This is a genomic window from Peribacillus sp. Aquil_B1 (assembly GCF_022603275.1).
Classification (GTDB): Bacteria; Bacillota; Bacilli; order Bacillales; family DSM-1321; genus Peribacillus.
In genome coordinates this window covers 115,344-346,029 of sequence record NZ_JAKXEE010000003.1, presented here as the reverse complement: position 1 = coordinate 346,029, position 230,686 = coordinate 115,344, and the positions used below count along the sequence as shown (strand labels likewise).

Here is a 230,686-nt window from a genome sequence, read left to right as displayed (position 1 = left end):
CCCATCTTGGAATCTGGTGATCATTTCATCACGCTGCTTCTTGTTCGCACTCCCATTCAGGAATGGCACTTCAAAGCCATATCTTTTTTCCAGCAATTCTTTAATCATATTGCCCATCCCGATATATTGTGTGAAAATGAGACAGCTTTCATCCTGTTCGCGGACAGCATCGATAAGCTCGGTCAGCTTCTCGAGTTTGCCAGATCGGTTAGGTGCCTTCATGATGTTTTCCTTTTCCATTTCTTTTAAGTAAAGAGCTGGATGATTGCAAAGCTGCTTTAGCTTATTCAGCATCTGGAGGATGATGCCTTTTCTTTCAAAGGCAGATAGTTGTTCGATATCAGTGAATGTATCTTTAATCAGTTGCTCATACAACGATGCTTGCTCGGTGGTAAGCGGTACGAATTCCTTTTGTTCTTGCTTATCCGGAAGATTAAGAGCGACTTCTTTATCACGCTTTGTACGGCGAAGCAAAAATGGCTGTATCAAACGCTGCAATTCCTTGATTTTATCCTTCTGATCATCACGCTCGATGGTCGCTACATATTTTTCCTGAAACTGACCTAGCGTTCCGAGATACCCTTTGTTGATGAAGTCGAAAATCGCCCATAACTCACTTAAACGGTTTTCCATCGGCGTACCCGATAGGGCGATATGATGTCTGCCATTTAGCTTGCGGACCGCTTTGGATTGCTTCGTTTGGGCATTTTTGATGTTTTGTGCCTCATCAAGGATAACACTGCTCCAATGGATGGAGGTCAGTTCAGCCATATCTTGGTGGGTCAGCCCATATGATGTTAAGACAATATCATGATCGGCTGCCAGTTTAGTAAATGCCGCACCTTTAGCACGATTCGATCCGTAGTGTAGGTGAACTTTAAGTGATGGAGCGAATTTTTCCAATTCTTTTTGCCAGTTGCCAAGCACCGAGGTCGGGCAGACGATGAGCGCCGATTGTACAGAGACGGATTCGGGGGCAGTGGTAATGACCTCACCCTCATCACTGCTCTCTGCGCTGCTATCCTCTTCGACGATGATCGGTTCACTCTTATGTTCATCCCTAGGAGCTGTGGGTAGCTCTTTATCGGCCCTTTCTTTGCCTTTAACATGGAGTAGGTAGGCAATCATCTGGACGGTTTTACCAAGACCCATATCGTCGGCTAGACAAGCACCAAAGCCATGCTCCCTTAAAAATAGGAGCCAGCTCATGCCCAGTTTTTGATAGGGGCGTAAATCACCTTGAAGTGCATTAGGGACGGGCAGGATGGATATGTTTTTGGTTTCCCGGAGCCTTCCCACCATTTTACGGAGCTCCTGGTTCAATTCAAATTGAATCCGGAGCATTTCGTCGTTTTCAGAATCGCCATCGGCATCTTCATTTACGCCATTCAACAGTTCCTGCTGCAGCAAGTCAGTCAGTTGGATGCCTTTTTCATTGGCTGTTTCCATCAGCTCCTGAATTTGCTTAATGAAAGCAGGATCAAGCTTGACCCATTGGCCGCGGATGAAGACAAGCCGCCTTTTTTCATTGACGAGCTCCTCGAACTCCGCCTCAGTGAGCTCCTTGCCATTTAATGAGAACCGCCAATCAAAGTCCATCAAAGCTTTTAACCCGACATAAGAAGGGCCGCGGTTCGATTGGCTCTTCACTTTCGCCTTGACCTTCAATGAGGACTCCTTCAAGGCAAGCCACCACGATGGAAGGAGAATTTCGACGCCAAGAAACAGGAGCTTTTCGCTTGCATCGGTCAAGAACTCCCATGCATCCGTTTCTGAAATCTCCCTTTTAAGACGGCCATTCTCCCCAAGCCATGGCACGACGAGTTGCCAGCGTTTCGTAGCGCGCACCACATCACTTGCATACTTATTCCAGCCGCGCGGCAGTTTTTTTCCTGTATATGTTTCAATGATATTCTCATCCCTTTTGGAACGAAGGGTAACATCGAGTATCCAAGGCCCGTTGCCATCAGGAGGCTCAGTTAAACGGAGACCTATAGTGAATGGTTTGGGATCGGGCAGGGTGCCGAGCCATTCCTGCCAGCTGTCTTTGTCAAAAAAGGCTTGCAATTCTTCGGGAGAAAGCCGTGTATCCTTTAATGCCCCGACGGCTTCACTCCATTTATGCTGCATGGGTGAATAGTTTTTTAAATACATATTAGCCGCACCGTTATACCATTTTTCGATAAAAGTACGGTTGGTTTCCAGTTCAGGTGAAGGAAGGTCCAAAGATATTTCTTCTTCCCAAAAGGAAGGGACGAATTCCTCTTCCACTTCTTCCGGCAGCTTCCAGCCGATGGAGTCCAATTGAAGATTGGTGAAATCCGGTACGGGGATTCCAGCTTCAATGGATTCATGAAGAACCGGCGCTGCGGACAGGCAAAGGGAGGATATCTCGGACCATTCCCATTCTATGAAGGAGTTGAAGCTTTCCCTCGCAAAAAAATTGAGAAGTCCCCAAGCGTCAAGAATGAATACTTGATTTCCATCCACTATATCCGTAGTCATTTTCGTGCCATAAAAGCTTGCGTCATCCCAATTGAATAACAGCCTGCGTATATAATTCGTAGTGAGGAAGGTATTCTCTTCATTGACGACACCAAGGGCGTAAGTTCCGTTTTCGAGAGCCGCTATTTTGATTTTTAATTTCCCTGGATTAAACATCGATAAGCTTACCCCTTTTTAGTTCTTCTTGGAAAGCGCGAAGCCGTTTAGTCGAATCTGCTACATAAAGTATATAACGTTCGAATACGTCTTCCTTTTTGCTCTTTTTATAGATGGTGCGCATCCTTTTCAAATAACGGACAGCTTGCTTATAAGCGGGCCGATTTTTCAAAGAAACTTTTTCCTGGACCGCATGATAATAAAGGGGCAGGATCAGTTCTGGTTCTTTTGAGACCACTTCTTTGATGGATTCACTGCTGATTAAGTCAATGCTGATTTCTGAGTAAATATGCATCTCCACCCATTTTTTATATTGTCCTTGTTCAAAAAGGAAATTTGCATAGTTCCAATAGCTGTGCGGAAGGGTGGCCCTGTAAAATTTCTCAAGCAAATCGGTCCGTTTTAATTTATAACAGCAACTGTTGATTAAAGTCGTAAAGGTCCGGACGAAATCCACCCGTTTATAATAATCGGATAAACTGGCAAGGAACTCCTGAACATTATTATTAATGAATTCAATGAAAGGGATAGCCCGTGCCCGGTTGTCGGATTCAGCCAGGAGGTTCAGCCAATAAAAAATGTATGGACAGGCTTCTTTCTTCAATTCATGAAGAAGCCCAATCGCTTGTTTATCATGGTTCTCCAAAAGGGATAGGTGAATCGCTGCGAGGGAATAGGACGTCCTCTCAGTGGTGCCCATATACTTCTCGGGAAGTTCTTTATTGATTCGTTCCAGTTCCTCTTTACGCCATGAGGAGTTGGAGAATAAGTAGCTCCATATCTCCCGGTAGAGGTCGATCTTTTCGTATTCCAGGCCTTCTCCTCCATCCAGCAGTTTAGCTACATCTTCCTTGATGCTGAAAACGAAGGGATCAAAGGCGAAGGGCCTCGCTTGCCTGCTAAGCGGCTGTACCGTTTCATGAAGCTCTTCTGCCAGGTCGACGGCAAGTGCATAAAAGACCCGGATCGTTTGCGTCTCACTTTTATGCAGCTGAATCATTCTCAGTGTCTGCTGCATCGTGCAAAATTGGGTAACGAAATGATAAAGTAATTTCCATTCCCTTTCCATTGGAGCTTTTGAACTAAGGCGTTTAAAGTAAGTTTGTATGTGATTTTCAATCATATAAGTAGCCTCACCTATATGAGGCTCGACATGTTCAGCAAATGCATCATTCACGAATTGCTTCCATGATGGATAGCTTTTATCTAAGATGATGGATTTCCCTGCCGCCTGTTTAAGTAATTCACTTGCCGGTTTCACTTGCTGCAGTGCTTGGGCCGTTGAGGTGTTTTTTGGTGCTTTCCAATCGCTCAGCCATTCGGAAACACTAGCGTGTTCAGAATATGCAGAAAAGAAAACGGCCATTTGATGCCGGCAAATGAACCTTGAATCACATGTACAGCTTCCATCCTGAGGGAAGAGCAGATTCAGCCTGGCCTTAAAGCGTGTAACATCCTGTACCTCAGCCGCAATCGTATCCGCCGCTTCTTCTTTAATATCAACGAGCCCCTGACGGTATAACTGGAGCCCTTGATTCACCACATCCGAATCTTCTGGATCCCCGGCCTCCAAAAATTCCGCCAGCCGCTCCCCAACTAACAACAACTCCCGCTCCATACTCTCCTCCTTCAGGGACAAGCCCTGTATACCAAAATTATATTTTTGTATGATCATGAACCATCAGTTCTTTAACGTATCGTAATCCCGCCTTGGTTTACCGAGGAATTACATTCTTGGGCCATGCAAATGTTACAACCCGAAATAAAATGCTGGATTATGGCTGTTCTCTTTATTTTCTAATCCATGTAACCGAAAAAACCATCTCTGCTTCTAGCCGTATATTCATAAATACCTTGTAAAAGTCAATATCGTCAAAAATCCCCTTGAATATAAGCGGTTCGGATATAAACAGGAATAACTGGCAATCACTTTAACATGCCTCAAATCCTTCATCCTCATCGCGCTTCACAATATCAAGTGATGAGGGAAGGAATCTTTTTTTAAATTACTTTTTTGAAGCATCTCTTTATTATACTTCATTTTGGCTTGGAATTTAAAATGTAGATTAGAGGTTTTGGAAATGATGAGTGTGAGAAATTATAATACTCCTGGTGAATGGCTAGTTTGTAGACAAAAGGGGTTCTCTATATAAATTAATACAAAGTAGAATGGAACAATGTGCGAGTATCCTGCGGGGAAAGCGAGTGTCTGGATCGAGTTTGTCTATAATTTGGAGCCATTCCCGGGGAAATGGCTCCAAATTATAGATTTAGTTTATTTTCATTTCATTCTTCCAACTGTCCAGCTTTTTGTTGATGAATGTAACAAAGGTATGGTTTTTTTGTAATTTGAATAGAAACGCAGATTTTTCCAAGTACTCTTTTGCCTCTTCAAAGTTACCTACGAGTTCAAAATTGTAGCCTAAATGGTAATGTAGATCCGCTAAAGCATATAATTGATCATATTCGAGGCACCACTTTATGGCATCTTGGCAGCAGGCAATGGACTCTTCGTATCGGCCAAGGCGTGTTAGCACTCTGCCAAAATTATAGGATAGGCGTGTCTTTAGCGTTTTATCCGTCAAGAAGGGCAGGGCTTTCAAGTGATCTAAAGCTTTCCTTAACAAGGCAAATGCATTTTCGTATTGTTCTTCAGCAACATACATTACACCAAGGCTGCTTAAGATTTCAAGCTCCCGTTCCGAATAAATTTTATCGGTCGTATGAGTAATGGAGATGGCCTTATTGATGAATTCTATGGCTTTATCTAAATCTTTATTTTTTTCATATTCGTATATTCCCTTGTGCCAAAGGATCAATTGATGATTCTTTTTATTTTGAAGAAAGAGGGGACTGTTTTCCTCAGCCTTTACAATTTGCTGCATTTCCTCATAATTTCGGGTTCTTCTGGCTATTTTTAATTGATAAATCACTTCTTCCACATAATCCAGCCTAGGGGTCATTCCAATATCGAAAAAATAGTTTACATCAACGCCTAAACGTTGGGAAATTAAGTAGAGAGTGGATGCATATGGATAGACATCGCCCTTTTCAATCTTACTGATCTGTGCTTGTGTACAAATACCGGTTGCCAACTCTTCCTGGGAAAGCCCGATTTGTTTACGTAGCTCTTTGATCTTTTGTCCAACTGCAAAAAAATCCATTTTGATTCTCCTTAAAATATGCCTAGAGTTATATTTTGTTATGAAAAATCGGTGAAAGCGGTATGTACAGGTCCTGAACGGTTTAAATAGATTCTTTAGTCGAAATATATGATTTTAAGAATTGTGGTTAAATATAACTATAGAATTATTTTCTATTTTAACCAATATTTTTTTAAAAGAAAAGGAGGAATGACCTATGAAAAAAAGTACTAAAGCATTAGTCGTATCTTTTCTTATCATCGCTGCTTTTGTTATTGTCCCAAGCGAATTACCAGGCCTTTATGCAGAACTTCCAGGTTTATATAAATAAGTAATTGAAGCTTCCTATCAATCATTCAAGCATCTTCAATTGAAGATGTTTTTTTTATTATTATTAAATGATTATTCTTTTGCGCATATTCCTGTAGTTATAATTATCTATGAATGGGGAGTGTAAGGTCCATTTGGTAGGTGTTGAAGAAACGTGAGCGTAGTTTGTAACGCCTATTTCGTTTTAATGATTTTGTTATAGTGTATATAACAAAACGGAGAGAGGTGTAAGGTTAATGATTGATATTAATATGAAAGTTCAACCCTCTTTTTACGATGATGAATGTGCCATTGTGTTTTCTTTTTATTTTGATAAGGCAACCAGGAAAATTGGTGAAGCTGTGGTGTACACATGCAAAAAATCAGATGATAAAGAATCCAGCCAAGATCATATAGATACAGATGTACAAGAAAAAATCGCTTATCTTAAAGAGTTTTCCATTGTAGATGAATATCAGGCGACCTCGATGAAGAAGATTCAACATTTTTTGAATGTAATCGGTATCAAGAAATGTGTGAAGCACAACCTTCAAGGAAATGAAATCGCATTTTAAATGATAAAAACTCATGACATCCCACATGTCATGAGTTTTTGCCATTTAAATGACTGTTTTGAGCATCCATTTTCTTTTTGATGAAATCGCTCATTTGTTTCCGCTTACTTGGTTTAGCGTTATTTGTTCTTTCAAAAAATTTAAAGTGTTGTTTATTGCTATCGGATTTCATGATGTCTCTCCTTTGCTTTTTTTTATTTACCCATTTTTTCTTAGTTCAAACATGATTTTTATGATAAAGGGATGAACAAAAGATCTTGCGATTATTCCTGTAGTTATATTTTCTTATGTGAATCCCTGCATATAAGAATTTATTAGATGATAATAAGAGGTAAAGCCCAAATATGGGGGAATTTCGTGTTTTATCATACTTAAAATAAATGTTAAAATGGTCCGAATATCGGATTTTTCATTAGAAACATCAGTTTCTAGTACCCTAAAGTGAAGAGGGTTGAAGAACTCTTTTCGATGGCCCCCGTGCACATGCTTGGGGGATCTTTTTTTGTTTGGATAATTTGTCCACTTTTTTTCTATAATATGTTTCGTTTTGTTTGTATATACATGGGTAAATATAAGAAACAAGAAGAATTAAACCTGTGTTCATCGCAGTTTAATCGGAGGAATATATTTGATGGATGTGAAAGTAAAGAATGATCCCACGAAGCGAACTTTCCAGCAGTACATTTTTCCATTTACGCTTGAAGGAAATAAGATTGAAAAGTTTGTGGAAAAGTTATTTGAGGACAATTTCGTATTTTTGAACTTGAAAGATATGGAACAACAAGATCAATTTTACGGCGGCCATAAAGTTTCGCACCGTAAACTGGAAAAGTATTTCATGCCTTACATCGAGCCGATTTTATTTCCGAGTAATGCCAAACAGAAAGAAGGCTTGCGGCGTTTCACGAAAAAACTGGATATTGATTGTACCTTCGAATCACCCTATCTAAATACCCCATTTATTATTAACTCTATCGATATCTTCATATGCCCATTTCATATTGGCATGATGAATCTTCGTGTTACTTTACCTGAAGGTCTTTCACATGATGATGTGCTCTATTTTAGCGATACATTCCGAATCCTTGAACCGATCGCTGATGATGAGGAAAAAACGAAAGTCGGCTGTCGGGAAAATCAGTATGAACAAGTGAAGGATTTCATCTTCAATGAACTATTGCCGCCAATTGAGGAATATATCGATGAAGAACAAGCGGACCCGACCTATTTTGGCAGTTTGCCCTTCTTCATCGATGAAAGAATGTACGTGATCAGTTATACGGCATTCCCGGAGGATCGTGATCTATCTAAAAATGACTTATTCCGGATCAGTGAACTGAACGGGTATGACAATGATGGTGAGCCATATATAGGCGCATTAAATCCTGATTATATAGAAAAGTATTATCAAGAAAGAGTATATGACAGGTGGGGAAAGGAAACCTATTATGTAACTAGCATGTATCATTTCGCGTGTGTCACGAAAGCGACAGGTAAACTTGAACGGGAACTGGCTAGTGAAATGTATGGCCAGCATTTTTATACAGTGTTGATTTTCTTCTATTATAAAATCGTACTGCTCAAATTGGCTCATGAACATTCCCGGATTGATGTGGAAAAAGATCAATCGGATACGGAACAGCTGATTTTCATGATCACTGAGTTTTCTGCAAAATACTTATTCACTGAAGTGAATAGTACGGCAATCGGTAAAGAGCTCTTCAAAAAAACGGATGAAACCTTCAGGATTGCCCCTCTCTACAAAGAAGTGAAGGAAACACTTTCCTACCTTTATCAAAATCAGGATAAACTGGCTGGGAAAAGCAGTAATTATCTTTTGCAAATCCTAACGATTTATACGGTGGTCTCCGGGATATTCGGAATGAATCTATATATTGAAGATTGGAAAGGGAAATTACCCTGGAAAGCTTATATGAATTACACCTTATACGAATGGGTAGCTGTCATTGTGACGACAAGCGGCCTTATCATTTCAGGCATTCTGGGCTTTTTCTTCTTGAAAAAATGGCTCCAAGAGAAAAAAAGCCGAAAAAAAAGAATGCTTTAGAATCCTGAACATTATGTTCTGGACTCAGACTGTAGGCAAACTCGATGAAGATAGAGTTTGCCTACGTTTTATAAGAGTTTGTACAATTTTGAACGTTGCCTCCTGGCACTCGCTTTCCGCCTGCGGCTCTCCTTGGATGAAACCCTCTTTAGATTGTTAGCAGACAGTCGGCGGAAAGGGAGCTGATTTCTGAAATCAACTGGATCCTTTTTGCAAACTTGCCCTTCTTCTAATTTTTCCAAAACAAAAGTCCTGTACACTATGTACAGGACTTTTGTTTTAGAAAAAACATGGTTAATTAGAAAAATGAAGAAATTTGGCATGCAAAATCCCCCATTCCCCTAATATTTTGCTAAACTATAGGTATATCATTCTAACTATTCATTAGGAGGAAATCATGAAGAAACTAGCTTTAGTTTCCAGCTTATTGTTGTTGAGCGTATTGTTTCTGGCCGGATGCTCGGATGAGCCAAGTCCGGAAGATCGCTTTGCGGCATACACGAAGCTTTGGAATAAACAGGATTTTGCGAAAATGTACGAGTATCTGTCGCCTGAGACAAAGAAGAAAATCAGTGCGGATGAATTTGCGAACCGTTATGAAAAAATCTATACGGGCATAGAAGCCGACCAATTAAAGGTGGACTATAAACAGCCAAAAGAAGAAAAAGACCATAAAGATGGAGAAAAGGTAAGCCTTCCATTTACCGTAGGTATGTCCACTGTGGCGGGTGCTGTCAGCTCTGATCATAAAGCGACACTTGTCAAGGAAGGGGAAGGCGAGGAAGAAAATTGGTACATCAAGTGGGATGAAAGCTACATATTCCCGCAATTGAAAGCTGGCGAGAAGGTATCGGTTGAATCGTACCCAGCCATTCGCGGGGAAATTGTCGATCGAAACGAACGCGGCCTTGCCATGAATGGTACGGTTGCAGAAGTGGGAATCGTGCCAGAGAAAATGGCCAACGAAACCGAAACGGTTAAAACGGTCGCTGGAATCCTCAATATGTCCACCGACGAAGTGAATCAGAAATTAAAACAATTATGGGTAAAGCCAAGCTATTTCGTGCCCATCAAGAAAATGTCAAATGATAATACTGCAACCTTGGAAAAGCTATTGAGCATTCCTGGGGTATCTGTCAATAATACGGAAGAGCGCATATATCCATATAAAGAGGCTGCTGCCCATCTAATTGGATATGTCGGTGAGGCATCGGCCGAGGATTTGGAGAAATTGAAAGGAAAAGGATATACCGCAAGTGATGTTATTGGCAAGCGCGGTCTTGAGGAAGTGTTGGAAGAGCGACTTAAAGGCAAACCTGGCGGTAAAATCTTTATTAAAACTGAAGATGGCGAAGAAAAAGTGATTGCTGAAAAGCCTGCTGAAGAGGGAGAAACAATTACATTGACCATCGACGCCGAGCTTCAAAAGGATATCTTCAAACAATATAAGAACGAAGCCGGATCGGCATCGGCAATTGATCCGAAGACAGGCGAAACGCTTGCACTTGTTTCAAGTCCGTCATTTGATCCTAATAAATATATTTTCGGAATAACGAAAGCGGAACAAAAAGCACTTGAAGAAGACCCGAAAAAACCACTTCTGAACCGCTTCAGTTCGACCTTTGCACCTGGTTCAACCATTAAGGCCATCACTGCGGCAATCGCTTTGAAAAATGGTGTGGATCCGAAAGAGTCGATTAATATTCAAGGAAAAACATGGGCCAAATCGACATGGAAAGATCATTCCATTACAAGGGTTTCGGACCCTGGTGTTCCAATCGATATGGAAAAGGCATTAATTTATTCAGATAATATTTACTTTGCCCAAAAAGCTCTGGGGCTTGGTAAGGAAAAATTCACAAATGGACTCAAGGCATTCGGCTTTGATGAGTCTTTGAATTACGATTATCCGATCAAAGCATCGAGCATCGGTAAGATCGACAGTGAGGGACGTTTGGCAGATGCCGGATATGGTCAAGCGCAAGTTCAAATGAGCACGCTTCATCTCGCCATGACCTATTCAGCCTTCTTGAATGAAGGAAACATCATGGCACCTTCGTTAATAACAGGAGATAAAATAGAAAAGAAAATATGGAAAGAAAATGCGATCTCAGCAGACCAAGCAAATCAGGTCACCAAGATGCTGACACAAGTAGTGGAACATCCTAAGGGAAGCGGACATGGAATAGATGATCTTGGCATCAATATCGCTGCCAAAACGGGAACTGCTGAAATCAAGGCATCCAAAGATGCGGACGGAACAGAAAATGGCTGGTTCGTTGCCATGAACACAGAAGAACCTGAACTTCTCATGGCATGGATGATGGAAGATGTAAAAGGCAGGGGCGGCAGCCATGTCGTTGTCGATCAAATGAAACCGGTGTTGAAGAAGTATTTGAAGTAAAGAAAAAAGTCACCCATCAGCAAGCACCATTGAAAAGCAGGACATGGTTTCTTCCATGTCCTGCTTTTATTTTGGGTATGGATTCCAATTTATTACGACAATAAAGCTGGATTTGAAGGATAATGAGTCGTATATACAGAATGTAAAAAGAGAGTTCAGTAACCTACATATAAACAGTTTTCTCATGCCAATAGATTGAACAGGATTCATTCAAAAGTCTTTGAAAGATAAATAGAAAAGGAATGAGGATGAAGGGGAATGAGAAGTTTAAAGTATTTGTTTATCGCTTTCTTTATCACTATTTTTGCATTTCCTTCTCATGAAACAACGGCAGCGGAAGAGAATACAACGATGGAAGTGAAACTGAAGAATTATTTGGGGAATAGAATCAGTGTCAAAATAACGGCAACCGGGGACTACCGCAATTCAGGGGGAGAGATATTCATCAAGGCTGGTGAAAGTCTGACTTTGAAAGCGGAGTCGGCTAAACTTGCCGTTTACAAAGGTTCTAAGAAGACGGGGTCTTATACTTCCTTTAAGGTAATGCCAGTTAAACCTGATGCTTCATTGTCCATAAACGGCCGTCCGTATCAAGGCTCATTTACATTTACAGTGGAGGACGGTCACATCCGGCCAATCAATACTGTATACATTGAAGATTATCTAAAGGGAGTTGTCCCGTTGGAGATGCCCGCACTATGGCATGCCGAAGCCTTAAAAGCACAGGCGATTGCCGCCCGGACGTATGCACTTCGCCATCAATCGACAATCATTGATGATACGGTTTCTTACCAAGTATATGGCGGGGCTGACGGTCATTATCGAACTGATTCAGCCATTGAACAGACAAAGGGCATGGTAATCAAACATGATGGCGAAATAATCGAAGCGTTCTTTTCATCAAGCAATGGAGGAATGACCGAATCGAATTCGAATGTATGGTCAAGAGGCAACCCTCTTGCGTATTTAGCTATAAAAAAAGATTTCTATGATTCGAAAACCAATTGGGCGATAACCCTGGACAAGCAGCAAATCGACCTGTCAAGAATGGATTTATCTAAACCTGAAGAATGGTGGACAAGTGTAGAGGAAAAAGATAAAACAGTTGTGCCGAAGCTGAAGGCTTGGCTGAAGAATAATGGATATGCGAAGAAAGATATTAAAATAACGGAGATTCCCTTGTTAACTTTTACAGATGAAAAAACGGGAGGCCGTGTTACGAAAGGCTCCATCCAAATGAATTTCTATGTAAGGGATCTCGTTGATGACAGGGGAAAGCTTTTGCAGCAAACGGTTAAGCTTACCAATGTAGCGGCTTCCAGAATCAGGGGCATGGTGGGGCAAGAGGTGATGAAAAGCTATTTGGTTGACCATTCATCTTCCGATCCTTCCAAAGTTGCAATCGAAGGATCAGGATATGGGCATGGGGTCGGACTAAGTCAGTTTGGAGCGAAAAACAGAGCGGAAGCAGGACACTCATATCAAGATATTTTGGGTTTTTATTATCCTGACACAACTATAGAAAAGGAATATGGACCAGGTGCTGGATCTAAAACGGATATTGTTGTAAAGGCGGAATCGAATTCAGTAAACATGAAAGCGAAGACGGATCATTTAAATGAAGAGGTAGGAATCACATACTCCCTAAAAGAAGATGCTTTGGTAACTCTCACGATTAATGATAGTAAAGGGAATGCCTTAGCTACCCCAGTCCGTGATCAAACATTGAAAAAGGGTACCCATTCAGCAATCTGGAACACAAAAGCGGTAAGTAACGGGACATATGAAGCAGAATTATCAGCAATGGGCCGAGGCGGGAATGAAGGTTTGGAAACAGTGCCGATAAAAATCAGTAGAGATACATCGGCACCGAAAATCACCAATGTCAACACATCGGGTGATTATAGTACCGAGAAAGCGAACATAACGTATACTATTAATGAAAGCGCTGATGTAACAGTGGAAATCAAGAACAGTAAAGGTAAGGTTGTGGGCATCCTTTCTGAAAGGCAGTTCAATAAAGGCAGTCAATCGGCAACCTGGAATTTCAAAAATATGTCCAACGGGATATTTACGGTAAAAATCTCCGCTAAGGATGAGAGTGACAATCGGGAAACCATTTCAACGAAAATCTCGATTAGGAAGACGACGGGAATAGTGACAGCAAACGAATTATCTATTAAAGAAAGTAGAAATGCATCTTCTGAAACGATCGGTAATCTATACAAAGACCAAGCCGTAACGATACTGGCTCAACAAGATGAATGGTATAAAGTGAAAAAGGGAAGCAAATTTGGGTATGTATCAAAAAAACACATAAAAAAATGAAGAAGTAGGACGTCACGTATGGCGTCTTTTTTTGATCTTATAAAGAATAAATGCACCACACTTAAAAGAAAACAGCACGAAATCACAAGTAAATCGCAAACTCACGAGTAAAGTACGAATTCACGAGTAAAAGCACTAAATTCACGAGTAAAGCCCTAAACTCACGAGTAAAAGCTTCAAATTCGCGAGTAAAGGTCTCAAATTCACGAGTAAAAGGCGCAAACTCACGAGTAAGAGCACTAAATTCACGAGTAAAGCACGAATTCACGAGTAAAGGCCTCAAATTCACGAGTAAAAGGCGCAAACTCACGAGTAAAAGCACTAATTTCACGAGTAAAGGTCTCAAATTCACGAGTAAAAGGCGCAAACTCACGAGTAAATCGCAAATCAACGAGCAGATGCACCAACCTCACGAGTAAATGCTTCAAAACTTCAAAGAAATGCCCCAAAACTTGAGTAAACGTAGCTCAAAAGAAAGGAATACCGAAAAACGGTTAATGAGAAAGAAACGTAAAAGAAGAAGTAATGATTTTATTCCTCTTTTGTTTTATGCTGCCCGGGTGTGAAAGGAACACGGGCGGCATTTGTGATGATTTTCGAAATATCCGTATTTTCAATGACTCCATCAATGGCTTCACTGCCTGGACCTGAAGCGAAAACGGGAATCATATTGGCAGTGTGCCCTCCTGTGGAACTGGCCGCCCGAATGCTTCGATCAGCTACACCCGCCTTATAATGCTTGGCGATGGTGCTTCCGATTTCCCAATCAATTTGGTGCTGTGGATAGACAAGTGTTTTATTTTTTCTTACGTTATCGATGAATTGATCGACTTCCTGTTCCGTAAGGGATATATTTGCATAATTCTTGAATGTGGAAACGACACTTTCTGGATCGATTTCATTATTTTTATCGAATGTGAGTTGTTTTGACATATATTCAGATGAAACCCTGATTTTTTTCAAAGCAGGGATATCCATTGTTTCAGAAGCGGATGTCCCCATTGTTTCGTGGTCTGCAAGAACAATAATCAAGGTATCATTCCGGTTTTTTGCCCAATTGACAACTTCTTTCACGGTTTGGTCAAATTCTATCGTTTCTTTCCATATTCCAGTGATATCGGCTGCATGCTCCATATGGTCAATACGCGCACCTTCGGCCATCAAGAAAAATCCCTTGTCACCCCGTGATAAAATATCCAACGCTTTGGATGTCATTTCGGGTAGAGATGGCTCTTGGGAATGTAATACTTCTTTATCCAGTTTAAAATTCATATAGGTAGGGTGAAATAATCCTAAAAGTTTTTCCGGTTTATTTATGGAACTAAGTTCTTCTTTAGTCGTCGTAATCCCATAGCCAGCTTGTTTAAACTTACCGATTAAATCCTCGCCATTCTGCTTATCCGCCTCGAAATAGCTGGCACCTCCGCCGAGGATGACATCGATCCGGTTATCAAAGAGCTGCCTCGCGATATTTGCGCCACCTGTCCAGCGGTTAGGAACACTTGCACCAAATGCAGCGGGTGTGGCATCGACTACCATATTGGTTGAGATGATCCCTACTTTTTTTCCATTGTTCTGAAAGGCATCCAATACACTATCGACCTCGGAACCATTGGCGTCGACTCCAATCGATTCATTGTTCGTTTTTATACCAGTGGCAATCGCGGATCCTCCTGCTGCCGAGTCAGTGACGTAATTATTGGCTGAATACGTGCGCATCAGGGCAACATGCTCCAGTTTTTCCAAATGCAGTATACCTGTCTTTCCATATTCCAATTGCCGGGCAATTTCTATCGCCCCTAACCCCATGCCGTCGCCAATCAGCAATATGACATTCTTGGGGGTGTTTTTTGTTTCTGCTTGAATAGGGGAGTTCATCCAAATAAAACAAATTATAAGAACGAATAATCCAAAGCGATGCGGTTTATGTCTGGATGTCTTATTCATCTGTAATCCTCCATTGGGTGAAAGTCTTCCTATTATTTGTTTAAATCGATAAAAAAACCCCTCCCTGATATTCAGGATGGAGCTAATCTTTTTAGCGCTGTTAGCGGCACCCAGTCGGGTTTTGCGTAATTTACTTTTCAAAAAAAGAAAGAATTTCTATATAATTACAATATAAAGGTGATAATTTATAAACAGTACTTACTTAACTGATATAATTTCACTAAAGTTCAATTGAAATAATAGGAGAGAAAACCCTATGCTATCCAGTATGAAAAAGTTCTTCAAAGAAGGTTCTAAAGACTTGAAGAGAATTTATAAGTTGGTAGAAGAAGTGAATCGGCTAGAGGGTAACTATGAAAGATATTCAGATTTGGAATTAAACGGAATGAAGGATAGATTTAAAAGCGTATTGGATGCTGGTGTTAATATATTGGATATACAAGCCGAAGCTTTTGCGGTAGTGAGGGAGGCTTCCAAGCGAGTATTGAATCTTAGGCACCATGATGTTCAGATTGCAGGCGGTTTTGTCCTGAGTGAAGGGGGCATTTCACAAATGAATACGGGCGAGGGGAAGACGCTTGTCTCCACCTTGCCTAGCTATTTACATGCACTGTACGGTAATGGTGTGCATATTATTACGGCTAATGAATATTTGGCCAGACGTGATAAAGAGTTGATGGGACAAATTCTAGAATATCTAGGATTGTCGGTTGGTTTGAACATTTCCCAAATGGGGACTTCTGCAAAACGTGATGCGTATGCGGCAGATATCACGTATGGGACGGCAACAGAGTTCGGTTTTGATTATTTGCGTGATAATATGGTCTACCAAAGAGAAGACAAGGTTCAAAGAGGACACCGATTTGCCATTGTCGATGAGATTGACAGCATCTTGATTGATGAAGCGAGGACACCATTAATCATTGCGGGCAGGGCAAGCGACGGAACCGAACTCCATCAGATCACGGCACAAATCATGAAGTCATTTGTAGAAAATGAGGATTACGAGATTTACATCGATTCAAAGTCCGTCTTTTTCACGGATCAGGGGGCTTCTAAGATTGAATCGGCCTTTGGTATCGACAATCTGTATGGAATGGAGCATCAAGAGCTATTACATAATGTTACACAGGCGCTAAAAGCCCATGCAATCATGAAATTGGATGTCGACTACATTGTCATCGATAGCAAGATTGCAATCATCGATAAATTCACAGGCAGGGTGATGGAGGGGCGAAGTTTCAGTGAGGGGCTACATCAAGCGATTGAGGCAAAAGAGGGCTTGGAGATTTCCGAAGAGAATGAAACACAGGCCATGATTACCGTCCAAAATTATTTTCGGTTATATCATTCAATGTCTGGGATGACAGGCAGTGCCATGCCATCAAAGTCTGAATTCTGGGAAATATATCAGCTCCCCGTCATTGAAATTCCAACGAATGAGCCCATTATTCGGGTTGATGAGGTTGATTTGATTTATAAAGATGAAACAAGCAAAATCAACAAAATCGTCAAGGATGTAAAACGGATTCATGATGGAGGCAGACCCATTCTGATCGGAACGACCTCCATTGAGCAATCTGAAAAAATTTCGATTCAACTAGAGAAGGGGAAAATTAAACATCAAATCCTTAATGCGAAGACGGAAGAGGATGAAGCGGAAATCATCGCGAATGCCGGGCAAAAAAATCAAGTGATGCTGGCTACGAACATGGCTGGGAGAGGAACGGATATAATACTTGGAGATGATGTAAAGGAATTGGGCGGCCTTCATATTATCGGTACGGAGCGGCACGAGAGCCGCCGGATCGATATGCAACTAAGAGGACGTTCCGGCCGGCAGGGTGATCCTGGTTCAACACAATTCATCATATCTTTGGAAGATGATTTGTTTGATTACTATGATGAAGAAGAAATCGGACGTTATATCAAGAAAATCAAAACGGATGAAAATGGAATGGTGCTGAGCCCTGCACCCGATAAATTCGTTAAAATGGTTCAGGAAACGGTAGAGCAGATGCATCAATCAAGCCGTTACCATTTATTGAAGTTAGAGCATGCATTAAATGAGCAGAGTAAAATCATCTATGCAATGAGAGATCGTATTCTTGATATGGAGCCTGGACGGATGTCGGCCATTTTACTTGAATATATTGAAAAATACATTACTCGGCTCACAGTGAAATATTCCCCTGAACATATGATGGAACCTGATTCCTCTGCCTTTATTGAAGAGCTTTCCCCTGTTTTCCAGTCGTTGGGTTGGCTGGAAGGTGATTTGCAGGATTTAGAAGGCCAAATCGAAGGAAAAGCGTTGGATGCTTTAGGTGAATTGAAATCGAGACTTGTGATCTTTCAGAACGATGCAGAATGGGGAAACCAGTTGCGCGCTTTCATGCTCCAGCATATCGATACAAATTGGATGAACCACCTGGATCAAATGAACAGTGTGAAGGAAGGCGTTGGTTTAAGCGGATATGGTCATCAGGACCCATATACGTTGTATGAAAAAGCAGCTCTCAGTCAATTCAACCATCTATTAAGTAAAATTGAGTCCGAGATAAGCATCCGTTTTATGGAATATATGAAAAGCAATCAGGAAGATGAAGCGGCTTTGGAGGGTGAGGAACGATGAGTTTATTTGGAAAAAAGGATCATACACAAAAGTTATCAAATCAGGATGACACCGTTCATACTGCCTTGATGTTTCACAAGGGGTGGGAAATTTCCAAGCAAGAGGAATATGTATATAAATTCCGCCATCAAAGGCTTCCTGCATTAAAACCGAACCAAATTTCATTATCCGGCATCAAGCTGACTAGGGTGGAAAATGATGTAATCATAGAGGCTTTTTTACGAAGTTCAATAGTGAAAGCTGTCAGTTTTGATACCGTGGATTTACTGTTAGTTGATGGAAAGGGAAAATTCCTCGCAAAAAAGGCATTCGACCTTTCGGAGCTTGGTGAGCTTCCAGCACTTTCAAGCATGCCATGGCGTTTCTTATTCGAGGAAGGGGATATGTTGGCGGACTCGATTCCCGATGAAGGTTGGAAGATTGCTTTTGAATGGAAGAGAAAGTAGGAAAACCCCCTGTGAGTCTAGCTGTAACCGGCATCTATTATAACGGAAGATACAAAGCAAAGCCCTCATCCTTTTAGTGATGAAGGCTTTTTGTTCATGAAGGAAGTCATTAGTGCTAAATATTTATGCCGTTTTCTGTGTGCAATTTCTCATAAATGGCAACGCTAAGTAATATTTATAAGTAATCTTCCGTAATTCAGGCTTAACTAAGGCTTGGAAATAATGAAGAGGAAAGTGGCAGGCGCATGGAGAATAACCGTAATCAACGATTGAAGGAGAGGCTATTTGAGTTAGTGTCATTCTCAATTGTGGCCATACTTTTCATTTATACGAATGATAGGATGGGTAACGATCTTTCTATAGGGATCATTACGATAATCATCGGTGTTGCCGGTATTATTGTTTATCTGAAGGAATGGATATCGAATCGAGTCGTGAAAGGCATCATTTTTTCAGTTTTCCTTCTTTCGATCATGGTCTTTTTCCTTGGGGACATCTGGTTTTACCGTTATTATTCGACACCTATAACATCCTATATGTGGATGCAAAAAAGCAACCTGAATGGGCTCGGTGAAAGTATATTCAGTATGATGGAAATGAAGGATGCAATCTTTCTTCTGGCAGGCATTCCAATTGCTGAGTCATTTGTGAAGAAAAAATACCCCCTCAAGCATATGGCGATTGTACCGGTCGTAATATTCCTGATGATCGCAGGATTGAAGCCGGTCAAGAACATCTTTATCGACAAAGTGGATATAACCAGGCGTTATGAGGCGAATACCTTCTTGCGAAACTGGGGACCGATCGGTCATCACGCATTGGATACGTATGCCTATTTTACTGACTCGGGAAGGCATGCAATGTCTTCTCAGGAAAAGAAGGCTGTTTCTGATTACTTCAATAAAAAGAAAAGAAAGGAAAATGAGCATTCAGGCTCCTTGGAAGGGAAGAATCTCATTATCATCCAAGTGGAATCTTTACAGGCGTTTCCGCTCTTTCAAAGCAGTGCCGGGCAGGAGGTCACTCCATTCATGAATGAACTGGCGAAAGGGGGATTGTACTTCCCCCGCGTTTATCCACAGACGGTATTTGGGAATTCATCTGACGGAGAGCTTATCGTGAATACTGGATTATTTCCTTTAAAGCAGGGTGCGACCTTTTTTCGATTCCCATATAATGATTTTCCGGGTCTTGCTAAAGAATTAAAAAAGTCCGATTATCAAAGTTTTGCTTTCCACGGAGATGAAGAAGACTTTTGGAATAGGCAGCATGCATATCCCTCGCTAGGGTTTGATGACTATCATTCCATAGAGGATATGTCGCAAGATGAGATGATTTCGATGGGATTGGGAGACCGCAGTTTCTTCAATCAAAGCTATGATTTCTTAAAAGATAAACAAAATCCCTATTACGCTTTTTTTGTTACATTGACCAGCCATGTACCTTTTTCGCTACCAAAGGAACAGATAACATTGAAGCCTGAAGTCGGAAAAGAGAACAGTTACCTGACTAAATATTTTGAAGCCATTCATTATACAGATTCAGCCATCGGGGATTTCGTAAAGAGGTTAAAGGATGACGGGAAATTGAAAGACAGCGTGATTGTCATATACGGAGATCATGATGGGCTATTTTTAAAAGATAAACACGAGGTAGAAACGTATTACGGTAGTAAAATTAGCGATGAAGAGTGGATTGAAAAATATATGCCCATTCCCGTGATCATTTATCAGGAGGATATGGAAGGGAGAACGATTGATAAGCTAGCGGGCCAAATCGATATTTTACCAACTCTATATGATCTGTTCAATATTAAGAGTTCTTCATACTTTGGAGAGAGCATGCTGAATGGCGAAGATGGTGATGCTTTGATATTAAAAGGGGATTATGGTTCTCAAATGAAAATTAATGGGGAAGGAAAGGTCGAAGTATTTTCACCAGAAGACCAAAAGGAGATTGATCTGAGTGATCAAGTGATACGCTCTGATTATTTTAAACAAATGAAGGAAGAGAAAAAAGAGGATGACTGATAAAAGCCATCCTCTTTTTTCTTATAATCCCAAATGCGTTTTCACACGATTTTGGGCTTCAAGCTTTGTATCTTCCGGAACGATGTTGTACCAAACGCCATCTACCCGTTGATTGTCACCTTCAAGTGTATATTGTTCAATATTTTTGAGGGATGATTTGTAGTTATTTTGGATGCTCAACATTTCATTGAAACTTAAATTGGTTTCCACGTTTTTACCTAGAGCTTCGAATATATCGTCATAATTGGTAAGTGTCGATAGGCTTGACCCTTTTTTCATGACAGCTTGAATAACCTGGCGTTGCCGCATTTGCCGTCCATAATCCCCGCGGGGATCTTCCTTACGGATTCGGGAATAAATCAAGGCCTCTTTACCATTTAAGTCTATTGTGCCTTTATTGAAAGTATAGCCTTTATAGGCAAGGTCCATATCATTATCGACTGTGACGCCACCAACAGCATTCACAATGTCTTGAAAACCTTCCATATTCATTTTGACGTAATAATCAATCGGAATATCCAAATAGGCTTCTACTGTATTTATCGACATGGCAACTCCGCCATATGCATAGGCATGGTTCATTTTATCATTTATTCCTTTACCGATGATCTCTGTACGCGTATCCCTCGGTAAACTCAATAACTCAATCGATTCTTTTTTAGGATTAACCGTCATGACAATCATCGTATCTGATCGGCCTGAGTCATTTTCTCTTTCATCCACACCAAGAATCAGCAATGAAAATGGATCTTTGCTTTTGAACTTGATGTCCTCCACCCGTTTATCCGTTTTATGGGCTGTACCTTGCATAGTGCTAATCGCACCAGCTAATGATTGATAAACTGAAGCGCCATAAACACCTGTGCCAATTAAAAGGATAAGAAGGGTGAAGCCGATTATTTTAAACGTTTTGCGTTTCTTTTTCTTTTTTTTATGTTCGGATCTCATTTAATATTCCTCCCTTGACCATCCCACAAAATGGAAGGTGTGAAAAAGTACCTAGTCGGTATTTTTAACTATACCTTTTTTCTGTCAAAAATAGAATAGTTTCTTTTTGTACTTAGAGTGCATATTTACCTTTTTTCATCCAAAAAAACGAAGGATTCCAGAGAAACCGAATTCCTTCGTTAGTTCATCATTAGAATATTTCGTTAATAGTATAACATCTGAAAAGAAGCTATGAATCTTTTGCATGAAATTGCCAGACTTCAAGAGAAAGCCTGGCAAGTAAATTTCATAGACTTCTATAACCGATGATTTTACTCTTGAAATAAGAGTTTGAAGTAGTACTGATTGTTACTCCCTTGCTTGATGAGGCATGAATGAATTCCCCGCCGCCCAAGTAGATTCCCATATGGCTTACAACTGATTTATTGGAACCCGTTGCAAAGAAGATGAGATCGCCGCTTTTCGGTGAAGTAACCCTTTTACCCATATCATAATATGTGGAAGATGAAAGCCTCGGTACGTCATACCCAGCCTTCTTGAATGTATAGTAAATGAATCCACTGCAATCGAAACCTGATGGGGAGGAACCTGCCCACGAATATGGTGTACCAATTAATTTTTTTGCTTCGGAAACGAGCTTGGCCACTTTGTTCCCAGAACTTGGGGCTTCCACTTTTCCTTCATCGTTTTTATCCGCTGGGGCAGTGCTTGCCGATTTACTCAGTTTTAGCTTTTGACCCACTCTGATTAAATCGGACTTTAAAGAGTTGATCGATTTAAGCTGAGCTACAGTCATGTTGGTTTTTCTGGAAATCTTGGAAAGAGTGTCACCTTTTACCACAATGTATGTAGACGAATTGACTGGGGTCTGTGTAACATTGGATGGTTTGGAGCTGCCGGGTAGATCAATGGTAGTGGTAGTGGTTGATTTAGATACGATAAGTTTGTTACCTGCATAAATTCTATCGGATTTTAAGTTATTCAGTTTCATCAATTCAGCAAGTGTAAGGTTATGCTTGTTTGCTATCCTGGTTAGGGTGTCACCTGAAACAATGGTATATGTGGTTTTCTTTGTTTTTTTCACGGAAACTGAAGAAGCATTTGATGTTGTTTTGGAGTTGGGTGTAATTAATTTTTGATTGATTCTCAAAAAGTCTGATTTTAAGTTATTAAGCTGTTTTAAGTCTTTTACCGTCGTATTATGCTTCTGGGCGATTTTACTTAAGTTATCACCGCTTTTGACTGTATATGTACCGGCAAGGGCAGGAGCAGCAAAAGTCGAAGATAAAATGGCTAATGTCGAAAATGCGACAACACTTTTTTTCACAATTTTCCACCTCTAAATATGTCTTTTTCCCTATTCTAACAAAATAAACAGGTTTAAACATATTACATTTTTGTTACAAGGGGGAAATAGTAGTATTTTACTGGTTTATATTGGAGGGATTTGAGTAATGTAATCTACAATATTTTCTATATTGTGAGTCTTTTTTCACATTAAGTAGTATTGCGTTTTTGTTTGTCATTATTTGTGAAAAATGCCCCTTTTTTAGGATGTGCATTGCCGTTGGGAAAAACGAACACCCACTTCGTTTTACGAAGTGGGTGTTTTATTTAAAAAGGAAATCGACTAAATTCCTGCTTGAATTTCCTGTGGAGTATTCATTCCATTTTTGATTAAAGGATGCGATCTTAAGTAATGAATGATCGTCGGCATGGATCTCCTTTAAGAGCTCTTCTGTGGTAGATACCACGGGTCCGGGCATGGAAGAGGAGTAATCCTCCCAGAATCCCCGTTCCTGCACATATTTTTCTAAGTCATATGCAAAGAATATCATGGGTCTTTCCAAGAAAGAGAATTCAAATGGTATCGATGAGTAATCGGTTATTAAAAGATCCGTACTGATAAGCAGTTGATTAACGTGAAATTCACTATTGACAGGGTAAATGAATCCCGGGAATTTATCTTGTAAATCATGCTTTGAGTTTACTGCTGGATGCAGTTTTAGCAATAACGCATAATTTTCGTCCTGAAGTTCCTTGTAGAGCAATTCCAAATCAAGTGCAATCTCTCCGCCGTTCAAGCCGTCATTACGGAATGTAGGGGCATACAGGATGATTTTCTTATGCTCAAGTTCTGGATACTTGTCCAGCAAAGCATTACGGGCATTTCTTTTTGATTCATCATTGAAAAAGAAATCGGTCCGAGGTATCCCGGTCCTTAGGATACGGGATGCCGGCAGTTGAAAACTTTCTCGAAAAATCTCGGCCATTCTCTCTGAACCTGCCGTAACATAATCGAATTTGTTATAAACCTCTAAAAATCTTTTCCTTGCACCTGCTGAACGGTTTTGAATGGAAGGGTCTTTTGCCCCGAATTGCTTAACGGCACCGGCTGCATGCCACACTTGGACACATGTCACTTGCTTTTTGAATGCAATGGCTGAAAGAAAGCCAAAATAATTATCGACGATAATCCATTTTGATGTAGCCAGATGATAAACCGATCGGAACATGGCCAAGATATTTTTTGATTCAAACGGAAGGACGATGGTTTCCCCATCGTCCTTAACTTGTATGGAACTGCTCGATTTCATTAAAAATACTTTTTGAACGGATATGTCCTGCTTGTCCATTTCATTTGCAATATATTGGCAATTGTCCCCGAATGATGTGACAAAGGTCGTTTTGTCATATAAAGGGAAAAGTTTAAAGATAGAGAATAAAACTTTGAAACAAAAAAGATAAATCCCTATCGCGAATTCTTTAGCCATTAGTAACTTGTAAAAGGTCATCTTTAATTTGGGAAGTCGAAATGCCGATTGTTCTTGGAAGGTAGACCACTTCACAAACTTCGGATAATTCATCGAATTGGCCTTTCCAGTCATCGCCCATTACAAAGATATCTACACCTTCACGAACGATGTCTTCCCTTTTTTGTTCCCAATTGTCTTCCGGTATAACTTCATCCACATAGCGGATTGATTCAAGGATCATTTTTCTGTTTTCAAAGCTATGATAAGCTTTTTTATCTTTTAAAGCATTGAATTCATCCGTGGAAATGGCAACGATCAGATAATCCCCTAAATCTTTAGCGCGTTTTAATAGATTGATATGACCCCAATGAAGCAAATCAAAGGTTCCGTAAGTGATTACTTTCTTCATTTTTATTCCTCCTTTAAAACTCTTAAACTGTTATTTAATCAAATTAATATATATTTGGTCTATTAGAATATGAAATGGAACAATAAAACAGGAAACTAGCATTTCAATTCTGCTTGTTGTTTTCCTATATTTTTTAGGCAATGACATTCTCTAACTAATTATAACTTAATAGCTTTACAAATAAACCACAATTTTTTTACAAATAAGCCACAATTTTTACATTGATGATTATTGTAAATATTATTTTTTAAGCTAAAATTAAATGTTGACTAATTTGTAGGGCATAATAAGGTGTCCATATGGATGTTTGGATTATACTGAATGGTATTTAAAAATAATTTTTTTCACATTACTTGAAGTAAGCTGATGAACGAGAGATAAGAAAAATTTCATTATTCTTGCTGCAATCAGAATAAGCCATTCACAATTTTACCACGTTTAGGAGAGAACAACTAGAGGAGCTTCATTCATCCCTGTTTTCTAATAGTGAAGGTGAAGCGGCAGAATTGTATGAAGGACAAATGATGGGCATGAATAGGCCATAAATCTATCGCCTAACATTTTTTAAGGATCCAATAATGAAATGCAACTATTTTTTTGAAAGCGTTAACTTTGATCTCGAGAAGACTTCTATGCCATTAAGAGAATTGTTTTTGCTATTCCCTTTCCATTCTGGCAACATGGAAGAACGGCAGGGAATGTTTTTTAGTTTTAGTATGTTCATTTTCGACAAAGGACTAATCAATATTGTCTTTTTTGTTCATTAGAGGAATTGCAGGGAATATATGGACAGTTCACCTGTCTGTTTAATGATATTGAGGAAAAACCCAAAAAAGTTTATGATTTTAAAGTACATTGAATGATTCGTTTCTATTTAAATAATTTGTAATAGGTGGTCTAAAATGATTAAAAAGCTTCTTGGAAAAGGGAAAGCAAAAAAAACTCCTAAAATTAAGCTGAAACAAGTTCTGACCATTGCGCAAGAGAAAGATACACTGTTGATAAAAGGGGAATTTTCAATAGAACATTATTGCGCAAAAGAACTATGGCTATTTTCTAGGGAGTACGAAGATCAAAAAATAAAAATAGCTGAATCGGTGAGTTCATCTAAATTTGAGTTTAAAGTAGATTTGAAAGATTTAATGCGGAAATTAGAAGGTGATGAACCGACTGTTTATGACTGTTATTTAAAGGTTTCCGTTCCAGTTGATAAGCTGAGCAAAAAAACGATACTTAGTGTCGAGCATAAAGCTGAATATGTAGAAGAGAACGAACAGGTTCTTATCGAATATCCAATTCGTCTAGGGCGTTTTCAGGAAACGCACATGAACAATTTGAGTATTTATAATTATGAAGATAAACAAAGTATATTATCTATAACAAATAAAGGGAATTTATCTCTTTACTTCAATAAAACTCCTAAAATTTCGATTAAGTCTCAAATAGAAAAAATCAAAAACAAATCGAAGACCATTCAAATTGATGGTCAAATTTTCACCAAGCATTCAAGGATCATAAAAGGTGAGGGCCTTGTAAAAGGAAGACAAAGTGACAAAGAATATCAGGCAAATATCTCTTTTATTCACAATAAGGAAATGAATATCAAGAAATATGGACTGAATCGTTATATATATGATTTGAGGTTGGATTTAGAACAATTAGTCAGTGCTGATTTGGAAGATGATGTATATGACATTTACATGAAATTGCATTTGCATGATCAGGAAGAGCCGAAAATGGTACGCGTCGGAAGACCAACCACCAGAACTAAATTATTTACTAAAGAGACCGATGTCAGCTCGAATAATGGAGTTGCTATCGTCAATCCATACTATACCTTCAAAGCATCCAATTTATCATTGGAAGTGTTTAACTTCTCTACGGAAAGTTATCGATATTTAAGAAGGATGATGGGGTGGAGGCGATTTTTGGCCTTATTTAAAAAGAAAAAGGATGTCTGGCTAATTGGAGAAAGAACGTATAAAGCCCAGGATACCGGGTATCACTTTTTTAAATATATGAGGGAAAACCACCCAGAAAAAGAAGTGTATTATGTAATTGAAGAAAATTCGGTGGAAGCCAAGAACGTCGAGCCCTTTGGAAATATACTTTATTTCAAGTCAAAGGATCATATTAAAAAGACGATGGAATCGACCCGTATCATTTCATCACATCATCCGGATTATTTATATCCTTTAAGAACATCTGAATTTAAAAATCGTGTTAAGGGAGTTAAGGTATTTCTTCAACATGGTGTTATGGGTACGAAGAATATGGTGGCAAACTACGGGAAAAATGCAGTCTCTGGCTTTAGTACGGATGTTTTTCTGGTAAGTTCAGACTTCGAAAAGGATATGATTGTAACAGATTTTGGATACAACGAAAAAGAAGTATTCACGACGGGACTTTCGAGGTTCGACTCGCTGTTCAAGGATGATGTTTTAACAAAGCGGCAATTATTGATCATTCCAACATGGAGAGATTGGATTACATCCGATGAAATATTTTTGGAAAGCGAGTATTTTGAAAGGTATCAGAAATTAGTGAATCACCCGGTTTTACATGAGTTATCTAAAAACAATGGGTTTGAAATCATTTTTTGCCTTCACCCTAATATGCAGAAGTTCACGTCTTATTTTAAAGATGCCCCAGTCAGGGTGATCAGTCAGGGTGAAGTGGATGTCCAAAGATTAATTAAGGAAAGCGCGATTATGATCACGGACTATTCAAGTGTAGCTTTTGATTTTAGCTTCCTGCATAAACCGGTCATTTACTATCAATTTGATAGAGATCGTTTCATAGGGAAAAGACCTTCACATTTGGATTTGGATAATGATCTTCCGGGTGAAATCGTTAATGAATTGGATGAATTGTTAGGTGTATTAGCCGAATATGCCAACACTGATTTTGTCATGAAGAAAAAGTATATGGATAAGGCAAACCGTTTTATTAAATATCGCGATGTCCATTCTAATTCAAGGATATTTGAAGTGATTCAAAATGCAGAAAAAGATCAAAATTCACTAATTAAAATATATAACCATCCAATATCGAAACTCATCATGAATCGGTTCAGGAAAAGTGATAAGTATTTCCCTGTCATGAAAAAAGTTTATAAAATCATGTCCAAGGTTATCCCGGTTGACCGGAACCTTATTCTTTTTGAGAGTGGGATAGGGAAGCAATTCGCCGATAGCCCCAAGTATATTTATGAAGAACTCGTCAAAAGGGATAATAAATATAAAAAAGTTTGGGTGTATAATGGTAATTTACCGATAAAAGGCAAGAATACAAAGCTGGTTAAACGGTTAAGTCCGGAATACTATTATTATTTAGCCAAAGCAGGTTATTGGATCAATAATCAAAACTTCCCTACTTATTTAAGCAAAAGGAAGGAAACGACATATATCCAGACTTGGCATGGTACTCCTTTGAAAAAAATGCTATTTGATATAGACAATATTCAAGGAAGAGACGATGGGTACTTAGATCGAGTGCATGGTGCAACGAGAACATGGGATTATTTAATATCACCAAGTCCATACGCATCCAAGGCCTTCAGAAGCGCTTTTAAGTATGATGGGGAAATTTTAGAAACGGGATATCCAAGAAATGATTTGTTTTACAAGGAAGATGCTTCAATAATTTCCAAGTCGGTGTTGGAAAAATTGAAGATACCAAAAGGAAAAAAAGTCATCTTATATGCTCCTACATTCCGGGATAATCAAACTTCGAAAAATAATAAATTCATTTTCGAACTTAAATTTGATTTGGAAAGAATGAAGAAAGAATTAGGGGATGAATATATCCTGTTGTTAAGGATGCATGTTGTTATAAGCAATAATCTCAGCATCCCGAGTGAATTTGAGGATTTCGTGATAAATGTATCCAATTATTCAGATATTCAGGAACTTTACCTGATTTCTGATATATTGATTACGGATTATTCTTCAGTTATGTTCGATTTTGCTAATACTGCTCGGCCGATTTTATACTACACGTATGATTTGGAAGATTATCGAGATAACATCCGTGGTTTCTATATGGATTTTGAAAAGGAAGCTCCAGGTCCATTTTTAAAAACAACTGAGGAGATTATCGAAACTATTACCAATATCGATGAAATAAACATGCAATATAAAGAAAGATATGGTTTATTTAGAGAGAAGTATTGTGGAATAGAGGATGGTAAAGCTACCCAGAGAATCGTGGATAAATTTTTTAATGATTGATTCCTAAGATAAAGGGTATTGTTGCTTAAGTAACTGGTGAATTTGGCTGCCCAAGTCGAACGTCAATGTTACCTCTAGACATAAAAGGAGAGAGGAATCGTATGAATTTCTTGGTACGTCAAAAAGCGAGGGAACTTTTAAAGAGCGGTAATATTCAATTGAAAAATAGCCCTGTAAGCTTAAGAAATAAATTTTTAGGAAAAGGAAAAAAAGTTACGGTTGTCACTGCTGCATATAATGCTGAAAAATTCATCAGGAAAACGATTGAATCAGTGATCAATCAAACCATGGGTATAGATCAGATTGAATATATCATCATTGATGATTGTTCGACAGATGGCACAAATAAAATCATTCAAGAGTATACAGCCAAATATAAGAATATCTGTTCAGTTACCCTAAAACAAAATAATGGGTCACCCGGGACTCCGAGAAACATTGGAATAGAATTGGGAACATCCAAATATATAACTTTTTTGGACGCGGATGACTGGCTGGCACAGGATGGACTGGAAAGCCTCTATAACATCCTGGAGGAAACCGGTGATGATTATGTAGTGGGCAAAACGGTAAAAGTCGAATCTGGGTCAGAGAGCGTTATCGGTGAGTTTGCTTCCATTAAAGAAAGAAGAAGCATCACGCCAATGGATGTTCCGCACTTTTTTTATCATATGGGTCCAACGGCCAGGATGATGAATCTGTCTATGGTTAAAGAAAATGAAATTGGTTTTCCGAATATGAAATTCGGTGAAGATAAATGGTTTTTTACTGATGTTTTCTTTAAAGTTAGAGCAGTATCAACTACTAAAAAACCTATTTATTATGTCAATAGAACGTCGGAAAACCCCTCTTCTTTAACACGTGTCACGAATGTGCTGGACAAAAGAAAAGCGGATATTGAAATAATAAAGTATATTCAATCCAAGGATATTGCCATTGAATTGAAAAAGGTGGCTCTTAACCGGATTTATGAGTACGATATTGTAAAAACGTTCGACAGTCAAATCTTTGTGAAATCCAAGAATAAAGAAGATTTTATAGAAATATTAAGGGAAGCTGTCGAAACTGCGAAAAACTTGTCATATGACTTCAAGAATGAATTTAAAGTACCTATTTATAAATTGGCACTTGAATTATTCATGGAGGATCGTATTGATGATTTCGTAAAGTTGTTTGAATGGTTAAAGCGAGATGCCAATAAAAAGTATTATATAAAAGATGGTTTACCATATTATGAACTTCCATTTCTGGAAGATGAATATCGCTTTGTCAGGATACCGATGCTTGCCCGTGCACTGGATTCTTATATTTTGGATAATGTCTACCACCAAAGTTTTGAGATTTATGGTGATGATATAAACAACATAGATTCTGTATTGATACGTGATAGAACAAGAATTGACAATGAAATCAATTGCGGGGTTCAAATAGAAGGTAATAGAGGCCATTTCACTGTTTCATTAGATGAAATTGATAAAATGGAAAAGTCCTTATTTACGGTGTTCATTCGCTACAATGATTATCAATTGGTGAATATTAAAAGGATCCTGAAAAATAAGATGACGTATAATAAGAAAAATGTGGAGTTTTATACAACAGTGGCAAATAATTTGGGACTGGCAATTAAGTCTTTGGAGTAGCTGTTAGAAGTACACCAAAAATAAGCTCTCCCTTCTATATGGGCGAGCTTATTTTTAATTCGATTTTTTAGCAATGTTCACTTATCATTAATCAATAAAAAGGGAGATCGGATATGTCAAATGAAAAAATACAAACCTCAAAGAGACCTTCCTTTCTATCGCTTGTTAAAAATAAGGTTAAAGCAATTATTTTAAGAGGATATAAAATGGCTTTTGGATTGGCAGGCATGGTATTGCCGGTAGACCGGAAGCTTGTTATTTTTGAGAGCTTTTTGGGCAAGCAGTATAGCTGCAATCCCCGGGCGATTTATGAATACTTGCAGAGTAACCATCCTGAATATAAAATGTATTGGAGCGTAGATAAAAAGTATACAGCTCATTTCGAAGAGGCGGGCATTCCATATCTCAACCGTTTTTCATTTAGTTGGCTGCTCAAAATGACAAGAGCCCGTTATTGGGTTACGAACAGCAGGCTCCCGCTTTGGATCCCGAAGCCGAAGCATACGGTCTATTTGCAAACATGGCATGGGACTCCATTAAAAAAACTTGCGGCGGATATGAATGAAGTTCATATGCCTGGAACAACGACGGATAAATATAAAGAAAACTTTCATGCCGAATCAAGTAAATGGGATTATTTAATATCACCTAACGCTTATTCAAGTGAAATTTTTGCCCGTGCCTTCAATGTCGATACTGCTAAAATTCTGGAAACCGGTTATCCTCGCAATGATATACTTTACAATGGGAATAATCGTGATACAATCGACTCATTGAAACAGAAGTTGGGTATACCAATAGAGAAAAGAATCGTTTTATATGCCCCAACTTGGAGGGACGATGAGTTTTATAGCAAAGGAAAATATAAGTTTGAAATAAAACTCGATCTGAATCGAATGAAACAGGAGTTGGGGGAGGAGTATGTCATTTTGCTCCGTCTTCATTACTTGGTTTCCGAGAACTTGGATTTATCGGCGTATCAAGGATTCGCCTATGATTTATCCAGTTACGAAGATATTAGTCATTTGTATCTTATTTCGGATTTATTAATAACTGATTATTCCTCCGTATTCTTTGATTACGCAAATTTACAGCGTCCGATGCTTTTCTATGTATATGATATTGAAAATTACAGGGACAAGCTTCGCGGGTTTTACTTTGATTTCGAAAAGAGTGCACCTGGTTTGTTAGTCAAAACATCTGATGCGGTCATTGATAGTATCAAGACGATGAAATATGAAAATACCAATGATATCAATCATTTTCACGAGCGGTTTTGTGCACTCGAAGATGGCCAGGCTTCACGCCGTGTCGTAGAAAAAGTGTTTTTAGGAAGGTCTGTGTAATTTATGAGTTCAGCTTTGACCGTTTTAAAGGAACAAATCAATAATTTTTATTTGGTAAGGCGTTTATCTGTTTATGAGATGAAAAGTGCCAACAGCAGTAACTACCTGGGAATCTTATGGGAAATCATCAATCCGATGATACAGATTGCGATTTATTGGTTTGTATTCGGATTTATAATCTTAAATCGCGGGGAAAATTTCCTTCCATGGCTTATGGCAGGGATCGTTGTCTGGTTCTTTGTGAATCCTTCGATAACCCAAACGTCCAAATCCGTCTATTCCCGACTGAATATGGTATCCAAGATGAGCTTCCCAATGAGTGTCATTCCATCGTATGTCATCTTTGCTAAGTTGTATCAGCATCTCATGCTGCTGGGAGTCATCATCATCCTATTAGGTTTTACTGGTTACCTTCCAACAGTTTATATCATACAACTGCCGTATTATGTTGCCGCGACGGTCTTGCTGTTATTTTCAATTGGGTTAATCACTTCAACATTATCAACCATCATTCGTGACGTTCATAATATAATCGTGTCCTTAATGAAAGTCTTGTTTTATTTAACACCAATCCTTTGGGTGTTGGATGCTAAGGAGCACCCTATCATACTAAACTTCATGAAGCTGAATCCGCTATATTATATTGTGGAAGGGTATCGGGCTTCATTGTTGGGGGAATCATGGTATCTAATAGCGCATTGGGAATATACGCTTTATTTCTGGGCAGTCGTTATCATCTTGTTTTTGATAGGTTCCTCGCTGCATGTCAGGTTTAGAGATCGCTTTGTTGACTTTAAGTAAACTGGAAGTGAGAAAAGTTGGAAAAATCGGTAATTGTTAAAGATATAACGAAAAAATATAAATTATATAATAAAAACTCGGAAAAATTATTGGATCTCCTTTTGCCCAAAAGCTATGGGGAAGAGTACTTTGCTCTGAGGAATGTAAGTTTTGAAGCAGAAAAGGGAGATGTAATAGGGTTTGTCGGGGTCAACGGGTCAGGGAAATCCACATTGTCCAATATTATTGCAGGCATTATCCCGCCTACGGACGGAAATGTCCAAACTAACGGGAAAACGGCTTTGATTGCCGTTGCTTCGGGTCTGAATAATCAGTTGACGGGCAGAGAAAACATCGAACTGAAAATGCTGATGCTCGGTTTCGATAAGAATCGGATCAAAGAACTTGAGCCTGAGATCATTGAGTTTTCGGAACTTGGGAAGTTCATTGACCAACCGGTGAAATCCTACTCAAGCGGCATGAAGTCCAGGCTTGGTTTTTCCATTTCCGTGCATATCGATCCAGATATCCTGATTATTGATGAAGCTTTATCAGTCGGGGATAAAAACTTTGCTGAGAAGTGTTTAGAGAAAATGAACGAATTTAAGGCAAAGGGCAAAACGATGTTCTTTGTCAGCCATTCAATCGGTCAGATGAAGAAATTTTGCCAAAAGGCTTTATGGCTTGAATATGGAGAGCTAAAGGCCTACGGTGCCATGAACGAAGTAATGCCGCAATATGAAGCATTTTTAAAAGAATATAACGCCATGTCTAAACAAGAACAGAAAAAATATCGTGAAGAACAAATGAAAAGGCGCAGTTCCGCACTAGTATGAAAGTGAAAAGCAGACCCGTGCTTCGGGTCTGCTTTTTTTAGTTAAGCACTTCATCATAAGCTTTCTCAAACCGCTCGGCAGCTGAAAGGTGGGAGTATTCGCTCTCCATTTTATATCTTGCCTTTGCAGCTAACTTTGTTGCATATTCAGGGTCATTAAGCAGTTTGGAGATGGATTGTGCAAGTGCTTCTTCATTTTTTTCGGCTACTAACAGACCATCTTCACCATCAATGAGAATCTCTTTTAAACCTCCGATTGAACTTGCAATGACGGGTGAGCGGCAACTCATCGCTTCTAAAGCAGAAATGGAAGTCGCTTCTTCCACCCCGTGGGAATGAACACTTGGGATGAGTACGACGTCCGATGCTTCATAGAGGTTATGCATTTTCTCGAACGGAACTGAACCGAGAAAAAGTACGGAATCTGATATTTTGAGCCTGGCCGCGGTTTCCTCAAGCCGGCTTCGCTGTTCACCCGTACCTGCATAAACCAATACTGTTTCAGGATGGTTTTCCAGCACCTCCGGCAGAGCAAGAAGCGGGTAGATGACACCGTTCTTTTCCGTCATTCTTCTCGGAACGAAAAGCATCTTTTTATGTAGCGGTATTTGAAAGTCCCGGCGAGTTTGCTCCCGTTTTGCTCTTTCCGGTTTGAAAGCAGACACGTCAATGAAGTTCTTGATCGTATCCGCCTCTATATGTGCCAAATGATTGATATAGTCTTTGATCCTTTGATCGACCGTCACTACTTTTGCAGCGGACTGATAAGCTTTTCTTTCTAGTTCGCGAATAATCAAATCTTCTTCACTGTCCGGAAGAAGGGCGCCCCTGCTGACTGCCTCGAATGAATAATACCCATGGACGGTTTGCACCGTCGGTATCCCGGATTCGATGGAGGCCAGCGTTGCGAAAATGTCTTGAGCATTAATGACATCATAGTTCTTTTTCAAGGCTTTAATAGATGAAGCCAATAATTTTTGGCGTTGCCGGTCATTGAAAAGCTGGCCGCTCCCCTGTTTTACTTTATTTAATAAAAATCCTGGGGCCTGGGCGAGCATCTTCCTCTTGAAAGGGGGTAATTGAGAGAAAGATAATATGTCCACATTATGGCCCCGTGACATTAACCCCTTCTTTAATGTAGTGATATGACTCGATAGCCCTCCTTCATGAGGGTAGTTGAAAATCGTTGTGATTAAAATGTCCATAGTGGCACTCCTTCTTCTAATGTATTAATTTGATGATCTGATCCTTTTCAGCGCTTGCAGGCTGCTTACTTTAAAAAGAATGGATAATGCGAGATATAATCCGAATACCAGCAGCGAGATGATCACTACTTCCAAAATGATGGGCAACTTTAGGGTATACGGGTGGATCCATAGAGACATTCCGTAAACGACGGTTCCGATGATGGTAAGCTTGCTGCTTTCCTGAAAAACATCCCTGAAAGCGGCCTTGTCCGCTCTTGCTGTCTTCAGCCATAGGTAGACGAAAAGGTAGAGAGATTGCAGGAGCATGGAAATACCCGATGCTAAAGCGATTCCACCGACGCCGAGATAACGTGATAGGACCCAGCTGAGCAGGATGTTAAGCAATACGGCAATCAGGCAGGAATACATCGCCACTTTCGTCTTCTTCAAGGCGTAGAAGGCGTTCATCAAATAATCCCTCAGTGCAAAGAACGGGAGGCAAGCTGAATAAAAGAGGAATGCCCTATAAGTCATTTCGGTTGCTGAAGCATCGAAAGCCCCGCGTTGGAAAGCAAGAGTGATTAAGCTGTTTCCGCTGATTAACATGACGACCATGAACGGAATCGCTAAAAATAACAGCGATTTCAACCCCTTTAAGGTCAAATTAAGGAAAGATTGATAGCCTATAAGCGCGCGCTCGACGATTGAAGGGTACAATACGGTAATCAACGGCGTGAGGACAATACTTAATGGCAGCCACAGCAGGCGATTTGCATAGTTCAGGGCCGATACGCTTCCGGTTTCGAGCGAAGTCGCAATAATCCGATCGACGACACTATTCAACTGGATCGCCAAAGCGGCGATAATGATTGGATAAAAGGTGTACAGTGTTTGTGCAATCTGCCGTTTATGAGGCAGGAAAGAGACGATGGGCCGGATTCCGTACTGCTTCAATGATGGGTATTGAATAAGGAACTGGCTTGCTGCTCCGAACACAAACCCCCAAGCCAATCCTTCAATCCCAAAGGGAGCAGCGAACAATACGGTGGCTGCGATAATGACCGTGTTTTGTGCAGTTGAAGTGAGGGCCGGCAGAATAAAGCGCTTATTCGCATTGAGGACCCCCGTCGCCATGTAAGAAAGCGTGAAGAATAGTAAACTTGGCAGCATGATCCGGGTCAGTGACTCCGTCAGGACAAGCTCCGAATCAGAGAAACCCGGGGCTGTCAACATGACGAGCGGCTTTATGAAAATCATGCAGGCAATGGTCAGGACTGCGGCAACCAACATAAAGAAAGAACCTAAAACACTGATGAATTCATCCGCTTTCTTTGGGTTATCCGCTTTCTTTTCCAAGTAAATAGGAATAACGCCGGCCTGTAGACCGCTGCCGAGAGCCGTAAAAAGAATGGTTGGTATGAGGCTTGCCACGAAAAAAACATCTGCCATGGATGATGCCCCGAAATAGGCGGCTATGATCGATTCCCGCCCGAATCCGAGGACTTTTCCAATGGCTGCAATAATGGTGACGAGCCCGACCGATTTAATGACATTTGAAAGAGTAGGCATATTTTCAATCCTTTAAAATGATGTCCTTCTGTAAACAGAATCCCAAACAACTATAAAATATCAGCGTAAACGTTTTATCTTCGAGTATATTGTAGAAAAGTCCTGCTAATAATGCGGCCAACATCAGGCAGATGGTGAACGCCGCTAAAGTGCCTTTTCCCGATTTCAGGATTTTCCGGAAGGTGAAAAAGATGAATGCAAGAACCGCAAGGAAGCCCAGTACACCAGTTTGTACTAGAATCTGGATATATTGATTATCGGTATACATCCTTTCACCAATTTGGTATTCCTGATAAATTGGTGAGGAAAAGGATAATGTGGCAGAATCTCCGAAGGTTGCTAACCCGGTGCCGATTATCGGGTGATCTTTGAAAATTTCAATTCCCTTGATCAGGACATATAAACGGCCCCACTCTGTACTCTGGTGCAGAGTCTTATCAGAGAACATATCTGAAAAACGATTGGAGAGGGCATGTTCGTGTTCAGTAGAAGGGGTGCTTCCGATTATCACATTTTCCATTGGAATCGATGCGGATACCTCCACTTTACTTGATGCAAATAAAACTGGGTAATAAATAAGAAGCAGTCCGAGACAAAATGCTCCTACAGCATATTTGAGAAATGGTTTATTTCTGGTCCATATTATAAAGACAAGCGCCGCGAATCCGAATGCAATCATCGTGCCCCGTGAATAGGTAAGCAGTAATGTTCCGGAAAGCAGGATGGCAGCGAGAAAAACGAGCCATTTATATTTTTTCAGCGACTGAAATAGAAAGAAACTAAGGAATAACTGGATGCTTAAGAATAAGGCGAATACATTGGGATTGGCAGGTGCTCCATAAATCCTCATCCGGTTTGTTGCAGAAAGATTCCACATTTCCCATGAGTGTGGAAGCAGGAGCGTGCGTAAAAAGATTTTCTCCACTATGCCATGCAGGCAAAGTAACATTGTAAATATTAGGATAACCTTCAAAAAGCGAAAGATATCCTTTCTTTCTAGATTTAATTCACCGATAATGTAAAGAAGCAAGAATGTAATAAGCAATGCACGAAGTTCAAATAGGATGGGGAGGACTCCCACTCCGTTCATGAGCGCAGCTGCGGCGCCGATTAAACAAAACAACCAAAATGGCGCAGTAAAATGATATTTCGAAAATTGCCATTCGTTCTTTTTGAAACTTTCAATAAGCAAAGAAATGAATAGGGTGAGGATGATCAGGTCACCTGTATAGGTTAAGCCGCTATTTAGTTCCATCAATAAGGGACGGGCAGGGAAATAAATGAATAGAATTAATAACAGGTTTTTTTTATTTATACCGATAAAAAAGAGCATCAGCGCCGTTGTCATGTAACCGGCGATAGGGTGGGGCACTGCCGATGGGACGAGCAGGCACAGTAATAGAATGGGTAACGATTGTTTTTCGATAAACTTCAATTGATTAACCACCTTTGAATCAAAAATCACGTTCTATGATGTGTATGAAAAAATTTCTTGAATAATACCCCACCCTTTAGATGTATAGTACATATGAAAGGCTGAAGTGAAATGAAAGAAGAGTTTGTTGAGATACTATCCATACCATTCATTGATAGCAATATGGATGAATTCATGAATGGAATGATCTATCCAAGATTGATGAATCAGGAAAAAACGTTTGTCGTTACGGCAAATCCGGAAATAGTTGAGTATGCAAATGAACATCAGGATTATAAAGACATCATATTATCGGCTGATTACATCACTCCTGATGGCGTTGGTATTATTATGGCCTCTAAATGGCTAAATCAACCTTTACAAGAGCGGATTACAGGATTCGACTTGATGAATGAATTATTTCGGGTCGCTGATGAAAAAGCGCTGAAGGTATATCTGCTTGGAGCGGAGGAAAGCGTGATTGAAGCGGCAGCCCTGAAAGTAAAAGAATTATACCCGGCTCTCGAGTTGGTCGGATACAACCATGGTTACATTGATATCAAGGATGATGCCCTGTCTAAATCGATAGCGGAGCTTGAACCTGACATCATTTTGACTGCATTGGGGTTCCCTAGGCAGGAAAAGTGGGTTTCCAGGCACTATGCATTATTCAATAAGGGGTTATTCATGGGAGTTGGGGGAAGCTTTGATGTCCTTGCTGGTAAAGTGAACCGCGCCCCGGTTTTCTGGCAAAAGATGCGTCTTGAATGGTTGTACCGACTTATCCAGCAACCTTCACGGTGGAAACGGATGCTTGCGCTGCCAAGATTCGTATTAAAGGTTAGGCGGTTGAGGAAATCGGTGCAGCGTTCCTGAACATAAGGAGTGGACTGGATGAGGATCTTGCATTTAAACGCCGGTAATGAAACCGGCGGCGGTATGTTTCATATTATGTCCTTACTGAACCAATTGAATAAAGAGGAGTGTTTGCTTGGTTTATTTGAAGATGGTGAACTTTACCGGCGGGCCATGTCCTCCGGGATACAAACCAAAATTTTTAAGCAACATTCCAAATATGACCTTTCAATTTTGAAACCTTTACGGGACTTTATCCGTCTAAATAATATAGACATCATCCATACACATGGTCCGCGGGCGAATATATATGGTGCCTTTATAAAGCGCCTCCTTAAATGCCCTTGGCTTCTTACTGTTCACAGTTCACCCCATCATGACTTTTTGGGGCAGGGAGTAAAAGGGAAAATTTTCACAGGCCTTCATGTAAGGTCAATTCAATATGCCGATCATATACTGGCAGTTTCCGACCGCTTTAAGCAGGACTTGATTGACCAAGGAATCCATTCGTCCAAAATAACAAAGATCCTAAACGGAATCGACTTTGAAAAGGAATTGCCTTTCCCGTTTCAAAGGGAAGATTTCGGGTTTGGGCAAGAGGATTTCATCATCATCATGCCAGCAAGGCTTGAACGTGTGAAAGGTCATGAATTTGCTTTTGCGGCATTACGTGATGTGGTATCGGAATTTCCCCATGTAAAGCTGCTGCTTGCAGGGGACGGGAGCAGGAGATCGGCTTTGGAAGAGATGGTCACGGAAAAGGGATTATCCGATCACGTGCACTTTTTAGGGTATCGTGAAGATTTAGATCGAATCTACCCATTGGGAGACATCACACTATTGACTTCCTTAAGTGAAAGTTTTCCACTGGTTTTACTTGAAGGAGCAAGATCGGGCCTTCCGGCAATCACAAGTGATGTCGGCGGTGTAAAGGAATTGATTCCCGATCGAAGCAAAGGCTGGATTACGGATATCGGCGATGTCGAACAGCTGAAATTGGCCATCTGCAATGCGTTAAAATTAAAAAAATCCGGGGACCTGACAAAGATAGGGTCGGATTTACAAAAATTTGCAAAAAACAACTTTTCTATAGAGATTTTAGCCAAAAACGTATATAATGTTTATTTGAGGATGAAAAATTAAAATAAGCATTTATATATAGGTTTTCTTATAGATCGTTACGGGTATTAGATTTTTAGTTGAATTGAGGTGGTTCTTGATGTTAATAGGGGCCTTGTTGGTATCCTTTTTATTATCCATTTTTTTGACTCCTTTTGTCGGAAAGCTGGCCTTTAAATTAGGAGCTACCGATAAACCGAATGAGCGAAAAGTGCATAGTAAAATTATGCCGCGTATGGGCGGTTTAGCTATATTTTTGAGTTTTTTCATTACCTTTTTACTTTTCATGAATTTACTTTTCAAGAATGATTTTGGGGAGCAACTGCCCCTTCTGGTGGGAGCCCTTGTCATCATTTTGATCGGGATGGCAGATGATATTTTTGAATTAAGAGCCGCACCCAAATTCCTGGGCCAGGTTTTGGCTGCCCTCATCATCGTATTATGGGGCGGTCTTGAAGTGGAATTCATTAATTTGCCGTTCATTACCGATACACTTGAATTTGGTGTTTTAAGTATACCGATCACCATTTTGTGGATTGTCAGCATCATTAATGCAATCAACCTGATAGATGGACTGGATGGCCTTGCAGGCGGTGTCTCTACGATCGCATTAGTGACAATTGCAACAATGGCCCTCATTAAAGGGGACCTATTTGTTGCCATGGTCGCATTGATCGTGATTGGAAGCACTCTTGGCTTTTTGAAATATAACTTTCATCCGGCAAAGATTTTCATGGGAGATACAGGCGCATTATTCTTAGGTTACATCATTGCCGTCCTGTCCCTGCTAGGGTTTAAAAACGTTACGATGATTTCATTGATCGTACCGATCATCATTTTGGGTGTTCCCATTTCGGATACATTTTTCGCGATCATCCGCAGGCTCGTCAATAAACAGCCGATCTCGGCTGCTGATAAATCCCATTTACATCACTGTTTAATAAATTTGGGATTCACTCATAAACAGACTGTCTTGCTCATCTACGCTTTAGCTGCTTGCTTTGGTTTAGCAGCCATAATCTTTTCATTTGCAACGATGTGGGGTGCATTGATCCTAGTAACGGGAATCCTGCTGATCATAGAAATTTTTGTGGAGAAAATTGGTTTGGTCAATTCAAACTATCAGCCTTTGCTCAAGATGCTCAATTTTAAAAACAAGCCATGATCATTTTGGAAATAGATTGCTAGATTAGCTAATTTTTCTAGTGAAAAAAGCCACCAGCCGTTTAGTTGTAACGGCTGGTGTTTTTTTTTGCTCCTAAATGGATGGCGCAAAGATAACAAAAAAGGAACCCCCCACTACTGACCAGTGGGGGGTTCACCTTATTCTTGTATTTGTGATTGAACTGCTTCAGTTTGGGTGCCTTCAGCTGGCCCCAGGTTCAAGTGGGATTGAAGCAACAGCTTAGTGTTCGCTAATGATGTTTCGTTCAGCTGATAATAATAGGTTCCGCTAATGGTAGAATCCTGACCTTCAAGTTTAATGGTTTCAAGATTGAGGCCTTTATCGGTAGTTACATATTTTATGAAGCCTCTCATTTGTGAGAATTGAAGGTTCGTTGTCATATTGTCACCGACAGCTTCCATTACGTCCGTATATTTCGTTAGTGATCCAGCTGAGGTTGCTTTGGCGATGATCGCTTTCAGGACTTCCTGCTGACGCTCACCACGTTGGATATCACTGTCCTTTTTACGTGTCCGTGCAAACGCTAATGCTTCCTCACCATTAACAGTCTGTAATCCTTCTTCGAGATGGATGGCATTCTTCTTGTCATTGGAATCCATTTCATTCAATTCATAAGGTACGTCGACTTCGATACCGTCCAATGAATCTACGACATCGATGAAAGCATTAAAGTTCATGCGAACATAATAATCGACAGGGATATCGAGTAACTCCTCAACAGTGTCCATCGTCGCTTTCGGTCCGCCGGCAGCATGAGCAGCGTTGATTTTTGTGGTTACGCCTTTGGCTGGCACGTACACATAGGAATCACGGGGAATGCTTAGTAGTTTTATAGATTTCTGGTCTTTATTGAAAGTGGCCAGAATTAAAGCATCCGAGCGTGAGTTTCCTTTAAAATCACGTTCCTTGCTATCATCGATACCAATGAAAAGAATGGAGAAATTATCTTCGAGCGGGTCGATTGCTGCACTTCGCTTTGCTGATGCTTCCACAGGGTCATAGGAATCATTGAATACATTCTGGGCTTTCATATACAGGGTTGCAGCATACGTAGAAGCACCGAGCCCTAGTACCAGCAGGGGAACAAGTAATAACCAAAGCCTCTTTCGCCTTTTTTTCTTTGTTTTTTTAATTTTATAAACACGCCTAGTAGTAGACATCTTTTTCTTCTCCTTTTAAATAACGAACATCAGACATATATCGCTATTTTTCGAATCCTGCAGTTTATATTTCGTCATTTATTACACCTAATTTTACAATGATTTAATAATTTCGTAAAATAAATATTTCTTTTCAATTATATTACAGCATAAAAAAGGAAAAATATGCAGGAGTATATCAGGCGAATTCCTCTTCCAAATAAAGCATTTCTTCCTCAGTGATATGGCCCTGGCCATTTGTCAGCTCTGTAATCCAAGCGGTATATGTCTCTTTTTGTGTTTCCTCAACATATACAAGGATATTGACCTGATCAAGGTACTGAATTTCTTTTATTTGGTAAATGGAAGATCTCAATTCGTTTTCCAATTTTCCAAGCCAGGTATAGTCGACGGTTGTCGAAATGACCCGCATTAGTTTTCTAATGACCACACCAGTGGTATTTATTCCTTCTGAAGTCGCTTTGCTGTATGCGCGAATGAGACCGCCAGCACCAAGTTTAATGCCGCCAAAATACCGTGTGACCACAACTGCGGTGTCTTTCAGTTCCTTTTTCTTAAGCACTTCCAGGATAGGGACGCCTGCCGTTCCACTTGGTTCCCCATCGTCGAGGGCTTTTTGGATTTGATTTTGTTCCCCGATCATATACGCTGAACAATTATGTGTGGCATCTTTGTGCTTTTTCTTGATTTCCTGGATAAAGGCCTGTGCGGCATCCTCGGTTTCGACCCGGGCGATGTGGGAAATAAAACGGGATTTTTCAATGACGATTTCATGTTCGCCGCGACCTGCCACCGTTAAATATTTAGTCAGCATTGCTATTCCACCTTCGTACTTCCTATTAGTTGATTTATTATAAGGCTTTGTGGAAAAAGTGGCAATGACGATTCATTTACAAGCCGCATGTGTAAAGAAACTTTAATATAAGATAAAGCTGTACGTGTTATAATTAATTTCATTGCCTGTTATTGTTATTAGCTGGTCATATATGCTTAAAAGAATAACATTGTAGGAAAAACACGAGTTCTGTGCCATTATCCGGGCTTTACCTTAACGTGTCCTCTCTTTTCAAGGAATTTGCCATTTAATAAATGCATCAGTTTCATATGATAATCAATTAGCGGAATATCCCATTTGATTGAAAAGGATATTATGTATTAGGATAATAGAAATGGCTTTCTGCCTTTAAAAGGCAGACTGAATGGCCGGAAAATGAGATGTATAGTAAATATGTACATTTTATGGAAATCATAAAAGGAAATTAACGTATTTTTAATCTATTTTTGGTACAATATGTTCATGAAGGTTACTTCATATAAAAGTTTCCTGAAATTTAACCATTCATGAAAAAGGAAAAGCACTTTTTTCCATATACATAGTCTTTAAGATAATAAATTGTTTAAGTCTTTTGATTTAAGTGGAGGGATCTTAATGTCCATAAAAAAGGTTGATGCTAAAGCATTGGACAAGATCTTAGAAACAATGGTGAGCACTGTTAGCGAAAGTAAGGATGAAGTCTTTGATATCGGCGAACAATGCCGAAAGGATTTCGAGTCATTATCAAAAGAGCTTGATGATGTGAAAATCAGGGTTGCCATTGTGATAACCGACAGCGATGCACTGGATTCAAAAGCCAGGTTTGCTCGAAAAAGGCTTTCAGAAGTCAGTATGCACTTCAACCATTTTTCTGAAGAACAGGTGCGCGATGCTTATGAAAGGGCACATAAGCTGCAAGTCGATTTACAAATTAACCGGCAATTGGAGAAAGAGCTCCGTAATCGCCGGGATGAGCTTGAGTTAAGGTTAAGGGGTTTACAGCAGACGATCGATAAAGCGGTGCATCTCGTCTCGCAAATATCGGTAGTACAGAACTATTTGACACAGGATCTTAAATTTGTCGGGGAAGCACTTCAAGAAGCGAAACGCAAACAGGACTTCGGCCTGAAAATAATCGAAGCCCAAGAGCAGGAACGCAAAAAGCTCTCACGTGAAATTCATGATGGGCCGGCGCAAATGCTGGCAAACGTCATGATGCGCTCAGATCTGATAGAACGAGTGCAACGGGAGAGAGGACCTGATGAAGCGTTAGTGGAAATCCGCAGTTTAAAGGTCATGGTAAGGAATGCTTTATATGAAGTGCGCAGAATCATCTATGACCTTCGTCCTATGGCGCTTGATGATTTAGGACTAGTTCCTACCCTCAGGAAGTACCTGCAAACGACCGAAGATTATAATAATGGCGTAAATCTGAATTTCGTCAACCTTGGGCAGGTCAAAAGGCTTCCTTCGGATATGGAGGTCGCTTTATTCAGGCTGGTTCAAGAGGCAGTACAAAATTCATTGAAGCATGCGGAACCAAAACAGATTCAAGTTAAACTGTCCATTTCCAAGGAGATGGTGACCGTCGTCGTCAAGGATGATGGAAAGGGATTTGACTCTTCGATTCAAAAAGAAGGTTCATTTGGCTTGGTAGGAATGAGAGAAAGAGTCGAGCTGCTGGAAGGTGAAATGACGATAGATTCACAACCAGGGGCAGGCACTTTAGTATTTATACAAATTCCCTACCATATATAAACTAAACTATAGAGAATAGACTTTTTAAATAGAAACTAGGAGGAAGAAGCCGTTGAAGACTAGTATCATCATTATCGATGACCATCAGCTTTTCCGTGAAGGCGTAAAGCGCATATTAGATTTTGAATCATCCTTTGATGTTGTTGCCGAGGGTGATGACGGAAGCGAAGCTATGGATCTCGTTGAAACACATAAACCTGATGTTGTCATCATGGATATCAACATGCCGAACATGAATGGGGTCGAGGCGACAAAAATGCTCGTGAACCGATACCCTGAAACAAAAGTCATCATCCTTTCCATTCATGATGATGAAAACTACGTACAGCACGCATTGAAAACAGGAGCATCAGGATATCTGTTGAAGGAAATGGACGCAGATGCGTTGATCGATGCTGTGCGTGTAGTTGCTGAAGGCGGCTCATATCTTCATCCGAAGGTGACCCATAACTTAGTTAAAGAATATCGTCGCTTGGCAGCTGAAGAAGGTGCTGATCGTGATTCCGTACATACAATAGAAATCAGGAGGCCGCTTCACCTATTGACTCGACGCGAATGTGAAGTGCTTCAACTTTTAGCGGATGGGAAAAGCAATCGTGCCATCGGCGAAACCCTATATATCAGTGAAAAAACAGTCAAGAACCATGTAAGTAACATTCTTCAGAAGATGAATGTGAATGACCGTACACAAGCGGTTGTCCTGGCCATTAAAAACGGCTGGGTAGAAGTGAAGTAATCAAAGCTATCGATAAGTCCGGCTCTTCAGATTCCGCAATGCGTGCTGAAGGGCTGGATTTTTTTTGTTGGAAGGGTGACTGGGTTGTTTCATATTTTTGGTAATTCAGAAAGTAATTTAATGCAAATAAAGGCATTTTCAGATAGAATGGTGAATATGATACGAAGTAAATTTTTATAAGGATGGTACTTTTATGAAAACTGCAGTCGTAACAGATAGCACTGCATATATACCTAAGGAAATGCGCGATCGTTTACATATACATATGATGCCGCTGAATGTCATTTTTTCCAATGAGGCTTACCGGGAGGAAGTTGATATTACTGCGGATGAGTTTTATGAGGAAGTAAAGAGGCAGGAGAAATTGCCGACCACTTCACAGCCTCCCATCGGGAAGTTTGTCGAGAAGTTCGAGGAGCTGCAAAAAGAGTATGATGAGGTTATTTCCATTCATTTATCGAGCGGCATCAGCGGAACGTATCAAGGAGCGGTATCGGCGGGTGAAATGGTCGAGGGAATTAAGGTTCATGCTTTTGATTCGGAAATCAGCTGCATGGTACAGGGATTTTACGTGATCGAGGCGGCCAAGATGGCACTTGATGGTAAAGGTGCAGAAGAAATCATAGCCAGGCTCGAAGAAATGAAGCCATCGGTCAAGGCATACTTCATGGCAGATGACCTATCCCATCTGCAGCGCGGGGGACGCTTAAGCAGTGCCCAAGCATTGATTGGCAGTTTGCTTCAAGTGAAGCCGGTTCTCCATTTTGTAGATAAAGTCATCGTCCCATTCGAAAAAATCCGCACAAGAAAAAAGGCGATGAAGCGGATTGCCGATATGCTTGGAGAAGACGCGGCGAGCGGAGAGAAATATAAAGCTGTCATCATTCATGCAAAACGGGAAAGTGAAGCAAAGGACTGGAAAGCAGAACTTGAAGCCCGGTTCCCGAATGTCGAGTTCGACATCAGCTACTTTGGACCAGTAATCGGAACGCATCTGGGCGAAGGCTCGATGGGGATGGGCTGGTATAAAATTTAAGTTGTGACGCCTTTCGAAAGGGAAAGGCGTTTTTTCATGGAGCAAAAAGGAATCCGGGAGTAAAAAGCGAATGATAAGGAGGTGCGTAATTTATCAAGAAAAGGAGGTTGCAGTTTGGAACAAATGAACATTTCCCCCCCTTATTCCCCGGAACTTCAGAACCATCTCGCCGGAAAACATCTTTTGGCCATCGAAATCCCCTTCTCCCAAGAACTCCTCACAGAGCATCTCAAGAATGGGTATGTCTCGGAAACTTGCGGCGTGCAATCCGTGAACGGCAGTTATCTCTGTATGCGCTGCGGTAACAAAGATCAAACGTTGTTTTATACATTCCCTTGCAAGATTTGCGATCAAGATTGCACTTACTGCCGCTCATGCATCATGATGGGACGGGTCAGTGAATGTGCAAAGTTATATAGGTGGACCGGACCCGGCATTCAGTTTAAGGTTCCTGACATTTTGATGAGATGGGAAGGCACTTTATCGGAAGGTCAACAGACTGCCTCCGACCGTGTTGTTGAAGCTGTAAACGGAAAAGGTGAACTCCTGGTATGGGCTGTATGCGGGGCCGGAAAGACGGAGGTCCTATTCCCGGCGATCGAGGCAGCCTTGCGTGCAGGGAAACGGATTTGTTTGGCAACACCGCGGACCGATGTCGTTCTCGAGCTATCCCCAAGGTTAAAAAATGCTTTTCCTGCCATTGAAGTCACGACCCTCTATGCCGGCAGTGCCGATCGACATGGATTTTCGCCACTAACCGTTTCCACGACACATCAGCTTTTTCGTTTTATTGAAGCTTTCGATGTCATCATCGTTGATGAAGTCGATGCGTTTCCCTACTCAATTGATGATTCGCTGCATTATGCGGTCAATAAATCAAAAAAGGTTTCTGCGTCAACCATCTACTTGACCGCCACACCTTCGAAACGGATGCAGCGGCAATACCGCAGCGGTAAATTGAAAGCCGTCATAATCCCGGCCCGTTATCATCGTCAGCCAATCCCTGTCCCTGAAATGAAGTGGAGCGGCAATTGGCAAAAACTCTTTCTTCAAAACAAGATTCCTTCCAAAATTAATGGCTGGGTAAGTGAACGCCTTATGCGGAACATCCCCTTCCTCTTATTTTTTCCAAGCATTGAAGTGATGGAGCAGGTCATTCCGCTGTTTCAAATGCTGTCCCCGGAATTAACGATTGTCCACTCCCGGCACCCTGATCGAAAGGAAAAAGTAATGGCACTAAGACATGGATTGGTGCCAGGATTACTGACCACGACCATCCTCGAACGCGGCGTGACTATAGAGAGGCTGGAGGTAGCCGTGATCGGTGCTGAACATGAAGTGTTTTCTGATAGTGCCCTCGTTCAGATTGCCGGCAGGGTAGGGAGAAGCTTTGCTAATCCTGCCGGGACGATCACCTTTTTTCATTACGGTAAAAGTAAAGCGATGGTCGAGGCGGTTCACCATATTCAAATGATGAATAAAGATGCCATGAAAAGGGGGCTGCTCTTATGAATAGATGTCTTGTTTGTGATGAAGTAATGAAGCGGGCGTTGACATGGAGGGGCTTGCTTAAGCAGGTAGAGTCAAGAGCAATCTGCGCAGGATGTGAGGGGAGGCTTAATAGGATTACCGGAGAAACATGCACAATGTGTTCAAGGGAGCTTGGTGGGGTTCATATTACCGGTGCCCTCTGTCCGGATTGTTCAAGGTGGGAAAGGAATAAGGAATGGCGCGGCTATTTGTCGAAGAACATATCGCTATTTCATTATAATGAATACTTAAAAGATATTATTGCTAAATATAAGTACCGTGGGGATTATGCATTAGCTGAGGTTTTCGTCCCTTTTTTGAAAGAAGGGTTAAAGGACATGGAGGTTGACCTCGTAACGGTCATCCCGCTTAGTCGTGAACGGCTTAGGGAACGGGGATTCAACCAGGCACAGGCCTTGGCAGACCTTCTTGGACTTCAGACGGTTGAGATTTTGACAAGAATCCATACGGAAAAACAATCAAAAAAATCACGTCAAGAGAGAATGTCATTACCGCAGGTTTTTCAGGTCATGCAATCAGATTTGCTGGAGCATAAATCCATTTTGATCATCGATGACATTTACACGACAGGCACAACTCTCAGGCATGCAGCTAAAGCCTTAATAATGGCTGGGGCCAAAGAAGTATCATCCATCACCCTGGCTAGGTGAAACAGCTTATTTTAATGAACATCCCTAAAGTATCGCCGGTATTATTCGATATATACAGTACTGAAGAATAATCGCTGTGATGGTGAAGGAGGGGCCTCGATGGAAGTATTCAACTGTCCAAGCTGTAATTCGTTATTCGTTTTGACGAAATTCCGTGATGTATGCGATGCCTGTTATAAAGAAGAAGAAGCCCAATATGATAAAGTGTATGCATATATTCGCAAGAAAATAAATAGAACGGCGTCCATGATGCAGGTGGTTAAAGACACCGGCGTTGAAGAAACGTTAATTATTAAGTTTGTGAGAACAGGAAAGCTGAGAATTTCGCAGTTTCCCAATCTGGGAATTCCATGTGAAAAGTGCGGCGCTAACATCAATAGCGGAAGGCTATGCGGTAGATGCAGCGATTCACTGCGTACCGATTTGCAGGCATTTGAAAATGAGGAAAAGCGCCTGACTGAAATTCAAGGAAATGATAAAAAAAATACCTACTACATGAAGGATGATCAAAAAGGATAAATCATGGAAACATGACGCGGTATTTGTTAAAATATTCGATATTGAGAACAAAATTCGACAATGGGTGTCGAAGGAAGATTGCCCGAAACAATTAAAGAAATCCATTCCTTGTCGATAATAACGATAGGGAGAATAACACAGTCCAGAGCCATTTCATGTGTTAATGAATCGAAACATTATGGGATTTATAAAATCGACCGAAGGAGAGGATCTGGAATATGAAAATCAATAACGTCGGTATGACAGGTGTTAACCCTTATAATCTTCAAGCCAATAAAACGGGGAATATCAAAGAAACCAAGGTCAAATCCTCGGATAAAGTTGAAATTTCTTCAGCGGCAAAAGAAATGCAGCAATCATCACCGATTCTTGCTGCAAGACAAGCGAAAGTGGACGAATTGAAAATCCAAGTTGAAAAAGGAAATTATAAATTGAATGCACAAGCAACGGCTAAGGGTCTCATCGATTTTTACCGGAAATGAATTTTCAATGAAAAAGCTTGAATGAAGTGGACGGAGTAATTTTCCGTCCTTCATTTATGAGTGGAGGAGGCAGCAAAATGTCTGCACGGAACATTATCGAATCGCTTCAAAAATTGATAAAGCTTCATAAAAGCTTCAATCAATTGGCGATAAGAAAAACGGCCATTTTGAAAGCAAATGATACCGAGGCTATTAGTGCCCTGCTGATTTCGGAACAAAAGCATATTAAAGCGATCAGTCAAACGGATAAGGAAAGAGGAAGGGCAGTCGAGGAATTCCTTGCAGCCAATGGAACGGCGGGACAGCCTTCCTCCATCCATACCGTAACGGAACTGACGGGACAAGAAGAAACGGAAATCCTTGAAAGGCTAAAAGCGGAATTGATTGATGAGGTGGCAAAGCTGAAGGAGCGGAACGGTTTAAATCAGCAATTGATCTATCAGTCCCTTCAATTCATCAATCTCTCTTTGGATATGCTGAGGCCGCAGAACCATAATCTGAATTACGGGGATTCGGTAAAGAAAACGGCCAATATCGGCATGGGAATGTTTGATTCCAAAGCATAATAAGCAGAAAAAGATGGAGGTGCGAGCAAATGATTTCAACCTTTATGGGACTTGAGACTGCCAAACGCGGATTATCCACCTCTCAAGGGGCCTTGTATACAACAGGAAATAACGTGGCCAATGCCAATACATTAGGATATTCAAGACAGCGGGTCAACCTGGTCCAGACGTCGGGCTTTCCTACTGTCGGTTTGAACAGCCCGCGCGTTGCCGGCCAAATCGGGACAGGGGTGGCTGCTGAAACGGTTCAGCGGATCCGGGACAGTTTCCTGGACGCACAATACAGGACACAAAGCAATAAAATCGGTTATTACGGGGCCATGAGCGAATCCCTGACGAAAATGGAAGGCGTCATGAACGAGCCGACAGACAGCGGATTAGCGGCCACGATGGAGAAGTTCTGGAATTCGCTGCAGGGGCTGACGGCCAATACGGAAAACTCCGGGGCGCGTGAGGTGGTTGCCTCGACGGGCGTCATGGTCGCGGATACCCTGAACTACTACTACAACTCGCTTACGAACGTTCAAACGGATATCGGCAATCAGATAAACGTCAAAGCGAACGAAATCAATACGCTCATCAGCAGTATTGATCAGCTTAACCAACAGATCAGCAAAGTGGAGCCTCATGGTTATATTCCCAATGACCTTTACGATAAACGTGATGTACTCGTGGACAATCTCTCACAGCTTGTCAGCATTAAGGTGAATAATGTCATTCCGACGGATTACGGCAGAGCCAGCGATGTGGCCACGGGGCTATACAACATCGAATTGATGCAAGAAGACGGTTCGTCTTTTGTGCCGCCCATCAATCTAGTCAGTGTTAACCAAACAGGGATGGTGGGAACTTCGAAAGTTGAAGTCAGCCATGATAAAACGACAGGTATGGTGGACGGATTGAAGTTTGGTTCGAAAACATTGACGGATTACAATTTCTCCGGAGAACTGTCCGGTCTGATCAACAGCTTCGGCTATAAGAAGGCTGATGGCACGATCGGCGGCGCTTATCCTGATATGCTGAAAAAGCTCGATAATATGACGACGGCTTTTGTGAATGAGTTCAATGCCATCCATAAACAAGGGTATGCCCTAGGTGATGACAGCACTTCCCAATTGAACTTCTTTGAACTTGAACCTGGTAAAAGTGCCGCCCAAAGCATAAGGGTGAATGGTGAAATCGTTAAGGACCCCACAAAAATTGCCGCAGGCGGTAAAAGCGGAGGGGCATCCGGTGATAATGAAAACGCGAAACTCCTGGCTGACCTTAAAAAGAAGGCGTTCAGTGAGTACTCGACTAAAGGCCAAAACTCCGATGAATTGACGGGAAGCTTCGACACTTATTATTCCGGTATCATCGGAAAGCTTGGTGTGGATTCCCAAAGCGCCCAAAAGAACCTTTCCAACTCTGTCGTGCTTGCTGCCTCGGTCAATCAAAATAGGGAGTCTGTCAGTTCCGTATCCCTTGATGAAGAAATGACGGACATGATCAAATTCCAGCAGGCATACAATGCATCCGCAAGAATGATGACGATGATGGATGAAATGCTCGATAAAATCATAAACGGAATGGGTACAGTAGGCCGATGATAGGAGGAGACGAATATGCGGGTAACGCAATCGATGCTAACCAATAATATGCTGAGCAATTTAAGCAGCAGTTACGAAAAGATGTCCAAGCTGCAAGATCAGGTTTCTTCTCAAAAGAAGTTCTCCAAGCCATCCGATAACCCTGTTGCGGCCATGATGGGGATGGGGTACAGGACAAACCTCAATCAAATAGGGCAGTATCAAAGTAACATTGCCGAGGCGACCAATTGGATCGACAGCACGGATGATGCCATTACTGAAAGTGTTTCCGCCATGCAGCGGATTCGTGAATTAACCGTTCAAGGCAGCAATGGCACGTATGAAGGGGAACAGCTTAAAACGATTACTGAAGAAATTAAACAATTAAAAGAACATCTCATAACCCTTGGCGACACACAGATCGGCGGGAAGTATATTTTCAACGGCCAGGATACCAATGTAAGGCCTTCGTCCGTTAAAGACGGGAATGGAAATACCGTGTATGGCACAGGGGACATAAACCTTGAAGTGTTTTCGGGGATTTCCCTTAAAATCAATACGGACGGTTCCAAGATATTTGGTGATGCACTCGCTGCCGGGGGAAGCATCGACAAGGCAATCGAGGCACTCGAAAACGGCGGGGACGTGAGCGGCACACTGGAAGGACTTGATGCAACGATAAATACGTTCTTAGGCATGCAGGCACAGGTTGGCGCAAGGCAAAATCGGATTGAGCTGATGACGGACCGCCTCAAGCAGCAGGAGGTTTTTGCCACTGAAATCCTTTCGAAAAATGAGGATGTCGATATCGAAAAGGCAATCATGGATTTGACGACCCAGGAAAGTGTCCATAGTGCTGCTTTAAGTATCGGCGCAAAAATCATGCAGCCGAGTTTATTGGATTTTCTTCGCTAAGCTATTCTTAAATGGATAGCTTTTTTCTATAAGGAGTGTTGATGATGCAGATTCCGCAAATTAGATTGCAATCCACCCCAATGACGATTGGAGTGAATATAGAACAGCCTGTACAGCAAATCGAACAGAAGGCTGCGGTCCAATCCATTCAACAGCCGCAAGCGATCCTCGAGATTCAAACGACCCGAGGCAAGCTGACGATCGATCAGTCAAAAGCAAGGGAAGACATGGATTTGAAAAGCCTCTCAGTAAGAGTTGATGAATTTGCGCAGCAGGGATATCAGGATTGGCTGGCGGGTATGGCAAGACGTGCCCAGCAGGGAACTGAGCTAAGGCATATTGAAAAAGGCGGTAATCCACTCGCTGAACAGGCCAGGCAAAACAGCAAAGGACCAGAGAAGAGCTTCAATCTCGGCTGGATTCCCTCTCCATTCAGCGTGAAGCTTGACTACCAGCCAGCGGAAGTGAAGATTGAAGCAACCGCCCAAAAACCGATCATTGATGCTCAAATCAATAGGGTGAATCATACATACACACCAGGCAGTGTTGATGTCGAAATTCTACAAAAAAATGCGCTGGATATAGATTTCATCAATTTATATCCAGATGAGATAGGGAAGTGAAAACATAGATGATTCTACAAACAAAGTTTCATGGCGAAATCGAATTGGCAGAGAAAGAGATTTATGTATTTGAAAGCGGGATACCAGGATTTTTAGAAGAAAAACGGTTTTGCTTGCTAGCTTTGGATGACACGCCATTTTTCGTCCTGCAATCGACGGAAACAAAAGAGCTTGCCTTCATTGTGACCGATCCTTTTGAAGTGTTTCATGATTACGAAGTGAAGCTTACGGAAGAGGTATTATCTTCTTTACAAATAGAAACGGAACTGGAAGTGATTACTTTCGTCATCTTAACGATTCAGGACCCTTTTAATGAAACGACGGCGAATCTCCAGGCACCCATCATCATAAACGGCCCTAAAAAAGTCGGAAAGCAATTCATCATAAATGCCAGTGAATACCGTACAAAGCACAAACTGTTTGAACCTCCAGCAGAACAGGGGGGAAAATGATGCTCGTTTTGACCAGAAAACCAAATGAAGCGATCATGATTGGCGATGATATCGAAATTACGATCCTGTCCGTCGAGGGGGAACAGATCAAACTGGGGATCAATGCCCCGAAAAACGTCTATATCCATAGGAAGGAAATCTACTTATCCATCCAGCAGGAAAATAGAAAAGCCTCCAAAACAGAAACCAATTTTCTGGAAGGCATAAATGAGTATTTCCAGAAAAAATCGTAAAATCCGCTAAATATGTTTCCAAGCAGGTCGATATTAAGTATACAACGATGGGCAGTGAAATAGGCGGCCGACTTATTCACTGCCCATCGTAAACAACCACATGGACGTGGGGACTAAAGACTCAAGGAGGAAACATAAATGATTATCAATCACAATATCTCAGCTTTAAACACGCACCGCCAATTATCAAGTGCAACGAATGCACAATCCAAATCAATGGAGAAACTAGCTTCAGGTATGCGCATCAACCGTGCAGGCGATGACGCAGCCGGTCTTGCAATCTCTGAAAAAATGCGTGGACAAATCCGCGGATTGGACCAAGCTTCCCGTAACTCACAAGATGCCATCTCTTTGATCCAAACGGCTGAAGGTGCATTGAACGAAACAACTGACATCCTTCAACGTATGCGTGAACTTGCTACACAAGCATCAACGGATACTAATACAACTAGTGACCGTGGAGAAATCCAGAAGGAAATGGATTCATTAACATCTGAAATCAACCGTATCGGTAACACGACTGAATTCAATACTCAGAAACTATTGAATGGTTCTAAGGATTCAGCAACTGCAGCAATCGCTGTTGGAGATGAGTTAAAGCCTTCTGTATCTTCAAAAGTAACAGTTGGGGATTTAACATTCACAGCGAAGGCGGACGGAGATGCAGCTGGAGCTGATGGAAATGATTACTCTGTTGAAATCGTTCAAGGTAGTGGAACTAGTACAGCTAGCTCAGTAGCGCTTTCTGGAAATAAAATCACCGTTACTCTAGGGACAGACGGTAGTGACGATCCATTGGCCGTCTCTGCGGATGATATTAAAGCTCTTATCGAAGGCAATAATGACACTAAAGATTTAGTGTCCGTTACAGTTGCAGCTGGAAAAAATGGTGCGGCACAAGCAGTTGCTGGTGAAAAAGATTTTACAGGTGGGGCAGCCGCAGTTCTTGCTACTGAAGAAGTTGCAGCTGGGTCAGGTCTTCAATTCCAAATCGGTGCAAACGAAAACCAAAGCCTGACACTTGAAATTGGTGACATGCGTGCAAGTGCTCTTGGATTGACTGGTACAGGTACAGGCTTCACAGCTGGTACAAATGTAAGCAATGGTACAGATTCTACAGGTGTGGAATCAGGCCTGGATGTTTCTAATGCTAAAAACGCATCAGCTGCCATCACAAAAATCCAAACAGCGATTGATAAAGTATCAGCTGAACGTTCTAAACTAGGTGCTAACCAAAACCGTTTAGAGCACACGATCAACAACTTAGGTACTTCTTCTGAAAACCTGACAGCTGCTGAATCGCGTGTTCGTGATACAGATATGGCTAAGACAATGATGGAGCAAACTAAAAACTCTATCTTGGCGCAAGCATCTCAAGCAATGCTAGCTCAAGCCAACCAGCAACCGCAGGGCGTTCTTCAGTTACTTCGTTAATTGAAGAGTTAGCTTAACAATAAAGGGTCTGACACTTTGTGTCAGGCTCTTTTTTTTGTACTGATTGAGGGGTGTAAGGAACACAACATGTATAAAAAAAGAGATTACTGCCCTTTAAAAAGTAGGGACATTCGTTATGTCACCAAGGAATCTTATGGCTACAATCCTAATGATATTATCTTCATTGGGTATGGTGTTACCACAGAATACGTAGATGAAGATGTGATTACTGTGTATGGTGAAATGACTGGTGAATACAGCTATCAATCACAAGCCGGATGAGATATATCGATCCCTAGTGTGTTCATTCATTTGAATAAAAAGAGAAGTCCAAACTAAATGTTTAAACAAAGTTGATTGGAACGGAAGGTGCGAGACTCCTGCGGGAATGCGAGTCCAAGGGAGACCCCGCAGGCGCAAAGGCGCCGAGGAGGCTCCCGGACTGCCCGCGGAAAGCGAGTGCCTGGAGTGGAAATCAACGGTCAAAATTTAAAAGCCTAAAACAACTGAGACTCTAGATATTTTTCTGGAGTTTTTTTAGTAGAATCTCTTTTATAGCAAAGGATCTTTAATGAATGTCTGCAGGTGCAACCAAAATCCAAGAGTGACTAAATATAAAATCTTAATTACCGATATAAAAAGTAAAGAATTCATATTGGGGGCTATTTAGATGCTGGAGAGTTTGTCCACGAATATTCTTTCCTCACAGCTTAGAACAGCAATCTCGGATGGAATCAGTTCATATTATCAGCGGGAAATGAATACGCTAGCCTATTCGGAGCAAAGTGTGGAATCTACTGATGTGCCTTCAAAAGAAAAGGTGCAGGAAATGGTGGATAGTTTGAACACATTCCTGAATCCGACACATACGGCGGTTAGATTTGAATATCATGAGAAGCTGAATGAGTATTATGTCAAGGTAGTGGATGACGTGACGGATGAGACGATCAGGGAAATTCCACCTAAGAAGCTATTGGATTTCTATGCGGCAATGACGGAGTTTGTCGGCATAATGGTGGATGAAAAAATATAAGCGGGTGATCAATTTTGGTACGAATCAGTGGTTTAGCAAGCGGGATGGACATTGATGAATTAGTTAAGAGCATGATGCAGGCAGAACGGGTGCCATTGGATAAATTAACACAGAAAAAGCAGTATTCCGAGTGGCAGCGGGATGATTACCGCTCGATCAATACGTCTTTATCAGAATTGGATACGCTCATTCGTGATGGAATTGGGAAGCAGTCTTCCTTTATTAAAAAGAAGGTGTCGGTATCGAATCCAGATGCTGTATCAGTGAGAAATGTGAATTCGACCAGTGATTTTTCCGGGAATGTACAAGTGAATGGGCTTGCCAAAGCAGCAACCATGAAAAGTACGGAAAAATCAGCTGTTACTGACCCTAAAAAGAAATTATCGGAATTGGGAATCACGACACCTCAGGATATTACGATACTGGCCATCAATAAAGATGGCGGTTTTGATACGGAAGTAAAAGATGGAGCAACAGTGGAAAAACCGTATACGCTTACCCTTAATGCGGACGATACGTTAGAGAGTGTCATAAATAAAATTAATGCAAACTCGGGAGTGACTCTATTTTTCGATGAAACGTCCCAGCAGTTTTCCATCACTGCTAAAAATACAGGTGATGTTAAGGATCGAGCTGAAATTGAATTAGGAGGCACCGGGGATTTTTTCAATATGTTAAAAATGAGCAGTAACAATGAAGGAACTGGCGGCTCGAAAGGGGAAAATGCGTCGATTGTTTATAATGGACTGGACATTTCCCGGCCCTCGAATACGTTTCAGATTAATGGAGCGGAAATAACGGTGAAGCAAAAAACGATGGATACCGTCACTTTCTCTTCAACAGCTGATGTGGACGCCATCCTGGACACGATCACACAGTTTGTGAATAAATACAATGAAGTCATTAAAAAGGTCCAAGATAAAACGGGTGAAGCGAAATATCGATCCTTTACCCCGCTTACCTCTGAGCAAAAGAAGGCAATGACAGAGGATGAAGTGAAGCTTTGGGAAGAGAAGGCGAAGAGCGGAACGTTAAAAAGCGATTCGACGTTAAAAAGTCTCCTGACTACAATGAGGTCATCCCTATACACCTCGGTGGATGGGATCACAGGAAAAAACAATCTCAGCAGCTTGGGGATCACCACGACCAAGAATTACCTCGAGGGCGGTAAATTAACGATTGATGAGGACAAGCTTAGGGCAGCCATTAGTGAGGATCCCAATGCGATTTATGATATGTTCATGGCCAATGGTTCGGAAAAGAGCGACAAGGGCCTCGCGCGCCGGTTAAGGGATGATATAGAATCATCCATGAAGGCGATTACTGAAAAGGCCGGAAAGGCCGGCTATGTCAATAACAATTTTACAATCGGAAAATTGGTTGATGGGCTGGATAAGAAGATTTCAACATTTGAAGCAAAGTTAACGAAATTGGAATCGCGCTATTACAATCAGTTCACGGCGATGGAAAAAGCGATTCAAAAGGCAAACAGCCAAAGTGCATCGTTAGCTTCTTATTTTAGTTAAGGTTAGTCGGAAAGGAAGTTAAATATGGCAATAAATAATCCATATCAATCGTATCAGCAAAATTCAGTCAATACAGCATCCCCGGGAGAGCTTACATTAATGCTTTATAATGGCTGTTTGAAGTTCATCATGCTTGGGAAGAAGGCCATTGAAGCAGGAAATATCGAAGCGAAGAATACGAACATCATCAAGGCGCAGAATATTATCCGCGAATTGATGGTGACGCTGGATATGGATGCGGATGTATCCAAAGATATGATGAGTCTGTATGATTTCATGAACCGGCGTCTGATCGAAGCGAATATGAAAAATGATGTTTCTGCCTTGGAAGAAGTGGAGGGCCTTGTTACGGAGTTCCGGAATACTTGGAAGGAAGTAATTCAAATCAATCGGAAAAAACAATTTACCCAAAGCGGTCAAGTGTAATGGTGATTAGGACCTTTCATGATTTGACTGTTGAATTGCTTGCCGTTCTGGAAGATCACACGATCATAGAGCGTGATGATAAAATAGAAAGGATCACAAAGCTGATCGATCAGCGGGATGGACTTCTTTCTCAAATCAAGCCCCCTTTTACTGCTGAAGAGCAGCAGCTGGGACGTGCAGCACTGTTGCTCAACCAAAAGGTCGATCACTTGCTGAAGCTCCAAAAGCAGGAGATTCAGCGGGATATCCAGGAAATAAATAAGAAGAAAAAATCATCCAATAAATACACGAACCCGTATGAAAGTCTATCAGTGGATGGTATGTTTTACGATAAAAGAAATTGATTACCCAACCGTTTGGATTCCAAACGGTTTTTATGTTAATTATTTTTAAATTTTCTGTAAATAAAATAGGCTTAATTTTTTCTTTCTAGCATAGCATTTGATATAATGAAGCTAGGGCAGACATCAACCCTTTCCAAACCTTCCGACAATTGTTTCATTATTTCGACATATTTCATGATGTGTTTCTAAAAGGAACCGGAGGGGTATTGTAGAATCTAACTGTATAGTCTTAATTTAAGGAGGACTCACTTTATGAATTACAACGTACGCGGTGAAAACATTGAGGTAACTCCAGCAATTCGAGAATACGTCGAAAAGAAAATTGGCAAGTTAGAACGATATTTTAACAATACACCAGATGCAAATGTGTTAGTGAACTTAAAAGTGAACAATAATACATCAAAGGTCGAAGTGACGATTCCCATGCAGAATTTGGTTCTTCGTGCTGAAGAGGAAAATGCGGATATGTATGCTGCCATTGACTTGATCAATGATAAGCTTGAACGCCAAATTCGTAAACATAAAACGAAGGTCAATCGTAAGTTCCGGAATAATCTATCGGCTGCACCAGATGCATTCGGCTTCAATACGGAAGTTGATGAAGTGGTGGATGAATTCGAAGACGATAATGATATTGAAGTGGTCCGTAATAAGCGCTTTGATTTAAAGCCGATGGACAGTGAAGAAGCGATTTTACAAATGAATATGCTTGGTCACAGTTTCTTCGTTTACACGAATGCGGATACTAATACAACGAACGTAGTGTACCGCCGAAAAGATGGACGCTATGGATTGATTGAACCTAGTTAATTATTATTTTAAGATCACAAGCACAGCCCAGTCTTTGGGTTGTGCTTTTTTAATGCCTGTTGATAGAATTCGTTTGAAAAGGAAAAAATGATTGCTTCTTTTGTACTCTAAAGAATCCATATCAATGAGGAATCCTTTTTAAAGAACGATATTTGTTCTTTATTAAGATAAATAGTCAGTTTTACCTATTTAACAACCCCTTTCTTTTGCACTATACTCAAATTATAGGTTCTTTAAAAAGAACATCTGGTTTTTTATAAAAAACAATTTGATGAAGGTGCAGAGGGGTTGGATTACTTGTATCGAAAGAATTGCCATACTTGCCATAGGGCTTCTTTTAGCAGTGCGGAATATGGAAAGTGGCTTTGCCCGACCTGCGGTGAGGATTTAACTGCACAAAAAGCCTTGGATGCACTTACAATGGAGAGAATTAATACACAGCAACGGAATATTAAGAAGAGCAATATTTACTATTATATAAAAAAGGAAAGGAACTAAAAAATCATCCACAATTAGAATTTTCTTAATATTGTAATATTTTGTCGGATAAAAGTTTTTGCATTTTGGTAGATTACCGACATAAAATAGCAATATATGGAGTGGGTATCCGTTATAATATGATTATAAGTAATGTATTTGGTAATAAATACCACGACAAAGGCAAACTTATTGAAAGATGAGGGCGCAAAGGCACAGGTCTAAGGTCCCCGAGACTATGATGGCTGGTCTGCCTGAAATACAAAGAGTATTTTAGGAGGTAGAAGAGGTGGCTAATGTGGAAATGGATCAAGAATGGGTGAAATTGATTTCAGAAGCAAGGAGCTTGGGTTTCAAAAAAGAGGAAATCAGTGCTTTTTTTAAACGGGAAAGCCTTGAGGTAACATTAGAGGAGAACAATGGAAAATAGCTTTCGATCAAGATTGAGAACATCCCTATAAACAGTCATTCGATTCATTAGCTGTTTATAGGGTTTATTCCTCCTTGAGATTCTAACAAGTCTAGCTTATTCAAACTGTATTCTTCAGGATTATGTAGGTAAACTAGTGCACTACCACTCTACTCTTCTTTATCTTTTCTCCATTTATTAAACTCGATGAATTCCCTGAATTGTTGTTTTGAAACACCCGAATTCATGGCTTCCTCAACGATTTTCATCCAGTCGGTGTCCAAGGTTTCCTTATTTGGTGCATCATAAAGCAGGGCATCAACAGGAATGTTAAGTACGGCGGAGATTTTTTCAAGAAATTGAATAGAAGGATTCGTTTGTAAGTTCCGCTCGAGCGAACTTAAATAAGACTTTGCGACACCCGCTTTATCGGCAAGTTCAGTCATCGACATTTTCTTTTCTTCTCGCAGTTTTTTTACACGTTCACCAATCATCAATACCACCTCGAAACATGTTCTATTTATCTTCCGCTAATAAGTTTCAGTAGCCCGCCTTATATAAACATGACGCCTGAAAGGCTGGATTACCTTGACATGCTATCGCTAGAGAGGACACAAAGCATCTAGTGATGGAAGGTTATGGATAATTCTCATTTACATATGGAATAGTGGGGAGTTTGCAACATATTTTTTATACTTCCTTCTATTTTAACAGTTTTACTCCTCATTTATCCATTGTTTTTCGCAAGAATTGTATTGAGGTCTATACCAGGGAAGTGACATGAAGTTGTACCTCTATGATAGAAGTGGTAAAATTAAGCGTGCATTAGTAATAATAGAAGTGTGTTTCTTCTTACTTATATGAATTTTTTCATTGAACGATCATTACCATAATAGAGGAGCGTTATTGAATGCTTAATATATTAAATAAAGTTTTTGATCCGAATAAGCGGGAAATCAAACGTTTGGAAAAAATCGCCGATCAGGTCGAAGCGCTGGCTGATGAGACGGCGGCGTTATCGGATGAACAGTTGCGTGCCAAAACGGGTGAGTTTAAAGAGCGTTATCAAAATGGGGAAACCGTTGATGATTTGCTTGTTGAGGCTTTTGCGGTTGCGCGTGAAGGGGCAAAGCGTGCTCTGGGCTTATACCCTTACCGTGTTCAAATCATGGGTGGGGCATCCCTTCATGATGGAAATATCTCCGAGATGAAAACTGGGGAAGGTAAAACCTTGACATCCACCATGCCGGTTTATTTAAACGCGCTTACCGGTAAAGGTGTACATGTCGTTACTGTCAATGAGTACTTGGCACACCGTGATGCCACGGAGATGGGTGTATTGTATGACTTCCTTGGTTTGACCGTCGGGTTGAATTTGAACAGTCATTCTAAAGAAGAAAAGCAGGCGGCGTACAATGCGGACATTACGTACAGTACGAATAATGAGTTAGGTTTTGATTATCTTCGTGACAATATGGTGTTATATAAAGAACAAATGGTGCAACGCCCGCTGCACTTCGCTGTCATTGATGAGGTCGATTCGATTTTGATCGATGAGGCAAGAACGCCATTGATCATTTCCGGTTCGGCACAAAAATCGGCTCAGCTTTATATCCAGGCCAATGCGTTTGTAAGAACCTTAAAAAAAGAAACGGACTACACATATGATGAAAAGACAAAAGGTGTCCAGCTGACGGAAGATGGGATGAATCGAGCTGAAAAAGCGTTCAATATCGATAATTTATTCGATATTAATCACGTTACTTTGAATCATCATATCAATCAGGCGTTAAAGGCGCATGTTTCCATGCATTTGGATGTGGATTATGTGGTCCAGGAAGGCGAGATAGTCATCGTTGACCAATTCACTGGCCGTTTGATGAAAGGCCGCCGATACAGTGAAGGTCTCCACCAGGCGATCGAAGCGAAAGAAGGACTTGAAATTCAAAATGAGAGCATGACTCTTGCGACGATCACGTTCCAGAACTATTTCAGGATGTATGAAAAACTTTCAGGTATGACTGGTACAGCCAAAACGGAAGAAGAAGAATTCCGCAATATTTATAATATGAATGTCATTGCGATCCCGACAAACAGGAATATCATCAGGGACGACAGGGCAGATCTTATATACGCGACAACTGATGGGAAATTCAAGGCTGTTGTGGAAGACATCGCCGAACGTTATACAAAGGGTCAGCCTGTGCTTGTAGGTACGGTTGCCATCGAAACATCTGAAGTCATATCTGCCTATTTATCCAAAAAAGGAATCCCTCACGATGTTTTGAATGCCAAGAACCATGAGCGTGAAGCGGAAATCATCGCGAATGCAGGTAATCAAGGATCAGTTACGATCGCTACGAACATGGCAGGGCGCGGTACGGACATTAAGCTTGGTGAAGGTGTCAAGGAGCTTGGGGGCCTTGCTGTAATCGGTACGGAACGTCATGAAAGCAGGCGTATAGATAACCAGCTCCGTGGCCGGTCCGGTCGTCAGGGAGATCCAGGGGTCACTCAATTCTATTTATCAATGGAAGATGAATTGATGCGCCGCTTCGGTTCGGATAACATGAAAAACATGATGGCACGTCTTGGTATGGATGATTCCCAGCCAATTCAAAGCAAAATGGTGACAAGGGCCGTAGAATCCGCACAGAAACGGGTCGAAGGCAATAACTTCGATTCACGTAAGCAATTACTGCAGTATGACGATGTTCTCCGTCAACAACGGGAAATTATTTATAAACAGCGTTTCGATGTCATGGAGAGTGAAAACTTACGTGAAATCGTTGAAACGATGATCACGGCATCCATCCAGCGAAATGTTGTCGCGTTTGCACCAATGGGCGATGAGGAAGGCTGGAATTTACAGGGCCTTGTCGATTACCTGAATGGTAACCTATTCAATGAAGGTTCAATCACCGTAGCTGATTTGGAAGGGAAAAATGAATCGGAATTGGTTGAGTTCATTTTAGCAAAAGTGAAAGAAAGCTATGACCAAAAAGAAGAAGAGCTATCTGAAGAACAAATGCGTGAATTCGAAAAAGTAATCGTTCTTCGTGCAGTCGATAGTAAGTGGATGGACCATATTGATGCGATGGAGCAATTGCGCCAAGGGATTCACCTTCGTGCTTATGGCCAGATCGATCCGCTTCGTGAATATCAATCAGAAGGTTTCGCAATGTTTGAAGCGATGATTGCTTCAATGGAAGATGAAGTCGCAAAATACATCATGAAGGCTGAAATCCGCAACAATTTGGAACGTAAGGAAGTCATAAAAGGACAAGCGGTCAATCCGAAGGAAGAAGACGGGGGAAAAGTGAAAAAAGCTCCTGCCCGTAAAAAGGAAGACGTTGGCCGAAACGCGTTATGCCCATGCGGCAGCGGTAAAAAATATAAGAATTGCCATGGCAATTTAGGCTAAAGTTAGGTGTATAATGATTATGGGACGGTTAAGTGTAGTGCTTGCCGCCTCTTTTCATGTTTAGTTTGCATAAAGCAATACATTTGCATATAGTTTGGAGAGGTTTATTGTAATGAAGGGAATCCCTCTTCAGGGATTTTTTTTAACATACTTAATGAGGTGAAGAGAAATGGAATTAGCAGAAATTAGAAATGAACTTGAACGGACAGCGCAACGATTAACGGACTTTAGGGGGTCTCTTTGACTTAGATGAAAAAGAGGCACGAATCGCACAGCTAGAAAATGAGATGACACATCCCGATTTTTGGAATGATCAGCAAAAAGCACAAACTGTCATCAATGAAACGAATGCTTTAAAAGAACAAGTCAATCAATTGTCCGACCTGAATGAATCTTATGAAAATCTGGATTTGACATATGAATTAGTGAAAGAGGAGAATGATCAAGAACTTTTAGCGGAGCTGGAAGAAGAGATCACGGTTCTTGCACAAAAGATGAATGACTTTGAACTTCAACTTTTGCTAAGTGAAGAATATGACTCGAAAAATGCCATTCTTGAACTGCATCCTGGTGCAGGCGGAACGGAGTCCCAGGATTGGGGTTCCATGCTGCTGCGCATGTATACAAGATGGGGTGAAAAAAGAGGCTTTAAAGTGGAAACCCTTGATTACCTTCCAGGTGATGAAGCTGGGATCAAGAGTGTCACTTTAATTTTCAAAGGCCATAACGCCTATGGTTATTTGAAAGCGGAAAAAGGGGTACACCGTCTTGTCCGTATTTCTCCTTTCGATTCCTCAGGACGACGCCATACTTCATTCGTTTCATGTGAAGTCATGCCGGAATTCGATGAGACGATCAATATAGAAGTACGCACGGAAGATTTGAAAATAGATACGTACCGGGCAAGTGGTGCAGGTGGTCAGCATATCAATACAACTGACTCGGCAGTCCGGATCACCCATATACCTACGAACACCGTGGTAACGTGCCAAAACGAGAGATCTCAAATCAAAAACAAGGCCCAGGCAATGAATATGCTGAAAGCCAAATTGTATCAACGTGAAATTGAGCAGCAACAAGCGGAATTGGATGAAATCCGTGGTGAGCAAAAGGAAATTGGCTGGGGAAGCCAAATTCGTTCTTATGTTTTCCACCCGTATTCCATGGTTAAAGATCACCGTACTAGTGCGGAGACCGGAAACTTGGGAGCTGTAATGGATGGCGATATCGATATGTTTATTGATGCGTACCTGCGTTCAAAATTATAAGATCAGCCAGTCGGACCGGTTTCTACGGTCCGGCTTTTTTTTGTTTTTTCCTTTTTAACGAATCTTCTGGCTGACATTTACAGGATGGGAAAGGGATGCTCTACCTCGTTCGGCCAATACTAGATAATAATGATGGTTCGAGGAGACTTATGTAAAATGAAGAAAAGATACCGGGAGCAGAAGCACCCTTTAATTCAAAAGTTAACGGAGTATGGGTTGGTGATTGTCGGTTCATCCATAATTGCCATTGGTTTTAATGTATTCTTACTGCCTAACCAGGTAGCATCTGGCGGGGTCAGCGGGATTAGTACGATTCTCGATTCAACACTCGGTTGGGAGCCAGCCTACGTACTTTGGGGTTTTAATATCCCTTTGTTCATTGCGGGGCTTATTATCCTTGGAAGACATTTCGGAGCCAAAAGCCTGATTGGAACCTTGTTTCTGCCTTTTGTGGTATTCCTGACAAAGGATTGGGATGCATGGACGAATGATGCATTACTTGGTTCGATTTGCGGGGGGATGATGGTCGGACTTGGGCTGGGTATCGTCTTTCGCGGGAAGGGTTCCACAGGGGGGACCGATTTGGCGGCACAGATTTTCCATAAGTATACCCATCTGTCATTGGGAACCTGTGTGGCTGTTATTGATGGAATTATCGTTTTAAGTGCTGCCATCGTTTTTGATATTGAAAAAGGGCTTTATGCATTGATTGGATTGTATGTGACAAGCAAGACGATCGACCTCGTCCAGATTGGATTGAACCGTTCGAAGATGTCATTAATTATCACGAATAAAGAAATGGAAGTAAGGGATGCTATCATACATGAGCTGGACCGGGGTGTAACAGGCATATCCGGGTATGGCGGCTATACGGATGTCACTCGTCCAATTTTGATGTGCGTAATAGACCAGTCCGAATTCACCAAATTGAAACAATTGGTTAAACTCGTTGACCCTAAAGCGTTTGTAATTGTAATGGATGCATCGGAGGTACTTGGGGAGGGTTTTAAACTGGATTGAAATTGGTATAATGTTCTTGTGCTGGTATAAATCAGAGGGGGTAAATTCAATGAAAATGAAGTGGTTAGCCTTAGTTTTGGGTACTTCTTTGGCTTTGGCTGCATGCGGTGGGAACGATGATGCTGCAGATAAAGAGCCTGCAAATGAAAATAATGAAACGACTACGGCAGGTGCCGGTGATGCCGCAAAAATTTATGAAAACAAATGTTCAAGTTGTCATGCAGTGAATCTTGAAGGCGGCGTGGGACCGAATTTAACGAAGGTCGGTTCTAAGCTATCAAAAGCAGACATCGAAAAAGTCATTGCGAATGGTCAAGGCGGAATGCCAAAAGGTATAATCCAGGGCAAGGAAGCGAGCATGGTCGCTGAATGGCTTGCTGAACATAAATAATGATTAAAGAAACGTCCTGCTTAGCAGGGCGTTTCATTTAGCCTCCTTTAAAACCACGAAACAACTCACATTTTACCCCTTTTCAAGCAATCAAATCCTGGAATTATTACATAGATGTTGATATATGTCTAACTGAAATGAAACTGTAATATTTTTTATGCTTAATTTGACAAAATATGATGTTATAATGTTTCTGTGCTCAAGTAAGAGAGATTCCTGTCAGATTTCAGTGAAAATTGTCGAATAGCTGTTGATACATAGTGATAATCCAAGCAAATTAGGTGGTTTTAGAATGATAGAAATGATAGATGTGAAAAAGACATATCCAAATGGCGTAATTGCCATTAATGGAATCAATGTGAAAATAAAGCCAGGCGAGTTCGTTTATGTAGTGGGTCCGAGCGGTGCCGGAAAATCGACCTTCATCAAAATGATGTATAGGGAAGAAAAGCCTACAAGCGGTAATATCTTGGTCAATGGCCTTAGCCTGCCAAGTATCCGTAATTCGAAAGTTCCTCTATTCCGCCGTAATATCGGTATGGTATTCCAAGATTTTAAACTCCTTCAAACATTCACTGCATATGAAAATGTTGCTTTTGCCATGGAAGTTATTGAAAAGGATCCAGAAGAAATCAAAAAGAGAGTCATGGAAGTCCTTGATCTGGTTGGCATTAAACATAAAGCAAGAATGCTGCCTTCCGAGTTATCTGGGGGAGAACAGCAAAGGGTTGCAATAGCCCGTTCAATCGTCAATGACCCTAAGGTAGTCATAGCCGACGAGCCTACAGGTAATCTTGATCCCGAAACATCATGGGAAATCATGAACATATTTGAAGAAATTAATAAACGCGGAACTACACTTGTCATGGCCACTCATAATAGGGACATCGTCAACAATATTAAACGACGTGTCATTGCCATTGAAAGTGGAAAAATAGTACGTGATGAACATCGAGGTGATTACGGATATGAAATTTAGAACATTGCTCCGTCACTTCCGTGAAAGTTTTAAAAATATTGGCCGTAATGGATGGATGACATTTGCTTCAGTCAGTGCAGTAACGGTCACTTTGACATTGGTTGGCGTCTTTTTAGTGCTCATGATGAATTTAAATCATATCGCGGGAAATGTGGAGAAGGATGTCGAAGTTCGCGCACATATTGATAATGCGGCGAATGATGACGATATAAAAACTATCGGCAAGCAAATTACGGAGATGAACGGCATTGAATCAGTGATTTTCTCTCCAAAAGATGAAGAGCTTACGAATTTAATAGATGATTTAGGAGATAATGGCGAGGCTTTTAAACCATTTGAACAGGATAACCCATTAAGGGACGTTTATGTCATCAAAACGAAATCTCCGCAAGATGTCATCAAGGTGGCAAAAGAAATCGAAGGTCTGGAGTATATCCAAAGTGTTAAATATGGACAAGGCTACGTCGAGAAACTATTCAGCTTTGTTGATATTGCTAGAAACATAGGGATCGTTCTTATTGTAGGATTACTATTTACTGCAATGTTCCTGATTTCGAATACGATTAAAATTACCATTGTAGCCAGAAGAAAAGAAATTGAGATCATGAGATTGGTAGGAGCAACGAATACGTTCATCCGTTGGCCATTCTTCTTGGAGGGACTATGGTTGGGAGTCCTCGGTTCCATCATTCCAATAGGTCTGATTGCAGTACTCTACTACAATCTTTATAAATATGCAGCACCGCAGATTACGTTCAAATTCATCGATTTTCTGCCTGCAAATCCGTTTATTTATCAAGTTTCGGCCATCCTCATCGTAATTGGAGCCGTTATCGGCATATGGGGCAGCTTGATGTCCGTCAGGAAGTTCTTGAAAGTATAAAAGTGTATCTTTGCTCGAAAGCCAAAAGAAGACAGACATAAATAGAGAGACGTTACAAGGCACGGATGTAACGGGTTGAAAGGGGAAATGAAACGTGAAAAAAAATATCATTGCCATGAATGCCTCCATCATGATCGGGTTGGGAAGCATTCTAGCGGCACCTTCGGTTTATGCTGAATCGATTTCGGACTTAGAAAAACAGAAAGAATCCATCCAGGAAAAACGTTCGGGTGTTGAATCGAATATTTCCGACACGGAAAAGAAAATCGATAACTTGCAGGATAAGCAAATGACAGCAGAAGACCAAATCGCTGCCATTGAAGCGAAAATTGCAGAGTCCACAAAAAAAATCGATGCTAAAAATGCTGAAATTACACAAACGAAAAAAGAAATCGAGGCATTGAAAGAAGAGATTAAAGTATTAAAAGAGCGGATCGCCAAACGTAATGAAGTATTGAAGGAAAGGGCACTTTCTTTCCAGGAGACTGGCGGGGACGTGAACTATCTTGAAGTATTATTCGGATCATCCAGTTTTGGGGATTTAGTTGACCGTGTCGGAGCTGTAGCGACCATCGCTGAAGCTGACCGCGATATTTTAAAGGAGCATGAGCTGGATAAAAAGGATCTGGAAGAAAAGCAAAATGCCGTTGAAACGAAGCTTGCCAGTTTAGAAGTGGCAAAAGCTGAACTATTGGAAATTCAAAAGCAACAAAAACAGCAGAAGCAAGAAAAGGATGCTTTAGTTAAGAAATTAAAGCAACAAACTGCAAAGCATGAACATGAGAAGATGGGTCTAGAGGAAGAAAAAGCGAATCTTGCTGCTCAAGAAAAAGCCATCAAATCTGCCATCAGCTTAGAGCATCAACGTCTAGCCGAATTGGAAGCAGCTCGTAAAAAAGCGGCAGCCGAAGCGAAAAAACGTGCAGAGCAAGAAGCTGCACAAGCGGCTGCACAAGCAGCATCAGCAGCATCACAAGCATCCGAATCAAAAAAACAATCCACTTCTTCAGGATATAGTGCAAAAAGCAACAGTTCATCATCATCTTCACAACCTTCGTCTAATGTAAGTCAGGCGCCAGCGCCAGCAGTATCATCGGGTACTTTCACTAGACCAAGTGCAGGATATGTATCTTCAACAATGGGTGAACGATGGAATAAACAGCATGCAGGCATCGACATCGCTGCTAGCGGGACGGTTCCAGTTGTAGCTGCAGCAGACGGAGTCGTAAGCCGTTCTTACTTCTCAAGTTCATACGGTAACGTCGTCTTCGTTACCCATTCAATCGGCGGTCAGCAATGGACTACTGTGTATGCACACTTAAGTTCTAGACAAGTTGGCGAAGGTGCTGTAGTTGCCAAAGGTCAACAGGTTGGAATCATGGGTAACACAGGACATTCCTTCGGTCAGCATTTACACTTTGAGCTACATAAAGGCGCATGGAATTATAGCAAGTCAAATGCTGTTAATCCATTAAACTATATACCTAATTAATACCCAATATATGAACGGAAAAACAGATCAGGTACAATTCCTGGTCTGTTTTTTTGGTAGTGCCACCATATTCTATAAGCATATTTCTTCCAAGCTCCTCATATAGTGAAATACATATCAGGTCAGAAATGGGGATAAATATGGTCAAAAAATGGGTACTTCCTCTAGTAATCATCATGTCACTAGCCATCGGAGCAATGGGGGGCATATATTGGACAAGCCTTCCGGCCAAGAATGAAGCAAAAGATGAAAGCCAAGCAATACCGAAGGATAAGGAATGGGCAAAGGTGGAACAAGCTTATGGTTTGATCGTAAGTCAGTATGTAGAACAGGTGGACGGTTCCAACTTGGTGGAGGGCGCCATCCAGGGCATGCTGTCAGCGCTGAAAGATCCTTATTCCGTATATATGGACAAGGAGACCGCCAAGCAATTCAATGAAACCCTGGACTCCTCTTTTGAAGGAATCGGTACTGAAATCGGAATGGAAGATGGTAAGGTCATCATTGTTTCTCCTTACAAAGACTCGCCTGCAGAAAAAGCTGGATTAAAGCCGAAAGATCAAATCCTTAAGGTGAATGGCGAAAGTGTAGAAGGTTTGGATCTGTATGAAACGCGCCTGAAAATCCGCGGCAAAAAAGGATCTCCCGTCAAAATGGAAATAAAGCGGGCAGGGGTGGACAAGCCACTTGAATTCAATATGGTGCGTGCCGAAATTCCATTGGATACCGTATTTTCATCAATTAAGGAAGTTGCCGGAGAACGAATCGGTTATATCGAGTTGACCACGTTCTCGGAAAATACTGCGTCTGATTTCAAAAAGCAGATGAAGGAGCTGGAAAAGAAGGAAATCAAGGGCTTGGTCATAGATGTACGCGGCAACCCAGGCGGCCTTCTTTCTAGTGTGGAAACGATTCTTGGCGAGTTTATCACAAAAGATAAGCCCTATTTGCAAATTGCAGAAAGAACGGGTGAAACGCAATCGTTTTTTACAAGCCTTAAGAAAGCGAAAAGTTATCCTATTGCCGTCTTGACGGATAAAGGCAGCGCCTCAGCCTCGGAAATCCTGGCCGGAGCGATGCAAGAGGCGGGAGGCTATCCATTGGTTGGCGAGAAGACCTTCGGGAAAGGCACAGTACAGCAAGCTGTACCGATGGGGGATGGCAGTAAGATTAAACTTACGTTATATAAGTGGCTGACGCCTTCAGGAAACTGGATCCATAAAAAGGGGATCGAACCGACAATCAAAGTGAAACAACCGGAGTATTTTGATGCCCATCAGCTGGCCATCGAGAAGGTGTTGCAGCGGGATATGAATGATGAACAAATCCAGTATGCCCAAAGCATTCTGAAAGGACTTGGATTTGAAGCGGGCCGTGAGGATGGATATTATGATTGGAATACAGAAATTGCTGTAAAAGCATTCCAAAAACAATTTGGCTTGGAAGTGACTGGTAAGCTGGACGCTAAAACCGCAGCACATCTGGAATCTGCCATTCTGGAAAAGATCCAGGATGAAGATAATGATATTCAGTTACGCACCGCTTTGAATTATTTAGTGAAATAACTTGATGGCACCGTTCCCTTGGAGCGGTGCCTCTTTTGCATTCGTTCGAGTCCCGCCTGCGAACATGGAGGCAGTTTAGGGGAAACTTAAGATAAAGCTACTTTTTCTGCATCTTAATAGGCATGGAGGCTACATTTTTGATAGAATAGGAGGTAACTGACCAGAACGAAATTTGACAAAATTTTGATTACTTTTGAGGATGGTGGAAAGAAATTGACAACGGATTGGCTGATAGCATGCTTAATGGGATTAGGAAAACTCTTCTTTCATCCTTTGCTTTATGTATCGATTGCCTATTGTTTATTCATCGGCTATCTTCGCGTTAAACGGGAACGCCATGATTTTAATACGAAGATCTACAGTTTTTCCATGGAGCTGCGTTCCATGTTGCCTCAAGGAGTGATATGGGGATTGATCCTTTCCTTCCTTACGCTGGCTACTGGACTCGCCATTCCTATGGCGGCGCTGTTCATCATGGCAGCGGTAACGGTTTTGTCCATGCTATCCATGAAAAAGAGGTTTGTTTCCCCCGTTTATACAGTGGGACTCACTTTCTTTATCCTTTTCTTTTTATATGATAGAGATATCAAGCTTACGTTATTTCAGGATGCCTTTAATCAGCTGGATCGGTCCGTATATCCGACACTTGTTATTTTGATAGGGTTATTACTGATTGCTGAAGGATTTTTGATTGTTGGGAACGGAAGTGAAAAGGTCTCTCCTCAGTTGGAGGTATCCAAGAGGGGGCAACCGATAGGTGTGTATGTTTCACAGCGAATTTGGCTAATTCCCATGTTCGTTATGGTTCCTGGAGGACAACTTCCAGTGCCTTTCGAATGGTATCCGGTTTTTTCAATCGGGGACATGTCCTTATCGCCGATCGTACTGCCCATTTTAATCGGCTTTAAGCAAAAAGTTCATGGTACGCTTCCGGAACTGGCCATTAGGGCGCTAGGCAAAAAGGTAGGGGCATTGGGAATGGTGATTACGATATTGGCGGTAGCTGGTTACTGGTATCCCCCATTGGCAATCATGACGGCTGTATTAGCAATCCTCGGTCGTGAATTTCTGCATTATTCCCAAAAGGCAATGGATCAAAAGCTTCCTTTTTATTTTTCGAAAAGTAAGCTGGGTGTCCAGATCTTAGGCGTTATCCCTCAATCCCCGGCAGATAAAATGGGGTTGCAAAAAGGCGAGGTCATTTCGAAAATAAATGGTGTCGTCGTCAGGGAAGAAGAAGAGTTATACAGGGCGCTCCAAATAAACCGGGCACATTGCAAACTTGAGGTCATCGATAATAATGAACAGATCCGTTTTGTGCAAAGAGCTCTATTTGACGGGGAGCATTACGAATTGGGCCTCTTATTCGTTGACGATCAATTGAAAGAAAGCGGACAAGTGGGTTAATGACATATGAATATAAAATAAAACGGCCTTTCTCGAATTATATCGAGAAAGGCCGTTTTCAATAGAAACATGTTATTACTTTTCAAGCATGATCTTTTCTATATCTTCAAGCATTTTATTAGCTGCAATTACTCCGCCGGCTGTATTCCATGTTGCGTCACTAACCTCATGGGCATTTCCGTTTTTCACTGCATCTAGGTTTTTCCAAAGTGGATCATTCGTCCATTCTTTTGCTGTGCTTAGGGCTTGTTTGTCCCCTTCAGGAGCGTAAGTGAAGTAGAAGAGAATATCTCCATCCATTTTAGGGATGACTTCTTTCCCAACCTCAATGGCAAGGTTACCTAATTTATTATCTGCAGTGAACAGTTCCTTCTGTTGTTCTGCACGTTTAAATCCTAATTGATCGAAAATCACTCCAGAGAATGAATCTGTGTAATAAATACGAGTAGTTCCAGCCATGAAACGAACAATGGAAACCTCTTGATTTACTTTATCACCCAATTTAGCTTTAAGATCTGCTGTGTTTTTATCGAATTCTGCAATTACATCGTTCCCTTTTTCTTCAAGGTTCAAGGCTTTTGCATATAGTTTGAAGTTTTCTTTCCAATCTCCTCGTAGCGTTTCCGAAAAAACAGTAGGAGCGATTGCATTTAATTTATCATAAACAGCTTCTTGGCGTATCTTGCTTCCGATAATCAAGTCAGGCTTCAGTGATGCGATTTTCTCTAAATTAACTTCATGTTCAACACCAACAACTTCGACCCCATCCATATCATCTTTAATATGGTCGTACCAAGGGTCACCAAGCCATGATTGAACGGCACCAACAGGTTTAATTCCTAAAGCAAGCAATGCTTCAGTGCCTTCATTTGTTAGAACGACAACTCTTTTAGGTGTTTCTTTCAACTCGGCAGTACCCATGGCATGCTCAATTGTGTAGCTTTTCTCTTCTTTCTTGTCTTCAGCTTTATTTTCATCGGCTTTCTCATCCGAATTCCCGCAAGCTGCTAGAAGGAAGACTGCAAATATTGTAAAAATCGTTAATAATGACTTAAATCTAAACATCTATGTATCCCTCCCAATTTTCCGGCAAATGATAATCATTCGCACTTAACAGCATCATCATAAAATGAATATACTTTTCTGTCAATATATAATTGAAAATGATTCTCAAATTCGTTGACATAATCCTGTTTAGACCAGTAAAATATTACTATACAAACGTGATTGGAAAGGTAACTGGATATGTTATTAAAAAATTCATGGCAGAAATGGATGGGGCTGTTCATTACCATTCTTTTGCTGCTATTTTTACTGTGCTCAAGCATTGTATACGGTTATACAGATACAACATGGAAATTGGCCATCGATGCTTTTACCGATTTTGATGGGACGAATGAACACATTGTCATTCAATCAGTCAGACTTCCGCGGGCCCTGATCGCTTCGGCAATCGGTGCAAGTTTGGCCATTTCGGGGGTGTTAATGCAAACGCTAACTAAAAACCCCCTAGCATCTCCAGATATATTCGGGGTCAACGCCGGGGCGGGATTGGCGGTTGTCACTGGGGTCACCGTTTTTGGGATAAGCAATCTTCAAGTATTCACATGGCTGTCATTCATTGGGGCGGCCATAGCAGCGATAAGCATATATATGATTGGAAGCATGGGACGAGGCGGCTTGACACCTATGAAGCTGACATTGGCTGGTGCAGCCATGACGGCCATGGTAGCTTCACTTACACAAGGTCTTCTTGTTTCAAATGAGGCTCTTTTAGAGCAAGTCCTATTCTGGCTTGCCGGATCCGTCTCCGGCAGAAGTCTGGACAATTTAGTTGCCGTCCTGCCTTATCTTGTCGTAGGCTGGGGCCTTGCCTTGATCATGTCCGGTAAAATGAATGTGCTGTCCATGGGTGAGGATGTTGCAAAAGGTCTTGGATTGAATATAGTTTTCCTTAAGCTGGTTCTGGGGCTGGCAATCATCCTGCTCGCTGGCGGATCAGTGGCGGTTGCGGGTCCGATTGGCTTTATAGGAATCGTCGTTCCGCATCTTACCCGTTCTATAGTAGGCATCGATCATCGCTGGCTGATTCCCTTCTCTGGACTTTTCGGGGCGGTGCTTTTGATTGCAGCCGATGTCATATCGAGGTATATCCTGATGCCTCGAGAAGTTCCGGTCGGAGTCATGACAGCCATAATAGGGACCCCATTCTTTATTTATATAGCTAGAAAGGGGTTCAGCGGTCGATGAAGTCATATAAGAGCTTTCGTTTGTTTAATGAAAAAATATCATTCTTGATGGATAAAAAAGCTATGTTCGTGATTTTCATATTATTTTTAGTCACTTCACTAGTGTTTGTGATTAGCACTGGAGTGGGTGAAATGAATATAAATCCGCTAAGTGTCATCCAGGTCCTTTTCGGAGGGGGAACGGAGAGCGATCGGCTTATCATCCAATCTTTCCGCCTGCCTAGAATAATTGTTGCCCTGTTGGTGGGGATGGGACTTGCTGTAGCTGGCGGAATCCTTCAAGGGATGATTCGGAATCCACTTGCTTCGCCTGATATCTTGGGGATAACGGGAGGAGCGACAGTGGCGGTCGTTGGCTTCTTGGCCATTTTTAGCGATAAGAATCATTCATTAACGGTGAGCATCAATTGGCTGCCGTTAGCTGCGTTCGTAGGGGCGACAGTCGTGGCATTACTTGTATATTCCTTAGCCTGGAAAAATGGAGTTCCCCCGATAAGGCTTGTGTTGATCGGGATTGGGGTAATGGCTTTAATGAAAGCACTCACTACGATGATGATGATTCTTGGCCCAGTCTATCAAGCGAGCCAGGCCAACCTTTGGATCACGGGGTCAGTGTCTAACTCCACCTGGAATAATATCGCTGTACTGGCACCATGGACAATTCTATTCCTGTTAATCGCCTTCCTGTATGCCAGAAATATTAATTTACAGGAGCTAGGCGATGACCTCGCAACGGGTCTTGGAGGACATGTCCAAAAACAGCGGTTTACATTATTGATGATCAGTACGGCCTTGATTGGCGGTTCCACAGCTTTTGCTGGAGGAATAGGCTTTGTTGGTTTAATGGCCCCACACATGGCCAGAAGGCTTGTTGGTTCTAGTTTTGGAGTGTTACTGCCTACTTCAGCTTTGCTTGGCGGCATCCTGGTTATGGTGGCGGATCTGATTGGAAGGACCCTATTCTCACCTTTGGAAATACCGGCTGGTGTCTTCACAGCGAGCATCGGGGCACCGTACTTCATTTATTTACTTTATAAAACGAGGAATTCGTAAATCGCGTAAATACAGAAAGAAGCAGCCATCCCTAGGATGGCTGCTTCTTTATTAATTAAGCTTCTTTAGCAACTTCGATTTCGATGGTAAGCGTGATTTGATCGCCGATCAGTACACCGCCTGTTTCTAAAGCAGCGTTATAGGTTAGACCATAATCACTGCGTTTAACTTTCCCTTTTCCGCTAAAACCTGCTTTTTCATTTCCCCATGGATCTTTCCCTTGGCCTTCAAAGGTGATGCTGAAAGTTTCTTCTTGTGTGACTCCATTTAGAGTCACATTTCCAGTAACATCGTATTCATCTTCATCCGTTTTCACAATTTTTGTTGATTTGAATGTTAATGTAGGGTTTTTTTCTACATCAAAGAAGTCAGCGGAACGTAAGTGATTATCCCGGTCTGCATTGCGTGTGTCAATACTGGCCACATCAACGGTAAAATCGATCTCTGCAGTTGTTAGATCCGATGGGTTTGCTAGAATGTTTGCTTCGAACTTATTAAAACTTCCTTTTACCTTAGCGATCATCATATGTTTTACGGAAAATTCAATAGCACTGTGAGTCGGGTCGACTGTCCATTTTGTATTTGTCATGATTATTCCTCCTAATTATTAATCTTGAATTTATATATCTTTAATTTGAGATATCTTAACTTAATGTAATTATAAGAGGTGAAAGCAATAGTGTCAACTGAAAGTTTTCCTTAATTTTGAAAACATGAAAAACCCTGTGCATTTATCGGGCACAGGGTCTTCAGACTGTAGACAAACTCGATGAAAATCAAGCTTGTCTCAGTTTTTATGAAGGTTTATAAAACTCGAATGATGATTTCAACTCCAGGCACTAGCTTTCCGCGGGCGGTCCGGAAGCCTCCTCGGCGCCTTGCGCCTGCGGGGTCTCCCCTCGACGCGCTTTTCCCGCAGGAGTCTCGCACCTTCCGTTCCAATCGACTTTGTTTTGAAATTTTAGGTAAAAACCCTTTTGTCTATAACACCATGTGCATTTATCGGGCACAGGGTGTTTCGTTATGAAGAAAAGTAAAGCTGACTACCTTTATTAGTTGGTCTGTTCTTTCTCTTCTTGATTGGTCACTTTACCCGGCCAAAAAGCACGGCGGCCAAGCAGGGAGGTGATTGCAGGAACAAGGAACGGGCGCACAATGAATGTGTCCATTAACACACCAAGTGCAGTAATGAGCCCGAATTGGACCAATACTTGAATCGGAAGTGTTGCTAGAACGGAAAAAGTGGCTGCCAAGATTATTCCGGCGGAAGTGATGACACCGCTAGTTTCGGCAACGCCCTTTCTGATGGCCTGCTTGATTGGCATCGTTTCTTTCTTACGCCAAATGCTTGAAACCATGAAAATGTTATAATCTTCTCCAAGTGCAACCAGGAATACGAAAGAATAAAGTGGAATTGTCCCCTCAATCGCATCTACACCCATGAAATAGTGCAGGATTATCCAACCTAAGCCCATAGCTGCAAAGAATGAGAGAATGACTGTCCCCATTAGATACACCATGGCTGTCACAGATCGCAAGTAGGCTAAAAGGAGCAATGAAATCAGGACGATGATGATCGGGATGATCAAGAATTCATCGGATTTTACGGTATCCCTTTTATCGAATTGCGTCGCAGTTTGCCCGCCAACCCAAACCTTTTCATCAACCGAAGATATATTGGCGGCCTTCAATTCTTTCTCCGCCATTGTGCGGATTTCCGGAATTGAATCTATGGCCTCGATATCATATGGATTGATGTTGAATGTGACCTCATAGGATTGCAGATCTTTATTCGATTTACTTGTGACTGGATCGGCAACAGCTTCAACAATATCCATCTCTTTTAATGCTGGTGCTAAATCAATATCTTCACCATTCGTATCGACAACCACTGTCGCCGGTGCCAGTTCGCCCGGTGAGTACGAGTCGGAAATGACAGAATAGCCTTCACGGGAGTTCATATCTTCAGGGAAGGAAGAGAGGATATCATATGAATATTTTATTTGTGAAGAATATCCTGCTAAAACACTGAAGATGATCAGGCATGTAAGAATGACGGTCCATGGCTTGGTTGTGACGATATGTCCAATCCAGTTACCGATGCGGCCTTCTTTATGCTTTTTGACGGCCTTTCCCTTTTTCTTGGCCCGTGCTTCTTCCATTTCTGGGGTACGAGGAACGATTGGGAAGAAGGAAGCCCTTCCGAATACAGAAAGCAATGCCGGTACCAGTGTTAAAGCTGCCAGCATCATGATTAAAATCGACAAGCTGAATGGTACAGCGAAACGGTGGTAGGCTCCGTATTTGGCTACAAGCAATGTTAGCAGGGAGATGACGATCGTTAGGCCGCTCATCGCAATGGCGCCTGATGAATCTTTAAATGCGGCGATCATTGCTTTCCGTTTGCTTTCATGATTCCTTAATTCACTTCTGTAGTGAGAAATTAAAAATAAGCAATAATCCGTTCCGGCACCGAATAATAATACGGTCATGATTGAAATGGCCTGTGAATCGACTGTAATCCAACCATGATCTGCCATGAAGCCAAGGATCGGGCTCGTGACAATATAGGCGAAGCCAACTCCGATAAGTGGAATGATGGCTAAAAGAGGGGAGCGGTAGATAAGTAATAACACGACAAGTACAAGTATTACGGTCGCTAATAGCAATTTGAAGTCAGCACCCGAAAATAATCCCGTTGCATCGACGGATATCCCTACAGGGCCTGTCACTCGAAGGGATAATTCATCTGAATCCGTCGGGACCTTGAAAGGGTCCGTTCCAATGCGTTCCGTTACTGCTTCATTAATGGTTTCAAGATTTTTTTCAAGAATTTCCGTCTCGGTCTTTTCTTTAAAGAAAAGCGGCTGTACGAAAGTCGTTCCATCTTCTGAAACCGATCCTTGAAGAGCAGGCAACGGAATTTCATGAAGCGGCGGTAAAAAAGATTGCTGTGTCAATGGGTTATCTGTCAGTTCCTTGGAAAGATACTGGATTTCGGCCAAGTCGGCCTCTGTCAGTCCACCTTCCCGATGCCATGTAAGCAGGGCAGGTATACCAGAGGAATTTGGAAACTCTTCTTTAATAAGTTCATCAGCCACGACAGAAGGTGAGTCTTCAGGCAAGTCTGAGGCGTTATTTGCTGTTCGGTCATTAACGGCAGGCAATGAGAAGGTTAATGCGATTGCTGCAATGATCCATGCGGCAATGACAACCCAACGACCGGTTTTTCCGGTCATCATCCTGCCAAGTCTTCCTATTTTTGATTCGTCCAATGAAGGCACCCCGCTTTTTGAATTTTTTCCTCATTTCATTATAAAGGTGTTCTGTTGACCTATGCAAAAATGGGTATGCTCGCTCATTATTCTACTAAATGCTTCAAAGCTTTCTTATCATTATATGTTTCAGGCCAGTTGTTATTGGCAAGCCCATCAATACATAGGGGGAAAAGTACTTTTTAACTAATTTCCATTAAATTCGAAGATTGAGGAGTGAAATATAGGGAATAGGGGAAAGTATAGTAGTATTGTGGATTTAATTAACAGAGGAGGGATTTTTTTGTCGGATAAATCTAAAAAAACAAATGATGAATCGAAAGAAACATTAACGAACAGACAAGGGCATCCAGTAACGAATAACCAGAGTATTAGAACTGTAGGGAACAGAGGACCTAGTACACTTGAGAACTATGATTTCCTGGAAAAAATCAGCCACTTCGATAGGGAGCGTATTCCTGAACGGGTCGTGCATGCCCGTGGTGCAGGTGCACATGGTTATTTCGTTCCTACCGGTAAAGCGGGGGACGAGCCTATTTCAAAATATACGAGAGCGAAGGTTTTTCAGGAAGAAGGTAAAAAAACCCCGGTATTCGTAAGGTTCTCATCTGTTATTCATGGAGGGACGTCCCCGGAAACGTTACGTGATCCCAGGGGATTTGCCGTTAAATTTTATACGGAAGATGGCAACTGGGATCTTGTAGGCAATAACTTGAAAATTTTCTTCATCCGTGATGCCATGAAATTCCCGGATTTGATTCATGCCTTCAAACCGGATCCGGTCACGAATATTCAGGACGGCAGGAGGATTTTTGATTTTTGCTCGAGTTCGCCTGAAACATTCCATATGGTTACCTTCGTGTTTTCCCCATGGGGCATACCAGCTAACTACCGCATGATGCAGGGGTCAGGGGTCAATACTTATAAATGGGTGAATGAGGAAGGGAAAGCAGTACTTGTCAAGTATCATTGGGAACCGAAACAAGGGATCAAGAACCTGACACAGCAAGAGGCCAATGAAATTCAAGCTACGAATTTCAATCATGCCACACAGGATCTATATGAAGCGATCGAACGCGGGGACTATCCTGAATGGGATCTCAACGTACAGATCATGAGTGATGATGATCATCCTGAGTTGGATTTTGATCCGCTGGATGATACGAAGATCTGGCCGAAAGATGAGTTCCCTTGGCTGCATGTCGGTACGATGGTATTGAATAAAAACCCTGAAGACTACTTCACTGAAGTCGAACAGGTTGCATTCGGTACGGGTGTCCTAGTGGATGGACTGGACTTTTCCGATGACAAGATGTTACAGGGACGTACATTCTCTTATTCCGATACACAGCGTCACCGTGTTGGAGCGAATTATCTGCAATTGCCGATCAATGCTCCGAAGAAACGAACAGCCACGAATCAGACTGGCGGACAGATGCAATATGAAGTTGGCAGAGGCAGCCAAAGCCCCCACATCAACTACGAACCATCAACTGTCGGCGGCTTGAAAGAAGCCAAGCAGACGGGCAAAGAGTATACACCTATGGTGGAAGGGAAACTTGTTCGTGAGACAATTGATCGTCAAAATAATACGAAACAGGCCGGGGAAACATTCCGTGAATTCGAGGATTGGGAAAAGGACGATTTAATTTCCAATTTAGTGGCGGCATTGGCTCCTGCCGACAAGCGCATTCAGGAAAAAATGATAGCACTTGCCGAAGAGGCCGATGAAGAGTATGGCCGCAGATTGAAAGAGGGACTGGCCTCGGCTTCTGAACATACGGAATCTTCAAAACCACTTGGTGGGACGGATAACCCTGAGGACGCCGTTAATAAAGGACATGAAGCGGATCCATATTGATTGGATTTAAAAAAGAGGCAAACTTCCTTTAAAGGGGTTTGCCCCTTTTTTTTATGGGCATAATTGATGGATGTGTGGAACGTTCTTCTGATGATGCCTTGAAAACCAAGTGGGAAATTGATTGGCAAAAAACTTGATAATCATTTAAACTGAAACTACTCTATTTTTCTCTTATAAAGGAGATGAAAAAATGATTAAAATTCTTTCTGCCCTTTTCCTTCCTTGTCTACTTGTCATGCTATTTTCAAGAGTCACCTATAACAATGTCGTGGGCCTTGTTTTAACTGTTGCCTTGATTACAGCTTCCGCATATAAAGGTTATACGCATACAAACTTATTGATCATCGTCGATGCCTTATCCCTTACAGTGGGATTTTGGTTATCAAAAAGAATGATGAAACGTACATCAAAGAGCGCCTGACACCAAAGGTGCTTTTTTTGTACCCAAACTTGTCATTCCCCTCAACACATCATGAATTCCAAAAAACAAAAATAGAATGGATGTTCGCTTATTGCTGGTTTGTTTTAAGGCTATTGTGGTAGAATGTGTATATATGCTTTATCAAACCGGAATAAATAGAAGGGATATAGGCATGTCCCGTTTTCATATAAAAATATTTCAATAGGAGGCTATGCTTGGTGAAGGATAAGTTTGAGTTAGTCTCAAAATACTCTCCTCAAGGGGATCAGCCGGCAGCAATTGACATGCTGGTCGAAGGGATTAAGGAAGGCAAGGAAATGCAGACGTTATTGGGGGCAACGGGGACAGGGAAAACGTTCACCGTTTCCAATGTGATTCAAAGAATCAATAAACCGACTCTTGTCATTGCCCACAATAAAACGTTGGCAGGGCAGCTTTACAGTGAGTTCAAAGAGTTCTTCCCTAATAATGCCGTTGAGTACTTCGTTAGTTATTATGATTACTACCAGCCAGAGGCTTATGTTCCATCCACGGATACATTCATCGAAAAAGATGCAAGCATCAATGATGAAATCGATAAACTGCGTCACTCGGCAACCTCGTCTTTGTTCGAAAGGAAAGATGTCATCATCATTGCCAGTGTTTCGTGCATATATGGACTCGGTTCTCCTGAAGAGTACCGGGAGATGGTCGTTTCCCTCCGAACAGGCATGGAGATAGACCGGAATGCCTTGCTGCACAGACTCGTGGATATTCAATATGAACGTAATGATATTGCTTTCCAACGGGGGACCTTCCGCGTACGCGGCGACGTGGTCGAAATATTCCCGGCCTCACGTGATGAACATTGCGTACGGGTCGAGTTTTTCGGGGATGAGATTGACCGAATTCGTGAAGTCGATGCCCTGACTGGCGAAATTACCGGTGAACGAGATCATATCGCCATTTTCCCTGCTTCCCACTTCGTAACCCGCGAAGAGAAAATGCGGATAGCCATTCAAAATATCGAAACGGAACTGGAAGAACGATTGAAGGAATTAAGGGAAGATGAAAAACTCCTTGAAGCGCAGCGATTGGAGCAGCGGACCCGTTATGATCTGGAAATGATGCGGGAAATGGGCTTTTGTTCAGGGATCGAGAACTATTCACGCCATTTGACGCTTCGTCCCTCCGGTGCGACACCATACACTTTAATGGATTACTTTCCAGAGGATTTCCTATTGGTCGTGGATGAATCACACGTAACCCTCTCACAAATCCGCGGAATGTTCAATGGAGATCAGGCGCGTAAGCAAGTGCTCGTCGATCATGGCTTCCGTCTGCCGTCTGCGAAAGACAACCGCCCGCTAAGATTTGAGGAATTTGAAAAAAAGGTCCATCAATCCATATTCGTTTCGGCAACCCCGGGACCATATGAACTCGAACATACGCCAGAAATGGTTCAGCAGATCATCCGTCCTACCGGATTGCTGGATCCGACGGTGGAAGTACGGCCGATTGAAGGGCAAATAGATGACTTGATCGGTGAAATACAGGAGCGCGTCAAAAAGAACGAGCGTGTGCTCATAACGACCTTGACGAAAAAGATGTCTGAGGATTTAACGGATTATTTAAAGGAAATTGGCATCAAGGTCCAATATCTTCATTCGGAAGTGAAGACCTTGGAAAGGATAGAAATCATCCGGGAACTTCGAATGGGCAAATATGATGTTCTTGTCGGAATCAATCTTTTAAGGGAGGGCCTGGATATTCCGGAAGTGTCGTTAGTGACCATTCTGGATGCCGATAAAGAAGGGTTCCTTCGCTCGGAACGTTCGCTTATTCAAACGATGGGCCGTGCAGCCCGTAATGCAAACGGCCATGTCATCATGTATGCAGACCGCATCACGAATTCGATGGAACTTGCCATCAATGAAACGAGACGGCGGCGTGAAATCCAGGAAAATTATAATAAAGAGCATGGAATAATGCCTCAAACCATTCAAAAGGATATCCGCGACTCCATAAGGGCGACTCATGTAGCCGAAGAAGGCGAACAATATAAGGAAGACCTTGCACCAAGTCTCGCGAAGCTTCCTAAAAAAGAGCGTTTAAAAGTGATGGCAAGCATGGAAAAAGAAATGAAGGAAGCGGCAAAGGCACTGGACTTCGAGCGAGCTGCCGAGCTGCGTGATTTATTACTAGAGTTAAAAGCGGAAGGGTGACGAAACATGGCAATGGATAAAATTGTGATAAAAGGCGCCAGGGCCAACAATTTAAAGAATATTGATATCACGATACCGAGAGACAAACTTGTTGTGCTGACCGGGTTATCCGGATCTGGAAAGTCTTCCTTGGCTTTTGATACGATTTATGCAGAAGGGCAAAGACGTTATGTAGAATCACTGTCCGCTTATGCTCGTCAATTCTTAGGCCAAGTGGATAAACCGGATGTCGATGCGATCGAAGGTTTGTCACCAGCCATTTCCATAGATCAGAAAACGACCAGTCGAAATCCTCGTTCAACCGTAGGGACTGTTACGGAGATCTATGATTATTTAAGGCTGTTATTTGCACGGGTCGGCAGGCCGACCTGTCCGATCCATAATATTGAAATCACCTCACAAACGATTGAGCAAATGGTGGACCGCATTCTTGATTATCCTGAGCGAACCAAGCTTCAGGTATTGGCACCGCTTGTCTCAGGCAGAAAAGGTACACATGCGAAGGTTTTGGAAGAAGTTAAGAAACAAGGATATGTCCGCATTCGTGTGAACGGGGAAATGCATGACCTCAGCGATGAGATCACTCTCGAAAAAAATAAAAAACATTCGATTGAAGTCATCATAGACCGGATCGTCATTAAAGAGGGTATCATGGCAAGGCTTGCAGATTCATTGGAAAGTGCTTTGCAGCTTGGTGAAGGCAAGGTCATCATTGACGTCATGGGTGAGGAAGAGCTGCTGTTCAGTGAACATCATGCTTGTCCATACTGCGGATTTTCGATTGATGAGTTAGAGCCTAGAATGTTTTCCTTCAATAGCCCGTTTGGTGCCTGCCCGGATTGTGATGGCTTGGGGGCAAGGCTTGAGGTGGACCGTGATCTGGTCATCCCGAATAACGAATTAAGCCTCCGTCAACATGCGATTGCGCCATGGGAGCCGACGAGTTCTCAATATTATCCTCAGCTCCTTGAAGCGGTGGCCAACCATTATGGGATAGATATGGATGTGCCCGTTAAGGATTTATCGGAAGAGAAGCTGGATAAGATCTTGCTTGGTTCAGGTAAAGATAAGATATATTTCCGTTATAAAAATGATTTTGGAAGAGTGCAAGAAGGATATATTCCTTTTGAAGGAGTTTTAAGAAACATCGAAAGGCGCTTCAAGGAGACGAGTTCTGACTTTATTCGTGAGCAAATGCAGAAGTACATGTCAGAACATCACTGTCCAACCTGTAAGGGTCATCGATTGAAAAAAGAGAGTCTTTCCGTGCTCATTCAAGGGGTCCATATAAGTGAAACGACAGCTTTATCAGTGGAGGATGCGTTAGTATTTTTCGATGAGCTTGATTTGACTGAAAAAGAAGCTGCAATTGCGAGATTGATTTTACGTGAAATTCGTGAGCGGCTCGGTTTCCTGGCAAATGTAGGTTTGGAATATTTGACGTTGAGCAGGGCAGCGGGAACATTATCAGGCGGTGAAGCGCAGCGTATAAGATTGGCGACGCAGATCGGTTCCCGATTGACGGGAGTCCTATATATTTTGGATGAACCTTCAATTGGGCTGCATCAGAGGGATAACGATCGCTTGATCGAAACATTGAAGAATATGCGCGAAATCGGCAACACCCTCATTGTTGTCGAGCATGATGAAGATACGATGATTGCTGCGGATTATTTGATTGATGTTGGACCAGGAGCAGGAGCGCATGGAGGGGAAATAGTGGCCGCTGGAACGCCGGAAGAGGTCATGAATAACCCTAAATCCTTAACGGGGCAATATTTAGCAGGGAAGAAATTCATTCCTTTGCCATTGGAACGCCGGAAAAATGATGGCCGTGTCATTGAGATAAAAGGTGCCAAGGAAAATAATTTGAAAAACGTTAATGTGAAATTCCCGCTTGGGGTCTTTACAGCCGTAACGGGAGTCTCAGGATCTGGGAAAAGTACATTGGTGAATGAGATCCTCCATAAGTCATTGGCTCAAAAGCTGAACCGGGCAAAAGCCAGACCTGGCGATTTCCGTGAAATCAAGGGAATTGAGCATTTAGATAAAGTCATTGATATTGACCAATCACCGATCGGCAGAACCCCACGATCCAATCCAGCTACCTATACGGGTGTATTCGATGATGTTCGTGACGTGTTTGCCTCGACTAATGAAGCGAAGATCCGCGGTTATAAAAAAGGAAGGTTCAGTTTCAACGTGAAGGGCGGACGCTGTGAGGCCTGCCGTGGTGATGGCATTATCAAGATTGAAATGCATTTTCTCCCAGATGTCTATGTTCCATGTGAAATCTGTCATGGTAAACGGTATAACCGGGAAACTCTTGAAGTGAAATATAAAGGGAAAAACATATCCGACATTCTCGATATGACAGTCGAGGAAGGCGTTAGTTTCTTTGAAAATATCCCAAAAATCAAACGGAAGCTACAAACGATTTATGACGTTGGTTTGGGTTATATCAAGCTTGGACAGCCTGCCACCACTTTATCAGGCGGTGAAGCGCAAAGGGTGAAACTTGCTTCTGAATTGCATCGCCGATCCACTGGGCGCTCCTTCTATATCTTGGATGAACCAACTACCGGTCTACATGTCCACGATATAGCAAGGCTGCTCCAAGTTCTGCAGCGGCTGGTTGACAATGGGGATACCGTTTTGGTTATCGAGCATAATCTGGATGTCATCAAGACAGCGGACCATATTATTGACCTGGGACCGGAAGGCGGAGATAAGGGCGGTACGATCGTCACTTACGGAACACCTGAAAAAATATGTGAAGTTTCCGAATCGTACACGGGAAAATACTTAAAACCTGTACTTACCCGTGATCAAATCCGCATGGAAAATTGGATTGAAGAAAAAGAAACGGAGCATGAACATGCTTAAAAGAACAAGCCATCAGGCTTGTTTCTGTTTGTAGAAACAAGGGGTTCGAAACGGTCACCATTCCGAACCATCATTTAAAAAAAAGACTAGATTATCCTTCATGATTTTTTACTGTAATCCTTATTGGATGGAAGAAATATGCGACACTCCTGCCGAATAACTGGCTAGCCAAGACCCCACAGGCGCATGCGTTGAGGAGGCTTGGCAGACAGTCGGCGGAAAGGGAGCGGATTTCTGAAATCAATTGGAATGGTTTTTATAAAAAACTGTACGCAAACCGGCTTTTCTTAGAACCTGTCTACAATCGGAGGTACGGAACGTCATCCCGAGCCATGATTTTAAGATAAGACTAGATTATCCTTCATGTTTTTTTACTGTAATCCTTATTGGATGGAAGAAATATGCGACACTCCTGCCGAATAACTGGCTAGCCAAGACCCCACAGGCGCATGCGTTGAGGAGGCTTGGCAGACAGTCGGCGGAAAGGGAGTGGATTTCTGAAATCAATTGGAATGGTTTTTATAAAAAACTGTACGCAAACCGGCTTTTCTTCGAGTTTATCTACAGTCTGGAACAAGCCATCAGGCTTGTTTTTTTGTAGAAAAATGACGGTGTGGATTTAATTAATCATTTGATTAAAGAATAGGGAAACAAGATATTTCCGGGGAAATCATACATCCTCCTTTTCGGAAATTGTCATTTTCCTTTGTCGAATGATGGGAAAAACGGTATTTATGAAACTTTTTAGATATCTAGGCGTATGTATGAATAAAATGATAGAAGAAAGCGAGGAATGTTCATGCAGGAGGAAAGAAAGAAGATTTTAGAAATGATTCAGGATGGAAAGTTATCAGCGGAAGAAGCTATGGGCCTTTTGGAAGAATTAGAAAAAGCCAGTCAGGAAAGTGAAGTTAAGGAGCAGAAATTGCAAAATGAATTATCGACGGTAGTCGTGGATAAGAAAAGCGAAGAAAGCACTCAGGATACGTTTAAAAAGAATATCCAGTCATCGAAAGAAAAGATTATTGATTTCGTTGAAAGTGCTTTTAAGAAAATCAAAGAAACGGATCTTGATTTCAATTTCGGAAAATCTGTGGAGGTCAGTCATATTTTCCAGCATGATCATGATTTCCTGGATGAGGTTGATGTAGATATTGCAAATGGGAAAATAAAAATCGCCGCATGGGACCATAATGATGTCCGGGTTGAATGCCAAGCTAAGGTATACCGTGTGGAAGAAATAGAAGAAGCCAGGAAAAACTTTTTGGAAGAAGTCGATTTCACGATTGAAAATGGAAAATTGAAGTTCAAGGTACGTGAAAAATCCATAAAGGTTGATACGATCATGTACATCCCAAGAAAGGAATACGAGGACATCCATGTAAGGATGTTCAATGGCGCAATCACGATTGAATCACTGAAATCAGAGAAGCTTAAAGCGAAAACGGCGAATGGTGCCATTCATATCATGCAGGGTACGGGTGATTTCTGTGAGCTTGAAACAGGTAATGGGATGATCACCATTTCAGATACCAACTTTAATGACTTGGAAGCCGAGACCCTGAATGGAGCCATTAATGCTGATGGATACTTCAAGAAATTGGATGTCCAAACATTCAATGGGGAAATCATCTGTACGAATTCAGGGATGGATTGCGATTCGATCCATGCTAAGTCAGTCACAGGAAAAGTCCAGCTGACCCTGCCGCCAGGTAAGGCGATCGAAGGAGAATTGAAATCAAATTTAGGAAGCTTTAATGTAACTTTGGAAGGGATGACAATCATCGAAGAGAAAAGTGATGTGGTTCAGAAGGTCCTTAAGTTTAAGACGGTTAAAGAAGCGGTTCCTGTGCTTCATGTTTTTGCAGAAACCAAGACTGCAGCGATAACGGTTTCCTGAAGAAAGGGAAAGCCCGTTGATACCACTGGCGGATCAAACTGCAGGCAAACTCGATGGAAGACGAGTTTGCCTGCAGTTTTTTTATGGCTTGTATGATTTGGATGTGGATATCCGCTCAAGAAACTCGCTTTTCGCGGGCGGCCGTGGAGCCTCCTCGGCTTGCGACTTCTGGGTCTCCCCTTGACGCGCTTTTCCCGAAGGAGTCTAGTACCTTCCTCTCCAATCAGCCTTGTTATTAAATTTAGATAGTAACCATACCCAATGAGTTGGTTCGGGAACATCATTTGATGAAAGATACGTTTTCTAATCCCTATTGTCTGCAAAGTGAGCCTGCCAATATAAATGGGCGGGCTTTCTTTTATTTTGATGTAAGGATCCATAATATGTTCCTCTCTTCTCTTTCCAGTTCACGTGGCCAATCCGGGTGGAGTGAATAAAAAAACAATAAATCGATAATGCTTTGTTTGGTTATTAACAGAAAAATGCTAAAATAGAAAAAGTATCTCAAAAAATAGCATCGCTCCTAAAGGAGGAAAGATATATGGCAAAAGTCCGTACAAAGGATATAGTAGAAGCGTTCGGTCTAGAACTTATCAGTGGGGAAGAAGGAATTAACAGACCAATCGTCACGAGTGATTTATCTCGTCCCGGACTTGAAATAGCCGGTTTTTTTGATTATTATCCCGCAGATCGAGTACAGCTTTTAGGTATGACGGAGATGTCCTTTTTTAATCGGCTGAATGAACCGGATCGAGTACAGAGGATGGAAGAGTTATGCAGGGACTTTACTCCAGGCATCATCATTACGCGTGGTCAGGAAGTGCCGATAGAATTGATCGAAGCTTCTGAGCGGGAATCCGTTCCTGTGATGAGATCTAATATGAAGACAACAAGGTTATACAGCCGTCTGACCAATTTCCTAGAAAGCAGGTTGGCACCAACTACTGCTGTTCATGGTGTATTGGTGGATATCTATGGCTTAGGTGTGTTGATCACCGGGAAAAGCGGCGTCGGTAAAAGTGAGACAGCCCTGGAATTAGTGAAACGGGGTCATCGTCTGGTAGCCGATGACTGCGTCGAAATCCGGCAGGAAGACCAAGATACGCTGGTCGGGAATGCCCCGGATTTAATCGAACATCTTCTAGAAATAAGAGGATTGGGAATCATTAATGTAATGACACTTTTTGGAGCTGGCGCAGTTCGCAGCAATAAAAAGATCTCGATCGTCATCAATCTGGAACTATGGGAAAAAAACAAGCAGTATGACCGGGTGGGCCTTGATGAAGAAAAAATGAAAATCATCGATACGGAAGTGACGAAAATTACCGTACCTGTCCGTCCAGGACGAAATTTAGCTGTCATCATTGAAGTGGCAGCCATGAATTACCGCCTGAAGCGAATGGGAGTAAATGCAGCGGAACAGTTTTCAGATCGCTTGAACCATGCCATTGCAGATCCGGAACATGATGAATTTTAAAAGGTTATAAGAAAAGAGGGGACAAAATGGAACAAGGAATACAGCCGCTGAATCCAATCGCGATAGATCTAGGTCCCATCCAAGTACATTGGTATGGACTAATCATCGGTTTCGGTGTGTTATTGGGTCTTATTATCGCTTTGAGGGAATCTGAGCGAAGAGGTCTTGATAAGGAAATTTTTACGGACATGATTTTGTTTGCTGTCCCAATCGCGATCATTAGTGCCCGTATTTATTATGTGATCTTCCAATGGGAGTACTATTCACAAAACCCGGGGGATATCATAAAAATATGGAATGGCGGAATTGCCATACATGGTGCGTTGATCGGGTCGGTACTGACTGCTATCGTGTTTGCCAAGGTCAAGAAAGTGTCATTTTGGAAGCTGGCTGATATTGCTGCACCGAGCTTATTGTTGGGTCAGGCGATTGGCCGTTGGGGTAATTTCATGAATCAGGAAGCGCATGGGGGAGAAATAACAAGGTCATTCCTGGAAAATATGCATTTGCCTGAATTCATCATTAATCAAATGTACATAAACGGTACGTATTATCATCCAACCTTTTTGTATGAATCGATTTGGAATATCGTCGGTGTCATTATTCTCTTGAGTTTAAGGAAAGTGAACTTGCGCAGGGGGGAACTATTTTTAACCTATGTAATATGGTATTCCATCGGTCGTTATTACATTGAAGGTTTGCGGACGGATAGTTTGATGCTGACGGAATCGCTGCGCATCGCACAAGTGATCTCGATTGTGTTGGTAGCAGCAGCCATTGCTTTAGTGGTCTATAGAAGGGTCCGCGGCCATGCAGACAAAAGATATTTAGATGCATAGGGAATATGTGTAAGGGAGAGGGCATAGTGATAGTAGATTCGGTTAAAAAAGGACTTCTTTCAGGCTTGAATACAACCTGGTCTTTGGGAAAAGTGATATTTCCAGTTACTCTGATCGTTACTGTGCTTCAATATACACCTGTTTTGCCATTCATCATTAACTTGATAGCGCCTTTGATGAATCTCATCGGTCTTCCAGGAGATGCGGCAATTCCGCTCGTGTTAGGTAATTTCCTGAATTTGTACGCAGCGATCGCTGGCATATTAACGCTTGATTTGACTGTGAAAGAAGTTTTTATTATCGCTATGATGCTATCTTTTTCACATAATTTATTGATCGAGTCAGGTGTGGCGATGAAAACCGGTGTTAAGCTGTGGGTCATCCTGACAGTACGGATCGGGCTTGCGCTTTTGTCAGCAGTCGTCATCAATCTTGTTTGGCAGGGCGGATCTGAAATGGCCCAAGGAGTGGCTATCGGGGAGGCCGCAGAGATTAACGGAGCGGGTGCAATCCTTTTACATGGAATCATCCAGGCCCTTTCCGGAATTGCCCAGCTGGCAGTCATCGTTATTCCGCTCATGGTGGCGGTTCAAATCATGAAAGATTTAAAATGGCTGGAAGCCTTCTCGAAAGCCCTTGCACCCTTCATGAAGGTCCTGGGGATGAAGACGAATGCTTCCATGCCTTTCGTTACAGGCCTGACTCTAGGCTTGGCATATGGGGCAGGGGTGATGATTCAAGCGGCTAAAGAGGATAATGTTTCGAAGAAGGATATGACGATTGCATTCATCTTTTTAGTCGCCTGCCATGCTGTTGTAGAAGATACACTGATTTTTATTCCGCTGGGGATTCCGGTCTTGCCGTTATTACTTATTCGGATACTCACTGCCATTGTTTTAACGATGGCCGTTGCGTATATATGGAATCGGGCTGACAGGGTACAGAGAAAGGAAGCTGTATATGAACAGTAACATAACTACATTATTATTTGATCTTGATGGGACGTTAATCAATACAAATGAATTGATCATCGCCTCTTTTACAGAAACGTTAAACCACTTTTGTCCTGGAAAGTTCAATCGGGAAGATATCATTCCATTTATCGGACCGACTTTGGTCGATACTTTCTCTTCCATTGATCCAAAACGAGTGAAAGAAATGATCGCTTACTATCGGGAGCATAATTGGAGGAACCATGATTTGCTTGTCACACAATTTGACGGAGTGTTCGAAACCGTTCAAACATTGAAGCAGAGCGGCTATAAATTGGCAGTCGTTACGACAAAGAAGCGTGATGTCGTCGAAAAGGGCCTGGCTTTAAGCAAACTGGATCAATTCTTTGATGTGGTGGTCACATTGGATGAGGTGGAAAAAGCAAAGCCGGATCCAGAACCTTTGGTAAAAGCTTTAAATCAACTCGGTTCGGTTCCTGAAGAAGCGATCATGATTGGCGACAGTTATCATGATATTCTGGGCGGGAAGAACACAGGTACAAAAACGGCAGGGGTCTCATGGTCCATTAAAGGCCGTGAATTTTTGGAAAGCTATCACCCTGATTATATGCTTGAGCAGATGGCGGATTTATTGAATATCGTTGAGGTTGAAAAGCTCACGGAGGCTAGAAAATGAGACGCACGTCCCGCTATCCAGTTGAAGGGGCTAATTCACTATGGCATGTATATAAGACTGTTCCATTCTGGAAAGTCGTCAAGAACTTTGTGGTGATACAGCTAGCGCGTTATACGCCTTTTTTGGGCATGAAGAATTGGCTGTACAGGACTTTTTTACATATGAAAGTCGGGAAGCATACTTCGTTTGCCTTGATGGTCATGCCCGATGTGATGTTTCCGGAAAAAATATCAGTTGGAAGAAATACTGTCATTGGCTATAATACGACGATCCTTGCTCATGAATATTTGATTCAGGAATATCGTTTAGGAGATGTAGTCATTGGGGATGAAGTATTGATTGGAGCCAATTCTACCATTCTTCCAGGACTTTCAATCGGAAATGGGGCGATTGTCTCTGCAGGTACGCTTGTCCATAAGGATGTTCCTGAGGGAGCCTTCGTCGGGGGAAATCCAATGAAAATCATATATACCAAAAAAGAAATGCTTGAGAGGGAGCAGCAAACTTCATTATGAAAAAAGGACTTGCCCATATATGCGGCAGGTCCTTTTTAATGGCATTTTGGGTATAACGGAGTCAGTTCATTCTTTAGATGCTCCATGACTTCGTTGATTGATATATATTCCTGGTTCACCGTCGCTTCATACGTTTCTTTTAAAATTCGAAAAAACCTTTCCTGTGCCTGTTTATCCATATTGAGCTTGTCCTCCTATCATCTATTAAAGATTTATGAAGAGGGGACTGAACAACTTCAGCCCCATATCTCATTTATCTATTTCCGATTTCAATAAATCGGCAACCAATACATACCGTTCCGGTGCACTACCAATATATGAAAAAGGATAGCAGGTTGTTACTGTAAGTGTGGCTTTAGGCTTGGGAACGATCACGGTACGGTCATCTGCATCGACGATACGAACCTTTCTCACTTTATATGTAAACGAACCGGCTTCTGTCTTGGCAATCAGCAAGTCGCCCTCGCCGACTTCACCTAGATCTCTGAAAATTGTATCTCGGTGACCGGATAAAACGGAATTATCCTTTTCACCGGGAAGGACGGACCCCGCATAATGGCCGACGCCCTTTTCGAGTTCATCTTCGTCCGTTCCGTGGTAAATCGGGAGTGTTGCCTCGATTTTTGGAATATAAAGCTCACCCATCAAATCACCTGTCCCCGGTCGTTCTTCATATAGTTCAAGCCCATCGGGAATATTTGCCTTCGCCTTCGGTTCGGGGAGCTTTGCCGTCGCTTCCGTTGTATCAGACTTATTCCATTTATATAGGGCATAGCCTTTTAACAGTGTATAGGCGTTTGTCGTTGTAAAATAAAAACCTAAGGTCAAAAAGCAAACAGCAGTGATGAGTAACCATTTTTTCTTATGTCTGGATTGCCTATTTTTGCTCATCTTAATTAGTTAGTCTCGCTTTTCTGATCAATCCGAAAGCGATGCCCATCATCACTAAACCGATTAAAGCACCGAATAAGTAATGACCGGCTGTTTTAGGAAGCACTCCGCCTTTTTCCGTTTTATGTGCAGGTTTTGTAGATTTTGCAGGTTTCTTCTTTTCTTTTTTTACCTCAACCACTTTAGAAATGACCTCGGTGGACCGTTTAATGTCATTGCCGGTTTCTTTCACTAAATCGGAACCGATCATTTCACCTGTCAATTTAAAATCGAGCAAAAAATTGCCGTTTAAATCATAAATGGAAACTAGTAAACTAGCATTCGTCAATTCCTTAAGCTGGAATAAAGCCTCAAGGGATAGGTTTGTCGTGACACCATCCTGAATTAAAGCGAATTTGAATTGAATTTGCAGCAAGCTTTGAAGATCATTATATATGGAAAGCAATTCAGCCACTTGTTCTGCAGACAATTCATCAATTGTTTCAAAATAATCAAGTTGATCCATCCTATCGGAGATCGCCATTAAACGAGCTTCAAAAGAAGGGTCTTCGACGATAGGCAAAAGATGGTTCATGAATCTGTCGAGCTCTTCGTCTGTAAGGCCGATCTCAGTAAAGAGGCCATCCATTAAATCGATGATCTCTTCATCATATTCCATCTCTTCCTCATCATAATCCAGTTCTAAATCGATGATATCCTCAATGTCGTAAATGAAATGGAAGGTGTCGATGATGGAATCTCCCTCTTCCAGTTCGCCGTATTCTATTAATAATTCCGTAAGTTCCGCTTCTGTCATATCATATTGTTTAAGTAGATTCTGTAAGGTCTCAGGAGTGACGGCCGGTCCTAATGTATCACGCAACTCTTCTATTGATTCCAGTTCATTCAATGTTAAGTCGTAATAGGATAAATAATCTTCCAAATCTTCTTGTGTCATTCTAACTTCAGAAAGGTATGCATTAAGCTCATCCTGGTTGATTTTTGTTGACGCAAAAGCCTTTGTTCCGCTTAAACCCAGTGAAAAAAGAACGATAAGTGCCACAAAAAACGAAAAATATTGTTTCATTACCATTTCCCCCTAAAATTATCTAATATTGCCAAACTCCTAAATATTATAAATCAGCTAAACCAAAAGGTATACATTAATAACAATGAATGGTTAAAGATAGGAATAATCATCTGGGTAAAAAGGTATGACTCCTTGCGTTTGGACTTAAATCGATCAAGAAGAATATTGAAGCCGGCCATGGTTTGAAGTAATGGAATTAGGCATATTATCCTTGACGTAAGGTGGGGGCAGGGGTAAACTATTAATAACTTCAACCTGCTACCATATTAGCGAACTAAAGTAATTTAATAGATTATTGTGAGTATTTATATGATTATGTCATTTTATTTGATACTATTTTTATATGTTATCCGAAATTTGGATTTAAACGTAAAACCTTGGAAAGATAAAGGGATAAACAAAATAAGGAATGGATGCATCGGTTTTTGCCTAGAGGCGGACCGATTGGATATATAGTAATCAATACAAAAGGATGTGCAGTCGTGACAAAGCCATTTATGTTTGAAAAACCGTTAGGCATGAGAGATACATTGCCAGTGCTGTATGAAACGAAAGTGTTGGCCAGAAATAAAATGAGTGATGAAATCAAGAAGTGGGGCTATCAATTTATTGAAACGCCTGCTTTGGAATATTATGAAACGATTGGCGAGGCTTCGGCAATATTGGATCAACAGTTGTTTAAACTTCTTGATTCCCAGGGGCATACGCTCGTACTCCGTCCTGAGATGACAGCTCCCATTGCAAGGGTCGCAGCTTCCAAACTGTTAAAAGAGCAAATTCCGCTTCGTCTGGCCTATTCCGCGAATTTATACCGGGCACAGCAGCGTGAAGGAGGCAGGCCGGCAGAATTCGAACAGATTGGTATTGAGTGCATCGGAAATAAGTCCATTAGTGCCGATGCTGAAATGATTGCCCTGCTTGCGGATGCTCTTAAGGCTGCCGGGCTTCAGGAATTTAAGATTTCCATTGGACATATTGGATTTCTGCAGGAATTTTTCTTGAGCATTCTAGGTACGGAGGAAAGAGCCTCTATATTAAGAAAGTTTTTGTATGAAAAGAATTATGTTGGTTATCGCGAGCATGTTAAATCACTGCCGCTTTCATCCATTGATAAACAACGGCTTATCGAATTCACCTCACTAAGGGGCAGTGAAGGGAACCTGAAAAAGGCGCTGGGGTTGGTTGAAAATAATAAAGGGCAGGATTCTTTGGCTGAACTGAAGGAATTGTCTGCGCAGCTGAAAGAATTTGATGTCGAACAATATGTGAGCTTTGACTTAACATTGGTCAGTCATATGAGCTATTACACGGGAACTTTATTTGAAGTGTATGCCGGACAAGTCGGTTCGCCAATCGGCAATGGCGGCCGGTATGATAATCTGCTTGAGAAGTTCGGCTGGAATGCTTCGGCCACAGGTTTTGCAATCCGGGTTGATCGTCTTGCAGAAGCTCTTGGGGAGCCGATCCAGCCTGTCGCGCCAGAATGTATTTTATACAGTCCCGAACGAAGATTGGAAGCCATTGAATTTGCAAGAATTAAACGCTCCGAAGGGAAATCGGTAACGATTCAAGATATTACGGTCGTCCAAAATGTCGATGCCTTTACACGGACATTTTCTGAAGTTCATTTATTCGTAGGGAATGGGGGGTATGGAAAAGATGAATAATAGCTTTTTAACGATTGCCATGCCGAAAGGAAGAATCTTTGAAGAAGCGGCAGAGCTATTAAGAAGGGCCGGTTTTCGTCTCCCTCCCGAGTTTGATGATTCCCGAAAATTGATCCTTGAAGTGGAAGAGGAGAATCTGCGGTTCATTTTAGCTAAACCGATGGATGTCGTAACCTACGTGGAACACGGCGTCGCTGACATTGGAATTGCAGGAAAGGATGTCATGTTAGAGGAAGAACGTGATGTCTATGAGTTACTTGATTTGAAAATCAGTGCCTGCTATTTAGCTGTAGCTGGACTGCCTGGTACGAAAATAAGTGACATCGCCCCCAAAATAGCCAGTAAATATCCGAATGTTGCCTCCGGTTATTTTCGCGAGCAGGGGGAGCAGGTCGAGATTATAAAGTTGAATGGGTCTATTGAGTTAGCGCCGTTAATTGGTTTGGCTGAACGAATCGTCGATATCGTTTCTACGGGGAGGACATTGAAGGAAAATGGTCTTGTGGAATATGCAAAAATCGCTAATGTGACTTCGAGGCTGGTGGCAAACCCTGTCAGCTATCGAATTAAAGAAGCAAGGATTACCGAAATCGTGGAACGGCTAGCAGAAATTATTGAATAGTAAAGAATAGCTAATGAGGTGAAGGTATGAAAATAGAACGGTTTGCTGAAGGGATTTCACTGAAACGCTCGGTTGATGCAGGTACTGCCGATCAAAGAAAAGCGGTTCAGGATATTATCTATGATGTCAGGAAAAGCGGAAACGCCGCTTTACATACCTATACCGAACGTTTCGATGGTGTCAGTGCAGGGGAATTGCTTGTATCGGAACGGGAAATGGAAGAAGCAACAGCATCCTTAAATGCGGAGCAGCTTGATATTTTACAAGAAGCCGCGAATAATATTCGCATGTTTCACGAGAAACAAATTCGAAATTCATGGTTTACGACTGATGATACGGGAACGATGCTAGGACAAAAATTAACACCTCTTGATGCTGTAGGTGTTTATGTACCTGGGGGCACGGCAGCTTATCCTTCGTCAGTACTGATGAATGCGTTGCCTGCGAAGGCCGCGGGGGTGGAACGGATCGTTATGGTGTCTCCGCCAGGGAAGGATGGAAAATTATCGCCAGCGGTTTTGGCAGCTGCCAAAATTGCCGGAGTTAAGGAAATCTATAAAGTTGGCGGGGCACAGGCAATAGCTGCTCTAGCTTATGGGACGGAAACGATTAAGAAAGTGGATAAAATAGTGGGTCCGGGCAATATATATGTGGCGTTAGCGAAGCGGGAAGTATTCGGAGATGTAGCCATTGATATGATAGCAGGTCCAAGTGAAATAGCGATACTTGCGGACGAATCCGCCATCGCCGCTGAAGTTGCGGCAGACTTGCTATCACAGGCGGAGCATGATGCCCGTGCTTGCAGTGTTTTGGTCACGACGTCAACATCTCTTGCAGAAGAAGTGGCCGCAGAAGTGACCAAGCAGGTGGCGTTACTTCCACGCCATGATATTGCTGCAGCATCCATAAGGGATTTTGGAAGGATCGTTGTATGCGGGAATATGGCTGAAGCTGTCGAAGCGATTAATGAACTTGCACCTGAACATTTGGAAATTGTGGCCAATGATGCACTTGAAATCATGGCAAAAATCCGGCATGCCGGGGCAATCTTCATTGGCCGTTTTAGTTCGGAGCCCGTCGGGGATTACTTTGCAGGCCCCAATCATGTGCTGCCTACCAATGGAACCGCCCGTTTTTCCAGCCCGCTGAATGTGGATGATTTCCAAAAGAAATCAAGCATCATCATGTATAGTGAAACGGCCTTCCGCAAAAATGCAGAAAAAATCGCAGCATTTGCCCGAATGGAAGGACTTGAAGCTCATGCCCGTGCCATTGAATCACGTGGTGTGAATGAATCCGGGAAATAGTCCTGTAATATTAAAATACGCGAAATCATTGATATAAAGACTTTTGACATGCTTTTACATCTTGGGAAAAGGGGTCTTACCCCGTTGAGGAGGAGTTGTAATGGAACGTTTTGCTAGTGTGGAGCGAAAGACGAATGAAACGGAAATAAGTTTGAAGTTTGGTGTGGATGGGGAAGGTAATTCCTCCATTAAGACGGGCGTTCCGTTTATGACGCATATGCTTGATTTGTTCACGAAACACGGGAAGTTTGATTTGACCGTAGATGCAAACGGGGATACAGACGTCGATGATCATCATACAACTGAAGATATTGGCATTTGCTTAGGGCAGACGTTATTGGAGGCCCTTGGAGACAAGCGCGGGATAAAGCGTTACGGAAATGCTTTCGTACCCATGGATGAGGCACTCGCCCAGGTTGTCATCGATTTAAGCAATCGTCCGCATCTAGAGTTCCGGGCTGAGTTCCCTTCGCAAAAGGTCGGTACTTTCGATACTGAACTCGTGCACGAGTTTCTTTGGAAATTCGCTCTTGAGGCCAGGATGAACCTGCATGTAGTCGTTCATTACGGTCACAACACACATCATATGATCGAAGCGATATTCAAAGCGCTGGGACGTGCATTGGATGAAGCGACGACCATCGATCCACGTGTCAAAGGCATCCCTTCGACGAAAGGAATGTTGTAAAAATGATCGGAATCGTCGATTATGGCATGGGGAATTTATTTTCAGTAAGTAAAGGGCTTGAGCGCCTTGGTGCCGATTCATTCATTTCCGATGACCCAAACGAACTTTCAAAGTCGAAAGGAATCATACTTCCCGGAGTTGGCTCTTTCAGGGATGCCATGAGTCTCTTGGAAAAACAAAAGCTGGATGAATTCCTGAGGGAATATGTAGCTGATGGAGGTTATCTATTAGGAATCTGCCTTGGTATGCAGCTTCTCTTTGATGAAAGTGAGGAAAATGGACCGGCTAAAGGATTATCCCTCATCCCGGGAAAAGTCGTTCGTTTTAAGGGAGTGGATGCGAATGACCAGGTTTATAAAGTCCCGCACATGGGCTGGAATCGCCTCGAATTTAAACACGCATCACCAGTGAATGAGGGGCTGGAAGAGGAGCATGTTTATTTCGTCCATTCCTACTACGTCGATACCGATGAATCATTCGTCACTGCTTCGGCAAGGTATGATGTGGAAGTGCCTGCGATCGTCGGTAAAGGGAATGTGTTCGGCATGCAGTTCCATCCGGAAAAAAGCGGGAAGATGGGCATGTCACTGTTAAAAAATTATCTGTCATTAGTAGAAGGGAAGGAAGAAGCATGAGCAACTTTACGATTTATCCGGCGATTGATATGCGTGGAGGCAAATGCGTCCGCTTAATCCAGGGAGATTACAATCAGGAAACCGTTTATGGCGATTCCCCCTTTGATATGGCAAAAAGCTTTGCGGACCAAGGAGCCGATTGGATACATATGGTCGACCTTGACGGAGCTAAAGAGGGAGTACGCATCAATGATTCATACGTTATCAAAGCGGCAAGTGAGTTAGGTGCCCGCATTCAAATCGGCGGCGGCATCCGTACGGAACAGGATATAGCCCATTACCTGGATAATGGTGTGGAACGTGTCATTCTAGGCAGCACGGCTGTTTCAGACCCTGATTTCACTAAAGATATGATTAGGAAATATGGAAGCCATATCGCAATCGGAATCGATGCGAAGGATGGCAGGGTTGCCACTCATGGTTGGCTTCAAACGTCTGGGACCCTTGCGATAGATCTTGGTAAATTACTGGCCGATTCTGGTGCAGAGACATTTATTGTGACCGATATCGCGACGGATGGGATGCTTTCAGGTCCGAATGTGAAAGGTATATTGGCCATGGCGGAGGCAACCGGTAAAAACGTGATTGCTTCGGGCGGCATTAGTTCACTCGAAGACCTTAACACCCTCAAAGAGTATGAATCCCAAGGCATTGCAGGGGCAATCATTGGCAAGGCGCTTTATACCAATCGCTTTACTGTAGAAGAAGCACTAGAAAAGGTGCGTGGTTAAATGCTCACTAAACGAATTATTCCATGTCTCGATGTAAAGGATGGGCGCGTAGTCAAAGGGATACAATTTGTTTCCCTTAGGGATGCAGGAGACCCGGTCGAACTCGCAGCCTTTTACGACCAAGAAGGTGCCGATGAGCTTGTCTTCCTGGATATTTCCGCATCACATGAAGGCAGGGAAACGATTGTCGACGTCGTTCAAGCGGTAGCGGGCAGCTTGGCAATCCCGTTCACGGTGGGCGGCGGCATTAATTCTTTGGCGGATATGAAGAAGATCCTCCGAGCTGGTGCCGATAAGGTTTCCTTAAATACAGCAGCCATTCTGCGCCCTGATCTAATTAATGAAGGTGCTGATTATTTTGGTTCTCAATGTATCGTGGTCGCCATAGACGCCCGATATGAAGAAGAGCTTGGGTCATGGCGCGTATATACCCACGGCGGCAGGAAACCGACTGAATGGGAAGTGATCGAGTGGGCGCAGGAAGCCGTAATCCGCGGTGCAGGTGAAATACTATTGACAAGCATGGATTGTGACGGCGAGAAACAAGGGTTTAATATCGCTTTGACAAAAGCGGTATCCGAAGCCGTTTCGGTGCCGGTCATCGCCTCAGGCGGTGCTGGCAACGCTGAGCATTTCCAGGAAGCCTTCCAAGAAGGTAAAGCCGACGCAGCATTAGCCGCATCGATTTTTCATTATAAAGAAACATCCGTCAAAGAAGTCAAAACGTTTCTCAAACAACAAGGAGTGGTTGTACGATGAATCTTGAAACTATTAAATACGACGAAAAAGGCCTGATACCGGCAATTATTCAAGATGCAGGAACCGGCGAAGTGCTGACACTTGCTTACATGAATCAAGAATCACTGCAATTGTCGATTGAAAAAGGTGAAACGGTATTCTTCAGCCGTTCGCGCAATGAATTATGGCATAAAGGAGCAACCAGCGGTAATACCCAGAAAATCATCGAAATGAAGTATGACTGCGATCAAGATGCATTGGTCGTTCGGGTCGTTCCTGCAGGTCCTGCGTGCCATACAGGGGCAACAAGCTGTTTTAGCGAAACGATTTACCAAAACAGTGAAGCCGGACAAGACGTGAAGGCGAATGTGACTTTCTTGACGGAATTGGAAAAATTGATTGAAAAAAGAAAATCGGAAATGCCTGAAGGTTCATATACTACCTACCTATTCGATAAGGGCGTTGATAAGATTCTGAAAAAAGTCGGTGAAGAAGCGGCAGAAGTGATCATTGCTGCTAAGAACCGCGATGCAGAGGAACTTTCGATGGAAAGTGCCGATCTCCTCTATCACTTATTCGTTCTTCTTCAGGAGCAGGAGTTGCCTTTCCAAGCAGTGCTTGATGTATTGAAGGCTAGACATGCCGATAAGGACGAACCGAAAGAAACCGAATGAATGTTGATCGCCCTCCGTCAATAGGAGGGCTCAAACTGAAGACAAACTCGATGAAAATCAAGTTTGTCTTCAGTTTTTTTATGGCTTGTACAATTTGGACGTTGATTACCGATCCAGGCACCCGATTTCCGCGGGCGGTCCGCTCTCGGCTTGCGCCTGCGGGGGTTTCCTTAGACGCGCTTTCCCGCCGGAGTCTCTTTTTGGCCGTCTTTGCGACTATGAAAGATAATCTTGACTCCCCATTTAAATAGGAATATACTCCAATTTTTTCTTGAAGAAAGCATGGTGTTTTCCATTTTCCATTTTCTTGAATTGTTCGGCAAATTTACTCCAATATGTTATAATACTATGGTTAATCAACTTGAAGATGGAGGATTACATGAGTAAAGACTCTAAATTTGGCCAACAGGCAAAAATTCTAACTTTTCACCCAACAGGTGAGTATTATTTCACCAAGGGTTTAAAAGCTTATCATAGACGAGAACTACCTAAATCAAAAAAATACCTGGAACGTGCGCTGGAACTTGAACCCGCTGAACCGATGATAGCCTGTCAATTGGCAATCACTTGCTCGGAAATCGGAGAATATAATTATTCAAACAACCTTTTGGAAAACATCTTGGATGTGATGGATCCCTATATGTCGGAATGCCATTACTTCCTTGCGAATAATTATGCCCACTTAGGCATGTTCAAGGAGGCTTATCGTCACGCCAGTGCTTATCTTGATAAAGAAGAAGACGGGGAGTTCAGCGATGACGCAGAGGACCTGCTTGAATTGATAACTTTTGAGTCGGATGAATCAGAAGAAAATCCATTTAAGCATGATGGGCTCATTACCAAACAGGAACAAGCCCGTGAGTACCTTGAATCAGGCAATTTTCCAAAGGCAATCGAAGTACTGAAAGAAACGATTGCCGAGTACGAGGATTACTGGTCCGCTTATAATAACCTGGCACTTGCCTATTTCTATCTCGGTCAAGTAAATGAAGCCTTTGCAACACTTGATGAGGTACTGGAAAAAAGTCCAGGAAACCTGCATGCGCTTTGTAACCTTGTTGTTTTTCATCATTATCAACAGGATGAAGAAAAGGTTGAAGAGCTCATACACATGCTGGAGAAAATTAGGCCGATGCTATCCGAACATCGTTTCAAGCTTGGAGCGACCTTCGCTTTGATCGGAAACTATGCTTCTGCATATAAATGGCTGAAAGGACTCCAAAAGCAAGGGTTCGAGGGAGATGGAACCTTTTACTATTGGTTAACCATTTCCGCTTACCACCTAGGCCATGAACAGGCTGCCCAAAAGGCATGGAAAAAGGTCGTGGAAATGAATCCGGAAAAGGAAGGCATGGAGCCCTGGGGAGATATGAATGCAACTTCAGATGGTTTTGAACATCATTTTCCTTCTATTATAAAAAGGCTGGAAAGTGAATTCATCGAAGAAAGGTTGTTTGCCATTTTCCTTCTGAAACATTCGGTTCATAAACAGAAGCTATTGAAAAACCAGGTCCTTAACCTTAATCAGAATTTCACTGATTTGGAACGTGATTATGCTGAACTAGTTCAAGCTCCCGCTAAAGATCGGCAATTAACACCGATTGATTTTGCCGATCGCACAGCTGAGTTATTATATCAGCATTTCCAACCGATACAATTAAATGAAGCCGGGCTGTATTTAATGTGGTTTTCCGTCTTCATCGAAGCGGTGAAATCCGAGCAGAAGCTAAATAATCCAGCAGGATGGGCATCAGCGGTGGAGTACGTGTGGAATCAGCTTAAAAATGAGAAGGCGAGCAAACAGGCAATCGCAGACAAACATTTCATATCGGTGTCCACCTTATCAAAGTACGTAAAATTGGTTCAAACCTTGCTTGGATGAGCAGATATTTGGACGAAAAATTATTTGTTATATAGGATAATAGGTAGGGAACACTAACCGTAGTGAAGGTTCCATTTGTAATGGAATATGGAGGAGTGAAAACATGTCTGAAAAAATTTATGACGTTGTTATTATTGGAGCTGGTCCTGCAGGGATGACGGCGGCTGTCTATACATCACGTGCGAACCTTTCAACATTGATGTTAGAACGCGGAGTACCGGGCGGGCAAATGGCCAATACAGAGGAAGTTGAAAATTATCCTGGATTCGACACTATACTCGGGCCTGAACTTTCAACGAAAATGTTTGACCATGCAAAGAAATTCGGTGCGGAGTATGCCTATGGGGATGTTAAGGAAATCATCGACGGTGAAGAGTATAAAACGATCAAAGCCGGTTCCAAGGAATTCAAGGCTCGTTCAATCATCATTTCATCTGGTGCCGAATACAAGAAAATCGGCGTTCCCGGCGAAAAAGAATTGGGCGGCCGCGGTGTATCGTATTGTGCAGTTTGTGATGGTGCATTCTTCAAGCAAAAAGAACTATTCGTTATCGGCGGCGGAGACTCTGCTGTTGAAGAGGGTGTGTACTTAACTCGCTTTGCTTCAAAAGTGACGATCGTTCACAGACGTGACGAACTTCGTGCTCAAAAGATTCTACAAGATCGTGCATTTGCCAATGAGAAAATTAACTTCATCTGGAATCATACTTTGAAGGAAATCAATGAAGAAGGCGGCAAAGTCGGCGGTGTCACACTAGTTTCCACTGAAAATGGAGAAGAGACAGTGATGGACGCAGACGGTGTATTCATTTATATCGGAATGCTTCCGCTAACTAAACCATTTGAGAGCTTGGGCATCTTGAATTCCACAGGCTATATTGAAACGAATGATCGAATGGAAACACGTGTCCCTGGTATTTTTGCTGCTGGTGACGTTCGTGAAAAAACATTGCGCCAAATCGTTACAGCTACAGGCGATGGAAGCATTGCCGCTCAATCGGCTCAGCATTTTTTTGAGGAACTTCAAGAAAAATTGCAGCCTAAGGCTTGATTTCACTAGAATATACAATCGTAATTCCGTTTTAACGATGTTGTAACACGCGTGAAATAATGATTGGGTATAGTATGGGTAGAAGTTGACCCCCTTTAATTATAAACGTTTAAGGACACAGATTAAGTTTCTGTGTCCTTTTTTTTGTTTCCTGCTTTAAGACTATATCTTTGGTTCCAATTTTTAGGATGTTCCCAAATGATTTATAATGTGAAGTAAGCCCGCCCTTTGCATTTAGGCAGCGAAAGTGGAGAAGAATAGGAGTTAAGCAGGATAAAGGCTTATCTCCGTGATTCCTTGCGAATGAATATTCCCCCAATGCAGGAAGTTTACTTTATTGTTAGCTCATTTCAAAAATAGTATAATGATAAGATATACTAAACATATATATCATTCATAATGGTAAGAAGATGAAAAATACAACTTGTTTGAACTATTAGCATTTGTAAATCGCCAAATGGATATCTAGCGGCGGTTTAAGGATATAAACTGAATCTCTTCAACACGGGGGAGTGAAGGTTTCTATAGTCGAGCAGAGCCGATTGAGGTGAAGAACGTGCAACGTGTCACAAACTGTGTATTGATCAAAGATAATCAAATCCTCTTATTAAAAAAGCCTAGACGCGGATGGTGGGTAGCTCCAGGCGGAAAGATGGAGCCTGGGGAATCTGTACGCGATGCTTGTATTAGGGAATATCGTGAAGAAACGGGCGTTTATTTAAAAAATCCTTCCATCAAAGGTATTTTCACCTTCATTATGAAGGACGGAGATAAGGTATTGTCGGAATGGATGATGTTCACTTTCTTTGCAACGGATTCCGATGGTGTAAATGTGGATGTTTGTGAAGAAGGGGAACTTAGCTGGCATCCGGTCGAAGATGTTAAAAAGCTGATGATGGCTGAAGGTGATTTTCATATCCTGGACTATATGGTTCATGGAAGTGGAATCATTTATGGAACCTTTACCTATACACCAGAGTTTAAGCTGCTTTCTTACCGATTGGATCCAGGTTAATTTTCACATATAAAAAAGATTGCTATACATGGGGGCGGAGAAACTATGAGTACAGGGCAGAAGAGTGAAACGCAATTGGTCATCATTACCGGAATGTCCGGAGCGGGTAAGACAGTGGCGGTTCAAAGTTTTGAAGACCTCGGCTTTTTTTGCGTCGATAATTTGCCGCCCACGCTATTGCCAAAGTTTTTGGAGTTAATGAAGGACTCAGGGAATAAGATGAATAAAGTGGCTCTTGTCATGGATTTGAGGGGGAGGGAGTTTTTTGATTCCTTATTTCTTGCACTGGATAATTTAACGGATTCAGCTGCAGTATCACCAAGAATCCTTTTTCTTGAAGCTGATGACGATTCCTTGGTCCGCAGATATAAGGAAACAAGAAGGACCCATCCACTTGCTCCATTAGGCCGGCCATTGGAAGGCATTAAAATGGAACGTGAACTATTGGACGAATTGAAGGGAAGGGCACAGCTGATTTTTAATACTTCCCAACTGAAACCGCGCGAATTGAGGGAGAAAATCGCTTCGGAGTTTTCTGCCGATAAAAGTGTCGGTTTTACAGTCAATGTCATGTCATTCGGGTTCAAGCATGGTCTGCCCATAGATGCCGACCTTGTGTTTGATGTACGTTTCCTGCCAAATCCATATTATATTGACCATATGAGGCCAAGGACTGGCTTGGAACAGGAAGTGTCGAGTTACGTTTTAAAATGGAGTGAGACGCAAAAATTCTTGGAAAAAGTGACCGATCTGCTTGCGTTCATGCTTCCATATTATAAACGTGAAGGAAAAGCACAGCTTGTTGTTGCGATTGGGTGTACAGGCGGTCAGCACCGTTCTGTAGCATTGACGGAGTATATTTCAAACCACTTCAAGAAGGATTACAGGGTTCAAGTATCACATCGCGATATCGAAAAAAGTAAGGGGAAAGCAGATGTTAGATAAAAAGAAACAACCTAAGGTTGTGATCATTGGAGGGGGAACCGGCCTTCCCGTTTTGTTGAGAGGGTTAAAGAAGCATCCGGTTGATATAACGGCAATCGTAACGGTAGCTGATGATGGTGGAAGTTCAGGCCGCCTTCGCGAGGATATGGACATTCCCGCTCCAGGTGATATTCGTAACGTGCTGGCTGCGTTATCGGATGTTGAGCCCCTTGTTGAACAAATGTTTCAACATCGCTTTCAGAGTAAAAATGAGTTATCCGGGCATTCGCTAGGGAATTTGATACTGGCGGCAATGACCTCGCTGACAGGGGATTTCGTCCATGCGATCCAGGAAATGAGTAAATTTCTTAATGTCCGCGGTAAAGTGCTTCCGGCTGCCAACCAAAGTGTGGTTCTCCATGCGGAGATGGAGGACGGAACGATTGTTACAGGTGAATCCAAGATTCCCTTCTCAGGAAAGAAAATAAAAAGAGTATTTCTGTCTCCTCATCATATAAAGCCGCTCAGTGAAACCCTCCAGGAAATCAAGCAGGCAGATCTTATTGTCATAGGTCCAGGGAGCCTATATACTAGCATTCTGCCTAACTTACTTGTTCCTGGTTTAGGAGAAGAGGTTGCCCGTTCGAAGGCGAAGAAGGTGTACATTTGCAATTTGATGACACAAGCCGGAGAGACGCTGGATTATAGCGCGAGCGATCATATAAAAGCGATTTATGACCATATGGGAAATGCATATATTGACAGGATACTTGTTAATAATGAAGAAATACCAACCGAGATTCAGCAACGCTATCAAGCTGAATATGCTAAACCGGTCATGTATGATGTGGAAAGCTTAAAAATGATGGGGCTTGAAATCATACAAGAACGCATTTTTAGCTATGAAGGGAATGTAATACGCCATGACACGAAAAAAGTGGCGGATTTGCTCTATAATATGCTTGTAAATGAAACAAAAAGCCACATTGCACCGTAGATATAAGCGGGGACGGTTTTTTGATTGATAAAAATAGATTACCTGCGTTCGATTGGGGGTGAAATGGATGTCTTTTGCTTCAGAAACGAAAAAAGAGCTTACTACATTAGAGGGAAAGGATTGCTGCGGTAAAGCGGAATTGTGTGCGCTTATCCGGATGAACGGATCCCTTTCATTTTCTAATCGGAAGCTTGTTGTGGATATTCAAACGGAGAATGCTGCGATTGCCAGAAGGATTTATACGCTGCTGAAAAAAAGTTATGAGGTCCAGGTCGAGCTGTTGGTCCGTAAAAAGATGAAGCTTAAAAAGAATAATGTATATATTGTCAGGATGTCATCCGGAGGGCAGCGGGTTTTAACCGATTTGGAAATTTTAGGAGATGGCTTTGAAATTCTCCACGCTATATCCGATACTATTGTTGGGAAGAAATGCTGTAAGCGTTCTTACTTAAGAGGTGCATTTCTTGCGGGGGGTTCGGTGAATAATCCGGAAACGTCTTCCTATCACCTTGAAATTTTCTCACTTTACAAAGAGCACAATGATGCCCTTTGTGAGCTAATGAATAAGTTTGGCTTGAAGGCCAAGACTCTTGAACGCAAGAAAGGGTACATCATTTATTTGAAAGAAGCCGAAAAGATTGCCGAGTTTTTAAGTATAGTTGGCGCCCATTCAGCTTTATTAAGGTTCGAAGATGTACGGATTGTCCGTGATATGCGTAATTCAGTGAATCGGCTTGTGAATTGTGAAACAGCCAATTTGAACAAAACGATCGGAGCCTCATTACGTCAGGTTGAAAATATCCATTATATCGAGGATACGGTGGGATTAGGCATTTTACCGGATAAGCTTAGGGAAATTGCGGAGCTTAGGATAGCGTTTCAGGATATAACCTTAAAGGAACTAGGGGAAATGGTTTCTGGGGGAACCATCAGTAAATCCGGGATTAATCACCGATTACGAAAGATTGATGAAATAGCTGACAGGCTCCGTGGGGGAGAAGCTATTGCTGCGAAAAAATAAAGCTAACAGGGGAGATCAAGATGGTGGAAAAACAAGTTGAGGTAAAATTGAAGACGGGTTTGCAAGCGCGGCCGGCGGCCCTTTTTGTACAAGAAGCTAACCGCTTTCATTCAGATGTTTTTCTTGAAAAAGAAGGAAAGAAAGTGAATGCAAAAAGTATAATGGGATTAATGAGCCTTGCCATCAGTTCTGGCGTGTCCGTGAAGTTAATCGTCGAAGGACGCGATGAAAAAGAAGCGCTAGAGGCATTGGAAGAGTTCGTTCAGCAAGAGGGTTAAAAGAAAGGATGCCTAAAAGTGCATCCTTTTCATTTATAATGTAAAAAAGGCTCCGGAAGTCGCTTCAGGCGATCTCCGGAGCCTTTTGTTGCATAATTATTTAGAGTCTTTTTTGTCATCAAGGATGCTGCGCGTGATGACTTTGTCGATCAAGCCATATTCAAGGGCTCTTTCGGAAGTCATGAAGTTATCACGTTCCGTATCTCTTTGAAGGACTTCAATAGGTTGTCCAGTGCGTTCTGCCAAGATCTGGTTCAGTTTATCTTTCAAGTGAAGGATACGGCGGGCAGCAATTTCAATCTCCGTAGCTTGACCTTGAGCTCCTCCAAGTGGTTGGTGAATCATGACCTCACTGTTTGGCAACGCATAACGTTTGCCTTTTTCACCAGCGGCCAATAGGAAAGCGCCCATGGAAGCGGCCATGCCGATGCATACTGTCGATACATTAGGTTTGATATATTGCATAGTATCGTAAATGGCCATACCGGAAGTGATGCTTCCACCAGGGCTGTTGATGTATAGAGTGATATCTTTTTCAGGATTTTCCGCTTCTAAAAATAGTAATTGAGCAACAATGGAGTTGGAAACATTATCGTCAATTGCACTTCCTAGCATAATGATCCGGTCTTTTAATAAACGGGAGTAAATATCGTAGGCACGCTCCCCACGACTTGTTTGTTCGATAACTGTAGGAATTAAATTCATGTTCATTTCCTCCTTCGATTAAGAGAATCATTTAAATTCTTTATGTATGTATGATACACTTTTTGGTCAATTTAGGTCAAACAAAACAAACCCTATAATGGATAATTTGTTCGACAATTTTCTGGCTAAGGCTCCTTCCCGATAGATTACTTTATATATTATGCCGCACAGGGATGAATTTCCACATTACCCATAATACCCAAATGACGAAGTTTTAAACCTGATAACCCTTGCAAAGGAGGGGAATCTATCATATAATGAAATCTGTTGAAAAATTATTTTCTATTACGCCCTCGTAGTGCAACGGATAGAACGCAAGCCTCCGAAGCTTGAAATGCAGGTTCGATTCCTGCCGAGGGCATTACCAATCTTCTGCTTAATAAAGTGGGGGATTTTTTATTGGTCATTTTTAAGAGGGTCCCTAAGATTTTTGGCGAATCCACTCGATTTCCGTAATATTCCATCGAATCCTGTAATGTAAGCCCCGTCTTGAAAATATTCGCACACACTATTGAAAAATGGTGATTTTTCAATAAAAGTAGTTGTTTAATTTGCGTTTCTAACATATAGTATTTAAAACAAATAAACTATTCAGAAAAAAACGTAAGCGTTTTCATGGGTTTTTGTGTAGAATTTTCTCCTGATAATGTAAAATGGAGTGGGGGAGGGATGAATCGATGAGTATGAATATGAAAGCAGGACTTTTTCAACAGCAAACATTAAAGATGGCAATGACGCAGGAGCTTATGCAAGCTATTACATTGCTGCAATACTCCTCGCAGGAGCTATCGGCTTTTTTAGAAAATAAAATGGTGGAGAATCCATTACTGTCCATAGATCAGCCAACATCGGCTTTATTTCAGCCAACTTTTGACCGGAAAAAGGGGAAACGGACTCTTAAGAATACGTATGATGCAAACTATTGGATTGAACAGATCAGTGAAGATACTATATCGCTTGAACAGCATATCATGTCCCAGGTGAATCTTCAGCAGCTTACCGGTGAGCAGCAGAAGGCGTTGCTGCTATTAATTCATAACCTTGATGAAAACGGTTACTTAAGGACTGAGCTGGATGATATATGTATCCCAGGTATATCTCCGATCGTTTTGGAAGAAAGCCTCTCAATTTTACAGGAACTCGAGCCGCATGGAATTGGAGCGAGAAATCTTCAAGAGTGCCTTTTGCTTCAGGTGCAAGCAGAAGCGGTGAATCTGCTTGCGGAATCGATCATAGAAAACCATTTCCTCGATTTTGCTGAAAAGCGCTGGAAAGACCTAAGTAAGAAAATCGGTGTTACAATGAAGGAAATTCAAGAAGTATTTGATTATGTCCAGACATTGAACCCGCGACCGGCTTCACTCTTTTTTCAGGAAAAACCTTCTTATATAGTGCCGGATGTGGTCGTGGAAGTTCGGGATGGCATGCTGCTTGTCGGGAATTATGATGGTAACACACCTAATCTTAATGTGGATAAAGGGTATTTAAACCGTATGAAGAGCCATAAGGATCAGGGGGTTCAACGGTTTATCCAGGATAAGTGGCAGGAATACCAATGGATTTCCAGAGGGATCCAACAGAGGAAAGAAACGATATTGAAGGTCATTCAGTGCATCGTCGATAAACAGCCGGCGTGCTTTCATCATGGCCTGAACTATTTGAAACCGATGACGATGAAGGAAATCGCCGACGAACTTGGAATACATGAGTCCACAGTAAGCCGGGCGGTCAAAGGGAAATACGTGCAGACACCATTTGGCACGATAGAGATGCGGATATTTTTCACTACTTCTTTACAGTCAGTCGGCCTTGATGAGGATATGTCGGGCATGCAGGCAAAAAAGAGCCTGCAGGCAGCCATCAATGGGGAAAATAAACAAAAGCCGCTTTCGGATCAGGATCTGGCAGAACGGTTGAAAGAAGAGCATGGAATTATCCTGGCACGCCGAACCGTTGCCAAATACCGCGAACAATTAGGTATCCCTTCTTCATCTAAACGAAAAAGATATGATTGAAAAGGATGAGTGATTTGGAATCAAATGCGTTTGTTTTATATAGTAGGGATAAATGCCCGTTATGCGATAAAGCCAAGCAGGTGCTTGAAGATGTGAAAGAGGAATCAGGCATAGGCTATAAAGAAATCGATATCCATACCGATGATGATTTGCTTGAGAAATTCGGGCTGATGATTCCTGTCGTAGAATGGAAAGATGATATCGTTCAATTCGGGAATGTTGATAAATCAGCTCTAAAACGCCTTTTGGAAAAATAATTTTTCAAATCATTTGAAGAAACATTCCGTTCCTGCTAGAATAAAATATGTAGCAGGAATATTTTTTTGTTTTAAGTGGGACAGAAAATGACTACGCGGGACATTAAACGTCCAACTTAACTTTTTAGGAGTTTTAAATATGCGTACATTACTCGAGGTACAAAGAAAATTATTACCGGATTTCCTTATGGTTATGCAAAAAAGATATGATATCCTGCGTTATATCAAAATGATGCAGCCGGTTGGAAGGCGCAGTCTGTCCGTGAGCCTTAATTTGACAGAGCGGACGCTTAGAGGCGAGGTTGATTTTCTGAAAAGTCAGAACCTGGTTAACATATTCACCTCTGGCATGACGCTGACCGATGAAGGGATTGAAATCCTGGATAAGTTAGAAGGAATAATGCGTGAAGTAATGGGTATAGACATAATGGAACGGCAATTGCAGGATTTATTGCAAGTGGATGAGGTCATTATTGTCTCAGGAAATTGTGATGAGACTCCATGGGTGAAAAAAGAATTGGGTAAAGCTTGTGCAATCCGTATGAAACGAGAATGGAACTCAAAGAATATCATTGCAGTTACTGGCGGATCGACAATGGCCGAAGTCGCTGATTCGCTGTCACCTGATGAAGCGTCGAAGAAATTGACATTTGTCCCGGCCCGCGGGGGAATTGGTGAAGCAGTGCAGAATCAGGCCAATACGATTGTTGAAAAAATGGCCCAGAAGGCACAGGCCTCATACAGAGTGTTATATGTACCCGATCAATTAAGCGGTGAGGTTTATGCTTCATTTCAGAAGGAACCTGCAATTAAAGTAGTGATTTCCCAAATCAAATCTGCGGATATGATCATTCATGGAATTGGTGATGCCATGGCGATGGCAGAAAGAAGAAATTCTTCGCCAGAAATGTTAAAGAAGCTGTTAGATGGAAATGCTGTAGGAGAGGCATTCGGTTATTATTACGATGAAAACGGCAAAGTTGTTCATAAAGTTTTGACAGTCGGCATCCAGTTAGATGATCTTAGCCCTGAAAAGCGAGTGATAACTGTGGCAGGTGGTAAAACTAAAGCAAAGGCTATCCGTTCCTACATGAAAGGCGCACCTTCATCAACCGTTTTAATCACGGATGAAGCGGCGGCACAAGAGTTAATTCAGGGGAATTACACCCCTTAATATATTTGCGAACTTAAAAGGAGGAATTTTTCATGGCAGTAAAAGTTGGTATTAATGGTTTTGGACGTATTGGACGTAATGTATTTCGTGCAGCATTGAGTAATCCTGGGGTAGAGATTGTTGCTATTAACGACTTAACGGATGCTAATATGTTAGCGCACCTTCTTCAATACGATACAATTCATGGATCTCTTAATGAAAAAGTAACAGTTGATGGAGATTACCTTGTTGTTGATGGTCATAAAGTCAAAGTCTTGGCTGAACGCGACCCTGCACAATTAGCATGGGGTGAACTAGGAGTAGAAGTAGTAGTAGAATCTACAGGTCGTTTCACGAAACGTGCAGATGCAGCTAAGCATTTAGAAGCTGGAGCGAAAAAAGTAATCATCTCTGCTCCTGCATCTGATGAAGACATCACAATCGTCATGGGTGTTAACGAAGACAAATATGATGCAGCTAACCACCATGTAATCTCCAATGCTTCTTGTACAACGAACTGTTTAGCTCCATTTGCTAAAGTGCTTCATGAACAATTCGGAATCAAACGCGGTATGATGACTACTGTTCACTCTTATACAAATGATCAGCAAATCCTTGATTTGCCACATAAAGATTACCGCCGTGCACGTGCAGCTGCCGAGAATATCATTCCTACAACAACTGGGGCAGCAAAAGCTGTAGCACTTGTTCTTCCTGAACTTAAAGGGAAATTGAATGGTATGGCAATGCGCGTACCAACTCCAAACGTATCTGTCGTTGACCTTGTTGCAGAACTTGAAAAAGACACAACAGTTGAAGAAGTTAATGCAGCATTCAAAAAGGCTTCTGAAGGCGAATTAAAAGGAATTCTTGAGTACAGCGAACTTCCGCTAGTATCAACTGACTATAACGGTAACCCATCATCATCTACAATTGATGCCCTTTCCACAATGGTAATGGAAGGAAACATGGTTAAAGTATTATCTTGGTATGATAATGAAACAGGATACTCTAGCCGTGTGGTTGATTTAATCGACTATTTGGCTAAAAAAGGATTGTAATTAGAATAATAAAAAAACCTCACCAAGGTGAGGTTTTTTTTATCACACCTCTAAAAAAACTTGGCAGAAGATGATATTATTAGTAAGTCATTAATCAGTCAAGCGTTTACATTTCTTGTTTTTGGATAATTTCCTGGAAACCGACTATAATGAAAAAGAGAAAAGGGGAGTTGGGAAATTTGCCCTCTCCCTTTTTGACTAAAGAAATCAAAAATATGATAACAATATCTAAGGAGGTTCTTGGATTATGAATAAAAAGTCGATTAGAGATATTGAATTAAAGGGGAAACGCGTATTTTGCCGTGTTGATTTCAATGTGCCGATGCAAGACGGAAAGATTTCGGATGATACGAGAATCAAAGCTGCACTGCCGACGATTTCCTATCTGACAGAACAAGGCGCTAAAGTCATCTTAGCCAGCCACCTTGGCCGTCCTAAAGGACAAGTCGTAGAAGAATTGCGTCTAGCACCTGTTGCGGAAAGACTAAGCGAACTTAGCGGCAAGGATGTGCAAAAGGCAGAAGAAGCTTACGGCGAGACCGTTCAATCAATCATCGATAACATGCAAGATGGCGAGATCCTGTTGTTGGAAAACGTTCGTTTCTATCCAGGAGAAGAGAAGAACGATCAAGAATTGGCGAAGTCATTTGCTGCACTGGCTGATGTTTATGTTAACGATGCATTCGGAGCTGCGCATCGTGCACATGCTTCAACTGAAGGGATAGCGCACCATCTCCCAGCCGTTGCCGGATTGCTGATGGAAAAAGAGCTTTCTGTACTTGGAAAAGCCCTATCCAACCCAGAACGTCCTTTTACAGCTATAATTGGCGGAGCAAAAGTTAAGGATAAGATAGGCGTTATCGAAAACCTTTTGGAAAAAGTCGATCACTTGATCATTGGTGGAGGACTGGGCTATACATTCATTAAAGCGCAAGGTCATGAAATCGGTAATTCTTTATTGGAAGAAGACAAAATTGAATTGGCCAAATCTTTCATCGAAAGTGCAAAAGAAAAAGGCGTAAAGCTTCATTTGCCTATCGATGCAGTCGTAACGGCTGAGTTTTCACCTGATGCAGAGACAGCGAATGTCGATATCGATGCTATTCCAAATGATAAAATGGCTCTTGATATCGGTCCAAAAACAAGTGAGTTATTTGCGGATGTAATCAAAAGTTCCAAACTTGTCATTTGGAATGGACCAATGGGTGTATTCGAGTTCGATAAATTTGCGAATGGAACGAAAACCGTTGCTAGAGCCTTGGCGGAAGCAAAAGATACGTACAGCATTGTAGGCGGAGGGGATTCAGCCGCAGCTGCAGAAAAGTTTGGCTTGGCAGAAAAGATGTCCCATATTTCAACTGGCGGCGGTGCATCTCTTGAGTTCATGGAAGGCAAAGAGTTGCCTGGCGTTGTAGCCTTGAACGATAAATAAGACTGACCGTTACATATTTCAACTTTAGAAGGGATGAGAAACCAAATGCGTAAACCGATTATTGCAGGAAACTGGAAAATGAATAAAACTTTATCTGAAGCTACGGCCTTTTTAGAAGAAGTGAGCAATTTGATTCCGAAGCAAGATGTAATCGATACGGTTGTATGTGCTCCAGCTTTATTTTTGGATCAACTGGTTCAAGCAGCAAAAGGAACCGATGTGAAAATCGGGGCGCAGAACATGCACTTTGAAGAAAGCGGTGCTTTTACAGGAGAAATCTCCCCAATCGCATTGGCTGATCTTGGTGTATCCTACGTCATACTTGGGCATTCCGAACGCCGGGAAATGTTCAACGAAACGGATGAAGCTGTTAATAAAAAAGCTCATGCCGCTTTTGCCCACGGATTGACCCCGATCGTTTGCTGCGGTGAAACACTTGAGCAAAGGGAAGCTGGCGAAACGAATGATTTCGTAGGCAGCCAGATTGAAAATGGCCTTGCCGGATTATCTGACGATCAATTGAAACAAGCCGTTATTGCTTATGAGCCGATTTGGGCGATTGGAACAGGAAAATCGTCATCTGCTCAAGATGCAAATGAAGTTTGTGCGCATATCCGCTCGGTTGTTGCCGACAAATTTTCAAATGAAGCAGCTGCAGCCATCCGCATTCAATACGGTGGCAGTGTAAAACCTGAGAATATTAAAGAATACATGGCACAACCTGATATAGACGGTGCATTGGTTGGCGGTGCAAGCCTGAAACCCGATTCGTTTTTACAATTGCTGGAGGCTGGTCACTATGAGTAAGTCGCCTGTGGCACTTATCATCTTAGACGGTTTTGGCTGCCGTAACGAGGAAAAGGGAAATGCTGTTTTTCATGCGAAAAAACCGAACTTTGACCGTTTTTGGGAGCAGTATCCGCATTCCCATTTAACTGCAAGCGGGGAAGCGGTCGGCTTGCCTGCCGGTCAAATGGGGAACTCGGAAGTGGGCCATTTGAATATCGGGGCAGGACGGATCGTTTATCAAAGTCTGACCCGTGTGAACCTGGCTATCCGTGAAGGTGAGTTTGCCCAAAACCCAACTTTGGTCGATGCCATGAGCCATGCAAAGAAAAAAGGCACGGACCTTCATCTTTTCGGTCTTCTTTCAGATGGCGGCGTGCACAGTCATATTGATCATATGTATGCCCTGCTGAAATTGGCCGCAAAAGAAGGAGTTAAAAATGTATATGTACATGCATTTTTAGATGGTCGTGATGTCGGGCCGAAAACGGCGCAAGGTTATATTAAGGAAGCGGAAGCGAAAATGAAGGAAATCGGTGTTGGACAGTTTGCGACCATATCCGGAAGATATTATTCGATGGACCGTGATAAGCGCTGGGAGCGTGTGGAGAAATCCTACCGTTCGATGGTGTATGGTGATGGCCCTGCTTACTCTTCCGCGATGGAATGTGTCGAGGATTCCTATGAACATGGTATTTTTGACGAGTTCGTGATACCTTCAGTCATAACGGCGGAAGACGGTAAACCGGTGGCAACGATTAAAAATGATGATGCCGTAATCTTTTATAACTTCCGTCCAGACCGGGCGATCCAGATTTCCAATACGTTCACGAATGAGGATTTTCGCTCATTTGACCGCGGCCCTGGACATCCGAAGCATCTCCATTTTGTATGCTTGACACATTTTTCAGAAACAGTTGACGGATATGTTGCATTTAATCCGACAAATCTTGATAATACATTAGGGGAAGTACTTTCCCAAAACCAGCTTACCCAGCTTCGTATCGCTGAAACTGAAAAATATCCGCATGTGACATTTTTCATGAGCGGCGGACGTGAAGAGAAGTTTCCTGGTGAAGAGAGGATTTTAATTAATTCTCCGAAAGTCGCTACATATGATTTAAAACCTGAAATGAGTGCTTATGAAGTTACGGATGCATTGGTGGAACAAATTGAGGCTGATCGCTTTGATGCCATTCTCTTGAATTTTGCCAATCCGGACATGGTTGGTCATTCAGGGATGCTTGAGCCTACCATTAAAGCGATTGAAACAGTGGATGAATGCCTAGGTAGGATTGTCGATTTAATCGTCTCAAAAGGCGGTACAGCAATCATTACCGCTGACCATGGGAATGCCGATGAAGTCGTAACGCTTGAAGGCAACCCCATGACAGCCCATACTACGAATCCCGTGCCTGTCATTATCACTAAAAATCAGGTAACATTAAGAACAGGTGGTATCCTAGGTGATTTAGCTCCAACGATGCTTGATTTGCTTGGAGTCGAAAAACCTGTTGAAATGACAGGGAAATCCCTATTATCTAAATAAAATTGTGAATAGGAAAAGGAGAGATTTATAATGCCGTACATCGAACATGTATATGCACGCGAAGTGCTAGATTCCCGTGGTAATCCAACAATAGAAGTAGAAATCCAAACAGAGTCCGGATACTTCGGACGTGCAATCGTACCATCAGGTGCTTCAACAGGAGAACACGAAGCGGTTGAGCTTCGTGACGGAGATAAATCTCGCTACCTGGGTAAAGGGGTACAAAAAGCAGTCGATAATGTAAATGATATCATTGCTGAAGCTGTCATCGGTTTGGATGTAACGAACCAAGCAGGCCTTGACCTTACTATGATTGAATTGGATGGCACTGAAAACAAAGGAAACTTGGGAGCTAATGCAATCCTTGGCGTATCGATGGCTGCTGCCCATGCTGCTGCGGAATTTTCAGGTTTACCATTGTATCGTTACCTTGGAGGGTTCAATGCGAAACAACTTCCGACTCCAATGATGAACATCATTAATGGCGGATCACATGCCGATAACAATGTTGACTTCCAGGAATTCATGATCCTTCCTGTAGGCGCTCCTAGCTTCAAAGAAGCAGTTCGTATGGGTGCAGAAGTATTCCATGCCTTGAAATCTGTCCTTTCTGCCAAAGGCTTGAATACGGCAGTCGGCGATGAAGGCGGCTTTGCGCCAAACCTTGGTTCAAACCGTGAAGCGCTTCAAGTCATCATCGAGGCAATTGAAAAAGCTGGCTACAAAGCAGGCGAAGATATCTACCTTGGCATGGACGTAGCTTCATCTGAATTCTATAACAAAGAAACAGGCAAATATGATCTTGCTGGCGAAGGCCGCAATGGCGTTACATCAGAAGAAATGGTAGCTTTCTATGAAGAGCTAGTGAATGAATTCCCTATTATCTCCATCGAGGACGGCCTGGATGAAAATGACTGGGATGGCCACAAACTTTTAACGGAACGCATCGGTTCTAAAGTTCAACTTGTTGGTGACGATCTTTTCGTAACGAACACGAAAAAATTGGCTGAAGGCATCGAAAAAGGCATCGGCAACTCCATCCTGATCAAAGTGAACCAAATTGGTACACTGACTGAAACATTTGATGCAATCGAAATGGCTAAACGCGCAGGCTACACTGCAGTCGTTTCCCATCGTTCCGGTGAAACGGAAGATGCAACGATCGCTGATATCGCCGTTGCAACAAACGCAGGACAAATCAAAACTGGTTCCATGTCCCGTACAGACCGTATCGCTAAATACAACCAACTTCTTCGCATCGAAGACCAGCTTGGTGACTTGGCTGTATATGGCGGCTTGAAATCTTTCTATAACTTGAAGAAGTAATTCCTCCTCCTATTCAATGTGGCCATCCACATTGAATAGGAGATTTTTTATGCCTATAAACTAGTCACCGATTCAGATGAAGGATTTAATCAAACGTTTGATTAATAAAAAAAGGTGCCCGGATTCCGGGCACCTTTTTTTTATTTATTCGATACAGCTTCCACTGGTACGGCATTATAGTATTCTTCTAATGTGATCTTCGCTTCAAAGATTTCAGTTGCGGTATCGACACCAACATAGCGGATGTGCCATGGTTCGTATTTATAACCTGTGATGTTTTCCTTGCCTTCAGGGTAGCGGATAATAAATCCGTATTCATGTGCATGTTCAGCAAGCCAGGCCGCTTCATTCGTATCACCGAAGCAGTCTTGGGCAGCGCAGGCACCATCGTGGGTCGTGACATCAATCGCCAGGCCCGTTTCATGCTCGCTTGTCCCAGGCATTGCACTATAGGTTTTCGCTTTTTCTTCCCCGTCCTTAGCCACATAGTTATTAAAGACCGTGATTTGTGTTTGGTGTGAGCGGTAAGCGGAAACGCCGGCAAAGTGCATATTGTCTTTTTCGGCAGCTTGGAACATTGCTTCAAGAGCTTTTCCCGCTTCTTCCCGCATCATTCTTTTATCGATTTTATCTTCAAAGATGAAGTCCACTTTTGGATAGATAAGGTCATCAGGTTTGTAATCCTCAGGCAGGCTGTATTGCTTATTGACAAGTACAGGTATGCTTTCCGGATGGGCTAACGTCTGAAGGCCATCCTGTGCGGGTTTAGACGTTTCATCAACTTCCACCTGGCGTTGGGCCGATTCTTTTGAATCATTATTCTTGTCGGTCTCAGTCTCCTTCTCAGTCTCCTGGGAGCTCGGTTGTTCTTCTTTTTGCTCCTTTTCATGCTCGCTTGTCAAGTCGGATGAACAGCCAGCCATTAGAATGAAAGATGATAGAGCAGTTGCTGCAAATATAGGTTTTAACATATGAAAGGCCCCTTGCTTTTAATATAAGATTTCCAATAAAAGTAGTTTTGAAAAAAATTATCGTGATAAGTAATCCCTTGTTAATTCACTTTGATATTTATCAAGAAATAAGCCAATCCAGACAACCATCAATAAAAATGGATAATCGTTACGGACTGCGGTTTCCACGACGGGATCAGACCAAAAGCTCGAAAGGAAACCAGATGACATCCTGATTGTCTCGAATGTGACAAGGCCGTGAAGCGATAACCAAAGAATCGTAAGAGTATTGGTTCCAAACCCAATGACCGCCGCTATGACGCTCAGCAAGGCGGCTGCTGCCCCGATCAATAGGACATTGAAGCTTGATTGGAAAAAGTCGGTACCGCTATTGGAAAGTCCATTATAAATAATAGCAGTAAAATAAACGGTTGTCGTGATATATGCAGCAAATAATAAGTATCGATTTCCGTGATACTTTGCCAGCAGCAATAAAAGCGGTGATAGGATGATTAATAGGACACTGATAAAATTGCTTCCGCCTGTCCATAAAGAATAGCCGGCAACCGCCGAGAATAGGATGGTCAGGAGATCAAGAATCCGGAGTATGGACTTAAACATGTTGACACCTCTTTCTCTATTTATGCAAATTATCTCAAACTTTGTTTCAAAAAGAAAATAAATGACTATGGATTTTTAGGAATTCTTACCATCATAGTATAACAAAGATTGTGGATATTTATTGGGTGTGGTAAAGTTAAAGTAATTGTTTATTGGTTCTTCAGGAGGTGTAATTGCATGCATGCATTTCTCATAACGCTTTTAGTGATTGTCAGTATCGCCCTCATTGTGACGGTATTGCTTCAATCAGGTAAGAGTGCAGGTTTATCAGGTGCGATTGCCGGCGGTGCTGAGCAGCTGTTCGGAAAGCAAAAGGCACGCGGTTTGGACCTGGTTTTACATCGTGCAACAATAGTATTGGCGATTTTATTCTTTGCTTTAACTTTACTTGTTGCATACTTTGATGTGTAATGGATCAAAAATGAGTCTAGCTAAATAGCTAGGCTTTTTTCTTTGCACAATAGTTACATGAATAGATATAGTGATTTTAGTACTTAATTATAGGATAGGGATGTTTTAAATTCTATTACTGATAAAGGAGCTTAGATCATGAAAATAAAGCTGCAGCAGCCCTTTACTTTTGAAGGCGGAAAAAGGGCTGTCTTACTTTTACATGGATTTACGGGGAATTCAGCGGATGTACGGATGCTAGGGCGTTACTTGGAGAAACAGGGATACACCTGCCATGCCCCGCACTATAAAGGGCATGGCGTACCCCCGGAGGAGCTGGTGAAAACGGGTCCGGAAGATTGGTGGAAAGATGTCATGATGGCCTACGATTTCCTGAAAAGCAAAGGCCATGAAGAAATTGCTGTTGCCGGACTGTCATTAGGAGGCGTATTTTCTCTTAAATTAGGTTACACTGTACCTATAAAGGGTATCGTATCAATGTGTGCGCCTATGTATATCAAAAGTGAAGAAATGATGTTTAAAGGAGTATTGGAGTACGCCAGAGAATTTAAGAAGTATGAAGGAAAAACTCAAGAGCAAATAGAGCTTGAAATGGACCTCCTTGCCGATAAACCGATGAATACATTGAAAGCCCTTCAGGAATTGATAACGGATGTACGAGAGCACGTCGACCTTATATACGCGCCGACATTTGTTGTGCAGGGTCGGCATGATGATGTTATCAATCCAAAAAGTGCCGATATTATTATGGATGCCATTGAATCACCGGTCAAAAAAATCAAGTGGTATGAAGAATCCGGTCATGTCATAACTCTTGATAAAGAAAAGGACCAGCTGCATGAAGATGTATTGGAATTTTTAGAAAGTCTGGATTGGGCCGAATAACAAAAATATACCCTGAATAGGAGGGTTTTCATGGAAGATAACATTCAAGAACATATTAATAAGCTTCTGACATACATGACGGATGAAGCGTATAAGCCGTTAACGGTACAGGAACTGGAAGAGGCTTTGAAAATCGAAGACTCGGCAGATTTCAAGAATTTCGTTAAGGCTTTAGTAAAGATGGAAGAAAAGGGATTGGTGGTCAGAACGAGGAGCAATCGTTATGGGCTGCCGCAAAAAATGAATTTGTTCCGCGGTAAATTAACGGGACACGCTAAGGGATTCGCCTTTGTCACACCTGAAGATAACCCAGGAATGGATGATATTTTCATTCCGCCGAATGAAACGGGCACAGCGATGCATGGAGATGTCGTCATGGTAAGAGTATCTTCGGAAACATCGGGCTCAAGGCAAGAAGGCACGGTCATCAGAATTCTTGAACGCGGTATTACACAAGTGGTCGGTACATACTCCGAAAGTAAAAGTTTTGGTTTCGTCATCCCTGATGATAAAAAGATCGCAAACGACATTTTCATTCCACAGCATGCTTCACATGGAGCGGTGGAGGGCCATAAGGTTGTCGTCAAGCTTACTTCTTATCCTGAAGGACGCATAAGTGCCGAAGGTGAAGTCATTGAAATTCTTGGGCATAAAAATGATCCTGGAGTAGATATTCTTTCCGTGATCCATAAATATGGTTTGCCGATGGAGTTCCCGGATGACGTCATGGAACAAGCCAATGCCGTTTCGGATACCATTCAAGAAAGTGAAATTGGCAGCCGCAGGGATTTGCGCAATGATGTTTTGGTCACGATTGATGGAGCGGATGCAAAGGACCTGGATGATGCCGTCACTGTTTCCAAACTTGAAAATGGCAATTATAAGCTGGGTGTTCATATTGCTGATGTCAGCCATTATGTGAAGGAAGGATCACCAATCGATAAGGAAGCCTTGGAAAGAGGGACGAGCGTGTATTTGGTGGACAGGGTCATCCCGATGATCCCGCATCGTTTATCGAATGGCATTTGTTCCTTGAATCCACAAGTCGATCGTTTTACACTCTCTTGTGAAATGGAAATCACGCCAGATGGCAAAGTCGTCAACCATGAGATTTTTGAAAGTGTCATTAAGACGACGGAACGTATGACTTATGGAAATGTGAACAAAATCCTTGTCGATAAAGATGAAGAACAACTCGAACGCTATGAAGCATTGGTGCCGATGTTCCAGGACATGGAGCAGTTAGCTGCCATTCTTCGCAAGAACCGGATGAACCGCGGTGCGATTGACTTTGATTTCAATGAAGCGAAAGTCATCGTTGATGAAGAAGGCCATCCGACTGATGTGGTTTTACGTGAAAGGTCAGTTGCCGAAAAGCTGATTGAAGAGTTCATGCTTGCGGCTAATGAAACCGTTGCTGAGCATTTCCACCGTCTTGACGTACCGTTCATTTACCGTATTCATGAAGATCCCAAGCCGGAAAAACTGCAGCGTTTCTTTGAATTCATTACGAACTTCGGATATATTGTCCGGGGATCGGCCAATGACGTACATCCAAAGGCGTTACAGGAAATCATTGAGGCGGTTGCCGGTAAACCGGAAGAAACGGTCATATCCACTGTCATGCTTCGTTCCATGCAACAGGCGAAATATGATCCGGAGAGCTTAGGCCACTTTGGTTTATCTGCTGAGTTTTATACACATTTCACATCGCCGATTCGCCGTTACCCGGATTTGATCGTGCACAGGTTGATCAGGACCTACTTGGTGGAAGGTAAACTGGATGAAGCTACGAAGGAGAAATGGAATGCCAATTTACCTGAGATAGCCGACCATACATCGAAACGTGAACGTCGCTCAGTCGATGCTGAACGGGAAACGGATGATCTGAAGAAAGCGGAATATATGCTGGATAAAATCGGCGAAGAGTATACCGGGATCATTGGTTCAGTCACGAATTTCGGGATGTTCGTCGAGCTGCCGAACACCATTGAAGGACTTGTCCATGTCAGCTTCATGACGGATGATTATTACCGCTTCGATGAGCGTCAGCTTGCAATGATCGGGGAACGTACCGGTAATGTGTTCCGGATTGGCGATGAGATAGACGTACGTGTTTCCAACGTCAATAAAGAGGAACGCGCCATCGATTTTGAAATTATCGGCATGAAGGTAAGCCGTCCGCGTCCATCTGGCGAGAAGAAAATATTCAAAGCCAATTCAGGTGAACGTAAACGCGGCCGTGGCGGCAATGGAGGACGTAATGAAGGTAAAGGCGGCGGCCGTAATGGAGATTCGCCTTCTACTGGGAGAAAACCGAAAAAGAAGAAAAAATTCTTTGAAAATGCGCCAGCTGCCAAGCGCAAGAGAAAACCAAAAAAGAGATAAAGATTGAGGCAGGGGGATGATTCTTACATCCTCTTGCCGCGATTGGATGTAAAAAGGGGAGAGTTAGATGCCAAAAGGCTCAGGTAAACAACTAGCACAAAATAAAAAGGCATATCATGATTTCTTTATTGAACAAACGTTTGAAGCCGGAATCGTTTTGAAGGGGACCGAAATCAAGGCCATCCGTGCGGCCCGAGTGAATTTGAAGGATGCCTTCGCTAAAATAGAAAATGGGGAAATCTATCTTTATAATATGCATGTAAGTCCTTATGAACAGGGAAACCAGTTTAACCATGACCCGTTGCGGACACGGAAGCTTCTTTTGCATAAGAAAGAAATCAGTAAACTGATCGGTGTAACAAAGGAAACAGGTTACACGATCGTACCTTTGAAAATGTATTTGAAAAATGGCTTTGCCAAGGTTTTGATCGGTCTGGGTAAAGGGAAGAAACAATATGACAAGCGTGAAGACCTGAAGAAGAAGGAAGCGAAGCGTGATATTGAACGTGCTTTCCGTGATCGGCAGAAGATGTAGAACTGCCAAGACCTTACAATTGATTTTTTGAGCCAATCTGTTATAATTAATCCTGTACCGATGACAATTGAATATCAGCCAACTTGCTGACTATTCTTCTCTCGTACGCTCCATTTCTATCATGGGGACGTTACGGATTCGACAGGGATAGTTCGAGCTTAAGTTGCGAGTCGAGGGGATCGGCCTCGTTAAAACGTCAACGCCTATAACTGGCAAACAAAACAACAACCTAGCTTTCGCTGCTTAATAACAGTCGATAGCTGTTCCTCCCTCCATGGCCCACGTGGTAGGGTAAGGGACTCACTCTAAGTGGGATACGCCGGAATCCACCGTCTGAGGATGAAGGAAGAGACCAATCAGACTAGCTGCTCTGCCGCCTGTCGATAGGCTAATGAGTTCGCGAAATGCGAATATATCGACTACACTCGTAGAAGCTTAAGTGCCGTTATGTCTGGACGTGGGTTCGACTCCCACCGTCTCCACCAATACATATATTGGTGGTTTTTTATTTGTTTTAATAAGGAGCATAAGATGGCCGTTTTGGCCAACATATGCTTCTTTTACTTTTGCAGTTTCATCTGAAAAATCAATTATTAAATCCATCAAATAATTCTTTTTATAAATAAGTATATAAATACTTTACTCTTTCCAAAACTGTTCCAGTAGAATGACAATCATGGTACCCACGAGTAATCCATTACTTAAAACATATTGTAAGGAAGAAGCAATTCCGTTAAATGCACTTTCTGGAAGAAACATGATTCCCAAACTGATTAATAATGTAATTCCTAATATAGTTAAACGACGTTGATTTAATTCTTCACGTAAAATCGATTGAAATGAAATTCCTATCATTTGGACAAATGTTGCTAAAAGTGCGGCATTAGCAATAGGACCTGGCAGCAAGGAAATAAAGCTTACAATTAAGGGGATAAAAGAAATTCCTGCTAATATGAGACTTGCTATAAGGAACGTCTTCACTTTTTTTTGTCCTGTTAGTTGAATAAATCCTGCTGATGCAGGTAATGGTACAATTCCAATTGTAGAGAATAACGACGAAATAACATGTGATATACCTCCGACCCATACACCACGGTTCAGTGTTTGCTTTTCATTTTCTTTAGATAACGGAGCCACTTGTTTTACAGCCGAAATAGCGGCAATCGTATTTGCAACTAAAAGAAATGTAAATAAAGTTGCAGTTAGAGTCATTCCAATATCGAATCTAGGCATGCCCCAGGCAAATATCTCTGGTAACTTAACTAACGGTGTGTTTGAAGGCATATGTGATGATTTTCCTAATACAGCATACAAAAGCCAACCACATGAGATTCCAAGTAACACAGCGTAACTTTTCATCCATCCTTTCCCTTTGATCGATAAGAAAGTAATGATGGCAAAAACGAATAGCGCTATAGTAGCTGTTGTATAATCAGGATGAGTTACAGCTCCTTGTAATCCCATCATTCCTTTTAGTGACACACCACTAAGCTGGAGAGCTAAGATTAAAAGAAAAGTTCCTGTAACCAAAGGTGTAAATAAACGTAGAATTCGATGGACAAGCCCTGTTATACCAAGAATGAAGAGTAATATACCTGCAATAATCAATCCACCTTCTAAAAGTTGTAATACATCTTTTGCACTCTGTCCCTGATTCATACCTACTTGTCCCAATATGACAAATATACTTACCCATGAACCGGCTGGACCATCCGCAATGGGGTAGCGATGTCCAATCCATGCTTGTATAAATGAACTTACTCCCACAATAAAAAAAGTTCGCTGCATTAATGTTGAGATATCTTCTATTGATAAATGGAATATGCCACCAATGATGATAGGCAATGCAATTGCATTTGCTAATAGAAACACAAACCACTGTAGGATACTAAAGCTGGTATCAAAATATTTTTTATTCATATTATTCTCCTTTGCCGAAAAAGATTCTCATAGGAAAAATCCACCCTTTCTATACAGTTAGATTAAAAAGGATGGATTTTTTAGGTCTATAAAATTATTTTAATTATATAGATAGATTATTTTAATCGATTACCATCTGCGATAAGGTAAGAATTTTCCGTTAAGTGTAAGGACCACACGAGGGTCACCACCATTTGGATCTTCTTCTTTGTCCACACCTAGTTCGAAATTGATTGCACTCATAATACCTTCGCCAACTTTTTCTTGAATTAATTCTTTAATAGTTGGTCCGTACACTAATAACATTTCATATAATCGATATAAGATTGGGTCAGTAGGAGGCATTTGCATTACTTCACCTCTATGTGGAATTACCGTTAATGCTTGAACTACTTCTTCATCTAACTCTAGTAGTGCGGCCATTTTTTCAGCTTCTGGACGTGTCATTGTAGCTTGTCCTAATAATGCTGTTACAACCCAAGTCTCAGAGTTTTCACTTACCTTTGAAATTTCTTCCCATGTTAAACCTTTTGCAAGTTTTGCTTCCATAATTTTTTGCGTAGCTTCTTTTCTATTCATATCTAATAACTTCCTTCCATTTGAGTAATAATAATTAATTTTTCAGACCATTTAATGCTTTATATCCATCAACTAACAAATCTAGTTTACCTGTGTGAGGATCAATAGCTAAACCGTGTACAGGAACGTCTTTTGGAATAAATGGATGATTTTTCACTAAATCAATATTAGCTTGAATTGAATTTTCGACATTATCAAATCCAAATAACCACTTTTCAAGGTCAATTCCAGCATATTCAATAGCTGATAAAATTTCTGGTGTGGATACTCCGCGATCTAATATTTTTTTTAGTGTTCCTTTTGGATTACTTTGGCTCATACCACATGCATGGTGTCCAATAATATAAATTTCATCTGCATTTAATTCATATACAGCTGTTACAACACTTCGCATGATACTACCGAAGGCATCGGTAATCGTACCACCTGCATTTTTGATGATTTTTGCATCACCATTGTGTAAATCTAAAGCTTTGGGAAGTAGCTCAATTAAACGAGCATCCATGCAAGAGACAACAACCATACGTTTTTGCGGCATTTTTGTTGCTTCATATGGCATGTATTCCTTGTTTTGTACAAATTGTTCATTGTACGATAAAATTTCTTGTAATAACATGTTTGTAACCTCCTTTAAATCTAGATGTATTTTTTTGTTGCGTCCTCTATGTTATAGGTGAATATAACTAATAAATAATGTGATATAAGAGGGTAAACTAAGTATAGTGAATTGTATCGATAAGCAGAATAAGTTGGCGAAACACTTTCTGGCTTTCTGCTTTCACGATGAAAGGATTGGTTTATATCATTGATCAAACAGATTTTGAGATACTGAAATTATTAGGGGAAAACTCAAGAATACAATGGAAAGAACTTGGTCAAAAAATACATATGACGGGGCAGGCTGTAGGAAATCGAATTCGCAGATTAGAGGATTTAGGGATTATTGAACAATATACAATCGCAATAAGCCGAATCAAATTAGGACAAATCGTGACAGCATTTGTTACTTTGTTCGTAACAACAGCTAATCATCAAGAGTTTATGGATTTCTTTCAAGAAGAAGAAGGAATTTCTGAAGTACATCGTGTAAGTGGTGAGGGATGTTATTTATTAAAAACACATTTTGCTTCCAATGAAGAATTGGATAACTTTCTAGGACGACTATTAAAGTACGGGAATTATCGTGTTAACCTATCAATAGGAAAGTTAAAATAAGGTTTCTTTGGTTATAGTAACATCTTAAATAGTCAGAGCCTTTCTACAATTTGTGTGTAGTAAGGCTTTTTTTTGCTTAATTTTAGTTGTTTTTGTCGAAAAATCGATAAATCGTAAAATTCGCAGATAAATCTCCATTTTCGCAGATAAATCTCCATTTTCGAAGATATATTCCCGATTTCGCAGATAAATTGTACAATCGCTATCATTTAAAGGATTATTTCTTACTGGCGTAGAATCCTTTGGATGAAACCAAGATTGGAGCGATGAAATTGATTGTAAAAAAGCGAAATGTTCCTCTTGCCATCCGCAAATTACGTGCGTTAGCGGGCAGGCTCCCTCCGAACCACCCTAAAATCCCCTTAATCATGAACGATCTCAAAAAAAGGGAAGCGGGCCATAAAGGGGAATGTTCTATTGATTTTCCATTAAGTTTTCTTGAACCGAAAAACTATTACATCTTCCACGACTTAAGGCTGCAGGATCAATCCCGATTTTTTCAACTGGATACCCTATTAATCTCCAAGAAATATGCGCTTATCATTGAAGTGAAGAACATTGCAGGAGCCATCTATTTTGATCCGCATTTCAACCAGCTGATTCGAACGATCGAAGGAAAAGAAACGGCATTTCCAGATCCCATCATACAAGTCAGCCGTCAAGAATCACAGTTAACCAATTGGTTCTTGAAAAATGGCTTTCCCTCACTTCCCATTCACTCTTTAATTGTGATCAGTAATCCCCAAACAATCATCCGTACGGCTCCTGGAAACCATAAACTCCACTATAAAGTTATCCATCGCGATGCACTTCCTTATAAAATTAGTCAATTGGAAGACTTCATAACAGACACCTGTTTTAGTGAAAAAGATTTGAAAAAGGCAGTTCGTGTAATGAATAAACTCCACATCGATGCGGACTTTTCCATTCTGGAACGATACAACCTTACCGAAAAGGACCTAATAAAAGGTGTGATATGTGAGAATTGCAAGGTGAATCAGTTATGTAGAAGGCATGGCACATGGATTTGCCCTCAATGCCAACTATCCAGTAAAAAAGCACATATCCCGGCTTTACGAGATTATTTTTATCTAATAGGATCGACCATAACGAATCGGCAGTTGAGGGACTTTTTAAACATTTCGTCTTCATCGAGTGCAACGAGGATTTTGCATTCATTGAATCTGACAAGCGGTGGTGCGAATAAGGGGAGGGTGTACAGCTTGTATTTTGATGAGTGATTTCTAGGTGATCGGGCCCTCAGCAGGCGAGTTCTAAGCGAATTTTGCATTATTCAATAGCGTCAAACATGAAAAAAAAGACTCAAAAGATGCTTCTCTTGAGTCTTTGTTCCGTTTCTATTCTTTTAATTCCTTACCCATGCCCTTAAGGAAGTGGACGCCAAAGCCGATTGCCCGGTTTATGTCTGGGTCATTCAATGTTTTCATTAAATCCAGAACGCCGATCTTCTTATCGGACTGAAGGAATTTGTTTCCTTCATCGATTCCTGCAAGTGCACTGTTAAGCAGTTTCGTGGATTGTGCGGCATCGGCGTTCATCAAGGCTCCTGTTGCTCCCATAAGGGTATTGATCAGGTTTGTTACAGGTTGCCTTGTGACTTGTTGAAGTGCGATTTTGGCAATTTGTTCTTTTCCTTGAAGCATGGAGGTCGCGGCTTCGAATACTCCTGAGTCATTCAGTTCATTGACGATTTTAAACATATTGTTTAAGGCATCTTCATTATCGGTGAACAGCGTTTTAAGTTCTTCCAGCTTTTGTAGCTTTATCTCTTCCTCAGTAATGGGATTATGGATTTCCGTAATAGGAGCTGCCATGATCTTCACCCTCCTTGTTTTATTTATCCGTTAAGTGAACATACCCTGGACGGGCCCACTTACGTTCAACCTCGACACCATTTTGAGGATGGCGTTTTTTGTTCCGTGGATTTGTACCCGGTAATGGAATGTCTCCGCTCGCGCTTAATACTTCCATGCGGACCATCGTCTGCTTGTAAGCGGGCGTGCTTGTGCGTTGATCATAGATAGGACCAGTCAGGAAGTTGATGGCAGAGTCTTTATCGACGGAGTTCATCGGTAAAAATAGCTCATTATTTTTAACGCGGTCTGTGATCAGGGCTTTTAACTTAACCGCCCCGAATGGAGACACTAAGCGAACGAGTCCGCCATCACTGACTTTACGTTCTTTGGCAAGTTCCGGTGAAACTTCAACGAAAATATCAGGTACTTTCGATTGGATTCCGTTGGATTTGTTCGTCATATTGCCTTCATGGAAATGTTCCAGCATGCGCCCATTATTGATATGAAGGTCATATTCTTCCGGGAATTTATGCGGTTCCACCCAGTCAGCCAGTGCAAAGCGTGCTTTCTTATCAGGGAAGTTGAAGCCATCCACATAAAGAAGCGGCGTGCTTGATCCATCATGGCTTCCCCACAGGAAGCTGTTCCATCCTTCCAGCACCTCGTAATTCGCTTGGCTGAATATCGGTGATAAGCTTGCCATTTCATCATAGATTTCACCAGGATGAGTGTAGTTCCAATTTGCACCTAAGCGGTTTGCGATCTCCTGAGTGATTTCCCAGTCCGCCTTAGAATCTCCCATAGTGGGAAGGGCTTTATATAAACGCTGTACACGGCGCTCCGTATTGGTGAACGTTCCGTCTTTTTCAAGAGATGGAGCTCCGGGCAATACCACGTCGGCATATTGGGCTGTCCTTGAAAGGAAAATATCCTGGACAACAAAGAAGTCCAATCCGGATAACACTTTATCAACATGGTTGGCATCTGCATCAACAAGTGCCATATCTTCACCTACAAGATACATGGCTTTCATGTCGCCTTTTTCTATCGCTTTAAGCATTTCAATATTGTTCATGCCTGGTTTGCCATCGATTTTCACTCCATAAGCTTTTTCGAATTTAGCACGTGCCACGTCATCGGTAACATGCTGATATCCTGGAAGCCATGTTGGAAGGGTGCCCATATCGCAAGCGCCCTGTACATTGTTATGGCCGCGAAGCGGATAAGCTCCCGCCCCTGGGCGACGGTAGTTACCTGTAGCTAATAGCAGGTTGGAAATTGCAGCCGAAGTATCGGAAGCACCGGTGTTTTGTGTAACTCCCATTCCCCAAAGAATGCATGTTCCGTCAGCATCGCGAATGGTTTCAGCTATTTGGATCAATGTTTCTTTTGAAATACCTGTGTATGTTTCTGCATATTCCAGGGTATATTTCTCAAGTACTTCTTTATAATCGTCGAAGAAGTTAACATTTTCATTGATGAATTCTTGATCATGCCAGCCTTGATCGATCATATATTTTGTAACCGCCATCAACCAAACTTGGTCCGTTCCTTGTTTTGGACTGATATGGATGTCGGAGCGTTCGGCCATTTCGTTTTTGCGGATGTCAGCTACGATCAGTTTTTGTCCGTGAAGCTTGTGTGCCCGTTTGACGCGTGTCGCCAGTACGGGATGGCCTTCTGCAGGGTTAGCCCCAACGATGATGACAAGACCTGCTGCGGCGATATCTTTGATCGTACCGGCATCTCCGCCCATGCCGACTGTACGGAACAGTCCGTCTGTTGCCGGGGATTGACAGTAACGCGAGCAATTGTCGACGTTATTCGTTTCGAACATTTGCCGTGCCAGTTTTTGAATTACATAGTTTTCTTCATTCGTGATCTTTGATGAGGAAATGAATCCTACTGAATTCCCGCCGTATTGCTGTTTGATCGAACCAAGTCTGGATGCAACCAAATCAAGTGCTTCATCCCAGCTTGATTCAACGAATCTACCATTTTTCCGAATCAATGGCTTGGTCAAACGTTTTTCCGAGTTTACGAAGTCCCAGCCGAATTTCCCTTTGACACATGTGGATATCGCATTGACGGGTGCTTCATGAGTAGGTTGGACTTTAAGGATTTTACGGCCTTTTGTCCAGACTTCGAATGTGCATCCTACCCCACAGAACGTGCAGACCGTTTTTGTCTTCTTCGTCCGTGTATCACGCATTGCCGCTTCGATCTCCGAAATGGCAAAAATCCCGCTGTAGCCAGGCTCCACTTCTTTGACAAGGTCTATCATTGGTTCTAGCATATCGTTTTTCAAACCTGACATGAAACCAGCCTCACCCAGCATCGATTTTTCCATTAATGCATTACATGGACAAATGGTTACACACTGGCCGCAGCCTACACAAGATGAGTTATTGATTTCCGTTCCTTCATCCCAGATTACCCTTGGGCGTTCCGCTTCCCAGTCGATGGACAGCGTCTCGTTGACCTGAAGGTTTTGGCAAACTTCAACACATTGCCCGCATGCGATACATTGATTGGCATCGTAGCGGTAAAATGGATGGGACATATCGACGGCACCCAATTCCACTTTCGGTGTATAAGGATATTTTTGGTGTTCAATTTCCATTAATTCTGCTGTGTTATGCAGTTTGCAATTTCCGTTATTATTATCACATACAGTACAGTATAAAGAATGGTTTTCCAGGATCCGGTCCATGGCTTCGGTTTGGGCTTCTTTTGCCTTGCTTGAGTCCAAGGCTATATCCATGCCGCTCACTGCTTTTGTCGAACATGATCGGACGAGTTTCCCATTAACCTCGACGATGCATGTGTCGCATGTTTGGATCGGATCCACTTCAGGAACATAACAAATCTGTGGATGAGCCATCTCATTTTGGTTGATGACCTCCAGTATTGTCGCTCCTTCATTAGCGGTATAATCGTTCCCGTTGATTTTGATGGTGATGTTTGAATCGCTCATAATATTTCCCCCTTTTATAGCCAAAAAGACGCAAAAAAACCACCATGATTACACCTCCGTCTCTGAACGGAAATGTAGGTCATGGTGGAATAGTTTAATAGCAAAGCTTGCCAATATACCAATCCATACCATAATGGATAATTTTTAAAAAAGATAGGACACAACAGTACACTATTATGCTCCCAACTTTCCTCTTTGATATTATACCTTTAATTTTAACAAGAAACAATCCTGGAAAGAGGGTATCATTCCCAAATTCCTTTCGTTTTTCTTCGCGTTGATTTATGATAAGAAAATTGAGAACTTAATTTTCTTGAATTGGAGTGACGCAACGGTGTCAAAAGTTATCCATGAATTCAATGATATGATTCGTAAGCTGCGCAAGGAACTATTCGGTAAAGGACCAGAACGCATACACACGGTTTTCGTGGAAAATATGGCCGTTTCCACGTTATATGGAAATTTGACTCCTACGGAAATGTTCATATCAAGATCGGAGGAAGGAAGGGATATGGTCCATTCTGCACGAACCAAAATGGTTCAGGATGTGTATTCGGAGAGTCCTCCTGATGGAATGGAAGAACTAGTTGGAGCTAAACTGCTCCATTTGTTTTCAGACATCAAAATTAAAGAGAACATAGCGATTTCCGTATTCGTATTTGATAAGGATATAGCGGACAAACTCAACGGGCATTGACCATGTTCCTTGCATATTGGTCAATTGGCTCCTGGATAGTAAAAGGAGTGGGAACATGAAAGCGATTGAAAGCAAGAGGGACATCATCCGGATAATGAAAGGCAACATCGAGCGGACGGAAGATACGATCGTAACGGAGTATCCCGTCACTGTCAAAATAAATGGCCAGGAATTCGTCACGATGGTTTGTACACCTGAATATATCGAGGATATGGTGATTGGTTATTTGGCTTCGGAAGGCATCATCAAAAAATATGATGAGATAAAAGAAATCTGGGTCCAGGAAAAAGAAGGCTTTGTTCATGTGAAGACAGATAAAGTGAATCCCTACTTCCAGGACTTTCAAAATAAGCGGTATATTACATCTTGCTGCGGAATGAGCAGACAAGGTTTCGTCTTTGTGAATGATGCATTGACTGCCAAGAAAATGGATCATGTTTCGGTGAAACTGACTCCTGATGACTGCTTCCGCTTGATGAAGGATTTACAAAATTCAGCCGTCACCTTCCAGAACACGGGCGGAGTCCACAATGCCGCTTTATGCGATGTCGATGGCCTCGTATTAAGCAGGATGGACATCGGACGGCATAACGCATTGGACAAAATATACGGCCATTGCCTGAAGAATGGTATTTCAATAGAAGGAAAAGCTATCGTGTTCAGCGGCCGGATTTCATCGGAAATTCTCTTGAAGGTGGCGAAAATCGGCTGTGAACTGATACTCTCGAAATCCGCTCCAACCGAATTGGCCTTGGAGTTGGCTGAAGGATTGGGAATCACCACGGTCGGATTCATCCGTAATGATTCAATGAATATCTACACATGCCCTGAAAGAATTCAATTGAATGAATGAGCATCATTCGCTTAAAAGGTACTTATCGTAAAGTCCTTGCCAACATGGCTTGGGCTTTTTTGCACTTGTAAATCAACAGGCATTTTGTGGTACAGTTTGAATAACACATTCAAGGAAATGCGTATCGGGGGAAGGGTTATGAATGAAAGGGATTGGCATATTTTAAAGGTGTTGCATGAGCATAAGAACATTACTAAAACGGCGCAAAGTCTATATATATCGCAACCTTCTTTAACGAAACGAATCCAACAAATAGAAAAGGAGTTCAATCTAAAGATTGTGGAGCGGGGAACAAGGGGAGTGCAGTTCACGCCTCAAGGGGAATATTTGGCCCTCTGTGCAGATGAGATGCTGATCAGGCTCCGGCAGATAAAAGAGACAGCGTTCAATATGGGTCAGGAGATCAGCGGGACATTAAGGCTGGGTGTTTCCAATTATATCACGCTGCATAAATTGCCTGGCCTGTTGAGATTATTTCGTGAGCGATATCCTAAAGTGGATTTCCATGTGACAACCGGTTGGAGTAAAGAAGTACTGGACCTCATTTACAAGGAAGAGGTGCATGTAGGAATCGTTCGAGGCGACTATCAATGGGCAGGATCAAGGCACCATCTTTTTGAGGAAACGATTTGTATTGCTTCCAAGGAAGGAATCGAAGTCTGGGACTTGCCTTTCCTGCCGAGGATCGATTATGGGACGGATGCTTTTTTGAAAACGATGATCGATAATTGGTGGAGAGACAATTTTTCAGGACCGCCTTTGGTTGGGATGGAAGTGGACAAAGGTGATACATGCAAAGAAATGGTCAAGAATGGCCTGGGCTATGGCATCCTCCCCAGTGTTTTATTGGAGAAAGACCAAAATCTCCGTCAAATGGACCTTAAGGATAAGCAAGGTAATCCCCTTATCAGGAATACGTGGATGTTATATCATGAAAAGTCGCTGGAATTAAAACTGGTCAAAGCGTTTGTCGAATTTGTCAAAGGCGTCGATTTCATGAGTGATATTTAACTGGAAGCGCAGAAATCTCTGTGCTTTTTTTGTCATACCTTTTTTGAATGGATAACGATAATTTATTGGTATTTTAACTATGGTTATCCCGGGATTATGATAGATGGGAGATGTAAATCATCAGGAATTTGCCTAAGGAATGGAGTGGAAGTCAAATGAGTGTCCTGTTTCTAATCGTATTGAATGTCATTGTGCCGGTCTTTTTCCTAATAGGGGCTGGAGCCATCCTGCATCGTAAATTCAAGTTGGATATGAATACACTGTCTAAATTGAATCACTTCCTGCTCATGCCGGCCATTAGCTTTGTCAATATCTATCAAAGTAAAATGGGCGGGGGGATGATCGTCCAGATATTCAGCTTCCTTGCTCTTCAAGCAGTAAGCCTCATCATCGTGAGTACAGTGATTGCTAAACTTGCCAGGTTTGATCAAAGTCTATCTGCCACGTTTAAAAATAGTGTAGTCCTGAATAACTCAGCCAATTTCGGGTTACCCGTCAGTCAGATGGTTTTTAATGGGAATCCTCTTGGCCTGTCGATCCAAGTCATCGTGATCATTTTTCAAAACCTGTTGACCTATACCTATGGATTGATGAATTCCGTTTCCGTCCATACAAAAAGTGCGAAGGGCGCCATTCGCGAGTTTCTGAAGAACCCCGTCATTTACGCTTTATTACTCGGTTTTCTATTACATTCCGCTTCTTTCGACATTCCGCTGTTCTTATGGACCCCGATTGAGAATATCGCGAGTGCTTTCATAGCCATTGCCTTGATTACATTGGGTGCACAGAGTGCCTATTTGAAAATAACGCAATTTCCGCTTCCGCTTATCCTTAGCCTGATTGGCCGGTTAATAATCTCGCCATCCATCGCATTCCTGATCATCCTCCTGCTGGGCCTGGAAGGAACTGTCGCCCAAGGATTATTTATCGCAAGCTCATTTCCAACATCGAGAAACAGCGCATTATTCGCTTTGGAATATGACAACCATCCGGAGTATGCGGCACAGGCAGTCTTGATGTCGACATTATTCAGCAGTATAACGGTAACGATGGTCGTATATCTATCAAAAATACTATTCTAGCAGGGCTGCTCTTAATGGGCGGGCCTTTTTCCCATGTTTCCCGATAAAACTTTATGAACATTATAGAGGTTATGGAATTTATGCATCTTAGGTTAATAATCAAAGAAAAGGGAGATATTTTTGTAGAATTAAGAAAACGCTTTCAAAAGGAGGATTATTATGATTTCTCGTAAAAAGATTTCAGCGGTCATATTGGCGGGTTCGTTAGCTTTAAGTTTAGGTGCATGCAGCAGTTCGGATACATCAGGAGAAAAGAAAGAAAGCACAGGCTATCCGAAAAAGGCCATAACGGTCGTTGCTCCATCGGGTGCAGGCGGGGGATGGGATTTAACCGCCCGTTCATTTACAAAGGTTTTGAGCGAGACAAAACTGGTGAACCAGCCATTGACCGTCGAAAACAAACCTGGTGGCGGGGGCGCAGTCTTCATGGCGGATTATGCAACACAGCAAGCGGATAACAATGACATGCTGTTCGTGAATTCACCGCCTGTCATCATCAATAACCTTAAAAAAGAAGGCAACAGTCCTTATGGATATAAAAATACGACCCCTTTGGCGCAGCTGACAAAGGATTATGGGGCGATAGTGGTAAAGGCGGATTCCGAATTCAAGGATTTGAAATCAGTGCTGGAAGCGGTGAAGAAAGATCCGCGTAAGTTGACCTTTGCGGGAGGATCGGCTCCTGGATCCATGGATCATTTGATTTCCATTCTTCCAGCCTATGAATATGGCTTGAATCCAACTGAACTTAAATACGTTTCGTACGACGGGGGCGGGGAAGCGATTACGGCATTGCTTGGCGGTAATGCAGATGTGATCGGAACGGATGCATCCAGTGTCAGGGAATTTTTAAAAGCAGGGAAGATTAGAGTGTTGGCCGTAACCTCGACTGAACGTTTGGGTGGCGATCTTAAAGACATACCGACGGCAAAGGAACAGGGTGTCGATGCTGAATTCACGATTTGGAGAGGCGTGTTTGGACCTCAGAATATGTCTGGTGAAGCGAAAACATTTTGGGACGGAACCATTGCAAAGCTAGTTGAAACTTCTGAATGGAAAAAGGAAGTGGAAGTTCAAGGATGGGAACAAGAATATAAAAATAGTGAAGAATTCAGCAAGTTTTTAAAAGAACAGGAGAAACAGGTGCAGCAATTATTAGAAGCTTTAGGCATGGAAAAATAATCGGAAGAAGGGGGTGCTTTCACCTTCTTCTTATTTTCTGAAATGGAGGGATTGTGATGGATGTTAAATTTGATCGCTTTGCATCTGTAGCCTTTCTGGCTGTCGGAGTGCTGTTCATGATAGGAAGCAGGAAGCTGGCCAGTTCTTCTTATGGAAGTTCGGTAGGACCGGACATTTTCCCTTTTGTATTGGGGCTCGTTCTTGCTGTTTTAAGTATTCGCCTGTTCTATGAGGCATTTCGGAGCAAGGTGCAGGAATCGGGTAAGGGAAAGCTGGAATATAAACCTTTTATCATCATTCTCCTCTCCACCTTGATTTATATTTTGACATTGGAAACGATAGGATATGTCATTACGACCTTTCTCTTTTTGTTTGTTTGCTTTCAAACGATGGAACGGAATAAGTGGGTGACATCGCTCATCATTTCCACAGGATTTTCCGGAATCATCTATTATTTATTCGTGAATGTTTTAAAGGGAACATTGCCGGGTTGGCCAATCTGGTTTTCATAAAAGGAAGGGGGATGTGAAGTGGGCACTTTTGATTATTTGATGCATGGATTTGAAACAGCACTAACTTGGTATAACATCCTTTTTGCATTTGTCGGAGTATTGATCGGTACGGCCGTCGGCGTTTTGCCGGGAATAGGGCCGATGAGCGGCGTGGCTCTTTTAATTCCGGTAACCGCTTCGATAACGGGGGGACTTCCGCCAGAGCAAGCGGCAACAAGCGCCATCATTTTACTTGCAGGTGTTTATTATGGAGCGATGTATGGAGGGTCGACAACTTCAATCCTATTGAATACACCTGGCGAATCTTCCTCTGTCGTCACCACATTGGATGGTTACCAAATGGCGAAAAAGGGAAGGGCCGGGAGTGCTTTATCGATTTCAGCAATCGGTTCCTTCGTCGGAGGGATCGTCACCCTTATCGCCATGATTGCCTTGGCCCAGCCATTATCGACGATTGCGATTAAATTCGGTCCGGCGGAGTATTTTTCGCTCATGCTTCTAGGGTTGGCGGCCGTCAGCGGCCTCGCGGGAAAATCCGTAACCAAGGCACTGATCATGACGGTTTGCGGTTTGTTGATCGGGACGATAGGCATCGATAATGTATCCGGGATCGCCCGTTTTACATTCGACATTCCTTGGCTGTATCAAGGGGTCGAATTCCTGACGATCGCAGTCGGTCTATTCGCACTTGGAGAAGTATTCAAGACAATTTTGGAAAAAGAAGAGGATGACGGGGAAATTGCAAAGATCAAAAATTTGATTCCTTCCAAAGAAGAATTCAAGGAATCCGCGGGTCCCATTGCGAGGGGTTCGCTCTTAGGTTTCTTTGTAGGGATCCTGCCGGGTGCAGGGGCTACTCTTGCTTCTTTCTTCTCATATCTTATGGAAAAACGGATTTCAAAAAAACCTTGGAGATTTGGTACAGGTGCGATCGCTGGGGTGGCTGGACCTGAAACGGCCAATAATGCGGCATCTGGCGGAGCGATGATTCCCTTATTGACGTTGGGAATTCCGGGTTCCGGTACAACGGCGATTTTAATGGGCGCGCTCATGATGTACAATGTTCAGCCAGGTCCATTATTATTCGAAGACCATCCTCAGGTGGCTTGGGGGCTTATCGCCAGTATGTTCATCGGGAATCTGATGCTGCTCATCCTTAATCTCCCGCTCGTTAAGGTTTTTGCGAAAATCATAGAAACGCCAAAGAAATATTTGATTCCGATCATTATCGCGATTTCCATTTTTGGCGTTTATGCGGTACAAGTATCTACTTATGATTTATTGCTATTACTAGGATGCGGGGTCTTGGGATACTTCTTAAGTAAAAATGATTATCCAATCGCACCGTTGGTATTAGGACTGGTTTTAGGACCGATGATAGAAAACAATATGCGCAGGGCCCTGACGATATCCGATGGGGATTACAGTTTGTTTTTCACTCGGCCGCTTTCCCTGACATTCCTGATCATAACGGCATTATGGCTGCTCATCCCGGTTTTACTCAAGAAGAGAGGGAAGGATGTTGTCATCAATGTCGAAGGTTAATTGTTATTTTCTGAATGTTGTGAAAAACCCCTTTTTTAAAGGGGTTTTTTTTTATATGATGTAAGTAGAGGTGATTGAATGCGTTTACACACCAAGTTGATGCTGGGCATCTGTACGTTAATCATCTTAATGGGTGGAATCTTTGAAGTTATTTTTATAAATATCCTGGAAAATAACCTGAAGCAGGAAACAGGGGAAAAAGCATTGTCGGTTGCCCAGACCATTTCTTTGCTGCCTGAAATTAAACAAGCTTTTCGAACGGATAATCCTTCCGTAATCATCCAGCCCATCGCGGAAAGGGTTCGCAGGCAGATCGATGCGGAATTCATAGTAATAGGCGATGAGAATGAAACTCGGCTGTCCCATCCAAATCCCGACATGATCGGGAGGAAAATGGTAGGGGGGGATAACGCCGAAGTGTGGGATGGGAAATCCATCATCACGGAGTCCACTGGGACATTGGGTCCTTCCATAAGAGGGAAATCCCCGATAATCGCAAATGAAAAAGTCATTGGAGTCGTCTCTGTTGGCTACCTTCAGGATGATATTGAGAAAGAAGTGTCCAGTATACAAAGAAAGATTGTCTGGATCATCTCTTTTATATTAATCGGCGGTTTATTGATTGCCTTTTTCATTTCATTCAATATAAAAAAGGCGATATTGGGTCTGGAGCCGAATGAGATCGCCTGGATGTTTCAAGAGAAGCATGCCATTTTGGAATCCATTCATGAAGGCATCATTGCCATTGATGTTCATGGGAGAATCACGGTCGTCAATGAAACGGCGCATAAAATCCTTCATATCCCTAAGGAAGTCATGCTTCGTGGGCAAAAAATCGAAGAAGTCATAACGCATACACATTTGCTAGATGTAGTCAGCACGGCACGGGCCGAGTATGATCAGGAATTCATGATTGACGGTAAAGTTTTTTTGGCAAGCCGGATTCCCATTTTGAATGGACAGGGTGAAATCATCGGTGCCGTTGCAAGTTTGAGAAATAAATCGGAACTATCGAATCTCCTTCAGGAACTGTCACATGTAAAGGCATATGCAGAGGGGCTGAGGGCCCAGACGCATGAATATTCGAATCGGCTCTATACTCTGCTAGGCCTGATTCAACTCGGTTCATATAAAGAAGCGATGGACTTCATATCGAAGGAAGTCGATGTCACCCAAGGCTTCATTCACTTTCTAATGAAGGAAATCCCTGATCCGATCATTGCTGGGTTCATCTTAGGGAAGGTAAGTTTAGCGAGCGAGCTGAAAATTGATTTTACCATTGATAGAGAGAGCAGTTTTAAAGATATTCCGTCTGAAATAGATCGGGATTTATTAGTGACGATCATCGGCAACCTCATCAATAATGCCTTCGAAGCTGTACGGGAAAACGATAGGGAGGAAAAAAGGGTATCGTTGTTTGTCACGGACTTGGGTAAAGAGTTGATCATAGAGGTTGAAGATAATGGAAAAGGGATGAATTCAGATGTTACTGAACTGATTTTCCAGAACGGCTTTACGACGAAAAGCCATCAAACCAATTCAGGTATAGGCTTGGGTCTTGTTCAGGAAGCAATAGAAGGATTAGGGGGGTATATCACTTTTTCGACGAAAGAAGGGGAATATACGATTTTTACTGTAGCACTGCCAAAAAACAGAGGGGTGAATTCATGATGGCCAATCGCGATATAGAAGTTTTAATCGTAGAAGATGACCTGCGGATTGCCGAAATACAAAAGCGATTCATTGAAAAGCTTGAGGGTTTTCAAACGATCGGGATCGCCTCAAGCTATGACGAAGCTAAAAGCTTCATTGAAATCATGCAGCCGGATCTATTGCTTCTCGACATGTATTTTCCGGATATGAATGGGCTTGATATCCTGAAAGAAATCAAGCAGCAAAGCAAACAAATGGATGTCATCATGATTACGGCAGCTAAAGAAATCGAAAAAGTCCAGGAAGCCATCAAGATCGGCATATTTGATTATATTATCAAGCCTGTCGCATTTGAACGTTTCAAGCAGTCCCTACTCCGATATCAAGAGTATCACATTAAACTGTCTGAATTGGAAAAGGGCAATTTTCCCGTAACACAGCAACAGGTGGATAAGCTTTTGCGAAAGGAAATGAAAGAAAAAGAGCGGGAACAAACTTCATTGCCAAAAGGGATCGATCGGATGACTTTGGAGAAGGTGATGGTTGTGTTGGGGAAATCCTCCCCGGGGTTAACGGCCGAAATAGTGGCAAAGGAAATCGGTGTGAGCAGGACAACGGCAAGGCGTTATCTGGAGCACTTGATGTCAGAGGAAAAAATTGATGCCGATTTAACATATGGCACGGTGGGGCGTCCTGAACGTGTTTATGCCATCAAGATATGAATGGGTTCGCCAAGCGGCGGATCTTTTTTTATTTGAATAAATGTAAGGCTTTTTCTTGGAATCAGATTGATGGGAACTCATCGTTTTTTAAGTGTAAAAATGGTGAATGAGGAAAAAATACATGTGAAAAGTGTCGAAACAGACAAGTATATGACAAGTGTCATGGCAGGGATTTGACGTTTATGACTATAGAAAATCGGTTATTATTCCTATACTTAAAGAAGAGATGCAGGCATAACCAATCCATTTAAACACTCCATTCCTATATTTTTAGAGGAGGAAATCATGAGTCATCATCATCAAAAACAATTGAGAAAAGATGTTGCCCCTTTTGAAAAATCCAATACTAAATCAAGCGTGAAACAGCTCATAAATACATTTCCGCCATTTTTCCTGTTGTGGTTTTTAGCTTATCAGAGCTTAACCATCTCATACTGGCTGACCCTTGCATTTGCCGTACTGGCTTCAGGGTTTGTAATCAGGATTTTCATCATCTTCCATGATTGCTGTCATCAGTCGTTTTTCAAAAGCAGAAAAGCGAATAACATCCTGGGTACGATCAGTGGAATCGTCACATTATTTCCGTATGAGCAATGGAAGCATAGTCATTCCATACATCATGCAACGAGCAGTAATTTAAACAAACGCGGTACAGGAGATATTTGGGTCATGACCGTTGAGGAATATGTGGACGCTTCATTCTGGGGACGTCTAGCATACCGTTTATATAGAAATCCGATCGTCATGTTTGGATTGGGTCCATTCTATCTATTCCTTGTATCGAACCGTCTTAATAAAAAAGGCGCTAAAAAGAAAGAACGCAGAAATACGCATTTGACTAATGCCGCAATCGCAGCGATATATGGTCTTTTATGCCTCGCTATCGGATGGCAGGCATTCCTGATGATTCAGGTACCGATTCTTTTTATATCGGGATCATTGGGCATCTGGCTGTTTTATGTACAACATCAGTTCGAAGATTCATATTTCGAAGAGGAATCTGAATGGGATTATGTGAAGGCTGCCATCGATGGAAGTTCTTATTATAAACTTCCAAAGGTTTTGCAATGGGTAACTGGTAATATCGGCTTTCACCATGTGCATCACCTTAGCCCAAGAGTGCCAAACTATAATCTGGAAAAAGTCCATGAATCCACCCTGCCTTTGCAGCAGGCAACGACAATCACCATTCGTTCAAGTTTAAAATCACTTCGCTTCCGCCTTTATGATGGTGAAAACAAGACGTTTGTCAGTTTTAAAGAGATTAAGGAACGTCTAAATGAAACAAAATCAAAAATGGAAATTAATAATGATCGCCCAAGTCTGTAAAAAAAATAAATTGTTCATCAAAAAACCATTCGATTCCCATTGGATGGTTTTTTGATGAAACTCCTTAGTATATACTAGGATAAAAAGAAATAGAGGCGGCGCCATGCAAAGTTGGTATCATATCTTTCCGAAAAACACAGGGCTGAGCCCTTATGTCTGGATCATTTTTTGTATCCTTCCTTTTTATTTCATCTTCAAATCCTCTTCGATGTTGGAGATAGTCTTTGGAATCGTCATGATCATATTGTTTTTCATATCATATGGTCTCTCATTTGTTTCGAAGGGTTGGCCCGTATACGTATGGACCGCGATACAAATAATCATTTCCATATCGATGACCATATTTTTCAGCTACATTTACTTTTCACTTTTTTTAGCATTCTTTATTGGGAATGTTCAAAATAAGGTTGGCTTTTTCGTATTATATTCAATCCAGCTATTGGCTACCATCGTGTCTGTCAATATTGGCTTCATCATGAAAGACCCTACCTTCTTTTCGCAATTTCCCTTTATGCTCATTTGTGTGGTAGGCGTGATCCTGCTCCCTTTCAACACGTATAATCGGAATAAACGGGGCATGCTGGAAGAACAATTGGAGGACGCTCATAAAAGAATATCAGAGCTTGGCAAAATGGAAGAGCGTCAGCGGATTGCCCGTGACTTACATGATACACTTGGACAAAAGCTGTCTTTGATTGGCTTGAAAAGTGACCTCGCAGGTAAATTGATCGATTTGAATCCGGAGACGGCCAAGAAGGAAATCAAGGATATCCGTCAAACGGCGAGGACGGCACTCAAGGAAGTACGTGAAATGGTGTCGGAAATGCGTGGGTCCAAGCTAACCGATGAAATTATCCGGGTCAAGCAAATATTGAAAGCGGCAGAGATAGATTTCAATTTGGAAGGGACCACGGAATTGCAAGATACCCCATTGCTTGTTGAAACGGTTTTGAGCATGTGCTTGAAGGAAGCTGTGACCAATATCGTCAAACATAGCGGTGCCGACTGCTGTCATATCGTTATCGAGGAATTACAAACAGGTGTGACGATCACAGTACAGGATAATGGAGTGGGGCTTTCACATAGATCAGAGTATATTAAAGGCAATGGACTTCAAGGAATGAAAGAAAGGCTGGAATTTGTTAATGGGAGCCTGGATATTCAATCAACAGAGGGAACGACACTTTATATAAGGGTTCCGAATGCTATAAAAAATAATGGATAGGTGGGATTAACCTTGATTCGAATCGTAATTGCCGAAGATCAGCGGATGCTGCTTGGCGCGCTAGGTTCCATCCTTGATTTGGAAAGTGATATGGAAGTTGTAGGAAAAGCGAGCAATGGGGAGGAAGCAATGAATCTCGTCAATCAATTAAAGCCGGATATCTGCATAACCGATATTGAAATGCCAGTTAAAACCGGGCTCGATGTAGCGGAGGAGATCAAGGATCAAGGCCACCAATGCAAAGTCATCATTTTGACCACCTTTGCACGTCCTGGGTATTTTGAAAGAGCCAGAAAGGCCGAGGTAGGCGGATATCTTCTGAAGGATAGCCCAAGTGAGGAACTGGCGAATTCGATCCGCGTCATCATGGATGGACGGCGTGTTTATGCTCCTGAGCTGGTGGATATGGCTTTCGAAGAAGAAAACCCTTTGACTGAACGAGAGTGCCAAGTGCTCAAATTGATTGCAGATGGCAAGACGACAAAGGAAATCGCAAGCCAGCTATATCTAACCAACGGAACGGTTCGCAATTACATTTCGGTCATCCTTGATAAATTGGATGTAAGCAACCGTGTTGAAGCGATTGTTAGATTCAAGGAAAAGGGCTGGTCAAAAGATTAAAGGTAAATCCCTGGCGGCTTGCAAATCAAATAAAACACTGTGCCAGAATTGAAATATGGTATATTAATTTTTATTACATACAGGAGAGGATGACCATTATGCAAAAGGCTACATTTGCTGGAGGCTGTTTCTGGTGCATGGTGACACCATTTGAAGAACAACCGGGGATTGGGGGAATCGTATCCGGTTATACGGGAGGGCATGTTGAAAACCCGACTTACGAGGAAGTGAAGACGGGAACTACGGGACATTATGAAGTCGTGGAAATCACTTTCGACCCTCAGATATTTCCTTATGAAAGATTGCTGGAGCTATATTGGCAGCAAATCGATCCAACCGACGATGGAGGTCAATTCCACGACAGAGGAAGCCAATATCGGACGGCCATCTTCTATCATGATGAAGCTCAAGAAAAATTGGCTCTTGAAGCGAAAGAAAAGGTAGCGGCCAGCGGGAAGTTCAAGAAACCAATCGTAACGGAAATCATTCCGGCCCAAACCTTTTACCCTGCCGAAGAATACCATCAAGGCTATCATAAAAAAAACAAAGATGATTATAAAGCGGACCGTGCGAAATCGGGACGCGATGAATTCATTGACCAGCATTGGAACGGTGAATGAACTGGATCATTATTAAACGATCCAGTTGATTTTAGAAATCCGCTCTCTTTCCGCCGACTGTCTGCCAAGCCGCATCAAAGCAAGCGCCTGTGGGGTCTTGACTAGCCAGTTTTTCGGCAGGAGTGTCGCATATTTCTTCAATCAAATGAGGTTTCATTAAACAATAAAAAACCCAAAATGCAACCATTTCTTAATCAAAGTCAGGGATGAGACGAGACTACAGCCTTTTCTTTAAAAAGCAATCCAGTTGATTGGAACGGAAGGTACAAGACTCCTGCGGGAAAAGCGTGTTCAAGGGAGACCCCACAGGCGCAAAGAGCGCCGAGGAGGCTCCCGGACCGCCCGCGGAAAGCGAGTGCCTGGAGAGGAAATCAACGCTCTAGCTGTTATCAAAAATCCGCTCTCTTTCCACTGACTGTCTGCCAAGCCAGTTATTCGGGATGAGGCCGTTCCGAACCCCATTTTGTCGACAAATTGTGACTATGGAAATATTCCATAGTCTTTTTATTATGGATAACCGTTATTTAGATATGGGGGTTCTCTGTATGTGTCTGGCATGGACCATACACATTCGGTTCTTTTTTTAAAGGTACAAAAATTAAATTCATTATTTCATCGGATTTTTATGCGGAGGGGTCAATTTCTCATGATATTTTCATATTTCTTCAGTACACTAAGGGGTAGGTGGTGATGATCATGAATAAGAGAATTTTAATAATAGAAGATGAAGAAAAAATAGCGAGGGTCCTTCAGCTGGAACTTAATCATGAGGGTTATCAAACAGAATCGGCTTTTACCGGAAAGACAGGTCTGGAAAGGGCAGAAGCTGAAGAGTGGGATTTAATCTTATTGGATGTGATGCTGCCCGAGTTGAATGGCATAGAAGTACTTAGGCGTTACCGGAAAAAGAATGGATCGACACCGGTCATCCTTCTAACCGCAAGGGATGCTGTGCCAGACAAGGTGAATGGCCTGGACCATGGTGCGAATGATTATGTAACGAAACCGTTTGAAATTGAAGAGCTGCTGGCACGGATCCGGGCTTGTTTTCGTACCAATGTACGGGAGAGCCAATCCGAAGGTGAAGTGGATGAACTAAAAATCCATGATCTGAAGTTAAACCTTGGTACAAGGGACATTCACAGGCAAGGCAATAGGATTGAGCTGACTTCCCGCGAGTTCGATTTGCTGGTTTATCTTTTGCAAAATAAAAATCAAGTACTTTCGAGGGAGCAAATCCTGACCCATGTATGGGGATATGACTTTGCAGGGGATACGAATGTGGTTGATGTGTATATCCGTTATTTGCGCAAAAAAATAGATTATCCCTTTGATCTGCAGCTTATTCATACTTACCGCGGTGTAGGTTACAGCTTGAAGGAGCCAGTATGAAGATTCGGACGAAAATCCAATCGTATTCCAGTCTTTTTTTAAGCGTCATGCTTATCTTGTTGAGTATCATCGTTTTAATCGCCTTTCTTTGGATATCGGTGGAAAGGGAACGGGATTTGCTTGAAGATCAAGCTTCATTAATCGAAGAAAATATGCTGACGAAAGATTTGATTTCCAGTGATTCCGATTTAATGGAGCCGTATATCCCTGACGATGGAATGGTGCGGATATTCGACACGGATGGAAGGTTGGTAAAATCATTTACGGATGAAGAGGACCTTAAGGGACTTGCGGTTAAAGCCATTAACGAGAAAGGATATGATTTTTCCAAAGCTGACGGGGAATATGTATTGACCTACCGTTATCCTTATCCTGATGAAGGGAAGAAGCTAGGGGTGATCGAGGTCACACAGCCGCAGGATACCCTTCTTGATAATTTATCGACGCTTGCCCTGGTTTTGGGCGGTGCATCCCTTTTTGTCATTATTTTATCCATTCTTGCCGGTAAGTGGCTGGCCAATCTGATCCTCAAACCGATATCGATCATGAGCGGAACGATGAAGGATATTGAGAAAAGCGGAGAATTCAAACGGATACCGCTATCGGATCAATCAAAGGACGAGCTGCAGGTGATGGGAGCGGCATTCAACAGGATGATAGAAAGGCTGGAGCGGAATTATAACCAACAGCAGCAATTCCTTTCAGATGCTTCCCATGAATTGAAAACACCGATTACGGTCATCGAAAGCTACTCCTCTCTATTGAAACGCTGGGGAATGAAGGATGAGGCGATTCAGGAAGAGGCAGTGGAGGCAATTCACCATGAAGCCATCCGGATGAAAAAGCTGACGGAGCATCTTCTGCAGTCTGCCTCCCAAACGGAACTTTCAGCTGATGCGGAAGGGAAAATAGAACTTATTTCGTTTTGTGAGGGGATTGCCCAAACATTCAGAAGGACGGGAAATCGTGAAATAACGATAGAATCAGAGTTTAAAGAAATATATGCAATGACCGTTTCCAGTAAGCTTGAACAGGTGATGGTCATCCTATTGGACAATGCAATAAAATACAGTGAATCAAGTATACAAATCATGATAAAACGGCAGGATAATGAAATTCTTATCGGTGTGAAAGATCACGGCGGAGGAATATCACCAGAACATCTCCCCCATGTCTTTGAACGTTTTTATCGCGTGGATTCATCGAGGGCAAGGAAAACGGGAGGCAATGGGCTCGGGCTTTCCATCGCCCGGACGCTTGTCGAGTCATTCGACGGTAAATTGGAAATTCAAAGTGTGGTGGGAAAGGGAACTTTGGTGACTCTTACTCTTTCTCATCAAATTCTAATCTAACGCTCATGTTCATTTCATGAAGGATGCTTATTATTAAGGTAACAACTTAAAGGAGGAATTCATTCATGAAAAAACAGTGGAGTACGATTAAAGAAGGTATCATTCAAAGGAAAAAGGTAATCATGACGGTGTCCATAGCTTCCATATTGCTATTCGGCGGTGCTGCTGGAACGGCGGTATATGCAGTCAATAAGGGGAACCTATCCGAGGATGAGGCTGTTAAAATGATTTCAGAAAAACTAGGCGGGGAAGTTACTCAATTTGAAAAGGATTGGGACCAGCCGATGACCTATGAGATGACCGTAAAAACAAAAGAAGGCTATCAAGACGTTGATGTCGATGCTGAAAAGGGAGAGATTCTTTCTCAGGAGATGGAAGACGATGACGATGAGGATATGAGCACACAACCAGCCGTGGAAACTGCAAAAGTCAGCAGTGATCAAGCTGAAAAGATTGCCTTGAAAGCGGTGGATGGTCAAGTAACGGATATGGAGCTGGATTCAGAGAATGGCACACTTGTGTACGAGCTGGAAATAAAACAAGGACAAAAGGAATATGATGTTGTGGTGGATGCAACCACGGGTAAAGTATTGAAAAACCAGTTGGATGATTAATCAGCGATATGTGATATATGAATGAATTGAACTGAAATGTATGAGAGGATTTGCCAAGCGGCAGATCCTTTTTTTTAGTTGCGATTATGAATCTCAAGCGAAATTAGGAGGAAGGAAGAAGCAATCGATCCAAGTGGCGTATGGGTGGAGGAGCCAACATGTAGCTGATGATACTCTGAAAACATATGCGGTTATAAAGGGATTTAAAAGAAGAAACGCGAATAGGGGCAATAAGGAATCTTATACAATGGAGGATTGATTATGGGAAATTTGGAAGAGGCACTGTCACTAAGGGGAAAGAAAGAATTCGATAAATCCAATCGATTATTGATGGATCTGGCAAAGCAAAATCCGGGGGATGCAGTCATACAGTATCAGTGTGCCTGGAGTTTGGATATTCTCGGACTTGAGGTAAAGGCGGTGCCCTATTATGAAGCGGCACTCGAATTAGGTTTGTCAAAGGAGGATGCAAAAGGGGCCTACCTAGGGTTGGGGAGCACATATCGCACCATTGGGGAATATGGAAAATCAAGACAGACATTGGAATCCGGGTTGGCGAAGTTTCCTGAGGATAAGGCTTTAGTGGTATTCAGGGCCATGGCATTTTATAATTTGGGCCAACATGATCTTGCAATGGAGTCTTTATTGAAGATAATTGCCGAAACCTCGAATGATCGAGAAATCCAATCTTATGCCAAGGCCATAGAATTTTATAGTGATAAGCTGGATAAAGTTTTCAAATAATCGTGATCATCCCCAAACTATCCACAAAGCCTGGATAAAACAAGTCATTTCTACATATCCAAAATGAATGAATCAACAAATATGACGGGGAATTCTTATTTTTGCCACTTTTACGGATGAATGAATGTGGATAACCTCGGATTGTGGATAACTTCACAGTGTTATTCACTACTTTTCCACAGGTAATCCACATATTCACTTTTAATAGGATAGCAGAACACTGGCAATTAAGTCTTCAGGAATTTTTTATTGTAATGACTTAAGGCTAAAAGGGGATAAATATAGCGATAGCTATGATAATGAATATACAAAAAATCTGCCATTCCCTGGCCAGCAGGATAATCATTGGTCCAGCTTTCTTGTTGACCTGCACGGATGAGATAGGCAATCCCTTTTTCAATCGCGGCTGTCGGCTTTTCTGATGCCGATATCAACGCATCCACAGCCCATGCTGTATGTGTCAGTGTGCTTGTTCCGAGGGGGATATATCGCTGCTTGATATCACTGTAACAAGATTCACCCCAGCCGCCATCTTCATTTTGAATTTTCTTCAACCAAGTTAAGGCTTTTTGTATGGATGGATGTCCAGTGGCTTGCCCTGCTGCCTTCATGCCGGTCAGTGCAGACCATGTACCATATAGAAAGCAGATGCCCCAGCGTCCATACCAGGAGCCATCACGCTTCTGGTCTTCCAATAGCCAATCCACCGCTCTTTTACTGACTTCCTCCGGCTTCTTCATATTTGTATAGTTCCCCAGGAATTCCAGCGTTCTTCCTGTCAGATCAGCGGTAGAAGGGTCAGTCAGGAGATATTTCGAACCCTCTATAGGAAGAAGCTGCAGCCATTTATGGTCGTTATTCCGTTCGAAGGCTGGAAATCCACCATCATCATTTTGCATGGATATCGTGAAGGAGACACCGCGCTGCCAGCTGTCCCGATTATCCGGTTTTGCTTGCAGTTGCTTAGCCAGCGCCCGCAGTGAAGCGGTCGTATCATCGACATCCGGATTCATGGTATTTAAATCCGAGAACCCCCAGCCGCCTGGAATCGCGTTAGGATTATGGATCAGCCAATCTCCATACATATAATGCTGGCGTGACAGCAAGTACTGATTGGCGGCCTTGACCGCTTTGTCTTTGGAAGGTATGCCCGCTTCTTGAAGGGCGTAGCTTATTAAGGAGGTATTCCAAACATGGGGCGTCGTGAACTGGATATGTGTGTGTCCCTCAATGGAGCAGGCCATCCCCTTCAGACCGGCCATGGCCTTTAGAATCACAGGATCTCTTTTCGAATATCCAATTGAAAGGAGGGCAAAGATCATGAAAAAAGTAGAACCGAAATAATTGTACAGTGTCCCGTCAGGTTCCAGCCTGTCGAGCATGAACCTTTTCGTTGAATCCAAGGCTAGGGAATGCAAATAATCCGGATAACCAACCAAGGTTTTGACGCCTGCTTGAAGTTTAGAGAAAAAGGAACGATATTCTTCGGTACGATACTCCTCCCACATATGCTCTTCGGATCGGTCCTCGCTTGTTTGAAATAAATCTTTTAGACTTGGCGTGTCAGGGGTCTTGATTTGAAACCTTTTATGGCCAAGCAATAGCAATGGAATCATGTTGACCCGCCCATATACGGAAAGATCATAAATGCTGACGAAAAAGGTAGGAGGCAGTAAGACCACTTCGAGAGGAATGGGGAATAGACGAGGCCATTGATATTGTCCGGTTACGGTAAGCATCATTTTCGTTAACATTTTGGCCTGTTTGATGCCGCCCTTGGAAAGAATGAATTGTTTGGCTTTCCTCATATGGGGGTGATTCTTATTGCGGAGTCCGCTAAAAAGAAGGCCATAGTAAGCCTCGATCGTAACCGTAACATTGCCGTCCTTCTCGTCGTGGAAAAGTTTCCATGAACCGTTTTCGGATTGCTTGCTTTCGATTCTTTTTACTAAAGCCTCTATAAGAGGAGTGTCTTCCATATCTAAAATTTTCAATAATATGATCATATAGGCATCTGCCGTTATCCCGGTGTCGAAGGGATAATTCCACGAACCATCAGCGGATTGGTCTTGTTTCAAGCGATGAACAAGGCGGTTGATTTCCAATTGTACATGTTGGTTCAATGACTTTCCTCCTCTAAAAACACATTTTCCGTTTATATGTATATTCAAAACTTGTCGTTGCATTCAAGAAATCATGTCAGGCGCATCGTCCCAACTGAATAAAAGAGGGGGGAAACTAAAAACGCTTTGGCAATGAAAGCTGCCAAAGCGTCATTTGGACTATAAATCATTTAACTGGTAAGGAAGATGGCTGCATATAGCGGTAAATCGGCAGTTCTTTTCCCTTGGCAGCCGGGATGAAATGGAAGGTCACATAGCTGTCAATGCCTTCAGGTTCGAGGGCAAGGGAGATGAAGTTGGCATCAGGCTGGGCCATGTCGAAAACATAGCTTCCTTTTGGGAAATCCCGAATTTTTGAAGTAACGGTGGTCGTGACTTCCCTTGTGGAATGTCCGCTTTCCAGTTCAGCGGAAACTTTTAAATCATTGACCCTATAGCTTTCAACAGCTACCTTCATAGGTTTTTTTAATTTTTTCACTTCCACTCCCAATAGCTGAAGTTTCTTGGCGATATTTTTATATTCGGGTGGAAGGATATAGGCTGTCGGACGATCTCTGACAAGGGTAGGGTAGGCATCGGTAGAATCCAGCCAATCGATGGAGGCATCGATCATTTTCGCTTTCGCTAAATCGACTACAGTCAGTTTTTGATCCTTAACCAATTTATTTTCGCTGATGATGACAATTTCATCGTTATCATTTGCTTTTCGCCCTTTTTGCACGACTTCGGTTTCTGCCTGTTTAACGGCCTTTTTAACTTTACTGGCCTGTTCGGCTGCCGTTTTGATGAATGCTGCTTGTGCTGTAGCTTGTGCAAAAACACGTCGTTTAAAATCCGTACGGCCGATATTGATTCCCCTTGTTTCTATTAAATAGGTCATTGTATTTTTCAAACCGAGGGCGTTTCGGCCAATCCGGGCTTCTGTGCTTCCTTCTGTAGCGGTAAGGACTCCATCATCAGAAGTAGCCAGTGTATAGTAATCGTGATAGGAAAGCTTTTCTTGGTCCAATGTTTTAAAAACATTAGGCAAAAGCAGTTCATCGGAAGCTTTTCGAAGCTGTTTGGGAATATTTAAATTTTTGGCTGAGGAGATGAGTAAATCATAGGAAGCGATCGATCCATTTGCTCCCACTTTTTTAAGGGGGGCAGGATTCACTGTATATTCATGTACATCCAGAATGACTTCTGGTTCATATTGATCGATTGATTGATGAATCGTCTGCACTTCAGGATACTCCACTTTTAAGTAGTCCCTATTCGCATCCATGTCATTTGCGGTATATCGTTTGAAATAATAAGAGCCATCAGGATTGACTCGTGGAACGATGGCAACATTCACTTTATCGAGGACATCACCAAGCTTGCCTTCAGCCAGCCATTGTGCAAGGACTAATGTAGATTCACCTGAAGCGGGTTCATTGCCATGGATCTGACCTTGAATCCAAATCAATGGTTTATGGGAATCTTTAATCGGTCTTTTTGAATCCTTGCTGAAAAGAAGCATCGGGATGTCGCGTCCTTCTGTGGATTTACCTATCGTCTTGATCTGGATGTTTTTGTTTTTATGGGAGAGGGACTTGATGGAATCCAACATTTCTTCCTGGCTCGTAAAGGCGACTTTGTTTTGTTTAAAGGCAGGGGTTTTGAAAGAAACATTAGGGTCAGGGAAAAGGTGGGAGAGGTTTTCTGGTTGAATGTAGCTTGGACCATTTCCATAATAAGGGGTGAATTCTTCCGCCTCGGCTATAGGGCCAGGCAAGCTAGTGACAAGACCTAGTGTTACGACTGAAACGATGGTAGGAATGATTTTTTTCATGGACGTCCTCCTGTCTATCTTTTCCATAAATTATCATATTTTAGGCTATTTATACAGTGGAAACGTAGGAAATAGTGAAAAACAGGAAGTAACGACTAGATTAATGATTCCTTTTAATAGATGTTCATCACCTGTATTCTGTATAATTACAGGTAAGTAGTCAAAATGACACGGAACAAGCAATTTTTGCCCGTATCATTTCAATTCATCATGTAACTTATTTAAAAGATCCTGTGAATCTTCGCCACTCATTATTTGGCCGTTCACTTTCGCATAGGGGGTTTTCTGACAAAGTTTACACTCACTCAAACATTCATATTCCTTATATTGAATCCTTGGATTCTCTAAGAACTTACCATAATCGGCAACTGTTTGTTCATTAAGGAAGCGGTCAAGATTATTTTGGCAAAATTCAATCTGAATTTTCGCCTTTTTTGAGAACACTTTGGATAGCAAGTTTTTCATCATATCGCTTCTTTCATTGGAAGAGTAAATATTTGTTATTTTGATTTTATCACTTCCTGTAAAGAAATGCATGATTCGTTCATCCAAATTCATTACAATCTTACTATTCGGGGAATATCAAAGTAATTCCCTTGTATATATTGACACATGTCTAAGAAATGATAGAATAAGAATGACTGATAATGATAATGAATCTCATTATCACGAATGGAAGAACCTTGTAACTATTGCAGCTTCATGATTTCCATTTCAATAGATGACTTTGCGATAGTCTTTATTCAAATATATTTAATTAAAAATATTATCGCTGTATTAAAGTGAGATAGGAAGAGTAGGAAATGTAGATGAAGATAAGATATTTAGTCATGGCGTTAATTGTTTTATCATTTACGTCATTATTCATTGGTGTAAAAGATATTACCCCCCTGGATTTATTGAATCTAAGTGATGATAAAGTGCAAATCATGCTGCAAAGCCGTTTCCCCAGAATGGTGACCATAGTCATTGCCGGTATTGTGATGAGTATAAGCGGTCTGATCATGCAGCAATTGAGCCGCAATAAATTTGTATCCCCGACGACTGCCGGTACCATGGACTCTGCAAGGCTGGGACTTCTTCTTGCCATTATCATTTTTCCATCGGCAGCACTTATTGAGAAAATGGCATTCGCTTTCATATTCGCTTTGGCAGGTACATTCTTGTTCATGAAAATTCTTGATCAAGTGAAATATAAGGATACGATTTTCATTCCATTGGTTGGTTTGATGTTTGGTAATATCGTCGGATCCATCTCGACTTTCTTTGCCTATAAATATGATTTGATTCAAAGCCTCAACACATGGATGAATGGGGATTTCTCGATGATCATGTCGGGAAGGTACGAACTTATATATGTAAGTATCCCTCTCGTCATTCTCGCATACTTCTTTGCCAATAAATTCACTGTGGCAGGGATGGGTGAGGAGTTTGCTATCAATCTAGGACTCAATTATAAGCTTATAGTCAATTTTGGGTTGATCATCGTGGCATTATCCTCCACTGTCGTTTTGTTAACGGTGGGAACGATTCCTTTCATAGGGTTGATCGTACCAAATATTGTATCCCTTTACCTTGGTGACAATTTGAAAAAGAGTCTTTCTCATACAGCATTGCTAGGGGCAGTATTCCTATTGATCTGCGATATTCTGGGCAGGATCCTCATATATCCATTTGAAATCCCGATCGGACTCGTGGTTGGTGTGATAGGAAGCGCCGTATTTATCTATTTGATAATGAGGAGAAAGGCATATGAATAATAAAAGTAGGATCATTATATTGGCTGCTCTTGCAGCTGCTTTAACGGCAGGTTATATCTTTTGGGACCTTGGCCCGAATTGGGATTATGCACTGCCGAGAAGGGTCATAAAAATCATCGCCATCATCGTGGTTGGTTGTGCAATAGCTTTTTCAACAGTGATTTTCCAGACGGTCACGAATAATAAAATCCTGACACCAAGCATTTTAGGGTTGGACTCCATGTATATGCTGATCCAAACTGGAGTGATTTTCATCTTCGGTTCAACGCATATCATGATCATGAATAAAAATCTCAATTTCCTGCTTACACTTGCGGCCATGCTTATTTTTGCAAGCCTGCTGTTCAAGTTCATGTTCAAGAAAAACCGCAATATTTACTTCCTTTTGCTGATTGGTATCATCTTCGGAACCTTATTTGGCAGCATGTCTTCATTCATGCAGGTATTGATTGACCCGAATGAATTTCAAATCATTCAAAATAAAATGTTCGCCAGCTTCAATAATGTCAACACGGACCTGTTAACGTTAGCCATTATCCTCATGATAGCGGCAATGATATATTTCATGAGATTTTTGAAGTATTTAGATGTCATGTCCCTGGGGAGGGACCAAGCCATAAACTTGGGTGTGGATTATGATTTTGTCACGAAGCGGGTTTTAATCGTCGTTACGGTTTTAATCTCCATTTCGACAGCCCTGATCGGTCCGATCACGTTCCTCGGATTGCTTGTTGCAAATGTGGCTTATCAATTCATTAAGTCTTATCAGCATAAACATATCATCCCGGGTGCCATGCTGATCAGTGTGATTGCCTTGGTCGGCGGCCAATTCATTGTAGAGCGGATCTTTACGTTCTCCACGACCTTAAGCGTCATCATCAACTTTGTCGGCGGTGTCTATTTCATCTATCTTCTATTAAAGGAGAATAAATCATGGTAGAAGTGAAAAATTTATTCAAAAAATATAATAATAAAACGGTTGTCGAGGATGTTTCCATTGAAATAATGAAAGGGAAAATCACATCCTTCATCGGTCCCAATGGAGCGGGGAAAAGTACCGTCCTTTCAATGATCAGCCGTCTCATTACCCGGGATTCAGGAGAAGTCCTGATCGAGGGTAAGGATATGGGGAAATTCAATAGCAATGAACTTGCGAAAAAGATTGCCATCTTAAAACAGGCTAACCATATCAATATCCGTTTAACGATTCGTGAACTCGTCGCCTTTGGCCGTTTTCCTTATTCACAAGGCAAACTGACGAAAGAGGATTGGAAATACGTCGATGAAGCGATTGAATATATGGAACTTGCTGACATGCAGGATAAGTTTCTTGACCAGCTTAGCGGCGGGCAGCAACAGCGGGCCTTCATTGCCATGGTTATTGCTCAGAACACGGAGTATGTACTACTTGATGAACCCCTGAACAATCTTGATATGAAGCATTCCGTCCAAATCATGAAGGTATTGAGGAGATTGGCCGATGAATTGGGGAAAACGGTCATTATCGTCATTCATGACATTAATTTTGCTTCCTGTTATTCCGACTATATTGTCGCATTAAAGGATGGCAAGGTTGTTCATAATGGACCTACCGAGCAAGTCATCAATTCCAATGTATTAAAGGAAATTTATGATATGGATATTGAAATCCAAAGTATCAATGACAATAAGATCTGTGTGTACTTCACGTAAGACAAATCCATTTGGTTTTAAATTACTTCAGTATTCGTAGCCGTCCAGAAATCACCTCGTACGCTTCTTAGGCAGTTAAGAGTTGGCGGGCGCCCAAGACTTTAGCCGCCTCCTGTTCATCTAGCAGGGAAAGTGTTGAAGGTGAACTCTGTGATGGTGAGGATTCAATATGTAATTTTAAATAAAAAAATTTTTGAGGTGACCATAATGATTAAGAAATTATCCTTACTGCTTTTGGTTGCAATGCTGGCTGTAGTGGCTGCTGCTTGTGGATCAGATAAGGAAAAAGAAGAATCAAGCGCGAAAAAGGAAAGTGCTAAAAGCGAAGAAATTACGGTTAAGCATCAACTAGGCGAAACGAAAGTAAAAACAAACCCTGAAAAAGTCGTTGTATTCGATATGGGTACTCTTGATACTCTTGATAAATTGGGTGTGGAAGTTGCAGCTGTTCCTCATGATGGCCTTCCAGAATACCTTTCTAAATATGAAGGTACAACTGAAAATGCCGGCGGATTAAAAGAGCCTGACTTCGAAAAAATCAACGAAATTGCACCTGATTTAATCCTTATTTCTGGCCGTCAATCTGAAGCATATGAAGAATTAAGCAAAATTGCCCCTACTGTTTTTGTGGGTGTGGATACTACAAAGTATATGGAATCCTTTGAAGAAAACGTAACACTTTTAGGTAAAATCTTCGATAAAAAAGACGAAGCAGCTAAACAATTGGCAAGTGTTGAAGAGAACATTAATGCCTTGAAAGAAAAAGCCCCAACTGACAAAACTGGTTTAATCGTTCTTGCTAGCGGCGGAAAAGTAAGTGCTTACGGACCGGATTCAAGATTTGGAATCATCCATGATGTATTCGGAGTACCTGCAGTAGATGATAAATTGGAAGTATCGACACATGGTCAAAGTATTTCTTTCGAATACATTGCTGAAAAGAATCCTGACTACCTATTCGTTGTAGACAGAGATGCTGTTGCCGGTGATGGAGCTGCAGCGAAAGAAACGATTGAAAATGACATTGTAAAAAATACAAAGGCATTTAAAGAAGGTAACATCATTTATCTAGACCCTAACTACTGGTACTTATCAGGCGGCGGTTTAGAATCTGTTGACGCTATGGTTAAAGAAGTTTCAGAAGGCATTAAGTAATATAAATATGATTAATGAAAATCCTGTCCTCGATCGTGGGCAGGATTTTTTTATTTTTTATAATAAAGCTGGATGAAACAAATATACTAACAAAGGGGAAGAAAAGAATTCCTACAATACACAGGTAAGCTTATAATAAGGCGCCCACAACCCAATTAAGGGGAATGGAAAAGGACAAGGTTTATATTCCACCTGTTGCCGCTGATATATAGCTTAAATGGGCTTCAATCGCAAGAAAATGGCCCTTCAGCCAATATGAAAAAATCAGTTTCTTCCTATTATAATGGCAAATCCATGGATACTTAAGACATTCCGGTTCCTAAAAGAGGTTTTCAAATTGTAATTTAAGTTAATTTTGGTAAATCAAATCTTTTATGGATAATAAAAATTTTCCTCTAAAGTAAAAATATAAAAATAATATGATCATCATTTTAAGGGAAAATTATTTAAAAATAGCTAATAAATAAGCCATAGGGGAATGATGTCGATATTACACGAAACCCACTTGTTATTTTATGTGATTTCGGAGCGGCAGGATGCAATTATGAACGGGTCAAACTTTTGCAGGCTTGGATTTTTGAATGGGTACAAAAGTGCGGAGGAGAGATGCATCCATGTAAGCGGCACTTCATTTTCGACTGTCGAATTATCGGGAAAGGAATCCTGGGGATTTCAGGTAGAATTCAATAATTGAAGATTTATATCTTTACATATTTTGTAATGTGCTGGTTTTTTTATAAAGAGTCGTTTATAATGGAAAAGGCTCAAGGACGTGAAAATAAACAATGACTGTCTTCCGCAGTCACCCCATAAAGTTACGGTAATATTTATTGGATTAAGACATGGAGTTCCTATATATTTGTTATAGGTGCGCTGAACATTCGAGACGGGCGAAACTCTGTTATTTTTTCAAAGGCTTGTTCATAAGCTAAAGAAGTGTTCTGGATATAAGATATGGATGTGACAAAAGGTGGTTTTCACACAATCTTGACTATCCAAGTGAAAGAATGCTATTATAAGGTTTCCGATTTTCCGTCTTTTGTAAGTTTGTAAAAATTTATATAAATAAACCACTAGATTAATAGAGGTGAAAGCATGAATAATTTTCTTAAAAAAAGCCGGCATTTATTTGCAGATAACATACTAGGCTTTTTCTTTATTGCGGTAGTCTTGTTTTGGATAAAAACGTATATTGGATATCGAATTGAATTTAACTTAGGCCTTGAAAATGGCCTGCAACAGTTCTTGCTGTTCATAAACCCGATAAGTTCAGCCATTTTATTCTTTGGCTTGGCACTATTGGCTAGAGGCAAAAAATCGTTTAAATGGATCATCAGGTTGAATCTATTGATGTCACTATGGTTATTCTTCAATATTGTATACTACCGGTCATTTACCGATTTCATTACATTGCCAACCTTGACTCAAGTGCAAAATGCCGGGGATTTAGGACCGAGTATTTTAGAATTATTTAAAGGCCATGACGTATTTTATTTCCTTGATACGGTTCTTTTGATCGTGTTGTACAGATTCAAAGACCTTAAAATGGAAGACTTCAAAGTCAAACGCCGTACAGTCGGAATGGTTTACCTAGCGGGACTTGCAATTTTCGCGATCAATTTGGGACTTGCTGAAAAGGATCGCCCGCAATTATTATCAAGAACATTCGACCGAAACTATATCGTCAAATATTTGGGCATGTTCAACTATACGGTTTATGATGCCGTTCAGAATACTAAAACATACGCTCAGCGTGCGACGGCTAACAGCACGGATATCGCAGAAGTCGTCAACTATACGAAAGCAACAAGCGCTGAACCGAACCCTGAGTATTTTGGTGCAGCCAAAGGTAAGAATGTTATCTACCTGCATTTGGAATCAATGCAGAATTTCCTGATTGATTATAAGTTGAATGGGGAAGAAGTAACTCCATTTTTGAACTCACTTGCAGCAGATAAGTCAGATTTCATGCACTTTGATAATTTCTTCCATCAAGTAGGCCAAGGTAAAACGGCAGATGCTGAATTCATGCTTGAAAATTCCCTGTTCGGTTTACCACAGGGGGCAGCATTCACAAACCGTTCCCAAAATACGTATCAAGCGGCACCAGCTATTTTAGGACAACAAGGATACACATCTGCTGTGTTCCATGGTAATTACAAATCTTTCTGGAACCGGGATAATATGTATAAGTCTCTTGGTTTTAACCAGTTCTTTGATGCTAACCATTATAATATGGAAAATAAAGAGGAAGTACTAAGTTATGGATTGATGGATAAGCCTTTCTTTAAGGAATCGATTCCAATGTTAGAAACGCTTAAACAACCTTTCTATACGAAATTCATAACGGTGTCTCATCATTTCCCATATTCCATGGATCAGGAAAAAGCAACAATCGGTAAGCATACGACAGGCGATGCTTCCGTTGATAGTTACTTCCAAACTGCACGCTATGCAGATGAGGCACTTAAAGAGTTTTTCGATTATCTGAAGGAATCCGGTCTTTATGATAATTCGGTAATCGTTATGTATGGTGATCACTATGGTATTTCAGAAAACCATAAAGAAGCCATGTCAAAAGTACTTGGCAAGGATGTTGGCGCATTTGAGAATGCCCAATTGCAACGTGTACCATTATTGATTCATGTTCCAGGAGTTGAAGGCGGGGAAATGCACCAATACGGAGGACAGATTGACCTTCTCCCGACTTTATTGCATCTGTTAGGAATTGAATCTAAAGATTATGTACAATTCGGTTCCGATTTATTGTCAAAAGATCATAATGAAGTGGTACCTTTCAGGAATGGTGATTTTGTAACTCCGGATGTCACTTCCATTAAAGGGAAATACTACGATACTAAAACAGGAGAATTGGTCGAGGAAACTGATGAAATCCTCAATTATAAAACGAGAGCTGAAACGATGCTCAATTTATCCGACCAAGTAGTGAACGGTGACTTACTCCGTTTCTATACTCCAAACGGCTTTAAACCGATTGATCCTACTGATTATGATTACACTTATGATGAAGAGGCTTCTAAGGAAGATAAGACCGATAAATAAGGCTAATGAAAAGAACAGGCAGGAAGCCATCGCTTCCTGCCTGTTTTTTTATATGCATCATCCTTTATTGGTCATCATGGCAATATACTTTCTAATTTCATCAGGCCTCCCTGCATATTTTTCAGCACGCTGTTCGTCTTTCAAAATTTTAGCCTTTGCCTTGACCAGGATTTCTTCACCCTTTTCTTGCGGCACGACCACGACTCCATCTATGTCCCCTATGATGATGTCCCCTGGAAATACGGTGACACCTCCACAGGAAATGGGGACATTGGTTTCGCCTACACCTGCCTTGCCGCTAGAGGCAACCGTCGACCCTTTGCTGAAAACAGGGAAATTCAGTTCTTTAATTGCTTCTAAATCGCGAATGACTCCATCAACAACGAGGCCGCCAATTTCCATGGTCTGCATCATGCCGACAACAAAGTCTCCTGCTATGGCGCGGTATGTATCACCCTTGCTGTCAACGACAATTATATCCCCAGGCTTTGCTTGTCCGATTGCTTTTAACACGGCTGAATTATCACCGACGGGAATCTGTACGGTCAAAGCTCGTCCGGCGATACGGAATTCTTCCTTTAAGGGTTTTATTGCCGATTCCAGATTGCTCAATCCTTCCATTGCATCTGAAATCGCCGTGGTGGGCAAATTCCTGAACTGTTGAATAAGAGTATCCATGCTATGATTCCTCCTTAAGAGTTAATGAATATAGCCTAATTATACACAAATTTTGTAATTTTCTAATAAATTTTCGGTTGATAAAATGGTAAATGTAGTGTAATCAATATATGAAGGGGAGGGAAGTTCTTCTGTCACAAGGGGGTTCAAGTCAAATTCCTTATTAATCAATCGATTGATTAAACTTTATAGATCATCGTGGGTTTGAATTCTTTGGCAGTAAGGGTGAAATCCAACGCGATGGCCTGTTGTCTGCTTGGTTCCCTATGTACTTCTGAATGTTGCTTCATGATGCGGGTTTCAGCGAATAAATCCATAGTGATAGGCTATTTACAATCTTCAAAGCAGGAGCAGAATCAAGACGGATGTTGCCAGTGTAAGCCAAAGGGGGCTGAAAACTTCTGGATGAATGATTAAAAAAATGATTCCTGCAATAGTGGCAGCCTGCTGTATGGTCATATGTATGATGAAGTGGATTCCGGCTTTAAAACAGGCTTTGAGCAGAGGCATTTGATTCATTTTCATTCCTCCTTTTTCTTTCAATAATATGACCAGGCATAAAAGAAAATACATAGGGATTCGTTTTCTGCTCAATTATTAAGGGTATAGTAAAGGTAAAATAAAAGGAGGAATCTAGGTGATCATTGTATATATTAGTCTTGCCCTCTTTATCGGATCGATTATTTATTTAGCGTTTTTTGCTTTTAAAACATTTAAGGATTCCAAACCGACAATTGAAAATGTGACTGAAACCGTTACACGCATCCAGGCCAAAACGGACCAGATTAAATCGGAGACGGACCAACTTGCCATGACACAGCAAGAAATCACTGAAGATGTTCAATATAAAAAAGAGTCCGTACAATATACGGTTGATGCGGCTAAAGAAATACCTGAACCCTTTAAAAATATTTGGTTTTCAATTAAAGGTGACAAGTGGAAGCTTAGAAACAGAAGCGATGCATGAGTGTTTGACCGATATGAAATTTACATGATATAGTATGGAAATAATAAGTTTCTAGGGTTCCTCGGTTGAATTTTACCGGAATGGTCCAAGAGAAACGCGCAGTATCTGCGTACACGGAGGGAAAAAAGCCCGGGAGGTTATGATTTATGACCTTTCGGGCTTTTTCTGTAATTGGAGGGAAGATAGATGGCATGGATTCAATTGGTTATTGCAGGGTTATTTGAAGTGGTATGGGCGACAAGTTTAAAGTATACCGAGGGTTTTACGAAATTATTTCCTTCTATCATAACGATTGCCGGTATGGTCATTAGTTTTTATTTTTTATCATCGGCGATAAAAACCCTGCCTATGGGAACAGCGTATGCAATTTGGACCGGAATAGGGGCACTTGGAGCTGTTCTGGTAGGCATCATCGTATTTAACGAGCCTAAGGATGCGATGCGTTTGGTATTCGTCGGTTTCATTTTGGTGGGAATTATCGGCTTGAAGATTACTTCTTCTGAATAAACTATCCACTCCTCGCAAATAGTAATATTAAATGATTTTTGAGGAGTGATGAATGTGAATTATAAAGTGATAGTATCAAGTGCAATGATGGCTTTAGTGATTACAGGTTGTGCAACTAATGATAAAGAAGGTGCCAGTGAAAATCTTGGCCTGAACCGTACCCATCAGGATAATTTAGATAATCCGATGAATGTAAGCGACACAAGGCAAAATGTTAATGATAACAATAACAATAACAATAACGATAACGGTAATGGCATTAACGATATGAGGGTCTCCAAGGATATCTCAGATCGAGTAGAAGCCATGAAGGAAGTAAGTAACGCAAGTGTCATCGTGACTGAAAATAATGCTTATGTAGGGGCAGTATTAAAAGATGGCAGGGATAAGGATATCTCGAATGACCTTAAAGAAAGAATTGCTGATAAAGTAAGGGGAGCCGATCCATCGGTAGACCAAGTCTATGTGTCGGCAAACCCGGACTTTGTTCAAAGAATGGAAGGGTATGCGAATGATATCGAGAATGGAAAACCCGTTGCAGGATTCGCTGAAGAGTTCCGTGAACTTGTAACCCGGATTTTTCCAAGCCCAAGGTAATCAATAAAGAATGAAGACGTAAAGACTTATCCGGTGGATTCCGGATAGGTCTTTTCCCATTATAAGGATATCGGTGAATCATGACTAACTTTAAATAGGGTGGTTACAATAATCGAATGAACGATAACTTTGGACAGGCAGTGGGGGTGGAATGGTGAGGTTTTTTAAGGGCAGGATGAAAATGGATGCAGCATCCTTTCAGGTTACTTCCAAGGATTTTCAGGAACTCCTTAAAAAGTTTAAAGCGTCTAATGATTTTCTTACCTTCCAATTCCCGGATGGTGATGGCTATACCATCTCCTACTTCAATTCACTGGTTAGTGCACAAGAGCTTCATGAACAAGTATTGGCAGTCATGTCGAATCAACCAAAGAAGGTCCTTAAGCAACTAAAAGGCGATATTCCGATGGAAGATATGAAATTGACGGCTGATCTAAAAGACATTCAAAGGTTGGTATTGGCCGGATCAGTCATGGTTCAATACAGGCAAGATGATGAAATGTGTTTGCTGATTCCATGTGTTCATAGTGTGAAAAGGCAAATTTCAACACCCGAGTCGGAGTATACGGTCGTTGGGTCCAAGGAGGCCTTTGTTGAATCGCTTGATTCCAATTTGAATCTGATCCGTAACCGGTTGCCCACTCCTGAATTGCAGTCCAAGGAATTTCGGGTCGGGAGCATCTCGCAAACAAGATTAGCTGTACTCTACATAGATGGGATAGTAAATCAACAGATCGTTAATACAGTCATGCAAAGAATAGAAGATATAGAATATGATACAATCGTCGATATTTCGTTTGTAAGCCAGATGATCACGGATAATCGGAATTCGATGTTTCCGCAACTGATTGATACGGAGCGGCCTGATCATCTGGCCAGTGTATTATCGGAAGGGAAAATAGGAATCATGCTGGATGGATCTCCTCATGCATTAGTTGGCCCCAATACCATCATTTCGTTCTTTTCGTCATTTGAGGATTATTTTCAAATTTGGAATCTCGGTACTTCATTCCGTTTGATTCGGCTTTTCGCGGTGATGTTTTCCGTGTTGTCTTCACCTCTGTATGTTGCCGTTTTAACGTATCATTATCAAGTGATTCCAACGGATTTGCTGCCCATCCTAATCTCATCCAGGGGCGTGATCCCTTTTCCGCCGATTTTGGAAGCGATCGTGCTGGAAGGGACAATCGAATTGCTCAGGGAAGCAGCGGTCAGGCTGCCTGCTAAGGTAGGCTCGACCATCGGTATTGTTGGCGGTATTGTCATCGGTACAGCAGCTGTTGAAGCGGGATTTGTCAGTAATGTCTTGTTGATGCTTGTCGCTTTGGCTGCCTTGGCTTCATTTACGGTGCCTATTTACCAAATCAGCAATACGATTCGCCTTATCCGCTTTCCATTTCTAATTGCAGCGCAGTTTTACGGACTGTTTGGAATAGCTTTATGCAGTGCATTCATTTTAAGTCATTTATTGAGATTGACTTCGCTTGGCAGTCCATATTTAGATCCTCTTTACCCGTTAAGAATTCATGACTTTAAAGATAGTCTGATTCGCCTCCCTTTTTCAAAACAGAAAAAACGCCCGCAGTTTCTGCGGACGGAAAATCCGCTAAGGATAAGGAAGGAGGCGGAAACGCGAAACTCCCATAACGATATTGATGAATAAGGTGTAGAAAGCGGTGAAAAGTATGGAAGTCAAACCAAATGAAACTAAACAAATATCTCCCTTTTTTGTTTTTTTCCTCATGCCCGGCATGCAGATTGGAGTAGGGATATTGGGGTTTGAACGGATCATAGCGAAAGAGGCTGGCCAAGACGCATGGATATCGGTCCTCACATCAGGGTTGATCATAAATGTTCTGCTTTGGATGTGTTTCAGGCTTTTAGGCAGGGGTCCACAAACAATTGACTTGGTCGCCATCCACAAGGATTTGTTTGGTAAATGGGTCGGAAATGCTTTCAATATTTTATTCATCCTCTACTTTATAATGATCTCCATCATTCTTATCAGGACTTATTTAGAAGTCATTCAGGTTTGGATGTTCCCTGGTGTCAATGTCCTGATGTTAATAACCATCATTCTTATTCTCGTGTATAGTTTTGTGGAGGGGGGGTTCAGGGTCATAACTGGTTTTTGCATAATCGGGCTTATTATCGGATCGCCATTATTCCTTTTGATCTATTTCCCATTGAAGTATGCCCACTTTGAAAATTTGGGTCCTTTTCTTGATCATTCCTTTTTGGAAATCATGAAGGCCTGTAAGAAAATGACCCTGAATTACCTTGGTTTTGAATTACTCCTCATTTATTATCCATTCATTAAAAATCGGGAAAAATCTCAAAAGTGGGCCCACTTAGGGTCGTTGTTTACTATGTCGATTTATTTAGTATCCATTATTGTTTCATTAGCTTACTATCATCAAGATCAACTGAAAGATGTAATCTGGGCAACTCTGACGTTATGGAAAATCGTAGACCTTCCATTCATTGAACGGTTCGAATACATAGGGATTTCCGTTTGGCTGTTCATGGTGCTGCCGAATGTTTGCATAGGGGTTTGGGCAGCAAGCAGGACAGCGAAAAGAGTATTTGGATTTAGACAGAAAAAGATGTTGGTCTTGATTCTGTTAATCATTTTAGTTTCCTGCATTTTATTGGATAACCGCTATAGAATCGATAAGTTTAACACGATCAGTTCGGAAATTGGTTTTTATATCGTTTATTTGTATCTTCCTCTCTTATTCATATGGCAGTCGATTGTCTATAAATTCAAGGGGCATAAATCATGAAAATCCGACTTCTTTTTATAACATTGGCAGGTATCTTGATGACGGCTTGCGGCGTGGAAAAACAAATATTAGAAGATATTTTAATCGCTGAAGTCGTAGGTTATGATGATGCCGAAGACAAAAAAGTCAAAGGTACTGTCGTTGTCAGCGTTCCTCAGCCTGGTGAGGAAGCAAATCTAGGTAAAGAAGTATATGAAGCGGTCTCCCATGATATAAAGGCAGCCCGCCAGCAGGAAAATGCAAAAACACCATTCCCGATTGTCGGTGGGAGACTGACGGTCATTCTCTATGGTGAAGAATTGGCAAGCAAGGGGTTGAATGATTATGTCGATACATATAGGCGGGACCCAATGGTGGGAAGGGATTTGTATTTAGCGGTCGTTCATGGCAAAGCTGAGGATGTAGTTAAAATGGAGCCGAAGTTGATTAAAACTCCAGGGGTTCAAGTGAAAGAGCTGATCGAACAGAATATCAGGACTAATTTGCCTGATGCGGATCTCCACAGGTATTTATATGCGTGTCATGGTAAAGGAATCGACCCGGTCTTGCCCTTATTGGAAACGGCAGGGGACCAATTACGGATAAAAGGGATCGCCTTGTTTAAAAAAGACCGTTATATTGGTAAATATATTCCTTATGAGGAAGGGTTTTTATTTAAAGTCCTTAGTGAAAACTTTAAGCTGGGGAGTTATGAAATTAAATGGAAAGAAAATGACTTTACTGATATCAATAACGTGGTGTCACGTGTCCATTATCATATTTCGAATGCCAATCAAGACCCCAAGGTCAGGATTGAAGTGAAATTAAAGGCTAGTCTGCTGGAGGTCCAAGGCTATGACTTGGGTAAAGCCTTGGACCTGAATAAAATAGAGGCCAAGGCAGAGCATGTCATTGGTAAAAAATTAAATGAGATGGTAACCATGTTTCAGGAGAACAATATAGATCCGATTGCACTCGGTGATCACGCTAAAAGTAAAACAAGAAACTTTGATCAGACACATTGGGAGAAGGCATATCCCCATATTCCAATCGAGGTGGATCTGGATATTGAAATGATTCAAACGGGAATAGCTGAATAAAAGTAGAATATTCTGAAGTTTCCCCCTTTATAATAGGGGTATTGGTGTAATGATTATATCAATGCGGCTAAAAAGGGGGAAAGACATGGACAAAGCATGGTGGAAAGAAGCGGTTGTGTATCAAGTGTATCCGAGGAGTTTTATGGATAGTGATGGCGATGGGATAGGGGATATAAACGGGATTTTGATGAAGCTCGATTATTTACAAGAGCTGGGAGTGGACGTGATATGGCTATCCCCTGTTTATCAATCTCCCAATGATGATAATGGGTACGATATCAGTGATTATAAATCAATTATGACTGAATTCGGGACCATGGCAGATTTCGATAGGTTGTTGAACGCGGTTCATGAACGTGGAATGAAGATCATGATGGACCTGGTGGTCAACCATTCTTCAGATGAACATCCGTGGTTCAAGGAATCCCGATCCTCAAAAGATAATCCGAAACGTGATTATTATATTTGGAAGCCTGGCAGGAATGGAAAAGAACCAAATAATTGGGAGTCCATTTTTAAAGGTTCAGCATGGGAATATGATGAAGGAACCGATGAATATTATTTACATTTATTCAGCAGGAAACAACCGGATTTAAACTGGGAGAACCCTAAGCTCCGTGAAGAAATCTACAGCATCATGACTTGGTGGCTGGATAAAGGTGTCGATGGCTTCCGGATGGATGTCATCAACTTCCTTTCAAAAGATCAAAGCTATTCAGATGGAGCCGTTCATCATGAGAAGCAATATGGTGACGGAAGCCCGTTTTTCCTGAATGGCCCGCGCATACATGAGTTTTTGCAGGAAGTCAATCAGCGGGCACTTTCTGGATATGACGTGATTACGGTTGGGGAGATGCCAGGCGTCACACCGGAGGAAGCGCAATTGTTCACAGGTAAAGATCGTGATGAGCTACATATGGTCTTTCAATTCGAACATATGGATTTGGGGAGCGGACCAGAAGGGAAATGGAGCAACGATAAATGGAAGCTAACCGATTTAAAGCGAATTCTCTCCAAATGGCAGACTGGTTTGGAGGGGGATGGCTGGAACAGTTTATACTGGAACAATCATGATCAGCCCCGGGTTGTCTCAAGGTTTGGTCATGATGGAAAGTATCGTATTGAAAGCGCTAAGATGCTTGCTGCTTGTCTTCATATGCTTCAGGGTACACCTTATATATATCAAGGGGAAGAGCTTGGCATGACCAATGTTGCATTTGAGGGCATCGATGAATACCGGGATATCGAAACATTGAATTCATATGACGAACTCGTCAATTCTCATGGCTGGTCAAAAGAGCGGATGATGTCAGCCATCCACGCCCGCAGCCGGGATAATGCGAGAACACCGATTCAGTGGAATGACTCCCGGAACGCAGGATTCACGCAAGGGACTCCTTGGATTAAGGTTAATCCCAATTTTCCCGAGATTAATGCAGAAAAGGCCTACAATGATCACAATTCCATTTTTCATTTTTATAAAAAGCTTATCCAATTACGCAAGGAACATGATATCGTCGTTTATGGCCGTTTTGAATTGCTGTTGCCGGATGATGAACGAATATTTGCCTACACGAGGTCATTTGAAGAAGAAAAGCTGTTGGTGCTATGCAACTTTAAAGAAGAGCAGGCTCCCTATACTTTGCCTGAAGAGCTGCATGCATATTCTGCCACAAGGCTGATCGGGAATTATGATCAGGAGGAAGAAGGAATCTCAAGCAAACCCCTGCAACCATATGAATGCCGTGTTTATCATTTGAAATGAAAAAAGGACCTGTTCTTCTCCGATTAGGGAAGAACAGGTCCTTTGCGTATTATTTTGATTTAAGATCACATTCCTCAAGGGGAATGATTTTCGTTTTATGCTTAATTTTATAGCCGAACCATAGGACGAAAAATAGAATCAAGCCAATGTAGGAAACGAACATTGAATTCCAGTCAATCCCATCGCTGCTGAAAGCCTGATAGCCTTGTCCGATGATAATGATCATACAAAGGACAAGTGCGAATATAGGCCCGAATGGGAAGCCTTTTGCACGGAATGGTAAATCATTGATATCAAGTCCTTGTGCAGCGTAGGCTTTGCGGAACCGATAATGGGCAATCGCAATCCCTACCCAGGTGACGAATCCAGCCATGCCTGAAGCATTCAATAACCAGATATAAACGACGCCATCACCGAAAAATGAAGCTAAGAATGCAACGCAGCCAACTAATGAAGTCACGATAAGTGCATTCACAGGTACGCCTCTTTTATCTAATTTTCCTAGGAATTTCGGTGCTTTCCCGTCACGTGCCAGGTCCCATAGCATACGGGTTGAAGCGTACATGCCAGAGTTACCTGCAGAGAGTACGGATGATAAAATGATCGCGTTCATGATGGATGCAGCAAAGGCAAGGCCGGCACGTTCAAATACAAGCGTGAATGGACTTACGGCAACATCTTGACTCAATAAACGTGAATCCGTAAACGGAATGATCATTCCAATAACGAAAATTGCAAGGATATAGAACAAGAGGATGCGCCAGAAAACGGATCTGATCGCTTTAGGGATATTTTTTTCTGGATCTTCACTTTCACCAGCAGTCACTCCAAGCAATTCCGTTCCTTGGAATGAAAAGCCGGCAGCCATGAATACGCCAAGAATCGTGAAGAACCCTCCGTTAAAGGGACCTTCGCCCATTGTGAAATTGGAAAAACCAATTGGGTCATTCCCACCCATGATTCCGAGAATGATCAGTACACCCGTAATCAAGAATATGACGACTGTCACGACCTTGATCATGGCAAACCAGAATTCCGTTTCCCCGAAACCTTTAACTGACATGTAATTGATAAGAAACATAGTGATTAACGCAATGGCACTCCAGATAAACGAAGGGCTATCCGGGAACCAGAACTTCATAATTAAGACAACGGCAGCCAATTCGGCGGCAATGGTGATTGCCCAGTTATACCAGTAGTTCCAACCAATCGCAAAACCGAAAGACGGATCGACGAACTTGGATGCATAGACACGGAACGAACCTGCCACCGGCATGAACGCTGCCATTTCTGCAAGACTTGTCATTAAGTAATAAACCATGATGCCGATGACCGCGTATGCCACCAAGGCACCGCCGGGTCCGGCTGAATGAATGGCACCGCCACTTGCTAAAAATAAACCTGTTCCAATCGTTCCACCTAATGAAATCATCATTAAATGACGCGCTTTCAGGCTCCTTTTCAGTTCAGTAGGGCTTGATGCTGATTGTGAATTTGACAATTGATGTTACACTCCTTTTTATTGGAAGGGAACGAAAAATAAAAAACAGCAGTCGAAAAAGATCGACGGCTGTTTATAATAAACCCGTTTATCCTTCCGAAGATAGCTCCCCACGCTTTTTGAAAAAACGTGACAGTGGTGTTCCTGTTCGGTAACACCGCCAGCAAGAATATACATGGAATATACCCTAACTTCGGCAACTTATCCTTTCAAACGGAGTCTTTAATTTTCCAGAATCTCGTCCGTTTTACTTTTATAAGCTGCAGCCTCTAACTCATCGGTAAATGAGGAAGTATTCAATTTTCTAATATCGTTGCGCCAGTTTGTAAGTGACGTCGGACGATTGTACTCATGAATTGCATGCAAACGTAAATAGATTGCTAGTAATTGAGTAAACTTTACTATATTAAAATTATAAAATAACTTCTGGGATATCGCAATGGTTATTTTATGTGGTTATTTTTTCCTAGTAAATGAAAGATTCGAGTGATGGTATACCAAAATAAAGCATCCTGATAACTAAACGGTACTCCTTTTTATAAGGGCATAGTCCAGTTTTACATGTTTGACCACTTCAGGATTCTCAAATAGATCCACTGCCATTTTACCAATCCACTCCAGTGGCAAGGAAATGGTTGTGATGTCAAGCATTTCACTCAGGCTATCATTATTGAAGCCGAGAATGGCCACATCATCCGGTACCCTTGTACCCGATTTCTTAGCGGTAAGAATGAAGCCTGCCGCCGTGTCATCATTCGTGATGATGAGAGCTTCAGGTTTGTCCATCATTGAATTCCAATCCTGAAACAATTGTTCACCGTCTTTGATGTGATAACTGCCTTCAAACAGCCATTCCTTGTTGTTTATCAGTTTATGTTTTCTAATGATATCGTTAAAGGCCTTTGTACGATGGGAACTATTTCTGCTCTTTTTACGGCCGAGGCTGTATCCGATTTTCTTATATCCTTTAGCAATTACGTACTCAAGGGCACAGGAGAAAGCGGCATAATGATCAATACTGATGGATGAGAATTCGGCCTGGGCTGTATCTTCACATAAAATAATCGGTCCGTATTTTTGATAATCCAAGAGGATTTTCATTTCCGAAATCCTTGAACAAACGATGATGCCATCGAGCTGCTTCATTTGCAGCATATTAAAAGCCTGGATTTCTTTCTCTCTGTCATAATTTGTTTGAAAGATGACGATATGACAGCCGATTGCATTTGCCTGTTTAGTGATTCCGTTAACGATTGCTCCGTAATATGGATGATTGTTGAAGGGGATGATGATGCCGATAAGATTGGTCTTGCCTTTTGAAAGATGAATGGCGTTAATGTTTCTCGTATAATTCAAACGATCGATCGCTTCTAAGACGCTCTTTCTTTTATCGGGGCTTACATATGGATGATCATTCAATACACGAGATACGGTTGAGACAGATACACCGGCACATTGAGCTATTTCTTTAATATTTGTCATGGTATCACCGTTTTTTCTTTTTATATATTGTACAGTATGAAACCCATTTCAGGGCAAGAGTTCAGAGTGAGCATGCTGAAGATTTCTTCAAATAAGGTCTTGTTCTGGTATTGGTTTCATCCTTTAAGATTGGTATAAGTCTTAGAGGAGGAGGAGATCATGATGTTCCAAACCTTAATCACCCTGTTTGTGCTTTGTGGAATTGAATTGGGATTTGCGTACTTGGCAGTTTCCCTGAAACAGGAAAAATGAGTGGCAATGCACTTGAATTCGTGAGATCCGCACATTTACTCGTGAATTTTACGTCGTCCCGAAATAGTCCCCATGGTTTATATTCACCATAAAAACTCCACAATATAAATATAACTTCATTGTTACGTTTCATGTTCGGAAAAACTGACTGTCAGAGAGCTCTCCAGTGGAGATTCCTGACAGTTTTTGCTGTGCGTAAAAATCATTCGTCTTTTTGTTAATGTTTGAAAAATAGTTGCACTTTTTTCGTATAATTGTGTATAGTATAAAATAAGTTGTATAGAGGAAACTTTTTAGCATTTACGACAATGTAAAAAAATTTACACTTAATTTTGCATTCGGCAAACATTTTTAGGGAAATGAAAAAGGGGAGGGATTATGATGGGTTTTCTAAAATCCATTGGGGGCGTTCTTGCTGCAATGCTGATTTTAACGGGGTGCGGCAATGACACGACCGAACAGGATAAGGACAATGGCAAATTGAACGTAGTTGCTACGACAGGAATGATAGGGGACTTGGTGGAGAATATTGGCGGTAAACATGTCGAGGTCACTAGTTTAATGGGACCCGGAGTGGATCCCCATCTTTATAAAGCAACACAGGGTGATGTGGAGACTTTGGATTCGGCCGATATGATTTTTTATAACGGTGTGCACCTTGAAGGGAAAATGACGGATATCTTTGAAATGATGAGCAAGGATAAACCGACAATTGCCGTAACGGAGGACTTCAAGGAGAACCAGCTTCGCAAAGTGAGTGCAACGGAACATGATCCACATGTATGGTTTGATGTAAAGCTTTGGATCGTTGCGGCGGAGGCAGTCAAGAAAGAATTGATTGCCAATGATCAGGAACATGAAGCAGAGTATCGTGAAAATTATGAGGAGTACGTTCTGCAATTGGAGGAACTTGATAAATATGTTCAAGAGGAAATTAATAAAATACCGGAAGATCAACGGGTTCTCGTAACAGCACATGATGCTTTTGGATACTACGGGCAGTCATATGGCCTGGACGTAAGAGGTCTCCAAGGGATCAATACTTTATCGGAATATGGATCAAAAGATGTGACGGATATGCGGAATTATCTTGTGGAGAACAAAATAAAAGCGATTTTCATTGAGTCAAGCGTACCAAGGAAGGCTATCGAGGCTGTCATTCAAGGAGCGGGTAAGCAGGGGCACAAAGTGGAAATCGGCGGGGAATTGTTCTCGGATGCAATGGGTGAAAAAGGGACGGAAGAAGGAACGTATATCGGAATGGTCCGTCATAATACCGACACCATCGTCCGTGCATTGAAATAGGGGGGAGAAACTATGAATCAAGCAGCTTTGAAGGTCGAAGGTTTAACGATTGCTTATCATAAGAAGCCGGTTGTCGAAGATGTCTCGTTTGAGGTGCCGGAAGGAAATTTAATTGGTATCATAGGCCCCAATGGAGCAGGGAAGTCCACTTTGATAAAGGGAATACTCGAATTGATTCCGAAAATATCGGGGCAAATCACAATAAAGGGTTCTACTTATAAATCGATGAGGAAGAGTATCGGGTATGTACCACAGCGGGAGTCAGTGGATTGGGATTTTCCGACCAACGCACTCGATGTCGTGATGATGGGCAGATATGGTCATCTCGGATGGCTGAAGCGGCCAGGTAAGTCCGAAAGGCAGAAGGGGATGGAGTGCCTGGAAAAGGTGGGGATGGCTGAATATGCTAACCGCCAAATCAGCCAGCTATCAGGCGGACAGCAGCAACGGATATTCCTGGCCCGTGCATTGGCACAGGAAGCGGATATTTATTTTATGGATGAACCGTTCGTAGGAGTGGATGCCGCAACGGAGAAAGCAATCATACAATTGCTGATGGAATTGAAGGAAAAAGGCAAAACCGTTCTGGTTGTGCACCATGACCTATCTACCGTGAAGGAATATTTCGACTGGACGATGTTATTGAATAAAAAGGTGATGAAAATAGGTCCGACAGAAGAAGTGTTCATTCCCGAATACTTACAGGAAACATATGGAGGCCGCCTAGCGATACTATCAGACACAAAGTCCGGCCTTTTATTAAAATGAGGTGCACACGATGAACATACTGGATATTATTACTGATCCAAATACAAGGTGGATATTGCTTGGCACGATGTTCCTCGGATTAAGCAGCGGGGTCATCGGCAGCTTTGCCTACCTCAGAAAGCAGTCTTTGCTTGGTGACACGCTCGCACATGCAGCATTACCAGGTATCTGTGTAGCCTTTATGTTAACTGGAGTGAAATCCACTTCCTACTTTCTGATAGGTGCGGCCCTAGCTGGCTTAGTGGCTGTTTTCTTGATCAGTGTGCTTACGAGATACAGCAAGATTAAGCAGGATGCAGCCTTGGGAATTGTCTTATCCTCCTTCTTTGGCTTCGGAATTGTCATGCTTACGCAGATCCAGCAGAGCGAGTATGGAAACCAGAGTGGTTTGGATACGTTTTTATTCGGGCAGACGGCGTCAATGGTCATGTCCGATGTGTATATGATGATGACGGTTTCCTTTATTCTCATTTTCACTTGTACCGTATTTTTTAAAGAATTCAAATTACTGTCCTTTGACCCTGGGTTTGCTAAGGGGATGGGATTGCCGGTTGTTTTTCTGGATTATTTCATCATGATGCTGATCGTGGCAGCTGTAGTGATCGGTATCCAGGCTGTAGGCGTCGTATTGATGGCATCTTTACTGATCACGCCTGCGGTTTCTGCCAGGTATTGGACGGAGCGGCTGCATATCATGATCATCCTGTCTGGTATATTCGGTATGTTGAGCGGTGTTTCTGGAACGTTGATCAGTACATCGGTCAATGATTTGCCAACAGGACCGTTAATTGTCTTATCCGCGACGGTATGGTTTTTCTTCTCCATGCTTTTTGCTCCTAAACGCGGAGTGCTTTCATCTGTATGGAGAAGGGTGTCGACGAAAAAGAAATATTCTCTCGAACAGGATAGAAGGAAAGGGAGCCACACATCATGAATGATTTTTGGATTATATTAGTCGGGGCATTGGTGGCGGGTTCTTGCAGTGTAGTAGGATGTTTTTTGATAGTCAGGAAAATGACATTGATTGGGGATGCCATCAGTCATTCCGTTTTGCCGGGTATCGTATTGGCGTTTTTAATAACCGGGACTCGTGACTCCGTTCCAATGTTGATCGGGGCTGCTGCGCTCGGCTTGCTTACCGTATTCTTGATCCAGCTTTTCCAATCGTCGGGCGTTCAATCCGACGCGGCGATCGGGATTGTATTCACTTCCCTTTTTGCAACGGGGATCGTACTCGTGAGCCTGTATACGCAACAAATAGATTTTGACCTTGAACATGTCCTTTATGGCGAAATAGCCTATACTCCCTGGAACACGATGACAATCGCGGGAATCGAGGCTGGACCAAAAGCTGTTTGGATAGTCGGCAGTTGTTTTATCCTGAACCTCATACTGATCTTCCTTTTCTTCAAACAGTTTAAACTCGTTTCTTTTGATCCATCACTTGCGGCTGCAATGGGGATTCCTGTACTGTTTTTCCATTACTTATTGATGAGCCTCATTTCACTGACAACTGTAGCTTCTTTTGATAGTGTAGGCTCCATTTTAGTAGTTGGAATGCTCATCATACCAGCGGCAACGGCTTATCTTCTGTCAGACCGTTTAAGCAGCATGATATTGGTCAGTATCGGGGTCGGGGTGCTAAGTTCCATCATCGGCTACTATTCAGCCACCATTTTGGATGCCTCGATATCAGGCTGCATGGTGGGTTCGGCCGCCATATTATTCGGATTGGCCTTTCTCTTTTCCCCAAGCCATGGATTGGTCAGCCTATTGCTGAAACGGAGAAAATCAAAGGAATCACATGCATAACTCTCCCTGCCTACAGGCTTCATGGAAATAACTCCATGAAGCCTGTAAACTATTCTTCTATATAGTTGTGATTTTATTTGTTTAAAGTATAATGAATAAGTGTATTTATAGATATATCGCAGGAGCCTTTTTAAGGGAGAGTTAAGTATGGAAGAACAAAATAAATTTTCATCACGAATAGATTTTTCTTTGGTCACAATATTGCTGTTATTATGCGTCGGAAGTTGCTTAGCAATCTATAGTGCCCAAACGACTGGACAGTACGCTGAAAACTTCTTAATTAAACAAATTTTTTGGTATATAGTTGGAATCGGAATCGTCTTAGGTTTCATCACCTTGGATTCGGATCAGTTGAAAAAAATATCTTGGTACGCGTATGGATTCGGATTGTTTTTGCTTTTTTTGCTGATCATTATGCCGGAAAGCATCGTTCCTGTCCGGAATGGTGCAAAAAGTTGGTTCATCATTCCGGGAATCGGTTCGATTCAGCCATCGGAATTCATGAAGGTTTTCCTGATTTTGGCTCTAGCCAATGTCATATCGAACCATCATCTCAAAAACACGCTGAAAACGATTCAAACGGATATCTGGCTGCTAATTAAGATCGGTCTTGTGACCGGTGCGCCCTTATTGTTAATCATGCAACAGCCGGATTTGGGTACCTCGCTTGTCATCATGTCAATCATGCTCGGAATGATTTTCATATCAGGGGTAACATGGAAGATCCTGCTGCCGATCGTTTCGGGAGGAATTGTCGTCGCTTCAACGGTCCTGTACTTTGTACTTTGGAAGCCGGAAATCCTGGAAAAATACCTAGGGGTAAAATCCTATCAATTCGGCCGTATCTATTCTTGGCTGGATCCATATAATTATGCCAGCTCCGAAGGGTATCACTTAACCAAGTCCTTACTGGCCATCGGCTCCGGCCAGACCACAGGCAAGGGAATCGGCTCGAGGGAAGTGTATTTGCCCGAGAGTCATTCGGATTTCATTTTCAGCATCATCGGTGAAGAATTCGGCTTCATCGGATCAAGTATCATTATTTCCTTGTTTTTCCTATTAATTTACCATATAACAAAAACGGGAATGGACACGAAAAATAACTTCTATACATATATCTGTGTTGGCGTTATAAGCATGTTGACGTTTCACGTTTTTCAAAATATCGGCATGACTGTAGGCCTTTTGCCGATAACGGGGATTCCGCTTCCATTTGTCAGTTATGGAGGAAGCTCGCTCATGGGGAACATGATGGCCATGGGCTTAATATTCAGCATTCGGTATCACTATAAGAAGTATATGTTTTCAACGGATATCTAAATATAAAGCCGGCCCCCGATGGGCCGGCTTTCGTTGTGTGGAACTTGTTCTCCGTAGCGATCTTTAAATAATCTGTTACAACAGATTTATATCTTTATAGCGACGCTCGCTTTTTTCAAAGGTAATCATTTCAAGTAAATCTCGCTGAATAGAATGATTTTTAGAAAGCAACATTATTACTTCAAGTTTTAAGGAGGCTCCCGGACCGCCCGCGGAAAGCGAGTGACTGGAGTGGAAATCTAACGTTTAAATTGTACAAATCCTAATAAAACAGCAGACAGTTTGAAAGCCGGCCCCCGATAGGCCGGCTTTATTTGTAGCAAAAAAACAAAAGGAGCAGAATCCTCTCCCCTGAATGTTTTTTTATTGAATGTTCGTTCCAGATGGGAATTGATTTTTATAACCGGAAAATTGTTGATACGATTGGCCTAAGCTGGTAGCTTGCGCCTTTTCTAAACTATACCAGCCTTTTTCGAACATAAGGTTATAGAGTTCACGCTGCATCTCCTGATTTTCTTTGGAAATGGAGAAAATGTCTTGGAATAATGCTTGGTTACTCATTTCATGCAGGGCAACGGAAAGGGAGTTGCAAAAGTACTTTTCAGTTGAAAGCATATCATTTATAAAGTCCCTGTCATTCATTTGCGGTGTCTTTGCCACGGGAGATTCGGGATTTTGGACTTTGTTTTCATTGGGCATCAAGAACCCTCCTTTATTGATATTGTTGTTGACCCTGGTTTTGGTTCGGGTTCAAATGTTTCAAAATGGTATCGTAATGGCGTTGATGCATGAGTCCGCAGCGGTTTAACGCATCAATGATTTGCGGGTCCTTACATTGTGTGGCAAAAAAATGTGCTTTTTTAACCGCATTCAGATTCCATGCAAGCATATCAGTTAAGTATAGGCTATCTTTAACCGAAACCATTTCCGGCGGCTGTTTCATTAAGCCGGACGACTGCTGTTGGCTATTAAACGAATTTTGCTGTTCCATCATTCTGCCTCCTTAAGTGTTCTTTAAACGAGCTTAATTTTCCCTTCATGAAATTTTTTATTCTTGATTCTAAATATCTGAAAAATGAATTAAATGGTAAAATAATCTTGTGCATCTATTTTCCAAAATGATTTGGAGGGGAATGCAGATGGAAAGAATATTGAAAAATCTATTCCTTTTTTTATCAAAGAATAAAGCTATGACCAAGGCAGCGAAAAAATACGGGCTGCGGTTTGGTGCATCTCGTTTCGTGGCAGGAGAATCCTTGGATATGGCATGTAATGTGATTGCTGATCTTAACCGGAAAGGGCTTGCTGTCACCATTGATTATTTAGGTGAATTCATTGAAGATGAACAAGAAGCAGGGAAGATGGCAGATGAGTGCATCGAAGCTATCCGGATGATTGGCACAAATGAACTGGATTCACAGTTATCCCTGAAGCTGACCTCGATGGGCTTGGATGTGTCCGAACACGTCGTAATGAATAACATGCGGAGGATCTTGGAGGAAGCTAAAGTCCATAGTGTTTTCGTGACGCTTGATATGGAAGATTTTCCGCGCTGTCAGCCGACTTTGGATGTATTCAAAAACCTGAAGTCTGAATATAATGAATTGGGGACTGTCATTCAAGCTTATCTTTATCGGACTGAGAGGGATATTGAGGAGCTGGATGCATACCATCCGAATCTAAGACTTGTTAAAGGGGCTTATAAAGAACCGAGGGAAGTGGCTTTTCCCGACAAAAAAGATGTGGATGAGAATTTCAAGAAAATCATCAAGATGCATATGCAAAATGGCCATTACACAGCCGTTGCCACACATGATGATAAAATCATTGATTATACGAGGGACTTGGTCGAGGATCAGGGATTTCCCCGGGATTCCTTTGAATTTCAAATGTTATATGGGATCCGTACTGAAAAGCAGCTTGAACTTGCTAAAGAAGGATATAAGGTGAGGGTGTATGTTCCTTATGGTACGGATTGGTATGGATATTTCATGCGCCGCCTTGCGGAGAGACCGGCCAATATTGCTTTCGTTTTAAAAGGCCTATTCAAGAAATAGGAAGCGAGAGCCGCCCCGGATAAGGGACGGCTGCTCAAATTAAGAAGGATTATCTTTTGAACTGATTGTTCTGGCTGTTCACTTTATTGATTCCGTGTTGACGTTCAGCGCCAGGTCCGGCATTGCCTTTAACGCTTGCTGCGCTTACGGCTGCTTTAGAAGGGTTATCTTTACGCTTCATTATATAAGTCACCTCCTGCCCGGTTATTTTTTACTGAACGGAGGAGAAATAACCGAAAGAACTCGGAGAAAAAAATATTTTTTTTCCTGTTTAATCATTGCGGAATTTCCAAATATATTCTATATTAGTAATAAGAAAAAATATTCAAAATTTTTTTGAATTAAAAATGAATGAGCATTCATTCAATAAATTGCGTAAGGGGGATATGAACTTGGTTCGACAAATACGAAAGGCTGCTGTTCTAGGGTCAGGAGTTATGGGATCAGGGATTGCTGCACACCTTGCTAACATCGGCATTCCGACTTTATTATTGGATATTGTACCTCGTGAACTCACTGAGGATGAAAAGAAAAAGGGACTGACATTAGATAATAAACAAGTGCGTAACCGCATCAGCCAAACAGCGATTACGAAACTTTTAAAACAGAAACCAGCTCCGCTTTCGGCCAAGGGAAACATTGCGTTGATCGAGGCAGGAAACCTGGAAGATGATATAAGTCGTTTAAAGGATGTCGATTGGATCATCGAAGTGGTCGTTGAGAAGCTTGAGGTTAAGCAAAGTGTGTTCGCCCAGGTTGATCAGCATCGTAAACCAGGAAGCATCGTTTCATCGAATACCTCCGGAATTTCAATTGAAGCGATGGCAGAAGGCCGTTCGGAGGACTTTCAAAAGCATTTCCTGGGAACCCACTTCTTCAATCCGCCGCGTTATCTTAAATTGTTGGAGATCATCCCTACTAAGGCAACTTCACCAGAAGTGCTCGAATATATGAAACGATTTGGCGAAGATGTACTGGGAAAAGGTGTCGTCGAGGCCAAGGATACCCCTAACTTCATCGCAAACCGCATTGGAACTTATGGTTTATTGGTCACTCTGCGGGAAATGCAAAAAGGCGGATACAGTGTCGGTGAGGTCGATTCGGTTACAGGTCCGTTGATTGGAAGAGCAACTAGCGCGACTTTCCGGACACTTGATGTAGTTGGATTGGATACCTTTGCACATGTTGCCGGAAACGTATATGAACAGGTGGATGGAGAAGAAAAAGAAGTTTTCAAAATACCTGATTTCATGAATGAAATGCTTAAGAATGGGTGGCTTGGAAGCAAGTCAGGCCAAGGATTTTTCTTGAAAAAAGGAAAGGAAATCCTTGAACTGAATCCCGAAACCCTTGAATATGATGCACGAAAAAGATTAAAAACGCCTTCAGTCGAAATGGCTAAACAGGCCAAGGGCTTGGAAAATAAAATGAAAGCGCTTGTTTATAGCGAAGATCGTGCCGGCCAATTACTTTGGAATGTTCTGAATCCGGCGCTTGTGTATTCAGCCCAGCTGCTTGGAGACATCGCGGATGACATCGTGGCAATCGATCAAGCGATGAAATGGGGCTTCGGATGGTCTACAGGCCCATTTGAAACCTGGGATGCGATAGGTGTAGAAAAATCGGTAGCCCGAATGGAAGCGGAAGGCATCACCGTTCCGCAATGGGTGAAGAATATGCTCGCTAAAGGCATCACTTCTTTCTATAAAGAAGAAAATGGCATAGTTCACTATTATGATAATGGTGAATATAAGGAACTTGTCGAAAATCCTAAAGTGATCAATCTTAAAGCGATCAAGAAGCAAAAAGGCGTAATCAAGAAAAACAGTGGTGCAAGCTTGATGGATATTGGCGATGGAGTGGCTCTGCTTGAATTCACTTCACCAAATAATGCAATCGGCCTGGATATCATACAAATGATCAATGCGGCGGTCGACGAGGCGGAAGCGAATTTTAAAGGCTTGGTCATCGGAAACCAAGGAAAGAATTTCTGTGTCGGCGCTAATATTGCAATGATGCTGATGGAAGCGCAGGATGACAATATTTTTGAACTCGATATGGTCATCAGCCAATTCCAACAGGCGATGCTTAAAATTAAGTACAGTGCAGTCCCTGTAGTGGTTGCCCCGTTTAATATGACACTTGGCGGGGGTGCTGAAGTGTCCCTTCCGGCAGCGCGCATCCAGGCAACGACTGAAACGTATATGGGCCTAGTGGAACCTGGTGTAGGTTTAATCCCAGGCGGCGGCGGGACTAAAGAACTTTATGTGAAGACGTTGAGGAATATGCCGAAGGGCGTCGACTTCGACTTACAGAAAGTGGCCAACCAAGTATTTGAAACGGTCGCCATGGCAAAAGTTTCGACCTCCGCCGAGGAAGCGAGAGGGAACAATTTCCTTAATTCAGCGGATGGAATAAGCGTGAATGCGGATCATCAGCTATATGATGCGAAACAGGCGGTACTTTCCATGCATGAACAAGGTTATACCGCTCCGACCCGCACAAAGATTCCTGTCGTTGGTGAAACGGGATATGCCGCACTTCTATTAGGGGCGGAATCCATGCGCCTTTCAGGTTTCTTATCAGACCATGACCTTGTCATAGCCAAAGAGCTTGCATACGTCCTGGCAGGAGGAAAACTCCCATTTGGCACGGAAGTAGATGAACAGTATATTTTGAACCTGGAAAAACAGGCATTCCTAAAACTGATTTCGACTCCGAAATCGCAGGCAAGGATGCAGCATATGCTTGTTAAAGGCAAACCACTCCGTAATTGATGAATAGATGAAGAAATGGATAAAACGAGATCAATAGATTGATAGCTTAAAAATGAGTAAGGGGGATCCTCATGAAAGAAGCGGTAATAGTAGCTGGAGCAAGGACTCCGGTAGGAAGAGCGAAAAAAGGTTCTCTCGCCAGTGTACGTCCTGATGATTTAGGGGCTCTTGTCGTAAAGGAAACGTTAAAGCGTGCAGGGAATTATGAAGGCACCATCGATGACCTGATTATCGGTTGTGCAATGCCTGAAGCGGAACAAGGATTGAACATGGCTCGGAACATTGGTGCATTGGCAGGATTGCCTTATACAGTACCAGCCATAACGATTAATCGTTACTGTTCAAGCGGGCTGCAAAGCATCGCTTATGGTGCGGAAAGGATCATGCTCGGCCAAAGTGATACTGTCATTGCAGGCGGAGCGGAGTCCATGAGCCTTTTGCCAATGATGGGCCATGTAACACGTCCGAACGCGAGACTTGCGGAAACGGCACCTGAATATTATATGGGGATGGGTCACACTGCTGAAGCTGTTGCAAAAAAATACGGCATTTCCCGTGACGATCAAGACGCATTTTCTGTTCGTAGTCATCAAAAGGCGGCAAAGGCCATTGCAGAAGGAAAGTTTTCGGATGAGATCGTACCGGTTGACGTAACCCTTCGTTCAGTGGGACCAGATCTTAAGTTAAAGGAAAAATCATTTACATTTACACAGGATGAGGGCGTTCGTCCAGGCACCACTGCTGAAGTGCTAAAAAAACTAAGACCTGCATTCTCTGTTACAGGATCCGTAACAGCAGGCAATTCATCACAAACGAGTGATGGTGCAGCCGCGGTCATGGTCATGGATGGGGAAAAGGCCTCTTCATTAGGGATGAAACCGATGGGTAAGTTCCGTTCCTTTGCTGTAGCAGGAGTACCGCCTGAAATCATGGGCATCGGACCGATTGCAGCCATACCTAAAGCTTTGAAGCTAGCGGGTCTTGAGTTATCGGATATTGGCTTATTCGAATTGAATGAAGCTTTTGCTTCCCAATCCATTCAAATCATTCGTGAGCTCGGTTTGAATGAAGAGATTGTCAATGTAAATGGCGGAGCCATCGCCTTAGGCCATCCACTAGGATGTTCGGGGGCAAAATTGACATTAAGCCTGCTGCATGAAATGAAACGCAGAAACCAACAGTTCGGAGTCGTGACAATGTGTATCGGTGGCGGAATGGGTGCTGCAGGAGTATTTGAATTATTGGCGTAATCCCACCCCTCCCGGAAGCTGTCATGCTTCCGGCGGGTTTACTATCTTAAATACTTAGGAGGAAATAACATGTCCAATCAAACTACAGATAACCTCATTAAAGGCGGAGCCTTTTTAGTGGAAGATATTACGTATGATCAAGTGTTTACACCGGAAGATTATACTGATGAGCATAAAATGATCGCCAAAACTGCCGAGGATTTCGTAGTGAATGAAATTCTGCCGCAGGTTGAACATTTAGAAAACCATGAATTTGACCGTTCCGTTAAATTACTGAAGCATGCAGGTGAAATCGGTTTACTTGGTGCTGACGTTCCTGAGGAATACAGCGGATTGGGTCTTGATAAAATCAGTTCGGCATTGATTACAGAAAAAATGGCACTTTCAGGCGGCTTTGGAATTACGCATGGTGCACATGTAGGTATCGGATCTTTGCCGATCGTATTATTCGGGAATGAAGAACAAAAGAAAAAATACCTCCCTTTACTGGCAACGGGTGAGAAGATTGCTGCGTATGCCTTAACGGAACCAAGCTCAGGTTCAGATGCCTTGGGAGCAAAAACGACAGCGAAATTGAATGCCGAAGGAACACACTATATTCTAAATGGTGAAAAACAATGGATTACAAATGCAGGTTTTGCAGATGTCTTCTGTGTATACGCAAAAATCGACGGTGAACAATTCTCAGCTTTCATTGTTGAGCGTGATTATAAAGGCGTATCAACTGGGGCTGAAGAGAAGAAAATGGGAATCAAAAGCTCATCCACACGTACATTAATCCTTGAGGATGTACATGTACCAGTCGAAAACCTTTTGGGGGTAGCCGGAAAAGGGCATGTCATCGCTTTCAATATCCTGAATATCGGACGTTATAAATTAGGCGTCGGTGCCGTCGGCGGATCTAAACGTGCCCTTGAGATTACGGCAGCTTACACGAATCAACGTCAACAGTTCAAAACGAAAATTTCCGATTTTAACTTGACGAAAGAAAAACTAGCAACAATGGCATCCAAAATTTATGCAGCAGAAAGCTCTGTATACCGTACCGTTGGCCTTTATGAACAAAGACAAAGCAAATTGACGGATGAGCAAGTAAAAGATGGGAAATCAATGGCGGCTGCAATCGCTGAATATGCAATTGAATGTTCATTGAATAAATTCTTCGCTTCCGAAGTGTTGGATTATGTTACGGACGAAGGCGTACAGCTTCATGGGGGCTATGGTTTCATGCAGGAGTATGAAATTGAAAAAGCATATCGTGATTCCCGGATTAACCGGATCTTTGAAGGTACAAATGAAATCAATCGATTGCTTGTCCCTGGAACTTTCCTGAAGAAAGCACTTAAAGGGGAATTGCCGCTTCTTCAAAAGGCTCAAGGCCTGCAAGAGGAGTTAATGATGATGATGCCGGAAGAACCTGGCGATGAGCCATTGGCACAAGAAAAAATGCTTGTTAGAAACGCTAAGAAAATCGGGATTCTGGCAGCTGGCCTTGCTGCACAGAAATACGGCAAAACTCTTGATCAAGAACAAGAAATCCTCTCCAACATTGCTGATATCGCATCCCTTGCCTATGCAGCGGAATCCGTGGTATTGCGTACGGAAAAAGCAATAGCAGCTACAGGTCTGGAGAAGAACAAACAAAAGGTGCTTTACACTGAAATCTTTGTTCAGGAAGCTTTCAATGAAATAGAACAGCACGCAAAGGAAACGTTAATCGCAGTGGAAACAGGCGATACTCTTCGCATCATGCTTGCGTCGCTCCGCAAGCTGACAAGACATAACCCGATCAATGTCATTGCGAAAAAACGTGAAGCTTCCGTCAAGGTAATCGAAGCTGAAAAATATGCTCTTTAAGCACTGAATCAAAATAAGTAAAGGGAATGCCCGAAAAGGCATTCCCTTTATTTCCTTTGATGAAATCGCATTGGAAATTCAAAAGACAATTCGTTGTATTGCTTGATGAAAACGGGTATTCTATTGATAGGTGGTGAAATGATGGGCTTAACATTATATTGGTACCCAAAATGCGGTACATGCCGTAACGCGAAGAAGTGGCTGGATAATCATGAACTGCAATATGAAGCAATCCATATAGCGGAAAATCCGCCTTCGCGAACAGAAATAGAACAACTATATAAAATCAGCAATTTGGATTTGAAGAAGTTTTTCAATACTAGCGGTCAAAAATATCGGGAGCTTGGCTTAAAGGATAAGCTGAAGGAAGCTTCTGAAGCAGAGATGCTTGATATATTGTCCACGGATGGCATGCTTCTGAAAAGGCCGATTGTTACGGATGGCACCAAAGTGACGGTAGGTTTCAAAGAGGAGCAATTCGAACAGGTTTGGAACTGAAAATTTCTCGAAATATTTGGTTAATTCCTTACTTAAACAAACAATCTACCTTATAATGGAATAGATAAAATAAGATGTACATATGGAGGGTTAATAATGACAACAACACCAAAAGAACTTCGTTACACTAAAGAACATGAATGGGTCAAAACGGAAGATGGAACAGTGCGCATTGGAATTACAGCTTTCGCACAGTCCGAGCTTGGGGACATCGTATTCGTTGAGCTTCCGGAAATCGGCGATGAATTGAAAGCGAACGAACCATTCGGAAGTGTTGAATCCGTTAAGACCGTTTCTGAGCTTTATGCTCCTATCAGTGGCAAGGTTGTTGAAGTAAACGAAGATTTAAGTGACAACCCTGAATATGTAAATGAGTCTCCTTATGAAAAGGCATGGATGGTCGTGCTTGAGCCATCCAATAGCAGTGATATTGAAAACTTGATGAGCGCTGAAGAGTATGAGAGTTTAATCAACGGTTAAAAAGAAGGAGAGGGGGGACTGAAAAGGCCTGCTCTCTTTTTCATTTTGTACTGTGGCAGTTGCACACATAATTCGTGAGATGGAGTGATGACATGGAGTGGGGCGAATTCGATAAAGTGATCATTGTAGAAGGCAGTTCCGATAGAAGAAAAGTTGCCTCCGTTTTAAATGAAGATGTGGAAATAAGATGTACGAATGGGACCATATCATTAACTAAACTGGATGAATTAGTGGATGAATTAATGGACCGTGATGTTTATCTCCTTTTTGACGCAGATGAATCAGGAGAAAAGCTGCGGAAGCAGTTCCGAAGGGAAATGCCGGAAGCGAACCACCTGTATATTAATAAAATGTACAAAGAAGTGGAAAGCTCGCCCGAACATCATATCGCAACTGTGCTTCTATCTGCCAATATGAATGTGAAAATGAAATTTTTAAGTCAAAGGGTGAACGACTAATTGATGCAGGAATGGAAAGAAGAAGAGTGTAAGCTTGCTATTGAAAATGGGGAAACCTTTTGCTTATATTTATATACCCCTTTATGCGGCACTTGTCAGGTTGCCTCCAAGATGCTGACGATATCCCTGGAGCTATTCCCGGAATTGAAGGCAGGCAAAATGAATATGAATTATGTCCAAGCAATGGCCGAAACATATGAAATCGAAAGTGTTCCTTGTTTATTGCTTTTCAAAGAAGGACAGCTGCACAAAAAAATATATGCCTTTCAATCCGTTCCTTATTTGTACGGATTGCTTAAGGAAATCAGCTAAGAAACCAATCAGAACCGTGGTTGGTTTCTTTGTTGCGGACATTTGAATGCGAGAAGAAGTTAAACAAAGAATATTCTAACAATTCATTGACTGATTTAATCTAAAATGCTATATTTTGAATTAAGTAACGGCAGAATTTAATAGTTCTTATCAAGAGTGGCGGAGGGACTGGCCCGACGAAGCCCGGCAACCGGTATAAAGTTTATATACGGTGCTAATTCCAGCAGAGTGTTGGCTCTGGTAGATGAGGTGTGTTCTGGAAACCTCTTCTTGTTGAAGTGGTTTTTTTGTTTATAAAAGACCAGATATCATCATATAATTCCAACTAAATCCATAGAAAAAGGTGAAATCATATGTCAGAGAAAAAGTTGCGTTTCGAAACATTGAGTGTTCATGGCGGTCTGCAAGCTGATGAAACAGGTGCCCGTGCAGTTCCTATCTACCAAAGCAATGCATACTTGTTCAAAGACACCGACCATGCAGCGAATTTATTTGGCCTAAAGGAGAATGGCTATATATATTCACGACTTCATAATCCCACGGTCAGCGTTTTTGAGGAAAGAATGGCCTTATTGGAAGGCGGTATCGGCGGATTGGCAACAGCAAGCGGAATGGCGGCCATCTCACTTTCAATCCTGAATATTGCCGCTGCAGGGGATGAGATTGTTTCAGCCTCCACATTATATGGCGGTACGTATAACCTTTTTGAAAACACTCTTCCGAAATATGGGATCAAAGTGAAGTTCGTTTCTCCTGATGACCCCGAAAATTTCAAAAGGGCGATTACGCCAAGAACTAAAGCCATTTTTGCTGAAACGATCGGAAATCCAAGTTTGAGGGTGCTTGATATAGAAGCGGTAGCGAAAATCGCCCATGATGCCGGAATACCTTTGATCATTGATAATACCTTTGCGACACCGTATCTATGCAGACCAATTGATTTTGGAGCGGATATTGTCATCCATTCCGCTACAAAATGGCTTCTGGGAAATGGAACGACGCTGGGCGGTGTCATTGTGGATGGTGGGAAATTCGATTGGAACTCGCCAAATTACCCTGGCTTCACGGAGCCTGACCCAAGTTACGACGGTCTGGTATACGCCGAGGCAGTTGGACCTGCCGCGTTCATAACGAAAGCCCGAGTCCAGTTACTCCGTGATTTAGGCCCTGCTCTAAGTGCCCAAAGTGCTTTCCAGTTTACGCTTGGACTTGAAACGCTTCATGTAAGGATGAAAGAGCATCTAGCAAACACCAAGTCGGTCATTGAATATTTAAAAAACCATCCTGCCGTGACTTGGGTTTCATATCCTGGTGATGAGGATCATCCCGATAAAGCCCTTGCGGATAAATATTTGCCAAAGGGAGCTGGATCTGTCGTTACATTTGGGATACAAGGTAATCGAGAAGCTGGGGCAAAACTTATCAATGCGGTGGAATTATGGTCCCATGTAGCGAATGTTGGGGATGCGAAGAGCTTGATCATCCACCCAGCCAGTACGACCCATCAACAATTGAATGAGGCGGGTCTTACGAAAGCGGGTGTGAGTGCCGACCAAGTCCGTTTATCGATTGGGATTGAAAATGTAGAGGATTTAATAGAAGATTTGGAGCAGGCAATTGAAAAAGCGACGAATATCGTCTCCTTGACATCCAAAACGGTATAAGTAAAGTTTCTGTACATGCTTGTACTAGAAATATTATACATTGCGCTCCTTTTTTATCTATGATAAAATTTCTCCATACTAAAGAACTTAATGATGTACAAATATTCTATATATTAGCTCTTATCAAGAGAGGTGGAGGGATGTGCCCGATGAAACCCGGCAACCGACAAGGAGATTTCCTTGGAAAGGTGCCAATTCACACAAAGTTTAATTACTTTGGAAGATGAGAGAAAGGCCTGTTTCTTCACCTGCCTTTCTGCTCATGCAGAAAGGTTTTTTCTGTTTTAATGGGGAAAACATGCGCATGATATGAGAAACAGACTAATAATGTAGAGAAATCAACTAAGTTCATAGGTTTTATTGGATAAAAGAGGTGAGGATTAATGATTACATTGACGAAAGTCAGTAAGCTGTTCCGAACAGGAAAAGGAAACAGTGAGACGATCAAGGCTGTAAATAATGTGAATGTTGAAATAAATAAAGGCGAGATTTTCGGTATCATCGGTTATAGTGGAGCGGGGAAAAGTACTTTAATCAGAATGCTCAATGGATTGGAAACTCCCACAGAGGGATCCGTTGTGGTGGCTGAGAAGGAAATTTCAAAAATTAAAGGGGCTCAGCTCCGTAAGGCCCGTCAAGAAATCAGCATGATTTTCCAACATTTCAATCTATTATGGTCGAGGACCGTTCAGGAGAATATATCTTTCCCATTGGAAATTGCAGGAGTTTCTAAAACTGAACGAACCAAGCGTGTGAACGAATTGATCAAGTTAGTCGGACTGGAAGGCAGGGAAAAGGCCTATCCTTCACAATTAAGCGGAGGGCAAAAGCAAAGGGTGGGAATTGCCAGGGCTCTGGCAAATGACCCTAAAGTGCTGCTGTGTGATGAAGCGACTTCTGCCTTGGATCCGCAGACTACCGACTCCATACTCGAATTGCTTGTTGACATCAATCAGCGCTTGGGATTGACGATCGTCTTGATAACACATGAAATGCATGTAATACGCAAAATCTGCCATCGCGTCGCCGTGATGGAAAGCGGGCAAGTTGTTGAACAGGGACCTGTCCTGGATGTTTTCAAGAACCCTAAAGAACAAATGACGAAGCGTTTCGTGCAACAGGTAACGGAACCGGAAGAAACGAAAGAAACGATGGACCATTTGCTCGAACGCTATCCTGCAGGCAAAGTGATTCAATTGACCTTTGTAGGCGATCATGCAGAAAGCCCGTTGATCACCAAGCTTGTACGTAATTTCGAGTTGGATGTAAATATCGTTCAAGGCAAGATATCCCAAACAAGAAGCGGTTCATATGGAACATTGTTTATCCATCTTGATGGCACTGAGGATGAAATGCTCCGCGCAATCGAATTCATTAAAGCACAGCAGGTAGGCGTGGAGGTGATTACTCATGCTTGAAGAATTATTGCCGAATGTTGATTGGGAAGACATTATTGAAGCTACGAGGGAAACACTTTACATGACAAGCGTCTCTGTAGTGGCAACCTTTTTTATAGGGATAATATTAGGATTGATCCTGTTCCTGACAGGTAAGGGTAATATGTGGGAAAACCGGGCAGTCAACGGGATCATGAGTGCTGTCGTCAATATATTCCGTTCCATTCCATTTCTTATTTTGATTGTGCTGCTCATTCCTTTCACTAAAGCGCTTGTCGGTTCCATGATCGGAGAGAACGCTGCACTGCCGGCACTTATTATCGGTGCGGCACCATTTTATGCGCGTATGGTTGAAATCGGCCTTCGTGAAATCGATAAAGGTGTAATTGAAGCCGCTAAATCGATGGGGGCAAAAACGAGCACGATCATTTGGAAGGTCCTTCTTCCAGAGTCGATGCCTGCCCTTATTTCCGGGATTACGGTAACATCGATTGCATTGGTTGGATATACCGCAATGGCCGGGGTCATCGGCGCAGGCGGGCTTGGTAATCTAGCCTATTTGGACGGCTATCAAAGAAATCAAAATGACGTTACGCTTGTAGCGACGATCGTTATTCTAATTATCGTCTTCATAATTCAAATTATTGGAGATGTGATTACATCTAAATTGGACAAAAGATAAGGGAGATGAATAGGATGAAAAAGTTTTTAGGATTTGCATTAATTTTAGTGTTATCTATCGCTTTGGCTGCTTGTGGAAGTGAAAAGGATAAAAGCGGCAGTGATACGGAGAAAGAATCGAAGAAAATAGTTGTAGGGGCATCGAATGTTCCTCATGCTGAAATCCTTGAGGAAGCTAAACCGCTTCTTAAAGAAAAAGGGATCGAATTGGAAATCGAAACGTTCCAGGACTATGTTTTACCGAATAAAGCGTTGAATGATAAGGAATTGGATGCTAACTACTTTCAACACATTCCATATTTAGAGGGGCAAATTAAAGAAAATGGATATGACTTCGTTAATGCTGGCGGAATCCATATCGAGCCGATTGCTCTATATTCACAAAAATATAAAAGCATTGATAAACTTCCGGAAGGCGCAACAATCATTATGAGCAGCTCTGTCGCTGATCATGGACGCGCTTTAGCCCTTTTGGAAAAGAATGGCCTGATCACTTTGAAAGAAGGCATCGATAAAACGACGGCTACAACTAAAGACATCGTTGAAAATAAGAAAAACCTTAAATTTGATGCTGATTATGAAGCGGCCCTGCTTCCTAAAATTTATGAGAGCGGCGAAGGCGATGCAGTCTTGATCAACTCCAACTATGCAATTGACGCAGGATTGAATCCGCTTGAAGATTCGATTGCGATTGAAGATTCGGAATCACCATATGTGAATGTCATTGCCGTAAACAAAGGTGACGAAAATAAAGAAGCAATAAAAGCGCTTGTAGAAGTATTGCATTCTAAAGAAATTCAAGATTTCATTCTTAAAGAATACAAAGGTGCAGTTGTACCGGCGGATAAATAATTCAAGAATGGCGATCTGATTTAATTCAGACCGCAGTTCGTAAACAAAAAGGTTTCGGAATAGACTCATTCCGAAACCTTTTTGTTTTATATTGGATTTGAAGCAGTAAAGCGATTTGTACTCACGATAGCCTTCTATATTTGTTGTTGAGTGCCAATGGGCAGAGATAATAACCAAAACGCTCATATTACGTATAGCCATTGCGGAAGAATCTCTCTTTTTGTTCGAGGACGTGTAAAGAGTAAAGCTGGTGTTTTGTTAGTTGCATCTGCGTCAACTGCTTCAGTGTTTCCAGCTTCTTAATCACTTGTACAATCAGAGGCTCTAAATACGAGTTTTTCCGCTTACTATCGTCCCAACACAAATCCATTACGGTCTGCTGACGCATAAATGAATAAGCAGCTGGTTTGTCCGTTCAGCTTTTACATAATGCGTCGCTCATATTTTTTTCCGGACTTAGAGAAGTGAGGCACTTCATTTTGGAAACCTTAGGTGAAAGTGATTCTATCTGATTGTTTGGTCTTAGTGGATTGGAACGGAAGGTACGAGACTCCTGCGGGAAAAGCGAGTCAAGGGAGACCCCGCAGGCGCAAAAGCTCCGAGGAGGCTTCCGGACCACCCGCGGAAAGCGAGTGCCTGAAGGGGAAGTAACGTTCGAATTTGAAAAACCTAAAAAACTGTAGACAAAAATGATATCCAGTTTGTCTAAAGTATGCGGCCTGATTTAATTCAGGTCGTTTTTTTATGTTTAATCATGAAAGTAAAGGGTATAGAGATAATGAAGGTAATAAAATGATTCGCAAATTTGAAAGGATGGTTCACTATCAATACTCTGGATTTAAATGTAACAAGCGAAATGGAAAAGGCGATGCAGTCTTCACATGGGGTTGGCTACAGTGAATACAGTAGAAACTTAGACCTCCGTATCGAGGTTGAGAAAGAACGGGATAGGGAACATGTAAAGTGCAACAAAATGGTCCAGGACCTGCAACGCAAAATTCACGGCTAAGCATATAAAAGAGTTCTTTAAAAGATCGGTCTGTAGAGGTAAAATGGAAAGTGGTCCATAAAATAAGGGTTTCCTTATTGGATAAACTTACATAATACCTGACAGTCCGATTTTTTTCTTTTTATAGCGGAACGTTCATACCTTGCAATCGAATTCTTCGAACATATATTAATAAGGACGAAGATTTGCCGAATAATAAGATAATTTTAACAAAAGCTAAAATAAGTATGATTATGCAGTAAACAGGCTATATCTGTTAGTATAGTAAGAATGGGACAGGTTTTTAACATGGAAGAAGTGGAAACCCTATCTATTTAGTTGATTCCAAATTGGATTTGTTATAAAATTGGAATGAGAATAAAGTGAGAATGCTTTTACGTAAATTATAGTGATAGAAAGTAATCTTTACTTTCTGGTAATAAAATTGGAATTAGTTCACGGAGGTATTATTATGTCAGCTTCTACATTAACGGTTAAAGATCTTCACGTATCAATTGAAGGTAAAGAGATTTTAAAAGGGGTAAACCTTGAAGTTAAAGGTGGAGAAATCCATGCGATCATGGGACCAAATGGAACTGGTAAATCCACTTTATCATCAGCAATCATGGGTCACCCTAAATATGAAGTAACGAGCGGAAGCATCACATTCGATGGTGAAGATGTATTGGAAATGGAAGTCGACGAGCGCGCTCGTGTCGGTCTATTCCTAGCTATGCAATATCCAAGTGAAATCAGCGGTGTTACAAATGCTGACTTCTTACGTTCTTCCATTAACGCACGCCGTGAAGAAGGCGATGAAATTTCATTGATGAAATTCATCCGTCAAATGGATCAAAAAATGGAATTCCTTGAAATGGATGAAGATATGGCGCAACGCTATTTGAATGAAGGTTTCTCCGGCGGAGAGAAAAAACGCAACGAGATTCTTCAATTAATGATGATTCAACCTAAAATTGCAATCTTGGATGAGATTGATTCAGGTCTAGATATCGATGCACTTAAAGTCGTTTCAAAAGGAATCAATGAAATGCGCGGAGAAGACTTTGGATGCTTGATCATCACTCACTACCAACGTCTATTAAATTACATCACTCCTGATTTTGTTCATGTAATGATGCAAGGACGCGTCGTAAAATCAGGCGGTCCTGAACTTGCTGCCCGCTTGGAAGCGGAAGGTTATGATTGGATCAAGCAAGAATTGGGCATTGAAGACGAAACTGTTGGCGAAGAAGCGTAAGTAGGAGGATTTGCAATGACTACAGAAACGAAATTACCGTTTGAACAAGAGGATATAAGCTCCTATTCAACTAAAAATAATGATCCAGCTTGGCTATCCGAGCTTCGGATTCAAGCGTTTTCTGAATTAGAAAAGCTCCCGATGCCAAAGCCGGATAAAACGAAGATCGATAAATGGAATTTCACTTCTTTCCAGACCCATACGGTTGAAAGTGAAGCTTTTGCCTCTTTAGAGGAGCTTCCGGAAGAAATTAAATCCATCATTGAAGAAAATGAAAACTTATACATTCAACGCAATAATACGCCGGCACATATCAATCTGTCAGCAAATGTGAAAGAGCAAGGCGTCATCTTTACAGATATTTTAACAGCGGCTCGTGACCATGCTGAGCTTGTGCAAAAATATTTCATGAAAGATGGCGTTAAGATAGATGAACATCGTTTAACTGCACTTCATGCTGCATTAGTTAATGGGGGGGCATTCCTTTATGTCCCGAAAAATGTAGAAATCAAAGAGCCGATCCAATCGGTATTCCTGTTGGATAATCCTGATACTACACTTTTCAACCATGTCTTGATCGTAGCGGAAGATAATAGCTCTGTCACATATGTAGAGAATTATTTCTCAAGCGTTGAGTCTAACGAAGGGATTGCCAACATCGTAACGGAAGTATTTGCAAATGCGAATGCCAAAGTCGAATACGGAGCGGTCGATACCCTTTCAAAAGGCTTCACGACATACGTTAACCGCCGTGGAGTGGCAGGACGTGACGCTCGAATTGAGTGGGCGCTTGGCCTGATGAACGACGGAAATACGATTTCAGATAATACAACATATCTAATGGGCGATGGCTCACACGGTGATACTAAATCCGTTGTAGTCGGACGCGGGGAACAAAAGCAGAACTTCACGACAGCCATCATTCATTTTGGCAAACGCTCTGAGGGCTATATCCTTAAGCATGGTGTCATGAAAGACGCGGCATCCTCCATTTTTAATGGAATTGGGAAAATAGAGTATGGTGCTACAAAAGCCAATGCCGAACAAGAATCACGCGTTTTGATGTTGAGTGAAAAAGCACGCGGTGATGCCAATCCGATCCTCTTGATTGATGAAGATGATGTAACGGCTGGTCATGCTGCTTCCGTCGGCCGTGTCGACCCGCTTCAACTGTATTATTTAATGAGCCGTGGTATTACAAAGAAAGAAGCAGAAAGACTTGTCATTCACGGATTCTTGGCCCCTGTTGTTAACCAGCTTCCAATTGAGGGAGTTAAAAAACAATTAGTAGCGGTCATTGAAAGGAAAGTACAGTAATGAACCCATACGAAATTCGTAAGCTTTTTCCAATATTAGATCAAGAAGTCAATGGTCAGCCATTAGTTTATTTAGATAGTGCTGCAACCTCTCAAAAACCGGCTGCAGTGATTGAAGCGATTGAGCAATATTACCGCGGCTACAACTCGAATGTTCACCGCGGAGTGCATACACTAGGAACAAAAGCTACGGATGCGTATGAAGGTGCTCGTGAAAAGGTACGTAAATTCATTAATGCTTCTTCTACAGAAGAAATCATCTTTACCAGAGGCACAACGACTGCATTAAATACTGTAGCAAGAAGTTACGGTGGTGCAAATATTAAAGAGGGTGACGAAATCGTCATCTCTTACATGGAGCATCACAGTAATATCATTCCGTGGCAGCAGATTGCCAAAGAAAAAGGCGCTGTATTGAAGTATATTCCACTTCAAGAGGATGGCACGATTTCCATTGACGATGCGAGGGCTACAATTACGGAAGCAACGAAAATCGTGTCCATCATGCAGGTTTCGAATGTGCTTGGCGTTATCAATCCTGTGAAGGAAATCGCCCAAATTGCCCATGATCACAATGCTGTAATGGTAGTCGACGGGGCACAAAGCACGCCGCATCTAAAAGTGGATGTCCGTGATTTGGATTGTGATTTCTTTGCCTTCTCAGGTCATAAAATGGTCGGTCCAACAGGTATCGGCGCATTGTATGGCAAGAAAGATCTTCTAGAAAAAATGGAACCGATTGAATTCGGCGGAGAGATGATTGATTTTGTAGGTTTGCATGAGTCTACATGGAAAGAACTCCCGTGGAAATTCGAAGGCGGTACCCCAATCATCGCCGGCGCCATCGGCATGGGGGCTGCCATTGATTTCTTGGAGGAAATCGGTTTGGATAATATTGAACGGCATGAACATAAGCTCGCTGCATATGCAATGGAGAAAATGTCAGCAGTTGAAGGACTGACCATTTACGGTCCTAAAGATGCAGAAAAGCGTGCTGGTGTAATTACCTTCAATATTGATGACGTACATCCACATGATGTCGCTACCGTTCTTGATGCAGATGGAATTGCTGTCCGTGCCGGTCACCACTGCGCACAGCCATTAATGAAATGGCTTGACGTATCAGCGACAGCAAGAGCAAGTTTCTATCTATATAACACGGAAGAAGATATTGATAAGCTTGTGTCCGGGCTTGTTAAAACGAAGGAGTATTTCAGTAATGTCTTTTGATAACCTTGATACACTTTACCGTCAAGTCATTATGGATCACTATAAGAAACCTCGTAATAAGGGCATGCTAGAAGATGGAAGCATGACAATCGATATGAATAATCCAACTTGCGGCGATCGGATTCGTTTAACGATGAAGATCGAAGATGGCAAGGTCAGCGATGTTAAATTCGATGGTGATGGTTGTTCGATATCCATGAGTTCGGCTTCCATGATGACGCAAGCCATTAAGGGCAAAGACGTTGATACTGCTCTAGCGATGTCCGAGACTTTTTCCTTAATGATTCAGGGAAAAGAATACGACGATGAGATGGACCTTGGGGATATTGAAGCCCTTCAGGGTGTTTCTAAATTTCCTGCCCGAATCAAGTGTGCTACCCTAGCTTGGAAAGCTATGGAAAAGGGATTGAAGGAATAATTAAATTAAAATGAGCTGTTGTAATTCAGCCATTTGAAATGGAGGAATACGAGCTATGGCAAAGAAAATGCCTGATATCGGCGATTATAAATATGGCTTTGCGGATAAAGATGTTTCCATCTTCCGTTCAAAGCGTGGTCTGACAAAAGAAATCGTGGAAGAAATTTCTCGAATGAAGGATGAACCGCAATGGATGCTTGATTTCCGTTTGAAATCATTGGAGCATTTTTACAACATGCCAATGCCTCAATGGGGCGGCGACATGCAGAGCCTGAATTTTGATGAAATCACATACTATGTTAAACCATCAGAGAAATCAGAGAAATCTTGGGATGAAGTTCCTGATGAAATCAAACAGACTTTTGATAAATTGGGAATTCCTGAAGCCGAGCAAAAATACCTTGCCGGTGTATCTGCCCAATATGAATCCGAAGTGGTTTACCATAGCATGAAAGAAGAGTTGGAAGAATTGGGTATCGTGTTTAAAGATACGGACTCAGCACTTCGTGAAAATGAAGATATCTTCCGTGAGCACTTCGGGAAAACGATCCCGCCGACTGACAATAAGTTCTCTGCATTGAACTCGGCAGTTTGGTCAGGTGGATCTTTCATCTATGTACCAAAAGGCGTTAAAGTGGATACTCCGCTTCAAGCATATTTCCGGATCAACTCTGAAAACATGGGGCAATTCGAACGTACGCTAATCATTGTTGATGAAGGCGCATCCGTTCACTATGTAGAAGGTTGTACAGCTCCTGTTTATACAACTAACTCCCTTCATAGTGCGGTTGTTGAAATTGTCATCAAGAAAGATGCTTACTGCCGTTACACGACGATCCAAAACTGGGCAAACAACGTGTTTAACCTGGTTACGAAACGTGCGGTTTGTGACGCTAATGCAACAATGGAATGGATCGATGGTAACATCGGTTCCAAATTGACAATGAAATATCCTGCTGTCATCTTAAAAGGTGAAGGCGCTCGCGGTATGACATTATCGATTGCCATTGCAGGAAAAGGCCAACACCAAGACGCTGGAGCGAAAATGATTCACCTAGCGCCAAACACATCTTCAACGATTGTATCTAAATCAATTTCTAAACAGGGCGGTAAAGTAACATACCGTGGTATCGTTCATTTCGGACGTAAAGCGGATGGAGCTCGTTCAAACATTGAATGTGATACATTAATTATGGATAATCAGTCTACATCTGATACGATCCCTTACAATGAAATCTTGAATGATAACATTTCCCTTGAACACGAAGCGAAGGTTTCCAAAGTATCTGAAGAACAATTGTTCTACTTGATGAGCCGCGGGATTTCTGAGCAAGAAGCAACGGAAATGATCGTAATGGGCTTCATCGAACCATTTACAAAAGAACTTCCAATGGAATATGCGGTTGAAATGAACCGTCTGATCAAGTTCGAAATGGAAGGCTCCATCGGGTAATGACCGACTGGCCTGCCTGTAAGGCGATTTAGAATAACCATTCATACAAAAGCCTGCCAGGTCTGTCTGGCAGGCTTTTTGTTTTGATATTCCACACCCTTATACGAAAGATTAGATATGGTTCAATAAGGGTAAAAATAACAATAGAAGTCAGGAAATGGGGCCTGTCCCGAGGGAGTGATGGTACAGATGATTTATGTTGGTGTGACCGGTTGGGGAGATCATGATAGTTTGTATCATGGCGATGTTTCCCAACGTGATAAACTTAAAGAGTACGGGGCTCATTTTCCCATTGTGGAGGTGGATGCCTCCTTTTATGCAGTCCAGCCAAAGAGGAACAGTGAAAAGTGGGTATCCGAGACGCCGGCATCATTCCAGTTTGTCGTTAAAGCTTATCAAGGGATGACAGGACATCAGCGTGGGGAAATCCCATTTGAAAGTAAGAAGGAAATGTTCAAGGCATTCTGCGACTCTCTGGAAGCTTATCAGAAGTCCGGAAAGCTCGCGATGGTCTTATTTCAGTTTCCGCCATGGTTTGATTGTAAACGTGAAAATGTAAATTACCTGCGATGGTGCAAAGCTGAAATGGGCGATATTCCAGCGGCCATAGAATTTCGGAATCAAAGCTGGTACAGGTCTAACGTAGTCCAGCAAACTTTGGATTTTATTGAAAAGGAAGGCTGGATCCATACTGTATGCGATGAGCCGCAGGCTGGAGAGGGATCGATTCCTGTCGTTCTGCAGGCCACCGATAAAGATAAAACCCTGATACGCTTTCATGGCCGTAACCTGCATGGTTGGCAAAGGCCTTCTTCGGGTGATAATTGGCGAGAGGTCAGGTACTTATATCGATATAATCAGCAGGAATTGACTGAATGGGTGGAGAAAATCAGGATATTGGAAAAGGAATCCAAGGATATATATGTCCTGTTCAATAATAATTCAGGCGGAGACGCCGCTGATAATGCCAAACAAATGATTGAGTTGCTTGGCATAGAATATGAAGGGCTGGCTCCTAAGCAGCTTGGTTTGTTTTAAGAGGATATATATAATTAAGATAGTGTGACAACTAGTAGAGGTTATATCCTCACAAACAGGTAAAGGCGGATTTCTACATGGTATGGTTAGTATTAGTGGGTATTGGATTATTTGCAGGAGCTATCGGAGCTCTTGTCGGTCTTGGCGGCGGCATCATCATTGTGCCTTCTCTTTTATATTTAGGTACATCTACAAATATTATTGATGAGCTGACTCCTCAGGTCGCTGTAGGTGTTTCAACCGTAATCATGATTTTTACCGGCTTATCTTCCACTTTATCTTATTTAAAACATAAAGTGGTGGATTATAAGGCCGGCTTAATCTTTTTTATTGGCAGTGCGCCTGGTGGAATATTAGGGGCTTATGTGAATAAAAACCTTAACGCCGAAGCTTTTTCATTGTACTTTGGTATTTTCATGGTTTTCATGGCCATTGTGTTATTAGTGAAAAATCGTTTGAAGCCAATGCTATTCAAGCCTGGAAAAGGGAAAATAGTGAAAACGTATGAAACTGAAAATGGACATTCATTTTCTTATGGTTATCATCCCGTGTTAGCTGTATTGATTTCCTTTGTCGTGGGATTCAGCTCCGGATTATTTGGCATTGGCGGTGGGGCCTTAATGGTTCCCGTCATGATGCTTCTTTTCTTCTTCCCTCCGCATATGGCTGTAGCGACTTCGATGTTCATGGTATTTTTATCATCCATCACTAATTCGATTACCCATATTTCCCTTGGAAATGTAAATTGGCCATATGCATTTGCCCTTATTCCGGGTGCATGGTTCGGTGCTAAATTGGGCGCATTCATCAATACGCGCCTTAAGAGTGCATCGCTGGAAAATATGTTGAAAATAGTGCTGATAATCATTGGTTTACGTCTTATATACCAAGGTATTACAGGATAAACGAGGAGGAGAAATGATGTCAGAAGTCATTCATATATATCACACCAATGATCTCCATAGTCATTTTGAGAATTGGCCTCGTATTGATAAGTTTCTTAAAGAAAGAAGACAACTTCATCAAGAAACGGGAGAAGAAGCAATCATACTGGATATAGGCGATCATGTGGACCGCTGGCATCCATATACAGAAGGTACGTTGGGTAAGGGCAATATTGAACTGCTGAATGAAGCGTGCTACCAATATGTGACCATCGGCAATAATGAAGGGATCACTTTACCTCATGATGCATTAGACTCCTTATATGATCATGCAAGGTTCAAGGTCTTGGCAGCCAATATTTATTACGGTGATAATGAAAGGCCGGAATGGGCGCTGCCATATTGGATACATACGACGGTAAAAGGCACCAAAATTGCCATGATAGGTTTGACAGCTTTTTTTCAAAAGTTTTATTCTGCGTTGGGCTGGGAAATAACAGAACCATTCGTGGAGCTAAAGGCACAGCTTGAAAAGGTCAAAACAGAGGCGGATATAATCATCATCCTTTCCCACCTGGGCATCCATGATGATGAGAGGATGGCAGAGGATTTTCCGGAGATTGACATCATACTTGGCGCGCATACCCACCACATCCTCCACCAGGGTAAATTAATCAATGATACTCTCCTTTGCGGTGCAGGGAAATATGGTTTCTATGTTGGACAGGTGGAAATGTCCGTCAATCAGGAAAAGAAAGTTAGCCATAAGCGTGCCATTCTTTATGATACCAATGACTTTTTCGAATTGGAGAATGAACGGTCATGGATTGAAGAGATATACCAGGCCGGTGGGGAAACGCTAAAACAGGTTGCAGTGGATTTACCCGAAGCACTGGATAATGATTGGTTCAAAGGAAGTCCTTTGACGGAAATCCTTGGGGATGCCCTAAGGGAGTGGACTCAGGCGGATTGTTCCTTTTTGAATGCAGGTCTCCTGCTTGAAGGGCTGCCAAAGGGACCTGTCACAATAGGGGATATTCACAGAATCTGTCCGCATCCCATCAATCCTTGCGTCGTTGAAGTTAATGGGAATGAATTAAAAGAAATCTTAATGCAATCGAGAAATGAGGAGTGGCCTCATATTCAGGTGAAAGGTTTCGGTTTCCGCGGAAATATCATGGGAGCCATGCATTATGATCAAATTGAATTTAACGAAATCGAGAATGGAATCGTAAAAGGGATCCTTATAAAAGGAGAGAAACTGCAGGCGGATAAGTCCTATAATCTAGCCATACCTGATATGTTTACGTTTGGGCACTTCTTTCCAAGTATCCAGCGCTCCAATCGCAAGAAATACCTGCTTCCGGAATTCTTACGGGATATCCTTTTATGGAAGCTGAAAAAAATATACACAAACGCCTAACGCTAAATCACGGTTTCGCCCTTTTTTTCATAAAGTATGGGGAAGAAAGGGGCGAAACCAATTGATTAACATGATACCAATAATTCTTGATAATCATACATTCCTAGCCATTTCTGTCCGACTTCCAAAAACGAATTTACTTGCTGTCGCGTCCGAAAAAGGGTATATAATGTGCGGTGCGTTAGATGTTGGACTGTTGAATGATAAATTGAAAGATCGTAAAATCCTTGCAGGGAGGGCTACGGGAGTTAAATCGATTGAAGAGTTATTGGAAGCGCCGCTTGAATCGGTTACCTGGGAGGCTGTGGAAAAGGGCATTCATCCAGGAATGATTGGTAAAGAGGCATTAATCAAAATGATTTGAAAAGGCGGGCTTTCTTTTTTTCAGAAGGGGGCCTTATTTTTTTTATATGAAAATGCTGATATTTTTTCAATAAATATGTTCAAACAGATTCATTTATCAAAATATTTTCCGATAATCTTTATAAAGGAAATAAACGGTTTGATTTACAAATATTTAATGGGGAGATGGGGTACAAGTATGAGGCTAGCTATTACAAAGTCCCTAAGCCCTGGAGTAAGGCTCGGTAAAAACATCTATAATGAGCGGGGCCATGTCCTATTGTGCGAGGGTCTTACATTAACGCAGAAAATGATCAATCGACTGGTGTCCCTTAATATACCCTTTGTTTACATTCAAGATTCCAGGACGGATGATATCGTTCCAATGCCCCCAGTGTCCGGGAAACTTAGAAGAGAAGCCATTAATACGATTGAAACCACTTTCCTGGACATGAAAAACAAAATGAACTTTGATGGATCATTCACGATAGAGCGGGCTAACGTCAAGTTCACTCAAATAGTCCGGAACATCATGGACGAGCTGAAAAGGAATAAAGAGTTAATGACATTATTGGCCGACGTTTATACATACGATGACTATATCTTTACGCATTCCTTCAATGTGACCTTATATACCCTGGCGATCGGGATGGAATTGAATATCAATAATAAGAACCTTGAGATTCTTGGGCTTGGGGCGATTTTACATGATGTCGGCAAAATGCTCGTGCCTTTGGAAATCCTCCGTAAACCAGGCAGACTGACGGAAATGGAGTTTGAACAAATCCGAAAACATGCCGATTACGGATTTCATTTAATCAAAAATGTTCATACCGTTTCACTTTTAGTTGCGAATTGTGCCTATCAGCATCATGAAAGGTTAGATGGATCTGGATATCCCCGTGGGATAAAGGGGGATGAAATCCATTATTTCGGGAAGATCATTGCCGTTGCCGATGTGTTTGATGCAGTCACTTCCAATCGGGTTTACCGTAAGGCCATGCTGCCGCATCAAGGTTTGGAAGTCCTTTATGCCGGAGTCGGGAAAAAGTTCGACAATACGATCATCGAGGCTTTCCGCAGGGCGGTTGCCATTTATCCTAATGGTCTATCAGTAGAATTGAATGATGGAAGGAAAGGAGTGGTATCCGCTCAAAATGAGGGGATTGGAGACCGCCCCATGATAAGGATACTAGAGGAAGATGGGGAGCAGATAAAAGAGCCCTATGAAGTGGACTTGAATAAAAACCTGCATTTGCTTATCATGAAATGTCTAAATATACAAGAACCAGCCTAACCTCAAGGATAAGCTGGTTTTGTCATTCCTTGTTTTCCTTCATGATCGCAGGTGCCACCGAACCGTTTCCGTTACTAAAATAACTTGGAACATCACCTTCGATCAGCAGGCTTCCGACTGTCACTTCCTGACTCACCTTGGTCTCCTTTGTGAAAGAGGGGATGACGATTTGAATATTGACGTCAAAATCCACAATCAATTCATAATAAACATTATTGATGCCTGCGTTTGTCAGTTTTGTCCTCAAATCCGATTCAACATTCCCGATGACTGACATTTTCACTGGGATTTCAGGTCCGTAATTGGAAAGGAGGTTATTCCCGGTTACAACACCAAATGGTATATAATAGACCACACTTTTATATTGTTCATCATTTATTTTGGCTGAACCTGTTTTAAATGGGTTTCCTTGTTTGATGCCAAGTTTCTTTTGAATGTCCTTCGTTATGTTAGCCCGCAATTCACTGTATATGACCGGATTGAAGCTATAGGAGGAACTGGAGTCCTTACCGCCCTTGTTGTTGGTGATGATTTTGTTCATATCAACCTTGGCTATATTCTCATCAACCGATTCATGAATCGTTTCCGTTGCGATCCGTTTGATTTCATATTCAGCTACACTCATGATCACGGGTTCGATTGATTTGTCCACGTACCAAAGAGTCATGATGCTTGATATGATAAACAGGATAAATGAATAGAGAAATACTTTTCGGGTGGGAAGAGGCCCCTTTTTTCGGAATTTCTTCGGTCGAAATCTTTTTCGGAACACGCTTTAGCCCCCTTTACTAATACCTATGCATCAAGTTCAGGGGTTTATGTTGAAATCAAAAAAAAGCAGCGTAAAAATTCACGCCGCTCACTTTCGCTTTTTAGCCAAGTCTTTCCTTTCCCACAATCTTAAATAAGGGTAAGGATCAAAGCTCCATTCTGTGATTCCATTGTCTTTGTACATTCCGTAATGAAGATGCGGAGGGAATTTCCCCGAAGTTCCCGGAGGACCGTAACCTGTACTGCCGACACCTCCGATGACTTGTCCGGGCTCGACGATTTGTCCGACTTTCAACCCTTTGGCAAAGCCGCTTAAATGGGCAAAGTAATGATAGGTATTATTTAAATCCCGTATCCCTATCCTCCAACCGCCGAATTTGTTCCAGCCCTTCATCTCGATGATTCCGTAGCTGGTGGAACGAACGGGAAGGCTATAATCTGCAAAAATATCAGTGCCCTCATGGATTCTCCTTCCACCCCATCCACGAGCGCTTCCCCATGTATTCAAGTACGTATAATGAGTCCGTACTGGAACAGGGAAGGCCTTTTCATGTAAATCCAGCCGGCCATATTTCTTATAAATCTCGGCGTTGCCGATAATGATGCTGACTGCTTTATCTCGTTTATAATAATCCCACAAACCGATCCGGATATTATCTTCATCTGCACCATAAGATTGGAGATGCTTCGAAAAAGCATACAATCGATCGGTATCATTATTGATATCAGCTTTGCCATCACCATTGCCATCCTGGCCCGATCCATCAAAAAATGTGATCGTGAGCGGGTTCACGTCATTTAAGTCAGGATTGAGGGCCCCGCTCCACTTTGAAGGCTCGATGTGGATGCCTATTAAACCCTTTGCCGGCTCTAAGTCCCTTCGTGCAGCCCTGAGGCTGTGCTCATATTGATCAGCTCCAGCAAGGTAATACCACGGGATTTGGAGAGTAGCCTCCATATTTTTATATAGCTCCATTCTCCCGGGATAAACATCTGGGGTATTGGCAGCATCAGCCACTTGGACTGGTGCATTCAAAATTAACAAACAAGTTATAGTAAGAAGGAATATTTTTTTCAACAGGGCAGGCTCCTTTCATGACATTTTCCGTAATTAAAATACATCAGTCCATCCATCTTTTATAGTTTTGCTGATTTAGCTATAAACATGAAAAATAAATAATGGGAAACCAACTATAACTTGTATAAATGCTTTTTTATTGTTAAAGTAGGGTGTGTTAATTTCTATAGAATGGAGTGGCATTTTCATGTCTTCTACAAATAAAGAAATTCTTCGTAAACCAGATTGGTTGAAAATAAAGCTTAATACTAACGAAAATTACCTCGGTTTAAAAAATATGATGCGCGAGAAAAATCTTCATACAGTCTGTGAAGAGGCAAAATGTCCAAATATTCACGAATGCTGGGCAGTGAGAAGAACGGCTACTTTCATGATCTTAGGTGAAATCTGTACAAGGGCATGCCGTTTTTGTGCTGTTACAACCGGCCGTCCGAATGAATTGGACTGGGCTGAACCTGAGCGTGTTGCCGATTCCGTTGTTTTGATGAATTTAAAGCATGTCGTCATTACAGCTGTTGCCCGTGATGATTTAAAGGATGGAGGCGCTGAAGTTTTCGCTGAAACAGTCCGTGCCATCCGTCGCAAAAATCCATTTACTTCTATTGAAGTATTACCGTCTGATATGGGCGGGGAGTTTGAAAATATCAAGACTTTGATGGATGCTAAACCAGATATCCTGAACCATAATATAGAGACTGTCAGAAGTTTATCCGACCGTGTACGGGCTCAGGCCAAGTACGAACGTTCTTTGGAGCTTTTAAGAAGAGCCAAGGAACTGTATCCGGAAATCCCGACAAAATCCAGTTTAATGGTAGGTCTTGGTGAAACGCGGGAGGAAATCCTCGAGACGATGGATGACCTAAGGGCTAATAATGTTGATATCATGACGATCGGTCAGTATTTACAGCCGACTAAAAAGCATTTAAAGGTGCTGAAATACTACACGCCTGAGGAATTTGCCGAACTGAAAGAACGTGCATTGGAAAAAGGCTTCAGCCATTGCGAATCCGGTCCGCTTGTCCGTTCATCCTACCATGCGGATGAACAGGTTAATGCTGCGGCTAAACATAAGCAAAGCAAAGGTGAAGAATTATTGAAATAGAGTGAAATAAAGGACCGAAAAATTCGGTCCTTTTTTATTCAACGGTTATCCATTTTTTGATGGATGTTATCATGATGATCCCTTTTATCGTTAACCATTTCTCCATTTTCATTTTCTGCGTCACTCATTTTGTATCCTTGAGGCGATTTCAGCATTCTTTTGATCGTTTGTTCGATCGTATAGTCAATCCCTTTGCTGCCGGATTTCAATGTTGAGAAGTTCTCGACATCTTGGGCAAGGGTTTGATAATCATCACTGACGTAGACATGATAGTAGCGAGGCACGACGGACATGGCAGTACGTTTAACTTGGTCTGCGGTTTCCGTTCTATCCTTGGCATTGGTATCATATACGACAAGCACTTCCTCATCAGTAACGAGGGTAGCGGCATCATTGACATTTGGAATCTGAACACTCAGTTTAGAAATGACATCAGACAGTTGTTCACGGTCAATGGAAGCAGCTTTGTTGGAAATGTTACGGCCATCAATGGTTGCACTATTGGTGCGGGTAAAACCGAAATCATCACTTTTATTGTCATTATTACGATAATCCTCATCATAATATTGAGTTGGATTATTTACGTTTGTTGGGTTACCGGCATTGTTTTTTGCACCCATCCCCTGATCTTTTTCTTTATCAGCACATCCGGTTAGTGCAATAATCGAGCTTAAACCTATCGTTATTATCGTTTTTTTCATCAATAACACCCCCGTAACTTTAGGATGAACATATTTCTCTATTTTTCGCTTAGTAATTGATGGGGAATCAGTTATAATTTAAAGAAGAAATGTATTTATGAGAGGTGAAAACAATGATTACCATCAATAACATGACCTACGAAATAATTGAGGATGAAAGGGAAGGCTATAACGAAGAAGCGTTTAAGGCCAGATACAGTGAGATTTTAACGAAGTATGATTATATAGTAGGGGATTGGGGTTACGGGCAATTAAGGCTGCGTGGATTTTTTGATGATTCCAATCAGAAAGCGACCTTCGATACGAAAATAAGCACGCTTAGTGAATATTTATATGAATACTGCAATTTTGGCTGTCCTTATTTCGTCGTGAAGAAAGTAAAGAAATAAAAAGGCCAGAATTCACTCTGGCCTTCCATGTTAAGAGTTGCCATAGCCTTTATATGGAGGCTGTTCATCTTTTTCTGGATCATCATGTGTCGGATGTGCACCAGGATATTTTCGAGGTAAGCCTTCGTGCAACGATTTATTTTCATAATTGAAGGCGCTTTGATATCGTTGCCCTTCCTGCCACGGTGTGTTTTTATTCTGAACTGGTGCATCTTTTGCAATGGGTGATCCTAAAGGTCCTTCGGGAAATTCTTCAGGAATTAAATAATTCCTCTGTTTTTCGACATTGGAAAAATCGTGGTATTCTTCTTTGTCCAAGATAATCCCCCCTCATGTAATCGATCTTACATTCAGTAGGTTTTCCCGTTTAAGATAAAAAACTTCAGCACTCAGACGATTTCCATTAAAAAGTGGCGCAGTTCCTCGGCCTCTGCTTCTGACAACTGAAAGGCATGCTCAAGATAGCCTTCCTCTTCTAAATCATCAGGCCCAATAATCGCGAAACGGTTACTCTGCATATTCAAAACAAGCTTCTTTCCATAAAACCGATCGGTAGTCGTAATGGCCAGATCGAATCTCGATTCCTCTCCCATGAAGCTTATGAACCGGGTTTTTGAATCAACGACGTCATTGTATAAATAAAAACGATCTTCCATAGTCTCATTCCCTTCTTATCTTCACATTTGTAGTTCCATCATAACAAAGTGACTTCAATAGGGGAACAGACATTTTTCTGGGCTGCCGGCTGGAGGACTTGATCCCTCCCCTGATGCTTCAAGAACATCCAGCAATCATTGTGTTCATCGATTAAATGAAAATGGTTAAGAATATAAATGGGATCATGAATTGTTTTTCTTGGAGTGGACGTCGAAAAATGCCCCCCTATAGAAAAGACAATGTGTAAGTCGGCGCTCCTGTTCGTAATTGGATGGTGCAATGGTTGTGGTTGAAGGAATTGAGAGTAAGGGAGAAGCTATGGTATTATCAATGAATAAGGTTGGTTCGTCACAGGGTTTTACCTATGCCGATCATGCAACCAATAATTCCCTATATCATCTTAGATCAGAAAGGATCTGGAAATAATGTACTTTGTAGACCGCCAAAAAATTGAACAAATATTAGGTTTTCTTGAAAAGCAGCTTGGACTGTTTGAAGGGCATGATAATTGGGATGGAGACCTTTCGGAACTTATCGCAGAAAGGCTCATACAAACTTCCATCGATTCCGTGTTGGATGTAGGAAATGCGGTAATTGATGGTTTCATTATGCGTGATCCAGGAAGTTATGAAGATATTATCGATATCCTTCAAGATGAAAAAGTGATTTCAGAAGAAAAAGCGATACAATTCAAAAAGGTTTTGCCATTAAGGAAAATGCTGGTTCAAGACTTCATTGAAGTGAATCACAAAGAACTCCATGCGGTATTTTCGGAAAATATCGAGGCATTCAAGCAATTCCCTGATTTGGTCAGGAACTATTTAACAAATGAATTGGGACCTGTATCAGCTTTTAAAAACTAGCAGCGTTAGGAAGGCGAATTCAAATGAAGTCGTATAAAGGATATTTAATTGACTTAGATGGCACCATGTATCGCGGAACTGAACAAATTGCCGAAGCGGCAGGGTTTATTAATGACCTAAGGAAAAGGGATATCCCTTATTTATTCGTCACCAATAATTCATCCAGGACGCCGGCACAAGTAGCGGATAAGTTAAGAAGCATCGGCATCTCAACAGAGGATGAACAGGTTTTCACGACAAGCATGGCCACTGCCAATTACATAGCCGAACAAAAGAAGGATGCATCGGTCTATGTGGTGGGTGAAGAAGGCATCATCGAGGCTCTTAAAGAAAAAGGCATGAAGCTTGTCGAAGAGCATCCGGATTTTCTGGTAATGGGCATCGACCGCGGCGTCAATTATGAAAAGTTGTCAAAAGCCTGTCTTGCTGTTAGAAATGGTGCTGTTTTCATTTCGACCAATGGTGATATTGCCATTCCTACTGAGCAAGGCCTTTTGCCTGGGAATGGTTCATTGACCTCCGTTGTTTCCGTTTCGACTCAGGTACAGCCGATTTTCATTGGAAAACCTGAATCCGTCATAGTGGAGCAAGCACTAAGGGTATTAGGGGTACCTAAAGAAGAGACAATCATGGTTGGCGACAACTATGATACGGATATCCTTGCCGGCATTAATGCAGGAATCGATACACTGCTTGTACATACTGGCGTGACGACAAAAGAACGCCTAAAGCAATATAAGGAGCAGCCTACGCATGTGGTGGACACTCTCGACTTATGGCGCTTCGAATGAAAAAAACAGGCCTGCGATCGCAGGCCTGTTTTTTTCATGTCTTTTTATTCTGCATTTTCGGTTCTATGGGCAAGCCGGCTTGAAGCGGCAGCTGCAATCGCCCCAACGATATCATCTAAAAAGGTGTTCACCTTACCTGTGCTTTTATCGTTTAGATATTTTAAAATCCCCGGCTTTTGTTTGTCGATGAAACCATAATTGGTAAAGCCGATTGATCCATATACATTCACAATTGAAAAAGCTAATATTTCATCGACCCCATATAGGCCTTCATCTATTTCAATTATGCTCAGCAGAGGCTCCTCAAGCAGTTTTTTCTCAGCTAGAATATCCAACTGAATACCGGTAAGTATGGCATTTTGGACCTCGCGTTTTGAAAGGACCCGTTCGACATTGTGAAGGCAATCGGACATTTGGAGATTTTCATGGTAGCCAGATTGTAAGTACATGACAAGCTCAGCGATATCCTCCAATTTCACTCCTCGTTCAATTAGCCATCTTCGAGCCGTTTTTTCAGACATTGATTGTTCAATATTAGCCATGTCATCACCCATTTCTCTATATTTTAAAGGGATAGTTCTAATGCATGTAGGTTGATTTGATTAAAATGAAAACCCATGAAGGATGTTTTGATCCGAATTTCCAATAAGGTTTCGATAATCATTCAGAAAACGGGTTATTCCACATATATATAAGTATATGATGTCCAATATTTCTATTATATCCATTTGATGAAGGGGGCCATTCCATGATAGAAGAAATCATTTTTAATAATTACGGCATACAGGTGGAGCTTGAAGAAGCCAATAGCAGGTTTCCAAGCTTCCGTTCAGGTAATATGGTTTACAGCATCGTTCCCATTGAAAATATGGAGCAGGAGGAATTAGTGGAACGGTATAAAATGTCTCAACATCTGATTTCACAAGGAGATCGTCACGTATCCGCCTTTGTCCTTGCCAATCATGGAAGTTATGTTTCGGAAGCGGATGAACAATTATTCATCCTTCTTGCCAATCACGCATTGGAAGGTCCGAAAAATTTCAATCCAGGAAGACGCCTGGCAAGATTTCATCAGCGTGGGAGAAATATTAATGAAACGATTCGAACATGTTCAAGGATCGGTAAATGGAAAGAACTCTGGGAACAAAGGATCGATCAGTTAGAAAAGATTTGGCGGGATAAGCTCAACGCCCATCCAGATAACCAGTTTGAAAAATTATTTATAGAAACCTTTCCCTATTATATGGTCCTAGGTGAAAATGCGATTCAATATTTAGTCGACACGGAAATTGATGATACCCCGCAAATTGTCGATAGTGGAACGGTTTGTTATGAACGTTTTTTACATGATACCTGGAAAAGCAATAAGTGGATGAAAAATCCGTTCGATTGGGTTTTCGACCACGGAACCAGGGATGTCGCAGAATGGGTGAGGGAACACTATTTTCAAAATGTGCATACCCATCAACGGGGCATTGGCCAATTCTTTCACGAATATCAATCCATTGAACCATTCTCCAGCTTTTCAGCCCGGTTGTTATATTCGAGGATGCTATTCCCCATTCATTATTTTGAAACGGTGGAAGAGTATTTTTCAAAAACGACGGAATCAAGGTCGCATGAGTTGGAGGATAAAATATCTTCTATCACGAAATCCTCCCAACAATATGAGTCCTTCCTCAAACATTTTTATGAATTGGCGGAGGTCCCGGCCAAGCAATATGATTTGCCTAAAATTGAATGGATTTAGATAAAAACGGGAAAGAAATATGATTCATCCTTACTTACTATGTTATGATGATAACAAGATTTTTTAGAATAATTAGATATTTAATCGCTAAGGAAGGATGGGACCATGAAAAGATTGATGTTGGCCGCCCTTTTAGCACTTTTAATCATCCAAACGACAAATCTTGCAAAAGCTGAAACGAAAACAAGTTGCGAAGTAAATCAATTCAAGATTGTCATGAAATCTGCTGCGGATGTGAAGGAAAAGGCGTCGGCTGCAAGCAAAACATTAATAACTTATAAAAAAAACAAAGAATTATCGGCAAGTGGAAGAACTGGAAACTGGTATAAGGTCTGTCACTCGAAAAAGACAGCCTATATCAATATGGCAAGTGTAAAAGAGGTTTACAGTACCAGTGAAAGAGCCCTTCTAAAGAAATTCGATAGCAGAAAAGGCGTTAACCAAATAGTATCGGTGACAGGAAAAGCGATGAGCGATACAAAGGTCACGATCCAAACGTATGAAAAGAAACAAGGGGAATGGCGCCGGGCATTGAAGAAGATGGAGGGGGTCATTGGGAAGAACGGCTTCACGAAGAGCAAAAAAGAGGGTGATGGAAAATCCCCGGTTGGAATTTATTCATTCGGTACGGCCTTTGGAAGTGAAACGAAGCCAGCCGGAATGAAAATGAGTTATAAGAAGACGAACAAATATGACTACTGGATTGATGATCAGACATCCATCGATTATAACAAGTGGAAAACCTATAAAGGAAATCCTGCAGTTAAATGGAAGTCTTTCGAAAGGATGAATCATGAACTCTATAAGTATGGCGCGGTTATTAATTATAATACGAATCCCGTCATAAAAGGAAAAGGCAGTGCAATCTTTCTTCATGTATGGAGAGGGGATACAAAGCCGACTGCGGGATGTACAGCCACAGCCGAAAAGAATGTCCTCAGTTTACTGAAATGGATGGATCCCGTGCAAAAGCCACATATTGTAATGGGTACAAATGATTCATTGAAGAGCGTTAAATAATAATCAGCAAAATGGTTTTCCTATAAAAAAATTAGCTTTACCCGTTCCTACTCGTTCAAGGGATGGACGAAAAAAGTTCGTGCATCCATCTTTTCTAACTATTGATAATTATATGAATTAAACTTATAATGTCTACTATACAAATACAAATGTTTTCTTCAGGTAAACAGTTTTTAAGGGGGAACCAAAATATGAAAGCCATCTCGATCGGTTTATTGGGGTTAGGTACAGTCGGATCAGGAGTCGTACAAATCATTGAAAGTCACCAGGACAAGCTCATGCATCAAGTGGGCTGTTCCATATCCGTTAAGAAGATACTAGTCAAAGACACGACGAAGGAGCGGCTTATCGAGGTCGATAAAGGAATGTTAACTGACAATCCTGAGGATATCCTTTCGAATCCCGAGATTGATGTTGTAATAGAAGTGATGGGTGGAATCGAAGAAACACGCAGTTATCTGATAGAAGCTATAAAAAATAAAAAGCATATCGTTACGGCCAATAAAGACCTAATGGCTTTATATGGACCGGAACTGCTGGAATTGGCCACCGAGAATCAATGTGATTTGTTCTATGAAGCAAGTGTGGCAGGGGGAATTCCAATTTTACGCGGTCTTGTCGATGGATTATCTTCTGACCGCATCACGAAAATGATGGGAATCGTCAATGGAACGACAAACTTCATTTTAACGAAAATGAGCAAGGAAGGCAGAGCTTATGATGACGTATTGAAGGAAGCTCAGGAGCTAGGATTTGCTGAAGCCGATCCGACAGCAGATGTAGGCGGATTGGATGCAGCCCGTAAAATGGCGATCCTATCAACACTCGGGTTTTCAATGAACATTGGCTTGAATGATGTTGAGGTACAGGGCATTACCGAGATATCCGAAGAGGATTTGAGATATAGTAAGAAGCTTGGTTATACAATGAAATTGATCGGCGTCGCTTCCAGGGCAGGGGATAGGGTCGAAGTAAGTGTCCAGCCTGCACTCCTTCCGGAAGCACATCCGTTAGCATCGGTAAATAATGAGTATAATGCTGTATACGTTTATGGGGAAGCAGTAGGGGAAACGATGTTTTACGGACCAGGGGCCGGCAGTCTTCCTACTGCAACTGCAGTCGTTTCGGATATGGTGACGGTCATCAAGAATATGAGGCTGGGCGTTAATGGCCGCAGTGCCGTTTCACCTCAGTACCCGAAACAATTAAAGGATGCCACTGAGATTTTCGCTAAGTTCTTTATTCGATTACATGTTCAGGATGAAGTTGGCGTTTTAGCCAGAATCACGAATTTGTTTGCCGAGCATGGAGTAGGATTCGATAAAATCCTTCAATTGCCTCTGGATGAAAAGGAATCTTCCGAAATCGTATTGGTTACACACACTGCCACAAAGGCTGCATTTGAGCAAATAATACAGAAATTACATGATTACAATATGGTAAGAGAAGTAAAAAGCACATACAGAGTTGAAGGAGAGGACATCAAATGAGCTGGCAAGGACTTATAAGCACGTATAAAGAATTTTTACCCGTTAATGAAAACACACCTGCACTAACCCTTTTGGAGGGTAATACACCTTTAATCAGACTGAATCGATTATCCGAAGAGTGGGGAATCGACTTACATGTAAAATATGAAGGGGCGAATCCAACTGGGTCGTTTAAAGACCGCGGAATGGTCATGGCCGTCGCCAAAGCGATAGAAGAGGGCAGCGACACGATCATCTGTGCTTCCACTGGGAATACATCGGCAGCTGCAGCTGCTTATGCGGCCCGTGCCAACCTGCGCTGTATCGTTGTCATCCCGGAAGGGAAAATAGCCATGGGCAAGCTTGCCCAAGCCGTCATGTACGGAGCGGAAATCATCTCGATCGAAGGGAACTTCGACCAGGCTTTAAAAATCGTCCGTTCACTTAGTGAGAGCTCACCGATAACTCTTGTGAATTCGGTCAACCCATACCGGATTGAAGGGCAGAAGACAGCGGCTTTCGAAATTTGTGATGCCCTCGGCTCAGCACCGGATATTTTGGCGCTTCCAGTCGGGAATGCAGGTAATATAACGGCTTATTGGAAAGGTTTTAAAGAATATAACGAATCGAAACAAACGGGTCTTCCTGAAATGAGAGGGTTCGAAGCTGAAGGATCGGCTGCAATTGTCAGGGATAGCATTATTGAAAATCCAGAAACGATTGCAACAGCCATCCGGATTGGAAATCCTGCAAGTTGGAGCTTTGCTGTGGAAGCAGCAAATGAATCCAAAGGCAAAATTGATGAGGTGACAGACGAAGAAATTCTGGAAGCCTATCATTTCCTCGCTAAAAAAGAAGGGGTATTTGCAGAGCCGGCATCATGTGCTTCCATTGCAGGCATCTATAAACAATTAAAAAGCGGTGAAATCAAAAAAGGAAGTAAGATTGTTGCCGTTTTGACTGGAAATGGATTGAAAGATCCGAATGTGGCAGTCAATACAAGCACGATTCAGCCGACATTGCTGCCAATGGATGAAGAGGTCATTTTAGAACATCTGCAGGGTGTGAAACAGGCATGAGTACGGAATCAGAGATGTTCTTGATCCGTGTACCAGCAAGTACGGCCAACTTAGGGCCAGGATTCGATTCCATCGGCTTGGCGCTAGGACTTTACTTGGAAATACACGGATCTTCATCAGATCATTGGGAAGTCGTTCCACTTTCAGAGGAAATGTCTGTTTTTCCAATGGATGATCGTAATTATATCGTCCAAATTGCCAAGGAAACGGCGGCATCCTATGGAAAGGAACTTTCCCCATGCCGGCTTTTCGTTTCCAGTGAAATTCCACTCGCCCGGGGTCTGGGAAGCAGTGCCTCTGCCATAGTGGCGGGGATTGAATTGGCGAACATCGTTGGTGAACTTCATTTATCCGAAGAGGAGAAGAATAGGCATGCTTCCCTCTTTGAAGGGCATCCGGATAATGCGGGGGCATCAGTGTATGGTGGATTGGTTGTGGGCCTGCATACGGAGGAAAGAACGGATGTCGTGTCGTTTCCAATCGAGGGAGTTAAGGTGATTGCTGTCATTCCTGATTTTGAATTGCTAACGGAGGATTCAAGAAATGTCCTTCCAAATTCGCTTTCCTATAAAGAGGCGATAAGCGGAAGTGCAGCCGCAAATGTTTTACTGGCAGGAGTTCTATCTAAAGATTGGAAGCTTGTTGGTGAAATGATGAAAAGTGATCGTTTCCATCAACCATATAGAGCAGAGTTGGTCCCTCATTTACCGCTTATTGAAGAAGTTGTCCTCAATCAAGGCGGATTTGGTGCAGCCCTAAGCGGAGCAGGTCCGACTGTTTTATGCTTGTCATCCGCTGAAAATAGTGAAAGTTTGCTCACAGTATTGAAGGAGAAATTTCCGGAATTTCTTGTGAGAGAATTGGAAATCGATAATGAAGGCAGTTATACGGCAACCCTTTCAGAACAGGAAAAAAAGGAATTGAAATTTTTGAAATCGTGAGCCATGCTTCATTCATTGTCCATATAAAAAAGCTGACTCGCGTCGAGCCGTATCAATTGATAGGGCAAAAGCCGAGTCAGCTTTATTTTTATTGCAGTCCAGAAAAGATTCCGGCCTGAATGAAAAAGGTTGAACGTGTATAGATGAAGTGAGCCTTCATCCATACGCTACATGTTATTTAAAGGGCCATTAGAAAACTTGTTCAACTTCCACTACACCAGGAACTTCTTCAAGAAGGGCACGCTCAATCCCAGCTTTTAGCGTAATGGTCGAACTAGGACAGCTTCCGCAGGCTCCTAGTAATCGTAATTTTACAATTCCATCTTCTACGTCAACTAGTTCACAGTCACCGCCATCACGAAGAAGAAACGGACGAAGCTTATCTAGGACTTCTTGAACTTGAACTTCCATTGTTTGTTCAGACATTGCAATCGACTCCTTTCCTAATCATATTATAAAGCGAAGGTAGTAAAAAATCCAACTGTAACTTTGCGGAAATATAATCTATATTATTCTGGTATGATGGAAACAGGTGAAGTTTTTAAACATTATTCAAAATGAAGGAGGAAGAGTATGGTAAAGAAAGAAATTGAGATAGAAGTGTATGGTGCGGAGCAAATTTGCGCAAGTTGTGTGAATCTCCCTTCTTCGAAAGATACCTGCGAGTGGCTTGAAGCCGCTTTAACGAGGAAGTTTCCTGAGCAAAAATTCAAAATATCCTATATAGATATGTTTAATCCTCCAGAAGCGCAAAAGCAAAAGAGCTTTGCCGAGAAGATGATCGAGGAAGATTTATTTTATCCACTGGTCCTCATCGAAGGAGAAATCATCGCAGAAGGAAATGTGCGTCTCAAAAAAGTGGTGGAAACGATGGAAAAATACGGATATACAATACAAATGTGATATATAATGGAAGAAATAAGAAAAACTGACCCATGAATGAGTTGCATGCAGCTCATTGGGCCAGTTTATAAAATGTAGCTTAGATGGGTTGGAATCAACCGTTATGGTATTTATACATCCAGAGAATGCCTGATTTCATCAGTCGTGCCACTCTACCGGTGATTGGGCGATTTGCAACAAGACCGAAACCTTGTTTCTTCCCAAGAGAACCTAATGTCCCTTTTAATTTCATTGTCGGGAAGCTTTCAGGAAGTGGTTCATTTGCCCATTTCTTTACAAGAACCTGCACGATTTGCTCTGCTTGGGACTCCGCTAATTGAGCACTAGGTGCATGAGGCAGGCTCGCGCAGTCGCCGACCACAAAGATGCTGTCATCATTAGGAAGGAAATGCTGAGGAGTCAGAACGGCTCTTCCTTGACGGTCTTTTTCAATATCCATATCGCGGATGATCTTACTTGGCTGGATTCCAGCTGTCCACACGATGACGTCGCTTTGAACGGCTTCGTCGCCATTATAAAGAAGGTTTGGCTCAACTTTCGTTATATTTGAATGATGGACGATTTCGATAGTATGCTTATCGAACCATGATTCGACAAAGGTGCTTAATCTTTCTGGGAAAGCAGATAGAATATGCGGTCCACGGTCGAATAGCTTAACGTTTAAATCTGAACGGCTTTCAATCAATTCACTTGCAAGCTCAACACCACTCAGTCCGCCACCAACGATAGAAACGGTTGCACCGGCACCTAAATTATTCAAGGCTGAATATGTGCGGCGTGATTTATCGATTGTTTGAATACTGTAGGTATGTGTGTCTGCACCAGGAATATTGTGGTATTTATCTTCGCAGCCAAGGCCAATGACTAAATCATCATAAACGACAGGATCTTGATTTTCTATAATGACTTGTTTATTTTCCATATCGATGGAAAGTACTTCTCCGTATACGTTCTTCAAGCGAGGATGTTCAGGAAATGCAACACGGATGTGCTGATCTGGAATGGTACCTGCTGCTAAAGCATAATATTCCGTTTTTAAGCAGTGATAAGGATTTCGGTCGATAAGCGTGATGCTCACATTTTCAGGAAGCTGATTAGGCAGCAATCTTTGCAACATGCGCATACCACCATACCCGCCACCAAGTATGACTAGATTCTTCATATGATTTTTCCCCTTTATTTGATCTCTTGAAAAATTTGACTAGCATTTAACTATAGGATTCCCCCAAATGGTCCCCTTTAAAGTTTAATTAAATATATATACCCCAATTAGTAGCAAGAATAAAAAATTAGATAATTTTCTTTAATTTACGTACCCCGACAAAAGTATAACGAATATAAAAGGAAATCACAACCGATATCTTGAAATCGGCTGATTTTTTATGCGTAAATATTGACTGTAAAAGGGAAAAGTAATAAGATGGTTTGTTAGTAACTGTGAGGTGAAACAATGTACCCGATTATTGAATTTTGTGTAAGCAATCTGGCCAGCGGCGCTCAGGAGGCTCTGGAAAGATTGGAGCGGGATCCGAACTTGGATATCATAGAATATGGTTGTCTGGGTTATTGCGGCAGATGCTCCAGTAACTTATATGCTCTTGTAAACGGTGAAGTGGTTTTTGGTGACACAACGGATGAATTGGTTGATAAAATATATAAGTACATTGATGAATATGAAATGTTTTAATCATCAATGGTGAACAAAAGGCTGTTCCTTCGCGGACAGCCTTTTTACTATCAGTGCAGCAACGAGTTGGTTGTTCGTTGCTTCTTGAGTTCCTGAAAGCGGTCCCTGGCCATCTGGATGATGGAGGCTTCCCGGGCATTGTTTTGACTTTCGAACACTAATGAAAAATACTTGATGGCTTCCATTTCATTTCCTATCCTCCTTGAGATGTCGCCAGCGAGATAGAGGATTCTGGCTTCGGATACCTGGGTGCCGCTGAAGTCTCCTGTTGTATAGGATGCTTCATATTCCTTTAGGGCGAACCTCAAAAATCTTTCTTCTTGCTCCTTGTTTTTGTTCATCCTATATAACCATGCTATCCGCAAACAGATTCCGGCAAGGATTATATGTTTTTCCTTTTTTAAAGCTCCGCAATAACTCGCCAGCTTGTATGTATTGATCGCGTCTTTAATAGACCTCTCCTTGCTAAAATGGTGGGGAACCCACTGGGAGCTTACTTTTTCCATAATGATTTCCGGTGTAGTGGGGGGGAAGTATCGGGAGAAATCCTCCGAATACGAAAAGCCGCAGTGAGGGCAAACAAAGATATTATAGTAAAGTGCGTTAACGGCTGAATCAGCATAAATAGGGCAAAAGTCCGTGTCATATTTAGCAACTTTCACAAAGCGCGACCGTACCTTTTTAGTGGTTGATTTTTGCTTGCATAAAAGGCATTCCATGCTTTTATCATATAGAGGATGTATGCCTAAGATGGAGATTACCCCCTTACTGTAATTTAGAGTCGGGTCCAATAGAACGGTTCATTATACCTATGAACTTTATTATAAACTAATTTTTGTTGGTAAAATAGGTGGGGGAATATGAATTTTTTCAAGCTGGAAAATTGAGCGTGGGAATTTCTTTGGTATATACTATAAAGAGTAATAGTTCTATCTCACATATCAGAAGAAGGAGGGATTTATTGTGAGTGAAGTTGTTCAAATAACGGAAGCTGCCGCTTTTCAGATAAAAGAAATGATGAAACATAATGGTGAAGAGGGTTCCTTTTTAAGAGTGGCCGTTAAAGGCGGAGGCTGCAGTGGATTATCCTACGGAATGGGTTTTGAGCAAGAGCCCGGAGAAAAAGATAGCCAGCTGGAACAGTTTGAAATTAAGATCCTTGTTGATGCCGAGGATGCAGATATATTGAATGGAACGGTAATTGATTATAAACAAACGATGATGGGCGGGGGCTTTACGATCGAAAACCCAAATGCTATCGCTTCATGCGGTTGCGGGTCTTCCTTCAAAACGGCAAAAAACGCCGGAACGCCGGAGAATTGCTAAGAACTCTTATCATTGAGAAAAGGGGGGGCACTTTAACAAGTGCCCCCCCTTAGTTTATGGGTAAAAGAGATTTGGAATGGTCTCAACCATGATTTTAGAACATGGCTAGGTACTTGGAAGGTCGAATAAAATGCTCCAGCTGAAAACAGCTGGAGCATTTATTAAAGAAAAAACCAGGCAAACATCAAATTTGACTACAGTCTAGGAGGCACTAAAAAGAGTGCCCTTTTTCATGCTTATTTGCTGCATTAAATATTGTGCAGGGACTCCGTGATTGGGAGGGTGCCGCTGGAAATCTCGAATGTTTTATTGAATGTTTTTTCCTCTGAGATAGATTTGGCAAGAACGGCGGCGACGTCGGCCCTTGGAATGGAATTGTCTGTATGTTCCACTTTCTCATCCGCAAATATTTTTCCGGTGGCTTGTTCATTTGTCAAAGCAACCGGCCGGACAATCGTGTATGTCAGCCCGCTTGCTTTTAAATGTTCATCGGCATCATGCTTTGCTTCGAGATAATGGCGCATTCCTTCTTGGGATTGTTCTGGATTATCGGAACCGACAGAGCTTAACATGACAAAACGTTCGATCCCCTTCTTCTTGGCGGCATCAACTAGTTTAATGGCTCCATTCTTATCCACAGTTGTCGTTTTATCCGGCCCTGTTTTCGGTCCAGATCCGGCTGCAAAAATGATTGCCTCCATGTTATCCACTGCTTTATCCACATTTCCCTCTAAGTCGGCAAGGATTGGGTGTCCGCCGAGTGCTTTTATCGTTTGGGCCTGTTCTTCTTTCCGGATCATTCCGTAAACAGTCATTTGTGGATTTTTTGATAATTCTCCAATGATTTGCTTTCCTGTCGTACCATTGGCTCCTGCAATTAAAATATTCATATATGCATTCTCCTTTCATGGCCTCTCTATTCTTTACCCTTAGTATGACAAGGGTAAGCGTTGTGGATAAGTAATGGAAAAAGTTATCCACAATCACCGAATTGGGGACAATAAAAAAAACCCGGCCATGAAAGTCGGGTTTTAGCGTAATTTTAAAACATGGAGGAACTATGCATCGGCTGAACTTTTGCTTTTGGGTCAATATATTGTTTGGCATGATTGACGGCAGTGGGTGCCTCACCAAAACCGCTTGCAATTAATTTTACTTTGCCATCATATGTTGCAATATCACCTGCTGCATAAATTCCCGGGATATTCGTTTCCATTCTGGAATTCACCAAAATACTGTTTTTCTGGATATCCAGTCCCCATTCCTTGATGGGACCAAGAGAAGAAACGAAGCCGTAGTTGACGATGACTGCATCCACCTCCATCGTCTCTGTATCTTCACCGTTCGTATCCTTGATGACAATTGTATGGATCCGTCCGTCTGTACCAATCAACTCTGAAGGTATGTAAGGAGTCTTTATTTCAACTTTTGAATTTTTAAGTGTTTCTACACTATGTTCATGGGCACGGAATTTATCTCTTCTGTGAATGATGCTCACTTTCTCGGCGATCGGCTCCAGCATCAGGGCCCAGTCCACTGCTGAATCCCCACCTCCGAAGACCACAACTTTTTTGCCGGCAAAATGATTGAGGTCGTCGATGAAATAGTGAAGGTTGCCGCTTTCGTATTTTTTAGCATCATCAATTTCGATGCGGCGGGGTTGGAAAGCCCCATTTCCAGCTGTGATGATAATCGTTTTGGAGTAATGGATTTCTTTATCAGTCGTTAACTTGAAAACTCCATCAGCTTGCTTTTCCACTTCTTGAACGGCTTGCTCCAGGACAACATCCTGCTCGAACTTTGCCATTTGTTCTTTCAGGTTATTCACTAGCTCCTGAGCACGCACTTTGGGAAAACCAGCGATATCATAGATGTATTTCTCAGGATAAAGGGCCGACAATTGTCCGCCTAATTGTGGCAGGCTCTCGATGATTTTTACGGATGCCTGCCTCATTCCTCCATAAAATGCAGTGAATAATCCAACTGGGCCTCCGCCAATGATGGTAATATCATAAACTTTTTCATTAACTTCCAACGTTATCCCTCCGATATACTAGGTTTGCTGAAATTTATTCTCTTATTTTAACATAGATGGTCTTTGAAAAAACGGAGAAAGTTAGAAAAGTGAGAAAGTTTTGACTATATGAGGGCGGTTTCGTCATGTATGTTCTTTATCCTCTTTCAAATGTGGCTAAAATTACCCTTTGCCAATGTTAAGCATATCGTAAAAGTATGGATGGAAACTGGGTGAAAAGTAACGTTTTTCGGCATGTTTTTAACCCGAAAAAGTTCGGTTTGTTACTTGAAAAAGGTATGGAAAAAGACTAATATTTACTTAGACATCATTTGGTAAAATTTTTATGAATTTTTGATGACAATTACGAAGTGTTACGTGAAATTCGTCACAAATGTATAAGAGTGCTTTTTATAATGGAAATTAAGAAGATAGACAATATATTTTAGTTATGGAAAGCATAACAAGAAAATATCGTAAAGGTGGAAGAATACTTTTGAAAAAGCCAACTATCGTTGTTTTAGGAGCAGGTTATGGTGGATTGATGACTGTTACTCGCTTACAGAAGGCATTAGGTCAAAATGAAGCAGAAATCGTATTAGTTAACAAAAATGATTACCACTATGAAACAACATGGCTGCATGAAGCATCGGCTGGAACGCTTCATCATGATCGTGTGCGATATCCAATCAAAAGTGTCATTAACAACAAAGTTAAATTCATCCAGGATTCTGTTTTGGAAGTGAAAACAGAGAGCAAAAAAGTCATCCTTGAAAACGGCGAAATTTCTTATGATTACTTAGTGATTGGACTTGGACCTGAATCAGAAACGTTCGGAATCCAAGGGCTAAAAGAATATGCTTTCTCTATTTCTAACGTGAATACGGCACGTAAAATCCGTGACCATATCCAATTGCAATTTGCTACGTACAGTTCTGAGGTCGAAAAGAATGAAGACCGCTTGACGATCGTTGTTGGAGGGGCAGGATTTACGGGAATCGAATTCCTAGGCGAATTGGCTAACCGTGTCCCTGAGCTTTGTAAGGAATACGACATCGACTTCCAAAAGGTTCGTATGTATTGTGTGGAGGCAGCACCAGCCGTCCTCCCTGGCTTCGATCCGGAATTGGTGGATTATGCAGTATCTTACCTTGAGAAAAAAGGTGTCGAATTCAAAATCGGTACACCGATCAAGGGGGCGACTCCTGAAGGCATCATCGTGGCAAAAGGCGAAGATGAAGTGGAAGAAATCAAAGCGGGAACCGTAGTGTGGGCAGCTGGCGTACGTGGAAACTCCGTGATAGAGGCTTCCGGCTTTGAAGCTATGCGCGGACGTATTAAAGTGAACCTTGACATGCGGGCACCGGGTCATGACGATATCTTTATCGTAGGGGACTGCGCTTTGATCATCAACGAGGAAATTAACCGTCCATATCCACCTACCGCACAAATCGCGATGCAGCAAGGTGAGGTCATTGCGAAAAACCTGACTAAATTGGTTCGTAACGAAAGCGACCTTGAAACATTCACTTTCGAAAACAAAGGAACGGTATGTTCACTTGGTGAAGACAACGCGATTGGTGTTGTATTCGGCAAGAAAGTTACAGGTAAGACTGCATCATTCTTGAAGAAAATGGTTGATAACAGAGCGTTGTTAATGATTGGCGGAGCTTCCCTTGTTGCTAAAAAAGGTAAATTCAACGTCCTTTAATTTTTTCTAATATACAAATAAAGGCCATTTGGGGGACTTTCCCTGAATGGCTTTTTCATTGACATCCCATCAATGGGTGAGTGCGTCATCTATTGGAGTATGCACGGTTCTTATATGGAACATAATGGGGTAAGGATGATGAAGCTTAATCGTATGTTCTTCTGCTGTTTGAAGTTTACAATAATAATGAATGAATATTGGGGGAAGTGGGTTTTGGTGGAACGATGCAAAAATGTTTGGCTTGCTGTGTCCGGCCTTGTGATATCTGATAAAGGTGAATGGCTGGTCGTGAATAAAAGGTATGGCGGATTGAAAGGGCAATGGTCGCTTCCGGCAGGTTTTGTCAAAAGTGATGAAACCGTCGATGAAGCTGTCGTAAGGGAAGTGTTGGAGGAGACGGGTATTCATACAGAAATTGAAGGGATTGTAGGAGTGAGAAGCGGAGTCATCAAAGGGAATATAAGTGATAATATGTTGATATTTTTACTTAAACCGGTCAGTTTTGAAGTAACCGCTCAGTTGGATGAATTATATGAAGCTAAATTTTATGACCCTGATTTACTCATGCAGGAGGGAAAGCAATCATTACTATTGGAACAGCTTTTAGCTTTTAAAAAGGAAAGAATGCAGACGATGCTTGACGGATTGAACCCGGGAGATCAATTTGGGTATACATCATATAAATTATTCATGTGATTTGGGTAATTATCTTTTCTTCGGAATTATTTGGTATTAGTCGTTGACGCAGCAATTATTTTTTCAGTAAACTAAAGGTGTCGCTTTTTAAGGAGGGTCAAGAATAACATGCCATTGCCGGTTTTAATTATCTCAATACTCTTATTTTTCATATTGTTTTTCGGAATTGGCTTTTTGCTGAATATGCTCTTTCGTTCTTCGTGGATCATGGTCTTCTTATTTCCAATCGTCTTCATCATCATTGTCAATGAAACAAAGCTAATAGAATATTTTAGGAATCCGGGAATATCTTTTTCTAATCTTGGTACGAACCTTACATCCCTGCATACGGCAGACATCATTATTTTATCAAGCGGGCTGCTTGGCGCGGTTTTAGCTGGTGTGGTCATCAGGATTCTAAGAAATAAAGGATATCAAATGTTTTAATAAGGGAAGGGCCGTCATGTATGGATGGTCCTTTTTTTGTAGGCTGTTTTCGCATACTTTGTTGCTATTCACTTAGTAATGCGGTGTGGTTGATTTCCCCTCCAGATGCTCGCTTTCCGCGGGGCGGGGCGGTGAGCCTCCTCGGCGTAAACGCCTGTGGGGTCTCACCTGTCCCGCTGCTCCCGCAGGAGTCTCGCACTTCCGCTCCAATCAACCTTAAATCGTTTCGTTTTAAAAACCAATCTTTACGAAAAGAGCCTTTTTTGTAAGAAAAATTGGTTCTTTCCGTGCTTTATGAATACTTTCACTCCGTAAAGGGAACAAATATCCTTGTGAGAGGAGTGGAACTAATACATATGAAGATTGTTAAGGCGTTATTTTTGAGGGTTGCTATTATCATATTATTTATCTTGGCTATCGAATCGACCTTAAATCATGTTTTTGGTGCGGTGCCTATGGATCATCCTTTTGAAGAGGTGATGAGACAACATCAAACGCTTGGTCTCGAATATAAAGCCATCCATAGTGGAGGTCAAGTGGCGACGCTAATGGCATCCGCATCCACGAGCGATGGGCCCACGACAATAGCGGAGGCAATCGAGCTCTCGAAATACCCGAAGCATGAAGTTTTGGCTACAGGATATACAGCAGGGTATGAATCAACCGGAAAGTATCCGGAAAGCCCATCCTATGGGATCACTTATTCAGGGGTGAAGGTGAAACGGGATCTGTTTTCCACCATTGCCGCCGATCTTACCGTGTTCCCTCTCGGAACCATCCTTTGGATTCCGGGCTATGGATATGGGGTTGTAGCGGACAAGGGTGGTGCGATCAAAGGAAACCACCTGGATCTATACTACGAAACGGTTCAGGATGTATACGAGAATTGGGGGAAGAAAACCCTTGAAGTATATGTTGTTCAAAAAGGGAACGGCGAGTTATCCGAAGAACAGTTAAGTAAGTTGAATGAAACCAAGATCAGGCAGGTATTCAAGCCTAAAATCGCTCAGAAAACATTGGACGGGAATGTAGCTTCCTTTGCTTTTTAATGATGGACAAAGGTGAAAGCGAAAGGCTGCCTCAGTTGAGGCAGCCTTTTTGATTGTCTGTTTTCCTCGGAAAGTCCTTAGTCCATGCTTTTGTAGGCTTCAGGATGCAGAGTCTTTGCCAATTTGGAAAGCCCATCCAGTAATCGCGGGGAGGGCCGGCAGAATAAAGGTTCTTCCATGATGTGAATATTATTATCCCGGACTGCCTTCATATCAGTCCACCCTTTCCGTTTCTTGACCAGCTCCGGGTTTACTTTTCGTATAGGGACACCGACCCAAGCTAAGCAAATGTGGTCAGGATCCTTTTTTTGGACCTCTTCGGAAGTGACCTGAATGCTTGCCATGTCGACATCTTCGAAAAGGTTATAACCTCCCGCAAGCGTGCTGATCTCGGATAACCAATTAACTCCCCCGGGGCTGAATAAGGGATTAGGCCACCATTCCCAATACAGGGACGGCTTTGTTTCGATTTTGTCGGCGACGTTTTTATATTGAAGGATGGCATCACGGAATTTGGCAGCCTGTTCCTCTGCTTTTTCCTTAAGATTCATGGCCTCTCCCAAGGTCAGTAAATCTTTTGCGATATCTTCAAGTGATTGCGGGTTGAAGATGATATGGGGGAGGTTCCGTTCTTTTAGCCCCTCAATATTTTTTTCCATGCCAGGTACACTTAGTGAAGCCAGCACCAAATCGGGTTTTAGTGATTCTACACGATCGATATCAATCGATAAATCGGGACCTACCTTAGGAAGGTGCTGTAAGGTTTCAGGCCAATCAGAGTAGTCATCGATGGCGATCAGCTGATCTTCAATCCCTAGATATGTGCAGAGTTCAGTATTGCTGGGGCAAAGAGAGATTATTTTCAAATTGAACACCTACCCTTGAAAGATGAAAAAGTGAAGTGCCAGCGCAATGAATACTCCGGTCAAGGCTCCGAAAAATACCTCGATTGGCTTATGTCCCAACAGTTCCTTTAATTGTTGCTGTTTCTGTTTATCTGCTTTTTTCTGCCAGTTCTTTGCTTGCTCGACAAATGTATTGAAGTCGGTAACGAGCTGGTTCAAGACGGCTGCCTGTTCTCCTGCCTGCCGTCTCACTCCTGTCGCGTCGAACATCGTGATGATTGCGAAGATCGCGGCAACGGCAAATACAGGGGAATCCATTCCGGTTTCGATTCCTACCGCTACGGTTAGGGCTGACACGGCCGCAGAGTGGGAGCTTGGCATACCGCCCGTTGAGTTAATGAGTGACCAGTTCACTTTACGAAATGCTATGAAGTGGATGGGCACTTTAATGAATTGAGCAAAGAAAATGGCAATCAATGCTGCGATTAAAGGGAAGTTGAGTAATAATTCCAAGAGTATCAGCCTTCTTTCTAGTTATAAGTAAAGATGAAATCCATATATGGGTAAATACATCCTGCTCGGAATTAGGCCCTTATTATTAGTTCCATTCAGTCCTGTCGATTCCCTGCTGGTATAAGTATAAATATGATCTTTCTTATACTATTACTCTAAAGTCACTCATTCTAAACAATATCCCTTGTTATTATTATTTTCGCGGGCCTTATTCGAAAATTTTTGAAGATTTCGTTATAATGGATGTAACCGAATGGAGGAGGTAGCAGAATGTTCACAGTAAAAGATTCCTTGAATATAGATTTGATTGATGAATGCCTGATTCTGGGCGTATTTGACAGACCCGTAAAATTCTCAGGCATTGGAAAAGAAGCGGATGAACGATTGGACGGCCAGCTTACAGAGTTAGTGAAGGAGGGAGAAATCTCTACCAGGAAAAAATCAGTGGTCAAAATACATACATTAGGTAAATTAGGCATAAAGAGATTGATTTTCGTAGGGTTGGGCAAGGAAAAGGAGCTATCTTTTGAAACGCTCCGCGAAGCATTGGGAAAAGCCCGTAAGACGATAAAAGAATCCAAGATTACGACACTTTCGATCGCACTGGATACATTCACGACTGAAAATCTGGATGCATTGGACGCAGCGCATGCTTGTTCCGAGGCTTTTGAACTTGCTTCCTATAAATTTGACGGATACAAGCAAAAATCGAACCAGGTTGAAAAAAGCCTTGAATCAATTACGGTTTACAGTGAATTTGATCAAGAAGAGGTCGGCGCCGCGCTTCATGTAGGGAGAATCTTCGGAAGGGCGACGAACTCAGCGAGAACATTGGTCAACACGCCAGGCAATTTGTTGACTTCAACGGATTTGGCGGATTATTCATCTGCCTTGGGCGAACGCTATGGTTTTGAAGTGGAGATCCTCGAAAAGGAAGATATGCTTAAGTTGGGAATGGGTGCACTCCTTGCCGTCAATCAAGGTTCGGTCGAGCCTCCGAAAATGATCGTCCTGAAATATCAAGGCAGGGATGAATGGAAGGATGTTATCGGGTTGGTAGGTAAAGGCATCACATTCGATACGGGTGGATACTCATTGAAAACGAAGGCTGGAATCGTTGGAATGAAGACGGATATGGGCGGTGCGGCAGCTGTTTTAGGTGCAATGGAAATAATCGGCGAATTGGGACCGGACCAAAATGTCGTGGCTGTCATTCCTTCCACTGATAACATGATCAGCGGTGATGCATTCAAGCCCGATGACGTGATCACTGCCATGAGCGGCAAGACGATAGAGGTATTGAATACGGATGCGGAAGGCCGGCTGGTTTTGGCGGATGCCATGACTTACGCTAAACATCATGGTGCTGAGTATCTTATTGATGTTGCCACTTTAACGGGTGGTGTCATAACGGCGCTGGGCATGGATATGACGGGTGCAATGACAAATGACACGGAATTCTATGAACAAGTGGTCAAAGCCTCAGAGGAGGCCGGTGAGCCCATTTGGAGATTGCCGATTACGGAAAAGGATAAAGAG

212 protein-coding genes, 1 tRNA gene, 1 other RNA gene, 1 pseudogene and 5 riboswitches (2 of these 220 only partly in view) are annotated in these 230,686 nt (G+C 41.9%); of the genes and pseudogenes, 162 read left to right on the top strand and 53 right to left on the bottom strand.

Translation table 11 applies throughout. The features are described 5' to 3' along the window. The 3 genes from MPH60_RS19785 to MPH60_RS19775 form a co-directional block, all read right to left on the bottom strand. Positions 1 to 2,661 carry the 5' portion of a DEAD/DEAH box helicase gene (locus MPH60_RS19785; RefSeq protein ID WP_241589659.1) on the bottom strand. Its footprint begins 312 nt before the window's first position, so only the first 2,661 of its 2,973 coding nucleotides appear in the window; the start codon lies at positions 2,659 to 2,661; its stop codon lies off the left edge, out of view. Then, positions 2,654 to 4,279, bottom strand: coding sequence for a hypothetical protein (locus tag MPH60_RS19780; protein ID WP_241589660.1), 1,626 nt, complete (start codon positions 4,277 to 4,279; stop codon positions 2,654 to 2,656). The genes MPH60_RS19785 and MPH60_RS19780 overlap by 8 nt, the downstream gene beginning before the upstream one ends. A gap of 652 nt (positions 4,280 to 4,931) precedes the next feature. After that, complete coding sequence (locus MPH60_RS19775) at positions 4,932 to 5,825, bottom strand: helix-turn-helix domain-containing protein (protein WP_241589661.1); 894 nt, start codon at positions 5,823 to 5,825, stop codon at positions 4,932 to 4,934. A 545-nt stretch (positions 5,826 to 6,370) separates the two neighbouring features. On the opposite strand from MPH60_RS19775, the gene MPH60_RS19770 reads away from it, so the two are divergent. Beyond that, positions 6,371 to 6,688: a hypothetical protein gene (locus MPH60_RS19770; protein WP_101223795.1), complete on the top strand. Its 318-nt coding sequence runs from the start codon at positions 6,371 to 6,373 to the stop codon at positions 6,686 to 6,688. A gap of 28 nt (positions 6,689 to 6,716) precedes the next feature. Here MPH60_RS19770 and MPH60_RS19765 read toward each other — a convergent pair whose 3' ends face one another. Continuing rightward, complete coding sequence (locus MPH60_RS19765) at positions 6,717 to 6,860, bottom strand: hypothetical protein (RefSeq protein ID WP_241589662.1); 144 nt, start codon at positions 6,858 to 6,860, stop codon at positions 6,717 to 6,719. A 459-nt stretch (positions 6,861 to 7,319) separates the two neighbouring features. Here MPH60_RS19765 and MPH60_RS19760 point away from each other — a divergent pair, with 459 nt between their 5' ends. From MPH60_RS19760 to MPH60_RS19750, 3 genes are all read left to right on the top strand, one after another. Beyond that, entirely contained in the window at positions 7,320 to 8,756 is a 1,437-nt protein-coding gene (locus MPH60_RS19760) for a hypothetical protein (protein ID WP_241589663.1), read from the top strand. A gap of 397 nt (positions 8,757 to 9,153) precedes the next feature. Next, on the top strand, positions 9,154 to 11,160 hold the full coding sequence (locus MPH60_RS19755; RefSeq protein ID WP_241589664.1) for a penicillin-binding transpeptidase domain-containing protein: 2,007 nt from the start codon (positions 9,154 to 9,156) through the stop codon (positions 11,158 to 11,160). A gap of 258 nt (positions 11,161 to 11,418) precedes the next feature. Further along, positions 11,419 to 13,488: a SpoIID/LytB domain-containing protein gene (locus MPH60_RS19750; RefSeq protein WP_241615859.1), complete on the top strand. Its 2,070-nt coding sequence runs from the start codon at positions 11,419 to 11,421 to the stop codon at positions 13,486 to 13,488. Between the two features lie 531 nt (positions 13,489 to 14,019). Here the strand turns inward: MPH60_RS19750 and MPH60_RS19745 are convergent. Continuing rightward, positions 14,020 to 15,435 (bottom strand): alkaline phosphatase, encoded by a 1,416-nt coding sequence (locus tag MPH60_RS19745; RefSeq protein WP_241594661.1) that lies wholly within the window; start codon positions 15,433 to 15,435, stop codon positions 14,020 to 14,022. A 256-nt stretch (positions 15,436 to 15,691) separates the two neighbouring features. Here MPH60_RS19745 and secA (MPH60_RS19740) point away from each other — a divergent pair, with 256 nt between their 5' ends. From secA (MPH60_RS19740) to MPH60_RS19730, 3 genes are all read left to right on the top strand, one after another. Beyond that, positions 15,692 to 18,070, top strand: coding sequence for a preprotein translocase subunit SecA (secA, locus tag MPH60_RS19740; RefSeq protein ID WP_241594662.1), 2,379 nt, complete (start codon positions 15,692 to 15,694; stop codon positions 18,068 to 18,070). After that, positions 18,067 to 18,516, top strand: coding sequence for an SLAP domain-containing protein (locus MPH60_RS19735; RefSeq protein WP_241594663.1), 450 nt, complete (start codon positions 18,067 to 18,069; stop codon positions 18,514 to 18,516). The genes secA (MPH60_RS19740) and MPH60_RS19735 overlap by 4 nt, the downstream gene beginning before the upstream one ends. A gap of 245 nt (positions 18,517 to 18,761) precedes the next feature. Continuing rightward, positions 18,762 to 20,546, top strand: coding sequence for an LTA synthase family protein (locus MPH60_RS19730; protein ID WP_241594664.1), 1,785 nt, complete (start codon positions 18,762 to 18,764; stop codon positions 20,544 to 20,546). A 21-nt stretch (positions 20,547 to 20,567) separates the two neighbouring features. On the opposite strand, the gene MPH60_RS19725 is transcribed toward MPH60_RS19730, so the two are convergent. The 4 genes from MPH60_RS19725 to tagD all read right to left on the bottom strand — a co-directional run bounded on the left by MPH60_RS19725 (position 20,568) and on the right by tagD (position 24,659). Next, positions 20,568 to 21,494, bottom strand: coding sequence for an LCP family glycopolymer transferase (locus MPH60_RS19725; protein WP_241594665.1), 927 nt, complete (start codon positions 21,492 to 21,494; stop codon positions 20,568 to 20,570). Between the two features lie 286 nt (positions 21,495 to 21,780). Continuing rightward, positions 21,781 to 22,821 (bottom strand): C40 family peptidase, encoded by a 1,041-nt coding sequence (locus MPH60_RS27835; RefSeq protein ID WP_241594666.1) that lies wholly within the window; start codon positions 22,819 to 22,821, stop codon positions 21,781 to 21,783. 283 nt (positions 22,822 to 23,104) lie between these two features. Further along, positions 23,105 to 24,268 (bottom strand): CDP-glycerol glycerophosphotransferase family protein, encoded by a 1,164-nt coding sequence (locus MPH60_RS19715; RefSeq protein WP_241594667.1) that lies wholly within the window; start codon positions 24,266 to 24,268, stop codon positions 23,105 to 23,107. Further along, positions 24,261 to 24,659: a glycerol-3-phosphate cytidylyltransferase gene (gene tagD, locus MPH60_RS19710; protein ID WP_057278149.1), complete on the bottom strand. Its 399-nt coding sequence runs from the start codon at positions 24,657 to 24,659 to the stop codon at positions 24,261 to 24,263. The genes MPH60_RS19715 and tagD overlap by 8 nt, the downstream gene beginning before the upstream one ends. A gap of 902 nt (positions 24,660 to 25,561) precedes the next feature. Between tagD and MPH60_RS19705 the strand changes: the two genes are divergently transcribed. The 5 genes and pseudogenes from MPH60_RS19705 to tagH all read left to right on the top strand — a co-directional run bounded on the left by MPH60_RS19705 (position 25,562) and on the right by tagH (position 33,493). Then, positions 25,562 to 28,891: a CDP-glycerol glycerophosphotransferase family protein gene (locus tag MPH60_RS19705; RefSeq protein WP_241594668.1), complete on the top strand. Its 3,330-nt coding sequence runs from the start codon at positions 25,562 to 25,564 to the stop codon at positions 28,889 to 28,891. A 101-nt stretch (positions 28,892 to 28,992) separates the two neighbouring features. Beyond that, positions 28,993 to 30,531 (top strand): glycosyltransferase family 2 protein, encoded by a 1,539-nt coding sequence (locus tag MPH60_RS19700; protein ID WP_241594669.1) that lies wholly within the window; start codon positions 28,993 to 28,995, stop codon positions 30,529 to 30,531. Between the two features lie 140 nt (positions 30,532 to 30,671). Continuing rightward, positions 30,672 to 31,877: pseudogene (locus MPH60_RS19695) on the top strand (CDP-glycerol glycerophosphotransferase family protein); the annotation flags it as partial. A 3-nt stretch (positions 31,878 to 31,880) separates the two neighbouring features. Beyond that, entirely contained in the window at positions 31,881 to 32,678 is a 798-nt protein-coding gene (locus tag MPH60_RS19690; RefSeq protein WP_241594670.1) for an ABC transporter permease, read from the top strand. A 17-nt stretch (positions 32,679 to 32,695) separates the two neighbouring features. Then, on the top strand, positions 32,696 to 33,493 hold the full coding sequence (tagH, locus tag MPH60_RS19685) for a teichoic acids export ABC transporter ATP-binding subunit TagH (RefSeq protein ID WP_101223779.1): 798 nt from the start codon (positions 32,696 to 32,698) through the stop codon (positions 33,491 to 33,493). A gap of 37 nt (positions 33,494 to 33,530) precedes the next feature. Here tagH and MPH60_RS19680 read toward each other — a convergent pair whose 3' ends face one another. The 3 genes from MPH60_RS19680 to MPH60_RS19670 are packed head-to-tail and all read right to left on the bottom strand — an operon-like array spanning position 33,531 to position 37,683. Further along, entirely contained in the window at positions 33,531 to 34,697 is a 1,167-nt protein-coding gene (locus tag MPH60_RS19680; protein WP_241594671.1) for a glycosyltransferase family 4 protein, read from the bottom strand. 24 nt (positions 34,698 to 34,721) lie between these two features. After that, positions 34,722 to 36,248, bottom strand: coding sequence for a murein biosynthesis integral membrane protein MurJ (gene murJ / locus MPH60_RS19675; RefSeq protein ID WP_241594672.1), 1,527 nt, complete (start codon positions 36,246 to 36,248; stop codon positions 34,722 to 34,724). A gap of 4 nt (positions 36,249 to 36,252) precedes the next feature. Beyond that, positions 36,253 to 37,683, bottom strand: a complete 1,431-nt coding sequence (locus MPH60_RS19670) for an O-antigen ligase family protein (RefSeq protein WP_241594673.1) — start codon at positions 37,681 to 37,683, stop codon at positions 36,253 to 36,255. Positions 37,684 to 37,794: 111 nt separating this feature from the next. On the opposite strand from MPH60_RS19670, the gene MPH60_RS19665 reads away from it, so the two are divergent. The 3 genes from MPH60_RS19665 to MPH60_RS19655 all read left to right on the top strand — a co-directional run bounded on the left by MPH60_RS19665 (position 37,795) and on the right by MPH60_RS19655 (position 40,801). Beyond that, positions 37,795 to 38,538 carry a WecB/TagA/CpsF family glycosyltransferase gene (locus MPH60_RS19665; RefSeq protein WP_241594674.1) on the top strand — a complete coding sequence of 248 codons (744 nt, stop codon included), beginning with the start codon at positions 37,795 to 37,797 and terminating at the stop codon, positions 38,536 to 38,538. A gap of 18 nt (positions 38,539 to 38,556) precedes the next feature. Continuing rightward, positions 38,557 to 39,660: a glycosyltransferase family 4 protein gene (locus tag MPH60_RS19660; protein ID WP_241594675.1), complete on the top strand. Its 1,104-nt coding sequence runs from the start codon at positions 38,557 to 38,559 to the stop codon at positions 39,658 to 39,660. Between the two features lie 76 nt (positions 39,661 to 39,736). Continuing rightward, positions 39,737 to 40,801, top strand: a complete 1,065-nt coding sequence (locus MPH60_RS19655; protein WP_241594676.1) for a glycosyltransferase family 4 protein — start codon at positions 39,737 to 39,739, stop codon at positions 40,799 to 40,801. A 158-nt stretch (positions 40,802 to 40,959) separates the two neighbouring features. Here the strand turns inward: MPH60_RS19655 and MPH60_RS19650 are convergent, their stop codons facing one another. Together MPH60_RS19650 and MPH60_RS19645 are read right to left on the bottom strand one after the other, a co-directional pair. Further along, entirely contained in the window at positions 40,960 to 41,982 is a 1,023-nt protein-coding gene (locus tag MPH60_RS19650) for an LCP family protein (protein WP_241594677.1), read from the bottom strand. A gap of 178 nt (positions 41,983 to 42,160) precedes the next feature. Beyond that, entirely contained in the window at positions 42,161 to 42,796 is a 636-nt protein-coding gene (locus MPH60_RS19645) for a YigZ family protein (protein ID WP_241594678.1), read from the bottom strand. A 615-nt stretch (positions 42,797 to 43,411) separates the two neighbouring features. Here MPH60_RS19645 and MPH60_RS19640 point away from each other — a divergent pair. The 22 genes from MPH60_RS19640 (at position 43,412) to MPH60_RS19535 (ending at position 60,365) form a co-directional block, all read left to right on the top strand. Next, positions 43,412 to 44,554, top strand: coding sequence for a sensor histidine kinase (locus MPH60_RS19640; protein ID WP_241615858.1), 1,143 nt, complete (start codon positions 43,412 to 43,414; stop codon positions 44,552 to 44,554). A 52-nt stretch (positions 44,555 to 44,606) separates the two neighbouring features. Then, complete coding sequence (locus MPH60_RS19635; RefSeq protein WP_241593035.1) at positions 44,607 to 45,290, top strand: response regulator transcription factor; 684 nt, start codon at positions 44,607 to 44,609, stop codon at positions 45,288 to 45,290. Between the two features lie 193 nt (positions 45,291 to 45,483). Further along, entirely contained in the window at positions 45,484 to 46,326 is an 843-nt protein-coding gene (locus tag MPH60_RS19630) for a DegV family protein (protein WP_241593036.1), read from the top strand. 123 nt (positions 46,327 to 46,449) lie between these two features. Continuing rightward, positions 46,450 to 47,838: a DEAD/DEAH box helicase gene (locus MPH60_RS19625; protein ID WP_241593208.1), complete on the top strand. Its 1,389-nt coding sequence runs from the start codon at positions 46,450 to 46,452 to the stop codon at positions 47,836 to 47,838. After that, positions 47,835 to 48,527 (top strand): ComF family protein, encoded by a 693-nt coding sequence (locus MPH60_RS19620; RefSeq protein ID WP_241593037.1) that lies wholly within the window; start codon positions 47,835 to 47,837, stop codon positions 48,525 to 48,527. The genes MPH60_RS19625 and MPH60_RS19620 overlap by 4 nt, the downstream gene beginning before the upstream one ends. A gap of 99 nt (positions 48,528 to 48,626) precedes the next feature. Beyond that, positions 48,627 to 49,046 carry a TIGR03826 family flagellar region protein gene (locus tag MPH60_RS19615; protein WP_241593038.1) on the top strand — a complete coding sequence of 140 codons (420 nt, stop codon included), beginning with the start codon at positions 48,627 to 48,629 and terminating at the stop codon, positions 49,044 to 49,046. A 218-nt stretch (positions 49,047 to 49,264) separates the two neighbouring features. Then, positions 49,265 to 49,528, top strand: coding sequence for a flagellar biosynthesis anti-sigma factor FlgM (gene flgM / locus MPH60_RS19610; protein ID WP_241593039.1), 264 nt, complete (start codon positions 49,265 to 49,267; stop codon positions 49,526 to 49,528). A gap of 77 nt (positions 49,529 to 49,605) precedes the next feature. Then, on the top strand, positions 49,606 to 50,094 hold the full coding sequence (locus MPH60_RS19605) for a flagellar protein FlgN (RefSeq protein ID WP_241593040.1): 489 nt from the start codon (positions 49,606 to 49,608) through the stop codon (positions 50,092 to 50,094). A gap of 29 nt (positions 50,095 to 50,123) precedes the next feature. Then, on the top strand, positions 50,124 to 51,683 hold the full coding sequence (gene flgK / locus MPH60_RS19600; protein WP_241593042.1) for a flagellar hook-associated protein FlgK: 1,560 nt from the start codon (positions 50,124 to 50,126) through the stop codon (positions 51,681 to 51,683). 15 nt (positions 51,684 to 51,698) lie between these two features. Continuing rightward, the gene (gene flgL, locus MPH60_RS19595) at positions 51,699 to 52,577 is read left to right on the top strand and encodes a flagellar hook-associated protein FlgL (protein ID WP_241593044.1); all 879 of its coding nucleotides are present in this window, start codon (positions 51,699 to 51,701) and stop codon (positions 52,575 to 52,577) included. Positions 52,578 to 52,618: 41 nt separating this feature from the next. Next, entirely contained in the window at positions 52,619 to 53,200 is a 582-nt protein-coding gene (locus tag MPH60_RS19590) for a DUF6470 family protein (RefSeq protein ID WP_336275672.1), read from the top strand. Positions 53,201 to 53,208: 8 nt separating this feature from the next. After that, positions 53,209 to 53,652 carry a flagellar assembly protein FliW gene (fliW, locus tag MPH60_RS19585; protein WP_241593046.1) on the top strand — a complete coding sequence of 148 codons (444 nt, stop codon included), beginning with the start codon at positions 53,209 to 53,211 and terminating at the stop codon, positions 53,650 to 53,652. Further along, positions 53,652 to 53,885: a carbon storage regulator CsrA gene (csrA, locus tag MPH60_RS19580; protein ID WP_241593048.1), complete on the top strand. Its 234-nt coding sequence runs from the start codon at positions 53,652 to 53,654 to the stop codon at positions 53,883 to 53,885. The genes fliW and csrA overlap by 1 nt, the downstream gene beginning before the upstream one ends. 138 nt (positions 53,886 to 54,023) lie before the next feature. After that, entirely contained in the window at positions 54,024 to 55,319 is a 1,296-nt protein-coding gene (locus MPH60_RS19575) for a flagellin N-terminal helical domain-containing protein (RefSeq protein ID WP_241593050.1), read from the top strand. 87 nt (positions 55,320 to 55,406) lie between these two features. Then, positions 55,407 to 55,601: a hypothetical protein gene (locus tag MPH60_RS19570; protein ID WP_241593052.1), complete on the top strand. Its 195-nt coding sequence runs from the start codon at positions 55,407 to 55,409 to the stop codon at positions 55,599 to 55,601. A gap of 388 nt (positions 55,602 to 55,989) precedes the next feature. Then, positions 55,990 to 56,352: a flagellar protein FlaG gene (gene flaG, locus MPH60_RS19565; RefSeq protein WP_241593054.1), complete on the top strand. Its 363-nt coding sequence runs from the start codon at positions 55,990 to 55,992 to the stop codon at positions 56,350 to 56,352. 14 nt (positions 56,353 to 56,366) lie between these two features. Then, entirely contained in the window at positions 56,367 to 57,878 is a 1,512-nt protein-coding gene (locus tag MPH60_RS19560) for a flagellar hook-associated protein 2 (RefSeq protein WP_241593056.1), read from the top strand. A 24-nt stretch (positions 57,879 to 57,902) separates the two neighbouring features. Beyond that, entirely contained in the window at positions 57,903 to 58,304 is a 402-nt protein-coding gene (gene fliS, locus MPH60_RS19555) for a flagellar export chaperone FliS (RefSeq protein ID WP_241593057.1), read from the top strand. Next, positions 58,304 to 58,648, top strand: coding sequence for a flagellar protein FliT (locus tag MPH60_RS19550; protein ID WP_241593060.1), 345 nt, complete (start codon positions 58,304 to 58,306; stop codon positions 58,646 to 58,648). Before fliS ends, MPH60_RS19550 begins: the two co-directional genes overlap by 1 nt. A gap of 252 nt (positions 58,649 to 58,900) precedes the next feature. Continuing rightward, a complete protein-coding gene (gene hpf, locus MPH60_RS19545) occupies positions 58,901 to 59,458 on the top strand; it encodes a ribosome hibernation-promoting factor, HPF/YfiA family (RefSeq protein WP_241593062.1) in 558 nt (185 codons plus the stop codon). A 297-nt stretch (positions 59,459 to 59,755) separates the two neighbouring features. Then, on the top strand, positions 59,756 to 59,956 hold the full coding sequence (locus MPH60_RS19540) for a hypothetical protein (RefSeq protein WP_241593064.1): 201 nt from the start codon (positions 59,756 to 59,758) through the stop codon (positions 59,954 to 59,956). 151 nt (positions 59,957 to 60,107) lie between these two features. Then, a riboswitch (cyclic di-GMP riboswitch) is annotated at positions 60,108 to 60,193 on the top strand. 31 nt (positions 60,194 to 60,224) lie between these two features. After that, entirely contained in the window at positions 60,225 to 60,365 is a 141-nt protein-coding gene (locus MPH60_RS19535) for an anti-repressor SinI family protein (protein ID WP_241593066.1), read from the top strand. A gap of 149 nt (positions 60,366 to 60,514) precedes the next feature. Here MPH60_RS19535 and MPH60_RS19530 read toward each other — a convergent pair whose 3' ends face one another. Beyond that, positions 60,515 to 60,838: a helix-turn-helix domain-containing protein gene (locus MPH60_RS19530; RefSeq protein WP_063233922.1), complete on the bottom strand. Its 324-nt coding sequence runs from the start codon at positions 60,836 to 60,838 to the stop codon at positions 60,515 to 60,517. A gap of 416 nt (positions 60,839 to 61,254) precedes the next feature. Here MPH60_RS19530 and secA (MPH60_RS19525) point away from each other — a divergent pair, with 416 nt between their 5' ends. From secA (MPH60_RS19525) to MPH60_RS19485, 9 genes are all read left to right on the top strand, one after another. After that, a complete protein-coding gene (gene secA, locus MPH60_RS19525) occupies positions 61,255 to 63,768 on the top strand; it encodes a preprotein translocase subunit SecA (protein WP_241593075.1) in 2,514 nt (837 codons plus the stop codon). Between the two features lie 169 nt (positions 63,769 to 63,937). Then, positions 63,938 to 65,036 (top strand): peptide chain release factor 2 gene (gene prfB / locus MPH60_RS19520; protein WP_241593077.1). Its coding sequence is split into 2 segments (ribosomal slippage): positions 63,938 to 64,000 and positions 64,002 to 65,036, totalling 1,098 coding nucleotides; the frame shifts between segments, so codons are not numbered across the junction. A gap of 156 nt (positions 65,037 to 65,192) precedes the next feature. After that, on the top strand, positions 65,193 to 66,056 hold the full coding sequence (locus tag MPH60_RS19515; RefSeq protein WP_241593079.1) for a YitT family protein: 864 nt from the start codon (positions 65,193 to 65,195) through the stop codon (positions 66,054 to 66,056). Between the two features lie 49 nt (positions 66,057 to 66,105). Next, complete coding sequence (cccB, locus tag MPH60_RS19510) at positions 66,106 to 66,447, top strand: cytochrome c551 (protein WP_241593081.1); 342 nt, start codon at positions 66,106 to 66,108, stop codon at positions 66,445 to 66,447. A 292-nt stretch (positions 66,448 to 66,739) separates the two neighbouring features. Then, positions 66,740 to 67,426 carry a cell division ATP-binding protein FtsE gene (ftsE, locus tag MPH60_RS19505; protein ID WP_241593083.1) on the top strand — a complete coding sequence of 229 codons (687 nt, stop codon included), beginning with the start codon at positions 66,740 to 66,742 and terminating at the stop codon, positions 67,424 to 67,426. After that, a complete protein-coding gene (gene ftsX, locus MPH60_RS19500) occupies positions 67,416 to 68,309 on the top strand; it encodes a permease-like cell division protein FtsX (protein ID WP_241593091.1) in 894 nt (297 codons plus the stop codon). The genes ftsE and ftsX overlap by 11 nt, the downstream gene beginning before the upstream one ends. Positions 68,310 to 68,403: 94 nt before the next feature. Further along, positions 68,404 to 69,801 carry a murein hydrolase activator EnvC family protein gene (locus MPH60_RS19495; RefSeq protein ID WP_241593093.1) on the top strand — a complete coding sequence of 466 codons (1,398 nt, stop codon included), beginning with the start codon at positions 68,404 to 68,406 and terminating at the stop codon, positions 69,799 to 69,801. Positions 69,802 to 69,941: 140 nt separating this feature from the next. Continuing rightward, positions 69,942 to 71,366, top strand: coding sequence for a S41 family peptidase (locus MPH60_RS19490; RefSeq protein WP_241593095.1), 1,425 nt, complete (start codon positions 69,942 to 69,944; stop codon positions 71,364 to 71,366). Positions 71,367 to 71,579: 213 nt separating this feature from the next. Next, positions 71,580 to 72,773, top strand: a complete 1,194-nt coding sequence (locus MPH60_RS19485) for a PDZ domain-containing protein (protein WP_241593105.1) — start codon at positions 71,580 to 71,582, stop codon at positions 72,771 to 72,773. Positions 72,774 to 72,848: 75 nt separating this feature from the next. Here the strand turns inward: MPH60_RS19485 and MPH60_RS19480 are convergent, their stop codons facing one another. Beyond that, positions 72,849 to 73,838 carry an ABC transporter substrate-binding protein gene (locus tag MPH60_RS19480; RefSeq protein ID WP_241593107.1) on the bottom strand — a complete coding sequence of 330 codons (990 nt, stop codon included), beginning with the start codon at positions 73,836 to 73,838 and terminating at the stop codon, positions 72,849 to 72,851. A 180-nt stretch (positions 73,839 to 74,018) separates the two neighbouring features. Between MPH60_RS19480 and MPH60_RS19475 the strand changes: the two genes are divergently transcribed. Together MPH60_RS19475 and MPH60_RS19470 are read left to right on the top strand one after the other, a co-directional pair. Then, positions 74,019 to 75,023: a FecCD family ABC transporter permease gene (locus tag MPH60_RS19475; RefSeq protein ID WP_241593109.1), complete on the top strand. Its 1,005-nt coding sequence runs from the start codon at positions 74,019 to 74,021 to the stop codon at positions 75,021 to 75,023. Next, a complete protein-coding gene (locus tag MPH60_RS19470) occupies positions 75,020 to 76,075 on the top strand; it encodes a FecCD family ABC transporter permease (RefSeq protein ID WP_241593110.1) in 1,056 nt (351 codons plus the stop codon). Before MPH60_RS19475 ends, MPH60_RS19470 begins: the two co-directional genes overlap by 4 nt. Positions 76,076 to 76,130: 55 nt before the next feature. Here MPH60_RS19470 and MPH60_RS19465 read toward each other — a convergent pair whose 3' ends face one another. Both MPH60_RS19465 and MPH60_RS19460 read right to left on the bottom strand, forming a co-directional pair. After that, positions 76,131 to 76,664 (bottom strand): YceI family protein, encoded by a 534-nt coding sequence (locus MPH60_RS19465; RefSeq protein ID WP_241593113.1) that lies wholly within the window; start codon positions 76,662 to 76,664, stop codon positions 76,131 to 76,133. Positions 76,665 to 77,127: 463 nt separating this feature from the next. Continuing rightward, positions 77,128 to 79,350 (bottom strand): MMPL family transporter, encoded by a 2,223-nt coding sequence (locus tag MPH60_RS19460; RefSeq protein ID WP_405390579.1) that lies wholly within the window; start codon positions 79,348 to 79,350, stop codon positions 77,128 to 77,130. 277 nt (positions 79,351 to 79,627) lie between these two features. On the opposite strand from MPH60_RS19460, the gene MPH60_RS19455 reads away from it, so the two are divergent. The 5 genes from MPH60_RS19455 (at position 79,628) to MPH60_RS19435 (ending at position 88,622) form a co-directional block, all read left to right on the top strand. Next, entirely contained in the window at positions 79,628 to 81,211 is a 1,584-nt protein-coding gene (locus tag MPH60_RS19455) for a catalase (protein WP_241593212.1), read from the top strand. Between the two features lie 190 nt (positions 81,212 to 81,401). Continuing rightward, positions 81,402 to 81,632, top strand: a complete 231-nt coding sequence (locus MPH60_RS19450; protein ID WP_034309928.1) for a CsbA family protein — start codon at positions 81,402 to 81,404, stop codon at positions 81,630 to 81,632. Positions 81,633 to 81,850: 218 nt separating this feature from the next. Continuing rightward, positions 81,851 to 83,836: an excinuclease ABC subunit UvrB gene (gene uvrB, locus MPH60_RS19445; RefSeq protein WP_241593115.1), complete on the top strand. Its 1,986-nt coding sequence runs from the start codon at positions 81,851 to 81,853 to the stop codon at positions 83,834 to 83,836. A 6-nt stretch (positions 83,837 to 83,842) separates the two neighbouring features. Continuing rightward, complete coding sequence (uvrA, locus tag MPH60_RS19440; protein ID WP_241593117.1) at positions 83,843 to 86,722, top strand: excinuclease ABC subunit UvrA; 2,880 nt, start codon at positions 83,843 to 83,845, stop codon at positions 86,720 to 86,722. Positions 86,723 to 87,521: 799 nt separating this feature from the next. Beyond that, positions 87,522 to 88,622, top strand: a complete 1,101-nt coding sequence (locus MPH60_RS19435) for a DUF4097 family beta strand repeat-containing protein (RefSeq protein ID WP_241593118.1) — start codon at positions 87,522 to 87,524, stop codon at positions 88,620 to 88,622. Here MPH60_RS19435 and MPH60_RS19430 read toward each other — a convergent pair. Continuing rightward, positions 88,577 to 89,002, bottom strand: coding sequence for a hypothetical protein (locus tag MPH60_RS19430; RefSeq protein WP_241593121.1), 426 nt, complete (start codon positions 89,000 to 89,002; stop codon positions 88,577 to 88,579). The genes MPH60_RS19435 and MPH60_RS19430 overlap by 46 nt on opposite strands. Before the next feature lie 161 nt (positions 89,003 to 89,163). On the opposite strand from MPH60_RS19430, the gene hprK reads away from it, so the two are divergent. From hprK to MPH60_RS19405, 5 genes are read left to right on the top strand one after another with little or no spacing between them, the layout of a single operon-like run. Further along, the gene (gene hprK / locus MPH60_RS19425; RefSeq protein WP_137016681.1) at positions 89,164 to 90,099 is read left to right on the top strand and encodes an HPr(Ser) kinase/phosphatase; all 936 of its coding nucleotides are present in this window, start codon (positions 89,164 to 89,166) and stop codon (positions 90,097 to 90,099) included. Positions 90,100 to 90,125: 26 nt separating this feature from the next. After that, on the top strand, positions 90,126 to 90,938 hold the full coding sequence (lgt, locus tag MPH60_RS19420; RefSeq protein WP_241593123.1) for a prolipoprotein diacylglyceryl transferase: 813 nt from the start codon (positions 90,126 to 90,128) through the stop codon (positions 90,936 to 90,938). Between the two features lie 26 nt (positions 90,939 to 90,964). Continuing rightward, the gene (locus tag MPH60_RS19415; RefSeq protein WP_241593125.1) at positions 90,965 to 91,909 is read left to right on the top strand and encodes a nucleoside recognition domain-containing protein; all 945 of its coding nucleotides are present in this window, start codon (positions 90,965 to 90,967) and stop codon (positions 91,907 to 91,909) included. Continuing rightward, the gene (gene ppaX / locus MPH60_RS19410; RefSeq protein ID WP_241593127.1) at positions 91,899 to 92,567 is read left to right on the top strand and encodes a pyrophosphatase PpaX; all 669 of its coding nucleotides are present in this window, start codon (positions 91,899 to 91,901) and stop codon (positions 92,565 to 92,567) included. Before MPH60_RS19415 ends, ppaX begins: the two co-directional genes overlap by 11 nt. Next, positions 92,564 to 93,082: an acyltransferase gene (locus tag MPH60_RS19405; protein ID WP_241593129.1), complete on the top strand. Its 519-nt coding sequence runs from the start codon at positions 92,564 to 92,566 to the stop codon at positions 93,080 to 93,082. Before ppaX ends, MPH60_RS19405 begins: the two co-directional genes overlap by 4 nt. 35 nt (positions 93,083 to 93,117) lie before the next feature. Here the strand turns inward: MPH60_RS19405 and MPH60_RS19400 are convergent, their stop codons facing one another. The 3 genes from MPH60_RS19400 to MPH60_RS19390 all read right to left on the bottom strand — a co-directional run bounded on the left by MPH60_RS19400 (position 93,118) and on the right by MPH60_RS19390 (position 95,039). After that, positions 93,118 to 93,261 carry a hypothetical protein gene (locus MPH60_RS19400; RefSeq protein ID WP_241593131.1) on the bottom strand — a complete coding sequence of 48 codons (144 nt, stop codon included), beginning with the start codon at positions 93,259 to 93,261 and terminating at the stop codon, positions 93,118 to 93,120. A 70-nt stretch (positions 93,262 to 93,331) separates the two neighbouring features. Beyond that, the gene (locus MPH60_RS19395) at positions 93,332 to 93,973 is read right to left on the bottom strand and encodes a class D sortase (protein ID WP_241593132.1); all 642 of its coding nucleotides are present in this window, start codon (positions 93,971 to 93,973) and stop codon (positions 93,332 to 93,334) included. A gap of 1 nt (position 93,974) precedes the next feature. Next, positions 93,975 to 95,039, bottom strand: a complete 1,065-nt coding sequence (locus MPH60_RS19390) for a processed acidic surface protein (RefSeq protein WP_241593133.1) — start codon at positions 95,037 to 95,039, stop codon at positions 93,975 to 93,977. 500 nt (positions 95,040 to 95,539) lie between these two features. Between MPH60_RS19390 and MPH60_RS19385 the strand changes: the two genes are divergently transcribed. The 15 genes from MPH60_RS19385 to MPH60_RS19315 all read left to right on the top strand — a co-directional run bounded on the left by MPH60_RS19385 (position 95,540) and on the right by MPH60_RS19315 (position 109,272). After that, a complete protein-coding gene (locus MPH60_RS19385; RefSeq protein ID WP_245406393.1) occupies positions 95,540 to 96,709 on the top strand; it encodes an ATP phosphoribosyltransferase regulatory subunit in 1,170 nt (389 codons plus the stop codon). Continuing rightward, positions 96,702 to 97,331 (top strand): ATP phosphoribosyltransferase, encoded by a 630-nt coding sequence (hisG, locus tag MPH60_RS19380; protein WP_241593134.1) that lies wholly within the window; start codon positions 96,702 to 96,704, stop codon positions 97,329 to 97,331. The genes MPH60_RS19385 and hisG overlap by 8 nt, the downstream gene beginning before the upstream one ends. A 26-nt stretch (positions 97,332 to 97,357) precedes the next feature. Then, complete coding sequence (gene hisD, locus MPH60_RS19375) at positions 97,358 to 98,638, top strand: histidinol dehydrogenase (protein WP_241593135.1); 1,281 nt, start codon at positions 97,358 to 97,360, stop codon at positions 98,636 to 98,638. A gap of 100 nt (positions 98,639 to 98,738) precedes the next feature. After that, positions 98,739 to 99,326, top strand: coding sequence for an imidazoleglycerol-phosphate dehydratase HisB (gene hisB / locus MPH60_RS19370; protein ID WP_063233950.1), 588 nt, complete (start codon positions 98,739 to 98,741; stop codon positions 99,324 to 99,326). Positions 99,327 to 99,328: 2 nt separating this feature from the next. Further along, a complete protein-coding gene (gene hisH / locus MPH60_RS19365) occupies positions 99,329 to 99,961 on the top strand; it encodes an imidazole glycerol phosphate synthase subunit HisH (RefSeq protein ID WP_241593136.1) in 633 nt (210 codons plus the stop codon). After that, positions 99,958 to 100,692, top strand: a complete 735-nt coding sequence (gene hisA / locus MPH60_RS19360; protein WP_241593137.1) for a 1-(5-phosphoribosyl)-5-[(5-phosphoribosylamino)methylideneamino]imidazole-4-carboxamide isomerase — start codon at positions 99,958 to 99,960, stop codon at positions 100,690 to 100,692. Before hisH ends, hisA begins: the two co-directional genes overlap by 4 nt. Beyond that, positions 100,693 to 101,451, top strand: coding sequence for an imidazole glycerol phosphate synthase subunit HisF (hisF, locus tag MPH60_RS19355; RefSeq protein ID WP_241593138.1), 759 nt, complete (start codon positions 100,693 to 100,695; stop codon positions 101,449 to 101,451). Next, on the top strand, positions 101,448 to 102,104 hold the full coding sequence (gene hisIE / locus MPH60_RS19350) for a bifunctional phosphoribosyl-AMP cyclohydrolase/phosphoribosyl-ATP diphosphatase HisIE (protein WP_241593139.1): 657 nt from the start codon (positions 101,448 to 101,450) through the stop codon (positions 102,102 to 102,104). Before hisF ends, hisIE begins: the two co-directional genes overlap by 4 nt. Before the next feature lie 379 nt (positions 102,105 to 102,483). Continuing rightward, complete coding sequence (locus MPH60_RS19345; RefSeq protein WP_241593140.1) at positions 102,484 to 103,986, top strand: tetratricopeptide repeat protein; 1,503 nt, start codon at positions 102,484 to 102,486, stop codon at positions 103,984 to 103,986. Between the two features lie 103 nt (positions 103,987 to 104,089). Then, entirely contained in the window at positions 104,090 to 105,037 is a 948-nt protein-coding gene (gene trxB / locus MPH60_RS19340) for a thioredoxin-disulfide reductase (protein WP_241593141.1), read from the top strand. Positions 105,038 to 105,593: 556 nt separating this feature from the next. Then, positions 105,594 to 106,052: an NUDIX hydrolase gene (locus MPH60_RS19335; RefSeq protein WP_063233957.1), complete on the top strand. Its 459-nt coding sequence runs from the start codon at positions 105,594 to 105,596 to the stop codon at positions 106,050 to 106,052. Positions 106,053 to 106,097: 45 nt separating this feature from the next. After that, complete coding sequence (gene rapZ / locus MPH60_RS19330) at positions 106,098 to 106,997, top strand: RNase adapter RapZ (protein ID WP_241593142.1); 900 nt, start codon at positions 106,098 to 106,100, stop codon at positions 106,995 to 106,997. Next, positions 106,987 to 107,973: a gluconeogenesis factor YvcK family protein gene (locus MPH60_RS19325; protein ID WP_241593143.1), complete on the top strand. Its 987-nt coding sequence runs from the start codon at positions 106,987 to 106,989 to the stop codon at positions 107,971 to 107,973. The genes rapZ and MPH60_RS19325 overlap by 11 nt, the downstream gene beginning before the upstream one ends. Positions 107,974 to 108,040: 67 nt before the next feature. Then, complete coding sequence (gene whiA / locus MPH60_RS19320) at positions 108,041 to 108,994, top strand: DNA-binding protein WhiA (RefSeq protein WP_101223718.1); 954 nt, start codon at positions 108,041 to 108,043, stop codon at positions 108,992 to 108,994. 20 nt (positions 108,995 to 109,014) lie between these two features. Next, complete coding sequence (locus tag MPH60_RS19315) at positions 109,015 to 109,272, top strand: HPr family phosphocarrier protein (protein WP_048688029.1); 258 nt, start codon at positions 109,015 to 109,017, stop codon at positions 109,270 to 109,272. Positions 109,273 to 109,368: 96 nt separating this feature from the next. On the opposite strand, the gene clpP is transcribed toward MPH60_RS19315, so the two are convergent. Then, positions 109,369 to 109,977, bottom strand: coding sequence for an ATP-dependent Clp endopeptidase proteolytic subunit ClpP (clpP, locus tag MPH60_RS19310; RefSeq protein WP_063233960.1), 609 nt, complete (start codon positions 109,975 to 109,977; stop codon positions 109,369 to 109,371). A gap of 289 nt (positions 109,978 to 110,266) precedes the next feature. Between clpP and MPH60_RS19305 the strand changes: the two genes are divergently transcribed. From MPH60_RS19305 to eno, 9 genes are all read left to right on the top strand, one after another. Continuing rightward, a tRNA-Arg gene (locus tag MPH60_RS19305) sits at positions 110,267 to 110,338 on the top strand. 316 nt (positions 110,339 to 110,654) lie between these two features. Next, complete coding sequence (gene rpoN / locus MPH60_RS19300; protein ID WP_336275421.1) at positions 110,655 to 111,992, top strand: RNA polymerase factor sigma-54; 1,338 nt, start codon at positions 110,655 to 110,657, stop codon at positions 111,990 to 111,992. A gap of 14 nt (positions 111,993 to 112,006) precedes the next feature. Further along, positions 112,007 to 112,249, top strand: coding sequence for a glutaredoxin family protein (locus MPH60_RS19295; protein ID WP_241593144.1), 243 nt, complete (start codon positions 112,007 to 112,009; stop codon positions 112,247 to 112,249). A 139-nt stretch (positions 112,250 to 112,388) separates the two neighbouring features. Continuing rightward, a complete protein-coding gene (locus MPH60_RS19290) occupies positions 112,389 to 113,423 on the top strand; it encodes a sugar-binding transcriptional regulator (RefSeq protein ID WP_241593146.1) in 1,035 nt (344 codons plus the stop codon). A gap of 32 nt (positions 113,424 to 113,455) precedes the next feature. Further along, positions 113,456 to 114,463 (top strand): type I glyceraldehyde-3-phosphate dehydrogenase, encoded by a 1,008-nt coding sequence (gap, locus tag MPH60_RS19285; RefSeq protein WP_076368241.1) that lies wholly within the window; start codon positions 113,456 to 113,458, stop codon positions 114,461 to 114,463. Between the two features lie 247 nt (positions 114,464 to 114,710). Further along, positions 114,711 to 115,895, top strand: coding sequence for a phosphoglycerate kinase (locus MPH60_RS19280; protein WP_241593147.1), 1,185 nt, complete (start codon positions 114,711 to 114,713; stop codon positions 115,893 to 115,895). Between the two features lie 45 nt (positions 115,896 to 115,940). After that, a complete protein-coding gene (gene tpiA, locus MPH60_RS19275) occupies positions 115,941 to 116,702 on the top strand; it encodes a triose-phosphate isomerase (protein ID WP_241593148.1) in 762 nt (253 codons plus the stop codon). Further along, positions 116,695 to 118,230 (top strand): 2,3-bisphosphoglycerate-independent phosphoglycerate mutase, encoded by a 1,536-nt coding sequence (gene gpmI, locus MPH60_RS19270; protein WP_241593149.1) that lies wholly within the window; start codon positions 116,695 to 116,697, stop codon positions 118,228 to 118,230. The genes tpiA and gpmI overlap by 8 nt, the downstream gene beginning before the upstream one ends. A 30-nt stretch (positions 118,231 to 118,260) precedes the next feature. Beyond that, on the top strand, positions 118,261 to 119,556 hold the full coding sequence (eno, locus tag MPH60_RS19265) for a phosphopyruvate hydratase (RefSeq protein WP_034309992.1): 1,296 nt from the start codon (positions 118,261 to 118,263) through the stop codon (positions 119,554 to 119,556). Between the two features lie 140 nt (positions 119,557 to 119,696). Here eno and MPH60_RS19260 read toward each other — a convergent pair whose 3' ends face one another. Next, positions 119,697 to 120,527: a M15 family metallopeptidase gene (locus tag MPH60_RS19260; protein ID WP_241593150.1), complete on the bottom strand. Its 831-nt coding sequence runs from the start codon at positions 120,525 to 120,527 to the stop codon at positions 119,697 to 119,699. 57 nt (positions 120,528 to 120,584) lie between these two features. After that, on the bottom strand, positions 120,585 to 121,127 hold the full coding sequence (locus MPH60_RS19255) for a hypothetical protein (protein ID WP_241593151.1): 543 nt from the start codon (positions 121,125 to 121,127) through the stop codon (positions 120,585 to 120,587). A gap of 177 nt (positions 121,128 to 121,304) precedes the next feature. On the opposite strand from MPH60_RS19255, the gene secG reads away from it, so the two are divergent. The 5 genes from secG to ssrA all read left to right on the top strand — a co-directional run bounded on the left by secG (position 121,305) and on the right by ssrA (position 125,831). After that, positions 121,305 to 121,538 carry a preprotein translocase subunit SecG gene (gene secG / locus MPH60_RS19250; protein WP_034309999.1) on the top strand — a complete coding sequence of 78 codons (234 nt, stop codon included), beginning with the start codon at positions 121,305 to 121,307 and terminating at the stop codon, positions 121,536 to 121,538. A gap of 138 nt (positions 121,539 to 121,676) precedes the next feature. Continuing rightward, entirely contained in the window at positions 121,677 to 122,423 is a 747-nt protein-coding gene (locus MPH60_RS19245; protein ID WP_241593152.1) for an alpha/beta hydrolase, read from the top strand. A gap of 30 nt (positions 122,424 to 122,453) precedes the next feature. After that, a complete protein-coding gene (gene rnr, locus MPH60_RS19240) occupies positions 122,454 to 124,811 on the top strand; it encodes a ribonuclease R (protein ID WP_241593153.1) in 2,358 nt (785 codons plus the stop codon). A gap of 67 nt (positions 124,812 to 124,878) precedes the next feature. Further along, complete coding sequence (gene smpB / locus MPH60_RS19235; RefSeq protein ID WP_101223703.1) at positions 124,879 to 125,346, top strand: SsrA-binding protein SmpB; 468 nt, start codon at positions 124,879 to 124,881, stop codon at positions 125,344 to 125,346. Positions 125,347 to 125,469: 123 nt separating this feature from the next. After that, positions 125,470 to 125,831, top strand: a transfer-messenger RNA (tmRNA) gene (gene ssrA / locus MPH60_RS19230). Positions 125,832 to 125,985: 154 nt separating this feature from the next. On the opposite strand, the gene MPH60_RS19225 is transcribed toward ssrA, so the two are convergent. From MPH60_RS19225 to MPH60_RS19215, 3 genes are all read right to left on the bottom strand, one after another. Continuing rightward, a complete protein-coding gene (locus tag MPH60_RS19225) occupies positions 125,986 to 127,266 on the bottom strand; it encodes a purine/pyrimidine permease (protein ID WP_241593154.1) in 1,281 nt (426 codons plus the stop codon). Positions 127,267 to 127,395: 129 nt separating this feature from the next. Continuing rightward, positions 127,396 to 127,845, bottom strand: a complete 450-nt coding sequence (gene cynS / locus MPH60_RS19220) for a cyanase (protein WP_241593155.1) — start codon at positions 127,843 to 127,845, stop codon at positions 127,396 to 127,398. A gap of 34 nt (positions 127,846 to 127,879) precedes the next feature. Further along, on the bottom strand, positions 127,880 to 128,461 hold the full coding sequence (locus tag MPH60_RS19215) for a beta-class carbonic anhydrase (RefSeq protein ID WP_241593157.1): 582 nt from the start codon (positions 128,459 to 128,461) through the stop codon (positions 127,880 to 127,882). Between the two features lie 167 nt (positions 128,462 to 128,628). Between MPH60_RS19215 and MPH60_RS19210 the strand changes: the two genes are divergently transcribed. Further along, positions 128,629 to 129,060: an Lrp/AsnC family transcriptional regulator gene (locus tag MPH60_RS19210; RefSeq protein WP_076368227.1), complete on the top strand. Its 432-nt coding sequence runs from the start codon at positions 128,629 to 128,631 to the stop codon at positions 129,058 to 129,060. Between the two features lie 242 nt (positions 129,061 to 129,302). Then, complete coding sequence (locus MPH60_RS19205; RefSeq protein ID WP_241593159.1) at positions 129,303 to 130,301, top strand: nuclease-related domain-containing protein; 999 nt, start codon at positions 129,303 to 129,305, stop codon at positions 130,299 to 130,301. Positions 130,302 to 130,418: 117 nt separating this feature from the next. On the opposite strand, the gene MPH60_RS19200 is transcribed toward MPH60_RS19205, so the two are convergent. Both MPH60_RS19200 and fdhF read right to left on the bottom strand, forming a co-directional pair. Next, the gene (locus MPH60_RS19200; protein ID WP_241593161.1) at positions 130,419 to 130,895 is read right to left on the bottom strand and encodes a DUF1641 domain-containing protein; all 477 of its coding nucleotides are present in this window, start codon (positions 130,893 to 130,895) and stop codon (positions 130,419 to 130,421) included. Between the two features lie 19 nt (positions 130,896 to 130,914). Continuing rightward, complete coding sequence (gene fdhF / locus MPH60_RS19195) at positions 130,915 to 133,854, bottom strand: formate dehydrogenase subunit alpha (RefSeq protein WP_241593163.1); 2,940 nt, start codon at positions 133,852 to 133,854, stop codon at positions 130,915 to 130,917. A gap of 334 nt (positions 133,855 to 134,188) precedes the next feature. Between fdhF and MPH60_RS19190 the strand changes: the two genes are divergently transcribed. The 17 genes from MPH60_RS19190 to MPH60_RS19110 all read left to right on the top strand — a co-directional run bounded on the left by MPH60_RS19190 (position 134,189) and on the right by MPH60_RS19110 (position 151,008). Next, positions 134,189 to 134,551 carry a DUF2294 domain-containing protein gene (locus MPH60_RS19190; RefSeq protein ID WP_241593165.1) on the top strand — a complete coding sequence of 121 codons (363 nt, stop codon included), beginning with the start codon at positions 134,189 to 134,191 and terminating at the stop codon, positions 134,549 to 134,551. A 94-nt stretch (positions 134,552 to 134,645) separates the two neighbouring features. Further along, positions 134,646 to 135,404 (top strand): formate dehydrogenase accessory sulfurtransferase FdhD, encoded by a 759-nt coding sequence (fdhD, locus tag MPH60_RS19185; RefSeq protein WP_405390661.1) that lies wholly within the window; start codon positions 134,646 to 134,648, stop codon positions 135,402 to 135,404. 138 nt (positions 135,405 to 135,542) lie between these two features. Beyond that, positions 135,543 to 136,415, top strand: a complete 873-nt coding sequence (locus MPH60_RS19180) for a LysR family transcriptional regulator (RefSeq protein ID WP_241593169.1) — start codon at positions 135,543 to 135,545, stop codon at positions 136,413 to 136,415. 155 nt (positions 136,416 to 136,570) lie between these two features. After that, positions 136,571 to 137,497, top strand: a complete 927-nt coding sequence (locus MPH60_RS19175) for an AEC family transporter (RefSeq protein WP_241593170.1) — start codon at positions 136,571 to 136,573, stop codon at positions 137,495 to 137,497. A gap of 162 nt (positions 137,498 to 137,659) precedes the next feature. Further along, a complete protein-coding gene (locus tag MPH60_RS19170; protein WP_405390663.1) occupies positions 137,660 to 138,679 on the top strand; it encodes a Bug family tripartite tricarboxylate transporter substrate binding protein in 1,020 nt (339 codons plus the stop codon). Positions 138,680 to 138,735: 56 nt separating this feature from the next. Then, positions 138,736 to 139,191, top strand: coding sequence for a tripartite tricarboxylate transporter TctB family protein (locus MPH60_RS19165; RefSeq protein WP_241593174.1), 456 nt, complete (start codon positions 138,736 to 138,738; stop codon positions 139,189 to 139,191). Between the two features lie 18 nt (positions 139,192 to 139,209). After that, complete coding sequence (locus tag MPH60_RS19160; protein ID WP_241593176.1) at positions 139,210 to 140,736, top strand: tripartite tricarboxylate transporter permease; 1,527 nt, start codon at positions 139,210 to 139,212, stop codon at positions 140,734 to 140,736. Between the two features lie 78 nt (positions 140,737 to 140,814). Then, complete coding sequence (locus MPH60_RS19155; RefSeq protein ID WP_241593178.1) at positions 140,815 to 142,407, top strand: ATP-binding protein; 1,593 nt, start codon at positions 140,815 to 140,817, stop codon at positions 142,405 to 142,407. Beyond that, positions 142,404 to 143,111 carry a response regulator gene (locus MPH60_RS19150; protein WP_241593180.1) on the top strand — a complete coding sequence of 236 codons (708 nt, stop codon included), beginning with the start codon at positions 142,404 to 142,406 and terminating at the stop codon, positions 143,109 to 143,111. The genes MPH60_RS19155 and MPH60_RS19150 overlap by 4 nt, the downstream gene beginning before the upstream one ends. Positions 143,112 to 143,396: 285 nt before the next feature. Further along, the gene (locus MPH60_RS19145) at positions 143,397 to 144,440 is read left to right on the top strand and encodes a fatty acid desaturase (protein WP_241593182.1); all 1,044 of its coding nucleotides are present in this window, start codon (positions 143,397 to 143,399) and stop codon (positions 144,438 to 144,440) included. Between the two features lie 103 nt (positions 144,441 to 144,543). Then, complete coding sequence (locus MPH60_RS19140) at positions 144,544 to 145,665, top strand: sensor histidine kinase (RefSeq protein WP_241593184.1); 1,122 nt, start codon at positions 144,544 to 144,546, stop codon at positions 145,663 to 145,665. 12 nt (positions 145,666 to 145,677) lie between these two features. Next, positions 145,678 to 146,286: a response regulator transcription factor gene (locus tag MPH60_RS19135; protein ID WP_241593186.1), complete on the top strand. Its 609-nt coding sequence runs from the start codon at positions 145,678 to 145,680 to the stop codon at positions 146,284 to 146,286. Between the two features lie 98 nt (positions 146,287 to 146,384). Further along, positions 146,385 to 146,906, top strand: coding sequence for a peptide-methionine (S)-S-oxide reductase MsrA (gene msrA / locus MPH60_RS19130; protein ID WP_241593188.1), 522 nt, complete (start codon positions 146,385 to 146,387; stop codon positions 146,904 to 146,906). 696 nt (positions 146,907 to 147,602) lie between these two features. Continuing rightward, positions 147,603 to 148,298, top strand: coding sequence for a response regulator transcription factor (locus MPH60_RS19125; RefSeq protein ID WP_241593190.1), 696 nt, complete (start codon positions 147,603 to 147,605; stop codon positions 148,296 to 148,298). Next, positions 148,295 to 149,650, top strand: a complete 1,356-nt coding sequence (locus MPH60_RS19120) for a sensor histidine kinase (protein WP_241593192.1) — start codon at positions 148,295 to 148,297, stop codon at positions 149,648 to 149,650. Before MPH60_RS19125 ends, MPH60_RS19120 begins: the two co-directional genes overlap by 4 nt. Before the next feature lie 65 nt (positions 149,651 to 149,715). Continuing rightward, entirely contained in the window at positions 149,716 to 150,264 is a 549-nt protein-coding gene (locus tag MPH60_RS19115; protein ID WP_241593194.1) for a PepSY domain-containing protein, read from the top strand. Positions 150,265 to 150,525: 261 nt separating this feature from the next. After that, a complete protein-coding gene (locus MPH60_RS19110; RefSeq protein ID WP_241593197.1) occupies positions 150,526 to 151,008 on the top strand; it encodes a tetratricopeptide repeat protein in 483 nt (160 codons plus the stop codon). Positions 151,009 to 151,235: 227 nt separating this feature from the next. Here MPH60_RS19110 and shc read toward each other — a convergent pair whose 3' ends face one another. The 3 genes from shc to MPH60_RS19095 all read right to left on the bottom strand — a co-directional run bounded on the left by shc (position 151,236) and on the right by MPH60_RS19095 (position 155,484). Further along, complete coding sequence (shc, locus tag MPH60_RS19105; protein WP_241593199.1) at positions 151,236 to 153,131, bottom strand: squalene--hopene cyclase; 1,896 nt, start codon at positions 153,129 to 153,131, stop codon at positions 151,236 to 151,238. 166 nt (positions 153,132 to 153,297) lie between these two features. Beyond that, entirely contained in the window at positions 153,298 to 154,947 is a 1,650-nt protein-coding gene (locus MPH60_RS19100; RefSeq protein ID WP_241593201.1) for a M14 family metallopeptidase, read from the bottom strand. Between the two features lie 195 nt (positions 154,948 to 155,142). Further along, positions 155,143 to 155,484 carry a DUF1450 domain-containing protein gene (locus MPH60_RS19095; protein ID WP_241593203.1) on the bottom strand — a complete coding sequence of 114 codons (342 nt, stop codon included), beginning with the start codon at positions 155,482 to 155,484 and terminating at the stop codon, positions 155,143 to 155,145. A gap of 272 nt (positions 155,485 to 155,756) precedes the next feature. On the opposite strand from MPH60_RS19095, the gene MPH60_RS19090 reads away from it, so the two are divergent. From MPH60_RS19090 to MPH60_RS19070, 5 genes are all read left to right on the top strand, one after another. Continuing rightward, positions 155,757 to 156,707 (top strand): ABC transporter permease, encoded by a 951-nt coding sequence (locus tag MPH60_RS19090; RefSeq protein ID WP_241593205.1) that lies wholly within the window; start codon positions 155,757 to 155,759, stop codon positions 156,705 to 156,707. Next, positions 156,700 to 157,647, top strand: coding sequence for an iron chelate uptake ABC transporter family permease subunit (locus MPH60_RS19085; RefSeq protein WP_241593207.1), 948 nt, complete (start codon positions 156,700 to 156,702; stop codon positions 157,645 to 157,647). Before MPH60_RS19090 ends, MPH60_RS19085 begins: the two co-directional genes overlap by 8 nt. Next, complete coding sequence (locus MPH60_RS19080; protein ID WP_034310071.1) at positions 157,641 to 158,399, top strand: iron ABC transporter ATP-binding protein; 759 nt, start codon at positions 157,641 to 157,643, stop codon at positions 158,397 to 158,399. Before MPH60_RS19085 ends, MPH60_RS19080 begins: the two co-directional genes overlap by 7 nt. A gap of 210 nt (positions 158,400 to 158,609) precedes the next feature. Beyond that, on the top strand, positions 158,610 to 159,554 hold the full coding sequence (locus tag MPH60_RS19075) for a siderophore ABC transporter substrate-binding protein (protein ID WP_241615862.1): 945 nt from the start codon (positions 158,610 to 158,612) through the stop codon (positions 159,552 to 159,554). A gap of 1,095 nt (positions 159,555 to 160,649) precedes the next feature. After that, positions 160,650 to 162,617 carry an LTA synthase family protein gene (locus MPH60_RS19070; RefSeq protein ID WP_241592665.1) on the top strand — a complete coding sequence of 656 codons (1,968 nt, stop codon included), beginning with the start codon at positions 160,650 to 160,652 and terminating at the stop codon, positions 162,615 to 162,617. A 57-nt stretch (positions 162,618 to 162,674) separates the two neighbouring features. On the opposite strand, the gene MPH60_RS19065 is transcribed toward MPH60_RS19070, so the two are convergent. Next, positions 162,675 to 163,295 carry an RraA family protein gene (locus MPH60_RS19065; RefSeq protein ID WP_241592667.1) on the bottom strand — a complete coding sequence of 207 codons (621 nt, stop codon included), beginning with the start codon at positions 163,293 to 163,295 and terminating at the stop codon, positions 162,675 to 162,677. A gap of 339 nt (positions 163,296 to 163,634) precedes the next feature. Further along, positions 163,635 to 163,814: a hypothetical protein gene (locus MPH60_RS19060; RefSeq protein ID WP_214791290.1), complete on the bottom strand. Its 180-nt coding sequence runs from the start codon at positions 163,812 to 163,814 to the stop codon at positions 163,635 to 163,637. Positions 163,815 to 163,932: 118 nt separating this feature from the next. On the opposite strand from MPH60_RS19060, the gene MPH60_RS19055 reads away from it, so the two are divergent. The 7 genes from MPH60_RS19055 to MPH60_RS19025 all read left to right on the top strand — a co-directional run bounded on the left by MPH60_RS19055 (position 163,933) and on the right by MPH60_RS19025 (position 170,996). Next, positions 163,933 to 164,262, top strand: a complete 330-nt coding sequence (locus MPH60_RS19055; RefSeq protein WP_241592669.1) for a DUF948 domain-containing protein — start codon at positions 163,933 to 163,935, stop codon at positions 164,260 to 164,262. Between the two features lie 40 nt (positions 164,263 to 164,302). Continuing rightward, positions 164,303 to 164,400, top strand: a riboswitch (guanidine-I (ykkC/yxkD leader). Positions 164,401 to 164,448: 48 nt separating this feature from the next. Further along, a complete protein-coding gene (gene sugE, locus MPH60_RS19050; protein ID WP_241592670.1) occupies positions 164,449 to 164,769 on the top strand; it encodes a quaternary ammonium compound efflux SMR transporter SugE in 321 nt (106 codons plus the stop codon). Positions 164,770 to 164,823: 54 nt separating this feature from the next. Continuing rightward, positions 164,824 to 165,366 carry a YhcN/YlaJ family sporulation lipoprotein gene (locus MPH60_RS19045; RefSeq protein ID WP_241592680.1) on the top strand — a complete coding sequence of 181 codons (543 nt, stop codon included), beginning with the start codon at positions 164,824 to 164,826 and terminating at the stop codon, positions 165,364 to 165,366. Positions 165,367 to 165,517: 151 nt separating this feature from the next. Then, complete coding sequence (locus tag MPH60_RS19040) at positions 165,518 to 167,029, top strand: spore germination protein (protein WP_241615857.1); 1,512 nt, start codon at positions 165,518 to 165,520, stop codon at positions 167,027 to 167,029. A gap of 22 nt (positions 167,030 to 167,051) precedes the next feature. After that, entirely contained in the window at positions 167,052 to 168,152 is a 1,101-nt protein-coding gene (locus MPH60_RS19035) for a GerAB/ArcD/ProY family transporter (protein WP_241592837.1), read from the top strand. Next, the gene (locus MPH60_RS19030) at positions 168,149 to 169,231 is read left to right on the top strand and encodes a Ger(x)C family spore germination protein (RefSeq protein ID WP_241592682.1); all 1,083 of its coding nucleotides are present in this window, start codon (positions 168,149 to 168,151) and stop codon (positions 169,229 to 169,231) included. Before MPH60_RS19035 ends, MPH60_RS19030 begins: the two co-directional genes overlap by 4 nt. A gap of 85 nt (positions 169,232 to 169,316) precedes the next feature. After that, complete coding sequence (locus tag MPH60_RS19025; RefSeq protein ID WP_241592683.1) at positions 169,317 to 170,996, top strand: glycoside hydrolase family 13 protein; 1,680 nt, start codon at positions 169,317 to 169,319, stop codon at positions 170,994 to 170,996. 49 nt (positions 170,997 to 171,045) lie between these two features. Here the strand turns inward: MPH60_RS19025 and MPH60_RS19020 are convergent, their stop codons facing one another. Both MPH60_RS19020 and MPH60_RS19015 read right to left on the bottom strand, forming a co-directional pair. Next, positions 171,046 to 172,497 carry an amino acid permease gene (locus MPH60_RS19020; RefSeq protein ID WP_241592685.1) on the bottom strand — a complete coding sequence of 484 codons (1,452 nt, stop codon included), beginning with the start codon at positions 172,495 to 172,497 and terminating at the stop codon, positions 171,046 to 171,048. A 95-nt stretch (positions 172,498 to 172,592) separates the two neighbouring features. Beyond that, a riboswitch (Lysine riboswitch) is annotated at positions 172,593 to 172,777 on the bottom strand. 239 nt (positions 172,778 to 173,016) lie between these two features. After that, positions 173,017 to 173,979: a LacI family DNA-binding transcriptional regulator gene (locus MPH60_RS19015; protein WP_241592687.1), complete on the bottom strand. Its 963-nt coding sequence runs from the start codon at positions 173,977 to 173,979 to the stop codon at positions 173,017 to 173,019. A 630-nt stretch (positions 173,980 to 174,609) separates the two neighbouring features. Here MPH60_RS19015 and MPH60_RS19010 point away from each other — a divergent pair. From MPH60_RS19010 to MPH60_RS18990, 5 genes are all read left to right on the top strand, one after another. Beyond that, entirely contained in the window at positions 174,610 to 175,536 is a 927-nt protein-coding gene (locus MPH60_RS19010) for a metal ABC transporter solute-binding protein, Zn/Mn family (protein WP_241615856.1), read from the top strand. Between the two features lie 12 nt (positions 175,537 to 175,548). Then, a complete protein-coding gene (locus MPH60_RS19005) occupies positions 175,549 to 176,304 on the top strand; it encodes a metal ABC transporter ATP-binding protein (RefSeq protein ID WP_241592691.1) in 756 nt (251 codons plus the stop codon). A 10-nt stretch (positions 176,305 to 176,314) separates the two neighbouring features. Continuing rightward, the gene (locus MPH60_RS19000; RefSeq protein WP_241592694.1) at positions 176,315 to 177,238 is read left to right on the top strand and encodes a metal ABC transporter permease; all 924 of its coding nucleotides are present in this window, start codon (positions 176,315 to 176,317) and stop codon (positions 177,236 to 177,238) included. Further along, positions 177,235 to 178,116, top strand: a complete 882-nt coding sequence (locus tag MPH60_RS18995) for a metal ABC transporter permease (RefSeq protein ID WP_245406377.1) — start codon at positions 177,235 to 177,237, stop codon at positions 178,114 to 178,116. Before MPH60_RS19000 ends, MPH60_RS18995 begins: the two co-directional genes overlap by 4 nt. A gap of 147 nt (positions 178,117 to 178,263) precedes the next feature. After that, the gene (locus tag MPH60_RS18990) at positions 178,264 to 179,436 is read left to right on the top strand and encodes an FtsW/RodA/SpoVE family cell cycle protein (RefSeq protein WP_048688186.1); all 1,173 of its coding nucleotides are present in this window, start codon (positions 178,264 to 178,266) and stop codon (positions 179,434 to 179,436) included. Positions 179,437 to 179,799: 363 nt separating this feature from the next. Here the strand turns inward: MPH60_RS18990 and MPH60_RS18985 are convergent, their stop codons facing one another. Then, entirely contained in the window at positions 179,800 to 180,135 is a 336-nt protein-coding gene (locus tag MPH60_RS18985; protein ID WP_241592696.1) for a spore coat protein, read from the bottom strand. 13 nt (positions 180,136 to 180,148) lie between these two features. Then, positions 180,149 to 180,430, bottom strand: coding sequence for a hypothetical protein (locus MPH60_RS18980; protein WP_387549638.1), 282 nt, complete (start codon positions 180,428 to 180,430; stop codon positions 180,149 to 180,151). Between the two features lie 145 nt (positions 180,431 to 180,575). Between MPH60_RS18980 and MPH60_RS18975 the strand changes: the two genes are divergently transcribed. Next, entirely contained in the window at positions 180,576 to 181,493 is a 918-nt protein-coding gene (locus tag MPH60_RS18975) for a proline dehydrogenase family protein (RefSeq protein WP_241592699.1), read from the top strand. A gap of 49 nt (positions 181,494 to 181,542) precedes the next feature. Here the strand turns inward: MPH60_RS18975 and MPH60_RS18970 are convergent, their stop codons facing one another. Next, positions 181,543 to 181,677, bottom strand: a complete 135-nt coding sequence (locus MPH60_RS18970) for a YuzL family protein (protein ID WP_072273724.1) — start codon at positions 181,675 to 181,677, stop codon at positions 181,543 to 181,545. A gap of 208 nt (positions 181,678 to 181,885) precedes the next feature. Between MPH60_RS18970 and MPH60_RS18965 the strand changes: the two genes are divergently transcribed. From MPH60_RS18965 to MPH60_RS18865, 21 genes are all read left to right on the top strand, one after another. Continuing rightward, a complete protein-coding gene (locus MPH60_RS18965) occupies positions 181,886 to 184,270 on the top strand; it encodes a 3-hydroxyacyl-CoA dehydrogenase/enoyl-CoA hydratase family protein (RefSeq protein ID WP_241592701.1) in 2,385 nt (794 codons plus the stop codon). Positions 184,271 to 184,341: 71 nt separating this feature from the next. Continuing rightward, complete coding sequence (locus MPH60_RS18960) at positions 184,342 to 185,520, top strand: acetyl-CoA C-acetyltransferase (protein ID WP_137023769.1); 1,179 nt, start codon at positions 184,342 to 184,344, stop codon at positions 185,518 to 185,520. Between the two features lie 69 nt (positions 185,521 to 185,589). After that, complete coding sequence (locus MPH60_RS18955) at positions 185,590 to 187,377, top strand: acyl-CoA dehydrogenase family protein (protein WP_241592702.1); 1,788 nt, start codon at positions 185,590 to 185,592, stop codon at positions 187,375 to 187,377. A 141-nt stretch (positions 187,378 to 187,518) separates the two neighbouring features. Further along, positions 187,519 to 187,875 carry an arsenate reductase family protein gene (locus MPH60_RS18950; RefSeq protein WP_241592704.1) on the top strand — a complete coding sequence of 119 codons (357 nt, stop codon included), beginning with the start codon at positions 187,519 to 187,521 and terminating at the stop codon, positions 187,873 to 187,875. A 96-nt stretch (positions 187,876 to 187,971) separates the two neighbouring features. Then, entirely contained in the window at positions 187,972 to 188,355 is a 384-nt protein-coding gene (gene gcvH / locus MPH60_RS18945) for a glycine cleavage system protein GcvH (protein WP_034310122.1), read from the top strand. A 92-nt stretch (positions 188,356 to 188,447) separates the two neighbouring features. After that, complete coding sequence (locus tag MPH60_RS18940) at positions 188,448 to 188,813, top strand: toprim domain-containing protein (RefSeq protein WP_048688210.1); 366 nt, start codon at positions 188,448 to 188,450, stop codon at positions 188,811 to 188,813. Positions 188,814 to 188,816: 3 nt separating this feature from the next. Next, positions 188,817 to 189,125, top strand: coding sequence for a thioredoxin family protein (locus MPH60_RS18935; protein WP_241592841.1), 309 nt, complete (start codon positions 188,817 to 188,819; stop codon positions 189,123 to 189,125). Between the two features lie 144 nt (positions 189,126 to 189,269). Further along, positions 189,270 to 189,376: riboswitch (SAM riboswitch) on the top strand. A 102-nt stretch (positions 189,377 to 189,478) separates the two neighbouring features. Then, positions 189,479 to 190,789: an O-acetylhomoserine aminocarboxypropyltransferase/cysteine synthase family protein gene (locus tag MPH60_RS18930; RefSeq protein WP_241592706.1), complete on the top strand. Its 1,311-nt coding sequence runs from the start codon at positions 189,479 to 189,481 to the stop codon at positions 190,787 to 190,789. Between the two features lie 117 nt (positions 190,790 to 190,906). Then, positions 190,907 to 191,019: riboswitch (SAM riboswitch) on the top strand. Positions 191,020 to 191,172: 153 nt separating this feature from the next. After that, the gene (locus MPH60_RS18925; RefSeq protein ID WP_063234022.1) at positions 191,173 to 192,207 is read left to right on the top strand and encodes a methionine ABC transporter ATP-binding protein; all 1,035 of its coding nucleotides are present in this window, start codon (positions 191,173 to 191,175) and stop codon (positions 192,205 to 192,207) included. Next, a complete protein-coding gene (locus tag MPH60_RS18920) occupies positions 192,200 to 192,868 on the top strand; it encodes a methionine ABC transporter permease (protein WP_101223656.1) in 669 nt (222 codons plus the stop codon). The genes MPH60_RS18925 and MPH60_RS18920 overlap by 8 nt, the downstream gene beginning before the upstream one ends. Positions 192,869 to 192,882: 14 nt before the next feature. Continuing rightward, on the top strand, positions 192,883 to 193,719 hold the full coding sequence (locus tag MPH60_RS18915; RefSeq protein WP_241592708.1) for a MetQ/NlpA family ABC transporter substrate-binding protein: 837 nt from the start codon (positions 192,883 to 192,885) through the stop codon (positions 193,717 to 193,719). Positions 193,720 to 195,179: 1,460 nt separating this feature from the next. Beyond that, positions 195,180 to 195,965, top strand: coding sequence for a Fe-S cluster assembly ATPase SufC (gene sufC / locus MPH60_RS18910; RefSeq protein WP_034310141.1), 786 nt, complete (start codon positions 195,180 to 195,182; stop codon positions 195,963 to 195,965). A 15-nt stretch (positions 195,966 to 195,980) separates the two neighbouring features. Continuing rightward, positions 195,981 to 197,282: a Fe-S cluster assembly protein SufD gene (gene sufD / locus MPH60_RS18905; RefSeq protein WP_207438845.1), complete on the top strand. Its 1,302-nt coding sequence runs from the start codon at positions 195,981 to 195,983 to the stop codon at positions 197,280 to 197,282. Further along, on the top strand, positions 197,282 to 198,511 hold the full coding sequence (locus MPH60_RS18900) for a cysteine desulfurase (protein ID WP_241592710.1): 1,230 nt from the start codon (positions 197,282 to 197,284) through the stop codon (positions 198,509 to 198,511). Before sufD ends, MPH60_RS18900 begins: the two co-directional genes overlap by 1 nt. Then, positions 198,501 to 198,929 (top strand): Fe-S cluster assembly sulfur transfer protein SufU, encoded by a 429-nt coding sequence (gene sufU / locus MPH60_RS18895; RefSeq protein WP_034310148.1) that lies wholly within the window; start codon positions 198,501 to 198,503, stop codon positions 198,927 to 198,929. Before MPH60_RS18900 ends, sufU begins: the two co-directional genes overlap by 11 nt. 55 nt (positions 198,930 to 198,984) lie before the next feature. Beyond that, positions 198,985 to 200,382, top strand: a complete 1,398-nt coding sequence (gene sufB, locus MPH60_RS18890; protein ID WP_241592712.1) for a Fe-S cluster assembly protein SufB — start codon at positions 198,985 to 198,987, stop codon at positions 200,380 to 200,382. Positions 200,383 to 200,571: 189 nt separating this feature from the next. Continuing rightward, positions 200,572 to 201,420: a DUF72 domain-containing protein gene (locus tag MPH60_RS18885; RefSeq protein WP_241592714.1), complete on the top strand. Its 849-nt coding sequence runs from the start codon at positions 200,572 to 200,574 to the stop codon at positions 201,418 to 201,420. Positions 201,421 to 201,497: 77 nt separating this feature from the next. Then, positions 201,498 to 202,325, top strand: a complete 828-nt coding sequence (locus MPH60_RS18880) for a sulfite exporter TauE/SafE family protein (RefSeq protein ID WP_241592717.1) — start codon at positions 201,498 to 201,500, stop codon at positions 202,323 to 202,325. A gap of 16 nt (positions 202,326 to 202,341) precedes the next feature. After that, entirely contained in the window at positions 202,342 to 203,727 is a 1,386-nt protein-coding gene (locus MPH60_RS18875) for a bifunctional metallophosphatase/5'-nucleotidase (protein ID WP_241592719.1), read from the top strand. 61 nt (positions 203,728 to 203,788) lie between these two features. Next, complete coding sequence (locus MPH60_RS18870; RefSeq protein ID WP_137016416.1) at positions 203,789 to 204,091, top strand: YunC family protein; 303 nt, start codon at positions 203,789 to 203,791, stop codon at positions 204,089 to 204,091. 177 nt (positions 204,092 to 204,268) lie between these two features. Then, positions 204,269 to 205,366, top strand: a complete 1,098-nt coding sequence (locus tag MPH60_RS18865; RefSeq protein WP_241592721.1) for an HD-GYP domain-containing protein — start codon at positions 204,269 to 204,271, stop codon at positions 205,364 to 205,366. A 22-nt stretch (positions 205,367 to 205,388) separates the two neighbouring features. Here MPH60_RS18865 and yunB read toward each other — a convergent pair whose 3' ends face one another. Both yunB and MPH60_RS18855 read right to left on the bottom strand, forming a co-directional pair. After that, positions 205,389 to 206,138, bottom strand: a complete 750-nt coding sequence (gene yunB / locus MPH60_RS18860; protein ID WP_101223646.1) for a sporulation protein YunB — start codon at positions 206,136 to 206,138, stop codon at positions 205,389 to 205,391. Positions 206,139 to 206,225: 87 nt separating this feature from the next. Further along, positions 206,226 to 207,215 carry a M23 family metallopeptidase gene (locus MPH60_RS18855; protein ID WP_405388905.1) on the bottom strand — a complete coding sequence of 330 codons (990 nt, stop codon included), beginning with the start codon at positions 207,213 to 207,215 and terminating at the stop codon, positions 206,226 to 206,228. A gap of 187 nt (positions 207,216 to 207,402) precedes the next feature. Here MPH60_RS18855 and lipA point away from each other — a divergent pair, with 187 nt between their 5' ends. After that, positions 207,403 to 208,317, top strand: a complete 915-nt coding sequence (gene lipA, locus MPH60_RS18850) for a lipoyl synthase (RefSeq protein ID WP_241592722.1) — start codon at positions 207,403 to 207,405, stop codon at positions 208,315 to 208,317. A 38-nt stretch (positions 208,318 to 208,355) separates the two neighbouring features. Here lipA and MPH60_RS18845 read toward each other — a convergent pair whose 3' ends face one another. Beyond that, positions 208,356 to 209,018 (bottom strand): YhcN/YlaJ family sporulation lipoprotein, encoded by a 663-nt coding sequence (locus tag MPH60_RS18845; protein WP_241592724.1) that lies wholly within the window; start codon positions 209,016 to 209,018, stop codon positions 208,356 to 208,358. Between the two features lie 113 nt (positions 209,019 to 209,131). Between MPH60_RS18845 and MPH60_RS18840 the strand changes: the two genes are divergently transcribed. Next, entirely contained in the window at positions 209,132 to 209,407 is a 276-nt protein-coding gene (locus MPH60_RS18840) for a YutD family protein (RefSeq protein WP_101223644.1), read from the top strand. Between the two features lie 30 nt (positions 209,408 to 209,437). Here MPH60_RS18840 and MPH60_RS18835 read toward each other — a convergent pair whose 3' ends face one another. Both MPH60_RS18835 and MPH60_RS18830 read right to left on the bottom strand, forming a co-directional pair. Next, positions 209,438 to 209,725, bottom strand: a complete 288-nt coding sequence (locus MPH60_RS18835) for a cytosolic protein (RefSeq protein WP_245406378.1) — start codon at positions 209,723 to 209,725, stop codon at positions 209,438 to 209,440. Between the two features lie 71 nt (positions 209,726 to 209,796). Continuing rightward, positions 209,797 to 210,063 (bottom strand): DUF3055 domain-containing protein, encoded by a 267-nt coding sequence (locus MPH60_RS18830; protein ID WP_098371475.1) that lies wholly within the window; start codon positions 210,061 to 210,063, stop codon positions 209,797 to 209,799. Between the two features lie 426 nt (positions 210,064 to 210,489). Here MPH60_RS18830 and MPH60_RS18825 point away from each other — a divergent pair, with 426 nt between their 5' ends. Continuing rightward, positions 210,490 to 210,927 (top strand): DUF86 domain-containing protein, encoded by a 438-nt coding sequence (locus tag MPH60_RS18825; protein WP_101223642.1) that lies wholly within the window; start codon positions 210,490 to 210,492, stop codon positions 210,925 to 210,927. Positions 210,928 to 210,950: 23 nt separating this feature from the next. Then, a complete protein-coding gene (locus MPH60_RS18820) occupies positions 210,951 to 211,718 on the top strand; it encodes a TIGR01457 family HAD-type hydrolase (RefSeq protein ID WP_241592726.1) in 768 nt (255 codons plus the stop codon). Positions 211,719 to 211,762: 44 nt separating this feature from the next. On the opposite strand, the gene MPH60_RS18815 is transcribed toward MPH60_RS18820, so the two are convergent. Next, complete coding sequence (locus tag MPH60_RS18815) at positions 211,763 to 212,260, bottom strand: phosphatidylglycerophosphatase A family protein (RefSeq protein ID WP_063234039.1); 498 nt, start codon at positions 212,258 to 212,260, stop codon at positions 211,763 to 211,765. Between the two features lie 206 nt (positions 212,261 to 212,466). Here MPH60_RS18815 and yutH point away from each other — a divergent pair, with 206 nt between their 5' ends. The 5 genes from yutH to thrB all read left to right on the top strand — a co-directional run bounded on the left by yutH (position 212,467) and on the right by thrB (position 217,977). Next, the gene (gene yutH / locus MPH60_RS18810; protein ID WP_241592733.1) at positions 212,467 to 213,468 is read left to right on the top strand and encodes a spore coat putative kinase YutH; all 1,002 of its coding nucleotides are present in this window, start codon (positions 212,467 to 212,469) and stop codon (positions 213,466 to 213,468) included. A gap of 105 nt (positions 213,469 to 213,573) precedes the next feature. Beyond that, a complete protein-coding gene (locus MPH60_RS18805) occupies positions 213,574 to 214,488 on the top strand; it encodes a L,D-transpeptidase family protein (RefSeq protein WP_241592735.1) in 915 nt (304 codons plus the stop codon). 191 nt (positions 214,489 to 214,679) lie between these two features. Beyond that, positions 214,680 to 215,978: a homoserine dehydrogenase gene (locus tag MPH60_RS18800; RefSeq protein WP_241592737.1), complete on the top strand. Its 1,299-nt coding sequence runs from the start codon at positions 214,680 to 214,682 to the stop codon at positions 215,976 to 215,978. Then, positions 215,975 to 217,036: a threonine synthase gene (thrC, locus tag MPH60_RS18795; protein ID WP_241592738.1), complete on the top strand. Its 1,062-nt coding sequence runs from the start codon at positions 215,975 to 215,977 to the stop codon at positions 217,034 to 217,036. The genes MPH60_RS18800 and thrC overlap by 4 nt, the downstream gene beginning before the upstream one ends. Continuing rightward, complete coding sequence (gene thrB / locus MPH60_RS18790; RefSeq protein WP_241592740.1) at positions 217,033 to 217,977, top strand: homoserine kinase; 945 nt, start codon at positions 217,033 to 217,035, stop codon at positions 217,975 to 217,977. The genes thrC and thrB overlap by 4 nt, the downstream gene beginning before the upstream one ends. 189 nt (positions 217,978 to 218,166) lie before the next feature. On the opposite strand, the gene MPH60_RS18785 is transcribed toward thrB, so the two are convergent. Beyond that, on the bottom strand, positions 218,167 to 218,403 hold the full coding sequence (locus MPH60_RS18785) for a NifU family protein (RefSeq protein WP_034310199.1): 237 nt from the start codon (positions 218,401 to 218,403) through the stop codon (positions 218,167 to 218,169). A 147-nt stretch (positions 218,404 to 218,550) separates the two neighbouring features. Between MPH60_RS18785 and MPH60_RS18780 the strand changes: the two genes are divergently transcribed. Beyond that, positions 218,551 to 218,880, top strand: a complete 330-nt coding sequence (locus MPH60_RS18780) for a YuzD family protein (RefSeq protein WP_241592741.1) — start codon at positions 218,551 to 218,553, stop codon at positions 218,878 to 218,880. Positions 218,881 to 218,974: 94 nt separating this feature from the next. Here the strand turns inward: MPH60_RS18780 and MPH60_RS18775 are convergent, their stop codons facing one another. After that, positions 218,975 to 220,042, bottom strand: coding sequence for an NAD(P)/FAD-dependent oxidoreductase (locus MPH60_RS18775; RefSeq protein WP_101223635.1), 1,068 nt, complete (start codon positions 220,040 to 220,042; stop codon positions 218,975 to 218,977). A gap of 288 nt (positions 220,043 to 220,330) precedes the next feature. On the opposite strand from MPH60_RS18775, the gene MPH60_RS18770 reads away from it, so the two are divergent. After that, entirely contained in the window at positions 220,331 to 220,567 is a 237-nt protein-coding gene (locus MPH60_RS18770; protein ID WP_098371467.1) for a YuzB family protein, read from the top strand. A 50-nt stretch (positions 220,568 to 220,617) separates the two neighbouring features. Here the strand turns inward: MPH60_RS18770 and MPH60_RS18765 are convergent, their stop codons facing one another. Beyond that, positions 220,618 to 221,358 carry a DUF2225 domain-containing protein gene (locus MPH60_RS18765; RefSeq protein ID WP_272492833.1) on the bottom strand — a complete coding sequence of 247 codons (741 nt, stop codon included), beginning with the start codon at positions 221,356 to 221,358 and terminating at the stop codon, positions 220,618 to 220,620. A gap of 172 nt (positions 221,359 to 221,530) precedes the next feature. Between MPH60_RS18765 and MPH60_RS18760 the strand changes: the two genes are divergently transcribed. Then, positions 221,531 to 221,893 carry a HesB/IscA family protein gene (locus MPH60_RS18760; RefSeq protein WP_241592743.1) on the top strand — a complete coding sequence of 121 codons (363 nt, stop codon included), beginning with the start codon at positions 221,531 to 221,533 and terminating at the stop codon, positions 221,891 to 221,893. A gap of 248 nt (positions 221,894 to 222,141) precedes the next feature. Here the strand turns inward: MPH60_RS18760 and MPH60_RS18755 are convergent, their stop codons facing one another. Both MPH60_RS18755 and MPH60_RS18750 read right to left on the bottom strand, forming a co-directional pair. Beyond that, a complete protein-coding gene (locus MPH60_RS18755; RefSeq protein WP_241592744.1) occupies positions 222,142 to 222,783 on the bottom strand; it encodes an SDR family oxidoreductase in 642 nt (213 codons plus the stop codon). A 152-nt stretch (positions 222,784 to 222,935) separates the two neighbouring features. Beyond that, positions 222,936 to 223,928, bottom strand: a complete 993-nt coding sequence (locus MPH60_RS18750; protein ID WP_241592746.1) for an NAD(P)/FAD-dependent oxidoreductase — start codon at positions 223,926 to 223,928, stop codon at positions 222,936 to 222,938. Between the two features lie 475 nt (positions 223,929 to 224,403). On the opposite strand from MPH60_RS18750, the gene MPH60_RS18745 reads away from it, so the two are divergent. From MPH60_RS18745 to MPH60_RS18730, 4 genes are all read left to right on the top strand, one after another. Beyond that, complete coding sequence (locus MPH60_RS18745; RefSeq protein WP_241592748.1) at positions 224,404 to 225,618, top strand: NAD(P)/FAD-dependent oxidoreductase; 1,215 nt, start codon at positions 224,404 to 224,406, stop codon at positions 225,616 to 225,618. A gap of 216 nt (positions 225,619 to 225,834) precedes the next feature. Next, positions 225,835 to 226,314, top strand: coding sequence for an NUDIX domain-containing protein (locus MPH60_RS18740; RefSeq protein ID WP_241592845.1), 480 nt, complete (start codon positions 225,835 to 225,837; stop codon positions 226,312 to 226,314). Between the two features lie 108 nt (positions 226,315 to 226,422). Beyond that, the gene (locus MPH60_RS18735; RefSeq protein ID WP_034310217.1) at positions 226,423 to 226,740 is read left to right on the top strand and encodes a YuiB family protein; all 318 of its coding nucleotides are present in this window, start codon (positions 226,423 to 226,425) and stop codon (positions 226,738 to 226,740) included. Positions 226,741 to 227,096: 356 nt separating this feature from the next. After that, positions 227,097 to 227,789: a 3D domain-containing protein gene (locus MPH60_RS18730; RefSeq protein WP_241592750.1), complete on the top strand. Its 693-nt coding sequence runs from the start codon at positions 227,097 to 227,099 to the stop codon at positions 227,787 to 227,789. 77 nt (positions 227,790 to 227,866) lie between these two features. On the opposite strand, the gene MPH60_RS18725 is transcribed toward MPH60_RS18730, so the two are convergent. Together MPH60_RS18725 and MPH60_RS18720 are read right to left on the bottom strand one after the other, a co-directional pair. Then, positions 227,867 to 228,655 (bottom strand): cobalamin-binding protein, encoded by a 789-nt coding sequence (locus MPH60_RS18725; protein WP_241592752.1) that lies wholly within the window; start codon positions 228,653 to 228,655, stop codon positions 227,867 to 227,869. Between the two features lie 9 nt (positions 228,656 to 228,664). Beyond that, a complete protein-coding gene (locus MPH60_RS18720) occupies positions 228,665 to 229,147 on the bottom strand; it encodes a divergent PAP2 family protein (RefSeq protein WP_034310222.1) in 483 nt (160 codons plus the stop codon). A gap of 270 nt (positions 229,148 to 229,417) precedes the next feature. On the opposite strand from MPH60_RS18720, the gene MPH60_RS18715 reads away from it, so the two are divergent. Further along, positions 229,418 to 230,686, top strand: the 5' portion of a protein-coding gene (locus MPH60_RS18715) for a leucyl aminopeptidase (protein WP_241592754.1). It continues 237 nt past the right edge of the window; only the first 1,269 of its 1,506 coding nucleotides appear in the window; its start codon is at positions 229,418 to 229,420; its stop codon lies off the right edge, out of view.

What these genes read in the sequence shown, in the direction of transcription:
- MPH60_RS19780 (WP_241589660.1), bottom strand. Translation starts at nt 4,279, where the DNA reads ATGGAGCGGGAGTTGTTGTTAGTTGGGGAGCGGCTGGCGGAATTTTTG.
- MPH60_RS19775 (WP_241589661.1), bottom strand. Translation starts at nt 5,825, where the DNA reads ATGGATTTTTTTGCAGTTGGACAAAAGATCAAAGAGCTACGTAAACAA.
- MPH60_RS19770 (WP_101223795.1), top strand. Translation starts at nt 6,371, where the DNA reads ATGATTGATATTAATATGAAAGTTCAACCCTCTTTTTACGATGATGAA.
- MPH60_RS19765 (WP_241589662.1), bottom strand. Translation starts at nt 6,860, where the DNA reads ATGAAATCCGATAGCAATAAACAACACTTTAAATTTTTTGAAAGAACA.
- MPH60_RS19760 (WP_241589663.1), top strand. Translation starts at nt 7,320, where the DNA reads ATGGATGTGAAAGTAAAGAATGATCCCACGAAGCGAACTTTCCAGCAG.
- MPH60_RS19755 (WP_241589664.1), top strand. Translation starts at nt 9,154, where the DNA reads ATGAAGAAACTAGCTTTAGTTTCCAGCTTATTGTTGTTGAGCGTATTG.
- MPH60_RS19750 (WP_241615859.1), top strand. Translation starts at nt 11,419, where the DNA reads ATGAGAAGTTTAAAGTATTTGTTTATCGCTTTCTTTATCACTATTTTT.
- MPH60_RS19745 (WP_241594661.1), bottom strand. Translation starts at nt 15,435, where the DNA reads ATGAATAAGACATCCAGACATAAACCGCATCGCTTTGGATTATTCGTT.
- secA (WP_241594662.1), top strand. Translation starts at nt 15,692, where the DNA reads ATGCTATCCAGTATGAAAAAGTTCTTCAAAGAAGGTTCTAAAGACTTG.
- MPH60_RS19735 (WP_241594663.1), top strand. Translation starts at nt 18,067, where the DNA reads ATGAGTTTATTTGGAAAAAAGGATCATACACAAAAGTTATCAAATCAG.
- MPH60_RS19730 (WP_241594664.1), top strand. Translation starts at nt 18,762, where the DNA reads ATGGAGAATAACCGTAATCAACGATTGAAGGAGAGGCTATTTGAGTTA.
- MPH60_RS19725 (WP_241594665.1), bottom strand. Translation starts at nt 21,494, where the DNA reads ATGAGATCCGAACATAAAAAAAAGAAAAAGAAACGCAAAACGTTTAAA.
- MPH60_RS19715 (WP_241594667.1), bottom strand. Translation starts at nt 24,268, where the DNA reads ATGGCTAAAGAATTCGCGATAGGGATTTATCTTTTTTGTTTCAAAGTT.
- tagD (WP_057278149.1), bottom strand. Translation starts at nt 24,659, where the DNA reads ATGAAGAAAGTAATCACTTACGGAACCTTTGATTTGCTTCATTGGGGT.
- MPH60_RS19705 (WP_241594668.1), top strand. Translation starts at nt 25,562, where the DNA reads ATGATTAAAAAGCTTCTTGGAAAAGGGAAAGCAAAAAAAACTCCTAAA.
- MPH60_RS19700 (WP_241594669.1), top strand. Translation starts at nt 28,993, where the DNA reads ATGAATTTCTTGGTACGTCAAAAAGCGAGGGAACTTTTAAAGAGCGGT.
- MPH60_RS19690 (WP_241594670.1), top strand. Translation starts at nt 31,881, where the DNA reads ATGAGTTCAGCTTTGACCGTTTTAAAGGAACAAATCAATAATTTTTAT.
- MPH60_RS19680 (WP_241594671.1), bottom strand. Translation starts at nt 34,697, where the DNA reads ATGGACATTTTAATCACAACGATTTTCAACTACCCTCATGAAGGAGGG.
- murJ (WP_241594672.1), bottom strand. Translation starts at nt 36,248, where the DNA reads ATGCCTACTCTTTCAAATGTCATTAAATCGGTCGGGCTCGTCACCATT.
- MPH60_RS19665 (WP_241594674.1), top strand. Translation starts at nt 37,795, where the DNA reads ATGAAAGAAGAGTTTGTTGAGATACTATCCATACCATTCATTGATAGC.
- MPH60_RS19660 (WP_241594675.1), top strand. Translation starts at nt 38,557, where the DNA reads ATGAGGATCTTGCATTTAAACGCCGGTAATGAAACCGGCGGCGGTATG.
- MPH60_RS19655 (WP_241594676.1), top strand. Translation starts at nt 39,737, where the DNA reads ATGTTAATAGGGGCCTTGTTGGTATCCTTTTTATTATCCATTTTTTTG.
- MPH60_RS19650 (WP_241594677.1), bottom strand. Translation starts at nt 41,982, where the DNA reads ATGTCTACTACTAGGCGTGTTTATAAAATTAAAAAAACAAAGAAAAAA.
- MPH60_RS19645 (WP_241594678.1), bottom strand. Translation starts at nt 42,796, where the DNA reads ATGCTGACTAAATATTTAACGGTGGCAGGTCGCGGCGAACATGAAATC.
- MPH60_RS19640 (WP_241615858.1), top strand. Translation starts at nt 43,412, where the DNA reads ATGTCCATAAAAAAGGTTGATGCTAAAGCATTGGACAAGATCTTAGAA.
- MPH60_RS19630 (WP_241593036.1), top strand. Translation starts at nt 45,484, where the DNA reads ATGAAAACTGCAGTCGTAACAGATAGCACTGCATATATACCTAAGGAA.
- MPH60_RS19625 (WP_241593208.1), top strand. Translation starts at nt 46,450, where the DNA reads ATGAACATTTCCCCCCCTTATTCCCCGGAACTTCAGAACCATCTCGCC.
- MPH60_RS19620 (WP_241593037.1), top strand. Translation starts at nt 47,835, where the DNA reads ATGAATAGATGTCTTGTTTGTGATGAAGTAATGAAGCGGGCGTTGACA.
- MPH60_RS19615 (WP_241593038.1), top strand. Translation starts at nt 48,627, where the DNA reads ATGGAAGTATTCAACTGTCCAAGCTGTAATTCGTTATTCGTTTTGACG.
- flgM (WP_241593039.1), top strand. Translation starts at nt 49,265, where the DNA reads ATGAAAATCAATAACGTCGGTATGACAGGTGTTAACCCTTATAATCTT.
- MPH60_RS19605 (WP_241593040.1), top strand. Translation starts at nt 49,606, where the DNA reads ATGTCTGCACGGAACATTATCGAATCGCTTCAAAAATTGATAAAGCTT.
- flgK (WP_241593042.1), top strand. Translation starts at nt 50,124, where the DNA reads ATGATTTCAACCTTTATGGGACTTGAGACTGCCAAACGCGGATTATCC.
- flgL (WP_241593044.1), top strand. Translation starts at nt 51,699, where the DNA reads ATGCGGGTAACGCAATCGATGCTAACCAATAATATGCTGAGCAATTTA.
- MPH60_RS19590 (WP_336275672.1), top strand. Translation starts at nt 52,619, where the DNA reads ATGATGCAGATTCCGCAAATTAGATTGCAATCCACCCCAATGACGATT.
- fliW (WP_241593046.1), top strand. Translation starts at nt 53,209, where the DNA reads ATGATTCTACAAACAAAGTTTCATGGCGAAATCGAATTGGCAGAGAAA.
- csrA (WP_241593048.1), top strand. Translation starts at nt 53,652, where the DNA reads ATGCTCGTTTTGACCAGAAAACCAAATGAAGCGATCATGATTGGCGAT.
- MPH60_RS19575 (WP_241593050.1), top strand. Translation starts at nt 54,024, where the DNA reads ATGATTATCAATCACAATATCTCAGCTTTAAACACGCACCGCCAATTA.
- MPH60_RS19570 (WP_241593052.1), top strand. Translation starts at nt 55,407, where the DNA reads ATGTATAAAAAAAGAGATTACTGCCCTTTAAAAAGTAGGGACATTCGT.
- flaG (WP_241593054.1), top strand. Translation starts at nt 55,990, where the DNA reads ATGCTGGAGAGTTTGTCCACGAATATTCTTTCCTCACAGCTTAGAACA.
- fliS (WP_241593057.1), top strand. Translation starts at nt 57,903, where the DNA reads ATGGCAATAAATAATCCATATCAATCGTATCAGCAAAATTCAGTCAAT.
- MPH60_RS19550 (WP_241593060.1), top strand. Translation starts at nt 58,304, where the DNA reads ATGGTGATTAGGACCTTTCATGATTTGACTGTTGAATTGCTTGCCGTT.
- hpf (WP_241593062.1), top strand. Translation starts at nt 58,901, where the DNA reads ATGAATTACAACGTACGCGGTGAAAACATTGAGGTAACTCCAGCAATT.
- MPH60_RS19530 (WP_063233922.1), bottom strand. Translation starts at nt 60,838, where the DNA reads ATGATTGGTGAACGTGTAAAAAAACTGCGAGAAGAAAAGAAAATGTCG.
- secA (WP_241593075.1), top strand. Translation starts at nt 61,255, where the DNA reads ATGCTTAATATATTAAATAAAGTTTTTGATCCGAATAAGCGGGAAATC.
- MPH60_RS19515 (WP_241593079.1), top strand. Translation starts at nt 65,193, where the DNA reads ATGAAGAAAAGATACCGGGAGCAGAAGCACCCTTTAATTCAAAAGTTA.
- cccB (WP_241593081.1), top strand. Translation starts at nt 66,106, where the DNA reads ATGAAAATGAAGTGGTTAGCCTTAGTTTTGGGTACTTCTTTGGCTTTG.
- ftsE (WP_241593083.1), top strand. Translation starts at nt 66,740, where the DNA reads ATGATAGAAATGATAGATGTGAAAAAGACATATCCAAATGGCGTAATT.
- ftsX (WP_241593091.1), top strand. Translation starts at nt 67,416, where the DNA reads ATGAAATTTAGAACATTGCTCCGTCACTTCCGTGAAAGTTTTAAAAAT.
- MPH60_RS19490 (WP_241593095.1), top strand. Translation starts at nt 69,942, where the DNA reads ATGGTCAAAAAATGGGTACTTCCTCTAGTAATCATCATGTCACTAGCC.
- MPH60_RS19480 (WP_241593107.1), bottom strand. Translation starts at nt 73,838, where the DNA reads ATGTTTAGATTTAAGTCATTATTAACGATTTTTACAATATTTGCAGTC.
- MPH60_RS19475 (WP_241593109.1), top strand. Translation starts at nt 74,019, where the DNA reads ATGTTATTAAAAAATTCATGGCAGAAATGGATGGGGCTGTTCATTACC.
- MPH60_RS19470 (WP_241593110.1), top strand. Translation starts at nt 75,020, where the DNA reads ATGAAGTCATATAAGAGCTTTCGTTTGTTTAATGAAAAAATATCATTC.
- MPH60_RS19465 (WP_241593113.1), bottom strand. Translation starts at nt 76,664, where the DNA reads ATGACAAATACAAAATGGACAGTCGACCCGACTCACAGTGCTATTGAA.
- MPH60_RS19450 (WP_034309928.1), top strand. Translation starts at nt 81,402, where the DNA reads ATGATTAAAATTCTTTCTGCCCTTTTCCTTCCTTGTCTACTTGTCATG.
- uvrA (WP_241593117.1), top strand. Translation starts at nt 83,843, where the DNA reads ATGGCAATGGATAAAATTGTGATAAAAGGCGCCAGGGCCAACAATTTA.
- MPH60_RS19435 (WP_241593118.1), top strand. Translation starts at nt 87,522, where the DNA reads ATGCAGGAGGAAAGAAAGAAGATTTTAGAAATGATTCAGGATGGAAAG.
- MPH60_RS19430 (WP_241593121.1), bottom strand. Translation starts at nt 89,002, where the DNA reads ATGGATCCTTACATCAAAATAAAAGAAAGCCCGCCCATTTATATTGGC.
- hprK (WP_137016681.1), top strand. Translation starts at nt 89,164, where the DNA reads ATGGCAAAAGTCCGTACAAAGGATATAGTAGAAGCGTTCGGTCTAGAA.
- lgt (WP_241593123.1), top strand. Translation starts at nt 90,126, where the DNA reads ATGGAACAAGGAATACAGCCGCTGAATCCAATCGCGATAGATCTAGGT.
- ppaX (WP_241593127.1), top strand. Translation starts at nt 91,899, where the DNA reads ATGAACAGTAACATAACTACATTATTATTTGATCTTGATGGGACGTTA.
- MPH60_RS19405 (WP_241593129.1), top strand. Translation starts at nt 92,564, where the DNA reads ATGAGACGCACGTCCCGCTATCCAGTTGAAGGGGCTAATTCACTATGG.
- MPH60_RS19400 (WP_241593131.1), bottom strand. Translation starts at nt 93,261, where the DNA reads ATGGATAAACAGGCACAGGAAAGGTTTTTTCGAATTTTAAAAGAAACG.
- MPH60_RS19395 (WP_241593132.1), bottom strand. Translation starts at nt 93,973, where the DNA reads ATGAGCAAAAATAGGCAATCCAGACATAAGAAAAAATGGTTACTCATC.
- MPH60_RS19390 (WP_241593133.1), bottom strand. Translation starts at nt 95,039, where the DNA reads ATGAAACAATATTTTTCGTTTTTTGTGGCACTTATCGTTCTTTTTTCA.
- MPH60_RS19385 (WP_245406393.1), top strand. Translation starts at nt 95,540, where the DNA reads ATGTTTGAAAAACCGTTAGGCATGAGAGATACATTGCCAGTGCTGTAT.
- hisG (WP_241593134.1), top strand. Translation starts at nt 96,702, where the DNA reads ATGAATAATAGCTTTTTAACGATTGCCATGCCGAAAGGAAGAATCTTT.
- hisD (WP_241593135.1), top strand. Translation starts at nt 97,358, where the DNA reads ATGAAAATAGAACGGTTTGCTGAAGGGATTTCACTGAAACGCTCGGTT.
- hisB (WP_063233950.1), top strand. Translation starts at nt 98,739, where the DNA reads ATGGAACGTTTTGCTAGTGTGGAGCGAAAGACGAATGAAACGGAAATA.
- hisH (WP_241593136.1), top strand. Translation starts at nt 99,329, where the DNA reads ATGATCGGAATCGTCGATTATGGCATGGGGAATTTATTTTCAGTAAGT.
- hisA (WP_241593137.1), top strand. Translation starts at nt 99,958, where the DNA reads ATGAGCAACTTTACGATTTATCCGGCGATTGATATGCGTGGAGGCAAA.
- hisF (WP_241593138.1), top strand. Translation starts at nt 100,693, where the DNA reads ATGCTCACTAAACGAATTATTCCATGTCTCGATGTAAAGGATGGGCGC.
- hisIE (WP_241593139.1), top strand. Translation starts at nt 101,448, where the DNA reads ATGAATCTTGAAACTATTAAATACGACGAAAAAGGCCTGATACCGGCA.
- MPH60_RS19345 (WP_241593140.1), top strand. Translation starts at nt 102,484, where the DNA reads ATGAGTAAAGACTCTAAATTTGGCCAACAGGCAAAAATTCTAACTTTT.
- trxB (WP_241593141.1), top strand. Translation starts at nt 104,090, where the DNA reads ATGTCTGAAAAAATTTATGACGTTGTTATTATTGGAGCTGGTCCTGCA.
- rapZ (WP_241593142.1), top strand. Translation starts at nt 106,098, where the DNA reads ATGAGTACAGGGCAGAAGAGTGAAACGCAATTGGTCATCATTACCGGA.
- MPH60_RS19325 (WP_241593143.1), top strand. Translation starts at nt 106,987, where the DNA reads ATGTTAGATAAAAAGAAACAACCTAAGGTTGTGATCATTGGAGGGGGA.
- whiA (WP_101223718.1), top strand. Translation starts at nt 108,041, where the DNA reads ATGTCTTTTGCTTCAGAAACGAAAAAAGAGCTTACTACATTAGAGGGA.
- MPH60_RS19315 (WP_048688029.1), top strand. Translation starts at nt 109,015, where the DNA reads ATGGTGGAAAAACAAGTTGAGGTAAAATTGAAGACGGGTTTGCAAGCG.
- clpP (WP_063233960.1), bottom strand. Translation starts at nt 109,977, where the DNA reads ATGAATTTAATTCCTACAGTTATCGAACAAACAAGTCGTGGGGAGCGT.
- rpoN (WP_336275421.1), top strand. Translation starts at nt 110,655, where the DNA reads ATGAGTATGAATATGAAAGCAGGACTTTTTCAACAGCAAACATTAAAG.
- MPH60_RS19290 (WP_241593146.1), top strand. Translation starts at nt 112,389, where the DNA reads ATGCGTACATTACTCGAGGTACAAAGAAAATTATTACCGGATTTCCTT.
- gap (WP_076368241.1), top strand. Translation starts at nt 113,456, where the DNA reads ATGGCAGTAAAAGTTGGTATTAATGGTTTTGGACGTATTGGACGTAAT.
- MPH60_RS19280 (WP_241593147.1), top strand. Translation starts at nt 114,711, where the DNA reads ATGAATAAAAAGTCGATTAGAGATATTGAATTAAAGGGGAAACGCGTA.
- tpiA (WP_241593148.1), top strand. Translation starts at nt 115,941, where the DNA reads ATGCGTAAACCGATTATTGCAGGAAACTGGAAAATGAATAAAACTTTA.
- gpmI (WP_241593149.1), top strand. Translation starts at nt 116,695, where the DNA reads ATGAGTAAGTCGCCTGTGGCACTTATCATCTTAGACGGTTTTGGCTGC.
- eno (WP_034309992.1), top strand. Translation starts at nt 118,261, where the DNA reads ATGCCGTACATCGAACATGTATATGCACGCGAAGTGCTAGATTCCCGT.
- MPH60_RS19260 (WP_241593150.1), bottom strand. Translation starts at nt 120,527, where the DNA reads ATGTTAAAACCTATATTTGCAGCAACTGCTCTATCATCTTTCATTCTA.
- MPH60_RS19255 (WP_241593151.1), bottom strand. Translation starts at nt 121,127, where the DNA reads ATGTTTAAGTCCATACTCCGGATTCTTGATCTCCTGACCATCCTATTC.
- secG (WP_034309999.1), top strand. Translation starts at nt 121,305, where the DNA reads ATGCATGCATTTCTCATAACGCTTTTAGTGATTGTCAGTATCGCCCTC.
- MPH60_RS19245 (WP_241593152.1), top strand. Translation starts at nt 121,677, where the DNA reads ATGAAAATAAAGCTGCAGCAGCCCTTTACTTTTGAAGGCGGAAAAAGG.
- rnr (WP_241593153.1), top strand. Translation starts at nt 122,454, where the DNA reads ATGGAAGATAACATTCAAGAACATATTAATAAGCTTCTGACATACATG.
- smpB (WP_101223703.1), top strand. Translation starts at nt 124,879, where the DNA reads ATGCCAAAAGGCTCAGGTAAACAACTAGCACAAAATAAAAAGGCATAT.
- MPH60_RS19225 (WP_241593154.1), bottom strand. Translation starts at nt 127,266, where the DNA reads ATGAATAAAAAATATTTTGATACCAGCTTTAGTATCCTACAGTGGTTT.
- cynS (WP_241593155.1), bottom strand. Translation starts at nt 127,845, where the DNA reads ATGAATAGAAAAGAAGCTACGCAAAAAATTATGGAAGCAAAACTTGCA.
- MPH60_RS19215 (WP_241593157.1), bottom strand. Translation starts at nt 128,461, where the DNA reads ATGTTATTACAAGAAATTTTATCGTACAATGAACAATTTGTACAAAAC.
- MPH60_RS19210 (WP_076368227.1), top strand. Translation starts at nt 128,629, where the DNA reads ATGAAAGGATTGGTTTATATCATTGATCAAACAGATTTTGAGATACTG.
- MPH60_RS19200 (WP_241593161.1), bottom strand. Translation starts at nt 130,895, where the DNA reads ATGGCAGCTCCTATTACGGAAATCCATAATCCCATTACTGAGGAAGAG.
- fdhF (WP_241593163.1), bottom strand. Translation starts at nt 133,854, where the DNA reads ATGAGCGATTCAAACATCACCATCAAAATCAACGGGAACGATTATACC.
- fdhD (WP_405390661.1), top strand. Translation starts at nt 134,646, where the DNA reads ATGAAAGGCAACATCGAGCGGACGGAAGATACGATCGTAACGGAGTAT.
- MPH60_RS19180 (WP_241593169.1), top strand. Translation starts at nt 135,543, where the DNA reads ATGAATGAAAGGGATTGGCATATTTTAAAGGTGTTGCATGAGCATAAG.
- MPH60_RS19175 (WP_241593170.1), top strand. Translation starts at nt 136,571, where the DNA reads ATGAGTGTCCTGTTTCTAATCGTATTGAATGTCATTGTGCCGGTCTTT.
- MPH60_RS19165 (WP_241593174.1), top strand. Translation starts at nt 138,736, where the DNA reads ATGGATGTTAAATTTGATCGCTTTGCATCTGTAGCCTTTCTGGCTGTC.
- MPH60_RS19155 (WP_241593178.1), top strand. Translation starts at nt 140,815, where the DNA reads ATGCGTTTACACACCAAGTTGATGCTGGGCATCTGTACGTTAATCATC.
- MPH60_RS19150 (WP_241593180.1), top strand. Translation starts at nt 142,404, where the DNA reads ATGATGGCCAATCGCGATATAGAAGTTTTAATCGTAGAAGATGACCTG.
- MPH60_RS19145 (WP_241593182.1), top strand. Translation starts at nt 143,397, where the DNA reads ATGAGTCATCATCATCAAAAACAATTGAGAAAAGATGTTGCCCCTTTT.
- MPH60_RS19140 (WP_241593184.1), top strand. Translation starts at nt 144,544, where the DNA reads ATGCAAAGTTGGTATCATATCTTTCCGAAAAACACAGGGCTGAGCCCT.
- msrA (WP_241593188.1), top strand. Translation starts at nt 146,385, where the DNA reads ATGCAAAAGGCTACATTTGCTGGAGGCTGTTTCTGGTGCATGGTGACA.
- MPH60_RS19125 (WP_241593190.1), top strand. Translation starts at nt 147,603, where the DNA reads ATGAATAAGAGAATTTTAATAATAGAAGATGAAGAAAAAATAGCGAGG.
- MPH60_RS19120 (WP_241593192.1), top strand. Translation starts at nt 148,295, where the DNA reads ATGAAGATTCGGACGAAAATCCAATCGTATTCCAGTCTTTTTTTAAGC.
- MPH60_RS19115 (WP_241593194.1), top strand. Translation starts at nt 149,716, where the DNA reads ATGAAAAAACAGTGGAGTACGATTAAAGAAGGTATCATTCAAAGGAAA.
- MPH60_RS19110 (WP_241593197.1), top strand. Translation starts at nt 150,526, where the DNA reads ATGGGAAATTTGGAAGAGGCACTGTCACTAAGGGGAAAGAAAGAATTC.
- MPH60_RS19100 (WP_241593201.1), bottom strand. Translation starts at nt 154,947, where the DNA reads ATGAAAAAAATCATTCCTACCATCGTTTCAGTCGTAACACTAGGTCTT.
- MPH60_RS19095 (WP_241593203.1), bottom strand. Translation starts at nt 155,484, where the DNA reads ATGCATTTCTTTACAGGAAGTGATAAAATCAAAATAACAAATATTTAC.
- MPH60_RS19090 (WP_241593205.1), top strand. Translation starts at nt 155,757, where the DNA reads ATGAAGATAAGATATTTAGTCATGGCGTTAATTGTTTTATCATTTACG.
- MPH60_RS19085 (WP_241593207.1), top strand. Translation starts at nt 156,700, where the DNA reads ATGAATAATAAAAGTAGGATCATTATATTGGCTGCTCTTGCAGCTGCT.
- MPH60_RS19080 (WP_034310071.1), top strand. Translation starts at nt 157,641, where the DNA reads ATGGTAGAAGTGAAAAATTTATTCAAAAAATATAATAATAAAACGGTT.
- MPH60_RS19070 (WP_241592665.1), top strand. Translation starts at nt 160,650, where the DNA reads ATGAATAATTTTCTTAAAAAAAGCCGGCATTTATTTGCAGATAACATA.
- MPH60_RS19065 (WP_241592667.1), bottom strand. Translation starts at nt 163,295, where the DNA reads ATGGATACTCTTATTCAACAGTTCAGGAATTTGCCCACCACGGCGATT.
- MPH60_RS19060 (WP_214791290.1), bottom strand. Translation starts at nt 163,814, where the DNA reads ATGAATCAAATGCCTCTGCTCAAAGCCTGTTTTAAAGCCGGAATCCAC.
- sugE (WP_241592670.1), top strand. Translation starts at nt 164,449, where the DNA reads ATGGCATGGATTCAATTGGTTATTGCAGGGTTATTTGAAGTGGTATGG.
- MPH60_RS19040 (WP_241615857.1), top strand. Translation starts at nt 165,518, where the DNA reads ATGGTGAGGTTTTTTAAGGGCAGGATGAAAATGGATGCAGCATCCTTT.
- MPH60_RS19035 (WP_241592837.1), top strand. Translation starts at nt 167,052, where the DNA reads ATGGAAGTCAAACCAAATGAAACTAAACAAATATCTCCCTTTTTTGTT.
- MPH60_RS19030 (WP_241592682.1), top strand. Translation starts at nt 168,149, where the DNA reads ATGAAAATCCGACTTCTTTTTATAACATTGGCAGGTATCTTGATGACG.
- MPH60_RS19025 (WP_241592683.1), top strand. Translation starts at nt 169,317, where the DNA reads ATGGACAAAGCATGGTGGAAAGAAGCGGTTGTGTATCAAGTGTATCCG.
- MPH60_RS19015 (WP_241592687.1), bottom strand. Translation starts at nt 173,979, where the DNA reads ATGACAAATATTAAAGAAATAGCTCAATGTGCCGGTGTATCTGTCTCA.
- MPH60_RS19010 (WP_241615856.1), top strand. Translation starts at nt 174,610, where the DNA reads ATGATGGGTTTTCTAAAATCCATTGGGGGCGTTCTTGCTGCAATGCTG.
- MPH60_RS19005 (WP_241592691.1), top strand. Translation starts at nt 175,549, where the DNA reads ATGAATCAAGCAGCTTTGAAGGTCGAAGGTTTAACGATTGCTTATCAT.
- MPH60_RS19000 (WP_241592694.1), top strand. Translation starts at nt 176,315, where the DNA reads ATGAACATACTGGATATTATTACTGATCCAAATACAAGGTGGATATTG.
- MPH60_RS18995 (WP_245406377.1), top strand. Translation starts at nt 177,235, where the DNA reads ATGAATGATTTTTGGATTATATTAGTCGGGGCATTGGTGGCGGGTTCT.
- MPH60_RS18990 (WP_048688186.1), top strand. Translation starts at nt 178,264, where the DNA reads ATGGAAGAACAAAATAAATTTTCATCACGAATAGATTTTTCTTTGGTC.
- MPH60_RS18985 (WP_241592696.1), bottom strand. Translation starts at nt 180,135, where the DNA reads ATGCCCAATGAAAACAAAGTCCAAAATCCCGAATCTCCCGTGGCAAAG.
- MPH60_RS18980 (WP_387549638.1), bottom strand. Translation starts at nt 180,430, where the DNA reads ATGATGGAACAGCAAAATTCGTTTAATAGCCAACAGCAGTCGTCCGGC.
- MPH60_RS18975 (WP_241592699.1), top strand. Translation starts at nt 180,576, where the DNA reads ATGGAAAGAATATTGAAAAATCTATTCCTTTTTTTATCAAAGAATAAA.
- MPH60_RS18960 (WP_137023769.1), top strand. Translation starts at nt 184,342, where the DNA reads ATGAAAGAAGCGGTAATAGTAGCTGGAGCAAGGACTCCGGTAGGAAGA.
- MPH60_RS18955 (WP_241592702.1), top strand. Translation starts at nt 185,590, where the DNA reads ATGTCCAATCAAACTACAGATAACCTCATTAAAGGCGGAGCCTTTTTA.
- MPH60_RS18950 (WP_241592704.1), top strand. Translation starts at nt 187,519, where the DNA reads ATGGGCTTAACATTATATTGGTACCCAAAATGCGGTACATGCCGTAAC.
- gcvH (WP_034310122.1), top strand. Translation starts at nt 187,972, where the DNA reads ATGACAACAACACCAAAAGAACTTCGTTACACTAAAGAACATGAATGG.
- MPH60_RS18940 (WP_048688210.1), top strand. Translation starts at nt 188,448, where the DNA reads ATGGAGTGGGGCGAATTCGATAAAGTGATCATTGTAGAAGGCAGTTCC.
- MPH60_RS18935 (WP_241592841.1), top strand. Translation starts at nt 188,817, where the DNA reads ATGCAGGAATGGAAAGAAGAAGAGTGTAAGCTTGCTATTGAAAATGGG.
- MPH60_RS18930 (WP_241592706.1), top strand. Translation starts at nt 189,479, where the DNA reads ATGTCAGAGAAAAAGTTGCGTTTCGAAACATTGAGTGTTCATGGCGGT.
- MPH60_RS18925 (WP_063234022.1), top strand. Translation starts at nt 191,173, where the DNA reads ATGATTACATTGACGAAAGTCAGTAAGCTGTTCCGAACAGGAAAAGGA.
- MPH60_RS18920 (WP_101223656.1), top strand. Translation starts at nt 192,200, where the DNA reads ATGCTTGAAGAATTATTGCCGAATGTTGATTGGGAAGACATTATTGAA.
- MPH60_RS18915 (WP_241592708.1), top strand. Translation starts at nt 192,883, where the DNA reads ATGAAAAAGTTTTTAGGATTTGCATTAATTTTAGTGTTATCTATCGCT.
- sufC (WP_034310141.1), top strand. Translation starts at nt 195,180, where the DNA reads ATGTCAGCTTCTACATTAACGGTTAAAGATCTTCACGTATCAATTGAA.
- sufD (WP_207438845.1), top strand. Translation starts at nt 195,981, where the DNA reads ATGACTACAGAAACGAAATTACCGTTTGAACAAGAGGATATAAGCTCC.
- MPH60_RS18900 (WP_241592710.1), top strand. Translation starts at nt 197,282, where the DNA reads ATGAACCCATACGAAATTCGTAAGCTTTTTCCAATATTAGATCAAGAA.
- sufU (WP_034310148.1), top strand. Translation starts at nt 198,501, where the DNA reads ATGTCTTTTGATAACCTTGATACACTTTACCGTCAAGTCATTATGGAT.
- sufB (WP_241592712.1), top strand. Translation starts at nt 198,985, where the DNA reads ATGGCAAAGAAAATGCCTGATATCGGCGATTATAAATATGGCTTTGCG.
- MPH60_RS18885 (WP_241592714.1), top strand. Translation starts at nt 200,572, where the DNA reads ATGATTTATGTTGGTGTGACCGGTTGGGGAGATCATGATAGTTTGTAT.
- MPH60_RS18880 (WP_241592717.1), top strand. Translation starts at nt 201,498, where the DNA reads ATGGTATGGTTAGTATTAGTGGGTATTGGATTATTTGCAGGAGCTATC.
- MPH60_RS18875 (WP_241592719.1), top strand. Translation starts at nt 202,342, where the DNA reads ATGTCAGAAGTCATTCATATATATCACACCAATGATCTCCATAGTCAT.
- MPH60_RS18865 (WP_241592721.1), top strand. Translation starts at nt 204,269, where the DNA reads ATGAGGCTAGCTATTACAAAGTCCCTAAGCCCTGGAGTAAGGCTCGGT.
- lipA (WP_241592722.1), top strand. Translation starts at nt 207,403, where the DNA reads ATGTCTTCTACAAATAAAGAAATTCTTCGTAAACCAGATTGGTTGAAA.
- MPH60_RS18845 (WP_241592724.1), bottom strand. Translation starts at nt 209,018, where the DNA reads ATGAAAAAAACGATAATAACGATAGGTTTAAGCTCGATTATTGCACTA.
- MPH60_RS18840 (WP_101223644.1), top strand. Translation starts at nt 209,132, where the DNA reads ATGATTACCATCAATAACATGACCTACGAAATAATTGAGGATGAAAGG.
- MPH60_RS18830 (WP_098371475.1), bottom strand. Translation starts at nt 210,063, where the DNA reads ATGGAAGATCGTTTTTATTTATACAATGACGTCGTTGATTCAAAAACC.
- MPH60_RS18825 (WP_101223642.1), top strand. Translation starts at nt 210,490, where the DNA reads ATGTACTTTGTAGACCGCCAAAAAATTGAACAAATATTAGGTTTTCTT.
- MPH60_RS18820 (WP_241592726.1), top strand. Translation starts at nt 210,951, where the DNA reads ATGAAGTCGTATAAAGGATATTTAATTGACTTAGATGGCACCATGTAT.
- MPH60_RS18815 (WP_063234039.1), bottom strand. Translation starts at nt 212,260, where the DNA reads ATGGCTAATATTGAACAATCAATGTCTGAAAAAACGGCTCGAAGATGG.
- yutH (WP_241592733.1), top strand. Translation starts at nt 212,467, where the DNA reads ATGATAGAAGAAATCATTTTTAATAATTACGGCATACAGGTGGAGCTT.
- MPH60_RS18805 (WP_241592735.1), top strand. Translation starts at nt 213,574, where the DNA reads ATGAAAAGATTGATGTTGGCCGCCCTTTTAGCACTTTTAATCATCCAA.
- MPH60_RS18800 (WP_241592737.1), top strand. Translation starts at nt 214,680, where the DNA reads ATGAAAGCCATCTCGATCGGTTTATTGGGGTTAGGTACAGTCGGATCA.
- thrC (WP_241592738.1), top strand. Translation starts at nt 215,975, where the DNA reads ATGAGCTGGCAAGGACTTATAAGCACGTATAAAGAATTTTTACCCGTT.
- thrB (WP_241592740.1), top strand. Translation starts at nt 217,033, where the DNA reads ATGAGTACGGAATCAGAGATGTTCTTGATCCGTGTACCAGCAAGTACG.
- MPH60_RS18785 (WP_034310199.1), bottom strand. Translation starts at nt 218,403, where the DNA reads ATGTCTGAACAAACAATGGAAGTTCAAGTTCAAGAAGTCCTAGATAAG.
- MPH60_RS18780 (WP_241592741.1), top strand. Translation starts at nt 218,551, where the DNA reads ATGGTAAAGAAAGAAATTGAGATAGAAGTGTATGGTGCGGAGCAAATT.
- MPH60_RS18775 (WP_101223635.1), bottom strand. Translation starts at nt 220,042, where the DNA reads ATGAAGAATCTAGTCATACTTGGTGGCGGGTATGGTGGTATGCGCATG.
- MPH60_RS18770 (WP_098371467.1), top strand. Translation starts at nt 220,331, where the DNA reads ATGTACCCGATTATTGAATTTTGTGTAAGCAATCTGGCCAGCGGCGCT.
- MPH60_RS18755 (WP_241592744.1), bottom strand. Translation starts at nt 222,783, where the DNA reads ATGAATATTTTAATTGCAGGAGCCAATGGTACGACAGGAAAGCAAATC.
- MPH60_RS18735 (WP_034310217.1), top strand. Translation starts at nt 226,423, where the DNA reads ATGCCATTGCCGGTTTTAATTATCTCAATACTCTTATTTTTCATATTG.
- MPH60_RS18730 (WP_241592750.1), top strand. Translation starts at nt 227,097, where the DNA reads ATGAAGATTGTTAAGGCGTTATTTTTGAGGGTTGCTATTATCATATTA.